Annotated in this window: 201 protein-coding genes, 3 tRNA genes, 1 other RNA gene, 2 pseudogenes and 2 riboswitches (1 of these 209 cut by a window edge); of the genes and pseudogenes, 79 read left to right on the top strand and 128 right to left on the bottom strand. The window is 61.4% G+C overall.

The genetic code is table 11. The features are described from left to right. The 12 genes from ABIE18_RS09600 to argS form a co-directional block, all read right to left on the bottom strand. Positions 1 to 531, bottom strand: partial view of an MraY family glycosyltransferase gene (locus ABIE18_RS09600; protein WP_499722472.1) — the 5' end (the start) only. 588 nt of this gene lie to the left of the window's left edge; the window shows 531 of its 1119 coding nt (coding positions 1-531); the start codon lies at positions 529 to 531; its stop codon lies off the left edge, out of view. Between the two features lie 282 nt (positions 532 to 813). Next, entirely contained in the window at positions 814 to 1770 is a 957-nt protein-coding gene (locus ABIE18_RS09595; RefSeq protein ID WP_499722471.1) for a glycosyltransferase, read from the bottom strand. Next, the gene (locus tag ABIE18_RS09590; protein ID WP_499722470.1) at positions 1771 to 2556 is read right to left on the bottom strand and encodes a WecB/TagA/CpsF family glycosyltransferase; all 786 of its coding nucleotides are present in this window, start codon (positions 2554 to 2556) and stop codon (positions 1771 to 1773) included. Next, on the bottom strand, positions 2553 to 3395 hold the full coding sequence (locus ABIE18_RS09585; protein WP_499722469.1) for an L-threonylcarbamoyladenylate synthase: 843 nt from the start codon (positions 3393 to 3395) through the stop codon (positions 2553 to 2555). The genes ABIE18_RS09590 and ABIE18_RS09585 overlap by 4 nt, the downstream gene beginning before the upstream one ends. A gap of 12 nt (positions 3396 to 3407) precedes the next feature. Then, entirely contained in the window at positions 3408 to 4280 is an 873-nt protein-coding gene (prmC, locus tag ABIE18_RS09580) for a peptide chain release factor N(5)-glutamine methyltransferase (RefSeq protein WP_499722468.1), read from the bottom strand. A gap of 45 nt (positions 4281 to 4325) precedes the next feature. Next, complete coding sequence (gene prfA / locus ABIE18_RS09575) at positions 4326 to 5399, bottom strand: peptide chain release factor 1 (RefSeq protein WP_223933485.1); 1074 nt, start codon at positions 5397 to 5399, stop codon at positions 4326 to 4328. A 247-nt stretch (positions 5400 to 5646) separates the two neighbouring features. Then, positions 5647 to 7815 carry a transcription termination factor Rho gene (gene rho / locus ABIE18_RS09570; protein WP_499722467.1) on the bottom strand — a complete coding sequence of 723 codons (2169 nt, stop codon included), beginning with the start codon at positions 7813 to 7815 and terminating at the stop codon, positions 5647 to 5649. Between the two features lie 307 nt (positions 7816 to 8122). Next, entirely contained in the window at positions 8123 to 9097 is a 975-nt protein-coding gene (gene thrB, locus ABIE18_RS09565) for a homoserine kinase (protein ID WP_499722466.1), read from the bottom strand. Positions 9098 to 9099: 2 nt separating this feature from the next. Then, entirely contained in the window at positions 9100 to 10203 is a 1104-nt protein-coding gene (gene thrC, locus ABIE18_RS09560; RefSeq protein WP_431115644.1) for a threonine synthase, read from the bottom strand. Beyond that, positions 10204 to 11520, bottom strand: coding sequence for a homoserine dehydrogenase (locus ABIE18_RS09555; RefSeq protein ID WP_477515071.1), 1317 nt, complete (start codon positions 11518 to 11520; stop codon positions 10204 to 10206). Next, positions 11513 to 12997 carry a diaminopimelate decarboxylase gene (gene lysA / locus ABIE18_RS09550; RefSeq protein ID WP_499722465.1) on the bottom strand — a complete coding sequence of 495 codons (1485 nt, stop codon included), beginning with the start codon at positions 12995 to 12997 and terminating at the stop codon, positions 11513 to 11515. Before lysA ends, ABIE18_RS09555 begins: the two co-directional genes overlap by 8 nt. Positions 12998 to 13001: 4 nt before the next feature. Further along, positions 13002 to 14651, bottom strand: coding sequence for an arginine--tRNA ligase (argS, locus tag ABIE18_RS09545; RefSeq protein WP_499722464.1), 1650 nt, complete (start codon positions 14649 to 14651; stop codon positions 13002 to 13004). Between the two features lie 230 nt (positions 14652 to 14881). Between argS and ABIE18_RS09540 the strand changes: the two genes are divergently transcribed. The 6 genes from ABIE18_RS09540 (at position 14882) to ABIE18_RS09515 (ending at position 19540) form a co-directional block, all read left to right on the top strand. Continuing rightward, complete coding sequence (locus tag ABIE18_RS09540; RefSeq protein WP_499722463.1) at positions 14882 to 15358, top strand: FMN-binding protein; 477 nt, start codon at positions 14882 to 14884, stop codon at positions 15356 to 15358. Between the two features lie 5 nt (positions 15359 to 15363). Continuing rightward, on the top strand, positions 15364 to 16236 hold the full coding sequence (locus ABIE18_RS09535; RefSeq protein WP_499722462.1) for an FAD:protein FMN transferase: 873 nt from the start codon (positions 15364 to 15366) through the stop codon (positions 16234 to 16236). Next, on the top strand, positions 16233 to 17735 hold the full coding sequence (locus ABIE18_RS09530) for an FAD-dependent oxidoreductase (protein WP_499722461.1): 1503 nt from the start codon (positions 16233 to 16235) through the stop codon (positions 17733 to 17735). Before ABIE18_RS09535 ends, ABIE18_RS09530 begins: the two co-directional genes overlap by 4 nt. A 121-nt stretch (positions 17736 to 17856) precedes the next feature. Further along, positions 17857 to 17929, top strand: a tRNA-Arg gene (locus ABIE18_RS09525). Between the two features lie 208 nt (positions 17930 to 18137). Next, positions 18138 to 19154: a M4 family metallopeptidase gene (locus tag ABIE18_RS09520; protein ID WP_499722648.1), complete on the top strand. Its 1017-nt coding sequence runs from the start codon at positions 18138 to 18140 to the stop codon at positions 19152 to 19154. 83 nt (positions 19155 to 19237) lie between these two features. Beyond that, positions 19238 to 19540: a protealysin inhibitor emfourin gene (locus tag ABIE18_RS09515; RefSeq protein ID WP_499722460.1), complete on the top strand. Its 303-nt coding sequence runs from the start codon at positions 19238 to 19240 to the stop codon at positions 19538 to 19540. On the opposite strand, the gene ABIE18_RS09510 is transcribed toward ABIE18_RS09515, so the two are convergent. Further along, positions 19537 to 20505, bottom strand: coding sequence for a GlxA family transcriptional regulator (locus ABIE18_RS09510; protein WP_499722458.1), 969 nt, complete (start codon positions 20503 to 20505; stop codon positions 19537 to 19539). The genes ABIE18_RS09515 and ABIE18_RS09510 overlap by 4 nt on opposite strands. 81 nt (positions 20506 to 20586) lie before the next feature. Here ABIE18_RS09510 and ABIE18_RS09505 point away from each other — a divergent pair, with 81 nt between their 5' ends. Both ABIE18_RS09505 and hrpA read left to right on the top strand, forming a co-directional pair. Continuing rightward, the gene (locus tag ABIE18_RS09505) at positions 20587 to 20757 is read left to right on the top strand and encodes a hypothetical protein (protein ID WP_223946385.1); all 171 of its coding nucleotides are present in this window, start codon (positions 20587 to 20589) and stop codon (positions 20755 to 20757) included. A 238-nt stretch (positions 20758 to 20995) separates the two neighbouring features. Next, positions 20996 to 25003, top strand: coding sequence for an ATP-dependent RNA helicase HrpA (gene hrpA / locus ABIE18_RS09500; RefSeq protein WP_499722457.1), 4008 nt, complete (start codon positions 20996 to 20998; stop codon positions 25001 to 25003). Positions 25004 to 25006: 3 nt separating this feature from the next. On the opposite strand, the gene ABIE18_RS09495 is transcribed toward hrpA, so the two are convergent. Genes ABIE18_RS09495 through ABIE18_RS09485 form a run of 3 tightly spaced genes read right to left on the bottom strand, consistent with a single transcriptional unit; the run spans position 25007 to position 27530 of the window. Further along, positions 25007 to 25435 carry an HIT family protein gene (locus ABIE18_RS09495; RefSeq protein ID WP_499722456.1) on the bottom strand — a complete coding sequence of 143 codons (429 nt, stop codon included), beginning with the start codon at positions 25433 to 25435 and terminating at the stop codon, positions 25007 to 25009. After that, positions 25432 to 26604 (bottom strand): NAD(P)-dependent alcohol dehydrogenase, encoded by a 1173-nt coding sequence (locus ABIE18_RS09490; protein ID WP_499722455.1) that lies wholly within the window; start codon positions 26602 to 26604, stop codon positions 25432 to 25434. Before ABIE18_RS09490 ends, ABIE18_RS09495 begins: the two co-directional genes overlap by 4 nt. Next, positions 26601 to 27530 carry a sulfurtransferase gene (locus ABIE18_RS09485; RefSeq protein ID WP_499722454.1) on the bottom strand — a complete coding sequence of 310 codons (930 nt, stop codon included), beginning with the start codon at positions 27528 to 27530 and terminating at the stop codon, positions 26601 to 26603. Before ABIE18_RS09485 ends, ABIE18_RS09490 begins: the two co-directional genes overlap by 4 nt. Positions 27531 to 27627: 97 nt before the next feature. Between ABIE18_RS09485 and ABIE18_RS09480 the strand changes: the two genes are divergently transcribed. Continuing rightward, positions 27628 to 28710, top strand: coding sequence for a PLP-dependent cysteine synthase family protein (locus tag ABIE18_RS09480; RefSeq protein WP_499722453.1), 1083 nt, complete (start codon positions 27628 to 27630; stop codon positions 28708 to 28710). Here ABIE18_RS09480 and ABIE18_RS09475 read toward each other — a convergent pair. After that, on the bottom strand, positions 28707 to 29396 hold the full coding sequence (locus ABIE18_RS09475) for an MBL fold metallo-hydrolase (protein ID WP_499722452.1): 690 nt from the start codon (positions 29394 to 29396) through the stop codon (positions 28707 to 28709). The two genes, ABIE18_RS09480 and ABIE18_RS09475, sit on opposite strands and share 4 nt — an antisense overlap. A 94-nt stretch (positions 29397 to 29490) precedes the next feature. Between ABIE18_RS09475 and ABIE18_RS09470 the strand changes: the two genes are divergently transcribed. Continuing rightward, the gene (locus ABIE18_RS09470) at positions 29491 to 29958 is read left to right on the top strand and encodes a Fur family transcriptional regulator (protein ID WP_223946392.1); all 468 of its coding nucleotides are present in this window, start codon (positions 29491 to 29493) and stop codon (positions 29956 to 29958) included. On the opposite strand, the gene ABIE18_RS09465 is transcribed toward ABIE18_RS09470, so the two are convergent. From ABIE18_RS09465 to ABIE18_RS09445, 5 genes are all read right to left on the bottom strand, one after another. Then, positions 29955 to 30845 (bottom strand): metal ABC transporter permease, encoded by an 891-nt coding sequence (locus tag ABIE18_RS09465; protein ID WP_499722451.1) that lies wholly within the window; start codon positions 30843 to 30845, stop codon positions 29955 to 29957. The genes ABIE18_RS09470 and ABIE18_RS09465 overlap by 4 nt on opposite strands. Beyond that, a complete protein-coding gene (locus ABIE18_RS09460; RefSeq protein WP_499722450.1) occupies positions 30846 to 31679 on the bottom strand; it encodes a metal ABC transporter ATP-binding protein in 834 nt (277 codons plus the stop codon). 153 nt (positions 31680 to 31832) lie between these two features. After that, positions 31833 to 32804 carry a metal ABC transporter solute-binding protein, Zn/Mn family gene (locus tag ABIE18_RS09455; RefSeq protein ID WP_499722449.1) on the bottom strand — a complete coding sequence of 324 codons (972 nt, stop codon included), beginning with the start codon at positions 32802 to 32804 and terminating at the stop codon, positions 31833 to 31835. 133 nt (positions 32805 to 32937) lie between these two features. Beyond that, positions 32938 to 34011 carry a hemolysin family protein gene (locus ABIE18_RS09450; protein WP_499722448.1) on the bottom strand — a complete coding sequence of 358 codons (1074 nt, stop codon included), beginning with the start codon at positions 34009 to 34011 and terminating at the stop codon, positions 32938 to 32940. Next, positions 34008 to 35360, bottom strand: a complete 1353-nt coding sequence (locus ABIE18_RS09445) for a hemolysin family protein (RefSeq protein WP_499722446.1) — start codon at positions 35358 to 35360, stop codon at positions 34008 to 34010. Before ABIE18_RS09445 ends, ABIE18_RS09450 begins: the two co-directional genes overlap by 4 nt. 487 nt (positions 35361 to 35847) lie before the next feature. Here ABIE18_RS09445 and ABIE18_RS09440 point away from each other — a divergent pair, with 487 nt between their 5' ends. From ABIE18_RS09440 to ABIE18_RS09420, 5 genes are all read left to right on the top strand, one after another. Beyond that, entirely contained in the window at positions 35848 to 39666 is a 3819-nt protein-coding gene (locus tag ABIE18_RS09440) for a multifunctional oxoglutarate decarboxylase/oxoglutarate dehydrogenase thiamine pyrophosphate-binding subunit/dihydrolipoyllysine-residue succinyltransferase subunit (protein WP_499722444.1), read from the top strand. 141 nt (positions 39667 to 39807) lie between these two features. After that, positions 39808 to 40407, top strand: a complete 600-nt coding sequence (locus tag ABIE18_RS09435) for a GDSL-type esterase/lipase family protein (RefSeq protein ID WP_216923989.1) — start codon at positions 39808 to 39810, stop codon at positions 40405 to 40407. Positions 40408 to 40490: 83 nt separating this feature from the next. Continuing rightward, entirely contained in the window at positions 40491 to 41339 is an 849-nt protein-coding gene (locus ABIE18_RS09430; protein ID WP_499722443.1) for a DUF4097 family beta strand repeat-containing protein, read from the top strand. After that, a complete protein-coding gene (locus ABIE18_RS09425) occupies positions 41339 to 41953 on the top strand; it encodes a PadR family transcriptional regulator (RefSeq protein ID WP_499722442.1) in 615 nt (204 codons plus the stop codon). Before ABIE18_RS09430 ends, ABIE18_RS09425 begins: the two co-directional genes overlap by 1 nt. A 91-nt stretch (positions 41954 to 42044) precedes the next feature. Continuing rightward, the gene (locus tag ABIE18_RS09420) at positions 42045 to 42119 is read left to right on the top strand and encodes a 50S ribosomal protein bL37 (protein WP_369299106.1); all 75 of its coding nucleotides are present in this window, start codon (positions 42045 to 42047) and stop codon (positions 42117 to 42119) included. 127 nt (positions 42120 to 42246) lie between these two features. Here ABIE18_RS09420 and rsrA read toward each other — a convergent pair whose 3' ends face one another. Both rsrA and ABIE18_RS09410 read right to left on the bottom strand, forming a co-directional pair. Further along, positions 42247 to 42507, bottom strand: a complete 261-nt coding sequence (gene rsrA, locus ABIE18_RS09415; RefSeq protein WP_216923992.1) for a mycothiol system anti-sigma-R factor — start codon at positions 42505 to 42507, stop codon at positions 42247 to 42249. Next, positions 42504 to 43316 carry a sigma-70 family RNA polymerase sigma factor gene (locus tag ABIE18_RS09410; protein ID WP_499722441.1) on the bottom strand — a complete coding sequence of 271 codons (813 nt, stop codon included), beginning with the start codon at positions 43314 to 43316 and terminating at the stop codon, positions 42504 to 42506. The genes rsrA and ABIE18_RS09410 overlap by 4 nt, the downstream gene beginning before the upstream one ends. 193 nt (positions 43317 to 43509) lie before the next feature. On the opposite strand from ABIE18_RS09410, the gene ABIE18_RS09405 reads away from it, so the two are divergent. From ABIE18_RS09405 to ABIE18_RS09375, 7 genes are all read left to right on the top strand, one after another. Further along, positions 43510 to 44025 carry a DoxX family membrane protein gene (locus ABIE18_RS09405; RefSeq protein ID WP_477515050.1) on the top strand — a complete coding sequence of 172 codons (516 nt, stop codon included), beginning with the start codon at positions 43510 to 43512 and terminating at the stop codon, positions 44023 to 44025. Between the two features lie 6 nt (positions 44026 to 44031). Next, complete coding sequence (aroA, locus tag ABIE18_RS09400; protein ID WP_499722440.1) at positions 44032 to 45420, top strand: 3-phosphoshikimate 1-carboxyvinyltransferase; 1389 nt, start codon at positions 44032 to 44034, stop codon at positions 45418 to 45420. A 2-nt stretch (positions 45421 to 45422) separates the two neighbouring features. Further along, positions 45423 to 46538 (top strand): ribosome small subunit-dependent GTPase A, encoded by a 1116-nt coding sequence (gene rsgA, locus ABIE18_RS09395; RefSeq protein ID WP_477515048.1) that lies wholly within the window; start codon positions 45423 to 45425, stop codon positions 46536 to 46538. A gap of 54 nt (positions 46539 to 46592) precedes the next feature. Next, entirely contained in the window at positions 46593 to 47405 is an 813-nt protein-coding gene (gene hisN / locus ABIE18_RS09390) for a histidinol-phosphatase (RefSeq protein WP_477515047.1), read from the top strand. Between the two features lie 182 nt (positions 47406 to 47587). Then, a riboswitch (SAM riboswitch) is annotated at positions 47588 to 47701 on the top strand. A gap of 31 nt (positions 47702 to 47732) precedes the next feature. Beyond that, positions 47733 to 49142 carry an aminotransferase class V-fold PLP-dependent enzyme gene (locus ABIE18_RS09385; protein ID WP_499722438.1) on the top strand — a complete coding sequence of 470 codons (1410 nt, stop codon included), beginning with the start codon at positions 47733 to 47735 and terminating at the stop codon, positions 49140 to 49142. 86 nt (positions 49143 to 49228) lie between these two features. Beyond that, complete coding sequence (locus ABIE18_RS09380; protein ID WP_499722647.1) at positions 49229 to 50050, top strand: class I SAM-dependent methyltransferase; 822 nt, start codon at positions 49229 to 49231, stop codon at positions 50048 to 50050. 9 nt (positions 50051 to 50059) lie between these two features. Next, on the top strand, positions 50060 to 50773 hold the full coding sequence (locus tag ABIE18_RS09375; protein WP_216923998.1) for a metal-dependent transcriptional regulator: 714 nt from the start codon (positions 50060 to 50062) through the stop codon (positions 50771 to 50773). A gap of 43 nt (positions 50774 to 50816) precedes the next feature. Here the strand turns inward: ABIE18_RS09375 and ABIE18_RS09370 are convergent, their stop codons facing one another. Beyond that, positions 50817 to 52271 carry an MFS transporter gene (locus ABIE18_RS09370; protein WP_499722437.1) on the bottom strand — a complete coding sequence of 485 codons (1455 nt, stop codon included), beginning with the start codon at positions 52269 to 52271 and terminating at the stop codon, positions 50817 to 50819. 88 nt (positions 52272 to 52359) lie between these two features. Between ABIE18_RS09370 and ABIE18_RS09365 the strand changes: the two genes are divergently transcribed. After that, positions 52360 to 52689 carry a hypothetical protein gene (locus ABIE18_RS09365; RefSeq protein ID WP_477515182.1) on the top strand — a complete coding sequence of 110 codons (330 nt, stop codon included), beginning with the start codon at positions 52360 to 52362 and terminating at the stop codon, positions 52687 to 52689. A 24-nt stretch (positions 52690 to 52713) separates the two neighbouring features. Here ABIE18_RS09365 and ABIE18_RS09360 read toward each other — a convergent pair whose 3' ends face one another. From ABIE18_RS09360 to ABIE18_RS09305, 12 genes and pseudogenes are all read right to left on the bottom strand, one after another. Beyond that, complete coding sequence (locus ABIE18_RS09360) at positions 52714 to 53727, bottom strand: S1C family serine protease (RefSeq protein WP_499722435.1); 1014 nt, start codon at positions 53725 to 53727, stop codon at positions 52714 to 52716. Between the two features lie 226 nt (positions 53728 to 53953). Further along, positions 53954 to 54322, bottom strand: a transfer-messenger RNA (tmRNA) gene (gene ssrA / locus ABIE18_RS09355). Positions 54323 to 54454: 132 nt separating this feature from the next. Then, entirely contained in the window at positions 54455 to 54925 is a 471-nt protein-coding gene (smpB, locus tag ABIE18_RS09350; RefSeq protein ID WP_026540087.1) for an SsrA-binding protein SmpB, read from the bottom strand. Positions 54926 to 55008: 83 nt separating this feature from the next. Further along, a complete protein-coding gene (locus ABIE18_RS09345) occupies positions 55009 to 56421 on the bottom strand; it encodes a peptidoglycan DD-metalloendopeptidase family protein (protein ID WP_499722433.1) in 1413 nt (470 codons plus the stop codon). A 55-nt stretch (positions 56422 to 56476) separates the two neighbouring features. Beyond that, positions 56477 to 57391: a permease-like cell division protein FtsX gene (gene ftsX, locus ABIE18_RS09340; protein ID WP_224164730.1), complete on the bottom strand. Its 915-nt coding sequence runs from the start codon at positions 57389 to 57391 to the stop codon at positions 56477 to 56479. Beyond that, on the bottom strand, positions 57388 to 58152 hold the full coding sequence (gene ftsE / locus ABIE18_RS09335) for a cell division ATP-binding protein FtsE (protein ID WP_216924001.1): 765 nt from the start codon (positions 58150 to 58152) through the stop codon (positions 57388 to 57390). The genes ftsX and ftsE overlap by 4 nt, the downstream gene beginning before the upstream one ends. 179 nt (positions 58153 to 58331) lie before the next feature. Next, positions 58332 to 59447, bottom strand: a complete 1116-nt coding sequence (gene prfB, locus ABIE18_RS09330) for a peptide chain release factor 2 (protein ID WP_431115685.1) — start codon at positions 59445 to 59447, stop codon at positions 58332 to 58334. Positions 59448 to 59533: 86 nt separating this feature from the next. Continuing rightward, positions 59534 to 59944 (bottom strand): pilus assembly protein TadG-related protein, encoded by a 411-nt coding sequence (locus tag ABIE18_RS09325; RefSeq protein WP_499722431.1) that lies wholly within the window; start codon positions 59942 to 59944, stop codon positions 59534 to 59536. Between the two features lie 70 nt (positions 59945 to 60014). Further along, entirely contained in the window at positions 60015 to 60488 is a 474-nt protein-coding gene (locus ABIE18_RS09320; RefSeq protein WP_499722430.1) for a hypothetical protein, read from the bottom strand. Positions 60489 to 60549: 61 nt separating this feature from the next. After that, positions 60550 to 60954, bottom strand: a complete 405-nt coding sequence (locus ABIE18_RS09315) for a TadE family protein (RefSeq protein ID WP_499722429.1) — start codon at positions 60952 to 60954, stop codon at positions 60550 to 60552. A 45-nt stretch (positions 60955 to 60999) separates the two neighbouring features. Further along, positions 61000 to 61203: a hypothetical protein gene (locus tag ABIE18_RS09310; RefSeq protein WP_499722428.1), complete on the bottom strand. Its 204-nt coding sequence runs from the start codon at positions 61201 to 61203 to the stop codon at positions 61000 to 61002. A 124-nt stretch (positions 61204 to 61327) separates the two neighbouring features. Beyond that, a pseudogene (locus ABIE18_RS09305) lies at positions 61328 to 61528 on the bottom strand (type II secretion system F family protein); the annotation flags it as partial. A gap of 18 nt (positions 61529 to 61546) precedes the next feature. On the opposite strand from ABIE18_RS09305, the pseudogene ABIE18_RS09300 reads away from it, so the two are divergent. The 5 genes and pseudogenes from ABIE18_RS09300 to ABIE18_RS09280 all read left to right on the top strand — a co-directional run. After that, a pseudogene (locus ABIE18_RS09300) lies at positions 61547 to 62410 on the top strand (recombinase family protein); the annotation flags it as partial. 27 nt (positions 62411 to 62437) lie between these two features. Then, positions 62438 to 63151 carry a recombinase zinc ribbon domain-containing protein gene (locus tag ABIE18_RS09295; RefSeq protein WP_499722645.1) on the top strand — a complete coding sequence of 238 codons (714 nt, stop codon included), beginning with the start codon at positions 62438 to 62440 and terminating at the stop codon, positions 63149 to 63151. Continuing rightward, on the top strand, positions 63148 to 63330 hold the full coding sequence (locus ABIE18_RS09290) for a hypothetical protein (protein WP_499722427.1): 183 nt from the start codon (positions 63148 to 63150) through the stop codon (positions 63328 to 63330). The genes ABIE18_RS09295 and ABIE18_RS09290 overlap by 4 nt, the downstream gene beginning before the upstream one ends. 601 nt (positions 63331 to 63931) lie before the next feature. Further along, positions 63932 to 64741 (top strand): hypothetical protein, encoded by an 810-nt coding sequence (locus ABIE18_RS09285; protein WP_499722426.1) that lies wholly within the window; start codon positions 63932 to 63934, stop codon positions 64739 to 64741. 86 nt (positions 64742 to 64827) lie between these two features. After that, positions 64828 to 65709 carry a major capsid protein gene (locus ABIE18_RS09280; protein WP_499722425.1) on the top strand — a complete coding sequence of 294 codons (882 nt, stop codon included), beginning with the start codon at positions 64828 to 64830 and terminating at the stop codon, positions 65707 to 65709. 91 nt (positions 65710 to 65800) lie between these two features. Here the strand turns inward: ABIE18_RS09280 and ABIE18_RS09275 are convergent, their stop codons facing one another. The 3 genes from ABIE18_RS09275 to ABIE18_RS09265 all read right to left on the bottom strand — a co-directional run bounded on the left by ABIE18_RS09275 (position 65801) and on the right by ABIE18_RS09265 (position 68541). After that, the gene (locus ABIE18_RS09275) at positions 65801 to 66760 is read right to left on the bottom strand and encodes a protein NO VEIN domain-containing protein (RefSeq protein WP_499722424.1); all 960 of its coding nucleotides are present in this window, start codon (positions 66758 to 66760) and stop codon (positions 65801 to 65803) included. A 395-nt stretch (positions 66761 to 67155) separates the two neighbouring features. Then, positions 67156 to 67758, bottom strand: coding sequence for a hypothetical protein (locus ABIE18_RS09270; protein WP_499722422.1), 603 nt, complete (start codon positions 67756 to 67758; stop codon positions 67156 to 67158). 168 nt (positions 67759 to 67926) lie between these two features. Next, positions 67927 to 68541: an HIRAN domain-containing protein gene (locus tag ABIE18_RS09265; RefSeq protein ID WP_499722421.1), complete on the bottom strand. Its 615-nt coding sequence runs from the start codon at positions 68539 to 68541 to the stop codon at positions 67927 to 67929. 86 nt (positions 68542 to 68627) lie between these two features. Here ABIE18_RS09265 and ABIE18_RS09260 point away from each other — a divergent pair, with 86 nt between their 5' ends. Then, positions 68628 to 69782, top strand: coding sequence for a hypothetical protein (locus tag ABIE18_RS09260; protein ID WP_499722420.1), 1155 nt, complete (start codon positions 68628 to 68630; stop codon positions 69780 to 69782). A 275-nt stretch (positions 69783 to 70057) separates the two neighbouring features. On the opposite strand, the gene ABIE18_RS09255 is transcribed toward ABIE18_RS09260, so the two are convergent. The 4 genes from ABIE18_RS09255 to ABIE18_RS09240 all read right to left on the bottom strand — a co-directional run bounded on the left by ABIE18_RS09255 (position 70058) and on the right by ABIE18_RS09240 (position 73347). After that, on the bottom strand, positions 70058 to 70411 hold the full coding sequence (locus tag ABIE18_RS09255) for a hypothetical protein (RefSeq protein ID WP_499722418.1): 354 nt from the start codon (positions 70409 to 70411) through the stop codon (positions 70058 to 70060). Positions 70412 to 70472: 61 nt separating this feature from the next. Then, entirely contained in the window at positions 70473 to 71270 is a 798-nt protein-coding gene (locus ABIE18_RS09250; protein ID WP_499722417.1) for a type II secretion system F family protein, read from the bottom strand. Further along, the gene (locus tag ABIE18_RS09245) at positions 71267 to 72124 is read right to left on the bottom strand and encodes a type II secretion system F family protein (RefSeq protein WP_499722415.1); all 858 of its coding nucleotides are present in this window, start codon (positions 72122 to 72124) and stop codon (positions 71267 to 71269) included. The genes ABIE18_RS09250 and ABIE18_RS09245 overlap by 4 nt, the downstream gene beginning before the upstream one ends. Then, a complete protein-coding gene (locus ABIE18_RS09240) occupies positions 72124 to 73347 on the bottom strand; it encodes an ATPase, T2SS/T4P/T4SS family (protein WP_431115691.1) in 1224 nt (407 codons plus the stop codon). Before ABIE18_RS09240 ends, ABIE18_RS09245 begins: the two co-directional genes overlap by 1 nt. Positions 73348 to 74143: 796 nt before the next feature. Between ABIE18_RS09240 and ABIE18_RS09235 the strand changes: the two genes are divergently transcribed. Beyond that, positions 74144 to 76354, top strand: a complete 2211-nt coding sequence (locus ABIE18_RS09235; protein WP_499722644.1) for a GH25 family lysozyme — start codon at positions 74144 to 74146, stop codon at positions 76352 to 76354. A gap of 248 nt (positions 76355 to 76602) precedes the next feature. Beyond that, positions 76603 to 77949: a hypothetical protein gene (locus ABIE18_RS09230; protein WP_499722413.1), complete on the top strand. Its 1347-nt coding sequence runs from the start codon at positions 76603 to 76605 to the stop codon at positions 77947 to 77949. A 77-nt stretch (positions 77950 to 78026) separates the two neighbouring features. Here ABIE18_RS09230 and ABIE18_RS09225 read toward each other — a convergent pair whose 3' ends face one another. Together ABIE18_RS09225 and ABIE18_RS09220 are read right to left on the bottom strand one after the other, a co-directional pair. Continuing rightward, on the bottom strand, positions 78027 to 78563 hold the full coding sequence (locus ABIE18_RS09225; protein ID WP_499722412.1) for a hypothetical protein: 537 nt from the start codon (positions 78561 to 78563) through the stop codon (positions 78027 to 78029). Between the two features lie 86 nt (positions 78564 to 78649). Continuing rightward, on the bottom strand, positions 78650 to 79456 hold the full coding sequence (locus ABIE18_RS09220; RefSeq protein ID WP_499722411.1) for an Rv1352/Rv1906c domain-containing protein: 807 nt from the start codon (positions 79454 to 79456) through the stop codon (positions 78650 to 78652). A gap of 324 nt (positions 79457 to 79780) precedes the next feature. Between ABIE18_RS09220 and ABIE18_RS09215 the strand changes: the two genes are divergently transcribed. Beyond that, positions 79781 to 83113, top strand: a complete 3333-nt coding sequence (locus ABIE18_RS09215; RefSeq protein WP_499722410.1) for a chitobiase/beta-hexosaminidase C-terminal domain-containing protein — start codon at positions 79781 to 79783, stop codon at positions 83111 to 83113. Between the two features lie 87 nt (positions 83114 to 83200). Here ABIE18_RS09215 and ABIE18_RS09210 read toward each other — a convergent pair whose 3' ends face one another. The 10 genes from ABIE18_RS09210 to ABIE18_RS09165 all read right to left on the bottom strand — a co-directional run bounded on the left by ABIE18_RS09210 (position 83201) and on the right by ABIE18_RS09165 (position 94502). Continuing rightward, the gene (locus ABIE18_RS09210) at positions 83201 to 84157 is read right to left on the bottom strand and encodes a glycosyltransferase family 2 protein (RefSeq protein WP_216924011.1); all 957 of its coding nucleotides are present in this window, start codon (positions 84155 to 84157) and stop codon (positions 83201 to 83203) included. Between the two features lie 3 nt (positions 84158 to 84160). Next, positions 84161 to 84646, bottom strand: a complete 486-nt coding sequence (locus ABIE18_RS09205) for a GtrA family protein (RefSeq protein ID WP_499722409.1) — start codon at positions 84644 to 84646, stop codon at positions 84161 to 84163. Between the two features lie 3 nt (positions 84647 to 84649). Further along, positions 84650 to 86764: a DUF6541 family protein gene (locus ABIE18_RS09200; protein ID WP_499722408.1), complete on the bottom strand. Its 2115-nt coding sequence runs from the start codon at positions 86762 to 86764 to the stop codon at positions 84650 to 84652. A 74-nt stretch (positions 86765 to 86838) separates the two neighbouring features. Further along, complete coding sequence (locus ABIE18_RS09195) at positions 86839 to 87570, bottom strand: ABC transporter ATP-binding protein (protein ID WP_216924014.1); 732 nt, start codon at positions 87568 to 87570, stop codon at positions 86839 to 86841. Beyond that, complete coding sequence (locus tag ABIE18_RS09190) at positions 87571 to 88428, bottom strand: ABC transporter permease (protein WP_224088060.1); 858 nt, start codon at positions 88426 to 88428, stop codon at positions 87571 to 87573. A 2-nt stretch (positions 88429 to 88430) separates the two neighbouring features. After that, positions 88431 to 90443 (bottom strand): glycosyltransferase, encoded by a 2013-nt coding sequence (locus ABIE18_RS09185; protein ID WP_477515031.1) that lies wholly within the window; start codon positions 90441 to 90443, stop codon positions 88431 to 88433. After that, positions 90440 to 91624 (bottom strand): UDP-galactopyranose mutase, encoded by a 1185-nt coding sequence (gene glf / locus ABIE18_RS09180; protein WP_499722407.1) that lies wholly within the window; start codon positions 91622 to 91624, stop codon positions 90440 to 90442. The genes ABIE18_RS09185 and glf overlap by 4 nt, the downstream gene beginning before the upstream one ends. Positions 91625 to 91810: 186 nt before the next feature. After that, entirely contained in the window at positions 91811 to 92797 is a 987-nt protein-coding gene (locus ABIE18_RS09175; RefSeq protein WP_477515030.1) for a Gfo/Idh/MocA family oxidoreductase, read from the bottom strand. Continuing rightward, positions 92797 to 93888 (bottom strand): DegT/DnrJ/EryC1/StrS family aminotransferase, encoded by a 1092-nt coding sequence (locus ABIE18_RS09170; protein WP_499722405.1) that lies wholly within the window; start codon positions 93886 to 93888, stop codon positions 92797 to 92799. The genes ABIE18_RS09175 and ABIE18_RS09170 overlap by 1 nt, the downstream gene beginning before the upstream one ends. Further along, positions 93885 to 94502, bottom strand: coding sequence for an acyltransferase (locus tag ABIE18_RS09165; RefSeq protein WP_216924020.1), 618 nt, complete (start codon positions 94500 to 94502; stop codon positions 93885 to 93887). Before ABIE18_RS09165 ends, ABIE18_RS09170 begins: the two co-directional genes overlap by 4 nt. Positions 94503 to 94676: 174 nt before the next feature. On the opposite strand from ABIE18_RS09165, the gene ABIE18_RS09160 reads away from it, so the two are divergent. After that, on the top strand, positions 94677 to 98852 hold the full coding sequence (locus ABIE18_RS09160; protein ID WP_499722404.1) for a type VII secretion EssC family protein: 4176 nt from the start codon (positions 94677 to 94679) through the stop codon (positions 98850 to 98852). Here ABIE18_RS09160 and ABIE18_RS09155 read toward each other — a convergent pair. Next, the gene (locus ABIE18_RS09155) at positions 98849 to 99286 is read right to left on the bottom strand and encodes a hypothetical protein (RefSeq protein ID WP_499722402.1); all 438 of its coding nucleotides are present in this window, start codon (positions 99284 to 99286) and stop codon (positions 98849 to 98851) included. The two genes, ABIE18_RS09160 and ABIE18_RS09155, sit on opposite strands and share 4 nt — an antisense overlap. A 310-nt stretch (positions 99287 to 99596) precedes the next feature. Here ABIE18_RS09155 and ABIE18_RS09150 point away from each other — a divergent pair, with 310 nt between their 5' ends. Further along, positions 99597 to 99845, top strand: a complete 249-nt coding sequence (locus tag ABIE18_RS09150) for a WhiB family transcriptional regulator (protein ID WP_003804966.1) — start codon at positions 99597 to 99599, stop codon at positions 99843 to 99845. A 149-nt stretch (positions 99846 to 99994) separates the two neighbouring features. Here the strand turns inward: ABIE18_RS09150 and ABIE18_RS09145 are convergent, their stop codons facing one another. Genes ABIE18_RS09145 through ABIE18_RS09130 form a run of 4 tightly spaced genes read right to left on the bottom strand, consistent with a single transcriptional unit; the run spans position 99995 to position 108356 of the window. Next, positions 99995 to 101464: a sensor histidine kinase gene (locus tag ABIE18_RS09145; protein ID WP_216924023.1), complete on the bottom strand. Its 1470-nt coding sequence runs from the start codon at positions 101462 to 101464 to the stop codon at positions 99995 to 99997. A 32-nt stretch (positions 101465 to 101496) separates the two neighbouring features. After that, entirely contained in the window at positions 101497 to 106353 is a 4857-nt protein-coding gene (locus tag ABIE18_RS09140) for an NAD-glutamate dehydrogenase (RefSeq protein ID WP_499722400.1), read from the bottom strand. A gap of 57 nt (positions 106354 to 106410) precedes the next feature. After that, the gene (locus ABIE18_RS09135; protein ID WP_499722398.1) at positions 106411 to 107715 is read right to left on the bottom strand and encodes a CpaE/TadZ family protein; all 1305 of its coding nucleotides are present in this window, start codon (positions 107713 to 107715) and stop codon (positions 106411 to 106413) included. After that, positions 107712 to 108356, bottom strand: a complete 645-nt coding sequence (locus ABIE18_RS09130; protein ID WP_499722396.1) for an SAF domain-containing protein — start codon at positions 108354 to 108356, stop codon at positions 107712 to 107714. Before ABIE18_RS09130 ends, ABIE18_RS09135 begins: the two co-directional genes overlap by 4 nt. Before the next feature lie 156 nt (positions 108357 to 108512). Here ABIE18_RS09130 and ABIE18_RS09125 point away from each other — a divergent pair, with 156 nt between their 5' ends. Further along, positions 108513 to 108728, top strand: a complete 216-nt coding sequence (locus ABIE18_RS09125) for a helix-turn-helix domain-containing protein (protein ID WP_216924027.1) — start codon at positions 108513 to 108515, stop codon at positions 108726 to 108728. A gap of 27 nt (positions 108729 to 108755) precedes the next feature. Here ABIE18_RS09125 and ABIE18_RS09120 read toward each other — a convergent pair whose 3' ends face one another. Continuing rightward, complete coding sequence (locus tag ABIE18_RS09120) at positions 108756 to 109325, bottom strand: hypothetical protein (protein ID WP_499722394.1); 570 nt, start codon at positions 109323 to 109325, stop codon at positions 108756 to 108758. Between the two features lie 145 nt (positions 109326 to 109470). On the opposite strand from ABIE18_RS09120, the gene ABIE18_RS09115 reads away from it, so the two are divergent. Then, positions 109471 to 110265: a LysM peptidoglycan-binding domain-containing protein gene (locus ABIE18_RS09115; protein WP_499722392.1), complete on the top strand. Its 795-nt coding sequence runs from the start codon at positions 109471 to 109473 to the stop codon at positions 110263 to 110265. Positions 110266 to 110426: 161 nt separating this feature from the next. Continuing rightward, the gene (locus ABIE18_RS09110) at positions 110427 to 110849 is read left to right on the top strand and encodes an Rv3235 family protein (protein ID WP_499722390.1); all 423 of its coding nucleotides are present in this window, start codon (positions 110427 to 110429) and stop codon (positions 110847 to 110849) included. Between the two features lie 117 nt (positions 110850 to 110966). On the opposite strand, the gene secA is transcribed toward ABIE18_RS09110, so the two are convergent. The 7 genes from secA to mtrA all read right to left on the bottom strand — a co-directional run bounded on the left by secA (position 110967) and on the right by mtrA (position 121406). Then, positions 110967 to 113708: a preprotein translocase subunit SecA gene (gene secA, locus ABIE18_RS09105; protein ID WP_499722388.1), complete on the bottom strand. Its 2742-nt coding sequence runs from the start codon at positions 113706 to 113708 to the stop codon at positions 110967 to 110969. A 42-nt stretch (positions 113709 to 113750) separates the two neighbouring features. Further along, positions 113751 to 115040, bottom strand: coding sequence for a winged helix-turn-helix domain-containing protein (locus ABIE18_RS09100; protein WP_499722386.1), 1290 nt, complete (start codon positions 115038 to 115040; stop codon positions 113751 to 113753). Positions 115041 to 115067: 27 nt separating this feature from the next. Next, positions 115068 to 115796 (bottom strand): ribosome hibernation-promoting factor, HPF/YfiA family, encoded by a 729-nt coding sequence (gene hpf, locus ABIE18_RS09095; RefSeq protein ID WP_431115718.1) that lies wholly within the window; start codon positions 115794 to 115796, stop codon positions 115068 to 115070. A gap of 143 nt (positions 115797 to 115939) precedes the next feature. Further along, positions 115940 to 116188, bottom strand: a complete 249-nt coding sequence (locus tag ABIE18_RS09090) for a phosphoribosyltransferase family protein (RefSeq protein ID WP_499722642.1) — start codon at positions 116186 to 116188, stop codon at positions 115940 to 115942. Between the two features lie 877 nt (positions 116189 to 117065). Further along, positions 117066 to 118784 (bottom strand): LpqB family beta-propeller domain-containing protein, encoded by a 1719-nt coding sequence (locus tag ABIE18_RS09085; protein WP_499722385.1) that lies wholly within the window; start codon positions 118782 to 118784, stop codon positions 117066 to 117068. Beyond that, a complete protein-coding gene (gene mtrB, locus ABIE18_RS09080; protein WP_499722640.1) occupies positions 118784 to 120559 on the bottom strand; it encodes an MtrAB system histidine kinase MtrB in 1776 nt (591 codons plus the stop codon). Before mtrB ends, ABIE18_RS09085 begins: the two co-directional genes overlap by 1 nt. A 172-nt stretch (positions 120560 to 120731) precedes the next feature. After that, entirely contained in the window at positions 120732 to 121406 is a 675-nt protein-coding gene (mtrA, locus tag ABIE18_RS09075; protein ID WP_144649950.1) for an MtrAB system response regulator MtrA, read from the bottom strand. Between the two features lie 233 nt (positions 121407 to 121639). On the opposite strand from mtrA, the gene ABIE18_RS09070 reads away from it, so the two are divergent. From ABIE18_RS09070 to ABIE18_RS09045, 6 genes are all read left to right on the top strand, one after another. Beyond that, the gene (locus ABIE18_RS09070; protein ID WP_499722383.1) at positions 121640 to 122905 is read left to right on the top strand and encodes a DUF7847 domain-containing protein; all 1266 of its coding nucleotides are present in this window, start codon (positions 121640 to 121642) and stop codon (positions 122903 to 122905) included. Next, a complete protein-coding gene (locus tag ABIE18_RS09065; protein ID WP_499722382.1) occupies positions 122902 to 123594 on the top strand; it encodes a DUF4129 domain-containing protein in 693 nt (230 codons plus the stop codon). Before ABIE18_RS09070 ends, ABIE18_RS09065 begins: the two co-directional genes overlap by 4 nt. A 113-nt stretch (positions 123595 to 123707) precedes the next feature. After that, a complete protein-coding gene (locus ABIE18_RS09060; protein WP_499722381.1) occupies positions 123708 to 124784 on the top strand; it encodes a DUF4350 domain-containing protein in 1077 nt (358 codons plus the stop codon). A 143-nt stretch (positions 124785 to 124927) separates the two neighbouring features. Next, positions 124928 to 125881 carry an AAA family ATPase gene (locus tag ABIE18_RS09055; protein ID WP_499722639.1) on the top strand — a complete coding sequence of 318 codons (954 nt, stop codon included), beginning with the start codon at positions 124928 to 124930 and terminating at the stop codon, positions 125879 to 125881. 43 nt (positions 125882 to 125924) lie between these two features. Further along, positions 125925 to 127217 (top strand): DUF58 domain-containing protein, encoded by a 1293-nt coding sequence (locus ABIE18_RS09050; RefSeq protein WP_499722638.1) that lies wholly within the window; start codon positions 125925 to 125927, stop codon positions 127215 to 127217. An 11-nt stretch (positions 127218 to 127228) separates the two neighbouring features. After that, positions 127229 to 127954, top strand: a complete 726-nt coding sequence (locus ABIE18_RS09045; protein WP_499722380.1) for a DUF4166 domain-containing protein — start codon at positions 127229 to 127231, stop codon at positions 127952 to 127954. 10 nt (positions 127955 to 127964) lie between these two features. Here ABIE18_RS09045 and ABIE18_RS09040 read toward each other — a convergent pair whose 3' ends face one another. Then, positions 127965 to 128996 carry a uroporphyrinogen decarboxylase/cobalamine-independent methonine synthase family protein gene (locus tag ABIE18_RS09040; RefSeq protein ID WP_499722378.1) on the bottom strand — a complete coding sequence of 344 codons (1032 nt, stop codon included), beginning with the start codon at positions 128994 to 128996 and terminating at the stop codon, positions 127965 to 127967. Positions 128997 to 129000: 4 nt separating this feature from the next. Then, positions 129001 to 129390, bottom strand: coding sequence for a chorismate mutase (locus tag ABIE18_RS09035; protein ID WP_499722377.1), 390 nt, complete (start codon positions 129388 to 129390; stop codon positions 129001 to 129003). 128 nt (positions 129391 to 129518) lie between these two features. On the opposite strand from ABIE18_RS09035, the gene ABIE18_RS09030 reads away from it, so the two are divergent. Next, positions 129519 to 130175, top strand: coding sequence for an NADPH-dependent F420 reductase (locus ABIE18_RS09030; RefSeq protein ID WP_499722375.1), 657 nt, complete (start codon positions 129519 to 129521; stop codon positions 130173 to 130175). 104 nt (positions 130176 to 130279) lie between these two features. Here the strand turns inward: ABIE18_RS09030 and ABIE18_RS09025 are convergent, their stop codons facing one another. The 4 genes from ABIE18_RS09025 to ABIE18_RS09010 all read right to left on the bottom strand — a co-directional run bounded on the left by ABIE18_RS09025 (position 130280) and on the right by ABIE18_RS09010 (position 135823). After that, positions 130280 to 131986 (bottom strand): ABC transporter ATP-binding protein, encoded by a 1707-nt coding sequence (locus tag ABIE18_RS09025; protein ID WP_499722373.1) that lies wholly within the window; start codon positions 131984 to 131986, stop codon positions 130280 to 130282. Then, entirely contained in the window at positions 131983 to 132975 is a 993-nt protein-coding gene (locus ABIE18_RS09020) for an ABC transporter permease (RefSeq protein ID WP_477515007.1), read from the bottom strand. Before ABIE18_RS09020 ends, ABIE18_RS09025 begins: the two co-directional genes overlap by 4 nt. Positions 132976 to 132977: 2 nt before the next feature. Beyond that, a complete protein-coding gene (locus ABIE18_RS09015) occupies positions 132978 to 134069 on the bottom strand; it encodes an ABC transporter permease (RefSeq protein WP_477515006.1) in 1092 nt (363 codons plus the stop codon). A gap of 125 nt (positions 134070 to 134194) precedes the next feature. Then, entirely contained in the window at positions 134195 to 135823 is a 1629-nt protein-coding gene (locus tag ABIE18_RS09010; RefSeq protein ID WP_499722371.1) for an ABC transporter substrate-binding protein, read from the bottom strand. A 319-nt stretch (positions 135824 to 136142) separates the two neighbouring features. On the opposite strand from ABIE18_RS09010, the gene ABIE18_RS09005 reads away from it, so the two are divergent. After that, positions 136143 to 136970, top strand: a complete 828-nt coding sequence (locus ABIE18_RS09005; protein WP_499722370.1) for a caspase family protein — start codon at positions 136143 to 136145, stop codon at positions 136968 to 136970. A gap of 45 nt (positions 136971 to 137015) precedes the next feature. On the opposite strand, the gene ABIE18_RS09000 is transcribed toward ABIE18_RS09005, so the two are convergent. Continuing rightward, positions 137016 to 138641 carry a gluzincin family metallopeptidase gene (locus ABIE18_RS09000; RefSeq protein WP_499722368.1) on the bottom strand — a complete coding sequence of 542 codons (1626 nt, stop codon included), beginning with the start codon at positions 138639 to 138641 and terminating at the stop codon, positions 137016 to 137018. A 102-nt stretch (positions 138642 to 138743) separates the two neighbouring features. Further along, positions 138744 to 139865, bottom strand: coding sequence for a tRNA 2-thiouridine(34) synthase MnmA (gene mnmA, locus ABIE18_RS08995; RefSeq protein WP_477515176.1), 1122 nt, complete (start codon positions 139863 to 139865; stop codon positions 138744 to 138746). A gap of 196 nt (positions 139866 to 140061) precedes the next feature. Between mnmA and ABIE18_RS08990 the strand changes: the two genes are divergently transcribed. Continuing rightward, positions 140062 to 141315, top strand: a complete 1254-nt coding sequence (locus tag ABIE18_RS08990) for an NAD(P)/FAD-dependent oxidoreductase (RefSeq protein ID WP_499722367.1) — start codon at positions 140062 to 140064, stop codon at positions 141313 to 141315. Between the two features lie 53 nt (positions 141316 to 141368). Here ABIE18_RS08990 and ABIE18_RS08985 read toward each other — a convergent pair whose 3' ends face one another. Both ABIE18_RS08985 and ABIE18_RS08980 read right to left on the bottom strand, forming a co-directional pair. Continuing rightward, complete coding sequence (locus ABIE18_RS08985) at positions 141369 to 142598, bottom strand: cysteine desulfurase family protein (protein WP_499722366.1); 1230 nt, start codon at positions 142596 to 142598, stop codon at positions 141369 to 141371. Positions 142599 to 142674: 76 nt separating this feature from the next. Then, positions 142675 to 143358, bottom strand: coding sequence for a helix-turn-helix transcriptional regulator (locus tag ABIE18_RS08980; RefSeq protein WP_499722365.1), 684 nt, complete (start codon positions 143356 to 143358; stop codon positions 142675 to 142677). Between the two features lie 91 nt (positions 143359 to 143449). On the opposite strand from ABIE18_RS08980, the gene ABIE18_RS08975 reads away from it, so the two are divergent. Beyond that, positions 143450 to 143869: a hypothetical protein gene (locus tag ABIE18_RS08975; protein ID WP_499722364.1), complete on the top strand. Its 420-nt coding sequence runs from the start codon at positions 143450 to 143452 to the stop codon at positions 143867 to 143869. A 40-nt stretch (positions 143870 to 143909) separates the two neighbouring features. Here ABIE18_RS08975 and ABIE18_RS08970 read toward each other — a convergent pair whose 3' ends face one another. Both ABIE18_RS08970 and ABIE18_RS08965 read right to left on the bottom strand, forming a co-directional pair. Then, a complete protein-coding gene (locus ABIE18_RS08970; protein ID WP_499722363.1) occupies positions 143910 to 144608 on the bottom strand; it encodes a hypothetical protein in 699 nt (232 codons plus the stop codon). Positions 144609 to 144695: 87 nt separating this feature from the next. Further along, positions 144696 to 145622, bottom strand: coding sequence for a diacylglycerol/lipid kinase family protein (locus tag ABIE18_RS08965; RefSeq protein ID WP_499722362.1), 927 nt, complete (start codon positions 145620 to 145622; stop codon positions 144696 to 144698). Between the two features lie 122 nt (positions 145623 to 145744). Between ABIE18_RS08965 and ABIE18_RS08960 the strand changes: the two genes are divergently transcribed. The 4 genes from ABIE18_RS08960 (at position 145745) to ABIE18_RS08945 (ending at position 148888) form a co-directional block, all read left to right on the top strand. Further along, the gene (locus ABIE18_RS08960; protein ID WP_499722637.1) at positions 145745 to 146689 is read left to right on the top strand and encodes a J domain-containing protein; all 945 of its coding nucleotides are present in this window, start codon (positions 145745 to 145747) and stop codon (positions 146687 to 146689) included. A 101-nt stretch (positions 146690 to 146790) separates the two neighbouring features. Then, positions 146791 to 147258: a tRNA (cytidine(34)-2'-O)-methyltransferase gene (locus ABIE18_RS08955; protein ID WP_224088121.1), complete on the top strand. Its 468-nt coding sequence runs from the start codon at positions 146791 to 146793 to the stop codon at positions 147256 to 147258. Between the two features lie 189 nt (positions 147259 to 147447). Then, a complete protein-coding gene (sigK, locus tag ABIE18_RS08950) occupies positions 147448 to 148053 on the top strand; it encodes an ECF RNA polymerase sigma factor SigK (RefSeq protein ID WP_499722636.1) in 606 nt (201 codons plus the stop codon). A gap of 1 nt (position 148054) precedes the next feature. Continuing rightward, positions 148055 to 148888, top strand: a complete 834-nt coding sequence (locus tag ABIE18_RS08945; protein WP_499722361.1) for an anti-sigma factor — start codon at positions 148055 to 148057, stop codon at positions 148886 to 148888. A 106-nt stretch (positions 148889 to 148994) separates the two neighbouring features. Here the strand turns inward: ABIE18_RS08945 and ABIE18_RS08940 are convergent, their stop codons facing one another. From ABIE18_RS08940 to ABIE18_RS08915, 6 genes are all read right to left on the bottom strand, one after another. Further along, the gene (locus ABIE18_RS08940) at positions 148995 to 150398 is read right to left on the bottom strand and encodes a GntT/GntP/DsdX family permease (RefSeq protein WP_499722359.1); all 1404 of its coding nucleotides are present in this window, start codon (positions 150396 to 150398) and stop codon (positions 148995 to 148997) included. Continuing rightward, positions 150395 to 150940 (bottom strand): gluconokinase, encoded by a 546-nt coding sequence (locus tag ABIE18_RS08935; protein ID WP_431115759.1) that lies wholly within the window; start codon positions 150938 to 150940, stop codon positions 150395 to 150397. The genes ABIE18_RS08940 and ABIE18_RS08935 overlap by 4 nt, the downstream gene beginning before the upstream one ends. 74 nt (positions 150941 to 151014) lie before the next feature. Beyond that, complete coding sequence (locus tag ABIE18_RS08930; protein WP_499722357.1) at positions 151015 to 151794, bottom strand: PIG-L deacetylase family protein; 780 nt, start codon at positions 151792 to 151794, stop codon at positions 151015 to 151017. A 5-nt stretch (positions 151795 to 151799) separates the two neighbouring features. Beyond that, positions 151800 to 152753: an electron transfer flavoprotein subunit alpha/FixB family protein gene (locus tag ABIE18_RS08925; protein WP_499722356.1), complete on the bottom strand. Its 954-nt coding sequence runs from the start codon at positions 152751 to 152753 to the stop codon at positions 151800 to 151802. Between the two features lie 12 nt (positions 152754 to 152765). Next, positions 152766 to 153569, bottom strand: coding sequence for an electron transfer flavoprotein subunit beta/FixA family protein (locus ABIE18_RS08920; protein WP_216924063.1), 804 nt, complete (start codon positions 153567 to 153569; stop codon positions 152766 to 152768). A gap of 275 nt (positions 153570 to 153844) precedes the next feature. Beyond that, entirely contained in the window at positions 153845 to 155506 is a 1662-nt protein-coding gene (locus ABIE18_RS08915; protein WP_499722354.1) for a S1C family serine protease, read from the bottom strand. Positions 155507 to 155851: 345 nt separating this feature from the next. On the opposite strand from ABIE18_RS08915, the gene ABIE18_RS08910 reads away from it, so the two are divergent. After that, positions 155852 to 157900 (top strand): TPM domain-containing protein, encoded by a 2049-nt coding sequence (locus ABIE18_RS08910; protein WP_499722353.1) that lies wholly within the window; start codon positions 155852 to 155854, stop codon positions 157898 to 157900. Positions 157901 to 157999: 99 nt separating this feature from the next. After that, positions 158000 to 158788: a PspA/IM30 family protein gene (locus tag ABIE18_RS08905; RefSeq protein WP_499722351.1), complete on the top strand. Its 789-nt coding sequence runs from the start codon at positions 158000 to 158002 to the stop codon at positions 158786 to 158788. A gap of 121 nt (positions 158789 to 158909) precedes the next feature. On the opposite strand, the gene ABIE18_RS08900 is transcribed toward ABIE18_RS08905, so the two are convergent. The 5 genes from ABIE18_RS08900 to ABIE18_RS08880 all read right to left on the bottom strand — a co-directional run bounded on the left by ABIE18_RS08900 (position 158910) and on the right by ABIE18_RS08880 (position 165029). Continuing rightward, positions 158910 to 159707: a GntR family transcriptional regulator gene (locus ABIE18_RS08900; protein ID WP_442003739.1), complete on the bottom strand. Its 798-nt coding sequence runs from the start codon at positions 159705 to 159707 to the stop codon at positions 158910 to 158912. Between the two features lie 149 nt (positions 159708 to 159856). After that, positions 159857 to 159930: transfer RNA gene (locus tag ABIE18_RS08895), tRNA-Met, on the bottom strand. Positions 159931 to 160487: 557 nt separating this feature from the next. Beyond that, positions 160488 to 160561: transfer RNA gene (locus tag ABIE18_RS08890), tRNA-Met, on the bottom strand. A gap of 204 nt (positions 160562 to 160765) precedes the next feature. Next, positions 160766 to 163762: a UPF0182 family membrane protein gene (locus ABIE18_RS08885; protein ID WP_499722349.1), complete on the bottom strand. Its 2997-nt coding sequence runs from the start codon at positions 163760 to 163762 to the stop codon at positions 160766 to 160768. A gap of 130 nt (positions 163763 to 163892) precedes the next feature. Beyond that, entirely contained in the window at positions 163893 to 165029 is a 1137-nt protein-coding gene (locus tag ABIE18_RS08880) for a YlbL family protein (RefSeq protein WP_499722347.1), read from the bottom strand. A 211-nt stretch (positions 165030 to 165240) separates the two neighbouring features. Here ABIE18_RS08880 and ABIE18_RS08875 point away from each other — a divergent pair, with 211 nt between their 5' ends. Continuing rightward, positions 165241 to 166677: a zinc-dependent metalloprotease gene (locus ABIE18_RS08875; RefSeq protein WP_499722345.1), complete on the top strand. Its 1437-nt coding sequence runs from the start codon at positions 165241 to 165243 to the stop codon at positions 166675 to 166677. Positions 166678 to 166722: 45 nt separating this feature from the next. On the opposite strand, the gene ABIE18_RS08870 is transcribed toward ABIE18_RS08875, so the two are convergent. From ABIE18_RS08870 to nudC, 3 genes are read right to left on the bottom strand one after another with little or no spacing between them, the layout of a single operon-like run. Next, positions 166723 to 167352, bottom strand: coding sequence for a M48 metallopeptidase family protein (locus ABIE18_RS08870; RefSeq protein WP_499722343.1), 630 nt, complete (start codon positions 167350 to 167352; stop codon positions 166723 to 166725). After that, positions 167352 to 169484, bottom strand: a complete 2133-nt coding sequence (locus tag ABIE18_RS08865) for an ATP-dependent DNA helicase UvrD2 (RefSeq protein ID WP_477514985.1) — start codon at positions 169482 to 169484, stop codon at positions 167352 to 167354. Before ABIE18_RS08865 ends, ABIE18_RS08870 begins: the two co-directional genes overlap by 1 nt. Continuing rightward, positions 169481 to 170470, bottom strand: a complete 990-nt coding sequence (nudC, locus tag ABIE18_RS08860) for an NAD(+) diphosphatase (RefSeq protein ID WP_499722341.1) — start codon at positions 170468 to 170470, stop codon at positions 169481 to 169483. The genes ABIE18_RS08865 and nudC overlap by 4 nt, the downstream gene beginning before the upstream one ends. A gap of 179 nt (positions 170471 to 170649) precedes the next feature. Here nudC and ABIE18_RS08855 point away from each other — a divergent pair, with 179 nt between their 5' ends. Then, positions 170650 to 171948, top strand: coding sequence for a macrolide 2'-phosphotransferase (locus tag ABIE18_RS08855; RefSeq protein ID WP_499722339.1), 1299 nt, complete (start codon positions 170650 to 170652; stop codon positions 171946 to 171948). A 48-nt stretch (positions 171949 to 171996) separates the two neighbouring features. On the opposite strand, the gene ABIE18_RS08850 is transcribed toward ABIE18_RS08855, so the two are convergent. From ABIE18_RS08850 to ABIE18_RS08840, 3 genes are read right to left on the bottom strand one after another with little or no spacing between them, the layout of a single operon-like run. Then, a complete protein-coding gene (locus tag ABIE18_RS08850; protein WP_499722338.1) occupies positions 171997 to 175527 on the bottom strand; it encodes an ATP-dependent helicase in 3531 nt (1176 codons plus the stop codon). Then, the gene (locus tag ABIE18_RS08845; RefSeq protein ID WP_499722336.1) at positions 175524 to 178841 is read right to left on the bottom strand and encodes an ATP-dependent helicase; all 3318 of its coding nucleotides are present in this window, start codon (positions 178839 to 178841) and stop codon (positions 175524 to 175526) included. The genes ABIE18_RS08850 and ABIE18_RS08845 overlap by 4 nt, the downstream gene beginning before the upstream one ends. After that, the gene (locus ABIE18_RS08840; protein WP_499722335.1) at positions 178838 to 179254 is read right to left on the bottom strand and encodes an MGMT family protein; all 417 of its coding nucleotides are present in this window, start codon (positions 179252 to 179254) and stop codon (positions 178838 to 178840) included. The genes ABIE18_RS08845 and ABIE18_RS08840 overlap by 4 nt, the downstream gene beginning before the upstream one ends. A gap of 66 nt (positions 179255 to 179320) precedes the next feature. Here ABIE18_RS08840 and ABIE18_RS08835 point away from each other — a divergent pair, with 66 nt between their 5' ends. The 4 genes from ABIE18_RS08835 to ABIE18_RS08820 all read left to right on the top strand — a co-directional run bounded on the left by ABIE18_RS08835 (position 179321) and on the right by ABIE18_RS08820 (position 182815). Beyond that, positions 179321 to 180031, top strand: coding sequence for a 3'-5' exonuclease (locus ABIE18_RS08835; protein ID WP_499722334.1), 711 nt, complete (start codon positions 179321 to 179323; stop codon positions 180029 to 180031). A gap of 322 nt (positions 180032 to 180353) precedes the next feature. Further along, positions 180354 to 181304 (top strand): ABC transporter substrate-binding protein, encoded by a 951-nt coding sequence (locus ABIE18_RS08830; RefSeq protein WP_431115780.1) that lies wholly within the window; start codon positions 180354 to 180356, stop codon positions 181302 to 181304. A gap of 12 nt (positions 181305 to 181316) precedes the next feature. Continuing rightward, the gene (locus ABIE18_RS08825) at positions 181317 to 182081 is read left to right on the top strand and encodes an amino acid ABC transporter permease (RefSeq protein WP_499722333.1); all 765 of its coding nucleotides are present in this window, start codon (positions 181317 to 181319) and stop codon (positions 182079 to 182081) included. Continuing rightward, the gene (locus ABIE18_RS08820) at positions 182078 to 182815 is read left to right on the top strand and encodes an amino acid ABC transporter ATP-binding protein (RefSeq protein ID WP_431115782.1); all 738 of its coding nucleotides are present in this window, start codon (positions 182078 to 182080) and stop codon (positions 182813 to 182815) included. The genes ABIE18_RS08825 and ABIE18_RS08820 overlap by 4 nt, the downstream gene beginning before the upstream one ends. 143 nt (positions 182816 to 182958) lie before the next feature. On the opposite strand, the gene ABIE18_RS08815 is transcribed toward ABIE18_RS08820, so the two are convergent. The 10 genes from ABIE18_RS08815 to hemE all read right to left on the bottom strand — a co-directional run bounded on the left by ABIE18_RS08815 (position 182959) and on the right by hemE (position 194349). Next, positions 182959 to 184239, bottom strand: a complete 1281-nt coding sequence (locus tag ABIE18_RS08815; RefSeq protein WP_499722331.1) for a glycoside hydrolase family 3 N-terminal domain-containing protein — start codon at positions 184237 to 184239, stop codon at positions 182959 to 182961. Positions 184240 to 184384: 145 nt separating this feature from the next. After that, positions 184385 to 185704, bottom strand: a complete 1320-nt coding sequence (gene hemL, locus ABIE18_RS08810; protein ID WP_499722330.1) for a glutamate-1-semialdehyde 2,1-aminomutase — start codon at positions 185702 to 185704, stop codon at positions 184385 to 184387. Between the two features lie 54 nt (positions 185705 to 185758). Next, the gene (locus ABIE18_RS08805) at positions 185759 to 186874 is read right to left on the bottom strand and encodes an LLM class flavin-dependent oxidoreductase (RefSeq protein ID WP_499722329.1); all 1116 of its coding nucleotides are present in this window, start codon (positions 186872 to 186874) and stop codon (positions 185759 to 185761) included. Beyond that, positions 186874 to 187854, bottom strand: a complete 981-nt coding sequence (gene hemB / locus ABIE18_RS08800) for a porphobilinogen synthase (RefSeq protein WP_499722328.1) — start codon at positions 187852 to 187854, stop codon at positions 186874 to 186876. The genes ABIE18_RS08805 and hemB overlap by 1 nt, the downstream gene beginning before the upstream one ends. Next, on the bottom strand, positions 187851 to 188744 hold the full coding sequence (locus ABIE18_RS08795) for a uroporphyrinogen-III synthase (protein WP_499722326.1): 894 nt from the start codon (positions 188742 to 188744) through the stop codon (positions 187851 to 187853). The genes hemB and ABIE18_RS08795 overlap by 4 nt, the downstream gene beginning before the upstream one ends. A 1-nt stretch (position 188745) precedes the next feature. After that, a complete protein-coding gene (hemC, locus tag ABIE18_RS08790; RefSeq protein WP_499722325.1) occupies positions 188746 to 189732 on the bottom strand; it encodes a hydroxymethylbilane synthase in 987 nt (328 codons plus the stop codon). Next, positions 189729 to 190952 carry a ferrochelatase gene (locus ABIE18_RS08785; protein WP_499722323.1) on the bottom strand — a complete coding sequence of 408 codons (1224 nt, stop codon included), beginning with the start codon at positions 190950 to 190952 and terminating at the stop codon, positions 189729 to 189731. Before ABIE18_RS08785 ends, hemC begins: the two co-directional genes overlap by 4 nt. Then, entirely contained in the window at positions 190949 to 191650 is a 702-nt protein-coding gene (hemQ, locus tag ABIE18_RS08780) for a hydrogen peroxide-dependent heme synthase (RefSeq protein WP_216924089.1), read from the bottom strand. Before hemQ ends, ABIE18_RS08785 begins: the two co-directional genes overlap by 4 nt. 72 nt (positions 191651 to 191722) lie before the next feature. After that, the gene (gene hemG, locus ABIE18_RS08775) at positions 191723 to 193216 is read right to left on the bottom strand and encodes a protoporphyrinogen oxidase (protein ID WP_499722321.1); all 1494 of its coding nucleotides are present in this window, start codon (positions 193214 to 193216) and stop codon (positions 191723 to 191725) included. Positions 193217 to 193221: 5 nt separating this feature from the next. Then, positions 193222 to 194349 (bottom strand): uroporphyrinogen decarboxylase, encoded by a 1128-nt coding sequence (gene hemE, locus ABIE18_RS08770; protein ID WP_499722319.1) that lies wholly within the window; start codon positions 194347 to 194349, stop codon positions 193222 to 193224. Positions 194350 to 194508: 159 nt separating this feature from the next. On the opposite strand from hemE, the gene ABIE18_RS08765 reads away from it, so the two are divergent. Further along, entirely contained in the window at positions 194509 to 195828 is a 1320-nt protein-coding gene (locus ABIE18_RS08765) for a glutamyl-tRNA reductase (RefSeq protein ID WP_477514969.1), read from the top strand. Positions 195829 to 195917: 89 nt separating this feature from the next. Here the strand turns inward: ABIE18_RS08765 and ABIE18_RS08760 are convergent, their stop codons facing one another. Both ABIE18_RS08760 and moeB read right to left on the bottom strand, forming a co-directional pair. Further along, positions 195918 to 196907: an SDR family NAD(P)-dependent oxidoreductase gene (locus ABIE18_RS08760; RefSeq protein WP_499722318.1), complete on the bottom strand. Its 990-nt coding sequence runs from the start codon at positions 196905 to 196907 to the stop codon at positions 195918 to 195920. 40 nt (positions 196908 to 196947) lie between these two features. Next, positions 196948 to 198147: a molybdopterin-synthase adenylyltransferase MoeB gene (moeB, locus tag ABIE18_RS08755; protein ID WP_499722316.1), complete on the bottom strand. Its 1200-nt coding sequence runs from the start codon at positions 198145 to 198147 to the stop codon at positions 196948 to 196950. Between the two features lie 6 nt (positions 198148 to 198153). Here moeB and ABIE18_RS08750 point away from each other — a divergent pair, with 6 nt between their 5' ends. From ABIE18_RS08750 to ABIE18_RS08740, 3 genes are read left to right on the top strand one after another with little or no spacing between them, the layout of a single operon-like run. After that, positions 198154 to 198888, top strand: a complete 735-nt coding sequence (locus ABIE18_RS08750) for a TetR/AcrR family transcriptional regulator (RefSeq protein WP_499722314.1) — start codon at positions 198154 to 198156, stop codon at positions 198886 to 198888. Between the two features lie 50 nt (positions 198889 to 198938). Next, positions 198939 to 199163: a DUF3107 domain-containing protein gene (locus ABIE18_RS08745; RefSeq protein ID WP_477514965.1), complete on the top strand. Its 225-nt coding sequence runs from the start codon at positions 198939 to 198941 to the stop codon at positions 199161 to 199163. Between the two features lie 35 nt (positions 199164 to 199198). After that, the gene (locus ABIE18_RS08740) at positions 199199 to 199501 is read left to right on the top strand and encodes a hypothetical protein (RefSeq protein WP_499722312.1); all 303 of its coding nucleotides are present in this window, start codon (positions 199199 to 199201) and stop codon (positions 199499 to 199501) included. A 106-nt stretch (positions 199502 to 199607) separates the two neighbouring features. Here ABIE18_RS08740 and ABIE18_RS08735 read toward each other — a convergent pair whose 3' ends face one another. The 4 genes from ABIE18_RS08735 to thiO all read right to left on the bottom strand — a co-directional run bounded on the left by ABIE18_RS08735 (position 199608) and on the right by thiO (position 202261). Beyond that, positions 199608 to 199943: a 4a-hydroxytetrahydrobiopterin dehydratase gene (locus ABIE18_RS08735; protein WP_499722310.1), complete on the bottom strand. Its 336-nt coding sequence runs from the start codon at positions 199941 to 199943 to the stop codon at positions 199608 to 199610. A 14-nt stretch (positions 199944 to 199957) separates the two neighbouring features. Beyond that, complete coding sequence (locus ABIE18_RS08730; RefSeq protein WP_499722308.1) at positions 199958 to 200755, bottom strand: thiazole synthase; 798 nt, start codon at positions 200753 to 200755, stop codon at positions 199958 to 199960. Between the two features lie 4 nt (positions 200756 to 200759). Continuing rightward, positions 200760 to 200996 carry a sulfur carrier protein ThiS gene (gene thiS / locus ABIE18_RS08725; RefSeq protein WP_442003709.1) on the bottom strand — a complete coding sequence of 79 codons (237 nt, stop codon included), beginning with the start codon at positions 200994 to 200996 and terminating at the stop codon, positions 200760 to 200762. Then, the gene (gene thiO, locus ABIE18_RS08720; protein WP_499722306.1) at positions 200993 to 202261 is read right to left on the bottom strand and encodes a glycine oxidase ThiO; all 1269 of its coding nucleotides are present in this window, start codon (positions 202259 to 202261) and stop codon (positions 200993 to 200995) included. Before thiO ends, thiS begins: the two co-directional genes overlap by 4 nt. Continuing rightward, positions 202254 to 202371: riboswitch (TPP riboswitch) on the bottom strand. Its footprint overlaps the gene before it by 8 nt. A 27-nt stretch (positions 202372 to 202398) precedes the next feature. Here thiO and thiE point away from each other — a divergent pair. Next, positions 202399 to 203082 (top strand): thiamine phosphate synthase, encoded by a 684-nt coding sequence (thiE, locus tag ABIE18_RS08715; RefSeq protein ID WP_499722305.1) that lies wholly within the window; start codon positions 202399 to 202401, stop codon positions 203080 to 203082. A 42-nt stretch (positions 203083 to 203124) separates the two neighbouring features. On the opposite strand, the gene ABIE18_RS08710 is transcribed toward thiE, so the two are convergent. Continuing rightward, entirely contained in the window at positions 203125 to 203793 is a 669-nt protein-coding gene (locus ABIE18_RS08710; protein WP_499722303.1) for a ferritin-like fold-containing protein, read from the bottom strand. Positions 203794 to 203834: 41 nt separating this feature from the next. On the opposite strand from ABIE18_RS08710, the gene ABIE18_RS08705 reads away from it, so the two are divergent. From ABIE18_RS08705 to ABIE18_RS08695, 3 genes are all read left to right on the top strand, one after another. Beyond that, complete coding sequence (locus ABIE18_RS08705; protein WP_499722302.1) at positions 203835 to 205319, top strand: RNB domain-containing ribonuclease; 1485 nt, start codon at positions 203835 to 203837, stop codon at positions 205317 to 205319. 286 nt (positions 205320 to 205605) lie between these two features. Next, complete coding sequence (locus ABIE18_RS08700; RefSeq protein WP_499722300.1) at positions 205606 to 207315, top strand: DEAD/DEAH box helicase; 1710 nt, start codon at positions 205606 to 205608, stop codon at positions 207313 to 207315. 8 nt (positions 207316 to 207323) lie between these two features. After that, complete coding sequence (locus ABIE18_RS08695) at positions 207324 to 208238, top strand: DNA-methyltransferase (RefSeq protein ID WP_499722298.1); 915 nt, start codon at positions 207324 to 207326, stop codon at positions 208236 to 208238. On the opposite strand, the gene ABIE18_RS08690 is transcribed toward ABIE18_RS08695, so the two are convergent. Then, the gene (locus tag ABIE18_RS08690; RefSeq protein WP_499722297.1) at positions 208211 to 208819 is read right to left on the bottom strand and encodes a MarC family protein; all 609 of its coding nucleotides are present in this window, start codon (positions 208817 to 208819) and stop codon (positions 208211 to 208213) included. The two genes, ABIE18_RS08695 and ABIE18_RS08690, sit on opposite strands and share 28 nt — an antisense overlap. After that, positions 208819 to 209664 (bottom strand): PHP domain-containing protein, encoded by an 846-nt coding sequence (locus tag ABIE18_RS08685; RefSeq protein WP_499722295.1) that lies wholly within the window; start codon positions 209662 to 209664, stop codon positions 208819 to 208821. The genes ABIE18_RS08690 and ABIE18_RS08685 overlap by 1 nt, the downstream gene beginning before the upstream one ends. Before the next feature lie 80 nt (positions 209665 to 209744). Here ABIE18_RS08685 and ABIE18_RS08680 point away from each other — a divergent pair, with 80 nt between their 5' ends. Then, the gene (locus ABIE18_RS08680) at positions 209745 to 211328 is read left to right on the top strand and encodes an aminopeptidase P family protein (RefSeq protein WP_499722294.1); all 1584 of its coding nucleotides are present in this window, start codon (positions 209745 to 209747) and stop codon (positions 211326 to 211328) included. 102 nt (positions 211329 to 211430) lie between these two features. On the opposite strand, the gene ABIE18_RS08675 is transcribed toward ABIE18_RS08680, so the two are convergent. Beyond that, positions 211431 to 212237 carry a YflT domain-containing protein gene (locus tag ABIE18_RS08675; RefSeq protein WP_499722293.1) on the bottom strand — a complete coding sequence of 269 codons (807 nt, stop codon included), beginning with the start codon at positions 212235 to 212237 and terminating at the stop codon, positions 211431 to 211433. 76 nt (positions 212238 to 212313) lie between these two features. Here ABIE18_RS08675 and ABIE18_RS08670 point away from each other — a divergent pair, with 76 nt between their 5' ends. Genes ABIE18_RS08670 through ABIE18_RS08660 form a run of 3 tightly spaced genes read left to right on the top strand, consistent with a single transcriptional unit; the run spans position 212314 to position 215446 of the window. After that, positions 212314 to 213597 carry a magnesium transporter MgtE N-terminal domain-containing protein gene (locus tag ABIE18_RS08670; protein WP_477514952.1) on the top strand — a complete coding sequence of 428 codons (1284 nt, stop codon included), beginning with the start codon at positions 212314 to 212316 and terminating at the stop codon, positions 213595 to 213597. Beyond that, positions 213578 to 214315, top strand: a complete 738-nt coding sequence (locus ABIE18_RS08665; RefSeq protein WP_499722291.1) for a DUF1003 domain-containing protein — start codon at positions 213578 to 213580, stop codon at positions 214313 to 214315. Before ABIE18_RS08670 ends, ABIE18_RS08665 begins: the two co-directional genes overlap by 20 nt. A gap of 3 nt (positions 214316 to 214318) precedes the next feature. After that, complete coding sequence (locus ABIE18_RS08660) at positions 214319 to 215446, top strand: Mrp/NBP35 family ATP-binding protein (RefSeq protein WP_499722290.1); 1128 nt, start codon at positions 214319 to 214321, stop codon at positions 215444 to 215446. A 31-nt stretch (positions 215447 to 215477) separates the two neighbouring features. On the opposite strand, the gene ABIE18_RS08655 is transcribed toward ABIE18_RS08660, so the two are convergent. The 3 genes from ABIE18_RS08655 to sigE are packed head-to-tail and all read right to left on the bottom strand — an operon-like array spanning position 215478 to position 217540. Continuing rightward, positions 215478 to 215876: a twin-arginine translocase TatA/TatE family subunit gene (locus tag ABIE18_RS08655; protein ID WP_477514949.1), complete on the bottom strand. Its 399-nt coding sequence runs from the start codon at positions 215874 to 215876 to the stop codon at positions 215478 to 215480. A 31-nt stretch (positions 215877 to 215907) separates the two neighbouring features. Further along, the gene (locus tag ABIE18_RS08650) at positions 215908 to 216909 is read right to left on the bottom strand and encodes a hypothetical protein (RefSeq protein ID WP_499722288.1); all 1002 of its coding nucleotides are present in this window, start codon (positions 216907 to 216909) and stop codon (positions 215908 to 215910) included. 7 nt (positions 216910 to 216916) lie between these two features. Continuing rightward, positions 216917 to 217540: an RNA polymerase sigma factor SigE gene (gene sigE / locus ABIE18_RS08645; RefSeq protein ID WP_499722286.1), complete on the bottom strand. Its 624-nt coding sequence runs from the start codon at positions 217538 to 217540 to the stop codon at positions 216917 to 216919. Between the two features lie 237 nt (positions 217541 to 217777). Here sigE and ABIE18_RS08640 point away from each other — a divergent pair, with 237 nt between their 5' ends. Next, positions 217778 to 218410: an O-methyltransferase gene (locus tag ABIE18_RS08640; RefSeq protein ID WP_223946472.1), complete on the top strand. Its 633-nt coding sequence runs from the start codon at positions 217778 to 217780 to the stop codon at positions 218408 to 218410. Between the two features lie 123 nt (positions 218411 to 218533). On the opposite strand, the gene ABIE18_RS08635 is transcribed toward ABIE18_RS08640, so the two are convergent. From ABIE18_RS08635 to ABIE18_RS08620, 4 genes are all read right to left on the bottom strand, one after another. Continuing rightward, complete coding sequence (locus ABIE18_RS08635) at positions 218534 to 218701, bottom strand: DUF3117 domain-containing protein (RefSeq protein WP_064721643.1); 168 nt, start codon at positions 218699 to 218701, stop codon at positions 218534 to 218536. 229 nt (positions 218702 to 218930) lie between these two features. Next, positions 218931 to 220121: a putative hexosyltransferase gene (locus tag ABIE18_RS08630; protein WP_499722635.1), complete on the bottom strand. Its 1191-nt coding sequence runs from the start codon at positions 220119 to 220121 to the stop codon at positions 218931 to 218933. An 80-nt stretch (positions 220122 to 220201) separates the two neighbouring features. After that, positions 220202 to 220543, bottom strand: coding sequence for a DivIVA domain-containing protein (locus ABIE18_RS08625; protein WP_499722285.1), 342 nt, complete (start codon positions 220541 to 220543; stop codon positions 220202 to 220204). Between the two features lie 18 nt (positions 220544 to 220561). Then, positions 220562 to 221401 (bottom strand): LOG family protein, encoded by an 840-nt coding sequence (locus ABIE18_RS08620; RefSeq protein ID WP_499722283.1) that lies wholly within the window; start codon positions 221399 to 221401, stop codon positions 220562 to 220564. Between the two features lie 163 nt (positions 221402 to 221564). Between ABIE18_RS08620 and ABIE18_RS08615 the strand changes: the two genes are divergently transcribed. The 4 genes from ABIE18_RS08615 to ABIE18_RS08600 all read left to right on the top strand — a co-directional run bounded on the left by ABIE18_RS08615 (position 221565) and on the right by ABIE18_RS08600 (position 224885). Further along, a complete protein-coding gene (locus ABIE18_RS08615) occupies positions 221565 to 222320 on the top strand; it encodes an amino acid ABC transporter ATP-binding protein (protein ID WP_216924118.1) in 756 nt (251 codons plus the stop codon). A 76-nt stretch (positions 222321 to 222396) separates the two neighbouring features. After that, positions 222397 to 223278, top strand: a complete 882-nt coding sequence (locus ABIE18_RS08610) for a glutamate ABC transporter substrate-binding protein (RefSeq protein ID WP_431115819.1) — start codon at positions 222397 to 222399, stop codon at positions 223276 to 223278. 96 nt (positions 223279 to 223374) lie between these two features. Further along, entirely contained in the window at positions 223375 to 224025 is a 651-nt protein-coding gene (locus ABIE18_RS08605) for an amino acid ABC transporter permease (protein ID WP_431115820.1), read from the top strand. Further along, the gene (locus ABIE18_RS08600) at positions 224022 to 224885 is read left to right on the top strand and encodes an amino acid ABC transporter permease (RefSeq protein WP_431115822.1); all 864 of its coding nucleotides are present in this window, start codon (positions 224022 to 224024) and stop codon (positions 224883 to 224885) included. The genes ABIE18_RS08605 and ABIE18_RS08600 overlap by 4 nt, the downstream gene beginning before the upstream one ends. A 93-nt stretch (positions 224886 to 224978) precedes the next feature. Here the strand turns inward: ABIE18_RS08600 and dapE are convergent, their stop codons facing one another. Beyond that, entirely contained in the window at positions 224979 to 226103 is a 1125-nt protein-coding gene (dapE, locus tag ABIE18_RS08595) for a succinyl-diaminopimelate desuccinylase (protein WP_499722281.1), read from the bottom strand. A gap of 106 nt (positions 226104 to 226209) precedes the next feature. Between dapE and dapD the strand changes: the two genes are divergently transcribed. Further along, positions 226210 to 227223, top strand: a complete 1014-nt coding sequence (dapD, locus tag ABIE18_RS08590) for a 2,3,4,5-tetrahydropyridine-2,6-dicarboxylate N-succinyltransferase (RefSeq protein WP_499722280.1) — start codon at positions 226210 to 226212, stop codon at positions 227221 to 227223. 13 nt (positions 227224 to 227236) lie between these two features. After that, entirely contained in the window at positions 227237 to 228079 is an 843-nt protein-coding gene (locus tag ABIE18_RS08585; RefSeq protein WP_499722278.1) for a transglycosylase SLT domain-containing protein, read from the top strand. Positions 228080 to 228108: 29 nt separating this feature from the next. Here ABIE18_RS08585 and ABIE18_RS08580 read toward each other — a convergent pair whose 3' ends face one another. Together ABIE18_RS08580 and ABIE18_RS08575 are read right to left on the bottom strand one after the other, a co-directional pair. Next, positions 228109 to 228720 (bottom strand): hypothetical protein, encoded by a 612-nt coding sequence (locus ABIE18_RS08580; RefSeq protein ID WP_431115826.1) that lies wholly within the window; start codon positions 228718 to 228720, stop codon positions 228109 to 228111. Positions 228721 to 228857: 137 nt separating this feature from the next. Continuing rightward, a complete protein-coding gene (locus ABIE18_RS08575) occupies positions 228858 to 229484 on the bottom strand; it encodes a TetR/AcrR family transcriptional regulator (RefSeq protein ID WP_499722277.1) in 627 nt (208 codons plus the stop codon). 80 nt (positions 229485 to 229564) lie between these two features. On the opposite strand from ABIE18_RS08575, the gene galE reads away from it, so the two are divergent. Then, on the top strand, positions 229565 to 230581 hold the full coding sequence (gene galE, locus ABIE18_RS08570) for a UDP-glucose 4-epimerase GalE (protein ID WP_477514939.1): 1017 nt from the start codon (positions 229565 to 229567) through the stop codon (positions 230579 to 230581). Positions 230582 to 230686 lie beyond the last annotated feature (105 nt).

Genomic DNA, 230686 nt, shown 5'->3' with positions numbered 1-230686 from the left:
GCCGCCGCCTATGGTGGCTACACCTGCGGCCAGTCCATCCAAGCCATCAATGAAGTTGACTGCGTTCATGGTGGTAACAATCAGCCCGGCTGTCAGGACAATCTGGACGAGCTCGGATTGAATCAGGATCGGTTCGGGGATGAACGGAACCACAGACATCCGCACGCCCCAAATCGCGACGATGAAAGCCGCTGCTGCCTGCCCCAGGAGCTTGATCCACCAGCGGATGTCGAGGATATCGTCCGCGACCCCCACTGCGACGATCACTACTGCTCCGGCCAATATGCCCCACGGAGCATCGTTATGCCTGAAAATGTCCTTGACGAAGAACGAGTTGCTTGCCACCACAAGCGCAACAAAAAAGCCTGCAAAGATGCCAAGCCCGCCCAGTTTTGAGATGAGTGCGGAGTGCATGTCCCTGCTGCGGATGGGACGGTAAAGCCGTAATTTGTTCCCGAGTACGCGGGCTCCCCACGTTGCGGCATAGGACACCAGTGCAGCCGTGAGCGCCATCAGCAGGTACATAATCATGACGCGGCTCCGGAAGGCAGCCCAATGCCGGAAAGAGGTACACGGACCAACGTATGCAGCCGGTGCATCGCTGAAAAGCCGTGTAGTTCTGGGCAGGTCAAGGTGTGGATTTCTGTCTGTCGATAAATGGAACTACTCCGTCGCCATGCCTGCACCGGCTGTGCCAAATGATGCTGGGATTTCTGTGGACTCTAGTCACGATACTAATGCCAACGGTCGTGACCACCGGCGTGACGCAGCCGCAAAGCTACAGCTGATGCGCTGTAGTCAAGCGGCAGGCTTTTACTTGGCCGGCTCCTGGACGTTGCGCAGGGCGTAGATCCCCTTGAGCACTTCGGCGTTGGACCGGGGCGCCTTCAAACTGTGGCGCAAGCCCTTGAACAAGCCATCAAGCAGAACTTTGCGGTTTGACGACGCAGCAATGGTCTTGGTCCAATTGCGCAGCGAAGCCCCGGTAAAGAGGACCTTTTCCCAAGGGGTCAGGGCGTTGGACCTGGTGTAAACCCAGAGCTTGTTACGAACTTCGTAATAGAAACGAGGGCCGGGGTCCGCGCCTGCATCTCCGAATACTTTCGTGTGGTGGTTGGCTACCGACGCGTTGGTAGCCAACGCAATTCCGCGGCGCGAAACCCTTGCCGTGTATTCGAGGTCGTCGTTCCAGATGAAGTAATCCGCGATGGGCAGTCCGTGACGCCGGATCTCGTCTGCGCGGATCAGAACAGAAACGAACGATGCGCTGCGGATCTGAACCGCCCCGAGCCGGGTAGCCATGCTCCGCGCCGCTTCGCTGGCTCCAATGCGTGGACGCATGCGATTCATTGGGTGGTCGCGCCCATCCGTCCACACCACCCGGCTGGCGATGAACGCCGGAGCTTCCCCCGCTTCCTGTTGATAGGCCTCGGATACATCCAGTGCCTCGCGAAGTGCGCCCGGCTGTGGCTCGGTGTCGTCGTCCATGATCCAGACGTGGTCAGCACCGTGGTCCAGGACTGCACGCTCCATACCCACAACAAATCCCCCGGCACCGCCCACGTTGGCATTGAGCGTAACAACATCCGTAGGAACAGGGCCACGGTAGGTCCTGAGGAATTCGGCGGTTTCGTCCGTGGAGGCATTGTCCACGACGACGACGGCGTCCGGCACCTCGGTGCCGGCGGTAATGCCGGCCAGGGTGGTCTCAAGGAGTTCACGCCGGTTAAAGGTCACCACAACGGCGACCACAACGGGTTTGGACGTCATTTACTTGCCTTTGGTCTGGGATGGCTGGAAGTGGCGCCGAATCAGCAGGCCCGCCAACTTCCACGGTTCAACAAAAACTCTGTAGGCAACGCGGCCCGGATGGAGAACCAGGCGCCATGCCCATTCGAGCCCAAGGCGCCCGAGCCACCGTGGCGCAAGCTTCTGGACACCGGCCACCTGTTCAATGGCACCGCCAACGGCACAATACACAGCGGGCGGAAACTGAGTGAGTCGTCGATGCAGGACCGTCTCCTGCAGCGGCATGCCAAGGCCCAGCAGCACCAGTTGAGGACGGAAGCGGTCCAACCACTCCACGACAGCCATTTCCAGCGCCTCGTCCCATCCTTCGCCGGGCATGCCATCTACCCTCGCGTCCGGAATAATCGTGCGCAGTTGGGCCACCGCTTGCGTATTTGCAGCCCGTCCGGCACCGATCACGGCCACCCGTTCCAGCCCCTTCACTCCCCCAAGAGCCGGGATCCAGTCCATGGATCCAAGCCGGTACGCCATGGGGCCTTGTCCCAAGGGCTTCAGTTGCCGTTTGTGGGCCAATCCCCAAAGCATGGCTACTGGAGCGCCGTCAAGGAGGACGATCGAGCTTTGATCGTAAAGTGAACGGAAATCTGCACACGAGTGGAACAGCGTAATGCTGTGAAGATTGTGGCCGAGCACAGTACGGGTGGTTCCGGTGGAGATGAGTCCGTCCAGGGCATCGATCAATTCATTGACGCGCAGCGGAGTCGCGTCGACGTCAAGGACGGGGACGCGCTGGCGGTCCGGAATCATTCGGGTTTGGCTTCACGTGGGGCGTCGGGTGCCGATGCTGATACAGCAGGCGCCGGATCCTCGACGGCGGGTGCTTGCGTTACTTCGATGGGTGCGTCTTGCGCCACGGCGGCCTCGGAGACAGGTTCTTCCTGCGCTGCTGCTTCGGTTTCTGCTGCCGGAGCAACGGAAGGTACAGGCTCGTCAACACCGAGGATGGAAGGAACAACCTCACGCAGGCGTTCCAGGGAGATGGCGCCCTGACGTACCACCCGGAAGGGTTCGGAAGTCGCATCCACGATGGTAGAAGGCAATGCAGCAGTACCCTTGACGGGCCGGAAGCCGCCTTCCAGGTAAACCTCCACGGAATCTGCCAGCTGGAGCCGCGCCTCTGAAGCAGTCTGCGCTGCTTCCTGCCCCGTGCGGTTGGCCGATGACACAGCCAGCGGCCCGGTAAGGCCCAGAAGTTCCAGTGCGAGTTCGTCGTCAGGCATCCGCAGGGCCACAGTGCCCTTGGTATCACCCAGGTCCCAATCCAAAGACGGCTGGGCGTGAAGGATGAGCGTCAGGCCACCGGGCCAGAACGCCTGTGCCAAGGCCCTGGCGTCGGCGGATACATCGCTCGCGAGTCCGTCCAGGGCGTTGATGCGCGGAATCAGGACCGGTGGGGGCATTTGCCGGCTACGGCCCTTCGAAGCCAACAACATTGTCACGGCCAAGGGGGAAAAGGCGTCAGCTGCAATGCCGTACACGGTGTCCGTCGGCAGCACGATGCACTTCTTTTCGCTGATGGCACGCTGCGCGTGTTGAAGTCCTTCAGCCCGCTGGTCATCGGAAGTGCAATTGTAGGTTGTGGTCACAGCGCTATTCTTTCACTCATCAAGAGCCTTGTTTGCCAGCACCGCGCTCGTGGCACGTTCCTTGCCATTGAGGTCAAAGTGCGTGGTGATGTCCTGCCAACGTCCCGCTCGACGCAACATGCCGCTGATCCAATCCGCCTGGACTTCTGCGTGTTCCATCACGAAGTAGCCGCCAGGTTTCAGGAGACGGCCCGCACTGGCTGCTGCCGCCGTCGGGAGTTCCATCCCATCCGCTCCCCCACCGTACAGTGCTTCGGGCGGATCATGCAGCGCAACTTCGGGCTCGTTCGGGATGGCTTCGGCAGGGATGTACGGAGGATTGGACACCACGACGTCAAAGGAGCCGTTGTGTTCAGGCAAGGCATCCCTAAGATCGCCCTGAATCAGCGAGACACCCAGCGGTTCAAGGTTCCTTCTGGCCCAGGCATGGGCAAAAGTGCTGAATTCCACGGCATGGACTTCAGCTCCTGGAACCTCGTGCGCGATTGAACCGGCAATGGCTCCCGAACCGGTTCCGAGGTCCACGATCTTAGGGTGGGACACGCCGGCCACGTGGTCGATGACAAGCTGGACAACGGATTCCGTTTCGGGTCGGGGAATGAACACACCCGGCCCCACCTGCAACTCAAGATGGCGGAAATATGCGACGCCGGTGATGTGCTGAAGCGGTACGCGTCCGGCACGCTCAGCCACCAGTTCGGCGTAGCCTTCGGGGGCAGGGGAATCACCCAGGAGCATTGCCCGCAACCGGCCCAGCCCCACGCCCAGCAGGTGCTCCGCAAGAAGTTCGGCATCGACGCGCGGGGTGGGGACTCCGGCGTCGGACAAAACGGCAGTGGCCTCGCGAACGGCGTCCGCGAGGCTCTGGCCTGTGAAAAACGTCATATCTTTACCCTGACAGCTGGAAATCGGCAGGCTTGTGGTGCTCTGCTATTCGCCCAGGGCGTCCAGGCGCGACTGCTCGTCCGCTTCAATCGCCGACTGGATGACGGGTTCCAGATCACCATTCATCACGGCGTCGAGGTTGTAGGCCTTATACCCGGTGCGGTGGTCCGCAATGCGGTTTTCCGGGAAGTTGTAGGTGCGGATGCGCTCCGAGCGGTCCATCGTACGGATCTGCGACTTGCGCTGTTCGGAGTTGGCGGCGTCGATCTGTTCCTGCTGGTGGGCCAGGAGCCGGGCACGGAGCACGCGCATACCGGCTTCGCGGTTCTGCAGCTGCGACTTTTCGTTCTGCATGGCCACCACGATGCCCGTAGGCAAGTGGGTGATGCGAACTGCGGAGTCAGTGGTGTTTACGGACTGGCCACCGGGACCGGAGGAACGGTAGACGTCGATCTTGAGGTCGTTCTGGTTGATTTCAAGTTCTTCGGGTTCATCCACTTCGGGAAGCACCAGGACACCGGCCGCGGATGTGTGGATACGGCCCTGCGACTCTGTAACCGGAACGCGCTGCACCCGGTGCACACCGCCTTCGAACTTCAAGCGCGCAAAGACGCCCTCCGCGGGGTCGTTCGAGTTGCCCTTGATGGCCACGGCAACGTCCTTGTATCCACCAAGATCGGATTCGGTAGCGGAGATCATCTCAGTCTTCCAGCCCCGCGACTCGGCGTACCGCATGTACATCCGCAGAAGGTCGCCAGCGAACAACGCAGCTTCGTCGCCGCCTTCGCCGCCCTTGACTTCAAGGATCACGTTGCGGGCATCGTCCGGATCACGAGGGATCAGCAGACGGCGCAGCCGCTCCTGTGCCGCGGGAATCTGCTCCTCCAGCTGCACAACTTCTGCAGCGAATTCGGGGTCCTCGTCAGCCATCTCTTTGGCAGCTTCCAAATCATCATTGAGTCCGCGCCATTTGTTATACGCCTCCACAATGCCCTGGAGCTGGGCAGAACGCCGCCCCAATTTCCGGGCAGCAGACTGATCGGCATAAACGGCAGGATCACTCAACTGCGCCTGGATAGCAGCATGCTCATCAAGCAATCCCTGTACGGACTCAAACATTTTCAAACCTCTTTCGACTCGTATCCAAGTCTAATTTGCGCCAACGATTCCGTAGGCCGCACGAATTCCCGCCCCGGGGAGGTGACGGCCGGACGCAAAGGTGACGAGTCCGCCGTCGGGTAATTTTGCCGGCCCGGGAGTGGCATCGGGCCTGTCGCAGCGTTGCTGCTGACTTACGCAGTATGTCAGCAGCAACGCGAAGGGGCGGGGCCGGCAAAATTACTCGACGGCCCCACCCCACGTAACGCTATTTGTCGTTGTCCGACTTCGCTCCAAGCGTCGTCTTCTGAACCTGCATGAGGAACTCGACGTTGCTTTGCGTCTCCCGGATCTTGTTGGTCAGCAGCTCAAGGCTCTGCTGCTGCTCAAGGCCTGAAAGGACCCGGCGCAGCTTCCACATGATCTTGACTTCTTCCGGCGAGAGCAGGTTCTCTTCGCGGCGTGTGCCGGACGCGTTGACGTCCACGGCCGGGAAGATGCGCTTGTCTGCCAGCTGGCGGGACAGGCGGAGCTCCATGTTGCCGGTGCCCTTGAACTCCTCGAAGATAACCTCGTCCATCTTGGAGCCGGTCTCGACGAGAGCCGTTGCCAGGATGGTGAGCGAGCCACCGTTTTCGATGTTGCGGGCGGCACCGAAGAAGCGCTTCGGCGGGTAGAGCGCTGCGGAGTCGACACCACCGGACAGGATGCGGCCGGAGGCCGGTGCTGCCAGGTTGTAGGCGCGGCCCAGGCGGGTCATGGAGTCCAGGAGGACCACCACGTCCATGCCCATTTCAACGAGGCGCTTCGCGCGTTCGATGGAGAGCTCAGCAACCGTGGTGTGGTCGTCTGCGGGGCGGTCGAAGGTGGAGGCAATGACCTCACCCTTGACGGTGCGCTGCATGTCCGTGACTTCTTCGGGACGTTCGTCAACCAACACCATCATGAGGTGGACCTCAGGATTGTTGGTGGTGATCGCGTTCGCAATGGACTGCAGGATGAGCGTCTTTCCGGCCTTGGGCGGGGAGACGATCAGGCCACGCTGGCCCTTGCCGATCGGAGCCACGAGGTCGATGACACGCGGACCGATCTTCTTGGGGTCTGTTTCCAGGCGCAGGCGCTCGGACGGGTACAGCGGTACGAGTTTGGCGAACTCGACGCGGTCCTTGAGCTCTTCAGGAGTCTTGCCGTTGACCGAAGTAACACGAACGAGGGCATTGAACTTCTGGCGCGAAGACTGCTGGTTGCGGTCTTCACCTTCGCGTGGCGCACGGATGGCGCCAACGACGGCGTCGCCCTTGCGGAGGTTGTACTTCTTGACCTGTGCCAGCGAAACGTAGACGTCGTTCGCGCCGGGGAGGTAGCCGGAAGTCCGGATGAATGCGTAGTTCTCCAGGACGTCCAGGATGCCCGCTACGGGGAGCAGGACGTCGTCTTCGGTAACCTCGATGTCGTCAACATCCGGCCCCTGCGCGCGGCCACGGCGGCGTTCGTTGCGGTCGCGGAAGCGGTCGCTGCGGGTGTTGCCGTCCCGGCTGTCCTGACCGCCACGACGGTCGCTGCGCTCGTTCTGATCGTTGCGATCACGGCGGTTCCTGCGGTTGCGACGATTGCCCGTATCTTCGAGGTCGTTGTTGTCCTCGCGGCGGCCGCGGGAGTCACGACGTTCACGCGACTGATCGCCGGAGTCGGCCTGTTCGCGCTGTTCACGCTGCTCGGTCCGCTCGGCACGTTGTTCACGCTGCTCGGTCCGCTCGGCACGCTGTTCAGTGCGCTCGGCACGCTGTTCACGCTGCTCGGTCCGTTCGCCGCGCTGTTCACGCTGGTCACTGCGCTGGTCACTGCGCTCGGGACGCTGCTCAGCGGCCGGGGCTTCTGCGGTTTCCTCCGGAGCTGCAGCAGTCTCGCTGCGGCGACGGTTACGGGTGCGGGGCTGGCGACGCTCGGTGACGGCTTCGCTGGCTTCCGGCGCCGCCTCGGGCTCTGCAACCGGCGCAGCCGGCGCTTCAGCAGGTGCAGCGGCCTCTGCCGCGGCAACTACGCCGTCGCTGGTGGCGCGGCGGCTACGGCCACGTCCACGTCCACGAGGGGCTTCCTGGGCCGGCGCTTCCGTGCTCACGTCAGCGGCAGGAGCGCTCTTCTCCGCAACCTTGACCTCGGGAGCCGGCGCTGCCTTGGGCGCGGTGGCAGCCTTCGTCGATGCCTTGGCCGGGGCCTTGGCGGTAGAAGTCCCGGCACGATGGGCGGAAATGGCTGTTACCAAGTCCCCCTTACGCATACGGGACCCACCGGAAATCCCCAGCTGGCTGGCAAGAGCCTGGAGCTGGGCGAGCTTAAGGCCTGCAAGGCCGCTGCTCTTGGTGGTTGCTGCTGTTGACGACTCAGCAGCAGAAGTTGTTGTGTCCACAGCTGAAGCCAGCTCAGTGGTTTCTGTCACGAAGGATCCTTCCCCCTCGACGGCGTCCAGAGCGAGAGCTGGACGCGATGATTTGTTCTGGGCTGCAGTTCAGATCTGCAGCCGGTGATTTCGGCCGTGCCTGATGGATTGTGGCCAACAGGGCCGGATACTGATCGTCTTCACTGAACCCAGTTGCCCGGACAGCCGACTGAATATTCAGGGAACAGAGAGAGTTCTGCGGCACCTGAGACAGGCCGGAAGGAGACGGCACCGCCAGACGTTGGCACAGTTGACGAAAGGAACAGCGAAACCGCCAAGATCCAAAATCAGGGAACTGCCCGCGGCTTTACCGCCGGTGCACTTCCACTCTAGCACCTTCAACGTCCACAGCCAGCGTCATCACACGCCAACCGACGTTGGGTGTGTTGGCGGCAGTAAACGCCTCGATGAATTCGGCAACGGTTGCTGCTTCGCCGGGCCCGTTGGCCAGGACCATGACAGTGGGACCGGCACCGGAAACCACGGCAGCGTGACCGGCCGTCCGCAGCGCCGCAATAAGGTCCGCGCTGGGCCGCATCGCTTCGGCCCGGTAGCTCTGGTGCAGGTAGTCTTCGGTACCGGGCAGCAGGAATTCCGGCTGCTTTGTCAACGCGTGGATAAGCAACGCTGCACGTCCGGAGTTCATCGCAGCAGCATGGTGACCCACAGACGCGGGCAAAAGTCCGCGGGCGGTTTCGGTGGAGAGTTCATAATCTGGAACCGCCACCACGGGAACCACGGATCGGGCTACTTCAGCACGCGTACTGCTGTACTGCTCGCTGTCCTGCCATGACAGCGCCAGTCCGCCGAAAATGGCGGGGGCGACGTTGTCCGGGTGGCCTTCCATTTCGCTGGTCAGCTGCAGGATCCAGTCGAGATCCTGCTGCGCCTCTTTTGGAACCAAGGAATTGGCGGCAGTAACGGCCGCTACAACTGCGGAGGCTGAAGAACCCAGCCCGCGTCCATGCGGATTAACGTTGTCAGCCGTGATCCTTAGGCCGGAGTGCCGGAAACCCAAACGTTCCAAGGCAAGGTCGATCGCACGCACCACCAAGTGGCTGGAGTCGCGCGGAAGGGTATCGGCGCCCTCACCGGAGAGCTCGAATTCGAGCTCTCCGGTGGTGAGCGTTTCCACCGTCAAGGTGTCATAAATGGATAGGGCCAAGCCGAGGCTGTCGTAGCCGGGACCCAGGTTGGCGCTCGTACCGGGGACCTTGACGGTCAGCCGCTGGCCTGCCGCGACGAGTTGACGATCGGTCGCGGTGGGCTGCGTTTGTTCCACTCTTATTTTTCTTCCAGTCCCAGTTCCGCGGCAACGGTGACGACGTCATTGGAGACCTTGACCGGCTGCACATCGCTGCCGTCCTCCGTGCGGAGGGCCCACTGGGGGTCCTTCAGTCCGTGGCCGGTAACGGTGATGACGATGGTCTTGCCGGACGGAACCTCACCAGCAGCGTGCTTCTTGATCAGGCCTGCCACGCCGGCAGCAGAGCCGGGCTCGACAAAGACGCCTTCCTTGGAAGAGAGCCAACGGTGGGCGTCCAGGATTTCCTCATCCGTGACAGCTTCAATCAGGCCACCGGATTCGTCGCGGGCAGCGATCGCCGTGTCCCATGATGCCGGGTTGCCGATGCGGATGGCAGTGGCGATAGTGTCCGGTTCAGTGATCGGGTGCCCTGCAACGAACGGCGCTGCACCCGCAGCCTGGAAACCCCACATGATGGGTGTCTTGGTGGAGACGGCCGGCAGCGTGCCGTTGGCGGTCTCGAAGGGAGCGGAGTACTCCTTGTATCCCTTCCAGTAGGCAGTGATGTTACCGGCGTTGCCGACAGGCAGAACATGGATATCCGGGGCATCGCCCAGGGAGTCCACAACTTCGAAGGCACCCGTCTTCTGGCCCTGGATACGGGCAGGGTTGACCGAGTTCACCAGGAAGACCGGGTAGGACTCCCCAAGCTTGCGGGCGATGTCCAGGCAGTTGTCGAAGTTGCCGTCCACCTGCAGCAGCGTGGCGCCGTGCGCAATCGCCTGGCTGAGCTTGCCCATGGAGATCTTGCCTTCGGGGACCAGCACAGCGCACTTGAGGCCTGCGGCCGTTGCGTATGCCGCGGCCGAGGCCGAGGTGTTTCCGGTGGAAGCACATACAACAGCTTTGGCGCCGGCTTCGACGGCCGCCGTCATAGCCATGGTCATGCCGCGGTCCTTGAAGGAACCCGTGGGGTTCATGCCCTCGACCTTCAGGTACACCTGCGAGCCGGTCAGCTCGGAAAGCTTCTGTGCGTGGACGAGCGGGGTGCCGCCCTCGCCGAGGGTGATGACCTTGGTGGCTTCCGTTACAGGCAAACGATCAGCGTATTCGCGGATTACTCCGCGCCATTGGTGAGCCACTTAGACCCCTTCTACCCGCAGTACGGATGTCACAGAATTGATGACGTCCAGGCCCTTGATGGCCTCGACGGTTGCTGCGAGTGCAGCTTCGGATGCACGGTGCGTCACGATTTTCAGCTCAGCCGACTCAACATTCGAGGCGGAGTCGCGGTGGATCGTTTGACGCATGATCTCGATGGATACGCCGTTCTCCGCAAAAATATGGGCGATGCGAGCCAGCACACCTGCTTGGTCTGCTACATCCAGACCGATGTAATAGCTGGTGTTGGAGGCATCAATGGAAAGTGCCGGAACATGCCCGGTAGTTGTTTCCGTGCGGCCGGGACCGCCGAGGACCAAGCGCCTGGCAGCGGAGACAAGGTCACCCAACACAGCAGAGGCAGTGGGAGTCCCCCCGGCCCCCTGGCCATAGAACATCAGTTCACCAGCGTTTTCGGCTTCGATGAAGACCGCGTTGAACGCACCGCGGACTGCTGCCAGCGGGTGTTCGCGTGGCAGGAGGGTGGGGTGCACGCGCACCGAGATTCCGCTGCCGTTCTCTGAGGCTTCGATTTTCTCGGCGATGGCCAAAAGCTTGATGACGAAGCCGGCTTCCTTGGCCGAAGCGATGTCCGCGGCACTGACCTTGGTGATCCCCTCGCAGTAGACGTCGTCCAGGGAGAACCTTGTATGGAAGGACAACGATGCCAGGATCGCAGCCTTGGCAGCTGCGTCATGGCCCTCAACGTCGGCAGTGGGGTCAGCTTCGGCGTAACCGAGGCGCTGGGCTTCGGCAAGGGCGTCTGCAAACTGCGCGCCAGTGCTGTCCATCTGGTCAAGGATGAAGTTGGTGGTCCCGTTCACGATCCCGAGAACCCTCGTAATGCGATCGCCGGAGAGGCTGTCGCGGATCGGGCGCAGAATGGGAATGGCACCGGCAACGGCGGCTTCGTAGGACAGCTGAACGCCGGCCTTGTCAGCCTCTTCGTAGAGAGTGGGGCCGTCCTGCGCGAGCAGCGCCTTGTTACCGGTGACAACGCAGGCGCCATTCTGGATGGCGGTGACGATGAGCGTACGTGCGGGTTCAATGCCGCCCATGAGCTCGATGACGAGGTCTGCGTCCTTGACGAGGGTCTCGGCGTCCGTGGTAAAGAGTTCACGGGGCAGTTCGACGTCGCGCGGCGAGTCGATGTTGCGCACGGCAATACCGGACAGCTCGAGGCGGGCACCACTGCGGGCGGCCAGAGCCTCGGCGTCGTCAATAAGAATGCGCGCGACCTGGGCCCCTACATTGCCACAGCCCAGCAGGGCCACCTTCAGGGTTCGCACTTCAGACATTCGCCACTCCCATGTCGCGGTTCAAGAGATCTTCTTCGGTTTCCCCGCGGACAATGAGCCTGGCGGCTCCGTCGCGCACAGCGACAACGCCAGGCCGGGCCAGGTAGTTGTAGTTGCTGGAGAGGGCCCAGCAATAGGCGCCGGTACCCGGTACTGCGAGCAAATCACCGGCTGCCACATCCGCGGGCAGATATACATCTCTAACAACTATGTCGCCGCTCTCGCAATGTTTGCCCACTACGCGGGACAGCTGCGGAGCTGCATCTGAGTCACGGGAAGCCAAAATCGCCGAATAATCCGCGTCGTAAAGCACCGGACGGGCGTTGTCGCTCATTCCTCCGTCCACCGACACATACCGACGCGGATACGTAACGTTCTCAGGACCTGTTTCGGTGCCCGGAACGTCCACGCGAACAGTTTTAAGCGTGCCTACCTCATACAAAGTGAACGTGGTGCTCCCGACGATCGCGCGTCCGGGTTCGATGGAAACACGGGGCGCTTCGATGCCGAGTTCCGCGCACTTTGAACGCACGACGGCGGCCATCGCCTGCGCGATTTCCGCTGCAGGGCGGGGGGTGTCCACTGGCGTATAGGCGATACCGTAGCCGCCCCCGAGGTCCAATTCCGGCAGGATGACGGAGTATTTGGCCTGCATCGCTGCCTGAAAGCCGAGGAGCTTTTCCGCAGCCAGCGCGAATCCGTCCGCCTCGAAGATCTGGGAACCGATGTGACAGTGCAACCCCAGGAGTTCCACGCTCGGGTACGACGTCGCGGCTGCAACGGCTTCCTCAGCGGCAGACAGGCCGGCTTCCTCGGTGGAGTCCTCAGCCATGGAGAGGCCAAACTTCTGGTCCTCGTGCGCTGTGGCGATGAATTCGTGGGTGTGGGCATGCACCCCTGGCGTGAGGCGCAGCATGACCTTGGCGGTTTCGCCGCGGCTGGACGCAATCTTGGCTACCCGTTCCAATTCATCGAGGCTGTCCACCACGATGCGGCCCACCCTCATATCCAGCGCCCGGTTGATCTCGGCGTCGGACTTGTTGTTACCGTGCAGGCCCAGATTGGCCCCGGGGATTCCGGCGCGGGCGGCAACAGCCAGTTCACCTCCGGAGCAGGTGTCCAGGCGAAGGCCTTCCTCGGTCACCCACCGTGCTACTGATGTGCACAGAAAGGACTTGCCCGCGTAGTAGACATCCACTCCCCCGCAGATGTCGGCGAAAGCGTCGTCGAAGGCGTCCTTGAAAGCACGGGCACGCGCGCGGAAGTCAGATTCGCTCATCACAAAGAGAGGAGTGCCGAATTGCGCCTTGAGGTCGCTGACTGAAATCCCGTCAATGGTGACCTCACCGGCGTCGTTCTTCTCCACGCCGGCTGCCCACATCGGTGCCTGAAGGACGTTAAGGTCCTCGGGGACGGCCAGCCATTCAGGGGCAAGCGGAGAGGCCTGGGGTGAATTTGGTGCGGTGTTTGTGGTCATGGCCTTACATCCGTTCCGGCGCGGAAACGCCCAGCAGTCCGAGTCCGTTGGCCAGCACCTGGCTGGTGGCGTCGTTCAGCCACAGACGGGTCCTGTTCACGTCCAGCACCGGTTCCTCGCCCTGCGGGGAGACACGGCAGGCGTCGTACCAGCGGTGGTATGCACCGGCGATGACCTCAAGATGGCGGGCAACGCGGTGCGGTTCGCGGAGCTCGGCTGCTTTGGCCACGATGGAGGGGTAGCTGCCCAAATAGGAGAGCAGCTCGTTCTCCGTGGCGTGATCCAGCAGCGATGCGTCGAACACAGATCGGTCCACCCCGGCCTCGGCGGCGTTGCGCGCGGTTCCCCTGGAGCGGGCATGGGCGTATTGCACATAGAACACGGGGTTCTCGTTGCTGTTCTTCTTGAGCAGTTCCGGGTCCAGCGTCAGCGGCGAGTCGGCAGGGAACCGGGCAAGGGAGTAGCGCACTGCGTCCTTGCCCAACCAGGAAATGAGGTCCTTGAGCTCAATGATGTTGCCCGCGCGCTTGGACAACTTGGCGCCGTTGACGGACACCAACTGTCCAATGAGAACCTCAATGTTTACTTCGGGATCGTCGCCCGCGCACGCTGCAATAGCCTTGAGGCGATTGATGTAGCCGTGGTGGTCGGCGCCAAGAAGGTAAATCTTCTCGGAGAAACCGCGGTCCTTCTTGGAGAGGTAGTACGCGGCATCGGCGGCGAAATAAGTCGGTTCTCCGTTCGCGCGGATCATGACGCGGTCTTTGTCGTCGCCGAAGTCAGTGGTGCGCAACCAAACGGCGCCGCCGTCGTCGAACACATGCCCCTGTTCGCGGAGGCGGGCAACGGCAGATTCAATGGCACCGGCGTCGTGCAGTTCCTTCTCGGAGAAGAAGACGTCGAACTCCACGCCGAAATCTGCCAGCGTTGCTTTGATATCCGCCATCTGTGCCTCGTAGGCAGCAGCACGGATGACCGGCAGGGCAGCCTCGTCTGTGAGTTCACGGATATCCGGGTGCGCCTTGAGTACTTCATCGCCGAGTTCGCGAATGTACTCACCGGGGTAGCCGCCCTCGGGGACGCCCCGGCCGTGGAGCCGGGAAAGGACTGAGTTGGCGAAGACGTTCATCTGCGAACCGGCGTCGTTGATGTAATACTCCGCGGTGACGTCGGCGCCCGAAGCCCGCAGCACGCGTGCGATCGCGTCGCCCAGGGCGGCCCACCGGGTATGGCCGATGTGAAGGGGACCCGTGGGGTTGGCGGAAACGAATTCCATGTTCACAACATGTCCTGCGAGCGCCTGGTTGGTTCCGTAGGTGGAACCGGCCTCAACGATTGCCTTGGCGAGCGCGCCTGCCGTTGCAGCGTCAACGGTGATGTTCAGGAAGCCCGGACCTGCGATTTCCACTCCGGTCACGCCGGCGATTTCCTGCAGGCGGTGGCTGAGGATTCCCGCGAAATCGCGCGGATTCGTACCGGCTTGCTTAGCCAATTGCAGGGCAATATTGGTGGCCCAGTCTCCGTGGTCCCTGTTCTTGGGGCGCTCCACCCGGACGTCGTCGGGGACAGCAGATTCCGCCAAGGCGATTTCGCCGGCGGAGACGGCATCCTTAAGGCAGGTGGATATGGCAGCAGAGAGTTCTTCGGGAGTCACCCATCCAGCCTACCGGGGGCCCGCGAACTCGAGGAATTAAGGCTCGTTTATGTGGATATCTGGGACACAGCACCTGTACATGAACGGCTGGCGGCACTCACAGACTGAACCATTACGCTGATTTCAACGTTGTGAAGACGTAAGAGGTGGCTTTTATCGGTCATCCAGAGACCGAAACCATCCGTTGACCGCATGTTGATCACATCTTGTCCAGTTGAAACGAGCAGAACATGACTACGCCACTCCGCAAGAGCCTCTACGTCGGGTTCGCCAGCGTCTCCATTATCGGGACCGCCGCTGGCTGTGCCCCCACAACGGAAGCCCCGTCAACCCAGACACCCGCTACCCAGAATGGTGGCCAGGCTTCCACTGGCAGTCCTTCTTCCTCCACTTCGGCTGGAAAGGGTGACTCCACGTACAAGGACGGCACGTACAACGCCGATGGAACGTATACATCGCCGAACGGCCAGGAGACGGTTGGCGTTGAGCTCACGCTGGCCGGGGACAAGGTGGAGGCAGTGAATATCACCGTCCACCCCTCCAACCCCAATACCAAGAAGTTCCAGGGCGAGTTTGCCAGCGGTATCGCGGCACAGATCGTTGGCAAAGACATCGACGAACTCAACGTTTCCAAGGTGGCCGGTTCCTCCTTGACCTCCGGCGGCTTCAACGATGCCGTGGCACAGATCAAGTCCCAGGCAAAGTAGCAGCCATGCCGCATCCGGGCTGGAGCCGCTTTAGCTTCGAAGGGATCGGTACGCACTGGGAAATTTCGACGTCGTCGACGCTTGCGCCGGATGTGCAGCGCCAACTGCTTGCAACAGTGGCGGATTACGACCAAACGTATTCGCGGTTCAGGCCGGATTCCCTGGTTTCCGCTCTGGAGCGCGGTCCCGGCAGCATTTCCTTGCCCGGGCACTCTGTGGCCCTCCATGACGTCTACGAGGCGCTGTACCGGATCAGTGGCGGCTCCATGACGCCCCTGATCGGCAGTAGCTTGAACCGTCTTGGTTATGATGCGGGCTACACCCTGGTTCCTTCAGACGCCCCAGAGGGTGCTGCCAAGTGGGAAGACGTCCTGGAATGGTCGGGAACCACGGTATCGGGCAAGGTTCCGCTGGTATTGGACGTTGGCGCCGCCGGAAAAGGACAGCTCGTGGACCTGCTCGGTGAGGTCCTCCATTCAGCTGGCTACCTGGACTTCCTGGTGGATGGCAGCGGGGACATGCTGCATGCCGGAAGCATGCCCATCACTGTGGCCTTGGAGCATCCTTATAACCCGAAGCAGGCAATCGGCACTGTGGAATTGGACAATTCCGCCCTCTGCGCCTCCGCCTCCAACCGCCGGGCCTGGGGCGACGGGCTGCACCATGTACTGGACGGAATCACGGGGCAACCCATCCAAACCACAGTGGCCACCTGGACCATGGCCGCGAGCGCGATGGTGGCAGATGCCTTGGCCACGGCACTCTTCATGGTGGAACCGGCCGCCCTTGAGGCTGAATTCGATTTTTCCTGGCTACGGGTGTTTTCGAATGGGACTGCCACATTTTCGGCTGGTTTTGAGGGGAGACTGTTCACATGAATGCCATGAAGTCGCGATTGGACACCTGGTTGGGCCGCTTCACCATGTACCGCTTGATTTTGTGGGTTCTCGGGGTGCTGGTGGCCTACAGCCTGCTCCTGAACGTCTTGGGGTGGCTGACGTTCGGCCTGTCACAGATGCTGGTCCACTTATGCGTGTGCCTGGGGCTTACCTATGGATCGAACCGCCTGCTGGCCTTGCTTTTTCGGACCACGCCACATTCGGAGTCTTCACTCATTACCGGCTTGCTTCTGTATTTCCTGTTCTGGCCCACATTCGTCCCCACTGACATGGTGGGTGTTGCACTGGCGTGTGTCCTGGCCAGTGCGTCGAAGTATGCTTTGGCTTTCCGTGGGCGCCACATTTTCAACCCGGCGGCTGCGGGGGCTTTCATCACGGGCTTGACCGGACTGAACATAGCCACGTGGTGGGCCGCAACGCCTGCCATGTTGTGGCTTCTCGTTCCTGGCGTCCTGGCGGTCTTGTACCGAACACGGAAAATGCTGATGGCAACAGTTTTCCTGCTGGTGGCCACCAGCATCGTCTGTGTCGAATTGTTGGGCCGCGGCATGACCTTCGGCCAGGCCCTGTGGCAGCCGTTGGCCCAGCGTCCCCTGCTCTTCTTTGTCGGCTTCATGCTTACCGAGCCGCTCACGCTCCCTCCACGCCGTTGGCAGCAATTGGCGCTTGCCGGCGTCGTCGGCGTTGTCTTTGCGGTTCCTTACAACCTGGGCTTCGTGGCCAATTCCCCTGAACTCGCGCTCCTGGTGGGGAACCTCATCGCTTTCTTCCTGGGCCAGCGGGGCCGCGTGGAACTGACATTCAAGGGATCCCGGGCCCTGACCCCGGGGACCAAAGAGTTCCGCTTCGAGCCACGGCGCCCCGTCCGCTATGCGGCCGGGCAATTCATGGAGCTGAACCTTCCGCATTCGGGGTCCGACGGGAAGGGCCGCCGCCGCGTCTTCAGCATCACCAGCGCCCCGGGTGCTCCAGAAGTGACCTTCGGCGTCGGAACTGCCGAGCCCCTGTCCACTGCCAAGAAGACGTTGTTGGCGCTAAAGCCCGGTGACATGATTTCCGCCACAGCCGTTGGCGGAGACTTCGTGCTCCCGCGCGACGCCGCCACACCGGTCCTGCTGATTGCCGCAGGTATCGGCATCACGCCTTTCCTTTCCCACCTTGCATCCGACGCCGCATCCCGCGACACCGTGGTCCTTTACCTTGCCCAAGGGCGCGATGAACTCGCCGCTTGTGAGCAATTGGAGGCATCCCGGGCAAAGGTGATCGCCCGGCTCGCGGATGGCTCAAATCCCCCCGATTTCATGCACGACGCCGGCACCTCCAGGATCGATGCACAGCGCCTGAAGGAGCTGGTACCGGACATCGGGGCCCGCGAGGTTTATGTCTCCGGTTCCCCGGCGAGCGTGGATTCCCTTCGTGCCGCGGCGCGCGGTGCAGGTGCGCGGCGGGTACATGTTGACTCGTTTGCGGGGTACTGAGCCGCGGGTACCGCTGGGCCGTACGGTGCAGGGCGCTAAAGATCATGGCCGCGTTTTCTTTTGGGGCTCGGTGGCTGCTAAGCTCTAGGACGTCCCACCGGCAACGGAGGGAACCCCGGATGCCCTCGTAGCTCAGGGGATAGAGCGTCTGCCTCCGGAGCAGAAGGCCGTAGGTTCGAATCCTATCGAGGGCACACACGGTACCCCGCCAGTCCAACTGGCGGGGTATTTTTTGCGTTCCGGCTCCCACTCCCGTCACTGCAACCCGGGTCGCCGCTATCAGTTCAGGGCTTGCCGGGCGAACACCCCAAAATTGTCAGCCCCCGCTCCTAGGCTGATCACAGTTGCCAGTCGCCAAGAGCCAAAGGGGTTGCCGTGATTTGTTCAATCGTTCCGCCTTATATGCTTCGAAGGATTGCCGCCCAGAGTGAACCGCGGCTTTGGGCTGTTGCCCGTGCAGCCAAGGAATCACTCCTGCACATCAAGGACCTCCAGGCGGTTCGTGCCGCCCCTGCGCCCTCTGCTCCCCCCAGTGCAGTGGCGGCAAAGCCCGGCCCACCAAAGCGCACTATCTACGATGCCGACACCTCGGAAAACCTGCCCGGCCGGGTGGTCCGCAAGGAAGGCACTGCTCCTATTGGGGACGCCGCTGCCGATGAGGCCTATGACGGTTTGGGCAGCACGCACCGACTATATGCCGAGATCTTCGGCCGGGACTCCATCGATGGCGCCGGCCTGGCCCTGGACGCTACCGTTCACTACGGCAATCTGTACGACAATGCCTTTTGGGATGGCAACCAGATGGTCTTCGGGGATGGCGACGGGGAGATTTTCCAGCGCTTCACCAAGTCCGTCAGCGTCATCGGCCACGAACTGGCTCATGGGGTCACGCAATTTACGGCAGGGCTCAATTACCGCAACCAGGCAGGTGCCCTGAACGAGTCCATGTCAGACGTCTTCGGTGTCCTTGTGGAGCAGTACCTGAAGAACGAAACTACCGAGCAAGCAAGCTGGCTGATCGGCGAGGGCCTTTTTACCGACAAGGTCCAAGGTGCGGCCTTGCGCTCGATGAAGGCCCCGGGCACCGCCTACGACGACGACATCCTGGGCAAGGACCCGCAGCCGGACTCCATGGACACGTATGTTCGGACCAGTGCAGACAACGGCGGAGTGCACATCAATTCGGGCATCCCCAACAGGGCGTTCTACCTTGTTGCCTCCGAGCTGGGTGGCAACGCATGGGGTGTGCCAGGGCAGATCTGGTATGGGACACTCACCAGCGGGGCGCTGACGCCAGCTTGCACTTTTGGCAAGTTCGCCAAGACCACTGCGGCCACCGCGGAAGAACTTTTTGGCGTTGGCTCAGTAGAGCATGACGCCGTCCTGAAGGCGTGGGAGACTGTGAAGGTCAAGGTTTAGACCAGCCGGCGGGACCGTCCGGCCCCGGGTAGTCCCGCCGTCGTTGGCTTGCCACCAGTACGTCAAACGAGAAGTAGCCGGTCATGAAAATCACCGTCCAGCGCAGTGGGGGCATAGCCGCGATGACACGCGTCTGGAGCGTGGAGGCAGTGTCTGATGATGACAAAGAGCGCTGGATGCCGATCGTTGAGGCATGTCCCTGGGACGAGGCGAAGAGCCAAGCCAGGACGGTGAACGAACCGGATCGGTTCATGTACTCCATCAGGGCAGGCCAACGGCGGGCGACGCTACCCGAGCGCGCGGTCACCGGGCCTTGGCAGGAACTGGTGGAGTGTGCCAAGGCTGAAGGTTCCGAGTCCCATGGCCGCCTGGGGGTCCGCCGCTAGATCGCCTCGGCCAGCTGCCCGCGGAAGGCCCGTCGGTAGCTCTGGGGACTCGTATCCAACACCTTCGTGAAGTGGTGGCGAAGCAGGACGGAATGCCCGAATCCTGCTTCCCGCGCAATCTCATCGATATTCAACTCTGTGGACTCCAGGAGTTCCTGGGCCCGCAGCACCCGCTGGGAGTTCAACCAAGCCGCCGGCGTAGTCCCCGTTTCCGCCCTGAAGCGGCGTGCGAAAGTTCTGGGCGACATATGCAGGCGCGCAGCCAGCTCGTTGACGCTGTGTTCTTCGTCGAGGTGTTCAACCATCCATCGCAGGAGTTCCTCCATGGGCGCTGAACCACAGCGAGGCATTGGCCGGTCAATAAACTGGGCTTGGCCGCCGTCGCGATGGGGCGGAACTACCATGTCGCGCGCGATCGCAGCAGCTACGTTGGCTCCCAGCTCCACACGCACAAGATGGAGGCAGGCATCGATTCCGGCGGCTGTTCCTGCGCTGGTAATGATGGTCCCGTCCTGGACATAGAGGACGTTCTCATCCACCACCGCTGCAGGATAGCGGCTAGCCAGATCCTGTGAGTAATGCCAATGGGTGGTGCATCGGCGCCCATCAAGCAGCCCGGCCCGGGCCAACGCGTAGGCGCCTGAGCAAATGGACATCACCCATGCGCCCCGGGCGTGGGCCGCCCGGAGCGCATCCAGGACAGATTCCGGCATCTCCTGGTCCCTCCCGAAGGGCGCCATGATCACCAGGTCCGCATCAGCCGCGGCTTCCAGGCCGTTGTTGACATGCAGCGAGAGCCCGGACTTCATGCGGATGTCTCCCGGCTCGGGCGCGCACACCCTGAAGTCGAAAGCAGGTACGCCTGCGCCGCGGTCGGATCTATCGATGCCGAAGACCTCAAACGCGGTGCCGAACTCGAAGATCGAGAAGTCGGGGACAACTATCACGGCCACTGATTTCAACATATCTCCAGTGTGGCAGAAAATTGTCTAAATGGGGCATTTCTGCCACTGTTTCTTGGCTGCCGGCAAGAGAAGACTGAAGGCATGGAAATTTTCGGAATCATCCTCTTCATCGTCCTTATCACCGCCGTCGCAGCCACCGTTACCGCCCTCCTGAAGGACGGACGCGGCCACAACCCACCCATCAACTCCAAGGAACCCTGGAGCGCCTTCGACGCTCCCAGTACTCCCTACTGGAACCCTCGCATCTACTAGCCGCCCGCCAGCCCACTGAAAGCAGTCAGCCAGGGCCTGTCCATCCGACGCCCGTCCTTCACGGAATTCACCAGGATTTCCTGAACGACGGGCGTCCCTATGCGCCCTGCTTGCAGTATTTCGCCTGGCGGGCAGCGTCGAGGCCGCCGAATTTGTGAGCTGCCGGACAGGTGAGCTGCCGGGCATGTGACAGGGACAGCGGACGTTGACGGGAAGCCACAGTAGACTGGCAGCAGCCATGACACTACATATTTCCTACCCCGCTGAGCTGCCGGTATCCGAGCGCCGCGAGGATCTGATGGCGGCGATCGCCGCAAACCAGGTGACCATCATTGCCGGCGAAACCGGCTCGGGCAAAACTACCCAGATCCCCAAGATGTGCTTGGAACTGGGTCTGGGCGACACAGGCCTGATCGGCCACACGCAGCCGCGCCGACTGGCGGCCAGGACTGTTGCGGAGCGCATCGCGTCCGAGCTGGACGTCGAGATCGGCCAGGAAGTCGGCTTCCAGGTCCGGTTCACTGGCGAGGTCAGCGCATCGACCAAGATCAAACTCATGACCGATGGCATCCTCCTGGCAGAGATCCAACGGGATAAACTCCTGCGCAAGTACAGCACCATCATCATTGACGAGGCCCACGAGCGCAGCCTCAACATCGACTTCATCCTGGGCTATCTGAAACGGGTACTCCCCCAGCGCCCGGACCTGAAAATTATCATCACCTCGGCCACGATCGATCCTGAACGCTTCGCCAAGCACTTTGGCACGGAGGAATCCCCCGCCCCCATCATCGAGGTTTCCGGCCGCACCTACCCGGTAGAGATCCGATACCGGCCCTTGTCACAGCCTGCCGGCGCCGACGAAGACGGGTCCGATGACGAACTGGAAGAGGACCGGGACCCGCTGGATGCGGTCTGTGACGCCGTGGACGAACTGGCAAAGGAAGCACCGGGCGATATCCTCGTGTTCTTCTCCGGCGAACGGGAAATCCGTGACGCTGCCGAGGCCATCAATGGGCGCATCCAGACCAACGGACGCCTCGCCGGCACGGAAGTCCTGCCCCTCTTTGCCAGGTTGAGCCTGCAGGAGCAGCACCGCGTATTCAATCCCGGTGGAAAGCGGCGTATCATCCTCGCCACCAACGTGGCGGAAACCTCGCTGACTGTCCCCGGCATCAAATACGTGATCGACACCGGCACGGCCCGTATCTCGCGGTATTCGCACCGGACCAAGGTCCAGCGCCTGCCCATCGAACGTGTATCCCAGGCCTCAGCCAACCAGCGATCCGGACGGTGTGGCCGCGTTTCCGAGGGCATCGCCATCCGTCTCTACTCAGAGGAAGACTTTGAGTCCCGTCCGCAGTTCACGGACCCGGAAATCCTGCGGACCAACCTGGCCGCCGTCATTCTGCAGATGACGGCCATGGGCGTTGCCCGCGGTCCCAAGGATGTTGAGAACTTCCCGTTCGTCGAACCGCCTGATTCACGCGCCATTAACGACGGCGTCACCCTCCTTCGCGAGCTCGGCGCCCTCAGCCCGGCAACTTCGAGCACGCCTGCGTCCAAGGATCCCCGCGGTAACCGTCGAAGCGGCAGTGGCCTGACCGCCGTCGGGCAGAAACTGGCCCAGTTGCCGGTTGACCCACGGCTGGGCCGCATGATTGTCGAAGCCGGCAAACGCGGTTGTGTCCGCGAAGTGATGATCCTGGCAGCAGCCCTTACCATCCAGGATCCGCGCGAACGGCCCACCGACAAGCAGCAACTCGCTGCCGAGAAGCATACGCGGTTCCGCGATGAGAACTCGGACTTCACTGGGTTCCTTAACCTCTGGAACTACATCCAGGAAAAGCAACGCGAGCTGTCCTCGACGCAGTTCCGCCGTCTTTGCCGCAACGAATTCATCAACTATCTTCGCGTCCGGGAGTGGCAGGACCTTTTCACCCAACTCCGCCAACTCGCCAAGCCCTTGGGTATCACGCTGGACGATAAGCGTGAAGCTGATCCCGTAGGCAACCACGAGGGAATCCACATCAGCCTGCTGTCAGGGTTGCTGAGCCACATCGGCCTGCTTGATGAGCGCAAGCGCGAATACGCCGGCGCCCGCGGCAGCCGCTTCGCGATCTTCCCCGGTTCTGCCTTGTTCAAAAAATCGCCTGCATTCGTCATGGCCGCCGAGTTGGTGGAAACCAGCCGCTTGTGGGCCCGGGTCGCTGCCAGGTTCGATCCCTTGTGGGTGGAGCAGGTAGCCCCGGACCTCGTGAAACGCTCTTACAGCGAGCCCCATTGGTCCTCCCGGCAAGGGGCCGTCATGGCCCACGAGAAAGTCACGCTGTACGGCGTGCCCATCATCCCGAACCGTCGGGTCAACTACGGCCGCATCGATCCGGAATTGTCCCGTGAACTCTTCATCCGCCACGCGCTGGTGGAAGGCGAGTGGAAGACCCATCACAAGTTCTTCCACCGCAACCGCGCGCTCCTGCAGGAGATCGAGGAGCTTGAAACCAGGATGCGCCGGCGGGACATCCTGGTGGATGACCAGACCCTGTTCGAGTTCTATGACGCCCGGGTGGGCAAGGACGTCGTGTCTGAACGGCATTTCGACAAGTGGTGGAAGGAGGCCCGCCAAGCCGATCCAACCCTGCTGGACTTCGATCAGTCGCTTTTGATGAGCGAGGACGCCGAGGCCCTCGATGACTCCGCCTACCCCAAAACGTGGCTGCACAAGGGCTTCGAACTTCCACTGAGCTACGAGTTCCATCCCGTGGCTCCTGGGTCTGCTCCGAATCCTTCGGACGGTGTCACCGCCGAAGTTCCCGTGTTGTTCCTGAACCAACTCGACGACGCACCGTTCCGGTGGCAGATTCCGGGACAACGCGTAGAACTGGTCACAGCGCTTATCAAATCCCTCCCCAAGCAGGTTCGGAAGAACTTTGTGCCTGCCCCTGACGTCGCCCGGCAGGCTACGGAGGCCTTGGAAAGAGACTTCGATCCCGCCACTGACGAGCTCGAGCCCTCCTTGGAACTGGTTCTTCGGCGGCTCCGCGGACACGTCATCCCACCGGGATCATGGAACTGGGAAGCCGTGCCTCCCCACCTTCGCGTGAGCTTTAAGGTGGTGGACAGCAAGGGCAAGGTCCTCGACGAAGGCAAGGACCTCGCCCAACTGCAGGAAAAAATGGCCCCGGCCACACGTCGGGCAATCGCCGAATCGCTCGGTGCTACACCTGCGACGACGGCCCCAGGCAAGGCTGGCACAAGAGCCGGAGCGCCAGGCGCCTCAAACGGCAAGACCGCTGGTTCCGCGGCCGGGACGGTCAGCAGTCCTGATGTCCGTGCCGGTGCCCACCCTGACGTCCATCCTGCTCAAGGAGTGGTGGCCGAACGCACTGGTATCACCGAATGGGACTTCGGGACCGTGCAACGCCAGGTCACCCGAACGGTCAAGGGCCACGCCGTCACCGGCTACCCGGCGATCGTGTATGAGGGTACGTCTGTAGCCCTGCGCGTGTTCCAAAGCCAGCAGGAGCAGGAGGCGGCCATGCGTGGTGGCGTGATCCGGCTCCTGGCACTTCGGATTCCCTCACCGGACCGGTACGTGCTGGAGCATCTCAGCAACACCGAAAAGCTGACGTTCAGCCAGAACCCGCACGGCTCGGTAAGTGCCCTGATCGCTGACTGCGCCCTTGCCGCCATCGACAAACTGACGCCCGAGGCACTGCCTTGGGATAAGGAAGCCTTCGATGCGTTGTATGAAGTAGTCCGCGCTGAGCTGATCGATACTGTATTTACGGTGACGGCCGTCGTCGAACGCATCCTGGCGAGCACGCGCCGGATCCAGAAGCAGCTGAAGTCCAGTGCCAGCCTGCCGCTCATCAGCGCCCTCAATGACATGAAAAGCCAGCTGGAGCAGTTGGTCTTTCCGGGCTTTGTGGCACAGACGGGCTACGCGCAGCTGAGCCAGCTTCCGCGGTACTTGCAGGCTATCGAGAAGCGGCTGGAGAAGCTCCCGGGCAACGTTCAGCGCGACGGATTGAATATGGCCATCATTCAGGCCCTGGAGGACGACTACGACGACGCCGTATCAGCGTTGCTCCCAGGACGCCGGGCAGGTACGGAATTAACCCGGGTGCGCTGGATGATCGAAGAACTGCGTGTAAGTCTCTTCGCCGTCGAGTTGGGCACGGCCTACTCTGTCTCCGAGAAGCGCATCCGAACGGTGCTGAACCAGGCCTTGGCACCGGCCTGAGGGTTAGTCCTCAGGTACGAAGTCCCCGTGGCCGGCAGCCCGCAAGGCCCCGCGCAGCTTCACAGCCGTGGCATCCATGACGGCAGGATCCGGATTATGGTCCACGTTGTGTACCTCAAAGTCCGCCATCGAATAGGCGGGCCAGATGTGCACGTGCAAGTGGTCCACCTCGAAGCCTTCCATCAGGACACCCACGCGCCTGGCGCTGAAAATCTCCTCCTGGACCTTGCCGATCCTCTGGGCAACGTCCATGACCTTGGCCAAAAGCTCCGGGCTGGCGTGCGTCCAGGAATCCACTTCCTCACGAGGCACCACCAGTGTGTGTCCCGGCGTGATCGGAGCGATTGTCAGGAAGGCCACAACGTCCTCGTCCTTCCACACGAAACGGCCCGGGATTTCCCCGTTGATGATTTTGGTGAACAGCGTGCTCATGCATCTGCCCTTTCTGACGGTTCCTGAAGTGTTGCGGTGTCCAGTACAAATCGGTACTTTACGTCGCCGGCCACCATACGGTCATAGGCTTCGTTGAGTTGTTCGGCCCCTACGATCTCAATGTCGCTGGCAACTCCATGCGCGGCGCAGAAATCAAGCAGCTCCTGGGTTTCCTCGATCCCGCCAATCAGCGAACCTGCATAGGCCAGGCGACGGCGTATGAGCAGCCCCGGGCTGACGGACGGCATGTCATCGGCCGGGAGCCCAAGCTGGAAAAGCGCCCCATCAAGCCGCAGCGTGCGGAAGTAGGGGTTGAGATCGTGCGGCGCGGCAACGGTGTCAATGATGACATCGATACTGCGGTTCGCACCCGCCATGGCCTCAGCGTCCTTGGACAACACCACGTGGTCCGCTCCGAGTTCCCGTGCGGCGTCGAACTTCGCTTCAGAGGTAGTGAACACGGTAACCTCCGCGCCCATGGCCTTGGCGATCTTGACGGCCATGTGGCCCAACCCGCCCAGCCCCACTACTCCCACCGAATCTCCCTCTTCGACGTCGAAATATCTCAACGGCGAATATGTGGTGATTCCGGCGCACAGCAGAGGAGCGGCTGCTGCGGCGTCCAGGGCCTCAGGAATACGCAGCACGAAGCGCCGGTCAACCACCACCGACGTCGAATATCCGCCTTGGGTTATTGCGTCGCCATTGCGCGGGTCCGCCACTCCATAGGTGCCAACATTGCCCCGCTCGCAATACTGTTCCAGCCCATCCAGGCAGCTCTCGCACTCCCGGCAGGAATCCACAAGGCAGCCAACACCGACACGGTCACCCGGAGCAAAATTCTGCACAGCAGAACCCACCCGCGTTACACGGCCGACGATCTCATGGCCCGGAACCAGCGGATAGGGTGGCAAACGCCATTCGCCACGTGTCGCATGAACATCGGAGTGGCAAAGACCGCAAAACTCGATCGCAATCTCCACATCGTCTTCCTTCGGCGCACGGCGCGCGACAGTCAGCGGTACCAACCCGCTGTCCGGGGAAGTGGCGCCAAACGCGGCCGCGAGTGTGGAACCTGCCGGATCCGATGACTGCGCAGGAACAGGCTTCGCTGTGTCCATGGGAATTGGCTTCGCCAGGGGCGGGGGCACGGGACGTCCAGGGGTCATGATCCGACGCTACTCCCGGCAGCGTTGCTCTTGCCACTTTGGCCGTGGGTGTTAGGAGTATCCCCAGCGCTCCCCACATAGTCGTCCTCGAATGGTGCACTGCCAACGGCCACGGGATTCGCGGCATTGTTTGACCATTGCGAGAACGACCCAGGGAAGAGTGCCGCAGTGTGTCCGGCAATTTCCAGGGCGGCAACCTGGTGCGCAGCCGTGACGCCGGACCCGCAATAGACTGCAACGTTGCCCGGGCCATCCGCTCCCAATCCAGCGAAGCGCCTGCGCAGTTCCTCCGCTGACAGGAACGTTCCTTCCGCCGTGAGGTTTTCGGTGGTCGGTGCGCTGACAGCGCCCGGAATGTGGCCGGCACGGGGGTCGATCGGTTCGATTTCGCCCCTGTAACGTTCCCCGGCGCGCGCATCCAGCAGTACGCCCTGCTCATGCCAGTGCGCGGCTTCCTCCTGGGTGATCGTGGGCATTTTGCCCTCGGTCAGGGTGACATTCCCGACGGCGGGCGTCACCTCGCCTGCCTCCACAGGGTGACCTGCCGCACGCCAGGCGGCCAGTCCGCCGTCGAGCAGGTAAACGGCTTCCACGCCTGCATTCCTCAGCATCCACCAAGCGCGGGCCGCGGCCATAGTGCCGCTGTTGTCGTAAGCAACCACGGTGTCGCCGTCGTTGATCCCCCAGCGTCGCGCGGCAAGCTGGAAGCGCTCAATAGAGGGAAGGGGATGTCGGCCCAGGGCAGGCTGTGCGTGGTCCGCGAGTTCGCTGGGCAGGTCCACGAAAACCGCTCCTGGCAGGTGGCCTTCCAAGTATTGGCTGTGCCCATCCGTCCTGCCCAGGACCCAACGCACGTCCAGGAGCACGGTGCGCTCCCCCGCCGCGAGCCGCCGGTGTACTTCGGACGCGTCCATCAGAATGGTCATCTGCTCTCCTTCAGCTAAGCCTGCGTGGGCGCTCTGCTACCCATGCCAGTCTTCCAGCCTAGTCTTGTGTTCCACACCCCGCCGGTACGCTTGTCCGGTGAGCAATTCATGCATTCAGGACAGGGTTTGGGCCAGCGAGGCCATCCGCAAGATCGAAGCTGAGAACAACCGTTCGGCAGATACGCACCTCTACGCAGTCCCACTGCCCGAACATTGGGGAGTCCACCTCTATCTGAAGGATGAGTCGACGCACCGATCAGGCAGCCTCAAACATCGCCTGGCCCGTTCACTGTTCCTCTACGGCCTGGTCAACGGCTGGATCACGGAGGGCACCACTATCGTGGAAGCCTCCAGTGGCAGCACCGCGGTCTCCGAAGCTTACTTCGCCCGGCTCATTGGCCTGCCGTTTATCGCTGTCATGACCAAGACCACCAGCCCGGAAAAGATCGCCCTCATCGAGGAATTCGGGGGCGCCTGCCTCTTGGTGGACCACGCTTCAGAGGTATACGCCGTGGCGGAGGAGACGGCGAAAACGTCCGGCGGCTACTACATGGACCAATTCACCTTCGCCGAGCGCGCCACGGACTGGAGGGGCAACAACAACATCGCTGAATCAATCTTCCAGCAGCTCTCCCTCGAAGAGCATCCGGTTCCCGAGTGGATCGTGGTGGGCGCGGGAACCGGCGGCACGAGCGCGACCATCGGTCGCTACCTGCGATACAACAGGCACCGCACTTGCCTGGCAGTGGTGGACCCGGAGAACTCTGCGTTCTACCCGGCATGGCGCGATGGCGATGCTGCCGCCGCCACGGGTTTGCCGTCCCGCATCGAAGGCATCGGCCGTCCCCGCGCGGAGCCGAGCTTCGTCCCGGCTGTCATCGACCACATGATCCAGGTCCCGGACGCAGCCTCTGTGGCGGCCATGCGACACCTGCGCAAGCTCACCGGATTGCATGCAGGGCCCTCTACGGGCACCAACCTTTGGGGCGTCTGGCAACTCGTGGCCCAGATGGTCTCGGAAGGGCGAAAGGGAAGCATCGTCTCGCTCATGTGCGACGGCGGCGACCGCTATGTCGGCAGCTATAACGACGCCGCTTGGCTGGCCAGCAAAGGACTGGACCCTGCGCCGTACGAAGCGGTCTTGGAGCGATTCCACGAAACCGGTGCGTGGACCGGTTAAACCTCTACTGACTCACGCGGTGCGAGTCGCGTGTAGGTGGTTCCATAACGGGCACCGATCCGTGTGACGTGGCCTTCCACGATCCCCCGGCCCAGCTCGTTAAGCAGACCATCATGGACGGGGAACGCTTTGGGCGCGCGCACAGAGATAACAAAATCCACCACTTCCCCCACTTTGGACCATGGCGCATGGATGGGCACCAGGAGCGTCTGGACGTTGATTCCGTCCGGAACCACGAATGAATCACCGGGGTGGAAGACGTTCCCATCCACCAGGTAGCCGATGTTGGACACCACGGGAATCTGGGCATGGATAACGGCATGCTGGCCGCCGAAGGTTCGCACCGGGAACCCCGCTGCCTCGAAATCGGACCCCGGTTCGACCGTATGGATGCGATTGGCCACGGTGTCCGATCCAGCGTCGGATCCAGCTGCGTCCACCCCTGCATCCTCGGTGAGGGACTTTGCAACACCTGCTGGCGCATAGACCTCAAGCGAAGCGTTGCTGCGCAGGGCCGCCAGCACGGCCGACCGATCAATATGATCGTTGTGCTCATGCGTTACAAGGACAGCGTGCGCACCTGCCAACGCCTCTTCGGACTCAGAGAATGTGCCGGGATCGATGACCAGGACCCGCCGGTCCTTCTCCAACCGGACACAGGCATGCGTGAACTTGGTGAGCTTCATGGTGACAGCCTAGGGGCGGCCGCCGAGAGTTTCCAAGCCTCCCCTACTGGTAAAATTGGGGTTTGCCAGCGTTTCCAGGGAAGTGAGTCTTTCAATGCCACAAGGCACCAATTCCGCCACGACCGGTCCGGCCTCGCCGGCGGTAACAGGCGTCAAGGAGCAGCGCGTCACCAAGCAACGCCTGGCTGTCAGCGCCGCGCTGGATGAATTGGACGACTTCGTCAGCACCCAGGAACTGTACCGCCTCCTGCAGAACAAGGGCATCTCCGTATCCCTTGCCACGGCCTACCGCATCCTGCAGTCACTTGCCGACGACGGCCTCATTGATGTCCTGCGCAACGGGGAGGGCGAAGCCGTCTACCGCCGCTGCACCGTCACTGGACACCACCACCACTTGCTTTGCCGGAACTGCGGCAAGGCTGTGGAAGTTGAGGCCCCCGCGGTTGAGACCTGGGCGGCCCGCACAGCCGCTGAGCATGGTTTCACCGAGGTGGCGCACACCGTGGAGATCTTCGGACTGTGCCCTGAATGCACAGCCAGGAAGGCCGCTGGAAAGCTCTAAAGAGCGCCGGCAGGCTGCTCCCGTGATACGCGGCCGTTGAGGCCACGATTGGCCCGCACCCGCCCGATCACACGGCACACTACGTAAATAAGGAATGACAACGTGGTGACATAGGGGCTGATGGGTATCCGGCTGCCAAGGGCAAGCAGAATTCCACCCACGGTGGCAGCGGTCGCAAACACAACACTCAAAAGCACCACCAGGCGTGGCGAAGTGGTGACCCGGAGTGCGGCAGCGGCCGGTGTGATGAGCAGCGCCAAAACCAGCAGTGCGCCCACAATTTGGATGGACAAAGCCACACTGACCCCCAGCAGCACCATGAAGCCGATCGCCAGGCCGCGAACGGGAACACCACGCGCTTCAGCCATTTCAGGGTCCACGCTGGCAAAACTGAGCGGGCGCCAGATCGCCGCGAGGGCGAGCATCACCAGGACCGCCGTTCCAGCGAGTGCCTGAAGCTGGACAGTGTCCACGGAAACGATCTGGCCGGTGAGCAAGCCGAATTTATTCGCGGCACGGCCCTCGTACAAGGCAAGGAACAAGATGCCCAGGCCAAGCCCGAACGGCATGATCACGCCGATGATCGAGTTCTTGTCCCGGGCCCTCACACCCATGAGTCCCAGCAGCAGTGCCGCAGCCACTGAGCCGATCAGCGAGCCGAAAATGATATCGGCACCGATCAGCAGGGCAAAAGCGGCACCTGCAAAGGACAGTTCAGAGATGCCGTGGACGGCGAAGGCCAGGTCCCGCTTCATCACGAACGTGCCGACGAGTCCGCCGAGAAGTCCCAGGACAGCCCCGGCCCAAATGGAGTTTTGAACGAGTGCCAGCAATTCGCCGTAGTTCTCAAAGTTGAAGATGGTCTGCAGGATTCCATTGAGGTCCATTTAGAACTCCTGCCCAGCCGTGGCGTGCGCGTCGTCGTGGAAGTGCGTGGTCGCGTCCGGAAGCCCGACGACGACGATCCTTCCGTTGGTGTGGATGACTTCCACGTGGCTGTTGTACAGCTCGGACAAGACTTCGGTGGTCATCACTTCCTGGGGCGTCCCCACACGGAAATGGCCGCCGGCCAGGTAGAGCACGCGATCAACGTAGTCGATCACGGGATTGATTTCGTGGGTTACGAAAACAACCGCACTGTTCCGGGTATGGCATTGCTCGTTGATGAGTGAACTGACGCCCTGCTGATGATGCAGGTCCAAGGACAGCAACGGTTCATCACAAAGGAGTACCTGGGGTTCCGTGGCCAGGGCTTGGGCCACGCGAAGCCGTTGTTGCTCTCCACCAGACAACTGCCCCACAGGAACTTTCGCGTAGTCCGAGGCTCCCACCAGCTCCAGCAGTTCATCGATCCGCTGGTTTACCTTCCTTGAGGCCAGCCGCATACCCCAGCGGTGGCCGTCAATGCCTAGCCCTACCAGGTCACGTGCACGCAAAGGCGTATCCGGCGCGAAGGACTTTTGTTGGGGAATGTAACCGATCCGCTTGCTTCCCCGCTCCACCGGATGCCCGCCCAAGGCAACCGTTCCTGATTTCAATTCCTGAAGCCCCAGGAGGACCTTCAGGAAACTGGTCTTACCGCTGCCGTTGGGTCCGAGGACGGCAAAGAACTCCCCCGGATGTATGTCGAGATCAAGATCGCGCCAGAGTGTCCTCTTGCCGAACTGAAGGCTCGCTCCGCGGAGGCTCACTACGGGTGTCAAAAGTTGTCCTCGATTCATGCGTTGCTGGCGAACGCAACTAGTGGTGGCACCTTACAGTGGCGCCTGTGCTGGTACAGGATTCTGTGCTGGTCAGAGACAGAGGGCCCCGCAGCCATCCTGAATATCTTAGGACGCCGACGGGGCCCCCACCGCAATGGGTTGTCAGGAAATCTACTTCTTGAGCGCTGCCGTGATGGATTCCACGTTCTCTGTCATCCACTGCACGTAGTCCTTGCCCTCCGGCAAGGTTTCGGTGAAGTTCAGTACGGGCACGCCCGCAGCCTCGGCAGCCCGCTTTACGGACTCGGTCTGCGGACCTTCCGTCTGTTCGTTGTATGCCAGCAGCCGGACACCTCCGGAGCCCACCAGGTCTGTCGTTTCTTTCAGGACCGACGCCGGGACGTCGGTTCCCTCTTCAATCGCTGCGCTGTAGGCCTCCGGAGTCTTGTTCTCCAGTCCGGCCGCTGCCAGCAGGTACAAAGGAACGGGTTCGGTGATCGCCACAGGGGTGTGGTCGTTGCCTTCCTTGAGGGCCGCAAGCTTCCCGTTGAGCTCTGTCAGCTTCGCCTTGAACGTGTTGGCGTTGGCAGTAAAGGTCGAAGCAGATGCACCGTCCAGGCTGCCGAGCTTGCTGGCAACCGCGTCAGCGAATTTGCCCATCGTGTCCAGGCTGTACCAGACGTGCTCGTTGAACTCGCCGTGGTCATGGTTGTGGCCCTCTTCGGAGGACGCAGCTTCGCTGTGGCTTTCCTCTTCCGGAGCCAACCCCGAGACCTCAACGGCGCTGATCATATTTTCGTGGCCGACGTTGGTCTCATCGGCGATTTTGTGGAGGAATTCGTCATAGCCTCCGCCGTTCTCCACCACGAGCTTGGCTTTGGAGATGACCAGCTTGTCTTGCGCACTGGCTTCGTAGGAATGCGGGTCCTGGCTCGTCTTGGTGATGATCGCATTCACGTTGACCTTGTCCCCGCCAATGGCCTTCACGACGTCTCCGTAAACATTCGTGGAGGTCACCACTTCAATGGCTCCCGACGATGACGACGGGGCTCCTGCCCCGGCGCTACCGGCACAGGATGAAAGCAACAGGGCGGCAAGGCCGGCAGAAGCGGCCAATGACATGCGGGCGACGGAACGACGCATGGGAACCTCGGATCTACTCAAATGAGAATCAAAAACATTTATTGGTCGGGTTCAGTTTAGCCCTAAATGGGAATGATTCCTATTTAGCAGGGCTGGCGCCGACCCCGGGGCGGGCGCCAGCAACGATTTCCCATTATTGCTGGGTCTGCGGACCACCCAGACGCCGGATCCCCGTCGCCTGGGTAGCATCGCGGATCTCGCCCACCAACTGCTCGATCACGTCCTCAAGGAACAACACGCCCTGAGTCGCGCCTCCGGGTCCAACTACACGGGCCAGATGCGATCCGGTCCGCTGCATCACAGACATCGCCTGTTCAATCTCATCCTCCGGGGAGAGGTTCGCCAGGGAACGGATCCGCCCCTCGGCAATCGGATGGCGACGCCCCTCCTCAGGTATGGAGAGGATGTCCTTCACGTGCAGGTATCCGGCGAGTTCGCCGTCGTCGTCCACCATGGGAAAACGCGAGAAGCCGGTACGGCTGACCGCCTTTTCCAACTCGACGGGAGTCGACGCTGTCCTCAGGACCACCAGCTTGTCCAACGGAACCATGATGTGCGAGGCCGTGTGTTCAGAGAACTCCAGGGCACCGCTGAGCAAGCCAGCGTCATCGTCCACCAGGCCATGCCGTGTGGATTCCTGCACAATCGACTGGACTTCCTCAAGGGTGAATGAAGATGACACTTCGTCCTTGGGCTCGATCTTCATCAATCGGAGGATGTGGTTCGCCAGCCAGTTGAGGGTCCAGATCACAGGTTTGACCACGCGGCTGACAAACACCAGCGGCGGCGCCAACAGCAGTGCCGCCTTGTCCGCTACGGACACCGAGATGTTCTTGGGGACCATCTCTCCGAACGTCACATGCAGGAACGTGACAAAGAGGAGTGCAATGGCAAAGGCGATGACATCTGCCAGCTCCATCGGGACGCCAACCATCTCCAGCGGCTCCGCCAACAAGTGGTGGATGGCCGGCTCGGCAACCTGAAGAATCAAGAGCGAGCACACGGTGATGCCCAACTGCGCGCAGGCCAGCATCAAGGACACACTTTCCATGGCCTGCAATGTAGTTTGCGCCCGCTTTGACCCGGCTTGGGCCAGAGGCTCAATCTGGCTGCGGCGTGCGGACATGACCGCGAATTCCGCACCCACGAAGAAAGCGTTGCCGATCAAAAGAACCACGAGCCAGGCAATTCCTGCCCAGTCACTCATACGGCACCTGCTTCGTGGCGGTCATTCTGCGTGTCCTCAAGCGTCGCTTCATCTTCTTGAATGTGATGGAAGCAGATCCGGTCAATTCTCCGACCGTCCATACGGGTCACGGTCAGCGTGCCGCCGCCGGCCTGCACCACATCACCCACCTTCGCAATACGCCCAAGCTTGCTCATCACATAACCGCCCACAGTTTCGTAGGCGGGCTCATCGGGAACACTCAGGTTGGGGATTTGTTCGGACACCTCGTCCGGCCTCAGGAGGCCAGGGAAGTACCAGTCGCCGGATGCGCTCTGCAAAAGTCCGGGGCGGACCCTGTCGTGTTCGTCCGAGACCTCCCCAACGATCTCCTCAACCAGGTCCTCGAGGGTTGCAATCCCGGCGGTGCCACCATACTCATCGAGAACGACAGCCAGTTGCAGGTTTCCTTCGCGCAGTTCGGAGAGGAGGGCATCCAGGTGGATGGTCTCAGGCACACGAAGTACGTCCGTCATGATCGCCCCGGCCTGAAGCTTCGCCCGACGATCTGCAGGCACGGCCACTGCTTTCTTGATATGGACAACGCCGCGGATGTCGTCGGCCGAATCACCAATCACCGGGAAACGGGAGTATCCGGTTCGCCGCGCGGCATCGAGGATGTCGCTCACAGGCTGGTCGGCATCAATCGTTTCCATCCGGATGCGCGGCGTCATGACGTCCGCTGCAGTGCGCCCCGAGAAATTCAGGGTTCGCGCCACGAAGTTTGCGGTGCCGGCATCGAGCGTGCCCAGCTCAGCAGAGCGCCGGACGAGGGAAGCCAGCTCGGCCGGAGTGCGAGCTCCCGAGATTTCCTCTTTCGCTTCCAGTCCAAACAGGTTCAGCACCTTGTTGGAGAAGCCGTTGAGCACCACGATCGCGGGCTTGAAGACGGCAGTGAAAATGAGCTGCGCACGGGCAAGCTTCTTGCCCAGCGGGAATGCCAGGGCGATGGCCATATTCTTGGGCACCAACTCGCCCAGGAGCATCGACAACAGAGTGGCGAACGCCATCGCTACAACCAGGGCTATGGAATGTGCGACTTCCAGGCTGAGGCCAAGCAGGCCCAAAGGAGCCACAAGCAGCTGTCCCACAGATGGCTCCATGACGAAACCTGTCAGGAGGGTGGTCATCGTAATGCCAAGTTGGCAACTGGAAAGCTGGGTGGACAGGGACTTCAAGCATTTCAGGAGCGGAGCTGCGGCGTGGTCGCCGTTGTCGACTGCGCGCTGAACGCTTGCCTGGTCCAGGGCGACCAAGGAAAACTCAACTGCTACAAAGAAGCCGGTGCCAAGAATCAGGGCAAAGCCGGCAAGGAGAAGGACCCATTCCACTTAGCGCATCCCTCCAAGGGCAGGCGCTTGCAGTTTGGAAGTTCCGCTGAAGGGGGAGATTCGCCCCGGCGGAGGCTGATCGGGGGCCGCAGACGCATGGTCCGTGGCGCCACCGGCTCGGAAGGCCGGCGAGTGATGGGCATGTGAACGGGTGTTGCCGGCTCGAGGGGCGCGCTGTGCGGAGTTGCCTGATCGGCTCCCCCGACAGTTCCCAGGCCGGCACCTAGATTTACTGTCCATAAGGGTTTTAGTCTACAGGGCAAGTCCCGCAGGCCCATGCAGTGCTCACGCGCTTGACGGAAAATGCAGTGCCTCGGCATTACGTCGGCCTCAACATGATTTAGGTCACCACTATTGGCAGTTAACCAACGATCCTAACTAGACTGACAAAGGTCTGAGTTCGCGGGACCCGGACCCTGGTGCAGGGTTGCGGAAAAGCAACCTTGGCCAGCGGGAAATCAAAACTCATGGAAGAGGCGTATTTCAAGTGCCAGAGCAGCCCAGCCACCGTCTACCAGAGGAATTTGGCGGAAACGAGTGGCTCGTTGACGAACTGTACGAGCGGTACCAGCAGGACAAGAATTCGGTCGACGCCAAGTGGTGGCCGCTCTTCGAATCCTTCGATACCGGTGACGGCACTTCTTCCAACGGAACCTCCGCAGCCCCAGCCGCTGCCAATCCCCCCACCCAAGTACTTCCCGTCGTAGCTCCGGCTGAAGCGGCACCGGCACCGGCGCCGGCCGCTCCCGAAGCTGCCCCTGCGACCACCACTGCCGCTGCTGCTTCCGGTGAAGCGGCGGTTACGGCTCCGGCGAAGAAAGCCCCGGCTACAGTTGCCAAGGACGGAGCAAAGAAGCCCGTCGGCGGCAACGCCGCACAACCGATTCCTGCCCAGCTGCCCAAGAGCACCAAGGCGCCCACCGCTCCTGAGGAAGACGTCGTTTCTGTCCTCCGCGGACCGGCGAAGGCCATCGCCACCAACATGGTGACCAGCCTTGAGGTGCCTACCGCCACGAGCGTGAGGGCAGTTCCTGCCAAGTTGCTGATCGACAACCGCGTTGTCATCAACTCCAACCTTGCACGTGCCCGCGGCGGCAAGGTGTCCTTCACTCACCTCATTGGCTACGCGGTTGTCCGCGCTCTCTCCCAGTTCCCGTCAATGAACGTCTACTATGACGAAATTGATGGCAAGCCGAGCGCTGTCCAGCCCGCCCATGTCAACTTTGGCATCGCCATTGACATGCCCAAGCCCGATGGCACACGCCTCCTGATGGTTCCCAACATCAAGAAGGCCGAGACCATGGACTTTGCCGAGTTCTGGCACACCTACGAGGACCTCATCAAGCGAGCCCGCAACGGCAAGCTCACGGCGGACGACCACGCCGGTACCACGGTCTCCCTGACCAACCCCGGCGGCATCGGCACGGTGCATTCAGTACCACGTCTGTCCAAGGGACAGGCAGCCATCATCGGCGTCGGCGCCCTTGACTACCCGGCCGAGTTCCAGGGTGCCAGCGAGAAGATCATTGCCCAGAACGCCATCAGCAAGATCCTCACGCTGACCTCCACCTACGACCACCGGGTCATCCAGGGCGCAGGCAGCGGCGAGTTCCTCAAGCTGGTCCACCAGCTCCTCCTTGGTGCGCAGAACTTCTACGACGAAATCTTCGAAGCCCTCCGCATTCCGTACGAGCCCGTCCGCTGGAGCCCTGACCTCCAGGTTGACCCTGCAGATGAGATCAACAAGGTTGCCCGCATCCAGCAGCTCATCCACTCCTACCGTGTGCGTGGCCACCTCATGGCAGACACGGATCCCCTGGAATACGTACAGCGCAAGCACCCTGACCTTGATGTCCTGACCTACGGCCTCACGCTCTGGGACCTGGACCGCGAATGGCCCACAGGTGGCTTCGGCGGAAAGCCGCAGCTGAAGTTCCGCGACATCCTTGGAGTACTCCGGGATGCTTACTGCCGCACTACGGGCATCGAGTACATGCACATCCAGGAGCCTGCGGAGCGTAAGTGGTTCCAGGACCAGCTGGAGCACCCGTACTCCAAGCCGAGCCGCGAAGAGCAGCTGCGCATCGTTTCCAAGCTCAACGCAGCCGAGGCTTTCGAGACCTTCCTCCAGACCAAGTTCGTCGGGCAGAAGCGCTTCTCCCTCGAAGGCGGCGAGTCGCTTATTCCGCTTCTTGACGCAGTCATCTCGGACGCTGCCGACGACGGCCTGGACGAAGTCGCGATCGGCATGGCCCACCGTGGCCGCCTGAACGTGCTCACCAACATCGCAGGCAAGACCTACGCCCAGGTGTTCCGTGAATTCGAAGGCACCCAGGACCCGCGCTCCGTCCAGGGATCCGGCGATGTCAAGTACCACCTCGGTACTGAAGGCACCTTCACCTCGGACAACGGCAAGCAGACCAAGGTCTACCTCGCCGCCAACCCGTCCCACCTTGAAGCAGTCGACTCCGTGCTCGAGGGCATCGTCCGCGCCAAGCAGGACCGCCTGGACCAGGGCGAGTCCTTCCCGGTCCTGCCCATCATGGTCCACGGTGACGCTGCATTCGCAGGCCAGGGTGTTGTTGCTGAAACCCTCAACCTTTCCCAGCTGCGTGGTTACCGCACCGGTGGCACCATCCACGTAATCGTGAACAACCAGGTTGGCTTCACCACGGCACCGTCCTCTTCGCGTTCATCGACGTACTCCACGGATGTTGCCAAGATGATCCAGGCCCCCGTGTTCCACGTGAATGGCGACGACCCCGAAGCCGTGGTGCGTGTTGCGCAGCTCGCCTACGAGTTCCGCCAGCGCTTCCACAAGGACGTTGTCATCGACATGGTGTGCTACCGCCGCCGTGGTCACAACGAGGGCGACGACCCCTCGATGACGCAGCCCCTGATGTACAACCTGATCGAGGCCAAGCGCTCCGTACGCAAGCTGTACACGGAATCGCTGATCGGTCGTGGCGACATCACCGAGGAAGAGGCTGAGCAACTGCTCCGCGACTACCAGGAACGCCTTGAGCGGGTCTTTGCTGAGACGCATGCGGCGCAGACCTCCCCCATCCCGATCATCACTGCTGACTCTGCCGCTGTCTCGGACATCGAGCGCCCGATTGCCCAGCAGGCGGACTTCGGAACCAATTCACCGGCTTCCACCGCCATCTCCCCCGAGACTCTTGCCCGCATCGGCAAGGCTCACCTGGAGATCCCGGAGGGCTTCACGGTTCACTCCAAGCTCAAGCAGCTCCTGGAGAAGCGTGAGCAAATGTCCCGTGAAGGTGGCATTGACTGGGGCTTTGGCGAGATCGCGGCCTTCGGCTCGCTGATCATGGAGGGCGTTCCCGTCCGGCTGGCTGGCCAGGACTCGCGCCGCGGTACCTTCGTGCAGCGTCACGCAGTGTTCCACGACCGCGCCAATGGCAATGAGTGGCTGCCCCTGGGCAACCTCTCGGACAACCAGGCCAAGCTGTGGATCTATGACTCACTCCTGTCCGAATATGCAGCCATGGGCTTTGAATACGGATACTCGGTGGAGCGTCCCGACGCCCTCGTGCTGTGGGAAGCCCAGTTCGGTGACTTCGTCAATGGCGCTCAGACCATCATCGATGAATTCATTTCCTCCGCTGAGCAAAAGTGGGGCCAGCGTTCCTCGCTCGTCCTGATGCTGCCGCACGGCTACGAAGGCCAGGGCCCTGATCACTCATCCGCACGCATCGAGCGCTTCCTGCAGCTCTGTGCCGAGGACAACATGATTGTGGCCAACCCCACCACGGCAGCTTCGCACTTCCACCTGCTGCGTCGCCAGGCCTACAGCCGTCCCCGCAAGCCGTTGATCATCTTCACGCCGAAGCAGTTGCTGCGTCTCAAGGGCGCCGCGTCCGCCGTCGAGGACTTCACGACGGGCGGCTTCAGGCCAGTCATCAGTGATCCCGAGGTAGAGGCTGCAAACGTGGACCGGGTCATCCTGGTTTCCGGCCGCCTGTACTACGACCTCCTGTCCAACCGACAGAAGTCCGGGGACACCTCGACTGCGATCATCCGCGTGGAGCAGCTGTACCCGCTGCCGAAGGCTGAAATTGATGCAGAGCTCGCCAAGTACCCGAACGCTGACATCGTCTGGGCCCAGGATGAGCCCGCCAACCAGGGTCCGTGGCCGTTCATGGGGCTGAACCTGGCACCGGAGCTGGATCGCAGGCTCCGCCTCGTGTCGCGTCCGGCGTCTGCGTCCACCGCCGCAGGCTCCATGAAGCGCCACGCTGCTGAGCAGGATGCCTTGATCAAGCAGGCATTCGAACGCAAGTAGCCAAAAAACTGCCCGGCCGGAGGTGCTGTCAATGCACCTCCGGCCGGGCAGTTCTGTTTAATGGGACAGGTACCCGGTTCATCAAGCCGGCCGCAGATCCAAAAGCCGTGCAAGGACCGTAACGAGTGTGAAGAGGTAACCGTGGAAGACAGGAAGCTGCGCATTGCGGCTGTAGGAGATGAATTGCTCGCCGGTTTGGGTGACCCCCGCGCCTTGGGTTGGCTGGGAAGAGTGCTGGCCCGTACGCCCCAGGACACCGTGGTGGTGGAAAGCTTCTCACTCCCCTGCCCCATGGAAGGCACTGAGGGATTGGCCTCGCGATGGCAGGACGAAGCCGGCCGCCGTTTCAGTGACTCGCACGAGAACCGGCTGGTCATAGGGCTCTCCGGCCGTGACCTGGAGTTCGGGCTTTCCACGGCGCGAAGTCGTTTGAACCTTGCCAACATTCTTGATGGTGCCTCGCACAGTGGCGTTGAAGTGTTCGTGGTGGGCCCTCCACCCACTCTTGATCCGGCGCGCAACAAACGCCTGGCCGATTTGAACACAGCCTTTGCCGATGTCACCACCCGCCGCAACCACCACTACGTTGACACTTTCTCTCCATTGCTGAACCACGAGCAGTGGAGGACGGACCTCGCAGCCAATGGGGGGACACCCGGACAGGCCGGCTACGGATTGATTGCATGGCTCGTGCTGCACCGCGGCTGGTTCCAGTGGCTTAACATCGCCCAGCCGGAGTAGCCCTCCCCGCAAACCATTGCGTTCCCCTCACTCGCGATATATCGTGTTTTCATCAACGCGATATATCGCAATTTGGAGGGATCATGTCTGACGAGCTTTGGACCGTGACGGGCCCACAAACCATTGATGTGGACGATGTCCACTCGCTCAAACTTGGAATAGTCAAGGGCAGGTTCGACGTCGTCACCCACGACGAACCCTTCGTCCGGATCGAGGTCAGCGAGATCAGCGGAGACCCCCTGACCATTACGCTGGTGAACGGCCGCCTGGAGGTACGCCACCAACTCCAAGGACCACAAGGATGGTTCCGAAACCTGATGGGTACCGTCAACAACACCAGCACCAACTCGGTAGTGGTTGGGATCGCGCTTCCGCGTGGAGTGGACGTCGAAGCGGGAACAGTCAACGGCGATGGCATGGTCTCCGGCATCGAGGGACGGATCCGGCTCAACACAGTTTCGGGCTCCGTCATGGCCGACGGCACCAGCGGTGAATTGCACGTCAACACCGTCAGCGGCGAGGTCATCGCCAGAAACCACGACGGCGTCCTGACCGCCAAGAGCGTTTCAGGCGAAGTCACCGCTTCGGGCAAGTTCAAGAACGTCAGGGCAAGCACAGTGAGCGGTGACCTCAGCTTCGACCTCCACGACTACACCAACGACCTCGGAGCCAATTCGGTGTCAGGGGACCTGACCATCCGGCTGCCGCACGATGTTGGCCTGGACATCGTTGCCAAGTCCGCCAGCGGCACTGTCATCATTGATGACCAGATGTATGCCCAGCCCGGAAGCAAAGTGCAGACCATTGTTGGTCCGGATGAGAGGCTCATGCTGGTGCGGACCAATACAGTCTCCGGCAAGACCTACATCATGCACGGCACAGGGCCGGCCTCGGGAAATGACCACCCGGTGCCCGGGGAGGCGGGTCTCTGATGCCTCCTGTTTTTGCGCATGGCGCCCTGCGCTTATACCTCCTGGCATTGCTTGAGTCAGGACCCAAGCACGGATACGAGCTGATCAAGGCCCTGGGTGACCGGTTCGGCGGCACCTACTCCCCCAGCGCCGGGACGATCTATCCCCGTCTTGGGAAATTGGAGGAGGAAGGCCTGGTAGCTACCGAGACTGAGGGCCGCCGCACCAAGTACTTCGTCACGGAAGCAGGGCTGGCGGAACTGAACCGACGGCGGCAGGAGCTTGCCGACGTCGAGGATAATATCTCAGCCTCCGTGCGGCGGCTGGCCGACAACCTTCGGGAAGACATCAGATCCAACATGCGTGGGCTGAAGGCAGATCTCGCCGCTACGGCGGAGGCCGCGCGCAGCACTGCGACGGCCGCCGCCTTCCACAGCAGGACGGCGGGCTTTTCCCCTGAAGGCCACAGAATACTCAAAGAGGCCGAGCTCCTGGTCCAATCGTTCCGGGATGACATCCGCGTGGAGTTGCGTCAACACAGCGCCTCACACCCGCTCAATCCCGTAACCCTCGAGACGGTGCGTGCAGTGCTGGACCAAGCACGCATCTCCATCAGGAATTCGCTGCGGAGCTGACAATGCTCCAACCCGGTTCGCGAGCGAACGTCCGGATGTGCGAAACTGGAGGGCAGCTCTATTGAGTATCAATCATTGAAGGAGGCCAGCTATGAGCAAGCGTGCACGTAAGCGTCGTGACCGTAAGCGCGGCGGCGCGAACCACGGCAAGCGTCCCAACACCTAAGCCATCGGCTTAGCGTCAAGGCTTAACAGCGAGGGCCCCGGAAACCATACGGTTTCCGGGGCCCTTGGCGTTTGCGGGCCTTTGACCCGGCGCATTTTCTCGGCGGCGTTGGATCAGCGGCGTTGGATCAAGCCTCCACCGGCTTGATGGAGTGGATCCGGTCAAGTATTGAGTTCTTGAGGTTCTCTGGCGCGGACTCCGTGCACGAACGCTTGACCATGGTGCGGATAAGGCACTCAAGGTCATACTGCTCAGCACATTCCTCGCAGGTGTCCAGGTGCTGCTTGATCTCTGTGAGGTCCTCGCGGGTCAATGCGCCGTCGAGGTACTCGTAGATCCTCTGCATCCGTGTATCGTCGCAATCGCCCAATCCCTGGCAGTCGCTCATTGCTCTTTCTCCTGATTGTTGCTCCCGGCCGCGGCCTGGTCTTCGGTGTGGGCCTTGAAGCCCCGTTCTGCGGCGTAATCCGCCAGCATGTCCCGCAGCATCTTCCGGCCGCGGTGCAACCGCGACATGACTGTGCCGATCGGGGTGTTCATGATCTCGGAAATCTGCTTGTAGGCATATCCTTCGACGTCGGCGAAGTACACAGCCAACCGGAATTCCTCCGGGATGGCCTGCAACGCGCTCTTGACATCGGAATCCGGCAGGTGGTCCAAGGCTTCAGCCTCTGCCGAGCGCAACCCGGAAGAGGTGTGCGACTCAGCCTTTGCCAACTGCCAATCCTCAATCGTGTCCGAGTTGGACTGCAGCGGTTCACGCTGCCGCTTCCGATAGAGGTTGATGTAGGTATTCGTCAGGATCCGGTACAGCCAGGCCTTGAGGTTGGTCCCCGGCTTGTACTGGTGAAAAGCCGAAAACGCCTTGGTGTAAGCCTCTTGGACGAGGTCCTCGGCATCGGAGGGATTCCGTGCCATCCTCATCGCCGCTGAATACAGCTGGTCCACGTACTGCATGGCGTCGCGCTCGAAACGCTCCCGCCGCTGCTCGGGAGTTTCCGTGGTGACATCGACGTCGGCCCGTGCCGATGCGTCTCCTGCGCCGTCCACCGGGGACGGATCGGCTGCTTCGTACATGGCCGCTGCGGCCGGTTCAATGGTGCTCATCGTTGCCAAGTCTACTGTCAGCTTCCGGGAATCCCGCTGTGCAGGATAGCCAGCCTCCAGCAGACCCACGCGGTCCTTAACCAAGGTCAAAAAACCAACTCCGTTCAGCGAAGCGGCAACACCATGCCGCAGCCCGGTCTTCACCGTTCTTGTTGTTCACAACGGCAGCCGCTGGGTAAATATTCCGCAAAGGTGCAAGACTAGAGCAGACTGCACCCCTTGAACACAGCACTTAGTGAATAACGTCATGAAATATCATGACAAGCCATCCAGGAGGCAAGACATGTCTGTTATCCGTTTTCTCGCGCGGCCGATGCTCGCGTCCAGCTTCGTCATCGCAGGTCTGGACAAGCTCAAGAACGCGGACGACACTGCCAGGCAATTGTCCCCGGTCCTTCGCCGCGCCTCGGAGTCGCTGCCATTCCCGACTGACGAGAAAGTCCTGGCCCGGGTAATCGGTGGCGCGCAGCTGGGCGCCGGAGCATTGCTTGGCCTTGGCAAACTCTCCCGCTTCGCGGCAACGGTTCTGGCGTTGACGTCCGCACTGAACTCCTATGTGGAGTGGCGCTCAGCCGACATCAGCACGAAGGAAGGCCGGAACGCCCGCAGGGCCCAACTCCTGAAGAACATTTCCCTGACCGGCGGCGTTTTGCTGGCCTCCGTAGACACTGAGGGCCGCCCCAGCCTTGCATGGCGGGCTGAACACCTGGCTGCCGATGCCAAGAAGGCGACCGGCAAGCAACTCAAGCGGGCAGACAAAGCAGTACGCAAGGCCGTAGACAACGCAGTTGGAGCATAAGGAAGCATGACAGGTACCACCGCAGCAAACACGGGTTCAACACACTCCGTCGACACCCTGCCCCTCTGGGCCGCTCCGTACGCCACCAGGCCAGTGGATGCCACAGTGACCGTGCCGGGCTCAAAATCGCTCACCAACCGTTTCCTGGTCCTTGCGGCATTGGCCGACGGCCCTTCCCGGCTGCGGGCCCCCCTTCACTCCCGCGATTCTGTCCTGATGATTCAGGCGCTCAGGCAGCTGGGTGCCACCGTTACCGAGGTACCCGGCGACGGTGATTATGGACCCGACCTTGAAATCACGCCCATGGATCCTTCAGCTTCGGGTGCGGAGACTGCCATCGATTGCGGCCTTGCCGGTACTGTCATGCGCTTCGTTCCACCTTTAGCTGCGCTCCGCAATGGTCCAACCATGTTCGACGGCGATCCCCATGCCCGTAAGCGGCCCATGGGGGCCATCATCGAAGCACTGCTCGCTCTCGGAGTTCCTGTCGCCACCGAAGGCGGCAGGACGCCGTCGGCCCTCCCCTTTTCGGTGGATGGCACTGGCGAGGTTCGGGGCGGCCACCTGGTGATCGATGCCAGCGCATCGTCCCAGTTCGTCTCGGCCTTGCTGCTGGTGGGCGCCCGTTTCACCGAAGGCCTTCATCTGGAACACGTCGGCAAGCCGGTCCCCAGCCTGGACCACATCAATATGACCGTTGCAGTCCTTCGTGGAGTCGGCGTCAAAGTGGACGATTCGGTGCCCAACCACTGGCGAGTCGCGCCTGGCCCCATTCATGCCTTTGACCAGCGGATCGAACAGGACCTTTCCAACGCCGGCCCGTTCCTTGCCGCAGCCCTCGCAACCCATGGAACCGTCCGGATCCCCAACTGGCCCACTGAAACCACCCAGGTGGGCGATCTGTGGCGTACCATCCTGGTTGAGATGGGTGCCACCGTGACGCTCGAAAACGGTACGCTCACGGTAAAGGGCGGCCCGGAAATCAAGGGCGCCGACTTCGACGAAACCAGTGAGCTCGCGCCCACTGTCGCTGCGCTGTGCGCACTGGCTACAGGTCCTTCGCGACTGACCGGCATCGCGCACCTTCGTGGCCATGAAACCGATCGGCTCGCCGCGCTGGCCGCTGAAATCAATCGGCTCGGCGGAGATGCAGAAGAAACAGCCGACGGCCTCATTATCCGCCCGGCCACTTTGCACCCAGGCGTCGTCCACAGCTACGCCGATCACCGCATGGCTACGGCGGGGGCTATTTTGGGGCTCGCCGTTGAGGGCGTTCAGGTGGAGGATATCGCTACCACGTCCAAGACGATGCCCGAATTTCCGCAGATGTGGGAGGCCATGCTGCAGCACGGCACAGGCGACGACGAGACCGTCACCAGTGAGGCCAGCAACTGACCATGGGCCGCGACGCAAGCTCCTGGGACGAATCCGACGTCCGGATCCGTCCCAACAAAAAAGGATCAAGACCCCGCACCAAAGACCGCCCCAGTCATGATGACGCCGTCATCGGCCGGATCATCACGGTAGACCGCGGGCGCTACACCGCCATCGTTGGGGAAGACTCCTCGGATGAACGCATTATCATCGCTGCACGCGCGCGTGAACTGCGACGAAACCCCGTAGTCCCCGGCGATTTCGTCGCCTTGGTGGGCGACGTATCGGGAGAGCCGGACACCCTTGCGCGGCTGGTCCGCATTGAGGAGCGGAAGACACTGCTCCGGCGCAGCGCTGATGATACCGACCCCATCGAAAGAGTGGTGGTGGCCAACGCAGACCAACTTGTGGTGGTGGTCGCCGCGGCCAATCCGGAGCCCCGAACCGGCTTTATTGACCGCGCCTTGGTTGCAGCCTACGACGCCGGGATCGAGCCGCTGCTGCTCGTCACCAAAGCAGACGTCAAGGACCCTGCCGAGCTGTTGTCCAACTATCTCAGCCTGGACTTTCCCATCATCATCAGCCGTACGGCAGATGATGAAGCGTCCGGAATTGATGCCCGCTCGGACGACGGACTGTCCGCGCGGCTGGACAGCCGAGCCGTTGCCGAATTGCGGGCCCACCTTGATGGAAAAGTGACTGTCATGCTGGGCCATTCGGGCGTCGGCAAGTCCACCATGGTTAATGCCCTGACCGGAGCCGAACGGGCTACCGGTGGTGTCAACGCCGTCACCGGGCGGGGCCGGCACACGTCGTCGTCGGCGTTGGCCCTGAAACTGGCAGACGCGCCGCCGGGTAGCTGGATCATCGATACCCCCGGTATCCGCTCCTTCGGACTGGCGCACGTGGACCCCGACCGCATCCTGCATTCCTTCCCCGATTTGGAACCGGGCACGGAAGCTTGCGACCGCGGCTGCAAGCACGATGCCAGCGCCATCAATTGCGGCCTGGACGCCTGGGTGAACGAGGGACATGCCGGTCCTTCCGGAGTGGCCCGTTTGTCTTCGCTCCGACGACTACTGGGCGCGGACCCTCGTTTGGAAGCCAAAGAGACCAAGGAACTGGGTACCGTCAACTAAGCATTGGTGCTCCACATCCCAGCTGCACGGAACGTTTCACGATAGTTTGGTGGCATGACCCAACCCGTTTCCAGCTACAACGACGACCTTCGACTGGCCCACGTGCTGGCGGATTCCGTGGACGCCCAAACCATGGACCGCTTCAAGGCTTTGGATCTGCAGGTCGAGACCAAGCCTGACCTCACGCCCGTGACGGATGCCGACAAGGCTGCGGAAGAAGCCATCCGTGGCCAACTGTCGCGCTCGCGCCCCCGTGACGCCGTCCTCGGCGAGGAGTTCGGCAGCAGCGGCCATGGCTCCCGGCGTTGGATCATCGACCCCATCGACGGAACAAAGAACTTTGTTCGGGGCGTTCCCGTGTGGGCGACCCTGATCGCACTGGTTGACGAAGGCGAGCCGGTCGTTGGAGTTGTCAGCGCTCCCGCGCTGGGCAAGCGCTGGTGGGCGGCAAAGGACATGGGGGCCTACATGGGCCGCTCCCTGGCCTCAGCCACCCGGCTCAAGGTGTCAAACGTTTCGCGCTTGGCGGATGCCTCAATGTCATATTCCAGCCTCTCCGGTTGGAAAGAGCGCGGCAATCTGGACGAGTTCCTGGGGTTGACGGAAGACATCTGGCGCACGCGCGCCTATGGCGACTTCTGGTCCTATTGCCTGGTTGCCGAGGGGGCCGTGGACATCGCCTGCGAGCCAGAGTTGAACCTTTACGACATGGCAGCGCTGGTGCCCATTGTGACGGAAGCCGGCGGCCGTTTCACCTCGCTGGAAGGCGAGGACGGCCCCTTTGGCGGCAATGCCCTGGCCACCAACTCCATCCTGCATTCAGAGGTCCTCAAGCGGCTAAACCCTGCCCTGGATGACCTCCTCTGACCCAGCGGCACCAACAAGCCAACCGGCTTTGCATAGAATTTTCGACGGCGGATGCCTCCTTTTCGGGGCATCCGCCGTCTTTTCTTCGCCCAAAGCCCGGTTTCCGGACCCGTCGTAACAATGTGCTTAACAAAGCGAAGCGACTTTGGAGCAGGCCAGATGCGTGACCTAACCTCTTTACAGGTCACGAGTGCCAGCGCTAAACCCCGGTTTGCTGGCCGGCAACCCTCCATTCGCGGTGGGGTGCCCCGGGTGACGACCTGGCCGGTCCGGAACGGATACGGCAAGCGCGGATCCCCATAGGGGGTCCCTCTTGAGTGAGGTCCCATGAGCACTGCTACGTTCAACTCCACCGTTCTGCCGTCCCTTGCGGTCGAAGAAGCAGCGCACGAAGCCGCTGCGGGCAGGCCCCTGGCCGCCGTCACAGGCGCGGAGCTGCAAGCTCCCCTGATCCAGGGTGGCCACGTCCGCTACGCCAACCTCGACTACGGGGCATCCGCTCCCGCGTTGACCATCGTTTCTGCGTATCTCAACGAGATCCTCCCCTACTACGCCAGTGTCCACCGCGGCGCAGGCTACGCTTCCCAGATCAGCACCTCGGTCTACGAGAACTCCCGCGACATCGTCCGCGAATTCGTCGGCGGCCGTCCCGACGATTCCGTCATCTTCACCCGGAACACCACGGACTCGCTGAACCTGTTGGCGGGCTGCCTCCCGCAACTGGACGGAAAGCCAACGGGCGAGGTCCTTTACCTGGACATCGAGCACCATGCCAATCTCCTTCCCTGGCAGGGCGTCCCTCACCGCAGTGTCGTAGCTGCTTCGACACTGACCGCTACCTTGGCCAAGCTCCGCGAGGAACTCAGCCAAGGCGGCGTATCTTTGCTGGCGGTCACCGGGGCCTCGAACGTGACCGGTGAAATCCTGCCGATCGCCGAACTCGCAGCACTTGCACACGAATACGGTGCCAGGATTGTGGTGGACGCCGCGCAGCTGGCCCCCCACCGCCGCATCAACATCGCCGCCGCAGACGTCGACTACATCGTCTTCTCCGGCCATAAGCTCTACGCTCCGTTCGGCGCCGGTGTCGTTGTGGGCCGCCCCGACTGGTTCGACGCCGGTACTCCCCACCTTGCCGGCGGAGGCGCTGTTCGTGAGGCGCGCCTGGACTCGGTCAGCTGGGCCTCAGGTCCCGCCCGCCACGAGGGTGGCTCCCCCAACGTCCTCGGCGCGGCAACATTGGCCCGCGCGACGCAGGTGCTTGCCGGCTTGGACCAGGATGCCTGGCATGCCCATGAAGCTGCCATCCGCTCCTACCTCGTGCAGGGACTTGAAGCAATCGACGGCGTGACCGTCCACCGGATCTTCAGCGACTCCGAAGACACTATCGGCGTGGTCAATTTCTCGGTGGAAGGATTCGACGCCGGACTGGTGGCCGCCTATCTCGCCGCCGAACACGGTGTAGGACTTCGGGACGGCCGCTTCTGCGCCCATCCCCTGCTCAAGCGGCTGGGACTCCCTTCCGGCTCACTGCGCGCCAGCTTCGGCGTGGGCTCCCGCTTGGAGGATGCCACACGACTCCTGGCTGGTATCGAAGAACTCAAGCGCACGGGTCTCGGTTGGGACTATGTAGTGGATGAAGGCCGCTGGGTACCGGCCAACGACCACCGCATCTATCCGGAATGGGCTCCAAACACCCCGGGCACCGCAGGGGCTGCACCCTGCACTATTGACTGAAACAGCACGATTGACTGACACACGCGTACTGTGCGGTAAATTCGTAGGGTAACTGGCGTTCGCGGTAAAGGAGTCTGTGCGTGGCCGTGCCTTCCGGCAGTGTTTCCGGCGGAGGTGTTTCCGGCAGCGCTGGCAGGCCAGGTGGTCCCAAGCTGCATGCCACGCGCCGCCACGAACTGGGCCAGAGCTTCCAGGACGGCGGCGAACACTACGATCGCGTTCGGCCCGGCTATCCCACAGACTCAGTGGATTGGCTTCTTCCTCCTGGAGCGAAGTCCGCCGCGGATATTGGTGCAGGCACAGGAAAATTTACGGCACTGCTCGTGGAGCGCGGTCTGCAGGTGACCGCCGTCGATCCTTCCACAGACATGCTGGAGCAACTTCGAAAGTCCTATCCGGGCGTTGAGGCGTTGGAGGGAACGGCCGAGGCAACAGGGCTGGCGGACTCAGCATTCGACGTCGTCAGCGTTGCCCAAGCATGGCATTGGTGTGACCCGATGAAAGCCAGCACGGAAATCGCCCGGATCCTCCGGCCCCACGGAGTCCTCGGCCTGATATGGAACCAACTGGACACTTCGGTGCCCTGGGTTCACCGGTTGTCACGCATCATGCACGCCGGAGATGTGCACAAGCCCGGCTTCCGGCCAGTTATCGGACCGGAATTCATGGACTTGACGAGCCATCTCACCAGCTGGGAGGACGCCGTGTCACCGGAGGACATCATGGAGCTCACAAAATCGCGCAGCTACTACCTCCGCGCAAATGAAGCCACCCGCTCAAAGGTCATGGGCAACCTGGAGTGGTACCTCTACGATCATCTCGGCCATGCCCCCGGCCAACTCCTTGGATTGCCGTACCTGACCACTACGTGGCGGGCCCGCAAGATCCACGGCGCCCCGCCACGGTAGGCTTGGTGTGTGAAGACCAGTACGCCCTCCTCCTCGATCGAGGACTACGTCAAGGTCATCTACTCCTATACGGAGTGGCAGGACAAACCGATTACGTCCTCGCAGCTTGCCCTGCGGCTTGGCGTTGCCAATTCCTCGGTGTCTGAAATGGTCCGCAAACTCAAGGACCAGGGCTTGGTGGACCACCAACCCTACAGTGCCATCAGGCTGACTCCGGAGGGCATGCGCCTTGCACTGTCCATGGTCCGGCGTCATCGCCTCATTGAGACTTACCTCGTTGATGAACTCGGTTACAGCTGGGACGAAGTCCATGATGAAGCCGAGATGTTGGAGCACGCGGTGTCCGATACCTTCATCGAGCGTATGGCCGCCAAGCTTGGCCACCCCCTCCGGGATCCTCACGGCGACCCGATTCCCTCGGCTGACGGATCGGTGGAGCTCCCTCACGCCTACCGCATGATCGAGTTGGATGAAGGCCACTCAGGCCGCATCACCCGGATCAGCGACGAAAATCCTGATCTTCTTCGCTATCTCGCGTCGGAAGAGATCACCTTGGACGCTCCTGTGGAGGTGGTGGGGCGCAAACCATTCGGTGGAGCCCTGGTTGTTCGGATTGGCAGCGGACCCCAACGCCGCGAATTCGATCTCGCGGACGAGGTTACAGCGGCACTTTGGGTCCAAAGCGCTGAAGTCCACGAAGGCTGCGTGCTTCCCGCGCGCTGACTTGCGCGCTGCAGAGGCACGTGGCACAGGCTAGCTGCGCTGGCTAGGTGCGCTGGTCGGCCGACCCGCCGTCGTCGGACGCTGTATCCGGTGCACTGTCAGCCGTAACTGCCGCTTCGGGAATGGGGTTGCGGATCCCGACGGCGGACGCCACCGCGCCGACGACGAACAGTGCCGCTGTGACAACCAAGGCGTTGTACAAACCTTGCCGTGTGAACACAGGACCAACGATCAGGCCGGCAAAGGCAATGCAGACAAGGCCGGCAATACGGGCCACGGCGTTGTTGACGGCCGAACCAATCCCGGCCTCTTCCTGCGGTACCGCGCCTAGAATCGCTGCCGTGAGTGGCGCGACGAGGGTGGTGAGTCCCACGCCAAAGACGATCTGCCCCGGCAGCACCTGGGTCCAGTAGTTCAGGGGCTCTTGGATGGAGAGGGACATCAGAAAGCCCACACCGCATAACAGCGGCCCCACAGTCATGAACCATCGAGGACCATATTTTCCTGCCAGCCCTCCGAAGTAGGACGCAGTCAGCATCAGGATGACGGTCGCTGGAAGCAAAGCGATTCCCGCGATGGTAGCCCCCATGCCTCCAACCTGCTGGAGATAGATGCCCAGGACGAAGAATCCCAGCGATATCCCGCCGTAGATCGCAAGCGTGGCAAGGTTGCCCCAGCCAAAGTTCCTTATGGCAAACAGCCTCAACGGCAACATCGGCTCCCTGGTCCTTGCCTCGTGGACCAGGAACAACACCATCGCCACCACACCGGCCAGGAGCGGCAGCCACACCTGGACGCTCATCCAACCCATCCGGCCCTGTTCAATGAACGCATAGACGGGACCACCCAGTCCGATCATGGCCAGAACAGCGCCGAGGTAGTCGATTCCCTTGCTCTTGTCCCTGGCCGCATCCGAGGCCCGAAGGCCCGCGAGCAGAGGCCAAATCGCGACGGCGGGAATAACGTTGATGAAGAAGATCACCCGCCACGACAGCATGTCCACGGAAACCCCACCAATGAGTGGCCCTACGATGGCGGCGGCGCTCGTCCAGCCTGACCACTGGCCGATCGCTTTGGACTGGGAAGGCCCGGAGAAGGAGGTAATGATCATAGCCAACGAACTGGGCACCAGGAGGGCACCTGCAATACCTTGAAGTGCGCGGGACACCACCAGGACTTCCCCGTTCCAGGCCAGGCCGCACATGACGGACGTCAGGGCAAAGCCCGCCAGCCCCCATTCGAGGATCCGTGCCCGGCCAAAGTGGTCCGATAATGAACCGGCCACCAGGATGAGGGCCCCGAGGGTCAATAGATAGGCATCCACCACCCATTGCTGGATGACCAAGCCACCGCCAAGTTCGCGGCCAATGGCCGGGAGCGCAAGGTTCACCACGAAACCATCCAGAATGGCGATAAAAGAAGCCACAATTGCCACAACGAGCACCCGTTTTTGAAGCGGCGTTCTCGGCAGCAAAGCCACAGCATCCGTCATGTGCACAGCCTACGCGGCGTTCGTCCATGGCGAAGTCCCGTATCGTTAAACAGTGATTAGTAGACGTGACGCAGCATTGGCCCTTGATATCTCCATGGAAATGGCCCAGCGCCACGGCATCCCGTCACGGCTCTCAGAAGCCGAACTTCGTAGCATCCAGGACAATCCACCAGCCTGGCTGGTCCAGTCACGTGCCAACCGCACGGGCAAACGGCCCGTTTGGGTCCACCTGAGCTGCGCAGTGTGCGGGTACTCAGAGGCGGTGCGGCCCAAAAAGTGGTGGCCCGACTTCTCGTTCGTCTTTTGCGGACACCACAAAAACAGTGAACTGCCGGAGCTGTTCCTTGGTGACGTGCGCAGCGAATATGAAGGGGTCGGCAGCCGCTTTGTGGGCGTGGTCGACGTCCGCGAGGATCAGGCCTAGGCTCGTCTCATTGTTGCTGGCTCGTCATTGCTGGCTCATCTCCGACGGAACGGCTATCAGCTGTACCGTTTTGCCGTCACGCAGCACAGTCAACGGGAATGGTTCGCCTATGGCCTCGGCAAACAGCAGCTTCTGCAAACTCTCTGCACTGGATACAGCCCTGCCCTGGGCCCGAAGCACCAGGTCCCCTGGCTGGAGCCCCGACAATTCCGCAGGTGAGCCGGCAATGACTTCCACCACGCGCAGCCCCTCTTTCTGGCCAGTCCGCACCACCGCACTGGCATCGAGCGGGATCGGCGTACTCACCAAACCCAAGTAGGCACGGCGCACCCTCCCATCCTTGAGCAGGGAGGCGATAATTCGCTGGGTTGTCCTATTAATAGGTACGGCGAGTCCAAGGCCCAGTCCGGCAATGGCCGTGTTGATGCCGACGATACGTCCCCGGGTGTCGGCCAGGGCGCCCCCAGAGTTGCCCGGGTTAAGGGCCGCGTCAGTCTGGATGACATCCTCAATCACCCGCCGGTGCTCCCCTGCACGGACGGGGATGGATCGCCCCAGGCCGCTGACCACGCCGGCAGTCACGGATCCCGCAAGGCCCAGCGGATTGCCCACCGCGATTACCAGCTGGCCAACCCTTAGCGAATCGGCGTTACCCAAGATGGCGGGTGGCGGGGTGGGTTTGAGACCACGGACGACGGCTAGATCAGACAGCGGGTCCGCCCCCACGAGCTCCACGTCGGTCTGCTTGCCATTCGCAAACACCGCTCTTCCGGACTGGATGCCTGCCACGACATGGGCATTGGTGAGCATATACCCGTCACCGGTGAAGACCACGGCCGATCCGCTGCCCACACGCAGCTGCCCGTTCCGACGCGCACTCGTCATCTCGATAGCGGCCACGTGCGGCGTGACAGACTCCGCAACCCGAATGACGATCTGCGAGTAAGCGTCCAAGGCAGCGTCGTCGTCCTGCTCCGTAGGCGCTTCGGAATCCCGGCCGTCATCCGGAATTTCAAACTCTGGCTCGGTACTCATCACATGCCTCCTGCTACCGCGGTGCCGTGCACGTCCTGTCCGGTTCCAGTCCAGGTTCTTTGCCTATCGAGTACGGTTCAGTGCCTGTCCAGTACAGTTCAGTGCCTACCGTGTACAACGGCCAGGACAGGGTGGCTAGTCCTCGTTCCCCTACGCCGTGGGTGAACGGCGTGCGTGGCGTGTTCGGACAAAGAAAAAGCCCCCGGATCACTGGGATCCGAGGGCCTTCCGGTGGAGATGGGGGGAATTGAACCCCCGTCCGATGTCGTTTTGTCAGGGCTTCTCCGGGCGCAGTTTGCGTCGGATTTTCTCGGCCCCAGCCATCCTGCAAACAGGTGGCTGATCCGGGCCCAGTCATCTAAGAGTCCCGTTTACCTCAATGACGAAGGCAAACAGCAGTGGCTATCTAAATGACGCCAGGAACCGGGGCGATAGCAACCCCGGGCTGACGGACTGTCTTACTGCTTAGGCAGCGAGAGCGAAGTCAGTGCGCTTAGATTCGGCACTTATTGGTTTGCAGACAGCGTTTACGAGATAATTCTGCATCCTCGGCCCGCTTCACCTGTCGCGACTAACATCGTCGAAACCGATCATCCCCGTATTTTGTTACCAAACCGGCAAGGGATTCATCAAGCGATCAAATCCCTACCGGACTATCCATCATAACGCATGTACCCGGAAGATCATTCCCCGCGACACAAGCCCTGGGCGGGAGCATCTGCATCCAAACCTAGCGGCGGTTGCGCTCCCGCAGTTCGCGCAACGATTCGCGCTTATCCTGCTGCTCACGCAGCGTTTGGCGCTTGTCGTAGTCCTTTTTACCTCGTGCTATGGCTATTTCAACCTTTGCCCGACCGTCCAGGAAGTAAAGCTGCAACGGCACCACGGTGAAGCCGGATTCGCGGATCTTTTGGGAGATCTTGTCCAGCTCTTCGCGGTGAAGCAAAAGCTTACGACGGCGGCGCGCGGCATGGTTGGTCCAGCTCCCCTGGTGATACTCAGGGATGTGGATGCCCTCCATCCACAGTTCGTCATTGTAGAAGGTACAAAAGCCGTCCACCATGGAGGCGTGGCCTTCACGGAGGGATTTCACTTCGGTACCCATCAGCGCAATGCCAGCCTCATAGGTGTCCAGGACATGGTAGTTATGCCGGGCCTTCCGATTGGTGGCCACTACCTTACGGCCACTTTCCTTGGGCACGGTAGAACTCCTTGTTAGATGCGGATTTCAACTAGTGTACGCCAGAGCCCGCAGGCCCTGGTCCCTGACGAAGGGACGGGCTACTAGAGGAGGGTCATCGGATCCACTGCGGCACCGTTCAGCCAGGTTTCGAAGTGTGCGTGGCACCCCGTGGAGTTACCTGTGCTACCCGAGTACGCAATGAGTTGCCCCTGCGATACCTGCTGCCCGTTGGCCACCACAATGCTGCTGTTGTGGTAGTAAATGGTCGTCAGGGAGTTGCCCTGCACCACGCCGTGGGACAGCTTCACGCGCCATCCACCGCCGTCTGCCGAGTTCCAACCAGAGTTGAAGACAGTACCGGCAGCTGCAGCATAAACAGGAGTACCGCAGGCTGCACCGAAGTCGATGCCGGTGTGCATGTAACCGCCCGTGCCATAGAAATCGATGGTTCCGGGCGGGGTTGCCCGCCAGCCGAATCCAGACGTGATGGGTACGTAGCTGGCGAAGGGGTGTCGCAAACCAAACGCGGAAGGCGAACCCACCGGCGGGACATACGGTTGCTCGGGGGGTGCCGGCCTTCCTTGCGCAGCTGCTGCGGCGGCCGCAGCAGCAGCTGCCTCTGCGGCGAGGCGACGCTGCTCGGCCTCCCACGCCTCCCGAAGCTTGCGGTCCCTCTCTACGATTTCGGCTGCAACAGAGTCCTGTTCGGCCTTCACGCGGGCAAGGTCGGCTTCAATGCCGGGCTTGGCCGCCTGTAGTTGTCCATTCAGGCGGGTGGTGTCCTCGATGAGCTTGTCGACTTCGGCTTTCTTGCTCGCAGCCTCGTCGCGCGCAGCCTTCTCCCGCTCAAGCGCGGCGTCGGCTTTGGCCTTCAGGTCCTGGATCTCAGCCTCGACGGCGGCCAGCCGGGCCTGGGAGTTTACGTTGGTGGCGTTCTGTTGGGTCAGCTTTGTCATTGCAGCGTTCTGACTGCGCATGGCCTGATCGGCGAGGTCCATGGATTCTGTCAGGCTGCCGGACTCGTTGGATCCGAAGAGCAGGGCGATGTTGGTGGGCACGCCCCCGGATTTGTAGGCCTGTGAGGCGATTTGGCCGATCAGTTTCTTCGTATCGGTGATCTTCTGCTTGTCACTCTCAAGCTGCTCAGTGATTTTGGCTTTGTTCTGCTGGGCGAGCTCCACCCGGGCAGCCAATGCCTCAACTTCCTTGACCGCACTGGCCACGCGGCCCTGCGCTTCCAGAAGTGCCTGCTGGGCGCCCGGGAGGCGTCCTTGGTAAATGACGAGGTCGCCCGCGGCCTTGGCGATCTTCGAGTCCACAAACTCCAAGGACGCCTGGACGCGCGCGGATTCAGCCTCGAGTGCAGCCTGCTGGTCGTCCAGGCTGTCCGCATGGGCCGTAGGTACAGCGGACAGGAGGCTCACAGCGAGGCCCAGGGCGAGCACGCCACCAAGAATCCTGGCTTGGCCGGACGCCAGGCGCCGACGCAGGGAGTTCTGGTCCAACGTGGTCATCATGAGTCCTTTTCGCTTGTCAGCACAGTTGTTCGCAGCCGCCCGTCCTTCATCACTAAACCTTCAAGTAACGCCGGAGGGTCAACAAGGAGGATATCCCGGCCAAGCCACCGCCGAGCGCAATCAGCACCGGCGCGATCACCAGGACCTGCGTCGATGAGATGAAGGGAGTGTTAAGGAATTGTCTGGAGAGATCACCATTGAGCCAGAAGTGTGCCATCAGCCACAGCGTCACGGAGGCCAACAAGGCCCCGACAACAGCGGCGATCACACCCTCCAGGATGAACGGCAACTGGATCACTGTCTTCGAGGCGCCCACTAGGCGCATGATCCCCGTTTCCCGGCGCCGGCTGAACGCCGAGAGCCGGATCGTCGTGGTTATCAGAAGCACCGCGCAGAAGATCATCACCGCCGCCACACCCATCGCGGCTACAGAAGCGCCGTTCATCCAGGAGAAGATCCGCTCCAACACCTGGCGCTGGTCGCTCACCGTCTCAACGCCAGGTTGCGAGGAAAATGTTTCGCTGATGATCTGGTACTTCTCGGGGTTCTTCATGTTGATACGGAACGAGGCCGGCAACTGGTCTTCGGACACGGAATCAACAATCGGCGAATTGGAGAACTGCTCTTTGAAGTGCTTGTAGGCCTCGGCCTGGGATTCGAATTGGAAGTCGTTGATGTACTGCTTGACTGCTGGAGACTCCAACATTGCCTGCAAATTGTCCTGCTGTTCCTTGGTGGCCGGCCCCGACGCGCAACCAACCGCCGTCGAGCCATCGTTGCAGAGGAAGACCGCAACCTGGACTTTGTCGTACCAGTAGCCCTTCATCTGGTTGATCTGCATCTGCAGCATTCCGGCTGCGCCAACGAACGTCAGGGAAACAAAGGTCACCAAGACGACCGAGATCACCATGGACAGGTTGCGGCGGAGCCCGCTGCCGATTTCCCCGAGGATGAAAAGGAGCCTCACAGCTGTGCCCCCTGCGCGCGGTTGAGTTCCTCGCCACTGGCGTCCTTCAGCCGCCGCGATTCACCCACAACCGGAATCATGGACGTGTACAGTGCCTTCGCTTCGTCACGGATGACCTTGCCATTCTTGAGCTCCACGACGCGGCGGCGCATTTCGTTAACGATGTCGTCGTCGTGGGTAGCCATGACCACAGTGGTGCCGTTCTGGTTGATCTTGTCCAGGACTCCCATGATTCCCATGGACGTAATGGGGTCAAGGTTCCCGGTGGGTTCGTCCGCAAGGAGAATGCCTGGGCGGTTGACGACGGCGCGGGCAATCGCCACACGCTGCTGCTCGCCACCTGAAAGTTCGTGAGGCATCCGCTTTTCCTTGCCCTCAAGGCCAACGGTCTTCAATACCTCAGGAACCGTCTCCCGGATAATGGAGCGGCTCTTGCCGATGACCTGCATGGCAAACGCCACGTTCGCGAAGACATTCTTCTGCGGTAGAAGGCGGAAATCCTGGAAGACCACACCGATACCCCGGCGAAGCTTGGGCACTCGCCAGCTCGAAATGTTGGCCACGTTCTGGCCGGCAACGTAAACCGAACCTGAGGATGCTTTGTCTTCCTTCAGGATCAATCTCAGGAAGGTGGATTTTCCTGAGCCTGAGGCGCCCACCAGGAAGGTGAATTCACCGCGGTTGATCTCAAGGCTGACAGAATCGAGCGCCGGTCGGGCATTCTGCTCGTAGACCTTGGTGACATTCTCAAATCTGATCATGGCCCTTTAGAACCCCGCCGGACATGACGTACTCGCCCAGTCCAACAGCCGGAGCGCGGGCTTTCGATGGGGGAAGTGAGAGCACCGGCCACTCGACTATACGCACGCAGCAGCCGGGATTCCGGGGGTTTCGGGGGCGTGTCGTGGAATCGGACGCCCCCGGCACGCGGACTGCGACCCTAGCTGGCAGCGTTACGGTTGCCAGTGCGCCATCGGATACCGGCGTCGATGAAGTCATCGATGTCGCCGTCCAGGACAGCCGAAGTGTTGCCCACTTCGTGTTCCGTGCGCAGGTCCTTGACCATCTGGTACGGATTGAGCACATAGGAGCGCATCTGGTCTCCCCAAGACGCCTTGACATCACCGGCCAAGGCTTTCTTTTCAGCGTCCTGCTGTTCCTTCTTAACAAGCAGCAACCGCGACTGGAGCACACGCAAGGCAGCTGCCCGGTTTTGAAGCTGCGACTTTTCATTTTGCATTGACACGACGATGCCCGTGGGAATGTGTGTCAGGCGCACGGCGGAGTCGGTCGTATTGACCGACTGGCCTCCTGGTCCTGAGGACCGGAAGACGTCTACGCGGATTTCGTTGTCCGGAATCTCGATTGAGTCGGTCTGTTCAATCAGCGGGATGACTTCGACGGCGGCGAACGAGGTCTGCCGGCGGCCCTGGTTGTCAAAGGGGCTGATACGGACCAGACGGTGTGTGCCCGCCTCGACGCTCAGGGTGCCGAATGCGTACGGCGCCTTGACCTCAAACGTGGCGGACTTCAGGCCTGCTTCTTCAGCATAGGACGTGTCCATCACGGTGGTGGGGTATCCGTGGCGCTCCGCCCACCGCAGGTACATACGCATCAGCATCTCGGCGAAGTCGGCAGCGTCAACACCACCTGCTCCTGCCCTGATGGTCACTACGGCTTCCCGCTCGTCGTATTCGCCGGACAACAGGGTGACGATTTCGAGCTCGGCGAGGGCCTTGCGAATAGAAGCCAGCTCTTTGGCCGCCTCGGCCATTGAGGCTTCGTCGCCCTCGTCCTGGCCGAGCTCCACCAGTACTTCGAGGTCGTCAATGCGTGAGGCAAGCTTGGACAAGCGCTCCACTTCTGCTTGCCGGTGGGATAAGCGCGAAGTGACAACTTGCGCCGATGCGGGGTCATCCCAAAGGTCCGGCGCGCCAGCCTGCTCACTCAATTCGGCGATTTCTGCCTTCAAGGCATCAACATCTGTGACGTTCTCGATGGAACTGTAAGTGGCGCGAAGCGCGCGGATTTCTGCGGGAAAATCAATCTCAGCCATGGTCTTTCCAGCGTACGCTATCAGCCGGACTCCCCCGACTGGGCGCCGTCATTGCGTCCGTATGATTGCGTCATTGCGTTATGTCGTTATTGGGTGAGCCGGGCTCTGGCCGTGGACCTTGCTTCAACGGGGATTCCCTCAGGCAGCAGGAAGGTGACCAAGGGCGGATGGGCGATGGCCCTTAAGACCACCACCGCCGTACCGCCGGGAGAACTGCCCGTTTCAGGAGAAACTTCCAAGTGATCGTGCATGGAGAAGGCTTCGCTGTTTCCGAGGTACAGATCAACCGCGCCCAGCACCCGCTCGTCCACCAGCGACGCCGACGGCACACTGCTTCCTTCGATGTCACCCACCAAGTACGCATCGGCAGCGGCAAGTGCAGCGCCATCAGCCAAGGACAGAAGTTTCTTGTGCTCCAGGTAAATCGCCGAAGTAGCCATCACCACCGCGGCCAACAGGAGTGCCAGAAGTACGAAGCCTACGATCAGCACGGTCATCTGTCCCTCTTCCTCGTTGCGCCCTCTCCGCCCCATCGCCATCTTTACTGCTCCTCCTCACGTTGACGATTCACTTAAAGCGGCCCACGACTTGTGTGGCAGAGGCATTGAGCACGGCAGCGTTGAGATGCAGCGAGTCGCCAAACGGAACCATCGGCAAAGGGACAGTCAGTCGAACCCAAACTGTCACTGTGGCGCCAGCCGAAAGGCAATCTGCCCGGTCGCACGTGATCTCCATTGTGGCCGCTTGCGCCGGGTAGCCGTGATCCTTCAACGCCAGGAGGACGCTCTGTTCTGCGCTGGTCCTCGCGAGGGCGGGTTCAGTTTGGGAAACAAAGACCTTGGCCGCCTGATCCGCCGCACCCACCACCGCGAAGGATCCGCCTTGAATTTGACCCACGGTTACCAGGAAATAGACAACCGGGACCATGAGCAACAGTGCCAGGAACGTAAACTCCACGATGGCACTGCCGCGTTGCCTTTCGACGTCGGTACCCACTGCAGATATGTCTTGATATGGTCCGAACACCAGCTGCAAAGCCATCTTCAGTCGATGCCTACGGCGGTTCATTGTCGAAGCGGGAAACGGCGCCGGAGTCAGGACATCACTTTGGAAGGGCAGCATGTCCGGCAACCTCCATGACTCCGCCCGGTCCGATAAGCCCCACGACTGGCATAGGCGCCCTCACGGTCACTTCCAATGCCCGAATTCCCTCCAGATTCCTTTCAGCGGTGGTCACGTCTGCCGCGAAATCTCCATTGAGCGCCGTTTCGATCAGTTCGGACGTCCTGGCCTCCGCGTCCATTGCCGTTCGATCCGCAAGGGTTCCATATCGCGCTCCGGACGCCGCGGCATCAACAAGTGTGTTTCGGACGTGAAGGATAAGCGTGAGCTGGACGATTGCCATGAACAGCAACGTCAGCAGCGCACCAATCATCACGAAGTCGATAACCGCGGAACCTCGTTCCCCACTTTTGAGTGCACAGGGACTTTGAAATGCACAGGGCAAGCAGAGTGCGTGATTTTGCCTGCGGGACCACGCCCGCCCCATCTCCTAGCTGCCCACCTTGGCCATGGCCTGCGTGAAGAGGTCCGCCAATGCCGGCGATGCAATTGCGAGGAGCCCCGCGACCAATATTGCGGACATCAAGGTGATCATCACCCAGCCGGGAACGTCACCGCGCTCACGGTGTTCCAGCTGTGATGCCGCATTTCGCGCGTGCACGGCGAAGGCCCAGGAGAAAAAGGGCCAAGTCATCGTGTTTGCGGCAGAAATCGATCGTCCATACTTCTTCATTATTTTCCCCAATGTGTGTTTGTATTGCTGGCAATGTGCGACGGGCGGATAAAGGTAATGGGCTAATGAACCCGGCTTGGGCCCGTCAAAGGCTCAACTGCAAAGCGGCGAGTGCAGGAAACGCCGCAAAAATGACCGTTAGTGGAAGGACCCCGAATACCAGGGGCACCATCATGCCGATTTCTTTTCGTCCGGCTGATTCCATCAGTTCCCGCTTCGCAGCGTCGCGGACATCGGCAGCTTGTGCCCGAAGTACATCGGCCAGCGGAGTCCCCCGCTCCACTGAACGTGTAATTTAGTCACCATGAAAGCAGTCACATATGCCCGGCAATCTAAGCAACGTGAGGACGAATCCCAAGGCTCACCGGAAGCCCAACGCAGACAGACCCGAGCCCTAATTGATTCCAGAGGGTGGAAGTTCGTCGAACACTTCGAAGATATAGGTGCCAGCGGCTACGATCCCAAAGCTCCTCGCCCCGGCCTAGCAGCCGCACTCGCCGCCGTGGAGGCAGGACGAGCAGATGTGATGGTTGTTTACCGACTCGATCGGCTCACCCGTCGCGGCGTCAGCGAAGCCCTCCGAATAGTTGACACCCTGAAAGCTAATGGCGGCTCGCTCGTCTCAGCCTCTGAGCCATTCCTAGACACTTCAACGGCTATGGGAACCGGAATTTTCGGGCTTTTTGCTGCTATGGCAGAGCAGGAATCCGAGAATATCTCCAGCCGTAGTCGAGGAGCTAAGGCAGCCTTACGTGACGTAGGCTCTCATGCCGGAGGCCGCCCACCCTTCGGCTTCACCGCTATCCGTGAAGTACGCGGAAAATTCACAGTCCGGTCTCTGGTTCCTGACCCAAAAGAGGCTGCCATCGTTCAAGAAATGGTGGAACGATATCTCGGCGGCACGGCTTTGGTTGCCCTCGCAAGAGACTTAAACGCCCGCAATCTTCGACCACGCTCCGGCGCTGACTGGTCGACGACAACAGTGACAAGAGTCCTTCGCGCTCCGCAACTTGCCGGGTACATGCCAGCCAAGCGCGACGGGCGTAACGCTCTGCCGCCTCTCGATTCTCGGGGGCGGATTATGCTCCACTACAACAATGAAGGCGTTCCGCTTCAGCCCTGGACACCCATCATTGACCCCGTAGTGTGGCACCGTCTTCAAGACGCTCTGGAGTCACGCGCGGCCCCTCGCGGAGTGACTAAGGAATCATCACTTCTCGGTGGCACTTCAATTCTCGTATGCGGTCGTTGCGGCGGAGGGATGGCTGCCGACCGCCGCTCCGGAACCACTGGTGGCAACTATCGCTGTATGAAGCATCGGAGAAGCGGCACTTGTGAGGGGACCTCAGTTAGCCTCATTCACGCAGAGGAACACGTTTCACGTGCGGTGTTTTCCCGTTTGGCCTCACTGGATCCAGAGGATCCCGATGATCTGGATCTTCTTCTCACTGCTACTGAACGCTTCGCTGCCAAGACCGAAGACGGCGAGATCGCCGTCGAACGGAGTGCACTTCGGAACACTATTGACACAGCTCAGACCTCCTTGGAAAGGCTGGACGACGATCGAACCGCTGGGCTCTTCGATGGTCCCACCGGGTCCGAACGATACAAACGTCAGGTCAGAAGGCTCAACCAGATGCTTGAAACGGCGCAGAAGTCACTGGCTGCGCTTCCGGCGTCAACCGACAGCCTAATTCCTTGGCTAGACTCCCTCTCCTACAGCGACGACGGCCCGCTTGGCGAGGACTCGCCTTGGAGCGGTTGGAGCGTGGCTGAACGTCGAGAGTTCCTGAAGTTAGCCCTCGACCGCGTCGAAGTGATACCCGCCAAGAACGGAAGGGGAACCGGGCGCGGTTCTTTCAATGGCGTTGACCGACTCCGACTCGTTTGGGCAGGAGGCGCCAGATGACCGCACCACAGGACGAACACGTCAATCCGGCGCGTGAACGACTACGCGGGGGCTGGCAGCCCTTCGAAATTTCATACAAGCCAGACGCGGCAGACTTCCGGCGATGGCTTCTTTCAGACGCCGAAAGGACGGTCCGCGCCGAAGAACAACGTCTCGCGTCCAAAGTCGACGATGTGTAACACCTAGAGGGCCCTGCCGTAATCGGCGGGGCCTTCTCGATTTGCGCTTCCTCTGGATGGCCGTGAGCAGTGAGACGTTCCTGGCCCTCTACTACTTTGGAAGCTTCATTGGTTGGATCAAGGTTTTCGAAAAGTGCCCCACGGCTGAGCAGAACTGCCCTTCCTGGCTCTCTCTATAGGTAGAGGGCGTTCCGGCCGCCAGAGCGGTCACGAGGGGAAGCCAGGGCGCTAGTGACGGGCGTCGAGCTCCGAAAAAGCAAGCAGCTCCGCCCGCTCTAGCGCCCTCGCCGCTTTCCAGCAGCATTTTCAGAGCAACAACCGTGACACTGCGTTGAGCACTCAGCGCGGAGAGAACGGAGGCGGCTACGCCAGCGCGGCACGTCAGCTTCCGGTCGATCACCGAGCGCACGCCGCAAAGTGGTCCAAACCCGTCACGATGACGAAACTACGGTCTTTCCTATTACCCGATTAAGAGATCTCTCTCTTAAGCACAAATACGGAATGACGAGTAAACGTCATCGTGACTACTTCGCGCCACCGTTTGAAAATTCCCGCCGTGCCCTCACCGGCGTCCGACTCATCGCAAAGGAGCCCTGTCTCTGTGCTGCCCTATGAAACTAATCTCGCCGCCCTCCGCGACGGGCGCTACCACGCACGCCGCGCACATAAACCAGTCACGCTAAAAATCGAGTCCGGTGTCTCGCTGGAGATTCCGGGCCCCAGGCTTCTCGCGGAAGTGTTCGCTCTGCCCTGGATCACCTCCACCGCCGACGCTTACCGCTCCGGCGCCGCGATACTAACCCGGTCCCAGGGCAGCTATGACATTCCCGCCCCGCTCCACTTGGGCGTACTCGCGGAAAACCTTCAAGCGGCGCTCCTGCAACTCCCATCACTCGGTCCATCCCAAGCCGGGCGGCCATATCGGGACTTGCAGATCTTCCTCAACGAGGCGTCAAGCCACTTCCGGGAACAGTACCTCCGCAACGTCGTCGAACAACTTCGGACCTTGCTCCCGACGTGGAAGGAGCAGGCAATCCTGCATCAAAGCCGGAACGGCGCACCAAGGACTGACGCAGAGCGCAAAGCTTCCAGCCGTGCACGCATCCGCGAACAGGAGGAAGCCAGTGCCCGGTCATGGCTCATCGGATTCCTGACTGGATGGGACATCGATGAAGAAAAACCGGTCCCCGGTGAACGGATCCTTGCCGCTGCGCTCCACGAAGCAGCCATCGGCGCTATTGAGGACTTTATTGAATCCGAAGAAGTCCTCGAAGACGGCACTCCCTTCCGGCGCCCCACCCAGCGAGTTTTCTACGCAGTCGCCGACCAACTTCTCGGCCCACGACGCCGAGGAGCCAACGGTTCAGCAATGAGCTACACCATCCCCAGCACATCCAGAGCGCTGCCCTAAGTTTCGACCTGCCGTGACCGCCACGGTTGGCCGAATCCGCGATAAGCGGTTCCTCTCCTCACCAACTACCCACTCAAAGGAGCACCATGACCAACTCATTCGTCACCGCTGAAAACGTTGCCCGCGTTGCCGCCAACCTCGTCGGCCAAGATCTCAACCTCGCCGGAAAAGTCCACCGCGACTTGGAAGCGGATTTTGCTACCGGTAAGGGCAACATCGTCAAAGTCCGCGTTCCCGGCGCCGTTGCTGCCCAGACGCGAAGCATTTACGACACCTCTACCCCGCTCGTATCAGACGAGATCGCCGAGCAAAGCATCGACGTCGAATTGACAGACCACGTCTACGACAACGTTGTTCTTTCTGAAGGCGATCTTGACTTGGAGATCGCAAGCTTTGCCGCACAGGTACTCCGCCCCCAGTCAATTGCGATCGTCAAGCACGTGGAACGGGCCGTTGCTGCTGCAATGAGGGCTACACCGGAAACCACGGCAATCACTTACACCGCCGCCACACCAGCCAAGACCTTCACACAGATCCGCAAGGCACTCCGCGACAACGGCGTACCCACCGAGGCCCCGCTCATGGCCGCCGTTGGAAGCGCCGTATATGCCGATCTCTTGGACGGCCCAATGGGAACATGGGACGACAGCAGCAAAGTACGCGGATTCGAGATCATCGAATCTACTCGCCTCGCACCCGACGAAATTATCGGTTTCGTCAGGGAAGCCTTCGCACTTGTCGTCCGCGCCCCGCGAGTACCGGATGGCGCTCCGTTCGGCGCAAGCGTCACGGAAAAAGGCTTCAGCCTCCGCTATATTCGATCCTTCGACGGAACCGTTGCAGCTGACCGATCCCTAGTCTCCGCCTTCGTCGGCGTTCAATCCATGCCGCTCGCCGTGGACAACGAAAACGGCACTATATCCCTAGTGGAGAACGGCGGCGCCGTGCGCGTACTCACAACCGCCTAAAACTCGCCAGAGGGGGCCAACAGGGCCTCCTCTGGATCCGTTTAACCAGGTAGCGTACAAAGTCCTTCAGCGGAATGCACCATCGTCAGACCTACTCCCAGGGAACCTCATACGTGAACCGGATTGGACGAAGCGCTTCCTTGCTTGGCTGCCATGCGTCGAAGATGCGGGCGTCTCCACCGCTCGCTACCGGCTCTTGAGCAGCATTCCACTCGACTTGAATGTTTCTAACAATGAAGAGTTCACTGGGATGTTCGTGGGCGCTTCGTACTTCGTTGATTGTAAGTTCTACGGTGGCAGCAAGACTCCGCGTGCCCTTCACCTCAACCCGCAGCTCATGGTGGTCCCTTGTACAGAGAATATCGAAAGGCTTTCCACGCTCTTCCACCGACCATCCCGCAGTTCGGTAGTGCTGCATGGCCACTGATACCGCGTGCTTTTCTATCGCCATGCGGACAATTGGGTCGGATTCTCTTCCGGCTCCCCGCCGGCGAGTCGTCGCAGGCAGAAGGTCGTCTGCGTCTAGCTCGAAAGTGCTCTCACCGAATTGGGATTCCAGCAGAGGCCACTGGTCCAGCCCGGCCCCCTTTGCCATTTGATCGAGGACGGACTCGGGAAGATCGATTGCTACGGGCGATCCCACACTATTGATAGACCGGTGGAAAGCCTCCGACAGCACGGCCGGGTAGTCAGCGAACTCGACGTTGGAGGCGGTTGCAAGAGGACTTAGCGGGAAACGCTCACGATAAAGAACATTGTTGGCCGCTATTTCGTCTGGGAACAGTTCAACGTCCGGCACCGTGCGGACGCGCCCAGTCGCTCGGGCAAGTATGAGCACACCCAATCGTCCGGTCTTGTACTCCTCGTAACTGATTCGCGGGTTTCCACGCCCGTTAGGGTGCGTAAAGTTCGTACCGAGCAGCACAGGAATGCCCGCCTGAATTGCAACTGCGGCAGGCCCACTTCGCGTAAAACCCCAGACGTTCTCTTCCAGCCCTACTGCCAGGTTAGTCTGCGCCTCTCGCGACACAGCAATAACCACAACCTGCATAGCTCCCCCAAATAAATCTAAGCACGCGATCACCCGCTGATCCGCCTGTACACCGCCGACTCTATCAGCGCACCCGGCGTGGGAGGTTCCCCCCTCCCCGCCCCTACCCCTCTCCCGAAGAGGCATAGCTTCTCCCTCTGCGCGCGGGTCTGGGGGTTTTGAAAAATCACCCCGGCCGGGAAGAAATTAACCGCCCGCTGGGTCTCGACAAATCATTCAGGCTTTGTCATGGCCCCACAAATGACCAGCCGGTTGCTTCAAGCTCTCGAACTCGCCGGGCACGATGGGAACTCAGCCAACAGACGGCTAAAAGCTGAACTGCAGAAGGTCTCTCTTCCACCCCTTGGAATCCATTCCTAGACGGCGAGCGGGCCTGCTGCCACTTTCGTGCCTGCTCACCCAGGCAGAACCACCATTCCAATTGCTTCAGGGTCGTTCGGAGCAATCGATCGCAAAGCGCCGAACTCCTTTCTTTGCCACCTTTGGCCCGCCCCATCCGTGAATTGCACTTCCCGTTCGCGCTCGAAGTTCCGGGGATCGTCGTAAATGGGGGTGGTTATTGAACGCGAGGCGCCAGGTTCAATCATGGACCAAGTGTGACTGATCTCAGTAGGTGCCGTGTCCGCCCCTGGCGCCCCTGTTCGCAGCCTTTGGACCACAGAAACCATGGAAATAGGCTCGTCTCCGCCGTTGTGGACTGTCCAGGCGACGTACTGGCGCGCCTCGCCCATCTCGGGATGAAAACCGGAGGGGGACCTGTCAGCAATTACGGTAACCTTCGCCGCGAGACGCCGCTTCCGTGCCTCGGCCTCCTCCGACTGCTGTTGCCGGAAAAGCTCGCGGTCTGCCTTTGACTCCCTGCGCTCCTCCGCCAGTCGCACGCCGTCTCTAAGGCCAAACCGCAGTGCAATTGTCACGGCCCCAATGGTTCCGACAGCAGCGAGCCAGTCAGGAACCGAGCCCCAGTCCTGTAATGCCACAAAGGCTGGAATATCCACTTTTCGAGGATATCCGGACTCTTCCCTATTGACTGCAGAGGCAGCCCATCACATTTGTCGAGAAGGGAATGCAGACGCCCCGACCTCTGTGCGCGGAGGCCACTGCGAGCGGCTAAACCCCTCCCGCCGAACCTCCGCGGAGTCTGACATGCAACCGCTACGTCATGCTCACTGATCGCTAACCGCCGCCCTACCTAACGTTTTAGCGAATGCTTTGAGCTTCGGAAGGGCAGGTAGGTATACCCACATACTTATCGATTTCGGCGCTGGCGCTGCGCCTCCCACCCGGTACGCGTCAAAGCCGAGTTCGTCGAAGATCGGGGCCAGGACGGCGGCCTTCGCCTCTGTCAGGTGGCCCACCTTTCGTCCCTTGCCGTATACAGCGACGGCGTTGGCATCCCACTTGTTCTTCGGTTCCCGGACAAGCAAGTAATCACTCCCCCCGTGCCTGTAGCGACCAGAGTCGGTTACCCAGTACGCCGAGCCGACAATGCGGTACCGGCTAGACGGTAGCTCGCGGATATCAAATACCGAGAGCCCCTCCTCGTCGAGCATGACCTTCTTTACGCCAGGCCGTTTGGGCTCATGAACGGGCTCCTTCACCTCCGGTGGACTGTCTTCCAGCGGTGTCAACGCCGTCGAGGGATCGAGCATTGAGTCGCCTACTGTCTCCTGCACCGGCTCATGCACCATGACCGCATAATCGTCGGCCCGTTCTTTCGGCGTCTCGGCTTCCTGATCCGTACCCTTCAGCCAGCCCGTCACCTTCTTCATGATCCCCATGAGGGAAGAGTAGCAGCGGGTCAGCACTCTCGGTCGCGGGTGCTCTCTCCAGAAATGTGTCAGGGCCAACGACTACGCTTACATTCGTGAGTGATCCTGTTTATAGCCTGTCATGGCCGCGCGCCCTGTTCGTCTGGGAAGCGCACCGCATACTTCAAACCGCTTCGGAATCCGAACTCCGCTCCTGGACTGAGCATCTCCTCAGGGAAGCCTTCGAAGATGAAGGAGTGGCAGAAGCGTTTGTTGCCACAATATCCGCCCAGGAGGCCGCTGCAACATGGAGCGTACCCGCCCCATCGGTCCATCCCGTGCGGCCGTGGCTGCAGGCCCTTATCAGCGATGAAGCCAGAATGGCGCCCTACCAGCCACCGGTCTATTTCGCCGAGCGCCACTCCGGTGGACACATCGACCTAGAACCGGACAGCCGCTACACCTTCGCAGAGGAATTCGTTGAGCTCCTGAACACGATGTCTTCGGAGGGCTACTTTCCAAAAATCCTGCCGAAGGTATGCGAGGACAACTGGACGGAACCGATCGACGTCGCACGGGCAATCCGTCGAGCAACGAAGCAAGTCGTCGAGTGGCCTATTTCGGCGACTGATGCAAAGTTCCTGCCGGAAGTGACTGTCTATTCCCTTGTCGAGTACTTCAACGATCAGGCCCAGCGCCCGAGGAAGGCTGAGTGGCACAACTGGAACAATTGCGGCTTTGACTACCTAGACTTCAACCGGGAGTCAGGAGGCGCCGTCTACCGCTGGCGCGTTAATACTCTTCTTAGTCAGCACAAGGCGCCGCTGATGTTGGGCTCCGTGGGCCAGGAGCGAGGCAGGCTCGTTCACTCCTTCAGCCGAGAGCAAGACGCGCTCTTAACGCAAGAAGTTGAGAACCGAATCGAAAAACCTACTGATGAGGTCGCACACGCCATCCGTATGTTCCGCGCGCGCAACGCTAACAACATCGACAAACGAGCCGCTTTGGCTCTCCTCTACAAGCGGTTGGAGCCGAAGAGGAGGTATCTAGAGACCAAGACGACTAAGGGGGACGTCGAGGACATCTTCAACATCGCTAACAGGTATCACATTCGTCATAGCATAGGTAAACAGTTCTACGAGGAGCGGGCGGAGTACCTCGAATGGATGTTCTGGAACTTCCTGTCGATGGTGCGATTGCTAGATGCGCTAGAGGCCAAGGCTCAATCCGATGCCGATCAAGAACAGAAGAACGTGGCGCCTGTCCTATAGACATGGCCAAACCTGTCCGCCTGGCCAGCTCGGCTGACCGGCGTCTCACGAGCAGAGCTACTGAATCGCTTTTCCGCCCAGCAATCCGAAAAAGGCACCTGTGCCGGAAGTCCACCCCGCCGAAGCTATGGTCATGAGCGTTCTCACGTCGGCTGATGGATCTTGAACGAAGAGAACTAAGCCAAGGTATGTGACGCCCGAAGTTGCTGTCAGGCCGAGGACGATCTTGGCAATGAACTTAAAATGCGACGTGATTTCGGACTCGCCTTCCGCACTCACTCAGCGCTCTCCGTCATAGCAGCTCGCTGAGCATGTTTTCCGGCGTGGGTGGCTTCCTGTGGACCCATAGCCGCCTTTGCAGCATCACCCAACATCGTTATGACCACCGTATTGCCCTCAAATGTTATCTTCGCCATTTCTTCTGACGTTTTCGCGTACTCCCTGAACACAGCAGTAGTCTTCCCCCACTTCGCTGGAGCCCTGTCTACGGTTTTGGATGTGACCGAGACCGAGTCTCCGGACGTGAATATGGACTTCAATACGTAACGGAAGGATTTTGACAGGGAAGCGAACCCGAGCACCACGAAGGGAAGAACGGCCACCGTAATCGTTGTCGCCGGATCTGTCATTGCGGGCATTCCTTCTCAAGTAGCTGTCAGATGAGTATACCCAGCGCGATATCTGTTCGTCTTACATCCAAACGTTTGGCGCAGCCAGTCGAGGTGACCATTGCACGCGCTCCACGGCCACCACTAATCCGTCGACGAATCGGACGAGGGGCGGCAGTTGTGTTCGGGCAGAGAACGCCTGAAGTGCTTGGACCAGTGACTTTCCTGATCTCGTATCGGCCAGAACCGCGGCGAATTCTTTGGCGAGCTCGCCGGTGGAGGTACGGGAGATCCTGTCCATCGCACCCACTGCGCTCTCTCCGGCGGCGACGGCCAGGGCCATGAGTTCGGCAAGGCTGGGAAACTCCGCGAGAATCACCGATTCGCGGCGTTTAATCTTTTGGCCAAGCACGAAATCGCGGAGCACGTATCCACAAAAGGCAGCCCCGATGACCGACACCAGTGATGGAAGCGGGCTGAATCGTCCGGAGGCAGCACCCAGCCCTACGCCGATCACGGCAAGCAGGAAGCCGCCTGCGGCCCACACCAGTTGCTCCGCCCTGAAATCCACCACGCTTTTCGCGGAGCCGGCTCGAGCGAGTCTCTTTCGCAAGGCTGGGCCGCCACTGTTAAAGCGGGACAAGTAGCCAATTCCGTCCTGGATAACGGGGCGGAGGATGCGTTCCAATGGTCCAAAGGGTGTCAGATTATGCGTAGGCGCCCGGAGGAGGCGCGACTCGAGATTCTGCGACTTAAGCTGAGGGTCAATGCGCTCCGCGAAGGTCCGGCCACGCATGAATGGAAGCCGCACCAGGATCAACCATGTCCCTCCGCCCAGGAGTAATCCGAGGAGTGCTGCGGTGGCGGTCGAAGTGCTCATCGCAGGACCCGTTCATCCTCGGGTAATGCACCAATGCGCAGCATGACTGCGTAACACAAAACCGAGACAAGAAGTCCGCCGAGCAGCACCACGGCCCCGATTCCGGAGTTGTAGGCAAGCATGGCTTCAGGTCTACCGGCCATGACCACCAAGACTATCCAGGGTGCTGCGACAGCAAGCCGGGCACCGTTTACGGTCCAGGACTGCCTGGCCTCGAGTTCGCTGCGCGTCCGGGCGCTTTCCCGAAGAAACCCGGCCAACGTACCCAACATGCGCCCAAGGTCGGAGCCACCCACTTCCCGCGTCATGCGTAGTGCCTCGATGATCCGGTCAGCCACCGGATCTGCCAGGCGGTCCTTGAGTTTGTTTACAGCCGCATCGAACTGACCGCCCGACCTATAGTCGGCACCAAAATCCAGGAACAGGCCCCGCAGTTCGTCCGGCCCGTTGTGCCCAAGTTGGATCAAGGCCTCTGGCAAAGCCAGGCCTGCGCGAATGGCGGATCTGAGGTGGTCAACAACATCGGGCCACAGTTGGCGGAGGGTGGCACGGCGTTTCCGCGCCCGTCGACGCACGAGGCCAAAAGGAATCCAAGCGCCAAAGAGTCCGAAACAAAGGCAGACGGGCAATGACGCGGTCACAACGAAGAACAGGAGCATCGCAATGACTCCGCATCCAGTGCAACTGAGAAGGAGGCCCGCACCAGTGACCTTTTCTATGCCCGCCGAGAGCAAGAGAAGTTCCAGCCGTCGTGGCCGGGGTTCCCTGGCCCGGACGTCTGGCGGATGCTCCCAGGTGGACCACCAGATAAGTAATGCTCCACCGCCGCAAAGGATCCCCAATAACGGGGCCATCAGTTCAGCTCCAGCAGCGCGGCCACATCAAACCCAGCCACGGCAAACTTTTCGACCGCCGGCATGGAGTTGGCTTTGGGCTGCAGCTGCCCTTCAAGCATGCGGAACACCACCGAGGATTCGATGACCCCGTTTTCCACGCGGCGCCCCAACGACAGGATTTCCGTTACCTGCCTGCGCCCATTGGCCTGCCGGGCACAATGCACCACCAAGTCAATGCACGAGGCAACTGTGGGAAGGACGAATGCACTGGAAATGTTCGCCCCGGCCAGCAAAGGCAGGGTGCAAATCTTGGTGACGGCGTCATGGGCCGAATTTGCATGGACTGTGCACATGCCAGGCAGCCCGGAATTCAACGCAATCAGCATGTCCAGGCTTTCGGCTTCGCGGACTTCGCCAACCACCAAGCGGTCAGGTCTCATGCGAAGGGCTTCCTTAACGAGCCTTCGCAACGGAATTTCTCCATGACCTTCCAGGTTCGGTTGCCTGCATTGGAGACCCACGACGTCACGCAGAGGGAGTTGCAATTCAAAGATCTCTTCAACGGTTACTACGCGCTCACGTGAGCCAATGCTTGCTGCAAGGCAGTTCAACATAGTGGTCTTCCCTGCCTGGGTGGCACCGGAAACGAGGATGTTGAGTCCGCTTGCAACGGCTGCACCAAGGAACCTGGCAGATTGGGGTGTGAGGCTTCCCAACTCGACGAGATGCTCAAGCCGGTTCGCCCTGGCGATGAACTTTCTGATGTTGACAGCCCAGTGCTTCCTGGTCACGTCCGGAATAGCAACATGCAACCGTGACCCGTCCGGCAGGGCCGCATCCACGAACGGTGACGACAAGTCCAGCCGCCGCCCCGAGCTCTTGAGCATCCGTTCGACGAGGTCCCGGATTTGCTGCTCGCTCAGGGTGATTCCCGTCAGCTCGGACTCCCCATTACGCGCGACATAAATTTCGTGGGGCGCGTTGATCCAAATTTCCTCAATTCCAGGATCATCCAGGAACGGCTGCAGCGGACCGAATCCCGCTACGGCATCAAAGACGTGCCTGCGGGCGGTTTCCAGATGTCCCAATGGCGGAAGAGGTCCAAGGAGAGCCCTTTCGTCATAGTCGTTGACCGCGTCCTCAACCAAGCGTCGGACTTCTGCGGTCTGTTCGAAGGGGTCCAAGCCGCGGCGTCTGATAAGTTCGCGGACCTCACCCTCCACAATCCCAACGGCCTCCATATTTCCCCCAAAAACCTTCGTGTCCATATCCGAGAGGCGTATCTCGAGTGACCTACGCTAAGGGAGCCGTTATCGAGGGCCAAGTCCTGCTTGGGGGGTTGTGGATAACTATTGGAACAAGAGTCCCTTCAGCATCGCCTGTACCACTAGTCACTCCAGTTTCCGAATGTTAGGGTAAAGCCCGTTAGGAGCTGGCCTTTGGTCCCATGCGCAGGCGCCCGCCCCGGAGCTTGTCAGCAAGCCACACCATGCGCCGCTGAACCGCGGCACAGGGCCGGAATTGGATATGACAAGAACCCCCATAGAGACGGTCCGTCGCATGCCGCTTGCAAGGACTGGAATCGCCCTTTGCCTGGTCCTCCTTGCAGGGACTTTTCCCGGCGGTCCTGCATGGGCGGAGGATTCCGGCCCCCGGCCAGCGCCAGCCCCCATCGCCGAACAGACGTCGCCAGCGCCGAGTCCACTTCTACCATCGACGGACTCCGGGGCCGTCCCCGAGGACAGCGCCCCGCCGGTGACCAACCAGTCGCAGGTGCCCACCGCCGTCGAGCCTTCACCTGCTGTCGCTCCGCAGCCCGCCGTCGGCCCCGCTGTGGACGATCCAGCTGCGCTGCCAAACACCAAGGTGATGCCTGGCAATGCTCCGGATGCCGAGACCATGAAGGCAGCAATGCGCGCGGCGATTCCTGCGGGCGGGGCAGAAATGGGTCAGCGCTCACCCAGGGTCATAGCGGCAAAGCAAGGCAGCGGAAATTCAGGGCCTGCTGGCGCACGCACAGTGGGACAGGTGGTGCCGATGGACGCCGATCCAGGTCACTGGAGGCCAACCATCGGTATCCATGGACAGGACGTCAGCGCGCACCAGGGCAACGTCGACTGGCAGAGCCAATGGAACGAAGGATCCCGCTGGGCTTACGTAAAGGCCTCCGAGGGCAACTATTACCTGAACGAAAACTATGCACAGCAATATAACGGCTCCCGCAACGTCGGCATGGTTCGAGGCGCCTATCACTTCGCCATCCCCAACTGGTCTTCGGGTGCGGACCAAGCGAGATACTTCGTGGCAAATGGCGGTGGATGGACAGCGGACGGTTACACGCTTCCTCCTGTCCTGGACATCGAATACAACCCCTACGCCGGACGTACCATCAACGGCTTCTACTTCGGCAACACCTGCTACAACATGTCCAAGGCACAACTTGGACAGTGGGCTGCCGATTTCGGCAACACGGTCAAAGCCCTGACGGGGCGCTTTCCGGTCATTTACAGCACCACGGATTGGTGGAATACGTGCGTGGGAAACTCCACGTTCGGGAGTTACCCGTTGTGGATCGCGTCGTACTGGAACAACCCCACGAATTCTCCTGGATCTTTGCCCGCCAGCTGGGGCGACTACTCCATGTGGCAGTACAGCAGCACCGGGCCGTTCGAAGGTGATTCCAACATCTTCAACGGCAGCTACGATCAGCTGCGGACCTTCGCCCGTGGTGCCTCAGCCCCTTCCAACCCATCCATCAAGTCCGGTGCCGACCTCCTGGCTACAAGTTCAACCGGCAGGCTCGATGCATTTCCGGCCGACGGAAGTGGCCGGATCACTGGTCCCGTGGCCATCGGTTCGGGGTGGACCGGTGCAAAATCGCTGTACGTCGTCGATTGGAACCAGGACGGCGTCCAGGACATTCTTTCGCAGTGGTCCGACGGGACGCTGAAGGTCTTCCGCGGTGCTCCTGGCGGCAGCTTCTATGCTCCCATCCAAGTCGGTTCCGGCTGGCAGGAAATGTCCCTGACCGTCGGGTGGTGGAACTCCAAAGACGGCTATCCGGGCGTAATAGGACAGGACTATCTGGGCAATCTGTACCGGTACCCCAACACAGGAGGTGGAGCGCTGGGGGCCGGGGTCCTGATCGGGACCGGCTTCAACGGCCACCAGTTGAACCAGATCGACTTCGACGGCGACGGTAGCCAGGACATTGTCACGCGCACCTCTGACGGCACCCTTCGCCTGTATCGTTCGAATGGCTTGGGTAGCTTCCTCAACGAAGCCGCCCAAGTGATCGGTTCCGGATGGAATGGCATGACGTCGGTAAGTTCAGCAATCGGCTTCAGCGGTGCCGGGTCCCAGGGACTCCATGCCCGCACCGCCAACGGTGACCTTTACTATTACCCAGCCGTCTCGGGTTCGTGGGGTGACCGCAGCCTCATCGGACTGGGCTGGGATGACGCGATCCGGATCAGCGACGCTCCCCTGGATGTTGAGACAACACTCGGCATCGACCAGGAAGATGTGGTCGCGGTCCGCGCCGATGCCAACCTCTACCGCTATCCCGGTACGGGTACCACTGCGCTACTGCCCGAGGATCTCATCGGAACAGGGTGGGCCGGCCTGAAAGCCGGGTTCGTCACGGATTGGAACGGAGACGGCGCCCTGGACATTGTGGCGCAGTGGTCCGACGGCCGGCTAAACGTGTACCCGGGCAGGACCGGCAGCGGCTTTGGGGCCCCCATCGCCCTCGGCAGCAATTGGAAGGACTGGACGCTAAGTGTTGGGACGTGGAAGAAGGCCGATGCACATCCCGGAATCGTAGGATACGACTCCACTGGTCGCCTGTACTACTTCAGCAACCCCACTGGAAAGACGGTGTCCACCGGTATCTCCATCGGAGTCGGTTGGACTGGCCTGGACATAGTTCAAATGGACTTTGACAAAGACTTCAATGCCGATCTCCTGGCAAAAAACGCAGCGGGCGATCTGAAACTGTACCGTTCCAACGGCACCGGCAACTTCATGCAGGAAGCAGCGGGCGTGGTCGGAACAGGTTGGAACGTCATCACTAGTTTCGGTGCAGTCCGTGGATTTGCCGGAGCAGGCTCCAGCGGTGTCATAGCCCGGACCACCCTGGGTGAGCTGCGGTACTATCCGGTGGGTTCGAACAGCTCGTGGGGAACACCAACACGGATCGGCACGGGCTGGAATTCCCTGACGATTCTGGCACCAGCGGCAAAATAGTACCCACACAGTCCACTTTCGAGGGCCCTTCCGTGGAAATCTTCCATGAAAGGGCCCTCCCTTGATTCCGGCACAGTGCCATGTCCGGGCGGGCGATAAATATCGCCCGGGAGCGGCCAAAATTCGGGGATCACATGGTCTAATGAAGGTGGTCTCACGTATTGGCTGTTCAGCGCATTTTGGGATACGGACTTTGTTTGGGGGCAAGCGAAGATCACCCGTTGCGCACAATCAAGGAGTGATCTTTTATGGCGTTTAGAGTTGGAACTGCAAGCGCTGACATTACGCCGTCGCTGAGCACCAATCCGTATATGGCCGGATATGGCACCACCGATGGCGGACGCGAGGCCACCAGCAGTTCGCCGTTCGAGCCCCTCTATGCTCGGGCAATCCTCATCTGGGAAGACGCACATCCCCACATCATCATCTCGTTGGATGTTCTGGCACTGCCTCGGGCCATGCATCAACGGATACGCGACAGGATCATTCAACTCGCCGATTGGTCCAGCAGCGACATCCTGATCCAGGCGACACATACGCACAATGGTCCAGCACTGATCGACACGTTGCATCCCTTCATGGCGTACGGGTTGGCAGATCTTGGGTTGGTCCGCTCGTACAGTGACGACCTGGAAGACACGATCGTTGACCTTGCCCAGGAAGCCCTGAATGCCGATGAAATTGCGGTGACTTTCGACTACAAAGTCTCAACACAGAATTTTTCCGCGAACAGAGTGGGACTTCCCTACACAGAAACGGCCGTCCCCATTCTGGTGGCCAGGCGGGGCAACGGCACACCGGCGGCTGTGATTTTCAGCTACGGCTGCCACCCCATCAGCGCGGGTTTGCGCACGCTGTTTGACGGAGATTTCGCTGCAGGCGCCTGCAATTACATCGAGAACCGTAACCCGAATTGTTTCGCTATGTTTGTCCAGGGACCCGCCGGGGACCAGGACCCTGGAGGGGTACGCAGCTGGGAACTCAGGGACCAGCACGGGGACGCCCTTGGGGCAACCGTCAATTCAAACATGCAGTCTGCCGGCAGAGCGCTCAGCGGCCCCATGGTGACGCGCTACCAGGAGGTCCAGCTTCCCTTGGACATCACCCCCACCGCGGGCAACCTCGCCTCTGTACGTGCCGCCTACGTTGCCCGCTTGGCAAACCCCAACGGCCAGCCGCAGTGGTACCAACGTCACGCCCAGGTCATGATCGGACGCATCGACAGCAATAGCTACAAGACCGCGGTGCCATCCCCGTTCCAAGTGTGGAAGTTCAACGGAAGCCCCCAGCTGAAGATCGCCATGATCGGCGGCGAGCTCGTCAGTGGATATGGGGCGTATTTCAGGAGTCGCAACGGCGGGACCAACGGCATTATCGTCGGCGGATATGCCAATGAGTCCTGCTGCTACATTCCGAGCAATGAATTTTTTGCGCCGAATATGCCACTTGGCAGCTATGAGGGCGGCTGGGAGCCGGATTTCCCAGGAATTGCTGGTGGCTCAATGACCGTCTACGGACATCTGGCCCATTTCAAGGCGGGTACGAATGGCGTGGAAACCACACTTATCAATGCGATGAATACTTTGCTTGCCTGACCCGATGGACTGCGTGAAAGGCGCGGACCCAAGAGGGTCCGCGCCTTTCCGTGTCTGCCCTCCTGGGAGCCGCCTACCTATCCGGACACTGCCGTCTTAAGCCACTTGGTGAGCACAGCCGCCTGCGGCGCCAGCGGAGCAAGTGTCAGGGCGCCTTTCACAACAGGAACCCCATAAGCGGCGAGCGAGGCTGCGAGCGTCCTGGAGTCCGTCCGGGTGCATGCCTTAATGATGCGCAAGCACAGAGCGGAGGCGTCGCCGGGAACGGCACCCGCTGCAAGGGCGGCATTGACGGCGGCCGTCTCCTCCGGAGTCAGGATATGTGGTCCTTTTCCGACATAGTCAACTTGGCAGTCGGTGACGTGCATGTACCGCGTAGATGCCCAGACCTCTTCAAGGCTCGAGAACTTGCCTATGAGGCTGCCATCGGCCGCCGTACACGTGAATTGATAACGGGTCAGGGGTTCCGGACGTTCCCGGGGGATTTTGTCGTCGTTCGCGACCACAGGCGCCATAGCAAGTGCGGCTGGTTGGGAAGTATCTACATTGGTTCCTGAGCAACCGGCCAAGGCAATAGCTGCCACGCCGAGCTGAAGAACACTGCGCCTGCGCATGTCCACCGAGGGATCCCCACTTCATTCGGATGCTCCCCAGCTCCGCATGCATTGGTTATTCGCCCCAAGCCGTTTCCGGCTGCGTCTTAGTACATCTTCCCCCAAATTCCGCATTTGTCACTAGTAAAGTTTTGGCCCGCAGCAAGATCGACGCCTTCGCCCGCCGCTGGAAGTCCTCCCTCCGCGGCAATGGCACCCCCTGCGCCGGCGATGGACCACCTGCAATCCGCTGCAGACGGGCCTTGCTTGACGACTTGATATTTGCCAGGTTGCACCGAATCGCCCACCAAATGGCTGCCATCAGCCATCCTTGAGCCCTCGGCCCAGGCTGCGATGATTTTGCCCTGCGGAGCATCCGCGCAGAGTGAGGCCGCAGCAAGCAACGTCCCGTGTCCGGCTTCCTCAAATCCTCCCGGACCGCTTTCATCACTGACCCGCGTGCAGAGGCGGAGGACGTCCAACAACACTGCCAGGCCACCATCGTCGCCCGGTCCTTGTGGCGCCGCAGTCGAAATTGCTTCTGCTTCCCGCGGCGTTGGCTCGAACGGATCCGTTCCGGTGTAAGTGACTTCGCAGGAGCCCATCCGCGTGTAGTTAGTGGCAGCCCAGACCTCGGCGAGACTCGACAACTGGACTTCCGGCGAGGCGTCAAGGCTTGTGCATCGATAGGCGTAGCGGCCAGGTTCATCACCGTCGCCCAAGGGCTCGCCGTCACCCGTGGTGCCACTACTGGGAACCGTCGACGGCGAGGGGCTGGGCTCCGCTGTGGCGCTGGTGGTTGCGGTGCCGGTTGTTGTCGAGGAGGTACTCGTTCCCGGGGGTGGTTGAGGCGATGGAGTACAGGCGACCAACAGCATCACCAGCGGCACCACCATCGGAAACAGTCTGCGCATTGTGACCTCCACCTCAATCGTGCGGGGCTGCGATTGCCCGGTCAAGACATCGGGAAGGGCGAAAGTGGACCAAAAAAATGTCCCGCATCGAAAAGTACCTAGTGACAAATGTGAAAATTGGGGGAAGATGTACGTAGACGCAGCCGGAAACGGCGTGGGGCGAATAACCAATGCATGCGGAGCTGGGGAGCATCCGAATGAAGTGGGGATCCCTCGGTGGACACGCGCAATCGCAGTGTTCTTCAGCTTGGTTTGGCGTGTCTTGCCTTCGCCGGTCGCTCAAGAACATCTCATGGAAACTCCCATCCCTCCTCCCTCAGCGGGATGGTACGGCATCGCCATAAACTCACCGCACTGATCGCCTCCGCGAGCCTGGCAACAGCAGCGCTCACAGGTGTATTCACAGCGGGGGCTGCCAACGCCGACCAGGCCCGCCAAACCGTCGCCGTGGGTCTCACGAAGGCCGCCGGTTCGGTGGTGGATCCGGCCGGAAGGATCTGGGTCTCAGACGCGCGTGCCGGATTCTGCCGAGTGACCGAAGCTGCGGGCGCTACACCGGGCGGCCTCGAATCAACCACCTGCCTCGGGGGCAGCCTGACTGGCCATAAAAAGGGCCCTGCATTAGCCGGAACTCCTGCCATGATTGATCCGTCGCCTGCCAATCACGGCTCGGGCGACGAAATCGCGTTCATTCCGGATGCCGCCGTCGGAAGCTCCGACGTAGTACGCGCAGTCTGGAACCCGAACGCCGGAGTGTTCGACTACGACGGTGCGTTGACCATCTTCGACGGCGACCTCCGTCCGAACGCGGTCAGTGACGGCCCCGATGGCAACATCTATTTGTCGTTCGCAAATGCCCGGTCGATTGTGAAGATCGTGGATCCGACGGCCCTCCATCCGAGCATCGAATCAATCGCTTCGGTTAACTCAAGCTCCTTGAGCCTTGCCGCCACGCACCGCAACAGTGCCGGCAACGTAGTGGTTTATGTCGCTGAAACCTCAGGACTGACTGTGTTCACCGCACCCGAGGACGGAGTGCTGACCAACTTCGTACCAGCACCGCTCTATAACGTCGGCAAGCCGACGGCCATCTACTACGACTGGCAGTCGCCCTTGGTGCTGTACACGGGAACCGGTGGCGGAACCACCACGGCCGACGCCGGCAAGGACACCGTCTCGCGTATCGACCTAAGCACCGACACCGTAACCAACCAATGGGCGCTCGGTTTCAGCAAGATCGGTGGACTGAACATGCGCGACGGCAAGCTCCTGCTCATGGAAGACCCAGGTCAGCTGGATCCTGCCAAGCCAACCCAGCAGGGCAGGTTGCTCAGCCTCGGTGGCGTCGTACCTTCGATCGTGAGCGGTCCGACGGCGGCTAACGGAACCCAGGCAGCAAACCCGGCGTTCACCAACGATTCCACTCCTACTTTCACTGTGGCCTCAACGCCTCCGGGCGGTGCCCTTGAATGCAGTCTCCAATTGAGTACCGCAACACCTGTCTGGCAAGTGTGCACGAGTGGAACGTTTACGCCTGCAACCGCCTTGACCAACGGCGCCTACACATTCTCCGTTCGTGCGGCACCAACAGGGCTGCCCGTATCCCGGGCATTCACGGTTGATCTGGCTGCCCCGGCCGCCCCGGTGATCACCTCACCCGCTGCTGGAGCTACAGTCAACGGTTCGCCTGTCCTGGGCGTGACCTCGGAGGCGGACTCCGTCCTGTCCTGCTCGGTCGATTCCACCACCATTTTCACGGCCTGCAGTAACGGCTATGTCTTCAACCTCACAACCGCAGGACAGCACGTCCTACGGGTCCGGGCGACAGACATGGCAGGCAATATCAGCACCGTGGCTTCGGTGACTGTTACCACCGACCTGACCGCACCGCAGGTGTCCATCAGTTCTCCTGCAGAAGGCGCAACAGTGGGCATCTCGCCGTCGTTCGTCTTTGCCTCAACGTCCACTGACGTTGCCGGTTTCAGGTGCAAGCTGGGCGCCAACGCCTTCACAGCGTGCACATCGCCAAAATCCTATGCCAACGTACCCAATGGTCCTGTCGCGTTCACGGTGGAAGCCATGGACAACGCAGGGAACACCTCCACCGCAACCAGGAATGTCACTGTCTTCGCTGCCGACACCACCCCACCTGTGGTCTCTGTCGATCCGGCCGGAGGAACGTACGGGGCAAACAAAACCATCAGCCTCGCGGTGAACGAAGCAGCTACCATCTACGTGACCACCGATGGCACGACGCCGACAACGTCCAGTCCTGTCTACTCGGGACCGATCGCGTTGACGTCGTCGATGACGTTGAAGTACTTTGCACGCGACACCGCGGGCAACTCTTCAACGGTAGCGACCCAGACGTACGTCATTGACAACACTGCCCCGGTTCTGACGGTTGCACCCGTTGCCGGAGCCTACGCATCAGGGCAGCTTGTCACCATGACTTCCAGCGAACCTGGAAGCATCTTCTACACAACGGATGGCACCACGCCCGCTACTGCAGTGGCGGGAAGCACGAAAGCATACTCGAGTCCATTCGCACTCACGGCTAACACCACCGTAAAGGCCCTTGCTGTGGACGCGTATGGAAATGCTTCTGCAGTCACTACCAGCGTTTACACGGTCTTGGACACCACCCCACCGGTGGTAACCGCAACTCCACCTGCGGGCAGTTACCCGGTGAACCAGCAGATCACCCTCACGGTGAATGAAGCGGGTTCGAGCATCTACTTCACAACCAACGGGACCACTCCGACTGCCACAGCCGCCAACAAGTACTCCACAGCAATCACGCTGACGGCCGCGATGACCTTGAAGTACTTCGCGGTGGATCCGTCCAACAACAGTTCGGCGATCATCAGCCAGGCCTACACCGTGACGGCGCCACCGGCCAACACATGGAAGGACTACACCGGTGACGCAAAGAACGACGTCGTGGCACGCGACAATGGCGGCACGCTATGGCTTTACCCGGGTAACGGCAGCGGTGGTTGGTTGACGCAACGTTCGCTGGGAACTGGTTGGAACTTGCTGAACGCGATCGTTCCCACCAAGGACTTCAATGGTGACGGACGAAGCGACGTCCTGGCGCGTGATACCAATGGCGTCCTCTGGCTCTATCCCGGAAACGGGGCCGGCGGGCTCCAGCCCAGGGTGCAGGCCGGCACGGCTTGGTCGGGCATGACGCTCATCCTCGCGCCAGGGGACTTCAGCGGCGATGGCAAGGCCGATGTGTTGGCGCGGGATTCGGCTGGTGTCCTGTGGCTGTACCGCGGAAACGGTACTGGGGGCTTTGTATCAAGCGCCCAGGCTGGCACTGGGTGGAACTCCATGACGGCCATCCTGAGTACCGGCGATTTCAACGGCGACGGCAAGACCGATGTCCTGGCCAGGGACACGTCGGGGATCCTATGGCTCTATCCAGGCAACGGTACCGGCGGTTGGCTGAGCAGGGTCCAAGTTGGAAGCGGCTGGAGCGGGATGACTGCAATCCTGGGCCCCGGCGACTTCAACGGAGACGGCAAGAACGATGTCCTTGCCCGCGACTCCGGTGGCAACCTCTTCCTGTACCCCGGCAACGGAACATCAGGATGGCTCTCCCGGAGCCAGGTCGGGTGGGGCTGGGGAGGGTTCACGTCGCTCCCCTAGCAGCAAGGACGTGACCCCGGCAGGAAAGAGAAGGGAGGGTCAGGACGCCAAGCGTCCTGACCCTCCCCTTCTTGTTGCAGGAATTCCCTACGTACGTTCTTTCATGGGATGCATCGTGGGTCTGTTTGGACTTGCCTGTATGTCCAGTTGGAGGGATACCAACAGCATCTGGACTCCCAGCACAAAGGGCACAACAGCCAACATCACCGATCCCGCGGTAGGAGATCCTACGCTTGCGGCGAGAACCCAGATCCCAGCCACGAGACCCATGACAATAAGGGCGATGCCTGCGATCAACAGAAGAGCCACCGCTGAGAAGGACCAGACCATGTACTTCCACCAAACACGGCGCCAGAAGCCGCCAAAGAGCATGGCCAGCAGCTCGGGGATCACCTTCCGGAGCTTGATGCTGGAAACCTCATTGCCGTAAACAGCAGGAATCGGGACATCCACAATCGGTACATCGAGGATGTTCAGGTGAATCAGGAGGTCGTTCTCAAAGCTGTAGCGTGCGGCCACCTTATTCATTGGCAGGCGACGAAGAACTTCCGTCCGGATCGCCGTGTAGCCATTCTGGGGGTCGAAGATGTGCCAGTAACCCGAGGCCAGCTTTGTCATGAACGACAAAACGATGTTGCCAAAGATTCGGTAGCCAGGCATGCCGGCAAAAGACTCACCTGAAAAGAAGCGGTTGGCCTTGGCAAAGCCGTAACCATCCACCACCGGATCGAGCAGCTGCGGCAGGTACTCCGGATCCATCTGGGCATCGCCGGCCATCACAACGTTGATGTCGGAGCCCAGCTCCATTGCCGCTTTATGCGCCGTCAGAACAGCGCCACCCACACCTTGGTTGACCTCATGCCGAATCAAGGTGACCCTGCCATCATCCGCCCGAAGAGCAGCCCCGGAGGTGTCGTCGGGGCTGCAGTCATCAACAATGACAATGTCATCGACGAAATCAGGCATCGTTTCGATCACCTGTGCGATGTGGTTCTCTTCTTTATAGGCCGGTACTACCGCGGCAATTCGAACGCCTCGATACATCGATTATCCTTCGCTGCTGTTAGGTGTGAATTTCTGTGCTGGCACGTCAGTGCCCGACGCACCATCTGTCTGTCCGCTGGCGCTCTTCGGTTGCTTCTTTTGCGGGAAGATCCAGTGCTTGTAAATGAAGTAGTTCCATCCCATGGTCACAATGGTCGCAACCACTTTACCGGCAACATATCCGGCACCCAGGAACTGGAAGAGCTCCACGATTCCCATGACCGCCACAGTGTTGAAGGCCAAGAGTCCGGAGTACCGCAGCACTCCACCCAGAGCCGTTCCGCCTCCCCCGAAGGCAAAGTGGCGCTGCAGGAAGTAGTTGAAGAAGAAACTACCCCAGAATCCTGCGCCCGTGGCCAACCAAAGCGGCCAACCAAACACTTGGAAGCAGAGCGCCAGCAGACCGAGATCCACAATGAAGCTCAGACCGCCCACCACGAGGAATCTGAACAAACTGGACGAGAGGAACTTTTTGATGAATGCCTTCATTGGTTAGCAGATCCTTCCAAGCGGGGCGATGCCATCGGGTTTCCGGTTCTCGAGGATTCCCGGGACTCCGTCAAGCTGCACGCGGTCCTTGGAAGCGGCGTCGAAGGCTTGTTTGCCACCGGGCAACTGGGACCAATCGATCCGGTACAAGGCTGCGTTTCCATCACGCACAACAAGCTTCAAATAAGGGATGGAATCAGGATGGGTCAACCCCGCCTTGGGCTCATCCCAGGCCCGGATCCGACCGTCGGCTATGTATACCCATTCGATACCAAGCTCTGAAGCGGCCGCCCGTGCGTCGGGATCCGTCGCCAACTCAGGGAGCTTTTGAAGGACAAGCAGCTGCCGGTTCGTAGGAAGTATTTCGAAGTGCCGGATCATCGGCATTCGGTTCCCGAGTGCATACATCCATACGGAACCATCGCAGGAGTCATTCAGCACGGTGGCGTCCTGGGGAACATACTGGTCCATTTTGCTCAGCAGATCCACTTCGGATGAGCTGAGGGTGGGGCCATCAATCTTTGTATTGATGTTGATGCGCTGGGCATTTTGCTTGAAGTATGGGATCGCGCCGACCCCGCATACCAACAAAACCGCGACGGCGGCCGCTGCCGTGATGACGTGGTTCGGCCTGCGCCCGTTCTTGACGCCGGATTCGTCGGATTCTGCCCGACGATTGCGGAACCGCCGGACGGCCCACTCGATTGCCTCTCCGGACTGGGCAACGCCCAAGCCCGCAAGCGGCACGAGGAGCATGACAAGGACGCCGAAAATGCGCCATTGATCGTCGTAGAAAGGTGCTGTCAGGTTCAGGAAACGGGGGCTCTCGCTGCCCATGGTGTAAACCGACAGAAACGCAAAAGCCAGGACCGGGCCAAAGTACCACCACATGCGGATCCTGAAGGCAACAGCGAGGCAGCCAACGGCAACAAGCGTTGTCAGGATCGGCATTGCCATGGAGCCATGGTTCAGGAGAACAATGTTCTGGATGGCACCGTTGCGATCAGTATCCGGTGCCCACATCATCTTGGAGACGCGCTCAGATTCCTTGAGCATCTGGGTAATGATCGGCAGGCCGATGATCGCCGCGAGAACCCCTGACACAGCGAGGTAAACAGTAATGCCCAGGATCCTGCCCTTGCGCCGTATCAGGGCGGAGAGCAGCCAGAAGAAAAGGACCGGCAGTACTACGAATGCCAGGGAGGGGTGCACGGCAATAAGGCCCACTGCTCCGAAGGCAATGCCCAGGACCCAGAACTTTTGCCGCTCCAAGGCACCTTTGACTGCCAGGAAGACGAATGGACCCACCAACAGCATGCCAGCGAAAAATGGAATCAGCGGGCCACGCCACAGCAAGTCATAGGGGTAGACCGTGAACCATCCCGAGACTGCAGCCGCGGCGGCGACGGCAACCGGGCGGCGTGTGAGGATCATGGTCAAGGCCATGGCGCTCAGGGGTAACTGAACGGCCATCATCACCAAGACGAAAACATTCAGGAACACCGGAATGCTGACAGCACTCAGCGGCCAGAACAGCGCGAGCACCGCGTGGAACGCAATCGGGTAGCTCCTGATGGGCGCATCAGAAACAGTGGTGTCGTAGTAGGCGAAGTTGCCCGCTATGGCCGGATCCCATTCATGATTCACCGAGATAAGCCGGATCATGTTTGCATGCCAAGGAATGTCCCAGTCCTGGTTTATCCCCAGGAGGCCTTCACTACCGACAAACCATGACACGGCGGCGACGGCTCCGCCCGCAAGAAGGCCTACAAGCAGGATCCACCAGGAGCCGGCAAATCGGTGCTTACCGAAAATGCTTGGCTGTGTTCGGAGGGGAGTCTGGAACTTGTCAGGGAATCTACGCCTCAACAGGAGGCGTAGAGCCAACAGGACAGCAGCCAACACCAGCAGAACGGCGGATACAGGAAGCAGTTGCCAGCTCAACCCCAAGGAATTGCCCATCACACCGATGACCGTCAGGGCACCCATGCCCAACAATGGTGCCACGACGGGCAGGAGGGTTCGGCGCACTCCCAGTGCTTCTCCGAGAAGCCAGCCTGGACCCCACCACAACACAACGATCAGGAGTACACACAACAGCAGCGGGCCGATACCCATTCCTACGATCGCCTTTCTTAGATGCTTCCACTAGCCATCCCTTGACAGACGACTCTTGCTATTGGATGCCGGACTTAGTTGCGTTCCCGCAGCCAGGCGACAGCCTGGTCAGCCGGACCTTCGAATTGGACAGTGCCGGAGGATAAGACGACTCCCCTGTCGCAGATCCGTGAAATCATGTCCAGGTCATGGCTGACAACCACGAGGGTCCTGCCTTCGTCGGACAGCTGCTTAATCTTGGCCAGGCACTTCCGCTGGAAAGGTTCATCGCCAACAGCCAGGATCTCGTCCACAAGGAAGATATCCGGCTGCGTATGAACTGCCACCGCAAAAGCAAGGCGCAGGAACATTCCGGAAGAATAGAACTTCACTTCCGTGTCGATGAACTGCTCGATTTCCGAGAAAGCGACGATCTCGTCGAATTTCTCGTTGATCTCCTGCTCTGTCATTCCAAGGATCGCGGCGTTAAGGAAGACGTTCTCACGGCCGGACAAATCCGGGTGAAACCCGGCCCCAACCTCAATCAGGCCGGCGACGCGGCCTTTGGTCCGCACAGTGCCCTGATCCGGCAGGATGACACCGGAAATCAACTTAAGCAACGTGGACTTACCGGAGCCATTGAAACCCAGAAGGGCCACGGTCTCCCCATCCTGTATCTCGAAGCTGACATCGTGCAGGGCATCGAACTTCTTGGTGAGATCACCCTTGCGTCCCTTGACGAGCCACACAAGCGTCTCCTTAAGGGAGTGCGAGTGACGCAAATTGAAAGTCTTTTTCAAGCCCTTGACTATGACGGCGGCGCCCACTCAGACCTCCTGCGCAAAATGGCCTTCGAGCCGGCGGAACACCAGCTGGCCGATGATAAGGAAAACTGCGGCCATCCCCAGTCCAGCCAACCCCGTCAACATCAGGTGAGGGGGCAGTTCGACCGGCTTGGTGACCGTCGGGTACCAGAACGCCCAGTGGAACAATTCCACGGCCACGGTCACGGGGTTGAGCTGGTAGATCGTCAAGACCCAGTCCGGGGCAAGACGACGGATCATGGTCCAGTCATAGAGGACGGGTGAAGTCCAGGTGACGATCATCATCAACATGTCCACGATGTTCTCTGCATCGCGGAAAAACACGTTGATGGCACCTGCCAGGAGGCCCAGGCCAGTGGCGGTTACGGCCACAATGACGAAGCCCAGCGCTGCGCCCACCAGCTGCATCACATCTGGTCGCCACCCGTTGAAAAGGGCAGCAGCCAGCAGGACGACCAGTTGTGGTAGGAAATGCACGGCAGCGACCCAGACCGACGCCACGGGAAAAAGTTCCCGAGGCAGGTAGATCTTCTTCACCAACGCGGCATTCCACACGATGGAGCGCGTAGCGTTCGAAAACGCTTCCGTGAAGAAATTGACCACGATGACGCCGGAGAACATGTACAGGGCGTAGTTGGGAATCTGGTCCCCCACGCGAAGGACGATGCCCAGGGCAAAGAACAGGACCAAGTACTGGACCAACGGCTTCACATATGACCAAGCCAGGCCCAGCACAGAACCCCGGTAGCGGACCCTGAGTTCCTTGCGGACGATCAGTTTGAGGAGGTACCGGCGCCGGAAGACATCCAGCAGACCGGCACCTACCCCTGGAACAGCATAAATATCAGTGGAGTTGGCCATCGCTACTTTTTGGGCTCCGAGGCGTCGAACGTCTCTCGCCAGGACTCCATCGATGTGATCTGAGGCAGCGCCGCACGGTACTGGGCCCGGAGCGTCTCCCAATTCGAGAAAAGCTGCGCGTGCAGCTGGGTCGTTTCAACCAGAAGCCGGCGTGCCAACTTGGGATCGCGCTGGTACCACGACGCTCCTGTGCCATCGGCATTGGAGACAACCGCACTGTCCAGATGCGCCAAGCTCCACCATTTGCCGTCCTGATGTGCAACATGGGCCTCAGGGTTGGTCTTGGCAGAATCGCGAACCGGAGCAAGGGTCTGCTTCAGGACGGTCTTAACCGCCCAGGGCAGCAGGCCAAGAGCACCCGGCTGCTTGTAGCTCTGGGGCTTCTTCGGCGGACGTTTGCGGAAGGACTCAGGGAAGGCACCGGGATCGGTCTTGATCTGGGAGTCAACAAATTCCTCGCGCATGGCACGGAGCTTGGGCATTGTGGTGGGCAGCTGCTCGTGGAGCTTGCCTGGCCCCTCCAAGACGTCCCGGAGAGCCATCACACGAGCTTGCTCTGGGTAGTACTGCATCGATACCAAGTGCTTAATGTCCGTGTTCAGGCTTTCACGGAAAATCCGGCCACCCTTGGGGAACGGCGAATGCAGGAGAGTCGCGATGAGCCTGTTGCGTTCGTGATAGTAAGCCTGCCAGTCCACAGAGTCATCTTTATCAGCCCATGAGACGTGCCACACCGCTGCACCCGGCAGGGTAACGGTCGGGAAACCTGCCGCCCGGGCACGCAAGGAGTACTCGGCGTCGTCCCACTTGATGAACACGGGAAGGGAGAGTCCGATGTTTTCCACGACGGTCTTGGGGATGAGGCACATCCACCAACCGTTGTAGTCAGCATCCCAGCGGCGGTGCAGCAGTGGCGTTGAGCGAAGGCCTTCTGCGGAGAAGTCGTGATTTCCCAGGCCCTCCACGGGTCCCCAGAGGAAACGGTAAAAATTCACCACTTCGGCGTAGGCGTGCAAAACGGACTTGTTATACATGTCGAACATGTGTCCGCCGACGATGGTGGGCTTACGGCAAAGGTCGGCAAATGCGACCGCCCTGAGCACACCTTCGGTTTCAAGTTCAATGTCGTCGTCGAGAAGCATGACGTAGTCGCTCTTGTCAGAGACGAGCATCTCGTACATGTTGCGGGCGAACCCACCCGAACCACCAAGGTTGCCTTGGTTGATGATGCGCAACTGCTCACCCATGGATGCGGCGACGGCGTCGAACCCGTCTTCGTCGGCCACCTTCTTGTTGCCTTGGTCCACGATGATCAGTTCCGCGAGGATTTCACGGAGACCGGAGTCGGCATCGATTGACTTGATGGTTTCAAGGCAGTAGTCGGCACGGTTGAACGTTGTAACACCCAGCGTGACTTTCCCCTGGGGCCTGCCTTCATCAGGAACAGCCCAGTGGGCGCTCTTAAGCGTCATTCCATCGCCGCCGGCAATGAGGTCGAACCAGTACCAACCGCCATCGCCAAAGGGAGCGAGCGTAAGTTCGAACTCGTTCGACGCAGTTCCCTCAACGAGGATCGAGTCCACCCGCTGCGATGCACCGCGCGCATTCGACCGGTAAACGATGACCGTTCCTTCGCCCTCGGTCTCTATGTGGAGAACCGTCTTTGTGGCGATGGTCCATTTGCGCCAGTAACTGGCCGGGAAGGCATTGAAGTAGGAACCAAAGGAAAGACGCTCGCCCCGGCGCACCTGCACCGACCCGCGGTCCAGGATGTCCTCCGGGTGGAGTTTGCGGGCCATGCCCACTGCCTGAACAACTGCTGTGCCGTTGTCATCCTGCTTGCGGACCTTATTGGTGTCCGGATCGACATAGAGCGGCAGGGTATCGAGGTCGCGGTTGGCCGGGAAAACCACACGCTGGACTATTCGAAGGTTCTGCTCAGTCGACGCCGGGCTGTCTGCGGCTGTTGTGGCCGTCATGGCAGTCTCCTGGCTTTCATTTGTTGTGGCGGTCATGCGTCCACTCCACCACTTTCCAGCTTGGCGCCGCCCGTGAAGTGCGGCTTGATCTTGTTGTCGAACATGGACAGGGCCGAACCGATGGCCATGTGCATGTCCAAGTACTTGTACGTTCCAAGACGCCCGCCAAACAGTACAGACTTCTCGCCACGTGCAAGATCACGGTATGCGAGCAGTTTGCTGCGGTCTTCTGATGTGTTGACGGGGTAGTAAGGCTCGTCGCCCTTCTCCGCAAAACGCGAGAATTCGCGCATGATGACCGTCGCGTCCTTCGTGTAGTCGCGCTCAGGGTGGAAGTGGCGGAACTCATGGATGCGAGTGAAAGAAGTCTCCGGGTCCGGGTAGTTCATCACCGAGCACCCCTGGAAATCCTCAATCGGCAGCACTTCTTCTTCGAGGTCGATCGTGCGCCAGGAGAGATCACCCTCGGCATAGTCGAAGTAGCGGTCTACGGGGCCTGTGTAGATGACCGGAACCTGGCCAAGGACCGAGGACCGGCCGAATTCGCCATCGTCAAAGAAATCCGTGTTGAGGATAACTTCAATGTTGGGGTTGTCCGCCATGCGCTCGATCCACGCCGTGTAGCCGTCGACAGGAAGCCCTTCATGGGAGTCATTGAAGTAGCGGTTGTCGTAGTTGTAACGCACGGGGAGCCTGGAGATGATCTCCGCGGGAAGGTCCTTCGGATCCGTCTGCCACTGCTTGCCGGTGTAGTGCTTGATGAACGCCTCGTACAGGGGCCGCCCGATCAGCTGTATGCCCTTGTCATTCAGGTTCTGGGGATCAGTACCGGCAAGCTCGCCCGCTTGCTCCGCAATGAGCTGACGAGCTTCGGTGGGGCTCATTGCTGCACGGAAGAACTGGTTGATGGTACCGAGGTTGATCGGCATTGGGTACACCTCGCCCTTGTGGCTGGTGTAAACCTTGTGCTGGTAGCTCGTGAACTTGGTGAACCTGTTCACGTACTCCCAGACACGTTCATTCGAAGTATGGAAGAGATGCGCTCCGTACCGGTGCACCTCGATTCCCGTCTTCTCTTCATTCTCGCTGTAGGCGTTTCCTCCAATATGGTGGCGGCGATCAAGAACCGCGACCTTTAGCCCCAACTCGGTAGCGGCGCGTTCTGCAATGGTCAGGCCAAAGAAACCCGAGCCGACGACGACGAGATCAGCGTTCACAAACTCTCCTGTGTATTGGCGTGCGGGCACAGAAGTGCCCACGTCTACTGGTCAAGGCTACCCGACTTGGCGTGCGTTCCCCGTATCCGGGCCCTTGGCCAAGCAGGGGCGGCTGGGGTACACAAACACCAGAGGGAGGCTGGCACGTGGCCAGCCTCCCCCAAAGGCGATGCTTGATTTGGCGTCTCAGAGGCTGATGACAGAGCCCGATTTGGCGGAGTCCAGCACTGCCTCAGCGACCCGCAGGGTCTCAAGGCCTTCCGCCATCGTCACGATGTTCATCGACTTTCCGAGGATTGCGTCACGGAACGCCTCATGCTCCATCTTCAAAGGCTCCCGCTTGGCAAGGGCGAAGCGGGTCGAGGATCCCTCAGATACGCCCCGGAAGGCCGCGACGGAATCCCAGTCCGTCTGGAACGTTCCGTTTTCCACGAAGGTCAGGTCTGCAGAAATGGTGTCGGCGATGAATGCCCCACGTTCGCCCAGAACGACCGTTGTACGTTCCTTCATGGGTGACAACCAATTCACGATGTGGTTGGTTACGACACCGCTCTTGAGGTGGCCAATGGCTGTAACCATGTCTTCATGTTCGCGGCCACTGCGGGAGGTCGTGTGCGCTACGACGTTCACGAAGTTGCTCTGCGCCAGCCATGCGGTGAGGTCGATATCGTGCGTTGCAAGATCCTTGACCACCCCGACGTCGGCGATGCGCGCCGGGAAGGGTCCCTGCCGTCTTGTGCTGATCTGGTAAACGTCGCCAAGGTCACCATTCCCGAGCCGCTCGCGAAGGCTTTGCAGGGAAGGGTTAAAGCGCTCGATGTGACCGACCGCGCCGATGAGGCCATTGGCTTCGAAGGCTTTGGCAATGCGTCCGCCCGACTCGGAATCGTTCGCGATCGGCTTCTCGACGAGACAGTGGATGCCAGCTTCAGCAAGCCGCAACGCCACTTCCTCATGCAGGATGGTCGGCACGGCAGCCACTGCCATGTCGATTCCCTGCTCAATCAGTTCCTCAACTGTGTTGTAGACAGTCAGGCCATCCGCAACATTGTGTGGATCGCCGAACGAATCCGCGACAGCAACCAGGTCAACGCCATCAAGCTCGCGGATTACGCGGGCATGGTGGCGACCCATCATACCCAGTCCGATGAGGCCTGCGCGGAGGTTTGCCACTAGCTTCCTGCCTTTGCGATGGCGTTGACGGCCGTCACGATGCGGTCCAGATCATCCTGGCTCAACGATGGGTGCACCGGGAGGGACAGCACGCTGGCTGCAGATTCCTCAGTTACAGGCAGCTCATCCGATGTCTGGAAGGGCGCAAGGCGGTGGTTCGGGATGGGGTAGTACACGCCACAGCCGACGTTGTATTCCTCACGCAATGCCTTAGCGAAACCATCACGGTCATCGGTAATGCGGATGGTGTACTGGTGGTAGACGTGCTCATACCCCTTGGCTACCTTCGGGGTGATGACGCCTTCGATGTTTGCGTCAAAGAATGCTGCGTTTTCCTGCCGGGTCTTGGTCCAGCCTTCGACCTTTGTCAGTTGGACGCGCCCGATGGCTGCATGGATGTTGGTCATGCGGGCGTTAAAGCCAACCAACTCATTCTCGTACTGGCGCTCCATGCCCTGGTTGCGCAAGAGACGGAGTCGACGTTCGACGTCGGCCAGGCCTGTGCTGACCATCCCACCCTCGCCGGAGGTCATGTTCTTCGTGGGGTAAAGGCTGAACATGGCGAAGTCGCCGAAGGTTCCGACCTTGCGGCCGTTGACAGCGGCACCATGAGCCTGGGCCGCATCCTCGAACACTTTGACCCCGTGCTTCGCAGCGAGCGCGCCAATGGCATCGACGTCGAAGGGGTGCCCATAAAGGTGGACCGGCATGATCGCCGCCGTGCGGTCGGTAATCTTCGACTCAACAGAGGCAGGATCCAGCGTGTAGTAATCCGGGTCAACATCGGCAAAGACTGGCGTTGCTCCGGTCAGCGCGACCGAGTTGGCCGTTGCTGCGAAGGTGAAGGAAGGAACAATGACTTCGTCGCCGGCGCCTATGCCGGCGGCCAGAAGGCCAAGGTGCAGCCCTGAGGTGCCAGAGTTGACGGCGACAGCTGCGCGGCCGTCCAGAAGTACTTGGGAAAATTCCTGCTCGAAGGACGCAACCTCCGAGCCTTGGGCAAGCTGGCCGGAGGCCAGAACTGCCTCTACGGCCTTGCGCTCGTCGTCGCCAATGATGGGTTTGGCGGGGGGAATGAATTCGGGGCTCATGCCTCTACCTCTCGAAGTGTCTCGTTCTGTTCAACATATGTGGCGCCGGTTTCCGGGCATACCCAGTTCCCGCCAATGTTCTGCAGCGGGAAGCCCGCCTTACCGACCCAGCCCCGCCGCTTGGCCGGAACCCCGACCATCAGCGCGAAATCAGGGACATCTTTGGCAACAACCGCTCCGGCGGCTACGGTGGCCCAGCGTCCGATGGTCACGGGAGCGACGCATACGGCGCGGGCACCAATGGACGCTCCTTCACGAATAGTGACGCCCACAGGCTCCCAGTCGTGCGCACTCTTCAGACTTCCGTCCGGACCTACAGCACGGGGATAGGTATCATTCGTCAGCACTACTGCCGGACCGATGAACACGCCGGCCTCCAGTTCTGCGGGCTCGTAGACAAGTGCATAGTTCTGGACTTTGCAGTTGTCCCCCATCTTGACGCCAGTGCCGATGTAGGCACCGCGTCCGACGATGCAATTGACGCCCAATTCGGCTTTCTCTCGGACTTGGGCCAGATGCCAGATCTTGGATCCATCACCAATTACCGCCTCGTCTGAAACATCGGCGCTCTCTGCAACCACTATCACCGGTGAAGGTCCCTTCTCATTGAGCACACGCGACAACGAGTTTCATCTTAGCCGAGACGCCATGACCTCGCGTCAAGCCAGCGTCTTCAGCTGGTATCGCCAACAGTTGTCCACATAGCCCAGGAAAGGGGCAGCAACCTGTCCGGGAATTCCATAGCCTCAGTTCTGGACGGCTGCGGGAATCCAGGAAGGAATGGGCAAATGATCTTTGAGTGCACACTGGTTCGCGGCCCGAATGCCGCATCACCGGAGCCACCGGAAGAGCTGACAATCACTGCCTTCGGCGGAATGCCGGGCTCAGAACTCCAGCGGCAATTGCAGGAGGCCCGTGGGGTCGGTCCCTTGTCAGTTGCAGGGGAAGACCTATGCGCCCTGGCTGTCGGACACCCGCCACTCGTGGCCGGGGCAGTCCTGGTGGACGGACACTGTCCCGCGGAAAAGTCAGACTCTCCGGCAACGCCGCTCCTGCTCCTGGCACATACCGGGCCGGGGGCCGGCTCAGTCTTTGCACTCCAGCGCGGTTACCACCACCTTGGCCGTGGCGCTGTCGACATTCGCATCCCTGATCCGGGGATGTCCCGCGAGCATGCCGTGTTGGAGGTGTCCAGCACCGCATTGAGCGTCACAGACACGGGGAGCCGGAACTCGGTACTTGTTGATGGGGAGCGAGTCCGGGAAAAGACGGTGACATCGTCGTCGAGAATTCGCTGCGGCAACACCACCTTCACTATCGTTACGCCAAACAGCTCCACTCCCGGGATTCATGCCGACGCCGGCCGTTCTGTTCAAGTGCCACTTGAAGTCCAGCGTCAGACGAGCTCTTTGAACCGGTGGTCGGTTGCCGTTGCGGCGGGGCTCCCGCTGGTGGCAGGCGTTGGTCTTGCACTCGCGACGGGAATGTGGATGTTCCTTGGGTTTACGGCCGTTTCCGCGCTGAGCCTCGTTGTTCCGATGATCAGCGGAAGGAAGGGACGCCGGGAGTTCAGGCGTGCCGTCGCAACGGCGGCACTGCAGGACGCCGAACGCCGCCGCCGATGTTCGCCGTCTGCGGCAGAGATCATCGTTGCCACCTTGGCCCCGGCGTCAGGTTTGGTCCTGAAGCCTCCGGCACCTCTGACATTGCCCGGCCCTGGGGCAGGATCGCCTGATGCATCACGACATGGTACGGCCGCCGGTTCCGGAACGTGGGTCCGGCTGGGTACCGCGCCCACTCTGGCCAATGTGCGGCTCGTCCCTGCAGATCCCCACTTCCGTCCACCAGCAATCGGCGCCATGCCAGTGACGCTGGGCTTGCACCCCGCGATTGTTGCGTTGCATGGCCAGACCGAGCACGTTGACGCCCTGATCCGTTTCATTGTCATGCAACTGGCAAGTTTCCCAGGGTCGTCGTCCACACCGATCATTTTTCTTGGACCGATAGGCCGCCTGCCGCTCAGCGCCCGGTTCCTGCCATACCTGACGCTTGCCACGAATGATGCGGCCGCGGCGGCAGCTCTTCGGAGGTTGAAGGGAACCAACAATGGCAGGCTCATCGTTCTCGATGACTCGCCGGGCGGGGATGACCGCGATACCAAACTCCTGGATGCCGCCTTGGAGGCTTCGTGGCAGGTGTTGCGGCATTCCGGCTCCTATGCCGAACCCACTGGTGTGGCCATCGAGATGGGACAGTCTGGTACATCCGCCGTTTTGCAGGTCCCCGGTGGCCGGCAGGAGTTCATCCCGGACATGGTTCCGCTGAAGGCTTTCGAACAGTTTTGCCGCACAGTGGCGTCCAATCCGCACCGGGAAGGTCCTGCCGACGACGGCATACCAGGATCCTGCTCTTTGAGTGACCTGCTTCCAGGCGGACCTCGAGGCATACTCCGGCGATGGGTTGGAGAGAACGGGCCAAACGAGCTCCAGGCAATTCTGGGGCAGGGCCAGGACGGCCCCTTGACGTTTGACTTCCATGTCGACGGGCCCCATCTCCTGGTAGCCGGAACGACCGGCGCCGGGAAGTCAGAACTCCTGCGGACGATCGTGGCGTCCATGGCGCTGAATCATTCGCCGGACCAGGTGACATTCCTGTTTGTCGATTTCAAGGGCGGCTCCGGACTACGCCCTTTACTTGGGCTTCCACACTGCGTGGGCCTTCTTACTGACCTTGGAAGTCATCATCTTGACCGCGTGCTTACTTCCCTGCGAGGCGAGATCCGCCGTCGCGAGGAGTTGTTCGCGGACGCTGGGACTTCAGACTTGGCTGCATATCAACGTTCACCTGCTGCTACAGTGGCGGCGATCCCCCACCTGGTCCTTGTTGTGGATGAGTTCCGAATGTTGGTCGACGAAGCCCCCGGAGCGCTTCGTGAGCTGATGCGCGTTGCCGCCATTGGACGGTCCCTGGGCATTCATCTGGTCATGGCTACACAAAGGCCCCAGGGTGCGTTGACCGCCGACATCCGCGCCAACGTCACGTCAAGCATCGCCCTGCGTGTTCAGTCGGATGCGGAGTCGATGGACATCATCAATTCCAAAGCCGCAGCGTCCATCGGCGTCGATGTCCCTGGGCGGGCGTATCTTGTGAGGGCAACCGGTAACCCCGAGGAATTCCAGACGGCGTCCCTTGCTGTCCCGGCCGCGGCCAGCCGGTGGGCCCCGGGGGCAGCAATCGTTCAGTCGACCATAGGGGCCTTGCACCCTCCTCAGGACAAACAGCCAATGGTCGGGAAGTCCACGGCACAGGCGGAAGCAAGGGCGGAAGCGGTGGTCTCGGCAACGCGAACCGTCTGGCACTCTCTGGGGCGGGCCGACCCCAGGCAACCTGTAGCCCCACCGTTGCCGACATCCATTGCATGGAATGCAGATCTATCTGCTTTCGGTGTGGCAGGCAAGGATGTTGAAGACGTACCGGACGCGTTGATGGCCGCCGTGGGTCCATTGGGAATCGTGGACAGACCAGAACAGCAGTCAGTTGAGGCACTGCAATGGTCACCCACCGACCATGGTCATTTCGCCATGATCGGCAGCAGTACCAGTGGAATGCACGAATGTTTCAAGGCTGCATCGGCGATGCTGGCGGCACACGGGACCCCACCGCATCTGTACATCCTGGATTCGACTGGAATGCTCGGAAAGCCCCGCCAAGGCGACAGCTATGGCGCCAACTTGGGCCTGCATCAGTTGGCATTGGCATTACGGGTCCTTGAGCGGATCACTGAAGAAATGGCACGTCGACGCGCCGAGGGCCAGGACGTGTCCACAAGTCCCCGTTTGGTCCTGGTGGTTACTGGCTGGTGCTCATGGGCCGCAGCACTCCGATCAGGGCGTTTCGCGTGGGCAGAGGACCTTTTGAGGGACATCATCCGGGACGGGACGCCCCTTGGCGTCACAGTCCTGATCTCCGGCGAACGCGAACTCGTCAGCTCACGCTTTTTCTCCGCAATCCCAAACCGGGCATTTTTCCCAACAGGCGCCACGGAGGAATCGCGCTATCACTGGCCCCGCCTTCCGGAAGTCGAGTCTGTCCCCGGGCGCGCTGTTGCCATGGGTGGATTTGTTCAGGGCGCAGCCACGGTGGCTCATTTCCGCACTGCGCCAAGCGGGACGGCCTGGCCGTTCGTTGATCTTCAACCTTCATCGGAACCACCCTTCCGGGTCCGGCCCCTCCCCGAATCCCTCAGCACGTCTGATTTCGACGTCGCGATGGCAGCTATCCCAAGACCATCGCGGCCATTCTCGGGATCGGCGCAGTCAGGGAGCTGCCGCGTTGCAGCTGAAGACCTGGACAGCGGGATATCGCCGGACTCCATTCCCTTGTGGATCGGCCTTGGGGGTGACGAATCGGTTCCCATGTCATTTCCCCTTGGGCCGCGTGGAGTCAGCATCGTCATTGGGGGCCATGGCTCCGGCAAGACTTCAGTGTTGGCATCCCTGACGTCTCTTAATCCCCAGGTTCCATGGGTCTTCCCGGGAGTTGGAACTACTGCCGGTGCTTTCTGGGCAACCGTGGCCCGCTCAGCCACCGCGGGATCGCTGGATCCTCTAAGCATCCTCTGCGTCGATGACGCCGATCTCCTGGATCCGGAGGGGCGGGCTGCTCTCGCCGCCCTGGCTGGCCGGACACGAGGAGTGATCATGACTGCGATGTCGGGTCCCGCATTGCTTCAGCGTTTGCCACTGGCTGGAGAGGTCCAGGCCAATGGCGTGGGCCTCATTCTGGCTCCCAGGACTCCTCTGGACGCCGACATCCTCGGCGTGAGGTTGGAAACAGAAAACTCACCGCGTGCTGGTCGGGGTGTAATTGTCCGGGGAAACCGTGTGGTCCAGGTGCAGGTGGCGTTCACTAGCGACTCCACGACGCAGATCAGCACCATTGGAAGTCATGGCAGCATTCGCTAAAGCGCGCCCTGCGTCCCTCCCGCTCGTGACGCATATGCGATAACGCTCTTTTGGAAGAGAAACACGATCGCTGCCAGCGCAGGCAAAATCATAGCCAACCCCGGCAGAACCAAGCCGCCGGTCATGGTTGGGAAACCAATGGTGAGGACGAACAACTGAGCCACCAGGGCGGCCGCACGGGTCCATCGGTACCCGCGGAACAGGAAATGGCCCACTGCGAACAGCCAGGCAGAGAAGGCCAATAAGAGGCCCAGAGTGAAGACCGCTCCCCAAAACGTCAGGACAGGAGCTCCCGTTAATAGTTCGAACGCGTACCAAGCCGCAGCACCCAGGAGGGCCAATGCTTCCAGCACCACAACGATCGAAATAATCAGGATTCCAGGGGGCTTCTTGCCACCGGATTCCAGCCCCTGCGGTATGGGGCCCTCAGGCAAAGGTCTAACTGGACCGTTGTTTCCATCTGATCCAGGGTTTGGTTGGGCCGGGTTAACAGGAGGTCTTGACACACTGGCACACTACCGGACATAGTCATCTAGCAGTGAGGGCACTGGCGGCTGATGTGATGCATCGCTCACGGATTCAGGGCATTTCAACGACTAATACCCCTTGTTTACAAGGCGTTAACATGAAACGCTTGACTCAGACGACCAAGGGGGCCCATGCGGGCCCCTTTCCTTTGGAGCCTCTCGTGAATGTTTTCACAAAAGGCTCAACTAGTTCTCACGAATGGAGTGACTGATCAGCATGGATTGGCGTAATCGCGCAGCCTGCCTCGACAAGGACCCGGAGCTCTTTTTCCCAGTCGGCAACACGGGACCAGCACTTCTGCAGATTGAGGAAGCAAAGAGCGTTTGCCGCCGGTGCCCCGTTGTGGACACTTGCCTTCAGTGGGCTCTTGAGTCCGGCCAGGATGCAGGCGTCTGGGGTGGCATGAGCGAGGACGAACGCCGCGCACTCAAGCGTCGCGCAGCACGAGCCCGGCGCGCTTCTTAGCAGGCAGATAAGCACAAACGCGGAAGGCCGCGGACCACATGGTCCGCGGCCTTCCGCGTTAATAGAGTCTGTTAATAGAGTCTTCTGCGTTAATAGGGCCTTCTGCTTTTAGACAGCCGCCTGTTAAACCCCTCTACCTCCGGAAGGCGCTATGCGCGCGCGAGATTCAGGACAATTTCGACGGCGGTACCGCCACCGTCCCGTGGGCTCCATTGAATGGATCCCCCAAGCTCACTTGTAACGAGGGTACGCACGATCTGCAGACCCAGGCCTTCCGTGTATTGGCCGTCCGGCAACCCAACGCCGTCATCGGCAATTGTCACTGTCAAGAACTCGTCATTTCCGTCTCCCGCTGCACGGTCAGCCAGCAACCAAACAGTTCCCGTCCGTCCCTCCAAGCCGTGCTCAACAGCGTTCGTGACCAGTTCGTTGATGACCAGGGCCAGTGGCGTGGCGAAATCGCTGGGCAGTTCGCCGAACATCCCGGACCTTTCGGTGCGTACTTGCTGGGAAGGTGAAGCGACTTCGGCAGAAAGCCTGAACTGGCGCCCAATGAGTTCATCGAAGTCGACGCTTTGAGTCAGACCTTGGGACAGTGTCTCGTGAACAAGCGCGATGGTAGCCACGCGCCGCATGGCCTGTTCCAGTCCCTGTTTTGCTTCGTCGCTGACCATCCGTCGGGACTGCATACGCAGCAGGGCAGCAACGGTCTGGAGATTGTTCTTGACCCGGTGGTGGATCTCGCGGATCGTCGCGTCCTTGGTGACCAACTCCATTTCGCGGCGCCTCAATTCGGACACATCGCGGCACAAAACAAGGGCACCAAAGCGATGTTGCTCGTCGCGCAAAGGAATGGCACGCAGGGAAAGGCTGACCCCCCTGGACTCAATCTCGCTGCGCCATGGCATTCGGCCCGTGACAACCAACGGCAGTGTCTCGTCCACCATGCGTCGATCCTTCAACAATCCGGCCGTCACTTCAGCGAGGGAACGTCCTTCAAGGGACTCCACCTCGCCCAGGCGCCGGAAAGCAGACACGCCATTGGGGCTTGCGTACTGCACAATGCCTTCAGCGTCGAGCCGGATGAGTCCGTCCCCTACACGCGGGGCACCTCTGCGGGATCCGGTTGGCGATGCGAAATCCGGCCACAACCCGAGAGTTCCCATGCGAAGGAGGTCGTACGCGCATTGCCGATACGTGAGTTCCAGCCTGGATGGCATACGGGAACTGGACAGGTCCATATGGGAGGTGACAACGGCGAGGGTCCTGCCGTTGCGCACCATCGGCACGGCTTCGACACGCAGCGCCATCTCGCTGCTCCAACTCGTTTCACTGGAGCGCTCAATGGAGCGGCTGTTCCAGGCCTTTTCCACGAGTGGACGAAGATCCGAGCGGATGCCCTCACCCACGAAGTCCGCGTGAAACACCGTATGCGATGTTGACGGACGTACGTGGGCGAGGGCGATGTACCCAAACTCCGGATGCGGAAACCATAAGGCGAGGTCGGCAAACGCCAGGTCGGCGACCATTTGCCAATCGCCTACCAGGAGGTGCAGCCATTCAGCATCTCCAGGCCCGAAATCAGCGTGTTCCCTGATGGGGTCTGTAAAGATTGCCACTGCACCTCCATTTGCGACGCTGGGACCAGCCCCTAGCGTCGAACGATTGACCTCAAGAGCCTTAATGCTACCGATAGTGAAGCCATGTCATCGGCTTCGAGGGAATTGACCTCATCAAACATGGTCTTTGCCCGTCCGAGTTGTTCGGCATTCAGGCCCTCCCACGTCCTCAGGCGATCCTCTGCAGGGGTGCCGGGCGTGCTCGACTCAAGAACCGACGTCGTCATATCTGCGACGGTTGAGTAGAGGTCGTCCCGGAGCGCCGCACGGGCAAGTGCCTGCCAGCGGTCGTCGCGGGGCAGTGCGCTGATCCGTTCCAGCAGCGAGTCCACGTGGAAGCGGTTGAACACCGTGTAGTAGACATGCGCCACTTCCTCGACGCTGTTGGTCCCGGTCTGGGCAATCCTTGCGATGTCCAGCAAAGCATAGCTCTCGAACAGCTCCGCCCACCTGTGCGCCAGGTGATCCGGCAACTCCCAGCCACGGGCCTTTTCCAGCCAGCCGCTGATCCGAACTTTGTCATCGCCACGCAGGTAGTCCAGCAATTTGGCCCGAAGAGGCGCCATCATGGGCTTGAACGACTTCACGACGTCGGCAATCGGCCGGGACGCCATGCCCTGCCCGAGCACCCATCGGACTGCCCGGTCCAGGAGCCGGCGGACATCCAGATGGACTTCGCTCCAGTGCTCGGTGGGGAACGATGCCGGAAGGGCATTCAATTCGTCAACCATCGGATCGAGATCGTAGATTTCCCGCAACGCCACGAATGCCTTGGCTACCGCTACCTCATTGGCAGACGTTTCTTCGATCGCCCGGAAGGCGAACGTGATGCCACCGAGGTTGATGATGTCGTTGGCCACCACCGTAGCGATGATTTCGCGCCGCAGCGGGTGGGTGTCCAGTTCGGCGTCGAACCGCTCCCGCAACTGCTTCGGGAAGTAGGCCCGGATCGTCTCCTTGAACCAGGGGTCGTCGGCCAGGTTGCTGTCCCGGAGGGCACCGGCCAACTCGATCTTCGCGTAAGCGGCCAGGACAGACAGCTCGGGGGACGTCAGCCCCTGTCCCTGTTCCAGGCGCTGGCGCAGCGTCTCGGTAGTGGGCAGTGCCTCCAGGTCACGCTTGAGGTCGGCTGATTTTTCCAGCCAGTCCATCAGGCGCTCGTAGCTGGGGCTCCAGTCCGCAACCCGGGTGCGGTCGTTAAGGAGCAGGATGTTTTGGTCGATGTTGTCCTGCAGGACCAGGCGGCCGACTTCCTCGGTCATATCAGCCAGGAATGCTGCGCGTTCTGTGGCCTCAAGCTTCCCGGCCGCCACCATACGGTCAACGAAGATCTTGATATTGACCTCGTGGTCGGAGCAGTCAACGCCCGCTGAGTTATCAATCGCATCCGTATTGAGGATGACACCCTGCAATGCGGCTTCAATACGTCCACGCTGGGTCAACCCCAGGTTGCCGCCTTCACCGACTACCTTGACGCGCAGGTCCTTGCCGTCCACACGGATGGCGTCATTGGCTTTGTCCCCTACAGCAGCATGTGTCTCCGTGCTGGCCTTGACGTAGGTGCCGATGCCACCGTTGTACAGAAGGTCCGCCGGGGCAAGCAGGATTGCCCGAAGCAATTCGGGAGGGCTCAGCTGGGTTGTTCCGTCCGGCAACCCCAGGGCCTTTCGTACTTGGTCCGACACGGGGATTGTCTTGGCTTGACGTGGGTAGACGCCACCCCCCTCGCTGATGAGGGTCCGATCATAGTCATCCCACGAAGACCGCGGGAGCTCAAAGAGCCTCTGCCTCTCCGCGTACGATGCGGCCGTGTCCGGGTTGGGATCCAGGAAGATATGACGATGGTCAAATGCCGCCACGAGCCGGATGTGGCGCGAAAGCAACATGCCGTTGCCGAAAACGTCACCTGACATGTCGCCCACGCCGACGACGCTGAACTCTTCGGTCTGAGTATCGAGGTCGAGTTCACTGAAGTGCCTCTTCACTGACTCCCAGGCGCCGCGGGCGGTGATACCCATGGCCTTGTGGTCATAGCCTACGGACCCACCTGATGCGAAGGCGTCGCCAAGCCAGAATCCATATTCGGCAGCCAATCCGTTGGCTGTGTCTGAGAACGTTGCGGTTCCCTTGTCAGCTGCCACCACCAGATAGGAATCATCGCCGTCATGGCGAACAACGTCCGACGGCGGCACAAGCCGTTCGCCCTCCGCTGTGGTAACGAGGTTGTCAGTGATGTCCAACAAGCCGCGAATGAAGGTCTTATAGCTTTCAACCCCCTCGGCCATCCAGGCGGCGCGGTCAACTGCGGGGTTGGGCAGCTTCTTCGCGAAGAAGCCACCCTTGGCGCCGGTGGGTACGATCACCGCGTTCTTCACGGTTTGCGCCTTCACCAGGCCCAGGATTTCAGTACGGAAGTCCTCCCTGCGATCGGACCAGCGAAGACCACCACGCGCCACCTTGCCAAAGCGGAGGTGAACGCCCTCCACCCGCGGAGAGTAAACCCAGATTTCGAACATGGGGCGCGGGAACGGCAGACCATCGATGGTGGTGGGATCCAGCTTGAAGCTCAGGTATCCCTTGTTTTGGAAGAAGTTGGTGCGCAACGTGGACTCAATGAGGTTGACGAAGGTCCGAAGCACGCGGTCCGCGTCCAAGGTGGCGACTTGCTCGATAGCTTCTGCCAGGGCAGCCCTTGCGGCACCTTGCTGCTGGGGACGCATGCTTTCCTCGACGCTGGGATCAAAGCGGGCGGCAAACAGGACGGTCAGACCCCGTGCAACATCCGGATTGGCCAACAGTGTATCGGCGATGAACCCAAAGGAGTTGGTATTGCCCATCTGGCGCATGTACTTGGCGTAGGCCCGGAGGACCACCACTTGGCGCCAGTGCATGCCTTCGCGGAGCACAAGGCGGTCAAAGTTGTCAGACTCGACGGCCCCTGTGACTGCAGCACCAAATGAGTCAGCCAGGAGATCTCCGGTGGCGAGCGGGTCTATGCCAGCGGGGTACTTCAGCCCAAGGTCATACAGGAAAAAGTCGCGGTGATCAGCGGTTTCGATTTCGAAGGGCCGTTCGTCCAGGACTTCGAGGCCAAGGTTGTGGAAGTAAGGAAGGATCTGGCTCAGGCTCTTGGGCTCCATCAAGTAGAGCTTGACCCGAGCATCCTCCTCCAATGCGTCACCGGCACCTTCGGGAAGGTACACGTGCACGCCGGGGCGGAGTTCCTTGCTCGCTTCCCCTGCCCGTTCGGCCTGGGCTCCATACTTTTCAAACCGTTCGATGTCCTCCAGCGCGTCTTCAACCTCGTAGTCGACGCGGTAACCGGGAGGGAACGCCTCAGCCCACAAGGCGGACAGTACGTCAGCGCTCTCCGCGGGACGGTTCTCCCGAAGTACCTCGGCGATGCCTTCGCTCCAGGACCTTGAGGCACGCATCAGCCGGTGTTCGAGTTCTTCTACGTTGACTTCGGCAAGTTCCGCGGTGCGTGGCAGCCTGATCCTGAAGAAGACGCGGGCAAGGGCCGACTCGGTGATCCTCGCTTCGTAGTCAATGCTCTCGGCTTGGAAGGTCTCTCGTAGTTCCTGCTCAATACGGAGCCTGACACTCGTGGTGTACCGGTCACGCGGCAGGTATACGACTGCGGACATGAAACGTCCGTAAATGTCGGGGCGCAGGAAAAGCTTGGTCCGGCGCCGTTCCTGGAGTCGCTGGATCCCGGTGGCCGTGGCCGCAAGGTCCGGGATTTCGATCTGGAACAGTTCGTCGCGGGGGTATGTTTCCAGGATACCCAGGAGATCCTTGCCCGAGTGTGAATCCATTGGGAAGCCTGCGTTACGCAAAACCGCATCGACCTTGTCCCGGACAATGGGAATGTTGCGGACCGATCCGGTGTAGGCGCTTGTGGCGAAAAGCCCGATAAAGCGCCGCTCACCATTGACGTTCCCCGCTGCGTCGAAGCTCTTGACTCCGATGTAGTCCAGGTATGCCGGACGGTGGACGGTTGAGCGGGAGTTGGCCTTTGTGATCACCAGTGCCCGCTTTTCACGGGCGCGCTTGCGGCCGGCGTCGGTGAGGTGCTGGATCTGCCGGGTGTTGTCACCGGCGCGGAGCAAGCCAAGTCCGCTGTCCTCACGAAGCTCCAGGACGTCCTCGCCGTTTTCGTTCACGAGGTCGTATTCGCGGTACCCGAGGAAGGTGAAGTTGCCCTCATCCAGCCAGCGCAAAAGGTCCTGCGCCTGCCTGAGTTCGGCAATCTGCTCGGGGTGCGAAACGCTTCCAAGCGCTTCTGCAAGTTCCAGTGCCTTGCTGCGCATTTTCGGCCAGTCTTCAACGGCGGCGCGAACATCCCCGAGGACACGTTGGAGGCCGGCAACCAATTCTGTGCGGGCTTCCTCGCTTACGCGGTCAATTTCGACGGCGATCCAGGACTCCATGTGCGACGAGTTGTCGTTGTCGCCGAGCAGGTGGGCGACGCTGGGCAGTGCCGCGGTGTCGCCACTGGAGATGCCGATATTTGACGGGACCCTGGAAACGTTGCTGAGTTCGCCCGAGACACGGTCGCGGGTAACCACGAAAAGCGGGTGCATCACCAGCCGGATGGCGCAGTTTTGGCGAACGAGTTCGGCGTTAACGGAATCAACGAGGAACGGCATGTCATCAGTAACGATGTAGACAACGTTTCGGTCAGCCTCGGCGCCGATTTCCACAATGGCATTTCCAGGTCGCCGGGACTGAGCAACTTTCCTATGTGTGCTTGCCCGCGAAATCAGCAGCTCAGGCGCATACGCCCGGGAGTCCTCCTCTGCGAGATGCTCATAGTAGTCACCGAAGAACCCCTCACGGACAACTGCTGCATCGGACCGATCCTCCACGCTGGATCCTGACGACATCTACAAACGCCTCCATCACATGTTGATTGCTGCGACTCTGCAGCCCACATGGCGAGCCTAGCGCTTAAGCAGACCGAAGGCTCTGGAAGATCGGCCAAGGGATTTCTGATTTTGCTGGATAGGTGCACAGACCAACCCCGCAATGGCTTGACGCAAGGGAGAGTCGGGCGATGATTCCAACAGGACAGACCCCGACAACAGCGCGGCATCGCACGCTTCCGCGTCTGCAGGTAAGTAGGCATCAACGCCATGGCCAGGCCCGAAGCGCTCCCAGGCCTCGGATAACTGCTGCCTGGGCGAACGGCCCGCCGACGCCCGTTTTACCTTATTGAGGAGCACGCGTGGCGTTGCCTGTGGAACCGCTGCTTCGAGCTCGGCCAGGCCACGGACCAACCGTGGGACGCCGATCGCGTCCGCAGCCCCCACCGCAAAAACCTCGTCTGCCAGCTCCAAGCTGCGCAGGGTAGCGCCATTGCGGCGTGGCGCCATAGTGTCAAAGCTCAGTTCCTCGTCTGCTTCCAGGCAGAAACCGGTGTCCACGACAACTACCTCGGCCACCTGCTTGGCCCTTTCAAGGACAATCGAGAGCGCAGAGGCCCTCAGTTCAGTCCAGCGGTCCGCCCTTGTGGTTCCAGTGAGTACTCGAAATCCACCACTCTTGGTGAAGACAGGCGTAGCAGCCCGGTCCAATGCCTCCGAATCCAGCAATCCTTGGTCAGCGAGCCTGCAGGCCTGGGCGAGGCCGGCCGACTCCTCCAACAGGCCCAGCATGGCCGACACGCTCGCACCGTAGCTGTCAGCATCCACAAGAATCACGGACTTGCCTTCGGCCGCCAACTCGGCAGCCATGTTTACCGCAACCAGAGTTCTTCCCGGCGCGCCTGTTGGTCCCCACACTGCTATCACCCTCCCTGAGCCGGCCGCTTCGGGCTCTCGCGTTTCCGGCGCCACTTGGAATCCCGCAGATGAGTCTGCGAAGCCGGCGTCTGGAAACTTGCGGGCGCCGACCGGCCCACCGTGGCGACCCACTGCATCGGAAATCCTCACGGCAAGGGCAGCGGGCTCAATATCAGTGGATGCTGTTACTACACCAATGGCGGTGAGCCTCGAGACCTCCACCGGGTCCACGGTCAGGGCGAGAATCGACACACCTACGGCAGCCAGCCGATCCACCAATGTAGCGGTTAGTTCTTCGCAGCCTTCGGTAACGACTGCCGCCAGGGCAAGGCCGCTTTGGCAGGCAGCCATCAACTCCGCAAGCTCTGAACACCGGCGGACCACCGTGACGGGGCCATGCAAGCGCTCCAGCCCGCCAACCACCGCTTCCTGTGCCTGGCCAACAGTTATGACCGGGATGCTCATTGACTGATGCCCGCGGGGTTCCAAACAACAGATACCTTGGCGGCGTTGGCCTTGGCACCCAGCAGCTTGGGCATCTGCTTGTCCGTGACCAGCACCAGCACGACCGTTGTCTTTGAGGCACCGAGAGCACTGGAACCCGCTGTTACCTCTGCGATTTCGGCACCGGGCAGCAATAGCTGTGGTTCTTCAAAAGCGTTTTGCGAGCCAGGCATGGCGACCCAGACGTCCACCTTCGCCCCGGGAACTGCCTGCGCTGGAAGTGACTCATCCATTGATATGGCCACAGGCTTGCGGTTCAGGACGTCAGCCTGCCCGAGGCTCTTCCGTGGCACGAGTTGGTCCTTCTCAATTCTCTGTAGCGCCACCTTGCCTTGGGCAACTCCGCCTTCCACCGTTACGTAGCCGGACTCAACGTCGTCCAAGCGAACCTGGACGACGGTTAGGTCCTCGGGCCCCACGGTTTGGCCAACCGCAATACCCTCCCGTGCGGCATAAACCTGTGTGGTCCGATCAGCGGCACTGACAACCGAGATGACTCCGGCGACGGATACCAGCATGAGCAGCGCTCCCACCAGTAGCCGTGGATCCTTCCAAGACGGCTTCTTCAACCTGTTGCCGGCGACGCCTGTACTCGGATCCATTTTTCCTGCTCCCCCATTGAAGTTTCATGGCATGGTTACCCGCGCCGCCTCTTCATTGTTGCCGTGACCCGGCGCAAGCCAAAGTCAAGAACTCCAAATCATGGGAAATTGTGGATAACTGTGCCAAACGGGGCCAACAGGTGCCAAAATAGTCCCATGCCCCGATTCCTGACTCTGGCGGACGTCGCCGAACAACTGCAGATAAATTCGCCGCAGGCCTACGCCCTGGTACGCAGCGGTGAGTTGAAAGCTATTCAGGTCGGAGGACGCGGGCAATGGCGCATCGAGGAAAAGATGTTGGAGCAATACATCGAGGAGCGGTATGCCGAGGCCAGCCGCATGATTGAAGAGGCCAAGTCCAAGTCGAGTTAGCGTTGAGGGCAACGGGCCTATGAACGGCTAGGGTCCTTGGTTCCCGTCTGAGCACAGGGCCGCAAGTGATGTAAAGGGAATAGTCCTCACGGCAGCCACTGCACTGCCCCGCCGCACTTCGCCCCGCGTATCGGCAAAATCGAAATGGTCCCGTCCCACCCTGTCAATGACGCCATGGAGCCTGTGGTCTCCGCCCGGACCGGTGGCCAGGACCACTGTCACGGGCGCCCTGTCTCGGGAGAGCCCCCGGAGTGCGCTGGCAAGCCTTAGCGAACTTTGAACCTGGGAAACAGGTTTCCTGGCCAATCTTCCCAGTCCGTCGTAATGACTTACCGATGCGCTTGGAATGAGCCATTGCCGTCCGTTGTCGATCAACACAAACCAGTCCCCACCAATGTGGCCCAGGGTCCCCTGGAGAGAAATACCGCTGTTCAGCACCAAAGTGATCTCAGCTCCGGCGACGCCCCGAAGCCTGTCCGCGAGGTCCAGGCCGGCAAGCTCAACCCGCACACGTTCGGATATTTCCGATTCACGGACCAAGGCGCGCTCAGCAGAAAACTGCGCTTCCAGATCTTCAAAAAGAGAGTCCCATCTCATATCGTCAGAATAGGACCCGCAGCGCGTGGCGCCAACTGCAATTGGATTTTCCCGTCATGATTGGACAAAGCCCTTCGACTGTGCTCAGAATTGGCAAACATCATCAAATGACATCAAACAGCATTAAAGAGCCGAAAGGGTAAGAATGAGCAGCGATCCATCAAGGATCCGCCACGATGCCGCCTTGGCCGCCGTGCTCCTCGCGCTGGGACTTTTGCTGGTCATCGTTGGGCAGAGTCTCTTGGGGCAGTGGCAGGTGGATGTGGCCCACGGGCAGAGAGGTACGTTCGACCACCTCCTCGCCCTTGCATCCAGTGCCTCGGGAATTGCCATTGTGTCTTGGTGGATCCTCTCACTTTGCCTCGCAGCTTGGGCTGCAGTCCTGCATGGCGCGGGAAGGAGCGGCAGCGCCAACGCCATCGCCAAATTCAGTCCAGGTTTCATGCTAAGGCTGGCGTGTGCCCTTCTAAGCCTGAATTTCCTTGGAATTCAGGCCGCACAGGCCGCCGCAACGCCCGAGCCTCAATGGCAAGCCAGTGCCAGTGGCGACTCAGGCACGGCAGCGTGGCATCCATCAGCTGGAGCACAAGGCCTCCTGCCCGCTGTGGGAATGGCTCCAGCACTAAGCACCGAAGAAAGCCACGAGGCAAGCCGGCGAGGGCCTGCCTGGCAGCCACACCCTCCCATGGTTGAGCCCGGCCTCCTGTCGCGCCCAGGCTCTCGGGAGATGACGTTTGAACACCCCGCCGAGGCGAGCGTTGTCGTCAAGCCGGGTGACACGCTGTGGTCCATTGCCGCAGACAACCTTGGACCCTTCGCGACAGACGTTGACATCGCTCTCCATTGGCCGAGCTGGTATTCAGCCAACCGAAGGATCATTGGCGACGACCCTGCGACCTTGCGCCCGGGGCAAGTACTGCAGCCCCCAACGCCGGACTAAGGTCCTCGCCGCCCGTAAGGAATCCGACTGTAATGGACGACACCCACTCAGGGGCACTCGTTCAAGATGTAAGACCAGTCCCATTGTCATCCCAGACGTAGCAACCTGAGCCAAGCGATGCCCGCGCAACGGCTCACAGAGTGAACTCATGAGGATTGACCATGACTGTTGTAACTGCACGCCGCCACGCAGACCGCCAAAGAACCAAACGTCCCGCAACGAATGCCGGAGCCGATGCTTCTACCCTCGACGTAAGGTTGGTGGCGCGAAGCATCGCCCAAGCTGCAGTCGAGGTACTTGCCGGGACAAGGTCCGTTGTCCAGCTGTCCAGATCCCTCGATGCGCAATGCTTTCTTTCGCTCCAGCATCGGGCCTCCCTTACCCGCGAACACGCTGCACGTACCCGCGGCTCGCTACAGGTTCACAGAAGCCCAATGGTCCGTTCCGTCCGGGCTTGCGCGATTTCAGACTCCATCTACGAGGTCAGCATCGTCGTCTCCGAGGAGCATCGCTCGCGCGCTATTGCCATGAGGTTGGAACACTCCGACGGGACGTGGCAGGTCACCGCACTGGAGATTGGCTAGGCACCTGGTTGGCTAGGCACCCATGAGCCAAGCAGGTTGCGTCGACCAGGAGTCGGCGGATCTACGAAAAAAAGACCCCGGACATGTGTCCGGGGTCCTTTCTCATAAGGGACGAGATCAGCGTCGCTTCTTCTTGGCAGTTTTGCGCTGCTCCTGGGTGGCTGCCTTGGCAGGATTACCGGATCGGCCCGAGGAGCGACCTTCGATGCGGGTCTGGCTCGCACCGTCCTCGCCTGGGGCTGTGTACTGCAATTGCGCAGGCTTTTCGGGTGTCTCCAGACCGGCAGCGCGGATCTGGGGATCGTGGTGCTCGGTGTGTGCACCTGCCGCAGTATCGTCGGCAACAACGACATCTTCGGCGGGGGTCACCTCAACTTCAAGGTTGTAGAGGAAGCCAATGCTTTCCTCACGAATGGCTTCCATCATGCTTTGGAACATCACGAAGCCTTCGCGCTGGTACTCCACCAGCGGATCGCGTTGGGCCATGGCCCGCAGCCCGATGCCCTCTTTGAGGTAGTCCATCTCGTACAAGTGTTCTTGCCATTTACGCCCAAGCACCGACAGAACCACCCGGCGCTCCAGCTCGCGCATACTTTCAGAGCCAATGGCTTCTTCACGGGCCTGGTACACAAGCCGCGCGTCAGAGAGGATCTCTTCCTTAAGGAATTCGGCAGTGACCCTGGACTTACCGCCGGCTTCATCGATGATTTCCTGGGCAGTTACGGTGGCAGGGTAAAGCGTCTTCAGGTTGGACCAGAGCTGGTTGAAGTCCCAGTCATCGCCGTTGCCTTCTGCCGTGGCGGCTTCAATAAGGGCGTTGATGGTGTCTTCCAGGAAGAACTGAACTTTTTCGTGGAGGTCATCGCCTTCCAGGATCCGACGACGGTCCCCGTAGATCGCTTCACGCTGGCGGTTCAAGACGTCGTCGTACTTGAGGACGTTCTTGCGCTGCTCCGCGTTGCGGGCTTCCACCTGACCTTGAGCCGAGGCAATGGCACGGGAAACAAGCTTTGATTCCAGCGCGACGTCGTCGGGCACAGAACTGTTCATGAGCCGCTCGGCAGCACCGGAATTGAACAGCCTCATGAGGTCATCGGTCAGTGAAAGGTAGAAACGGGATTCCCCGGGATCGCCCTGACGTCCGGAGCGGCCCCGCAACTGATTATCAATCCGGCGGGACTCGTGGCGCTCGGTGCCCAGCACGTAGAGGCCGCCAAGGTCCAGTACTTCCTCGTGCTCGTCCTTAACCGCTTGCTTGGCCGCTGCGAGTGCCTCGGGCCATGCTGCTTCGTACTCTTCCGAGTTCTCCTCCGGGTCGAGGCCCCTCTTGGCGAGGTCTGCGATAGCAGTGAATTCGGCGTTGCCACCAAGCATGATGTCGGTACCGCGGCCTGCCATATTGGTTGCCACCGTGACGGCACCCTTACGTCCGGCCTGGGCCACGATCGAGGCTTCCCGTGCGTGGTTCTTGGCGTTCAGGACCTCGTGGCGGATTCCTTCTTTTGCCAGCAGCTTGGAGAGATATTCGCTCTTCTCAACGCTGGTGGTGCCAACCAGTACGGGCTGGCCCTTTTCGTGGCGTTCCGCGATGTCTTTGACGACGGCGTCAAACTTGACGATCTCATTCTTGTAGACGAGGTCCGATTGGTCGATGCGCTGCATGTCCCGGTTGGTGGGGATGGGCACAACTCCGAGTTTGTACGTGCTCATGAACTCGGCTGCCTCGGTCTCGGCCGTACCCGTCATGCCGGACAGCTTCGAATACATACGGAAGTAGTTCTGCAGCGTTACCGTTGCCAGGGTCTGGTTTTCGGCCTTGATCTCGACGTTTTCCTTGGCCTCGATGGCCTGGTGCATGCCTTCGTTGTATCGTCGCCCGGCGAGGATACGGCCTGTGTGCTCGTCAACAATCAGGACCTCGCCGTCGAGGATGACGTAATCCTTATCGCGCTTGAAGAGTTCCTTCGCCTTGATGGCGTTGTTGAGGAAACCAATGAGTGGGGTGTTGGCCGATTCGTACAGGTTCTGGATACCGAGGTAGTCCTCAACCTTTTCAATTCCGGCTTCCAGGACACCGACAGTCCGCTTCTTCTCGTCGACTTCGTAGTCAACCTCCGGCTGAAGCCGGAGTACGACCTTCGCGAATTCGCTGTACCAGCGGTTTGTGTCGCCTTGGGCCGGACCCGAGATGATGAGGGGGGTTCGCGCTTCATCGATCAGAATCGAGTCAACTTCATCCACAATGGCGAAGTTGTGGCCCCGCTGAACGAGTTCACTGGCGTCCCAGGCCATGTTGTCGCGCAAATAGTCGAAGCCAAATTCGTTGTTTGTCCCGTAGGTGATGTCTGCGGCGTACTGCTGCCGACGCACCGACGGATCCTGATTGGAGAGGATGCAGCCGCTTGTGAGGCCAAGGAAGCGGTAGACGCGTCCCATGAGCTCGGACTGGTATTCGGCAAGGTAGTCATTCACTGTGACAACGTGGACGCCCTTGCCCGTAAGGGCATTGAGGTATGCCGGCGCAGTTGCCACGAGGGTCTTGCCTTCACCGGTTTTCATCTCGGCGATGTTGCCCAGATGGAGGGCGGCGCCACCCATGAGCTGCACGTCAAAATGCCGCATGCCCAGCGTTCGGGATGAAGCCTCGCGGACTGCTGCAAATGCCTCCGGCAGGAGAGCGTCCAAGGTCTCGCCGTCCTGGTGCCGGGAGCGCAGACGGTCCGTTTCCTCCCGAAGTTCAGCGTCAGAGAACGTCTTGAAAGAGTCTTCCAGGGCATTGATGGAATCGGCATAGTTCCGCAGTTGCCTGAGTGTTTTCTTGTCACCCGTGCGGAGAAGTTTTTCGATTAGTGATGCCACGTGAAATTGCTCCCAGTCTCATGCTGCCGAATTCTGGCTGTTTCAGTCTACGGGAGAGAGTATCGCCACGTTATCCGGTTCCCCTGTGAGCGGACTGCTTCCCCCAACTGGCTCACGAGGCCCGATAGGTCCCCAGGCCACTGCCTCGGAGAGTGGACCCGAGAGATCCCCCACCGGCCACACAACAACTTCCTGAAGGCCGAGCCACTGGGCCATGAGCCACAATTCGGCGGAAAGCTCGACGGCGGTATCGGGTGGCGCTCCTGGCTCACCAAAGGCGGACCGAACCAAGAGTTGGCCTGCGGCCCTGTCAGCCTTCAAATCGACCCGGGCCACGATGCCTTCCCTGAGCAGGAAGGGCAAAACATAGTAGCCGAAACGGCGCTTGGCAGCCGGGGTGTAGATCTCTATCCGATAGTGGAATCCGAACAACTCTTCCAGGCGGCGCCGCTCGAAGACCAGCGAGTCAAAAGGGCTCAGCAGCGCCCGGCCTTCGGCCCTGCGTGGCAATCTGGCCTCAATGTGCCGGTAGGTTTCCCGGTCCCAGCCGCGAACGGAGACGCGCTCCAGCCGGCCTGCCTGGAGAAGGCGCTGCACCGACGCCTCACCAGCCTTCAGCGGGGTCCGAAAATAGTCGGAAAAACACCGGACCGTTCCGATGCCGTGGGCCATGGCGGCTGCATCCATGAGCCGGTCAAGGGCAGCATCGGAATCCGACCCGCCGTCTACCGAGCCCGGCAGAACCCTGGAAGTAAGTGTGTAGAGACGTTCGAATTGGGGTGTCCGCGAAGCCGCCGAAACGCGGCCTTCTTCAAACAGATGCTCCAGAACGCGCTTCACGGTGTTCCAGTTCCAGCCCCAATTTCCGCTTTCGGCGTCCGGGGTGTGCCCAAGTTGGGCAGTCAAGGCAGACGCCGTCATCGGCGGTCCGGCCTCCAGGGCTGCGAGGATTCGTTCCTCCATGGCGATCCGCACCGCGGGCTCCAAGTGATGCGCTCCCACCCACGCCCGCTTTTGCCAGAGAAGCAGGTCGGGAAATTGCTCCGGACGGATATAGCTGGCCTCGTGAGCCCAGTACTCCACCATTTTGCGTGGTTTTCGGCCTGCCATGGAGTGAAGGATTGCCGGATCATAGTTTCCCAGACGGGAAAAGAATGGCAGATAGTGGCTCCGGGCCAGCACATTCACGGAGTCGATCTGGACAAGCTGGATCTGGGCAAAGGTCCGGCCCACCGCCCGTGGGGTCACGGGGCCGGCGGGCCGGACTTTCGCCAATCCTTGGGCTGCCAATGCGATCCGCCGTGCCTGTGACAGGCTCAGCGAAGCGGTCATTGAAGTCCTTTCACGGGCGATCAAGCCTTACTTGGCGGTGGCCGCCTGGTCATCCGAGCGGTATGCGTGGATCTTCTCCTCCACGGCTTCCTCGCCGGGCTCGCAGGTGGAGTCCAGGGTTATGACACCATAAGTCCAGCCACTGCGCCGGTACACAACCGAGGGCGCATTGGTTTCCTTATCCAGGAACAGGTAGAAGTTGTGTCCCACCAGTTCCATGTTGTCCACTGCATCATCGAGCGTCAGGGATGCTGCAGGGAAAACCTTCCGACGGATCAAAACGGGTGAATCTCCCGCTGGAATGTCGTTCTCGATCTCGTAGGGCGACCGCTCATCGGCCTGCGGTGCAGGCTCCTGATGGCTGTTGGCCTCTACATAAATTGGCTCGCTGGCACTCGCGGGCTCAAGGGAGGCCGTTGCTTCCCGAACGGCCTTGGGCGTGTGTCGCCCATGGTGCACCTTCTTCCTGTCCTTTGCGCGACGCAACCGCTCAAGCAGCTTGTTGTAGGCAAGATCGAAGGCAGCAAATTTGTCAGCGGCTGTGGCCTCGGCACGGATAACAGGGCCTCGGCCCAGGACTGTCACTTCAACGGTGAGCTGTCCCGGCGTTTGCCGGGGGTTGGTCTCCTTGGAAACCTTGGCGTCGACTCGCTGGACTTTGTCCCCCAGCGATTCAATCTTTGAGATTTTCTCGCCGGCATATTCGCGAAAGCGGTCAGAAACTGTCAGATTTCGTCCGCTGATCATGAACTCCATGGTGCCCTCCAAATAACTCAGGTGACACGACAACGACGCTGTAGGGGGCTGGTCTGACGGACAGTCGAGCCCCTTTCCGAGCCGCTATCGACAGGTACATCTGTTCTTGGTACCCACAACCGACGTTAGTTCATCGGCACGAGTTATTCACCCTTTGGCCACTTATTTTTTGTTTGCGTCTTAACCCCACCATGGGGCTCGTCTCCGGCTGTGTGCGAGGCGTAGGCTGGTGGCCTCGTGGCCGCGAGAACAACGGCGCCGCAGACTATCCCTCCGGCCGCAGAAACAGCCCGGGCAGCCTCCGCAAGGGTGGCTCCAGTGGTGAGAACATCGTCCACAATCAGGCATCTTTGCCCGCGGATCTTTTCCCTGTAACGGGGGCGAACCCTCATGGAACCCCGGACACGCCTGGCACGCTCACCCCTGCCGAGTCCTTTTTGGCCGGTGGAACCATCTCTCCCCTCCGTGCCAAGGATGGCCCTGACGCCATATCCGATCAGGTCTTTGCACGTTGCGGACAGCCACTGGTTTTCCGGGAGACTCCCGGTCTTCTCAAGAGCGTTAAAACCCGGGCACCGGGACAACATGCCTCGTTTCTTCATGCAGCGGAGCAGAACGTGTACGGGGCTGAAACCCCTGCCTCTGAAAGCCTTGCCGCTGCTGGGGACAGGAACAACGCAAAACCCTGGCTGGTCACCAATGGCCAGCCGAACTGCGTTTCCGAGGCAAGGCGCCAACACCTCAGCCAGTCGCCACTGGCCGAAGCTCTTGAACGACAACAGGGACTGCGAAAGTTCATCCCTATAGGGACCCGCGGCCACCACGCCCAGCTTTACAGTGCCATCAACATCGACGAGCGCAGGCGATTCCTGTTCGGCCCTGAAGGGCTTCCTGCAAAGCTGACGCACCCGCTTGGCACAATGCCTGCACAAGACGGTGTCTTCCACGCCGCAGCAGACGCAATCAACGGGAAGCAGGAGTGCAACCAACTCCATCAATGCCGCTTGCAGGTTGGCAATCAGGCGCCCAAGCAGGCTCCTGTCCTTTCCGCGTCGTCGGGGTCCTGAGGGGTCCGGGGCGCCAACATCGGGGTCAAGCCGACGCCGGATGCGTTGGGCAGATCGAGGACCCTTGACGGCAGACGGGAGGTTGTTCACGGAAACAATCATGCTGGTAGCCTTAGGCACTTTTTGTTCCGGCAACAGCCCCACAGCCCGCTATGTGAACAACCGTCGCTTGGTTGGGGCAGCGCCTCCAGGGTGCTCCGGGTCAGCCAGGGAAGGCCGGCTCCGTTGGCCCCTTGAGCTGAAGCTCCCAACCATTTCCGACACGTTGGAAAATTCCCGCTGTGGACTGGCCGTAGATCTGTTCTGACCCGTTACCTGCGCTCAGGCTCATGAGGCCGTCCCACGGCGCCAGCTGCTGTGGCTCCCCCGAGGTAAGCGAGAGCAACTCCGGAACCACGGTAGCCGTAGCCGAACTGGCCATGACGGCAACGGTGGACCCGTTGACCCACACTCCCTGGTCAGGCGAGGAGGACGTGAAAAGAGTGATCGGAGCCGTAAGATCCTTCGGCGCGCCGTCTGCAGTCCGGACGATGCCCGTCACCTGAACCACTGATTTACCGTTCGCCTCGGATATCACCAGCGCGCGGGTACCTTCGCGCGAAATCCGGAAATCCTTGACAATCCGTCCGGACAGCCACGTGGGAGAAATTGTCGCCGTGGGTACAGCCATGCCGGGGGCAACGCCCGTGGGCTTGAAAGCCACAACCTCAGTATTCCCGGTGGCACCTGGTCCCGCCGTCCAAACCCAATCATGAGGACTGAACGAAGGCCCGGTCAACGTGCTTCGGGTGGTCAGCTGGCGGGCCGGTTGCCCCGGCTCGATGGAGTACAAGGTGGTTTTGTCACCGTTGAGGAAGGCAACGGTTTGGGATACAGGCGACTCGGCCGGTGAATGGGGGCCGAGCCCTGCAACCGACTGAATGTCAGGCAATGGTGAAACGCGATTGTTCTCATAGCGGACCAAGTCACCGTTATTGACGGCAATCTGGCGGGCAGGCACATTCTTGTCCACAACCGGCGGCAGAACAGTCCCGTTGTCCTCGACCCGGACCAGGTCCTGGTCGGCGCGAAGCTGGACGTTAATGACGTCCGGTTGCCCCCTGAAGGTTAGTGCCAGCTGGTTCTGCATGCGTTGGCGGTCTTCTGCCGATGCATCGAACAGTTCCTTGGCCGACAAATCCACTTGGGCTGCTCCTGAAACGACAGGGACAGATTCCCGGGCCAACTTCATCCCGGAGGGAAAGGCGCTCACCACTGCCCCACGCAAGTAGGGCGCAGGCCCAGCAAGCAGGGCGCTGGTCATGGATTTGACAGTCTTCTTCTTGATGAACCATCGGTAGTCCGGCACCGCATACGTGAACGTCGGGTCATAGAAGTAGATGGGGAAGGCGCCGTAAATGACTTTGAACGTCTCTTCCGGAATCGCAGTGCCATCCGGAACCTTGGAGATCCGCCACTCCCCCTCCACCTTCTCCAGCGAGACGGGGATGGTCTCCTTGGTCCCCGGTGGGAACTGCGTGGCTATTCCGTCCGCATCCACCGTGTAGGCAAGGTCGACCTCGTAGAGGTATTCATTTTCCACGGCTGTCTTGACCACGTGGGCCCCGCGGAAAACGATGGCCCGCTTATCCGGCTTCCACGTTACGGCCTGGGCTTGGGTCAAATATTGCCGCGCTACGGGATAGTCGTCCTCATAGCCGCTGCCAGCCATGTAGAAATCCTCAATGACGGCTTCAGGTGTGGAGCCTGCGCGTGGTGCTGCGGGGAAGAACACAGGGGCGTTGGGGTTTCCCGCTCCCTCATCCTGGCTTTTTCCCACTGGTCCGGACCGGGGAATCTGGGCGCACGAAGCCAGCAAGACCATGAGCGCCGCCAGCACGGCAACAAAGGCCCGCCTGCGTGCGGTGCAAAGGGCCCTCATTATGCATCGCCCTTTCCGTCGTCACCCGAAGGAGGCGTTCCGACGTCGGATTTGCCGTCTGTAGTGCCAAAACCCGTACCCAGGACAAGCATCTGGCGTTCGCTGCCGGCTCCGGGCAAGTCGATGTCCGCAGGTTCCAACTGAAGGGGCGATTTGAGGATGGTTCCGCCCTGCTTGAGCGGCAATGTCAACCTGAAGTTTGAGCCCGCCCCTTTGCGACCCCATGCCTGAAGCCAGCCGTTGTGGAGCTTGGTGTCTTCGGCGGCGATGGACAAGCCCAGTCCGCTGCCACCAGTAGTTCGGGCGCGTGCCGGGTCGGCCCGCCAGAAGCGGTCGAAAACCCGGGCAGCTTCCGCTTGGCTCATTCCAATACCGTGGTCCCGCACGGCCACGGCCACGGCGTCATGGTTTGCTGCCACAGAAATGTGGATCGGCTTTCCTTCGCCGTGCTCAAGGGCGTTGAGGAGCAGGTTCCGCAGGATCCGGTCGATCCTGCGGGAGTCCATTTCGACAATGATGCTCTTCTGACGGGCGTTAAGGCGGACCTCGGAGCCGTATTCGGCGGCTACGGGTGCTGCGCCCTCCATGACGTGCGAGATCACTTGGAACATGTCCTGCGGTTCGGCGTCCAGGACGGCAGCACCAGCATCGAAGCGTGAAATTTCCAGCAGATCCGACAACAAGGACTGGAACCGCTCCACCTGGTGGTAGAGGAGCTCGGCCGAGCGTTTGTTCATAGGATCGAAGTCTTCGCGGGCGTCGTAAAGGACTTCCGCGGCCATGCGAACGGTGGTCAAGGGGGTGCGAAGTTCGTGCGAGACATCCGAGACGAATCTTTGCTGCATTTGGGACAACGTGGCCAGCTGGGTGATCTGCTCCTGCAGGCTGGCCGCCATATGGTTGAACGAAGCACCAAGCCTGGCCACCTCATCCTCACCTTTGACCACCATGCGCTCTTGGAGTTGGCCCGCAGCCAGCTTTTCCGACACCACGGCAGCATGGCTCACAGGGCTGACGACATTGCGCGTGACGTACCAGGCGATGGCACCAATCATGAGCACGAGCGCCGCACCACCGGCCCACAGCACGTTCTGGATTTCGTCCAGGGTCTTCTGTGCCGTGTTCAGGTCATAGATCAAATACAACTCATAGGCAGTGCCGTTAAAGGTCACTTTGTTTCCGACGGCAATACCGGGGCGGTCCTCATTTCCAACCGGGAACTGCATGGAAGCCCAGAACTGTTGCTTCCCGCCTTCCTGGACAGCCTTTCGCAATTCCGGCGGGATGACGCGGACGGTGAGCTGGTCCGAGGCGCGCGACTCTACCCAGCGGTTACGGGGTTTGGTCTGTTCCGGCACGGCTTCGAAGACGTACCGCCGCTGGATCACCGAGCCCCGGCCCTCTACGGCGGTTAACGTGTCATAGACCAACGTGATGACGCTTGATTGATCAGTAACCTGTGCGCCGTCGAAGGTGTCCTGAACCTGTTTTACGTTGTAGCGGGATTCCGACTCCGCCTGGGCCAGCCTTTCCTGGAACAGGTTATTGGCGATCTGGTTGGAAAGGTATGCTCCGACGATCGCAAAAGACGTTACGGCAAGCAGGAGCGTCGTCAGCACGGTCCTGAACTCCAATGACCGCCGCCACCGCCTCAGCAAAGAACGCCAGAGGAAGCGAAGACCCGGCCGTATCTGCCGGACACCGATCGCGACGAGGCGCGAAACCCTGAGAACCAGAATCAGGCCACGTCGCGTCCAAATCCGGGCGCGCCACATCAGCCAGGGAAGGTTCCTTCGTACTGGATCGCTGGGGGCGGCGGGTGAACTCCCGGACCCCGAGGGCTCCGCGTTCTGCTGCTGGACTGAGGTCTGCTGCTGCGCTGCGGGCTGCTCCGGAGTGCCGGACGCCTGGTCCTTGTCCGGGGTGCCGGTGTTGCCGGCAGGAGACTCAGGAACCTGCTTTATACCCGACACCACGCACCGTCAATACAACTTCGGGCGCTTCCGGATCCCGTTCAATCTTGGAGCGCAAACGCTGAACATGGACATTGACCAACCGGGTGTCCGCGGCATGGCGGTACCCCCACACCTGTTCAAGCAAAAGTTCGCGCGTAAAGACCTGCCACGGCTTGCGGGCCAATGCCACCAGGAGGTCGAACTCCAACGGTGTAAGTGAGATACGCTCTCCACCGCGGGTGACCAGGTGGCCGGCGACGTCGATGGTTACATCAGCAATCCGCAGGGTCTCCGGAGCCTTTTGCTCGCCCGGCCGAAGGCGCGCACGGACACGCGCCACGAGTTCAGCGGGTTTGAAAGGCTTGGGCACGTAGTCGTCAGCACCGGATTCAAGCCCTCGGACAACATCCGAGGTGTCCGATTTCGCCGTGAGCATGACAATGGGAACGTCCGATTCTCCACGAATCTGCCGGCAGACTTCGATGCCGTCCGAACCCGGAAGCATGAGATCCAAGAGCACCAAATCGGGTTTGGACGAACGGAACACTTCAAGAGCCTGGCCGCCGTCTGCGCAGAATACGGGCTCGAAGCCATCATTGCGCAGGACAATACCGATCATCTCTGCGAGCGCTTCGTCGTCGTCAACTACCAGAATCCGTGCCTTCATAGTTATATATTCCCTTATCGCCAAGCCTTTGTCCTGTTGGGCGGGCGCACGGCATGGCGTCCCCCAAGGCACTTCCACCGTACTGCACGCCCGCGCTTGGCTCGATGTGGATCTGCTGTCCGGGCAGTATGGGCTCAGGCTATGAGGGAGGACACCGGGACTATAGGCTTGGGGCGAAGGTCCATGTGGGGGACGTCGGATGTCGGCGGGCCGGATCTCTTGGGGAGGAAATCGTGTCACAGCCAGAGCACGGCCAGCAGCCATATCCGGGCGGTCAGCCTGCGTGGGGCAACCAGCCCCAGTGGGGAGGTCCGCCCGCGTGGTCAGCCCCACAGGGCGGCGGCAACAACTGGCCGGGCTACCCTCCGGGAGGACCAGCGGGTGGATGGCCTGCGGCTGCGCCCGGCGGACCACCCTATGGCCAGCCCATGTATGTTGCCCCACCCAAGCCCGGTGTCATTCCCTTACGACCCCTGCAATTCGGCGAGCTGCTCGATGGTTCCTTCCAGACCATACGCCGGAATGCCGCCTCCATGTTTGGTTCAGCCCTGATCGTCCAGGCCGTCGCCGCTGCCCTCCTGGGCGTTGTGACCGTCGCCATGTACGAGCTTATGGATTCGTTGGAAGCGACGGATTTCAGCGGGGACGCGGCTGGATTCTTCGGCCCGTTCCTTGCCGTCATGGCGGGTTCAGTGGGAGTCTCCGTGTTGATCGGCTTTCTCGGCGCCGTTCTCCAGGGCGTCATGGTCATTCCGGTTTCCCGTTCTGTCCTCAACCGACGGACGGGCTTCGGGCAGATGTGGAAGCTGGCCGTCGGGCGGATCCTGCCTCTCCTGGGAGTAGCAGCCGTGCTCACTTTCGGTGGACTGCTGGCCGCAGCTGCCGTCGTCGGGATTGCCGTGCTGTTGTTCACGGCCTTGGGACCGGCTGCCTTGTTGATTGTCTTTCCCTTGGGCTTCGGGGCCATCGTCGTCTTTGTCTGGATTGGACTGAAGCTCATGTTCGCCCCCGCCGCCATCGTCGTGGAGCGGATCGGCGTCTATGACGGGCTCCTGCGATCCTGGCAGTTGACCAAGAGCAATTGGTGGCGCATCTTCGGCATAACGCTGCTGGTGAGCGTCATGGTGGGAATCATCGCCCAGATAGTGCAGATTCCAGCCTCTCTGGCCGCGACCGCGATTGGATCTGTAATCGCTCCCCACCCGGACGCCGAGACAGTGGCCTCCACTCTGATCCTCACGACCGTGATCTCGATGATCATTGGGGCATTGGTGGGGTCTGTGACATTCGCTTTCCAAACATCCGTGTCCGCGCTCATCTATATGGATCTTCGAATGCGTCGGGATGGGCTGGACGTGGAGTTGATGCGGCTGATGGAAAGCGGTGCAGATCCGGAGGGAATCCCGGGTGGTCCTCCCCCGCAGGTCCAAGGCAACACATGGCCCGCTGGCGGCGGACAATGGCCAGGCAATCCTCCCGGGCGCCGGCCGCAGGCATGAGGGAAGCATTAATCCATGTCATTCCCGCTTTGGCCGGCACTGAACCGCCGGTGACTCCGGACCGTGACGAAGCACGTCGTTGGGCCGAGGATGAACTAGCCAAGGCGCAGTATGCCCAGGCCCGGCCCAGTTGGCTGGACCAGCTTTGGCGCGACTTCCTGGACTGGCTCAGCTCCTTGGAAGGGGACGGATCTTCCCCGGGGAGCAACATCGCTGTTCCCCTCATCATTTCCTTGGCTGTCGTGCTTATCGTGGTGGCTGTCTTCCTAGTCCGTCCCAGGCTGAATGCAACGCGAAAAACCTCCATTGCCGGCATTTACGGCAAGGACGCGGTTGTGGACGCTGCCACATACCGGAAGCGCGCTTTGGCCGCGGCCGACGACGGCGACTGGCCGTCCGCCGTCGTCGATCAGTTCCGGGCCTTGGTGCGTTCCGCGGAGGAACGGGATGTCATTGAAGCGCGGGCCGGACGGACGGCCGATGAAGCCGCAGGGCACTTGGGCCAGGCCTTCGCCCCCGCTCAACTCCGGCTGGTCGATGCCGCCCGCCTGTTTGATGCGGTCCGCTACGGAGAACAGGCCGCAACAGGCTCGGATTATGACGAATTGCGCAAGCTGGATACGGACCTCCTCGCCCTAACACCTGACTTCAGTGGCCAGGACCAGCAGGGATTCGCGGTGCCGCGATGACCCTCCAGGAACAGGTGCCAGAAGCTTTACAGGGAGGAACTCCTCCTCAACGGCGGACCAGCGCATTATGGAGTTGGTTCCGAAAGCACCTGGTTTGGATTGCACTGGGAGCAGTGTTTGCCGCATTCGTGACGTTCCTGGTAGTGGAACGGTTCTCGGCACCCAACGACTCCCGCGCCTTGTCTACCCGTAATCCCACTCCCGACGGGGCCATGGCCCTGGCCGAAATACTGGGGCGTCACGGTGTGGGCATAACTCCCACCGATACCCTCGAAGACACCCTGGCAGCACTCTCCGACGACGACACCACCGTGCTGCTGTATGACCCCCGCGGTTTCCTGGACAGATCGCAGTTGCAAGATGTGAGGGCCGCAGCCGGGCGGGTAGTGGTGGTCGCACCGCGGCTACGCACGCTGAACGGCCTTGCCCCGGATATCCGTCCCGGCGGAGTGGTTCCCGAAGCAACAAAAATCCTTGAACCCGGCTGCGGCCAGGAGGATGCAGACCAGGCGGGACCCGTTGCCGCACAAGGACCGGTGTACCTGGGGCCGGTAGTTTGCTACGCCACCCGCAGCGATGGACCTGGACTATATGTGGCCTCGGAGGATGGGCGCGTCATTGTGCTGGGGAGCACCGGGTTGCTGGAAAACCAACACCTCGCTGCCGAAGGCAACGCCGCATTGGCGATCCGGACCCTGGGAAGCGCCCCCGACTTGGTCTGGTACACACCAGGCCTCACGGATGTAGCGTCCGATAGATCCGCCCCGACGCTTAACGAGCTTGCACCCCCCTGGCTGGCGTTTGCGGGCCCATGGCTGGCTGTCATAGCTATCCTTGCCATCCTCTGGCGCGGACGACGCTTGGGACCGTTGGTCTTTGAACCACTTCCCGTGGTGGTTCAGGCCGCAGAAACAGCCGAAGGCCGTGCACGTCTGTATCAGGATTCACGGGCTGTGGAACGCGCCGCCGACAATCTGCGGGCAGGAACCCTCGCCCGGTTGGCCAAGCATTTCAACCTGGGGACGGACGCCGCCGGGGAGGCCATTATCGACGCCGTGGCCCGGCGCCTTGGACGGCAAGCACCGGCGATCCGGTGGGCATTAATTGATTCCAAGCCGCAGACAGAAGGACAACTGGTGCAGTGGGCACAACAGATCGAACGAATCGAACAGGAGGCGACGGCCCGATGAGCAACCAGCCGAACAACTACACGGACAGCAACAACCAATACTCCGGTGGCGCGGCCCACCAGGTAAATTACGCACAGTCAGGCGAACCAGATGTCAATGGGGCGCAGGTGAATGGACCACAGCAGGGCGGCCACCGCAGCGGTATGGAGGATCCTGCCCGGCAGTCTCTGCTGAACGTCCGGAACGAGGTTGGGAAGGCTGTGGTCGGGCAGGATCCGACAGTGACAGGCATGCTTATCGCCCTTCTCTGCGGCGGCCATGTCCTGCTGGAAGGTGTGCCCGGCGTCGCCAAGACCCTGTTGGTCCGGGCGTTGTCCACTGCCCTGAGCCTGGAAACCAAGCGCGTACAGTTCACCCCGGATCTCATGCCCGGTGACGTCACGGGCTCCTTGGTGTACGACTCGCATTCATCGGAATTCACTTTCCGGGAAGGGCCTGTTTTCACCAACATCCTGCTGGCCGATGAAATAAACCGAACGCCGCCCAAGACGCAGGCCTCGCTCCTGGAAGCAATGGAGGAACGCCAGGTTTCCGTGGATGGCGTATCGCGGCCACTCCCTGCACCGTTCATCGTGGCAGCCACCCAGAATCCCGTGGAATACGAAGGAACTTACCCCCTGCCCGAGGCCCAATTGGACAGGTTCCTCCTCAAGCTGACCATGCCCTTGCCAGGCAGGGCCGAGGAAATCGAAGTGATCCGCCGGCACGCCGGTGGCTTCGACCCCCGAAACCTTGCCGCAGCTGGCGTGCGGCCGGTGGCTGGCGCCGTCGAGCTTTCCAATGCCCGCGCGGCTGTGGCGCAAGTGACCGTCGCACCGGAAATCCTGGCCTACATTGTGGATGTAGTCCGGGCAACAAGGTCAGCCCCGTCCTTCCAGCTGGGCGTCTCCCCTCGGGGCGCTACTGCCCTCCTGAACACGTCGAAGGCATGGGCCTGGTTGTCCGGGCGGCCCTTCGTGACGCCGGACGACGTCAAAGCGTTGTCCTTGCCTTGCCTCAGGCACCGTGTAGGCCTGCGTCCTGAGGCCCAGATGGATGGAATCCACGTTGACGACGTCCTGGGCAGCATCCTCGCGTCCGTTCCGGTGCCTCGTTGATTCTGCCTGTGATGCAGATGACGCCAATAGCGAAGGTGCCCTGATGGCCATCACGGGTCGTTTTGTGTTGCTGGCAGTTGCCGGGCTGGTTCCGTTGCTGCTGTTTCCCGCGTGGAGCACGGTGCTGTTCGTTGCTATCGGATTGCTGCTGTTCCTGGCCCTTGACCTTGTCCTGGCGGCTTCCCCAGCCAAGCTGGGCTTGGTACGCCAGCAACCGGGCAACGTCACTTTGGAGAGTCACGTTGATTCCATCCTCACGGTGACCAACCTGGGCCACCGGAAGCTGCGGGCGATGGTCCGGGATGGTTGGCAACCTTCCGCTGGAGCCCTGAACCCAACCCAGCCGCTCGACGTTCCACCTGGTGAACGTCGCCGCGTGACGGTGTCTCTGGCGCCACGGCGCCGCGGCGATCTTGAGAGTCCACACGTGACGATCCGTTCCTATGGGCCCTTGCGGCTGGCGGCAAGGCAGCGAACGAGGGCACTTCCCGGGCGGCTTCGAGTGCTGCCACCCTTCCATTCCAAACGGCATCTGCCATCGAAACTACGCAAGCTGCGCGAACTTGATGGCAGGGCGGCTGTGCAGATCCGGGGCGCGGGAACGGAGTTCGATTCCCTGCGGGACTACGTTCGTGGCGATGACGTCCGATCCATTGACTGGCGTGCAACCGCCCGTCGCACATCTGTGGTGGTGCGGACCTGGCGTCCGGAACGGGACAGGCGCGTTGTGATCGTTCTGGACACATCCCGAACCGCAGCGGCCCGGATTGACGACGAGCCGAGGCTCGATACTTGGATTGAGGCTGCGCTGCTGCTCGCGGTTCTGGCGGAACGGGGCGGGGATCGGGTTGACTTCCTCGCCTACGACCGGATGCTCCGGGCGAGGGTCGAATCTGCTTCGAAAGGCAATCTCCTGGCCCAACTCGTTCAAGCCATGGCGACGTTGGAGGCCGAGCTCATCGAACTGGACTGGCAGCAGATCCCTGGCCAGGTGCGGGCTGTCTCGGCACACCGCTCGCTTGTGGTGCTTTTGACAGCCCTCGACGGCGGCGCCCCCGAGGAAGGCCTTCTCCCTATGGTGGCCCAGCTGGTCCGCCAGCACGTTGTGGTGGTGGCATCTGTCCGGGACCCCTTGCTCGCAGCCATGAAAGCTGAACGTTCCACCGCCAGCCAGGTTTTCCGTGCCGCCGCCGCGGAACGCGCCCTGCTGGAACGCGCTGCCATCACAGAACAGTTGCGGCAACTCGGGGCTGAAGTGGTGGACGCCGAACCCTCTGAGGTCCCTCCCCTGCTTGCTGACACCTACATCCGGCTTAAAGCTGCCGGACGGCTCTAGGAAGGACTCCAATGAACGAACCCATCTACCGGCTCGCCCTGGGCGATGATTTCACCAAGCTGGCCCCCGAACTCCAGGAGTACTTCTCCCTGGCGGCAGGCTCCGGATCATATGGAATCGGCGAAGGGGTCTTTGACGTCGTAGGGTGCCGGCAAAAATGGTTGCGTCCTTTGCTGGCACTGACGGGAAGCGAAGAGGCCTTCTTCCCTGAATACGGCGAAGGCATTCCGTTCCGCATTGAGAACCATGCCCACGTGGATCCCTATGGCCGGCAAGCCCTCACGGCACGGCGTGAAATTTACTTCCCCTCCGGGACACGGTTGTTCCACGACACCACAAGCGCTATCACCACGCCGCAGGCCGGCTCCGTTACGCCCGCACCCATCCGGTTGGTGGACCATGTTGGCCGTTACCGCCGCCTCGTCACGGACCTTGACATAGGTGTCACGTCCAACGGCCGGCTGCGGGGCGTGTCGAAAGCCAGCCGGCTCTTCCTGGGTCCACTGCGCATTCCATTGCCGGCGGCCCTGGACGCAAAGGCCTTCGCGGAGCAATGGTGGGACGAGAACGAGGGCAAGCATCGGATCCAGGTCAAGGTCATCCAACCCCAGATCGGCGTAGTGCTTGTCTATGCAGGCCGCTTCGATTACCGGTTGGCGCCCTACCTGCCCGGGGCCGCCCAAGGCACATCGCTCCCCCGCTATGCAGAACCGGATCGCTGGGAAAAGAGGATCTAGCCCTTGCCGATCAGCCCTGTGACAGTTGGTCCAGGCCATCGGCCACTTGGGTGAGCCGGGCGAGCACTTCCTTCGCTGTGGAGGGCTTCACATGGGCGAGTCCCGTTGCCGGCGTCAAGCGCAGTGCCGGCAAGGCCGACGCCGGGAGACCCAGCTGGCTCCAAGGCCGCCAAATGCTTTCCACAATGTCTGCGGTCCGCGGGAGCATGGCATCAGCGTCCGCTGTGGGCATCGCACCAGCCCACACGCGCTTGCCAGCTTCCACTGCTTCGGCAAGGTGCTCCCATTGGCGGGTTGTCAGTGCCTTCAGCGGCACAGCAACGCCATCGGCACCCGCATCGAGTATGCGATCAATCGGTGCCTCAATCTCCGGTACTGCCACCACGATTTCGACGGCGCCTGCTGCCCTGAGCGCATCGATCACCAATCGCCAGGCGCCCGCAACCTCCTCGCCGGGGATGGACCGCAGAGTGCGGTAACCACTCGCCGTCGGGATGGTTCCGCCCATCACTGCGGCAATGTCCGGCTCGTCCAACTGGACCACAACGCCCGCTCCAGGGACCGCTCCCGAGATCCGCTGAAGGTGTCCTGCTACTCCGGCTGCCAGTGACTCTGCAATGTCACGGCGCGCCCCAAAATCGAGGAGGGCCCTCTCGCCGTTGTGGAGGTACAAACCGGCTGCGAGGCTCAGGGGACCCATCAACTGGACCTTGATCCCGCTGGCTGAAACGTCTTCTGTTCCAGCGACGTCAGCCAGGATGTTGATGTCAGTGGCAAGCGCGGACCGTGCCCTCCGTGCGTCCTTTCCCGGCCGGTCCACCAATCTCCAACCGTGGGGTTGAACGTCCACGGCCAAGTCCACCAGCAGCGAGGCTGTCCTGCCTACGGCATCGGATCCCACACCACGGTCCGGCAGTTCGGGCAGGAACGGAAGGTGGGGGTCCCCCAATTCGCCGCGGATGATCCGCAGGGATTCTGCAGGGTCAATCCCGGGCCATGGGCCAAGAGCCGTAGCACTGACCCTTTGCACTTCTCCTGACATACTTTCAGGCCTGCTGGCTGGAGATCTGGTGATCCTCTGCGATGGCCTCGTGATGGCGGATCACTTCACCGATGATGAAATTCAGGAACTTCTCTGCAAATGCGGGGTCGAGATGCGCGTCCTCGGCCAGGCGGCGAAGCCGGGCGATCTGGGCTGCTTCCCGTCCAGGGTCGCCCGCGGGAAGCTTGTGCGTGGCCTTGAGGACCCCTACTTTCTGGGTGGCCTTGAAGCGTTCGGCGAGCAGGAAAACGAGTGTGGCATCAATGTTGTCGATGCTGGACCGGATGGAGAGCAGCTCATCCATGACGCCGCGATCCACCTGGCCCGCGAGGGAACTCGCTGACGGGTTGAAGGAATCGTCGTCTTCGGGGAGGGCATTGTTCTGCTCGGTCATGGTCCCCAGTCTATGGGGTGCGGCGGTAGCGTTGCCGGTGTTACCTGACGGCGTCCCGCCAGCGGTGTTCCCGTCGCGGGAATCGGTGCAGAATGGCAGCATCACTGCACTCGACCAAGGGAGCTTCCATGAAAATCGCTGTTCTGGGAACAGGAATGGTGGGGCACGCCCTCGCTGGCAAGCTGGTGTCCTTGGGCCACGAGGTCATCATGGGTTCCCGTGAATCCGGCAATCCCAAGGGCGAGGAGTGGGCCCAACAAGCTGGTCCACGCGCCAGTGCGGGCTCTTTCGCGGAAGCGTGCGCACAGTCCGAGCTGATCGTGAATGCCACACCTGGTACTGTGACCCTGGCCGTCCTCGCTGAAGCCGGCGACGCCACCCTGAACGGCAAGATCCTCTTGGACGTGGCTAATGCCCTTGATGGATCCAGCGGCTTCCCGCCATCTCTCACAGTCTGCAACACCGACAGCATCGCTGAGACCATTCAACGGACCTACCCCGAGGTGCGGGTAGTGAAATCCCTTAACACAGTCAGCGCCCCCGTCATGGTGGATCCAGGACGGCTTCCGGGCCCACATGACATGTTCATGGCGGGAAACGACGCGGATGCCAAATCCACAGTGTCAGGCCTGCTGCAGGAGTTTGGTTGGGCACCCGAGCACATCAGGGACCTTGGTGGACTCGACGCTGCCCGCGGCATGGAAATGTGGCTGCCCTTGTGGCTAAGGATCTTCATGCAGCAGCCGAAGGGAAAGATGTTCAACATCGCCATCGTTTCGGAATAGCTCAGGAACCACCCTCCGCAATGGAGACACCGAAGGCCCGCTCCCCAGCGTGGAGAACGGACCTTCGGTGCATATTCTGGACCCTGTCAGTGCAGTGTTGGGACCTAGCCGCCCAACAGCGCGCGGTGGGCTTCCCGGCGTCGTGCTTGTTCGTCAGGGTCCGGAACCGGCAAGGAGGCAATCAGCCGCTTGGTGTAGTCGTGCTGGGGCGAGCCCATCACGTGGTTGCCGATGCCTTGCTCCACCAACTGTCCCTTGTACAGCACGCCCACCCAGTGCGACAACATGTCCACCACTGCAAGGTCATGGCTGATGAAAAGTGCCGCGAAGCCGAACTGCTCCTGGATGTCCTTGAACAAGTCCAGAACCTTGGCCTGCACTGAAACGTCCAGCGCCGAGGTTGGTTCGTCGGCAATCAGCAGACGCGGATTGAGCGCCAACGACCTCGCAAGAGAGGCCCGCTGCCGTTGTCCACCGGACAGCTCGTGCGGGTAGCGTTGCGCGTACGACGCCGGCAACTGGACTGACTCGAGCAGTTCGCCTACCTTTTTCCGCGCCTCAGCCGCGCTGGGCTTCGTGTGGATAATCAGCGGCTCAGCCACGCATTCGCCGATGGTGAGATGAGGGTTGAAGGAGGCGGCAGGGTCCTGGAAAACAAAGCCGATCTCCTTCCGAAGCGGACGGAAGGTGCGCTCCTTGAAGTCCAGCATCTCGTAACCGAGGACTTTGAGACTGCCGCCCGTTGTCCGGTTCAGGCCTGCGATTGCCCGGCCAATGGTGGACTTTCCGGAACCGGACTCGCCCACCAAGCCAAAAACCTCGTTCTCCGAGACCGTGAAGCTGACGTTGTCAACGGCTTTGAAGCCATGGCGTCCAAACCGGCCCGGGTACTCAATGGTGAGGTTCTTCGCTTCGACGAGGATCTTGCCGTCTTGGTGCAGTCGAGCGCGAGCGCCTTCAGAGGCTGAGTTCCGGCCCAGGTGCGGGACCGCAGCGAGGAGCTTTTTCGTGTAGTCCTGCTGTGGTTCAGCGAACAACACCCTTGAGGGCGCTTCCTCCACCACATCTCCCTGGTACATGACCACCACGCGGTCGGCGAGGTCGGCCACTACGCCCATGTTGTGGGTGATCAACACGATGGACGTGCCGTAGTTGTCCCGCAAATCCCGGAGCAGTTGCAGGATTTCCGCCTGGACTGTGACGTCCAGGGCCGTGGTTGGCTCGTCGGCCACAATCAAACCAGGGTTCAAAGCCAAGGCGGCGGCAATGACAACGCGCTGTTTTTGCCCGCCGGAAAACTGGTGTGGGTAGTAGTTGACCCGGGTTTCAGGATCCGGAATGCCCACCTTGCGCAACGCCTCCGTGGCGCGTTCCTTGGCCTCCTTGGCAGACACGCGGTGACCGTCCTTGGCGTGCGCACGGATCCCTTCGGCAATCTGCCAGCCAACCGTGAATACGGGATTCAAGGCGGTGGAGGGTTCCTGGAAGACCATGGCTACGTCGCGGCCACGGATCTTTCGTAGTGCGGATTTGCTGACGCTGATCACGTTGTTGCCATTGATCACCACCGCGCCGGAGCTGATGGCAGTTTCCGGAAGCAGGCCAAGGATGGTCTTGGCCGTCACGGTCTTGCCGGAGCCGGACTCCCCCACGATCGCCACTACTTCCCCGGCTTTGACGTCCAAGCTGACATCCTTCACGGCATAGACGTCCCCGCCGTCCGTGGCGAAGGTGACCTTGAGGCGGTCGATGGTGAGGACGCGTTCACTGGAAGCCGCGGCGTCGGAAATGTTTCCGAGGTTGGTGGTCATGGCTTACCTGCCTCTGAAGCTGTAGGGGTTGCAGGGGATTTCGTGGCGCCTGCGCGCTTGCGTCCACGGATCCGGGGATCGTTGAGGTCGTTGATGCTTTCGCCAACCAGGGTCAGGCCCAGGACCGTCAGCACGATTGCGATGCCGGGGAAGACACCGGTCCACCAGATACCCGAGGAGGTATCGGCCAGCGCCTTGTTCAGGTCGAAGCCCCACTCTGCAGCGGACGTCGGCTCGATACCGAAACCAAGGAAGCCAAGGCCGGCAAGCGTCAGGATCGCCTCGGAGGCATTGAGGGTAAACATCAGGGGCAGGGTGCGCGTTGCGTTCTTGAAGATGTGCCGTCCGATGATACGCAGGCTGGATGCACCCAGTACCTTGGCCGACTCGACGAAAGGCTCAGCCTTGAGCCGGATGGTTTCGGCACGGATGACCCGGAAATATTGGGGCACGAACACGACGGTGATAGAGAATGCACAGGAGAAAATACCGCCCCAGAAACTGGACTGGCCACGGCTGATCACGATCGAGATGACGATTGCCAAAAGCAGGGTGGGGAACGCATAGATGGCGTCCGCCACTACTACAAGGATTCTGTCCAACCAGCCGCCGAAGTAGCCGCTGAGCAGGCCCAGGGCGACGCCGAGGAAAAGTGACATTGCCACCGACACGATGATGACGGTCACGGCCGTCTGGGATCCCCACAGGACGCGGGACAGGACGTCATAGCCGCCCACAGTGGTGCCAAGCAGGTGTTTGGCACCCGGTGCCTGTTGGGTGGGGAAGGAACCGGACGCATCGCTGAGTTGGGAGTAGCCGTAGGGGGCCAGAAGCGGGGCGAAAATGCTTGTCAGCAGGAACAATCCGCTGAGGACAACGCCCACCACCAGCATGCCGCGTTGGAGGCCAACGCTTTTCCTGAGGTGGGACACCACCGGAAGCCGGGAGAAGAGGGGCTGCTTGGGAGCAGTCAGTGAAGGAGTGCTCATGGTCAGTACCTCACTCGGGGATCGATGAGCGCGGCAATGATGTCCACGATGAAGTTGGTCACGGCGACGATGATGGCCAGCAGCACGACAATGCCTTGGACAGCGACAAAGTCACGGGCATTGAGGTATTGCACAAGCTGGTACCCCAGGCCCTTCCACTCGAAGGTTGTCTCGGTCAGGATGGCGCCGCCGAGCATGAGCGCAATTTGCAGGCCCATGACAGTGATGATGGGGATCAGCGCAGGCTTGTAAGCGTGTTTGGTAACCAGCCGGAACTCACTAACGCCCCGGGACCGGCCAGCCTCAATGTAGTCCTTTCCCAGCGTGCCAATGACGTTTGTCCGTACCAGCCGCAGGAAGACCCCTGCGGTCAGCAAACCCAAGGCCACGGCCGGCAGGACGGCGTGGGATGCAACGTCTCCAAGAGCAGCAAAGTTGCCGCTGCGAAGCGCGTCCAGCCAATAGATGCCTGATGGAGCTCCCAGGCTGCTCATGGTCAATTCCGTGCGCGTGGAGGCACGTCCTGCTACGGGGAACCATCCGAGCCACACGGAAAACGTCAGCTTGAGAAGCAGGCCTGAGAAAAACACGGGTGTGGCATAGCAGAGAATCGCGAAGAACCGCAGAACGGCGTCGGAGCTCTTGTCGCGGTGTTGGGCTGCGATGAGGCCGAACGGGATACCGACTGCGAGCGCCACGATCAGTGCGTTGATCGAAAGCTCAAGTGTTGCGGCCCCAAAGGTAGTGAGTACCTCGACGACGGGACGGCGGTCGGTGATCGTCGTGCCAAAGTTGCCGGTGATGAGTTGGCCAAGGTATTCGAAGTACTGGATCAGAACGGGCCGGTCATAGCCGGCATCGTGGATTCGCTGTGCCAGGACATCCGGTGGGAGACGTCCGCCTTGGGCAGCAGTGATGGGATCTCCAATGACCCTCATCAGGAAGAAGACCAACGTCACCAGAATGAAGACGGTGGGGATGATCAGGAAGAACCGGATCACGATGTACTTTCCAAGGCCTCCCCCGGCCTTGGACTTGCTCCTGGGAGCTACTATCCCGGGCTCCGCCTCGGGTACCTCTATAACTGTTGTCATTGTTACCTGTATTTCCTGCCCGTGGATTGCGCGGGCTTGGCTCATGCATGCCGGCCACCAGCGTGGTCAGCAAAGGAGGCGGGACACCGGATCAGTGTCCCGCCCCTTTCCATCACATGGTGTGGTTACTTCGAAATCGTTCCGAGGCGGAACTTGAAGGATGCGTCCAGCGTCTTCTCGACGCCGTTCACGCCACTTCCGGCCACCGCGACTTGAGCGCCCTGAAGCAGGGGCAGGGTTGAGATGTCCTTGGCCAGTGCGTTCTGTACATCCTTGATGTCTGCCTCCCGCTTGGTCTTGTCGGCCTCGGTCAGCTGCTTTGCAATCAGGTCGTTCACGGTCGGGTTGTTGTAGTGGTTCTTCAGGAAGCCGCCGTCCGGGAAGAACGGGGTCAGGTAGTTATCGGCGTCGCTGAAGTCGGGGAACCAGCCAAACTGGAACACGGGGTACTCGTCAGCGCGGCTCGCCTTGCTGTAGGTAACCCATTCCGTGGACTGCAGGTTGACCTTGAAGAGGCCGGACTTCTCCAGTTGTTCCTTGATCATGGCGTACTCGTCACCTGAGGAGCCACCGTAGTGGTCCGGGTTGTACTGCAGGTTCAGCGCAACGGGTTCGGTAATCCCGGCGTCCGCCAGGACCTTCTTTGCCTTGTCCAGGCTCGGCTTTCCGTTGTCCCCATAGGCATCCTTGAATGACTCGTTGGCGCCAAGGAATCCGCTGGGCACGTTGGAGTACAGCGGGAGGTAGGTGCCCTTGTAGACCTGGTCAGCGATGGCTTGCCGGTCCACGAGGTTGGCTACGGCTTGCCGGACCGCGAGCGCCTTGGCGGGATCAGCGCCGGCTGCCTTGGTGCCGAACGGCATGGTGTCGAAGTTGAAGGTGATGTAGCGGATCTCGCCGCCCGGTCCCGTCAACACCTTGACCTTGGAGTCCTTCCTCAGGTCGTCAACGTCCGTGGCACTGAGGCTGCGGAAGGCGACGTCGATATTGCCCTGCTGAATGTCCAGCTTGAGGTTGGTGGGGCTGGCGTAGTACTTGATGGTAGCTTCGTCGTTTGCCGGCTTGCCAAGGACACCCTTGTAGTCGCCGAAGGCCTTGAAGCTGACAAGTTCGTTCTTCTTGTAGCTATCGATCGTGTATTGGCCATAGAAGGCCTTGGCCTTGATGATCTCGTCGTCAGGAAGGACCTTGTCCGCGGGGAAAACTTCGTCGTCGACAATGGGCGCGGCAGGACTGCTGAGGATCTGGCTGAATGTCTGGTCGTTTGCCTTCTTCAGCTTGAACACCACCGTGGTGGCGTCAGGAGTGCTGACACTCTCGATGTTGGTCAACAGGGACGCCGGGCCGGCGGGGTCGTTGATGGCAACCTGGCGGTCAAAGGAGAACTTGACGTCCTTGGAATCCAGCGTGTGTCCATTGGCCCATTTCAGGCCAGACTTGAGTTTGACGGTGTATTCGGTTGGCGCCGTGAACGAGGATGACTCCGCAAGGTCCGGGACCGGTTCTGCACCACCTGGCTTGGAGTTCAACAGGAACGAGTAAATCTGGTTCATCACCATGAACGAACCATTGTCATAGGATCCTGCCGGGTCCAATGCGGTGACTTTGTCTGTGGTGCCGTAGGCGATCGGGCCGGCGGCAGCCGGGGCGGACGAGGAACCGCCGCCGGAGGGGCCCGTGCATGCAGTCAAAGCGAGGGCGGAAACGCCCGCCAGCGCGATAACGCCATGCAGGGCCTTCTTCTTCAGTGCCATCTGTGAACCTTCTGTTCGATGGATTAGGCGCGCCGCCGTGGGATATTTGTGACGGAGCGCACTCTTGATTCCACGATTCAATCAGACTTCAGCGCCCCCGGGCCCTTGATTTTGTGATTCGAGACACAATATTTACCTACGAGTAGGTTTTCCAGCGGCCGCCAAAGCATTGCCCCTGAAGGATCGCCGGAATATCTTTATTCCGAGTTGATAAGCGCTGATCACGGAAAGGCGGAACGCAGCCGTGGACAGCATCCAGGCGGCGGTTCAGGGGGCCGCCGAGGTAATGGGTGCAAGTACCAGTCCTAAGGACAGGAACATGAGCAAGGCAGCCCTCTGCGTGGGGATCAACAAGTTCAAGTATTTACCGGAATCGAGCTGGCTTCACGGTTGCGTTAATGACGCTGAAGACCTGGCCGCCCTCCTTGAGGCGCAGTATGGATTCGCCTCCTCCAGCATCAAGGTCCTGAGGGATGCCAAGGCCAACAAAAAGTCCGTGATGGCCGAACTCAACAAATTGGTCGATAGCGCGGTGGAGGGAAAGTCCAACCACATCGTCTTCACATTCTCCAGCCATGGCACGCAGATACCTGATACCAGCGGCGATGAGGTGGATCGGCTGGACGAGGCCTTCGCCTGCTACGACATCAACAACGCCGGCGACTCATGGGACCCGGAGACAGTGATCAGTGACGACGAGTTGGCCACGCTCTTCGGGCGGCTGCCGGAGGGCGTCCTCATGGACGTCGTCCTGGACACCTGCCACAGCGGCACTGGACTGAAGTCCCTGGACCTCTTGCCGGGCCGACGCCCGCGTTTCCTGCCTGCCCCAACGCCCCGGGCTGTGATCGCAAACGAGTTCAGCGACGCCCGCACCCTTCGCGACCTTGTGAAATCACCCATGCTGTCCAGGCCTGTGCTGATGGCAGCCTGCCGATCGGACCAGACGGCCGCGGACGCCCTGATTGAGGGCCGCTACAACGGAGCCTTCACGTATCACTTCGTGAAGTCCCTGCAGGGCAATGGCACAGCAAGGCGGGCGGAAGTCCTGAAGCTGGTGAGCAAGGGGCTCAAAGGCGGCGGTTTTGATCAAGTCGCCCAATTGGAAGGCACGACGGCGGCACGCAAGGCTGCCTGGGGCAGCTAACCTTCCTTGGCGTCATCGAAAGGGGCCTCAGATATTCCCCCGCGCCTATTCCCCCGTGCCGTGGAACTTGTCCCTGACACCGGAAGACGCGGCTTCCTCGGCGTCGTGCTGTTGATCGGAACCAAACAGCATTCCCTGCCGCTCCCGGTCCATCACTGGTTTGAGGGCGGCGTAGACCAGACGACCACCGGCGTCGAACCTGAGGAGTCCTCCTCCACGGACATCCACGAAATCCCGCCGCGTTTTCAGGCCAAGGCGGACGTAGGCCTCCTTGCGGCTCATCCGCACCGTTTGAATGAATGATGCCCCAATTTCGGAGATGATGAAGCCGTCCGGTGACACACGTTCGGACGTACGTACCCGGGTAGAGCTCAGTGGAGTGCGCCGCTCCAGGCGGGCCGCGTCCAGGAGCCGCGGGTTTTCCCACACGAAGCGTTGGACTTCCTGGGGGTCGGACCCCAGGGCCGACAGCCGGATGGGATAGCGAAGCCCCTGGTAGCTATCCACCCCACTGATGTTGTTCAGTGACACCCTACGGATTCCAATGGCCGAGAATTCCGTCTGCAGGGCATCCCGATAGCCGTAGGTGTCTTCCGGGACCATGTCCAGGTCTGCGGCAATGATGCCACGTAAGAGATCCCGCCAAGTCACGTCCACGGGTGGCATGTAGGAAAGGCCTCGGATCACCATGCGCAGGACCCTCATGGCCACGATTGAACCTGATTCGGCTTTCTGTTGCAGGCTTTGGTTGTCCCCAAAACGCGCATTTCTCTGCGACCACAACCGCTGGACGGCCCGGAGTACGGCCCCGACAACCACGGCGCCGCGCGCGTGCGGTTCCAGCATGGTTTGCCAGCCCTCAGGAATAGCGCCAACAAATGGCTCCCTCAACGGACCCCGTGCAAAAAGGTCCCTCGCAAAGTCAAAGAGGGATCTCATGAGGATCGCGTCGTCCACAACCTGTCCTGCCTCAAAGCCGTCGCCAGCAGCTTCAAGCTGACGGAAGACCACCTCACGGGATGAAAACACCGACAGTATGGCCACCAGGTCTGCCAGTGCCTCGTGCATGGCAAGTTGCTCTATGGTGGCCAGCTGGTCTGCCCACGCAGGCCGGAATCCGTCAAGGATCGCATGGGTGACTTCGTGGGCAACGATGTCCCTGTACAGTGCAGTGGGTACTTTGTAGCCCATGCGGTCCACCGAGCCGAAGCGGATGGTGTTCGTACCGCGCTCATATCCGGTATCGATGGCTGTGACACGATCCCTTGCCTTCAGGACCACCCGCCCCTCCGGATTCCAGGGCATCCGCCGGCCGAGCGTGGATTCGAAGATATCCAGGGTGCTCATGGCCACGCCGTAGACGTGCTGGGCAAGGAAACGGGTATCGTCCAGGAGTTCGCGAAGGTCCGTGGGCGGAGGTTCTGAAATCAATTGCCAGGGGTCGCCTTGGCGCGTCAGGGTAACGGGCGACACGTTGGTTCCACGCCACTTCCGGATGTGGATCGCGTAGCGGTGTCCAGTGGGGCCACGCCGCAGCCGCTCCACGGGTATCCGTACTTGGGCTGTCGCCGGTGGCGCCCCGCCGCTGCCTATCGGCCCCTCTGCAAGGACCATCACTGAGACCATCTGCCCGGCTTTGATGTCTCCCGGGCTCTTCTTTGGAAATGCCACAGTCATCGCCATCCCGAGTGCGGACCCCAACACACCGCAGCGGTTGCGCTGCTTAGGCCAGTATGGGGGCCCTCAAACCCGGAGGCAATAATCCGGCAACGGCTAGAGAACTGCCCTCTGCAGGGAACGCGCGGCGTCGATGGTTGCCTGTCCCAGCACCCGGGTGCCCTGATACAGCACAACGGTCTGGCCAGGCGCCACTCCGCGCAGCGGTTCGGTCAGGGTGACCACGAGTTCGGCGCGCTCAACACCCTCTTCATCCACGACCGGCTCAATGTGTGCACGGGCAGGAACGGGGTCACCATGTGCGCGCACTTGGGCGTGGCACTCGAATTCCGCACCTGTCCCAACCTCGGAGATGGGCAAACCAGCCCAGGACACCTTGATTCCGCGGATTTCATCGATGGCAAGGAGCGCTTCCGGCCCCACAACAACCTTGTTTTCCTTTGGCCGGATTTCCAGGACGAACCGGGGCTTGCCATCGGAGGCCGGTGTGCCCAGCTTCAGTCCTCGGCGCTGGCCGACGGTGAAGGCATTTGCACCCGGGTGCTCGCCTACCTTCGTGCCAGTTTCGTCCACGATGTCGCCGGTTGTCATTTCGATTTTCTCGGCCAGCCAGCCACGGGTATCTCCATCGGAGATGAAGCAAATATCGTGGCTGTCCGGCTTGTTTGCCACCGACAAACCCCGCCTTTCGGCCTCGGCCCTTACCTCGGCCTTGGAGGGAGTGTCCGCCAGCGGGAACATGGAGTGCTTAAGCTGCTCGTGGGTCAGGACGCCCAGGACGTAGCTTTGGTCCTTGGCCCAGTCCGCCGCACGATGCAGTTCGCGGTTGCCGTCGGCGTCTTCGATTACTTTGGCGTAGTGCCCGGTGCAGACAGCGTCAAAGCCCAGGGCAATGGCCTTTTCCAGCAAGGCAGCAAACTTAATGCGCTCATTGCAACGCATGCACGGGTTCGGCGTGCGCCCGGCAGCATATTCGTCGATGAAGTCCTGGACGACATCTTCCTTGAAGCGTTCGGAGAAGTCCCACACGTAGTACGGAATCCCCAGGACATCACAGGCGCGCCATGCATCGCGGGAGTCTTCAATCGTGCAGCAGCCCCGGCTTCCAGTGCGAAGGGTGCCGGGCATGCGCGACAACGCAAGGTGGACTCCGACGACGTCGTGTCCGGCCTCGACGGCGCGGGCGGCGGCCACGGCGGAGTCGACTCCGCCGCTCATTGCTGCAAGTACTCGCATGCTGGCTTTCCGTGTTTTAGGGGTTTTTGGATATTGATTCCGGCTGAGGCGAGCCGGCACGCCCAACTATTCTAGCTCCCGCACCAATGCCCGCGCTAAATCCCTTGACTGGGCATAGGACGAAATCTAAAGTCAAAGTATGCTGTTTTAGAAAATGCCAAGACAGAGGTGGGCTGAAATGACACATGAGCGAATGGTCATCGCCGGCGGCGGCCTGGCCGGCGCGACCACAGCAAAAACCCTTCGATCAGAGGGGTTTGCTGGACCAATCACCCTCCTGGCATCCGAGGAGCGGATCCCGTACCTTCGGCCACCTCTGTCCAAGGAGTTCCTTCTGGGCAAGGCCGACGAGGATAGCGTCCCGGTGGTGCCGGCCGGCTGGTACGAAGAAAACGACGTCGAACTCCTCCTGGGCAACCCCGCAGTGGGCATCGATGTGGGAAACCGAACCGTAACCCTCAAGGACGGCCGGACCCTTGACTACGCCAAACTGCTGATAGCCACCGGGGCCCAGCCTCGGCACATCCCGCTTCCCGGCAATGACCTGGAAGGCGTGCTGACTTTCAGGACCTTTGAGGACAGCCTGCGCCTGCAGTCCCTGCTCAGGGACGGAGGCAAGCATGTGGTCATGGTCGGTTCCGGGTGGATCGGCATGGAACTGGCTGCGGCTGCCCGCAGCTACGGCAATGATGTGGTCCTGCTCGGCTTGGAAGAAATCCCGCTCAGTGCTGCCATCGGCCCTGAACTCGGCAACTACTTCCGGGCACTCCACGAAGAGAACGGCGTCAGCTTCAGGCTGCCCGCGAGTGCTGCCGCCATCGAGGGGAACGATGGCCATGCCTCCGCAGTTCGAACCAACACTGGAGAAGTCCTTCCCGCGGATATCGTCATCATTGCAGTCGGTGTAGTGCCTGACACATCGTTGGCAGAAACAGCAGGGCTAAGTCTGGACAACGGAGTCCTGGTGGATGCCGCGCTTCGCAGCAGCGTCCCGGACATCCTTGCAGCAGGTGACGTTGCCAACGCCCTGCATCCCTTCACCGGAGAGCATCATCGCAGCGAGCACTGGGCGAATGCACTTAACGGCGGCAAAGTGGCCGCCAAGACGATGCTGGACCAAAATGCCGCCCTGGATGTTGTCCCCTATTTCTATACGGACCAGTTCACGCTCAGCATGGAGTACTCGGGTTTCCCTTCGCTGACCTCCGGCGTTGAGCCCGTAATTCGTGGGTCGATCGATGAGGGCAGTTTCATCGCGTTCTGGATGCGCGATGGCCAGAAGGAGCAGGGCGAAGTGGTGGCCGGCATGAGCGTGAATATCCGCCGCGTGCAGAAGCCGATCAAGGCCCTGATTTCCGGGCGGGTCCCCGTGGACGTAACCCGTCTGACAAATCCCGATGTTCCCCTTGAGGAACTGTTGCCCCACAACTGATTTTTACCCTGGACTTTTTGCCCGGAGCGATTCCCTGGTTAGAACTCCCCTGCTTAGAACTCCGTAGCGCCGCGCCGCGCTACCGTTGCCGCTGTCTGGATGCTGGATTCATGACCGGCCATGCCTGCTTGACGAGCCCGTGAACAAGCTTCGGGCAGCGCCTTAAGCAGGGCATCGATGTCGGCATCTGTTGAGCTGTGCCCCAGGGTGAAGCGTTGAGCACCACGGGCAGTATCTTCGTCCAGCCCCATGGCCAGGAGGACGTGGGAGGGACGGGGCACCCCTGCTGTACATGCCGAACCGGTGGATGACTCAACGCCTGCGAGATCGAGAAGGAACAGCAGAGAATCTCCCTCGCAACCGGGAAAAGTAAAGTGGGCGTTGCCGGGCAGCCGACCGTCCCCGGGTGCCCCACGGAGCACCGCGTCCGGTACGGCCTCCCGAACCCCGGCAACGAGACGGTCGCGCAGCCTGCTGATTCGCTCGGCCTCCGCGGCCAGATTAGCCGTAGCGGCCTCCGCAGCCGCGGCGAAGGCGGCAATAGCCGGCGTGTCCAGTGTTCCCGAGCGCACATCGCGCTCCTGCCCGCCGCCGTGTTGAACCGGAGTCAAATTAATCGCCCGCCCGAGGAACAACGCTCCGACTCCGACGGGGCCGCCGAGCTTATGCCCCGACACTGACATTGCAGCGAGTCCGGACGCCAGGAAATCGACCGGCACGGAACCGAAAGCCTGGACGGCATCTGAATGTACGGGAATCCCGTATCGGCTGGCCAGCTCCACGATCTCAGCAACGGGCTGAATGGTGCCCACTTCGTTATTGGCCCACATCACCGTGACAAGCGCAACGGACTGGGGGTCGCGCTCCAGTTCGCGCTGCACGGCATCGAGCTGCACCGCACCTTCTGCATCGACAGGCAGCCACACGGCCTCGGCTCCCTCATGACGCTCAAGCCATTCCACCGTGTCCATGACCGCGTGATGTTCGACGGCGGGACACAGGATCCGGGTTCGGCGAGGGTTTTCGTCATGGCGGGCCCAGAAAAGGCCCTTGACGGCCAGGTTGTCGGCCTCAGTCCCACCCGAGGTGAAAATTACCTCGGACGGGTGGGCTCCAGCGGCCGCCGCCAACGTTTCGCGCGCATCTTCCACCGCGCGCCTTGCCCGACGCCCGGCTCCATGGAGGGAGGACGGGTTGCCGGTTCGCGCCAGCTCGCGCGTCATGACGGCAAGGGCTTGGGCCGACATGGGAGTGGTTGCGGCGTGGTCGAGGTATACAGGCACGTTGTAATTCTACCGGCGGCGTCAGCGCTGGGTCTTGGGCAGGTCCTGGGGCCAGGTCTTGGTGTCGGGCCTGGGGTCAGGTTTTGGGGCCCGGTTCAAGGCTGCCAATCCGGGCACAGCAATGACCAGGGCCAGGTTCCGGAAGGACGTTGTCAGCGCTAAGACCGGATGCGGTGGCCGCGCCCTTGAGGAATGCGCCATTCATGGCGCAGACCACCTCCTCATGATCCTGCGAGAGCCGATGGAAAGGGCAGTTAAGCAGCCGGTACCCTCCGGCGTCATCAGCGGTTGGCTCATAGCCAAGGTCCGCCAGGGCACCCAGGAAATCGCCGGGCCGGCCCGCTTCCTGGCCCTTGCGGCCTGCAACATCCATCAAAGCGTCCCGCACGGGCAAATCTCCTTTCAGGGAACGCGTGATAGCTGTAGCCATCAGATCCCCGGCGAGATCGTACTGGCGCTCAGGGACAGAGGCAACAACCTCATCCATGGCCGGGCGGTAGAGCTTGGCAGGCCGGCCGGAACCGGGCCCGGCTTTGTCGGAGGACTTTCTGAACTCCACCTGCAGGACGCCATCCTTCACCAACCGATCCAAATGGAAGGAGGCCGTGCTTCGGGGAATACCCAAGGCATTGGCCGCTTCGTCCCGGCCTACGGCGTCTGCAGCACCGCGCACGTAGGCGAACAACACCCGGCGGTTGTCGTCGTCCAAGGAGGCGATCGCCGAAATCCTTTGGAGCCAAGAGTGTCGCACAGTGGTCATACAGCCAGAATATCTCTAAAAACAAGATTCGTTGCTTAATCTTCCATGGAGATCTAAAATCAAGATATCCATTTTTAGAAAGGAATGCGTCATGGAAGCCGCAACCACCCACATGAGCCCCAAGTCCAGCCACAGCGACCTCCGGGACCCTTCCAGGCAGGCCTTTGTCCTCCTGAGGACGGTCTTCACGATTGCCCCGATCATTTTCGGGCTCGATAAATTCAGCAACCTCCTGGTGGACTGGACCGTCTACTTGGCGCCCGCAGCCACCGCCGTGGTACCTGTTTCAGCCCAGACCTTCATGTACGGCGTGGGAGTCATCGAAATTATCGCCGGCATCGTCGTCGCCCTGCGGCCGCGCTGGGGATCCCTCATTGTCGCCGCCTGGCTGCTCGGCATCATCGTCAACCTGCTGGTGCTTGGCTCGTTCTTCGACGTCGCACTGAGGGACTTCGGCCTGCTGGTCGGAGCACTCGCGTTGAACCGCCTGGCCACCGCGTTCAGGAAATAACACCGCGTTCAAGAAACAACTCGGCGTTCAAGAATAAAAGTCACGCTGGTGGGACCACGGCCAACTGGGACTGGACCTCAGCCCTGGCCTTGGCCAAGGTCCCACTATCAGGACAAGCAACCGATATATACACAGAGGAAGCCGGGCTGCTGAAAAGCCTGGCGAGGACCAAGGCCGCGGTGCCACCGGAAGCTGGAGCTGATTCCAAGGCCAATAATTCCACGCGGTGCTCCGGCTTGCCGGAATCCTGGCCCCAGCGCAACGAGGCCGGTGTTAGCTTGTCCACAGCGATGCCCGGATCCAAGTAGCGGAACAGTTCCTTCGTGGACGCGGCGTCATCGCCCGGCACCACTAATGGTCCCTGGTTAACGCTGACCCGTACAACCACCATGCACCCGTCTGTCTTCGCGTACCGGGTTTCACCTTGCAAGCCGGAGTGCACAACGGACCATCCTGGCGCCTCTTCCAGGCGGCTGGACACTGCTACCGGATCTCCAGGCGCCAATGTGCCTCCCGCACTCAAGGGCAGATCCTTGGCGGCGAGTGCCTCAACATCGTGTCCGGGCGTGATGGTTGGGGTGGACAGCGTCGACTCGGAAGGTGAAGGCTTCGGTGCTGCCGGATCAGGCACGTTCACACTGCATCCGGCAAGCAGCGCACCCAAGGCACCCAAAGCAGCCAAACCAGGCACGGCGCCCACCATCGCCGGGACCTGCCGTCGTCCAACACCCCGTGTCATCGGCGATCCTCTCTTTTGCTGGCGGGTCTTTTGCTGGCGAGCCGCTTCTGCCGCCATCGAGTCTAACCGCCCGCAACAGCAGTTCAACTAAGCAAGGACGCAGAGACCCCCGGGCACAACCTGAACCTCCACAGGCAACCTGCCCACGCGCTCGCCGTCGGCGTAGGCCACTACACCTTCTGCCTCCAGCCGCACCTTCCGTACCCGGCGGATCTCCACGGCCGGATGGCCAAGGTGTTTGCCGGCGAACACCTTGGGAAACACCGCCAGGAAATTCAGCCGCGATAACGGCTTGACCATAAACAAATCCAACCACCCGTCGTCGGGCAAAGCATCGGGCGTAATTCTCATCCCGCCGCCGATCGATTGGCCGTTCGCCACCGAAATCAGCAACGCCGGCTGGCGCCACTGCTCGCCGTCGGCCGTCACTGTGTATTCGATACGCCGGAAGGAACCGAGTTCCCGGAGCATCGCCAGGTTGTAACGGCTCTTTCCCTTGGGCCAACGCCACGAGTTCGCCCTCTCATTAACGGCAGCGTCAAATCCAGCAGACAGGACCCCCGCAAAATAGGTGCTTCGCCCGCCGGCGGTGACGCGTCCGGCGTCGATCTTCCGCCCGCCCGATGCCATTGACGCCAGCAAGCGATCGCAGGCCGCCTTCGTGTCCGTGAGTGGCAAGCCCAGCAGCCTGGCAACATCGTTGCCAGTGCCAGCGGGAACAATTCCCAGCGGAACGTCCTTTCCTGCGAGCGCATTGACACCCAAATGGACCATGCCGTCCCCGCCCACCACAACCAGCGCACGGACGCCTGAAGTCAGGGCCTCATCAACCAGGGTCCGGAGATCGTCATAGCTTCCCGCTTCCAGCACGACGACGTCACAACCCCCGGCGCGAAGGCAGGCTGCGGCCTCGTCCCCGGCAAGGCCGTGACGGCCGAACGATGCTGTTGGATTTATGGCAAGGGCGATCTTCTCCGCCGCGTGCGTGGGATTCTTGGGCGCCGGAGGATTCACCTGCTGAATTATGCCAGCCGGGAACCACCGCGCCCGCTGCCGACGTTCTCATAGTGGCTGGATAAACTGGCCATACCGCCCCGCCAATGGAGCGGACCACCATCCTAGAGAAGGGCCTGTGCTTGGCCGAGGGCAGCAGTTCCCACTATCAGGTTCTTCGTGTGTCCGTCACTGCGACGGACAAGGAGATCAAGGTGGCATATCGGAAGGCCGCCCGGAAGGCCCACCCCGATCACGGCGGCGAGGCTGAAATGTTCCGCCGTGTAACGCTCGCGTATGAGACCCTGATTGATCCGAAGCGTCGGGCCGAGTATGACCGGAGGTATGCCAGCGGCACTTCCGTCCGCTCCCAACCGCGTCCGGGCGACTACACAGGCGCGCCAGCGCCGGGTCCGGCGACCAGCGCAGGGGTCAGGCGTCCGCAGGCCCCGCGCAACACGGCCGGCGATCCGCCCGTTTACGTTCCCGCCTTTGATGACCCCCTTGAGGTTCCCCTCATTTCGATGGCAGAAGCTGCCCAACAGGTCCATGGCTTGCCGCGAAAGCGCGGCATTTTTGGAGCCGAAGCCCGCATCCAGCGCGAGATGCGCACAGTTCAACTCATCAGTAGGCAGGTCCTGCCTGCCATCCCCGCCGCACGGCTTATCAACGGGCTCCGCTCCCCCTCTGACAACAACCACATCGACCACGCGGTCCTTTCCGGCTACCGGCTGGCATTGGTTGGGTCCATGCTGTTGCCCAAGGGCGCCTACGCATGGGACGGCAGTTCGTTGCGCCACGGCGGCCGGTCGGTGGCTCCGCCGCAGCTCGCCCACATCGTCCGCCACATGCAGGACATCTTCCCCGAGTTGAACGTCACCGGCTGGGTGGTCCTGCACAGTCCTGACGGTAACCTGCATGAACCAGTCATTGACCAGTACGGCAAAGGGCAGTCCAGCCATAACGCGGTTGAGGTAGTCAATGGCGCAGGATTGGTCCGCGGTTTGAAGCAGTTCCTTGGTTCAGGACCAGCACCCAACACCGTGGTGGTGCCAGTTCTTGCCCGCTTGCTCCGCGGCATGCACTGACATCTTGCTTTCGCCGGCACTGGTTGAGGGCACTGGTTGAGTCGTCAGTATGAAGCCAGAGCGATGGGACTGGCTGGGACTGGACTGGCTAGGATGGGACGGTGTTCCGCATCCTCTTCCACACTCCAGAAATCCCGGGCAATACGGGAAACGCCATTCGTTTGGCCGCCATCACCGGCGCCGAACTCCATCTGGTGGAGCCTCTGGGCTTTGACTTTTCCGATGCCAAGCTGCGCCGGGCGGGCCTGGACTACCACGACCTCGCCGTCGTCACGGTCCATAAGGACATCAACGCGGCTTGGGCAGCCCTGCAGCCTGAGCGTGTGTTTGCGTTTACGTCCGACGGCGAAACGTCCTACACAGATATCAACTACCGTGAGGGTGACGTGCTGATGTTCGGCCCTGAATCTGTAGGCCTCCCGGATTGGCTGAAGAAGGATCCGCACGTCACTGCCCGGGTGCGGCTCCCGATGCGGCCTTCCCTGCGTTCACTGAATCTGGCAAACGCCGCGTCCATTGCCGTTTTCGAGGCGTGGCGCCAAAACGGATTTGCCGGCGCCAAGGTGTAGCCCATCCGCGGCGCCCGCAGCTGCGAATAACCTATGCAGGATCAATTCCTGCCTTGGACATTCGATGAGGGAGCCGATGTGAGCGCGCTGGAGGCCCTGGTGGTGGCGGCAACCCGCTGCACGGCCGTGCGCACAACGCCACGCCCTTGTGCTGCGGGTTTCAAACCGCACGACTTATGCTGGACAGTGATGGACATCCCCAACAATCCCGGTCCCCCGGTCGTCGAGACTTCGGGCACGGCGACAGACCTGAACCAGCAGCTCACCCGCCTGCTTGAATTGATTGCTGCGGGCGATCAGGTGGCCTTCGCCGAGTTTTATCGGCTGACCTCCAGACGCGTCTTTGGCATGGCCAGGCGCATCCTGATCGACTCCGAGCTGAGCGAGGACGCCACCCAGGAAGTCTTCATCCAGGTCTGGCAGGGCGCCGCCAGGTTCGATCGCGCGTCCGGCAGCCCCATGGCTTGGCTGATGACCATCGCTCACCGCCGTGCCATCGACCGCGTCCGTGCCGTGCAGGCAGCTACGGACCGCGAAGCCCGATACGGCGCAGCGAGCCAGGACCTTGATCGCGACGTCGTATCCGAGGAAGCCGACACGAACTTTGAGGCCGAGGCTGTCAGCCGGTGCCTTGGCACGTTGACGGATACCCAGCGCGAATCTGTCCGCCTTGCCTATTACGGTGGGCTCACTTACAGGGAGGTTGCGGAGCACCTTGGTGCCGCGGTCCCTACCATCAAGTCCCGCATCCGCGATGGACTACTGCGCTTGAAGACCTGCTTGGGGGTGGGCTGAAATGAGCGAAAACAACGGTGGAGGATTTGTCCGCAGAATGTTCGCCAATGACATCGCAACCGACTTGGCCGAGGGCCGTGTCCTCGAACTCGCGGAAATCTATGCCTTGGACGCGGTCACTGAATCCGAACGTGCCCTGATTGACGATTACGTCAAGGACGCTCCGGAAGGTCCAGCGTTCCAGGAGCGGGTCCGCCAGGCCCGCGAGGCCCTGGTGGTAGGTTTCGCTCCTGAAGAAGAGCCTCCCGCTGCCGTCTTCGCCAACATCATGGACCGGATCAACCGGGAATCTGACATGGACTCCCCCGCAAGGCCCGGCATTAATCCAAAGCCTGAGCCAGTCGTCGACGAACTGGCACTCGCCCGTACCGAGCGCGGAGAACGCCGCGGCCTCGGGCGCGGACGCGCGTGGCTGGTGGGCGCAGCGGCTGCTGCCGTCATCGCCTTGGGTGGCGTGGGAGTAGGCGCGTACGTAGCCGGCCAGAATGATCCCGTGAACCAGGTCCTGCAGGCCCAGGACGTCCAGAAGAAGACGGCCCAGGTTCCCGGAGGCGGCACGGCAACCATTTCAGCTTCCTCCGCCAAGGACTCCTTTGTGGTGTTGATGGACGGCGTTGCCCCGGCCCCCAACGGTAAGGTCTACCAGTTGTGGACGTTGCCCAAGGATGGGTCAGCCCCCGTGCCGCAGGGCACTATGGACGCCGAGACGTTGTCCAAGCCGGCGGTGGTGAAGGGACTGTCCGCAGCTTCCTCAGTAGCCATTACGGTGGAGCCCGCCGGCGGATCAAGCTCACCCACGCAGCCCCCTGTGTTGGTGGTTCCGCTGAGCGCCTGATGTCAGCCAAGCCTGGCGTCAACGCTTAAGCCCCGACGGCGGCCGCGCACCTTCCGTGAGAAAGGCGGGGCGGCCGCCGTCGTTCTTGCCTGGAGTTGACCGGCAGCTACAAAACGAGCGACAACAGCATCACGAAGCCGAAGCCAACCAGGGAGATCAGGGTCTCCATCACGGACCAGGTCTTGAAGGTCTGACCGACTGTCAGGCCGAAGAGCTCCTTGACCAGCCAGAAACCTGCATCATTCACGTGCGAGAGGAACAATGAGCCTGCACCGATCGCCAAGGCGAGCAGTGCGGCATGGGTCGGGGTCAAACTGCTGGCCAGGGGCGCGACAATGCCCGCAGCAGTAACCGTTGCAACGGTTGCCGAGCCCGTGGCGAGGCGGAGCGCCACCGCCACAATAAAGCCCAGCACGAGGACGGACATGTTGGCCCCTTCGGCCCACTTTTTGACGGCGTCGCCCACGCCGGCGCCAATCAGTGTCTGCTTGAAACCACCGCCAGCTCCAACAATCAGAAGGATCGCAGCGATCGGGCCAAGGCTGTCGCCCAGCTTGGCAGTGATCTTGCTGCCGGTGAATCCCACTGCATACCCGAAGCTCACAATGGCAGCGAGTACCGCCAAGGTCATGGCGACCAGGGGCTGGCCCACGAAATCGAAGAAGATCCTGATCATCGGAGCGGTGGCCGCGTCCGGCCAGATGATGTCGCCCAAAGCCTTTAGCAGCATGAGGACTACCGGGAAAATGATGGTCAGCAGTGTCACCAGGAACGAGGGCTGGCGCTTGACGTCGCTGAGGTCTGCGCGGTGCTGGGTGTCGATGCCACCCGCCACGGCGGGAGCGTCCACCGGAACCCAACGCGCAGCCAGCCGGGAGAAAAGCGGTCCACAAATGATGACCGTGGGAATGGCTACGAGGATGCCCAGGCCCAGTGTTGTTCCCAGTTCGGCTTTCACAGCGCTGATGGCAATCAGGGGTCCCGGGTGCGGGGGCACCAGGCCATGGAGCACAGAAAGGCCCGCCAAAGCAGGTATCGCGATGCGCATGAGCTTCATCCCGGATCTCTGCGTCACAAGGACGATCACAGGAAGCAGGAGCACAAGACCGATTTCGAAGAACATCGGCAGGCCAATGATCACTGCCACGAGCGTGATCATCCAGACGATCTTGTTGCCGGTGGCCTTGGCCAACAAGGTGTCCACTACCCGGTTGGCTCCACCGGAGTCCGCGAGCAACTTGCCTAGCATTGCGCCCAAGGCAATCAGGAGGCCGACTTCCTTGAGGACGCCGCCAACTCCGTCCTCGAAGTTGGTAATGACCTTGCCCAGTTCCACGCCTGAGGCGAGGCCGACAAACGCCGAGCCCAGCACCAGCGCCAGGAATGGGTGGAGTTTCAGCTTGGCGATCAGAACGACGATCAGCGCAATACCCAACGCTGCCACCACAAGAAGTTGGGTGTCGTGCGCGGACCACTCCTGTACCTGTGTGGCCGTTTCCAGTGCGATCATGACGCTGCCGCTTCGGTACCGGCGCCCAGGGGACGCAAGCCGAGCCGATCGATGACTTCGTCCGCCTCTTCAGCAGGCGAGGCCGAAACACACAGCGAGATGTAGTTCTCGTCTTCCGTGGGTTCCTCAAGTGCTTCAAACTGCGACTCCAGGAGCGACGGCGGCATGAAGTGGCCGTGCCGCGACGCCAGCCGGTCCGAGATCTTATCTTTGCTCCCTTGCAGGAAAACGAAGACAACCCCTTCGCCCCGGAGCACGTCGCGGTACTTCTTCTTCAATGCCGAGCACGTGATGATGGCCGGCGTACCGGCATCTGTGTGTTCCCGGATCCACTGGGCAATGATGCCAAGCCAAGGCCACCGGTCCTCATCGCTGAGGGCCTGCCCCGAGTGCATCTTGGCCACATTCGCTTCCGGATGGAGATCGTCGCCTTCGGCGAGATCCCATCCAAGCTTTCCGGCCAGAACGCCGGCTACAGTCGACTTGCCCGAACCGGAGACTCCCATAATCACCAGTACGGGTTGCTGTGCAGTCTTCGCCATCAAAGTCTGCCTTCCTCGAATAAATATGATTTAACCGAGGTCCAGCATATGACACGGGTTACATAACGGCAATGTCAGAAGCCGGCGATGGTACTGGATCCGTTGACGGACACCACGTGGAAACTCTCAGCACTGGCCCCGGGAGGAAGCCCTGCACGCGCACCGTTGGCCATCAACATGCCACGGACCACGCGCTCCATCCCCTCGATGTCCGGGTGCTGGCTCGCGTGGATCCGGATCGCATCGAGCTTGGCATCAACATGCTTGGTGACATCCACGAAATGGTTCTCACGGTCCTCTGGACTGCAAATAAACCAGAGCCAGGGCAGCTTGTAGGCTGCCAATCCGGCCTCGGCCAACTCAGGATAGGCAAAGGGATTCTCCACGGCAGGATAAACCGCCCGGGTCACGGCTTCCCCTGCTGCGAGGTGATCGGGGTGGCTCTTCTGAAGGCGGTCCCAGTTCCGTTCCGGGTGCATGGTCAACACGATGTCCGGGCGGATCTCCCGGATGAGCTTCACAACCTGCTTGATGACGTTGTGTGTCGGCTCGAGGTAGCCATCGTGTTCGTGCAGGTAACGGATGTCGTTGACTCCCACCAACTCTGCCGCGCGTTGCTGTTCCGTGGCACGGAGTTCGATGATTCCTTCCCGGTCAACGGGATCAAACCCGCCGGCGTCGCCGTCAGTCATGATGCAGTAGGTGACCTGTACGCCAGCAGCAGTCCACGCAGCTATGGTTCCTGCAGCTCCGAAGTCGATGTCGTCAGGATGGGCAGTAAAACAAAGCACCCGCTCAACACGCTCCGTGGAGGCGTTGAACGGGCTTTTTGCTGACGAAACGCCAGAAGTCAAAGGGATCAGCCTTTCCGCTTTTTGATCTCAGCTGTTGCCTGCGGCACAACTTTGAACAGATCGCCGATGATGCCGAAGTCCGCGATCTCAAAGACAGGAGACTCTGCATCCTTGTTGATGGCCACAATGACCTTGGACGTCTGCATTCCGGCCTTTTGCTGGATTGCTCCTGAGATGCCTGCCGAAATATACAGCTGCGGAGAGACAGTCACACCTGTTTGGCCCACTTGCGCGTCGTGGCCAATCCACCCTGCATCGGTTGCTGCCCGCGAAGCACCAACCGCAGCACCAAGGGCATCGGCGAGTTCTTCCAACGGGCCAAAGTCGCCATCGACGCCCCGCCCGCCGGCTACAACGATCCGGGCCTCGCTGAGGTCGGGCCGGCCACTGGCGGGCTTCTCCGTGCGCGAGGAGATCCGGGCCGCATTCGCTGCAGCATCTGCAGGAACCTCAACCTTGGCTGTCGCGGGAGCTGTGGCTGCGCCTGCCCGCTCTGGTTCCACGATGTTCGCTTTTACGGAAAAGACCGACACCGGAGTGGTGGCCTTCGCCGTGGTGTTGTACGAACCCGCGAGGACCGACTTGTGGGCGGTGCCGTCCGCATCCAGACCAACGACATCCGTGATGACTCCGGCGTTGAGCTTAATGCCGAGTCGTCCCGCGACCTCTTTGCCCTCGGGCGAGTTTTCGATCAGGACAGCGGTGGCGCCTGCAGCCGCCACTGCAGCCGCGAGGTACGCGGCCTTCGGCGCAACCAGGTAGTCGTCCAGGTCCGCCACAGAGGGCTGGTAGATCGTCGCCACGCCATAGGCACCCAAGGTGGCCGCGACGTCGTCGGTTAAGTCACCGTTGATCGCGACGGCGGCCTCCCCCAGCTTCCGCGCAAGGGTCAGGAGCTCCAAGCTGCTCTTCTTGAGCGCAGCCCCGGGGTTGTCAATGAAAACAAGTGCATTTGCCATGGTTGGAGTCCTTTAGAGCAGCTTCTGTGCGGCCAGGAAGTCGACGAGCTTGATGCCGGCGTCGCCCTCGTCGGTGATGATCGTACCTGCGGTCCTGGGCGGGCGGGCAGCTGCAGACTCCACAACCGTCCACGAGCCTGCCTGGCCTACCTCGGAAGGATCGACACCGATATCGGCAAGCGACAACGAGGCAATCTTCTTCTTCTTGGCTGCCAGGATTCCCTTGAAGTTGGGGTACCTCGGTTCATTGATCTGGTCTGTGACCGAGACGAGCGCTGGGAGCTGCGCTTCAACTGTTTCCGAGTGGGAGCCGGCGTCGCGACGTGCCACCACGGTTCCGCCGTTAACCTCGAGGCTGGAAGCAAACGTAAGCTGCGGGAGCGACAACCGCTCGGCCAGCTGAGCCGGGATGAGCGAGGTCTCGCCGTCAGTGGAAGCCATGCCGGTCAGGACCAGGTCCACCGGGCGTCCATCTGCGGAGAGATGGCGGATGGTGGCCGCAAGCGCCAACGATGTCGCAGCGGCGTCCGAACCGGCCAACGCGTCATCGCTGAGGTGGACCCCGGAGTACGCGCCAATCTGCAACGACTTCTTGACTGCGTTTACGGCACCGGAGGGCCCCATGCTGAGGGCAATGACCTCGTTGCCGGCTTTGGCTCCGCCACGCTCTTCAGCCAGCTGCAGTGCTGCCTCAAGCGCGTACTCGTCAAGTTCGGACAAGATGCTCTCATCGCGGTCAGTTGTGTTGCCGGGTCCGGTGATGTGCCGGTCGAACTGCGCGTCCGGGACGTGCTTGACCAGAACGACAATCTTCAATGTCTCTTCCACTGTCTTCGAAGCAGCCTTCCATGCTTGTGGACGGCCAACCGCAGGAGCGTGGCCGTGAATTGCCCAGCGCGTGGGCTTCCCCTAGCTAAGCATATTGCCCGCAGAAACCCGCAGAAAAACGATTGTGCGTTAACGCCTGTTTCATCGGCCACAGCAACTGCGGGCACAGACCGACGGCGGGCCACACCGCTGAGGTGCCGCCCGCCGTCGTCCGCTGTGCCAGCAGGTTCCTGCTATCGCAGTGGTTCCTGCTGTTGGGGTTGTTACTGCTGTGCGGCGTCCAAAGTAACTTCTACTTCCTGCGACTGGCCGTTGCGCTGAATAGTTACCTTGACCTTGGCACCGGCGGACTGTTCGCGGACCGCCGCGGTCAACTGGTTGGGGTCCGTCACCTGGTAGTCACCAAACTTGGTGACGACGTCGCCAACCTTGATGCCGGCCTTCGCCGCGGCCGAACCCGTTGTCACCGAAGCCACCTCTGCGCCAACCGAGAATCCGGAGTCGCTGCCCGTGGACGACTTCGATCGTACAGAGACACCAAACTGGCCATGGCTTGCCTTACCGGTATCGATGATTTCCTGTGCAACGCGCTTGGCATGGTTGATCGGGATGCTGAAGCCCACACCGATGTTTCCAGTGGAGGAATCCGCTGTGCCGCTGCCGGCGGAGGCAATAGCCACATTGACGCCGATGATCTCGCCCTTGCTGTTTACCAGCGCGCCACCGGAATTGCCGGGGTTGATGGCCGCGTCGGTCTGGATCACGTTGATCGAGATCGAGCCCTCGTTGGCACTGGGCTGGCTCTGGCCGCCACCTGGAGGTGCAAACTGGAAGCCCTGGTCACCGCCCTGGGAATCGTCAGTGCCTTCCTTTGGGGCGGCCGAGGAAGCAACGCTGATGGTGCGGTTCAGCGTGGAGACGATACCGTCCGTCACCGTGCCCGTCAGGCCAAGCGGCGAACCAATCGCGACGGCGGTGTCGCCCACGTTGATTTTCGAGGAATCCCCGAGCGTGGCCGGCACCAAACCGGAAGTATTGTCCACCTTGATAACTGCAAGGTCCGAGAGCGGATCAGTTCCAACGACCTTGGCCTTGAGGACCTTTCCGTCACTGGTACGGACCTCGATGGCAGCACTGGATGTTGCACCATCCAGCGTGACGACGTGGGTGTTGGTCAGGATGTGGCCTTGGTCATCGATAATGATGCCGGACCCTGTTCCGCCCTCGTTTCCACTCGTTGCCTTGATGGTGACCACGCTCGGCGACGCCTTGGCTGCTGCTGCCGTGATGACGTTGACGTCGTCCTTGTTGTTCACGATCACCGTGCTGGACTGGCCGCCACTTGAGGCCGCCGGTGCCGGGTTGTCCAAAAGCACGGTGCTGCCTGCCACCACACCGCCACCTACGAGGCCGGCGGCAAGGATGCTGGCAATGAGCGTTCCGATACCGAATGCCGGCTTCCGCTTGGTGCCAACGGAGGACTGCTGGCCCGGAGCGCTGTGGAGGTTCGGGTTCCCAGGATTGGTCCCTCCGCCGTAAAACGGCTGGTGCTGCGGGTAGTTGGGACGGTGCCCTGGGTCCTGGTGCTGGGGACCGCCGTAGTACTGCGGCTGGCCGGTGCTTCCATGGGAACCCGGGTTGCTCTCAGGGCGCGTGGTGGGCTGGGGCTGGGAGTTGGAATGCACCTCTTGGTTTGCGTTGGTGTGAGGTGCCGATTGGGCAGGCGGCTGAAAGGCCGGCAGCGGAGTCGTTGCATGCGTACCGGTTCCCTGCCCGGAGTTCCAACCAGGCTGCTGAGCGTGCTGCTGCGTCGGCTCCTGTGGCTGCTGGTGGCTGGCAGCGGCGTCAGGCCTCGCAGCGGGATCCCGCGGCTCGGACGGATCACGGTTCTCTGGTGCGGTGCCCTGCGCTGGGTTCTCCGTCATGGGTCTTCCTTTCATCCTTGTCTTCCATAACTATGGCCCTTTTTACTGGAACAAAATCGGACGTTCGCTGGGAGCTTCCTGAAAGCCATGGGGTATGGTGCAGCCGAGCCGCGTGGCGGGCCAACACAGCCGACACAAAGAGCCTCAACGCGCGGGCATCGCGCGTTTCTCCTGTGTTTCGCTGGTGGCATATTCAAGGCTGTGGACGGGGTATGGGGTGCACCATAGAATCAAGTGGAATTGCCACAGCGACCTGCGGCTTTACAAACCATGCGTGGGGGCGCTGAGCATTCTGTGACGATTGGTTCGCCTTGTTCCAGTCGCAGACGTGCTGAAGGGTTGCACATGCGGTCAATAGTGAAACGTGTACTCGCCGTGATTGGCGTGGCTGGAATGCTGGCCCTCCCGGCCGGCGCCGCCTGGGCTGCAGATCCGGTGACCATACCGTCAGGCCAAAACATCGTAGATGACGCCAATGTCCTGGGCAGCCGCAAGGGTGAAGTCCAGGAAGCCATCCAGAAGACGCTCAAAGACCACAAATACAACCTGTACGTGGTCACGGTGAACTCCTTCGAGAACCCTTCTTCGCCTGCGGAATGGGTCAAAGCTGTAGCCACCAAGAAGGGCATGGGCAAGGCCGACGCCATTCTGGCAATCTCCACCGCTGGTCAATACAACTTCGCCCTGAACTCAGGGAGTTCCATTTACTCCAAGCAGTCCACCATCGCGCAAAACGCCGTTGTAGCCAACCTGGCCGGCGGTAAGAAGGACTATGCCCAGGCAGCGATTGACACAGCCGCAGCCATTGGAGACGCGGCCGGCGGTGGAAGCGGTACCGTGCCAAGCGGCAACGGCGGTGTGGGGGTCCTTGTCGGGGTTGGCGTAGTAGCAGCAGGCGGTGCGGCCACCTATCTCTACCTGCGAAATCGCCGCAAGAAGGTTGGTCAGGCATCCAGTGCCAGCTACGGTCCGCAAGGAGAAGAGCTTGACCCCCTGGCAGCCCTGAGCATTCCGGACCTGCGCCAGAAGAGTGGTTCGTTGTTGATCGAAGCTGATGACGCCATCAAGTCCAGCGAACAGGAACTCGGGTTCGCCCAGGCCCAGTACGGTGATTCGGCGATCGGCAACTTCACCAAGGCCCTGCAGGAAGCCAAAGCCCATATGACCGAATCGTTCAAGTTGCAGCAGCAGCTGGACGACCATATCCCGGACACCGAGGAACAACAACGGACGTGGCTCGGAGAGATTATTCGCCGTTCAGAGGCAGCCCTCGCGTCACTGCGCGACCAGAAGGCGGACTTCGACTCCCTTCGTGAACTCGAGAAGAAGGCCCCGCAGGCGTTGGCCACTGTCACGGCAGGCGCCCGAGAGGCCGACTCCAGAATCGCCACCGCAGAGCAATCCCTTGAGGGCCTCCGCAGTAAGTACGCCGAATCTGCGTTGACGCAGGTCTCAGACAACATCCTGCAGGCGAAGGAACGCCTTGCGTTCGTGCAGAACGCTGCCACCACCGCCCAGGAAAAACTGGCTGCCGGCGAAAACAGCCTGGCTGCCGTAGCTGTTCGCGCTGCCGAAGAGAGCCTGCACCAGACGAACGTCCTGATCGATGCGATCTCCAAGACTGCAGGCAGCCTTGACGAGGCACGCGCCTCACTGGAAAGCGCGGTTGCGGAGACCAGCCAGGATCTCGCGCAGGCCAGGGCCATGATCCAGTCGGGTGAACATCCTGAACTCGCTGGCCCGGTGGCTGGTGTGGAGGCGGCCCTGGGTCAAGTCAAGACTGAAATCCAAGGTGGCAAGATCGACCCCATTGCTACGCTGACCCGCGTTGAAACCGCTCATCAAGCTCTTGATCAGTCGCTGTCCGGCATCCGGGACCAGCAGGAGCAGGCCCGGCGCGCTCAAGCGTCCTTGCAGCAAACCATCATGGCGGCACAGGCCCAGATCAGTGCAACCTCGGATTACATCACGGCCCGTCGGGGCGGCGTTGGGACGGAGGCCCGCACCCGGCTCGCCGAGGCCCAGCGCAATCTCGACTACGCCTTGTCGATCTCGCGCAATGACCCGGTGACGGCTCTGACATACGCCCAGCAAGCCCACTCACTGGCCGCACAGGCAGCACAGCTGGCGCAGGCCGACGTTGACCACTTCGGCTATGCCGACCAAGGCTACGGCCGCGGTGGCATGTTCGGGGGTGGCGGCGGAGGTGGCGGTCTTGGAGGCGCAATTCTCGGCGGCATTCTCATTAACTCCATCTTCAACAGCGGTGGCGGCGGTTGGGGCGGGGGCCACAGCGACGGCGGTGGCGGCGGATTCTTCGGCGGCGACTCCGGCGGCGGCGACTGGGGCGGCGGCGGAGGCGACTTCGGTGGCGGCGACTCCGGAAGTTTCTAGCCCCACAGTTTAGATGGGGTCCATGCCCCGTCTAGGAGCGGTACAACAACTGATCACTGATTTCAGTGGCTTCCACTGAGCAGGACGAAAGGCAACACCATGGTTAAGCAGTCCATTTTCGGTCGGATCTCGCAGCTCGCCAAGGCAAACATCAACGCTTTGCTGGACCAGGCTGAGGACCCGCAGAAGATGCTGGACCAGATGGTCCGCGACTACACGAACAACATTGCTGAGGCCGAGTCCGCAGTGGCTCAGACCATCGGGAACCTCCGCATGCTGCAGGCCGACTACAACGAGGACGTCAAGAACGCCCAGGACTGGGGCAACAAAGCCCTTGCCGCGTCACGGAAGGCCGACGAATACCGTGCTGCCGGTGATACCGGGGATGCCACGAAATTCGACAACCTGGCCAAGGTTGCCATCCAGCGCCAAATGGCGGCAGAGTCCGAAGCCAGGGCCGCCGAGCCCAGCATTGCGTCCCAGACCGAGGTTGTGGACAAGCTCAAGAGCGGGCTTGACCAAATGAAGAACAAGCTCAACCAACTCACTGCGAAGCGCAATGAACTCGTGGCCCGTTCCAAGACCGCTGCTGCGCAGTCGCAGGTGCACGATGCCCTGAAGAGCATCGACATCATGGACCCCACCAGTGAAGTTGGCCGCTTCGAAGAGAAGATTCGCCGCGAGGAGGCCAAGGTCCTGGGCCAGCAGGAACTTGCTGCATCCAGCTTGGACGCACAGTTCAACCAGCTGGAAGACCTTGGGGAGCAGACCGAAATTGAGGCGCGTCTCGCGGCCCTGAAGTCCGGCGGCAGCAAGCCTGCCATCGGGGCCGGTGCCCCTGCCTCCAGTGGCGCAACCATCGACGAAACCGACTTCGACAAGCTCTGACAACGTGGGGCGTGGCAGCCCTCTGATGTTGGCTGGACCGATGTTGGCTGGAAAATGAGAAATGGCCGGATCCCTCTTGGGGACCCGGCCATTCTCGTTCGTTCTCTGAGGGCAACCCTGCCTAGAGCGAGGAGGGCTCCAACGGATCCTGGCTGGGACTGACATCTGTGGCCACTTCAGCACGAATTTCGAAACCCTTTGGGTGGAAATATGTCACAGTGCATTCAAGGACTTCGCCGTGCGCTCCCAGTGTGGTCCTTTCCAAGCGCGGAACCATGGGGAATTCGCGGACATTCAGGGCATCGGCGAGGTGCTCCGGCGGGGCATGCATCGTGACGGTGATTTCAGCACGCTGGAGGGGCTTGGATGTCCGGTCCTGGATCACCTGGTAGATGGAATTGCGCTCGGCGTCCGCAAGGCTGATGTGACGGCCAATGTGCGAGGGAATGAAGATTTCCGCAATGGCATACGGCCAACCGCCGCTTGAATAGGAACGGCGGATCACGAGGACAAGATTGTCATCGGACACCAGCTTGGCTGGCACCGACCTGTCCTTCTCCATCCATTTGTATTCAATCAGGCCTTTGACAGTCTTCATTCCTGCTGCTGTGAACGTCTCCATGAAGGGCGCCAAGCGGTTCAGCATTCGGACCGGACGCTGGGCCATGACGAAAGTGCCCTTGCCCTGCCGGCGAACAAGCAGCCCCTTCACAACGAGGGTTTCTATCGCCTTGCGGACCGTAGTACGACTGATCCCGTACTCGTCCATCAACGATTCTTCGGTCGGGATCCGTGCGCCCGGTTCCAACCGGCTGACTTGATCAGTCAGTACGTCTGCAACCTGCTGGTACACCGCTACGGGGCTGTTCCTTTGCAGTGCCTGTCGATCCAGGCCCTGGTTGTAGTCTTCCTTGACCATCCGGCCTTCCCATCCATTCCCGGCATGCAGCCGTTCCGGATTTGATGCTAGCACCGGCATTCGATGCTGGCAGCGGCACTGCGGGAGGCTGGTGCAGCACAAAACAAAAGGTCCGGATCAGTGAAAACTGATCCGGACCTTTTCTCCAGTTGCGGGGACAGGATTTGAACCTGTGACCTCTGGGTTATGAGCCCAGCGAGCTACCGAACTGCTCCACCCCGCGTCGCAAGAACAACTCTACCGCACCAGGCAGGGTGCTGATGACCATAGTGAGGTGAAGGTGCTGCAGATCACGGCCCTGAGGGATGGCCACCAAATCGAGGCCAGGGTCTGCGGCGGAATCGACCTTCCTGGCAGGCCCTTGCCCCCCGATAACCGGGCACAGGTCGGAGCCGCAGATGACACGCAGATTCCATGGCGCCGCGGAATGGGACTACCGCTGCCCGGATTTGAGTGTCACCATCCCACTAGCCTGTCAGGGACGCATATGCGTGGCGACTCTTGAGCTGCTGAGCAACCGTCCTTGGGTCGCACCCGCAAGGTCTGCTGCCGCCCAGCGAGAGCCGTGCTAACTCCGGCCCAGTGCGGACGCACCTCCCGCGAGAAGCGGATGGGACAGGGAAGCGGATGGGGCGGGGAAGCGGATGGGGCGGGGAAGCCGATGGGGCTGGGCTAAAGATACGGGGCTGAAACGCGGATCCCTTCAACCAGCCGATCCCAAACATCCCGGGAAAACAAAAGATCCGGATCAGTGAATACTGATCCGGATCTTTTCTCCAGTTGCGGGGACAGGATTTGAACCTGTGACCTCTGGGTTATGAGCCCAGCGAGCTACCGAACTGCTCCACCCCGCGTCGCAAGAACAACATTACCGTCCGGTGAATGGCAGACCAAATCCTGGCGACGTGATGTGCATCTCCCCCATCAATATCGCTCAACCGGACTTCCAACAGCCCGCTCCCGCAACTAGTTCCTGTAAAGCGAAAGGGCCGTTGCCCTCTCCAGGAGGAGAGGACAACGGCCCTTCTAATCACGCTGTGTCAACCATTCACCGGGTACTAGCTGCTCGGTGAAGGTGAGGGTGTGGCGCTTGGTGTGGCACTCGGCGTCGCTGTCGGTTCCGGCGTTATGCCGAGACGGGTCTCGGCGTCGATCGCCCTCTTGAGAGCGTCGGAGAGCTTGGTCTGCTGCTGGCCATAACCGGCAAAGTCTCCCTTGGCCAGAGCTGCCTGGCCATCCAGGATTGCCTTGTTGGCGTCGTCCAGAGCCGCCTTGAGATCAGCCTTGGCGTCGGTTGGGCCGGCAGGAGGCGTTGTGGTCCCAGGCGGCGTTGCGGGCGTCTGGCCATTGTTCTCCGAGTCGCCAGCCTTGGCGCCGGAGTTACCGCCGAACAACTGGTCCAGAGCCTCATCCAAGGTGGCTGCAAAGCCGATCTTGTCGCCGAAGGCCACCAGGACCCGCTGCAAGGTGGGGTAAGAGGTCTCGCCTGTTGACTTCAGGTAGACGGGCTGGACGTAAAGTAGGCCGCCACCCACGGGCAGGGTCAGCAGGTTGCCGTTCAAAACGTCCGAAGCGCCCTGACGCAGCAAGTTAAGCGCCTGGGAAACGGTGGGATCCGAGTTGAACTTGTTCTGCGCCTGGCCGGGGCCAGGAACCTGGGTGTCCGTTGGAAGTTGCAACAGCCTTAGCTTGCCGTAGCTGTCCGCCTTAACCCCCTTGACATTTCCGGCATCTGAATCCGCGGCCAGGAATCCATAGAGGATATTCCTTGCGTTCCCGTTGACTGTTTGCGGAATGAAGGAAGACGTCAGCTGGAACGCAGGTTTATCCTGGTCAGGCATTTGCAAAGACATGTAGAACGGCGGCTGCTTGACGGCTTCCGAAACCGTGGGGTCGTTCGGAACACTCCAGGCATCGTTGTTCTGGTAGAAGTTGTCAGGATTCGTCACGTGGTAGCGACCCAGAAGTTCACGCTGGACCTTGAAAAGGTCCTCGGGGTAACGGACGTGGCTCATGAGGTCGCCAGACATCTCTGTGTAGGGCTTGATCGTGGTAGGGAACACCTTCTGCCAAGCCTTCAGGAGAGGATCATGGTCGTCCCAGGCATAGAGCGTGACTGAACCGTCGTATGCGTCAACCGTGGCCTTGACCGAGTTCCGGATGTAATTGACGGAACTATTGGGCAGTGTCACCGTCCGGCCTGCGCTGGTCTGTGAATCAACGGTCGCGTTCTGCAACTGCTGGGGTTGGGAGTACGGGAAGTACTGGCTGGTGGTGTAACCATCAACGATCCACTTCACGCGACCATCGACGACGGCCGGATACGCGTTGCCATCCACGGTCAGGTAGGGAGCGAGCTTCTCAACCCGTTCGCGGGGATTGCGGTCGTAGAGAATCTGGGATTTCTCGTTCACGCCGTCCGAAAGCAACAAGTCCGAGGACTGGAATTTGATGGAGTACAGAATGCGGTTGAGCCAGTTGCCCACAACAGGCCCGCCGTTGCCGGTGAAGGTGTACTGCGTCTCTCCCCCGCCTTCGCGTCCCGCCGGGCGGTCCTGTTCGCGATGCTGGGCACCCTCGGGAGCACCAACGATCGAATATTCAGGAGAGTTCTCGCCGAAGTAGATGCGGGGTTCGTACGTGGTGTCATTGCCGAGGACGCCATTGGACGGTATGCCTGATTGCAGGAATTCCGGCTTGCCATCAACCGTGAACTTGTTGCCCTTCGCTGCGACCACACCGTAGCCGTGCGTGTACACGATGTGCCGGTTGACCCAGGTCTGCTGGTTTGCGCTCAGGCCATCCGGGTTCAGCTCGCGAACAGCGATGACGGTGTCCTGTATTTTGCCGTCCACCGTGTAGCGGTCCACGTTCAGTGTCTGCGGGAATTGATAGTACGGACGGTACTGCTCAAGCTGGGCGAACGCCGAGGAGATGAGGTTCGGGTCCAGCAGGCGGATGTTGGCCGCGGTCTGGGCGTCCTTCGCCAAAGCTCCGCTTGTAGCGGTTGTTGTGGCGTTGTAGGCCGAGACATCAATCTTGTCCAGGCCGTAGGCCGCCCTGGTCATCTTGATATTGCGATCAATGAACTCCCTTTCCAGGGTGTTCTCCGAGGGACGCACCTGGAACTGCTGGATAACCCATGGGTAGACGCCACCAGCCAGGATGGCCGTGATGATCAGCATCGCGGTACCGATCACCGGCAGGCGCCAGCGGCCAATAACCGCAGCAATGATAAAGAGAATCGCAACCAAGCCAGCGGCAACCGCCAGGATGGCCTTGGTGGGCACAACGGCATTGACGTCCGTATACAGTGCACCCGCCCACCGTCCGGATGAGCTCTGCACAGTGGAGTACCTGTCCAGCCAGAAATTCACGCCAAGCAGCAACAGGAAGAATGCACCCGTTACGGCAATGTGGATCTGGGCGGCACGGCTGGTGAAAACACCACGCTCCATGAGCCGGATGCTTCCGTAGAGGTAATGCGTGAGGATGCCCGCAATGCCAGCCACTACGGCGATGCTGATGAGGAACCCGGTAACAAAGCCAAGGAACGGGAGCGACATCAGGTAGAAGCTGATGTCCAAGTTGAACAACGGATCCGTTTGGCCGAAGGGTTCCTGGTTGAAGAAGAGGAGGACCTTCTGCCACTGGCTTGCCGCGGCGCTGCCGGCAAAGAGCCCGAACAGGATGGGCAGGCCGACCATGACGACCCGGCGGACAGGCTCAAGCTGGGCCTGGTAGCGGTTGAGGTTGTCACGTGACTCCGCATCCGGAGCGTAGACAGGCCGGGCGTGGTACGCGATCCTGATGGCGAAGTAGACGGCAGCGAACATCATGGCGAAACCGACCAGGAAGGTGACGATCCGGGCGAGGTTCTCGCGGACATAAACTTCGAAGAAGCCGAGCTGCTGGTACCAGAGGACGTCTGTCCACACATTGGCGAAGAAAATGAATCCAACGACGGCCACTGCCACGACGATGAGTGTCGGAGTCAGGGCACCTCGTCTCAGCGGCGATCTTCCGGGCGGGTTGGAGCTGGCGGGACGGGACAAACTCTGTACCTCATTGGTGGTCGTCAGTTAAAAGTCGGTGTGCGCGTGTTCGACGATCTCTGCCCCTGGGCGATGGCGGAGTCCGTCATATATGCCACGAGTGGCGGTGGAGCTAAGTTCCACCGTCAGTCTAGTTGTTGGTGCAGGTGGGAAGGCCCGCCGTGTCCTGTCCTGAACCGAGTCGTTCCACCGCAGCGGTTGCATCGGCCAAGGTTTCCACCTTTACCACCTGCAGGCCATCAGGAATGTGCCCTACGACGTCGGCGCAATTCGCGGCCGGAGCCAGGAACATGGTGGCTCCATGCTGACGCGCTCCAATCATCTTCTGTGCAATGCCGCCGATGGCTCCCACTGCCCCATCGGCGGTGATGGTTCCGGTCCCTGCCACGTGCTTTCCCCCTGTGAGGTCCCCTGGCGTGAGATTGTCCACGATGCCCAGGGCAAACATCATTCCGGCGCTCGGACCGCCCACATTGTCCAAGGAAATCTTCACGTCAAACGGGAAGGTGAAGTCGCTGCCCAGGAGGATGCCCAGGACATAGCGGCCAGCGGGATTCTTGGTGGGCGTTATGGTTTCCGTGACTGCGGAACCGTTCCTGTCCACGACGAGGACCGCCGGGGCGCCGTTTCCGGCTGCCAGTTCAGCCTGGACCATGCTGAGGGCGGAGATCGGCTTTCCGTTAATGGAGGTCAGCCGGTCGCCCTCCTGAAGTTTCCCCACTGAAGGAGACGGATCCGAGAGACCCGCGACCTTGAGCCTCTGTTCAAAAGGAATGTCCAATTGCCGCAGCGCTGCGGCAACAGCGTTTTCCTGCGAAGTCTCCATGGCAATTTCGCCTTGCTGGACCGTTTCCTCCGCTGTGGTGCCTTTGGGATAGATCAATTCCTCGGGATAAACGGCTTTCGATTTGTCCAGCCAGGCCCGAAAGACCTCGAAAATCGTTGCAGGAGTCTTCGGCCCGCCCGCCATCACCACCGTCGTCAGGTCCAGGTTCCCCTTGGCTGGGAAGGACTCATGTCCCGAAATACTGATGACCGGTTTGTCCCCATCCTGCCCCAACGTATTAAAGGTCGGTCCGGCAGACTCAACAACGTAGGGAACCGGCAAAGCAGCCGCCCCGATCCCAAGTCCCAGTGCCAGCAGGCCCGAAACCACCATGATCATGTACCGGCCGCTGCCGGGAGGTTCCGGAGATTCCGGGGAGGAATCGGCGTCGTGCGTTTGACGCGGGTCGAGCGAGCCCTCCGGGCTGGGCGAAGTAAGCATTGAGGCCTCTCTTTACCGGCACTGAGCGACCGGCATTTTGGCTCCTGCCGCTGGCCGCGGCGACGGGCACATACCAAACATCCACATTACGCGGTCGGAGGTACTGGGGATGCTTTGCCTACAGCGAACGACGCCGCGCACAGGCAGACAGCCTTCCCACTGCGCGGTACGGTGAAAGTGATCACCAGCCAGTTCGACGATCGGCGGCACCATGACTTCCAATCCCAACAAACCGTCAGATGACGATGAGACGCCCAAGGACCCGCTGGCGGAAATGCTGCAGAACCTGATGGGCGGCCAGGGCATGGGCAACATCGATCCCGCCGAACTGGCCAAGGCCGCAGGGCTGCCCAACGATCCCCAGCTCCTGCAGCAAATGTTCGCACAGGTCCAGGCCATGATGAGCTCAACGTCCGAGGGCCCGGTGAACTGGCAACTGGCCCATGAGAACGCAAGGCGCGTTGCGGCATCCGGGAGCGATCCCTCGGTGAACGCCCAGCAGGCCCGGGACATCGATGAAGCACTCCGGCTCGCAGAACTATGGCTGGATCCGGTAACAGATCTTTCCGCTACGGGACTTATCGGCCGTGCGTGGTCCCGCGCGGAATGGGTTGAAGCAACGCTAGGAACGTGGAAGCGGCTGACTGAGCCAGTTGCCAACAGCATCGCCAATGCCTTGTCCAACGCATTGACCCAGCAGATGCCCGAGGAAATGAAGTCCATGATGGGTGGGGCCTCGTCAATGCTCCAGAACATGGGCGGCGCCATTTTTGGGATGCAATTGGGCCAGGCGATTGGCGCACTCTCGGCTGAGGTAGTCAGCTCCACGGACATTGGTGTTCCCTTGGCTGACCTGGAGATGGCTCTGCTCCCAGCCAACGTCGCCAAGTTCGGCGAAGGACTCAGCCTCCCCGAAAATGATGTCCGGCTCTTCCTCGCCGTCCGCGAGGCAGCCCACGCCCGGTTGTTCGTGCAGGTTCCGTGGCTTCGCGGCCACTTGCTCGGCGCCATTGAAGCCTATGCACGAGGCATCCACATTGACATGTCCCGAATCGAGGATCTCGCGCGGGATCTGGATCCCGGCAATCCTGAAGGAATCCAGGAAGCCTTGTCCCAGGGTGTCTTCACTCCGGAGCGGACGCCGGTGCAGACCGCCGCCCTTGAAAAGCTCGAAACGGCGCTTGCGCTCGTGGAGGGATGGGTGGATGAACTCACCGCAGAAGCCACGGACAAGGTATTGCCCTCGGCTACCGCCCTGCGCGAAACTGTCCGTCGTCGTCGTGCCACTGGCGGCCCTGCCGAACATGCTTTCTCTTCGCTTGTGGGGCTGGAACTGCGCCCCCGGAGGCTTCGGGAGGCCGCTACCCTCTGGGCAACCCTGAAAGCAGAACGCGGTATTGCCGGCAGGGATGCCATTTGGCACCACCCTGACCTGTTGCCTACGGGAGAAGACCTGGACGATCCCAAGGGCTTCTCCGAACGCCGCAGGCTCGCCGAGGCCAGCGACACCGAAGTTGACGATGCTCTGCAGAAGCTCTTGAGCGGTGGCTACGATGAGCCTGGGGACGCCGCATCTGAGGATGAAGGCTCACAGGACGACACCGGGCCTGACTCGGGCAGCGCAGACCCGAAGTCACCGTCCACCTAAAGTCAGCAATGGTCGCCATGGATTTCATGGCGGCCGTTGTCGTTTCTAGCCCGTGACGCCTGCGTCCGGGTCGGTTCCGGCGGATTGGTTGGCGTTACCGCTCATCCCACGAGACGTCGCGAACGCGACCCCCTCCAAGAATGCTTTGGCGCGCTGCGTCTCCGGGTAGGCCTCAAGCAAGCGCCAAAACTGCGCGTTGTGTCCAGCTACCAACAAATGCGCCAGTTCGTGCAGGAGGACGTAGTCGATCACCCACTGGGGCATCGCCTGAAGCTTGTTTGAAAGCCGGATGGTTCCATCCGCTGGAGTAGCCGAGCCCCACCGTGAGTTCTGGTTCGTCACCCAGCGGACCGACGTCGGAACCGCCCGTCCTCCGAGGTAGGTCCGCGAAAGATGCCCTGCATGCTGGGCAAGTGCCTCATCCGTGGCAGGCCTGCGCCGATCTGTTTTACCCGCGCGGCGCTCACCTTGCTTCTGCAGCTTCGCAAGCATGCGCCGTACCCACTCGCGCTCCTGCGATTTGGTAAAGCTTGCCGGAATCGCGACAACGGCATTACCGTCTTCCCAAAACGCAGCTACCGTCCGTCGGCGCCGGGCTGAGCGCCTGACGACTACCGGAGCGCCGTCGTCGGTCAGCATCGGAACGTCGGCCTGCCCGGCTGTTGAGCGCGGCATCAGAGGTTGGTGCTCTCTGCGAGGACGGCGAGGACGGCTTCTCCGTAGCGCTCCAGTTTGGAGGGCCCTACCCCGGCCAGTCCGGCCAATTCCTCCAGCGACGCCGGCCGCGCTTCGGCTATTGCGGTTAATGTGGCATCAGTGAAGACAACGTAGGCGGGAACGTCGGCAGACTGCGCTTCATCGCGCCGCCACTGCCTCAGGGCGTCGAAGGTCTGTTCCTCGTACGTGGGCGGGCATTGGTTGCAGCGACCCACCTTCCTCTCGGCTCCGGAGGCAAGCATGCTTCCACACACCCTGCACGACGCCGGCGCGGCAGCTTTGCGGCGCGTGGAACCTGCCCGGCTCCTGGCGTTCGCGGACGCCACCGAATCAGGCCGGAGTCCATCGAGGAAGCGGGAGGGCTTGCGGTTGGCGCGACCACCCGGAGTACGCGCAGAGGACCACGACAGGTTCAGATGCTCACGCGCACGGGTGATCCCGACGTAGAGCAGCCGGCGTTCTTCGTCCACATCCTCCGGTGTGTCCGCGAAGGAGATAGGCATGAGTCCTTCGCTGAGGCCCACCAGGAACACAGCATCCCATTCAAGGCCCTTTGCCGAGTGAAGGGAGGCAAGCGTCACACCCTGAACTGTGGGAGCATGCTGGGCCACCGAACGTTCCTGGAGCTCGTTGACGAACTCAGCCAACGTGAAAGACTCTCCGCGGGTGACTGACAACTCATCAGCCAAGGCCACCAAGGCGGCCAGCGATTCCCAACGCTCGCGAAGGGCTCCCCCGCTGTGCGGCGCGGCTTCGCTGTAGCCAAGCGAGGCAACAATGTCACGGACAATCTGACCCAGGGGCTCCGGAGGGCCTTCCGCCACAGCCCTGGTTGCAGCCCTCAACTGCAGGATGGCATCCCGGACCTCCTTGCGCGCGAAGAACCTCTCTCCGCCGCGAAGCTGGTAACCGATCCCAGCCGACGCCAACGCTTGCTCGTAAGCTTCGGATTGCCCGTTGGTGCGGAACAGTATGGCGATCTCGCTCGCCTTGACTCCCGTGTTGAGTAGCTCCTGGATTCTGCCGGCAACGACCGCCGCCTCCGCTTCGTCGTCCGGACATTCCATGAACCGAGGCTCCGGGCCGGCCGGCCTTTGGGCGACAAGCTTGAGCGGAGGCGCCCACGCCGCATCGGCAACCGGTCCGCCACTTCGCCGGGACCCGAGGAGATCATTGGCCAGCTTAACGACCTGCGGCGTGGACCTGTAGTCGCGGATGAGCTTGACCACGGTGGCACCTGGATAGTGTGCCTTGAAATTCAAGAGGTGCTTGGGCGAGGCCCCCGTAAAGGAGTAGATGGTCTGGCTGGCATCGCCCACCACGCACAATTCGTCACGGCCACCCAGCCAGAGATCCAGGAGCCGCTGCTGAAGCGGGGAGACGTCCTGGTACTCGTCGACGACGAAGTGGCGGTATTGCTCCCTGACGGTCGCTGCCACCTTGGGATCCTCCTGGAGGATCCCAACGGTAATCAACAGGACGTCTTCGAAGTCAATGACGTTGCGGTCAGTCTTAATATCCTCGTACGCCTGGAACACCCTGGACACAGCCGTGAGGTCGAAGCCACCCGGAGTCCCGCGTCCTTGTGCATTCTCCAGGTAGTTGGCAGGTGTGAGCATAGAGACTTTTGCCCACTCAATCTCTGCAGCCAAGTCCCTGATGGACGCGCGATCAGTGCTGAGGCGAAGCCTGCGTGAGGCCTCAGCGATCATGTTCGCCTTGTGGTCCAGCAGGCTGGGCAGGGTGCCGCCGATCGCCTGAGGCCAGAAGAACTGTAATTGCCTCAGGGCCGCAGCGTGGAATGTCCGTGCTTGGACATTGGCCACGCCAAGATCCCGAAGCCTGCTGCGCATTTCGGCCGCCGCCCTGGCCGTGAAAGTCACGGCCAGCAGCCTCTGTGGTGAATACACCCCCGAGTGCACTCCATAGGCGATGCGGTGCGTGATGGCGCGGGTCTTGCCGGTGCCTGCACCTGCAAGTACGCACAGGGGGCCGGTCAGAGTGCTGGCTACTTCACGTTGCTCATCATCCAGGCCGCTGAGGATTCGCTCCTCAAGTGAGCCCCCGACGTCGAAAATTCCTCCTGTCACGGCTGGAGGTCTTCGATGACGCCGCCGTACCAATGCTCAATCAACGAGCGCGCGATCGACAGGCGCGTGGAGATGGTGATCTCGCCACTCAACACGGCCTCCTGCAATTCTTCCCGGCTGAACCACCGCGCGCGGGTGACCTCGACGCCGTCGGGGTGGGCAACGGCGTCGTTGGTTATTGCCGTAAAGCCCAACATGAGCGAGGCAGGGAAGGGCCACGACTGCGAACCGAGATACTGGCATGCAGTAACGCGGACACCTACTTCCTCGCCGATTTCGCGGACAACGGCCTGCTCAAGCGATTCCCCGGGTTCAACAAATCCAGCAAGGGTGGAGTAGTTCCTGGCGTCGGCAGGCCCGCCACCACCCAGCAGGAGCCGTCCGTCAGGGCCGACTACAGTAACGATGATCGCCGGGTCTGTGCGCGGATAGTGCTCAGAGTTGTCCTTCGGACACCGCCGCACCCAGCCCCCGGTTTCAATTTCAGTTGGCGTGCCGCACTGCGGGCAATGGGTATGTGTCGCGTGCCAGTTGGAGATGGCACTGGCTTCGATGAACAAGGCGGTGTCAGTAGCATCGAGACGTCCGGCAACTTCCCGGAACCCGGCCCACTGCGCATCGGAAGGGATCAGGGCTGTCCCCGGCACGGGCGGCTCAGCAACTGTAAACAGCAAAACAGGAGTACCCTCGGCCACGGAAGAAGGCTGCAAGGTGGTACCCAGGTAGATAGCAGTCAGGGCGCCAGCTTTTGCTTCGCCGAGGGCAGCCCACAGTGGACCAGCGTCCCCGAACCAGAGGCCGTCCCTGCTCACCAGCGCCTTGCGTTGGGAAATGACCATGGCCTTGGCCTTGCCGGAGACGATGAGGTCCTCAACCATGCCGGGCTTCATGCGCTCACTGGAGCCTCGGTCCACCAACGCCGGGCGCACTGGAAGAACAGTTTCCATCAAGTGGTTGGCCAGCGCCGGAGACTCCGCATAACTCATGTATCTACCGTACTGATTCGCACCGACAAAGAACATTTGGATCGGCAGCTTGTGCATATCGCAGCATTGCCGGCCGCTGAACTGACCGATGATCCACTTAGGCCTTGTTTTCGTGCGGATCTGAAGACTCGCCGCACTGCATCATGGCCATGGGCGCCACTCAATCTACCGTGGAAGACGTGAGAAGAACACCGCTCGAACTGGCCGCTGTAGCAACCGCGGCGGTGCCCGGACTGGCACCGACGGCTACAGCCTATTCCCCCGACGACGACGCCGACTTCGATTCGGCGTTGTTGCTCGACGCGGAAGGCAAGCGCTGGCGCGTCCGTTCGCCGCGCCATCCCGAGGCGAGTACCCGCCTCGAAACGGAATTCATGGTCCTGCGGGCCTTCGCGCCCGCCATCCGTGCCGAGCTTCCTTTCCATGTGCCAACCGTCGCCGGCACAGTCCGCCAGGGCGCCCTCACAACGTTCGTGTACGCCCATCTGCAGGGTTCAACGCTGTCCATTGACGAGCTATCCGCTGGCAGCCCGGCTTTGGCCCGTGATATCGGCAATGCCCTTGCCGCCATCCACGACCTCCCCCTGGCACTGGTCAACAACGCAGATCTGCCCAGCTACTCGGCCAACGAGTTTCGGCAGCGCAAGCTCAACGAATTGGACCAGGCGGCCACTACCGGCAAGATTCCTGCCATTTTGCTGCGGCGCTGGGAACATGCCCTTGAGGACGTCGCACTCTGGCGCTTCAACCCCTCGGTGGTCCATGGGGATCTTCATGAAGACAACCTGATGGTCCAGGACGATACCGTCACTGCCTTGACAGGATGGACCGATCTCCGCATCGGTGATCCCGCAGATGATTTCGCCTGGCTGGTGGCGTCCAACGAAGCCTCGTTCGTTGAGGCCGTGCTGAGCCGTTATACCGAGGCGCGCCGGGACACGCCCGACGCCCATCTGCTTCGACGGGCCGCTCTGCTGGCTGAATTCGCGTTGGCGCAGTACCTGGTGAAGGCAATGGCCGTTGGGCACGAGGATATGACGTCTGAGGCAGTATCAATGCTGCAGTCCCTCGCGGACGACATCGAAGAGCAAGCGAGGCACGACGAGGCCGTTCTGGCCGCCGAGCAGGCAGCAGCAGCTGAGGCGGCGGCTGAGGCCGAGGCTGAAAGCGCAGCACTGCAGGGTGCGTCGAAGCAACAGGCGAGCACCCAGCAGCCCGCCGTTACAGTCGTGCCGATTCCCGACGCCGGGACTTCAGTCCCAGTGACGCCCCTGCCTCCCACATCTTCGAAGGAAGTCCCCCACGCCGGAGTGCCTGACGCCGAAGCGCCTGGCAAGGAAGCGGCATCAGACGCGGATGCCGGAACCGCGTCGGACAAGATGGCAGAAGAATCCACCTCCCGGCCTCAGGATGACGCGTCGACTGCGGCTTTGAATGTTGTCAATGTGACACCGCTGCATGCGGGCGAGCGTTCCTAGACCAGCGCTTCCAGACCTCAGTTTCCGGCCCTGCCTCCAGGACACCTTCTACTGGGAGCTCCCACCCGTGGGATCGTTCTTGAGGGCCTTGCCGATGATCTGCTCGAGTTCCTCGGCGCTGCCCAGGTCATGCGGGCGCACGACAGCATCCTCCGCAACGTAATAGAACGCCGCGCTGACTTCCTCCAGGGGAACGCCCTTCAACCGCGCCCATGCAAGACGGTACACAGCCAACTGCACGGCTCTCGCTGCGAGCTGTTTGCCTGCAGGCCGGCGACCTGTTTTCCAGTCGATGAGTTGCCAGCGCCCGTCCGTGTCGCGGAAAACGGCGTCGATACGTCCGCGGACCACCACGTCACCGATCCTCGTTTCCACCGGCACTTCCACAAAGGCTGGAGCTCGATGCGCCCACTCGGATTGCTTGAACGCTTCAACCATCTGATCCAAGCCGTACGCTTCGTCGATATGGGCATCCGAGCCAGGTGCTTCGTCGATGTCCAACATGCCGGTTGTTCCGAAGTACTCCTCCACCCAGGCGTGGAAGGCTGTGCCCTTTCGAGCCGAAATGCCTGGTTCCCGGGGCACGGGTCGGCGCAGTTGGGCCAGCACCGCTGCAGGATCTGCGCCAAGGTCAACGAACAGGGACGCCGAGATATGGCTGGGCAAGTGCACGTCCTGATGAAGCTTTCCCTGGAGCCGGCGATCCAGTAGCAGCTGGGCTTCGTGTGACCACCGGCCCGAGATGCCTGTCAAACCTTCCGGTGATGCTTGGGAAGCGGATTCCTCCATGAATTCAAGCACCCGGGCTGCAGCCCGGTCCATGGCGGCACGGCGGCCGGGAACGAGCCTGATGCGGGCTCCGGTACGGGGATCGGACGGGCCTTCGAGGGGATCATACGGAAATTGAGCCACTTCCAACGTTGCTGTGAGCGGACTGCTGTCGGGCAGTGATTCTTCGGCTACCGACTCAGGGTGGACCACAACGCTCCGCCCGGCCGCGACGGCGAGGGCGTCCCCGGACGAGGAGGGCACTCCCGCGAGTGGCGCCAGCTCGGAAAGGAACGACGACATCCCTGCGACACCGGACCTGGACCCATTCCATGCGGAGCTGGACACCATCAAAACGAACTTGGCCCGCGTGTAGGCGACGTACGCAAGCCTGCGTTCCTCGGCTTCGCCATGATGCTGAACGTCCGATTTGAAGTCCTTCTCTGCGTCCAGCCAACCCTTTTGGTCCTGGTGGTCAAGATCCCACTGCGGCAGATCGGCTCGGTCACCCCGCAACGGCCATGGCAAGGCAGCTGCGCCGCTGCTCCACCGTGAGTCCCTGTTGCTGGGGAAGGAACCTGCGTTGAGCCCGGGGACAAAGACGACGTCCCATTCCAGCCCCTTGGAGGCATGGACTGTCAAGAGTTGGACTGCCTCGCGGTTGGTTTCAAGAGGGGCAATATCCAGGCCACCCTCTTCGGAGGCCGCCGCTTCCAGCCAGGAGAGGAATGCCAGGAGGTCGATCCGCTGCGAGGTCTGCAGGAATCCGGCGGCTGCGTCCTGGAAGGCATCCAGGTTTCGCCGTGCCTGATGAATGCTCACTCCCGGCTTTGCCGCCACCTCGATATCCAGCAACATGGCACGTTCAACCTCGCCGAGCAGTGTAGTCAGGTCATCCCCGATGTACGTTCGAAGGGAGCGCAATTCCTCCGACAACCTGGTCAATCGTTGCAGGGCTGAAAGGCTCAGCGTTCTCCCATGTCCGGATGTCCAGCCCGGCCGCGGCAGGAAGTCCAGGCCTTCCACGAGGCTTGCGGCGTCAGTGATGTCGCTTTCCATCACGACAGCAGCCGGGTCTTCGTCGGCGACCTCAAGAGTGTTGCCAGGTCCTGACCTCCGCTTGGCCAGGAAACGGGACCAATCATTGAAGGCCATAAGGTCCGCTGGTCCAATGCGCCATCGTGCTCCAGCCAGAAGCCGCATCAAAGCATCGGAACGGCCAGGATCAGCCAGAACCCGAAGCGTTGCCACCAAGTCCACTATTTCAGGAGTGTCCAACAGACCGCCGAGGCCGACGATCTCATAGGGAATTCCTTGAAGTTCGAATTCCCTCCGAAGGCATTCCATCTGCGCACGTCGCCGGCACAGAACCGCCATGGTTGGCTTGACCGGAGTACCGTCTTTCTCTTCCTCGAAGACGGTCCTCTGGTATCGCCGGATGTCGCGGGCAATAGCGCCAGCCTCGTCTTCGTCAGTGCCAAAGCGACCGATAACAACGCTGCCTTCGGCCGCGGCCGGACTCGGCACCAGGGGCGGAACAGCAACGCCACTTGCATTCCCCCTCTCCCCTGCCGGACCGTCGGTGGCCGCGGCTTTGTTCAACGGCGCCGCAATCGTGTTGGCCGCTTGGAGGATGTTCCGGCCGTTGCGCCAAGCCGTGGTCAGGTAAGACGTTGGGGCCACAGAATAGGCCTCGCCGCCTGACTCTTGATCGTTCTGCCTCACAGGGAACTCCTGCACAAAGTGGAAGAGCTGCCCCGCCGAGGCACCGCGGAATCCGTAGATCGACTGGTTGGGGTCCCCTACCGCGGTGACGGCATGGCCGAGGCCGAAAAGGCGCGAAAACAAGACAAGCTGAGCATGCGAAGTGTCTTGGAACTCGTCCAGCAGCACCACCTTGTAGCGTGCCCGCTCAGTGGCCGCAGCCAACGGTATTTCCCGCGAAATACGGGCCGCAAGGGCCACGAGGTCCCCGAAATCCAGCACTCCCCTTTGTCGTTTTGCATCCTGGTACCGGAGAACCATGTCTGCGACGCTGGCCCGCGTCCGCAGCATGGCAGCGAGCTCGCCTGCCGCCTGCGTCGGGTTCTTCTTTGCGCTGGCCACATAAGGGAGTTGCTCGAAGGACTGAACGCGCTCCAGCACCCAGTCGCGGACGGTGGCGGGATCCTGCAAGTGTTCCGCGCACTCGCCGGCGAGCTGGATGACGGCATTGACGAGTGTCGACTTTGCCGCGGTGAAATGCTCATATTCGCCGTCGTAGGCCTCAACAACCTCGCTTGCCAACTGCCACGACTGGGCCCCGCCGAGCAGGACGACGTCCCGCTCGATGCCCAACCTCAATCCATAGTCCGAAACGATTCCGCTCGCGTACGAATGGTAGGTGGACACCTTGGGCTCGAGGTCGTCAGCACCCAGAAGCCCCTCCGGGAAGCCGATGCTGCCATCGTCCTCATTCGCTATTCGCTGGAGGGTGGCCAGTTTCGTCCGGATTCTGGTGGCCAGCTCGCCGGCAGCTTTACGGGTAAATGTCACGCCGAGGACCTCCTCCGGCCGGACCCAACCATTGGCCACGAGCCACACCACCCGGTCTGCCATGGTGGCGGTCTTTCCCGAGCCCGCGCCGGCAATCACAAGCCGTGGCGTAAGCGAGGAAGCAATGATGCTTGCCTGCTCTGCGGTGGGGTGGTTCTTTTCGCCAAGAATGTCTGCCAACTCCGACGGGGAGAACCTGGGAACAGGCAGCCCGGACTCCACATCCAGGATTCCGGCGTCCCTGGTCTCGGATCCTTCAAGAAGATCGGTAGTCATTCAGTGACCTGCTTTCCTCTGGCGCACAGTGGGCAAATATCGGGTAGACGGCAGCCATGTCCACCGTGTCCCCCTTTGCTCGGATCGTGCCGGGCCTCGAACGTTGCGCCGGCCATGAGTTCAGCGGCCTGGTTGACCAAAGCCTCTGCCCAGTTGTCGTCGGGCTCGAGTGGATCCTGCTGTTGAACCCCGGGGCTTTTGGTCTTGGTTCCCAGCTGCGCAAGGACGGCCCCACCGGGAACAGGGTTGCCGATATCCCCAAGCTTGCCCGCTTCCTCAAATGCACCTTTGAGCACGGCTGCCTGGTACGCCCCCAGCTGAGGGTGCCTGGCTACTTCGGACTTGCCCGGCTGGCGTTTCCCCGTCTTAAGATCGACGATCACCAGACGGCCTTCGGCGTCCAGTTCCAGCCGGTCAACCTGTCCGCGAAGCACAGCGTGTCGAGTGGCAGCGGAATCGTCCACAACGTCATCCCGACGTGCGGAACGTACGTGGACGTCAGGGAGTTGAACTTCGAAGTCGTGCTCCACCGCGAGCAGGCTCCTGCCTTCGCTGCGCATGATAAGTACGTACTGAGCCAACTTACGGACCATCAGTTCAGCGCGCTGGTAATCCAGCTTCCCTTCCCAATTGTCCTTCATGCCAAGCGTGGGCCAGCGGCGAACGAGTTCCGCAACGTACTGCTCGCCCGAGGCGTCCGGCAGCTCCTGTGCAATGGTGTGGACCAGTGTGCCAAGGCTCCGTGCGAAGTCAGTGGCAGCTTCACCCCCTGCCGCTTGCACAAACCAGTCCAGTGGGGACTTGTGGACGGCCTCCACCTTGGATGGCGATACCGCTACAGTGCCTCCCGCCGGGACCACCGCTTCCTCGGAGCTCAAGGGAGCCAAACCCCACCAGGTATCCGGATGGGCTCCGGCCACAGGTGGATCAACCGAGGCGAGGCGAGCCAGCACACGCGCTGCTTCGCGCGCGGTCGACGACTCTCCGTTGGCCTCCTGATCATCAGTCTGGGCATGCTGTCTCAACTCAGCCACCAGCGCGCGAAGAGTCATCGGACGATCCACTGGGGTGTAGTCGCGCCGGTACTCGCCAGAAGCCAACGGTGCGACGTAATCCAGGAAGGCCGAAGGTTGTTCGTCCTCGGAAGAGACAGCCGTGCAGATGAGGACCTCCCTGGCGCGTGAGACTGCGGTGGAGAAACTCCTGAGTTCGTCGTAGCGAATGTCCCTCAGCCTGCTGACGGGGCCGCGGCCCAGCGCGTAGTCAACTCCATGCTCCACGGCGTCCGCAAACAGGGTACTGCCCAGGAGCTCCCCGCGTAGACGAGTGTTCGGCCAAACACCTTCCTGGAGGCCGGCCACGATCACCACAGGCCATTCGCGGCCCGCAGCGCTGGCGGGAGTCATGATTTCCACGCATTCCTCAAGCTGGGCCCGCGCCGCAAGGGTGTCCATCGGAAGTTCCTGGTTCAACAAGTAATCGAGGAACTGTTCAGGGCCGGAGCCGGGCAGTTGGTCCACAAAACGCTCCGCTGTGTGGAAGAGCGCCATCATGGCGTCAAGGTCGCGGTCAGCGCGGGCCCCGGCACTCCCTCCTTCCAGGGCGGCGGCAGACCAGCGCGAAGCCAAACCGGTGGCGTTCCATAGCGCCCAGAGGACGGATTCCGCGTTGGCCCCTGGCTCGGATGCTGCGGCGGTACCGGCATCAATCATCCGTGCAAGTCGTCGGGCAGGGTTGCCTTCAATCCCCAACGAAGTCAGCGCTCCCGGTTCAAGCAACGCTTCCACCAGCAAAGCGTCACTGGAACGTCCGCCGCCGCCAAGTAACTCCTCGCGCCGGAGGGATTGCCTGAGGCGGCGCAGCTCAATGGCGGAGGCTCCACCAATGCGCGAAGTCAGGAGGGAAACAGCAGTTTCAGGAGTGAGCTTTGCGGGATCAAGGACCACAGCGAAGGCCTCCAGGAGGGGCCGGACGGCCACCTCATCCCGGACAGCAGAATCCGCCACAGGAACCCGTACAGGAATTCCCTGCCCGCTGAGGTAACGCTGGAGCTGCGAGATCAGGCCGCCATTGCGGACAATGACAGCAATGTCACTGAAGTCGCGGCCCTCACGCAACTGGGCTTCCAGAATCCGCTGTGCAACATACCGGAGCTCATGGACAGGAGAAGGCAGCACATGTCCTTCCACGCGCCCGCCGTTGCTGATTTCCTGAACGCCTTCGATGGACTCCGGCTGTTCCAGGCGCCTGGCTCTTTGGCCCCCGGATCGTTGTGAGATGCGTGCGGCAACCCTCGTCCAGGCCTGCGCTAGCTCGGAGCGATGCCGGTGCGTAATCCACAGTGGCCGTTCAAGAACCCCTTGGCTTCCCGCCAGGAGCGAGGGCAGCTCAGCTACAAGGTCCGGCCGCGCCCCGCGAAAGCCCTGCACTACAGTGTCAGGCGAATAGGTGACTACTGCGTCCTTGCCCTCTGCAATATCGGCCAGGAGTTCAAACACAGCAGGATTGGATTCCTGGGCATCATCCACGAGGATCAGCTGCAGCCGTTCACGCTCGGCGGCCAGGAAAGCTGGTGAGTCCTGAAAAATCTGCCGTGCGGTGGTAATGATGCCTGCGGGATCGAAGGCCTCGGGCATTCGGAGGTCCAAAACGTCCCGGTACTCGCTGTACAGCTCGGCAGCCGCCATCCAATCAGGCCGCCCACATTCGTAGGCGAGGCCAACCAAGTCCTCTGCAGTGCGGCCGGACTCGATGATGCGATCAAACAATTGGCGGATCTCGTGGCGGAACCCCCGGGTGGGCAGTGCTGCGGAAAGGTCGTCCGGCCAAGGCAACTGGCGCCCCGGGCGGGAGTGGCCTTCCAGCAGCTCTTTGATGATCAGATCCTGTTCCGGGCCGGACAAGAGCTTGGGCGGACGGGGCAGCGGCAAAACGCCTTCCGCTTTAGCGCGCCGGATGACGTCGAAAGCGTAAGACGCCCAGGTGCGGGCCGGCGTCGTACTGAGGCTTCTGTCCAGGCGACCGGTGAAGGTGTCCCGCAAGGCGGCCGCGGCGTGGCGCCCCGGAGCGAGAATAAGTATCCGTTCGGGATCCACGGCGTCTTCATTAACCCGCCGGACCGCCGATTCGACCAGCACTGTGGACTTTCCGGTGCCCGGGCCGCCGGGGACCAGGACCGGCCCTCCTCCTTGCCTGACGGATACAACCGCACGTTGGTCCGGAGACAGGTCAGGTGCCGCGTAGTGGATCTCGCGCGGCGGAAGCAAGCGAAGGGCTGCCGGGGCTTGGCGGGTTTTACTAGCTGTTGCGGTCACACAGTCATTTCATCATCGGGCACCGACAAAATATGGAGCTGACGCTCCAACTGGTCCGAGATCACATCAATAAGATCGAAATCAGCATCAGTTGGCGCCCATCGCGCAGTGCCGAGGTCCACGCGCCAACGGCCCTCACCTGTCCGCAGGAAGGCCTCAAAAGCGCCGTGCAGCGGCGTGGACTCCTGCACATAGTGGCGCAACGCGTCTGCCTCGTGGCCCGGCGGGGCATCCCCGCTTGCCCGTAGGACCCGCCACCACGCTACGGAACTGCCGTAGTGGCTCATCACGGCGCCCACCTGCCTGGGGCCGCCGGCTCCAAGGAGTTCTGCGACGTCGCCATATGACACGGCCGTGCCGGGCGGAACAAGGTCCACAACGGCCAGTACCGCCGTCACATACTCCATCCGCATGTGCTCCAGCGTAGCCGCAGGAGTGTCGTGCCCAGTACTGTCAGTGCCAGCCGGTAGCGTGAAAACATGAGCTCCTGGAATACCCTCCCCCGCGCTGCCTTCGACCTCGAAACCACTGGGAAGAATTCCCGTTCCGCCCGCATCGTCACGGCTTCAATCACTGTGGTGGATGCGCACGGAGAGCTCATCAAAGAGCATGAATGGCTGGCGGACCCCGGGGTGGAGATACCCCTGGAGGCCAGCGAGGTGCATGGGGTGACCACGGAAAAAGCCCGTGCCGAAGGCCGCCCGGCGGCCGAGGTCACCCGCGAGGTAGCGGCCGTTCTTCAGGAATTGTTCGACGACGACACTCCAGTCATTGCTTTCAACGCCAGTTACGACTTCACGGTGCTCGCTGCCGAGTCAGCACGGCACGGCGTCCCGCAACTGACCCGTTTCCCGGTATTGGACCCCTACGTGATGAACAAGCAAGTGGACCGGTACCGCAAGGGCAAGCGGACCTTGACCGCTTTGTGCGAGGAATATGGCGTGATCCTGGACAACGCCCACACCTCCGCTGCGGACGCCTTGGCGACGCTGCGCGTCCTGGATGCCATGGCTGGCAAATTCCCCAAGTTGCAAATGCCTGCCTCCAAGCTGCACCATTTGCAGGTGGACTGGGCCGCATCCCAAGCTGCAGACTTCCAGCAGTATCTGCGCCGAAGCAAACCCACCGCTGTCATCGAAGGCGAGTGGCCCGTGCTGCCACCCGAGGACGCCAGCCGAGGTGGCTTCTGAGGCACGCTTCGGCACTGGCGGCCCGCAGTTGGGACGCAAGTCACAAGAATTCCGAAGCTCCTCCAGCACGAGCGTTGTGCGCAGGGATTCCATCACTTTGCCCATCGCCGGAATAGTTCGGGAGCTCAGACTTCAAAGCAGGAACTTTCTTCGGAAAATACGAGCCAGAGCAATCACTTGTTCGATTCACCGCGCTTCAGTGGGCTGGTGACATAATTAAGTTTGGCGGGTTGAAGTCTGCTAGGGCAGCCATCCCCATACTTGCTGCCCCGTTCCCCGCCCACCGCGAACGTCTCTGTGACCCGACGAAAGTGATTTCTTCATGAAATTCAAAGCCCTCAAGTGGCTGTCTGCTGCTCCCGTAGCAGCGGCCCTGGTGATCTCCTTGGCAGCATGCGGCGGAGGAACCTCCCAGCCCAGCGGCTCGCCCACCGATGCCCTCGCCGGCAGCGACCAGCAGACGCTGGACAAGTACACCACCGCGGACGTCACGGCGCTGGACAAGATCGACAAGTCCAAGTTGGGCCTCGTCACCGATGGCACCCTGCGTGTAGGCACCCTGTCCGACGCACCGCCGAACATCTTCATCGATCCTTCGGGCAAGTTCACCGGTTATGACAACGAACTCCTTCGCGCCATCGGCGACAAGCTTGGCCTGAAGGTGGAGTTTGCGTCCACTGACTTCTCCGCCCTGCTCTCGCAGGTAGCAAACAAGCAGTTCGACGTCGGATCCTCCTCGATCTCCACCACGGATGCCCGTCGCAAGACAGTCGGCTTCACCAACGGCTACGACTTTGGCTACATGGCCGTCGTGACCAAGAGCGACGCCAAGGTCACCGGCTTCGCCGACCTCAAGGAAGGCGTCCGGATCGGCGTCGTCCAAGGCACCGTTCAGGATGACTATGTCACGAACACGCTCAAGCTCGAGCCCGTGCGTTTCCCTGACTACAACACCGTTTATGGCAATGTGAAGAACGGTCAGATCGACGCTTGGGTGGCTCCCTCCCAGCAGGCTTCCGGCCAGGTCAAGGACGGCGACGGTACCAAGATCGCCGAAAAGGTTGTCAACACGCAGAACTTCACGGCTTACGCCGTGAACAAGGACAACCAGCCCCTCCTCGATGCACTGAACGCCGGCCTGGACGCCGTTATTGCTGACGGTACGTGGACCAAGCTCACCTCGCAGTGGTACACCGACCGTCCCACCGCGGCCGAGCAGACTCCGCAGGGCTGGAAGCCGGGCAGCAAGGCCGTCCAGATCCCGGCCAAGTAACCCGGGCGTTCCATGGATATCCTCAAGCAACTGGCTGACACCTTCCTTGACTGGGAGGCGATGGGCGAAGTCGTTCCCAAGATGTTCGCCGTCGGGCTGCCGAACACACTGGTGCTCGCTGTCGTTTCGGGCATCATCGGGACCCTGCTGGGCATGGCCCTGGCCTTGATGGGGATTTCCCGGAACGCCGCGGCCCGGTGGATTGCACGCATCTATACGGACGTCCTCCGCGGGCTTCCGCCGGTACTGACCATTCTGGTCATCGGATTCGGCTTTGGCCCCATCATCCGTGAACTGACCGGTTCCACGAGCCCCTACCCGATGGCCATCGCAGCACTGTCGTTGATGTCGGGGGCGTACATCGGCGAGATCTTCCGCTCTGGTATCCAGAGCGTGGACAAGGGACAGCTCGAAGCGTCCCGCGCCTTGGGGTTCGGCTACGGCGCTTCCATGCGCTTGGTAGTGGTTCCCCAGGGCATCCGCCGGGTGCTTCCTGCCTTGGTCAACCAATTCATTGCCCTGATCAAGGAATCCTCCCTCGTCTTCCTCCTGGGCCTGCTGGCCACGGAGCGCGAGATCTTCCAGATCGGCAAGGACGCGGCTGCGACCAGCGGCAACCTCTCGCCTTATGTGGCTGCGGCCATCTTCTATCTGGTACTCACTATTCCGCTCACGCACTTCGTGAACTGGATTGATGCCCGCTTCCGTTCAGGCAAGCCTGAAAAGAAAGAACCGGACGATGCCGCGGCGGTCGTCGGGAAGGGAGCCCACGCATGAGTGAATTTACATCGGGCACGTTGACGGCAAAGAACATCCATTTGTCGTTCGGCACCAACCATGTCCTGCGGGGAATCGACCTGCACGTTGAGAAGGGCACCACGGCTTCGGTCATCGGCCCCTCGGGTTCCGGCAAGTCAACGCTGCTCCGCGTGATGAACCGACTCATCGAACCGGACCAGGGCGACATCCTGTTGGACGGCCGTTCCGTCCTCAAGGACAATCCCGACGAACTCCGGCGTCGCATCGGCATGGTGTTCCAGCAGTTCAATCTCTTCCCCCACAAGACTGTGGCCGAGAACATCTCCCTGGCGCTGCGGAAGATCCGTGGACTGTCCAAGGAACAGGCGCGTGAGGAGGCCTTGGCCCAACTGGACCTGGTCGGCCTCAAGCACAGGGCAGATGCCCGCCCTGCCAACCTTTCGGGTGGCCAGCAACAGCGCGTAGCCATTGCCCGCGCGCTTGCCATGAAGCCCGAGGTTATGTTCTTCGATGAGGCCACTTCCGCGCTGGACCCGGAACTCGTCAAGGGCGTACTTGCCCTGATGACCGATCTCGCACAGGGAGGCATGACCATGGTGGTGGTTACCCATGAAATGGGCTTCTCCCGCAACGTCTCAGACGTGGTGACGTTCATGGACGCTGGCGTAGTTGTGGAATCCGGTCCGCCGGAGCAGCTGTTCAACAGCCCCCGGACAGAGCGGCTCCAAGGCTTCCTCTCGGACGTCCTCTAGTCCCCGTAAGGCAGCCAAACAGCAGACCCCGCCTCCAGACGGTCGCCCTAGTGGTGAAAAGTCATGGAGGCGGGGTTTCCTGCATTAAGCGCAACCGCGGTGAGGCACCGGCCAGTCTCCGCCCCCTTGACTTGTTTCCAGTATTACTTCCCGAGTTTCACCGACAACACAGTCAACACCGCAGCATCTACCTTATTGCGGAAATCCGGCTCTGACTGTGCTTTCTGGAGTACGGCGTCATACATAGCGGGGATGCTTCCCGGGTCCGCGCAAACCAGCATCGTGCCGCCCGCTGCGAAGAAGTTGACGGCGCGGTCCGCGGTGGTCCACGGCTTCAACTGTGCTGCACTACAGACGTCATCCGAGAGGATAATGCCTTTGAAGCCAGCGTCACCGCGAAGCATCTGCCCCATCACCACGGGCGAGAACGGCGCAATGTTGGCGGGGTCGATTTGGTCGTAGTAGGCATTGGACACCATGACCCATTGCACGCCGTTCGTCATGGCTGCGCGAAATGGCTCCAGGGCGGGATCATTCCGCGTAGTTTCAGTGTCCCTGACGTTCTGGCTGACATCGGTGTTGGGAACTACCCTGCCAAGGCCTGGGAAGTGCTTTACGACCGGTGCAACCCCCGCGTCCTTCATGCCTTGGGCAAAAGCGTTTCCGAGGTTGGACACTTGCCCCGGCACAAATCCATACTCGCGTTGGAATTGTCCGATGGGTGCATTGGACGTCGCGAATTCAGGGCTCGTCACAGTGTCAAGGACCGGAGCCAGATTGACGTTGACGCCAGCGCTACGGAGTTCCTTCCCCCAAACGGTGGCGTCTGCCCGCAGCTTCGCGGGACCAGCTCCGGCTTGCACCAACGCGGCAGGAATGGCGGAGAAACCCGGACCAGCCAGGACTTGGACGTATCCACCTTCCTGGTCGGTGGCCACGAAGAGAGGCAGCCCACCGGTAGTTTCGGCGGAAACTGTCCCGGTCAGGGAGGCCACGACGGCAGCTGTGGCAGCAGTCCCGGCCTTGCTGCGACCACTCAAGTAGACGTTGCCTGCATGGTATTTGGTGAGTGCTTCCATGGTGCCCGGCTCCGCACCCGTCGCCTTCGCGGCAACCATGAAGAGTTGCCCGACACGTTGCTCGAGGCTTAGCCTGGCAAGCTGTTGTTGTGCCGTGGACAGCGCTTCACGGGTAGGTGCTGCCGAAGGTGCCCGGGAGTCCTGGGGTTCGCTTGAAGTCCCGGAAGTGGACTTGCCCGGAACAGGGGTGCTCGTCGGCGAAGGGGTAGCTGCAGACGGCGTAACCGGTGCAGTTGTGGGGCTGGCGGTTTCATTCCCACTTGAGCAACCAGGCACCGTTGTGACGAGGATTCCGGCCGCCGCGGCCCTCACACCAAGGGATGCAATTGACTGGATCTTGCGCATGGTAAACCGTGAATTCGTTGGGGTTGGGTTTCCCTTACGAGCCTACCCCGGGAAGTCGCAGTGCCCCAGCCTGCTTCGAACAGCCAGCCTGCTTCGACCAGCCGGCCGGGGCACCGCATTGTCCTTGACCCAGGCGACCGCGGACTTAGGCGATCGCGGCGGCTGCAGCCTTCGCAGCAGCCGGGAGTGCGTCAACGATCCTGTTCATTGCAGCGTCGTCATGCGCTGCGGACAGGAACCAGGCCTCGAAGACTGATGGCGGCAAGTAGACGCCGGAGTCCAGCATCGAGTGGAAGAACGGTGCGTAACGGTAAGCTTGCTGGCCTTGGGCGTCGTCGTAGTTGTGCACACCGCGGGCCGAGGTACCGAATGCAACCGAGAACAGGTTGCCTGCACGCTGGATGGAGTGGTCCACGCCTTCGGCATCAAGCGCCGAGGAAAGAGCAGCGGACAGCTCCAGCGAACGGGCGTCCACATAAGCGTAAACGTCGGGCGTGGCATGGGTAAGCGTTGCGACACCGGCAGCCATGGCCACAGGGTTTCCTGACAGCGTGCCTGCCTGGTACACCGGACCGATGGGTGCAAGGTAATCCATGATGTCGGCACGTCCACCGAGGGCCGCCGTCGGCATTCCGCCGCCAATGACCTTGCCGAAGGTCAGCAGGTCCGGCGCCCATCCTTCCTGACGGCCCGTGAGTCCCCAGTAGCCTGCGTAACCGGTGCGGAAACCGGTGAGGACTTCGTCCAGGATGAGGAGCGCCCCGTGTTCCGTGGTGATGCGGGACAGGCCAGCGTTGAAGCCCTCGCCCGGGGTGACGACACCCATGTTTGCCGGGGCAGCTTCGGTGATCACGGCCGCGATGTTGTTGCCGTGCTTGGCGAAGGCAGCTTCGACAGCTCCGAGGTCGTTGTAAGGCAAAACAAGTGTCTCAGCGGCGGTGGCTGCCGTGACGCCGGCCGAACCGGGGAGGGCCAACGTCGCGAGGCCCGAACCTGCGGCTGCCAGCAGGCCGTCCAGGTGGCCGTGGTAGCAGCCGGCAAACTTGATGATCAGGTTGCGGCCGGTAAAACCACGGGCGAGGCGAACCGCCGTCATCGTGGCCTCGGTGCCCGTGGACACCATGCGCAGGCGTTCGACGGCGGACACGCGCTCCTTCACGATCTCGGCAAGGTTGGCCTCATCCGGGGTGGACGCTCCGAAGGACAGGCCTCGGTCCACAGCAGCGTGCACGGCCTCGAGCACGGCGGGGTGGGCGTGGCCTAACAGAGCCGGGCCCCACGAGCAGACGAGATCCACGTATTCCTTGCCATCAGCGTCTGTGAGGTAGGCGCCCTTGGCCGAAACCATGAATTTCGGAGTGCCGCCAACGGATCCGAAGGCACGCACGGGCGAGTTCACTCCGCCGGGCATGAGGGACCGGGCTCGATCGAAAAGTTGGTCGGACACAGGGGTGTTTGAAGTCATGGTTCCTATTCTTTCAGTCATTCAGAAGCGTCTTTCGGTGATTCAGGAGCGCAGCTAAGAGGCGTTCGCCAGCAGCTCAGCGACCCTTGGGGCCACTTCGGTGCCGTACAACTCGATGCAGCGCATCATGGATCCGTGCGGCAGGGTGCCGTTGCTGTATTTGAGGTCGAAGCGGTCCACGCCGAGGTTGCGCTTGAGCAGGACGATTTTTTGGGCCACAGTCTCAGGAGAACCCACATAGAGTGCGCCCTCCGGGCCGCACATTGCGTCGAATTCCCCCCGGTTTCCCGGACCCCAGCCGCGCTCGGCGCCTATTCTGTTGCGTTGCTCCAGCCAATGCGGAAAGAGTTCTTCCCGGGCATCCTGGTCAGTGTCTGCAATGAACCCGGGCGAGTGGGTTGCGATTTGTCGCATGGGGTGACCGTATTTGGCCATCGCGTCACGGTAAAGATTTACGAGCGGAGCGAAACGGCGGGGCTCTCCCCCGATGATCGCGAAGATGATGGGATAGCCATATTCCGCGCACCGCAACACAGATTCAGGCGTCCCACCCACACCTATCCATGCCGGCAGCAAATGGTGCTGCAAACGCGGGTAAATCTGGAGTCCGTTCACGTTGGGGCGGGTCCGCCCTTCCCAATGAACCGGCTTCTGGGCACGTACTTTGTCAAACAGTTCAAGCTTTTCTTCGAACAGGACGTCGTAGTCTGCAAGGTCCAGTCCGAACAACGGGAAGGACTCAATAAACGAGCCCCTGCCCAACATGACCTCTGCCCTGCCGTTGGAGATCGCGTCAACAGTGGCAAAACGTTGGAAGACCCGGATCGGATCGTCCGAACTGAGCACCGTCACTGCCGATCCGAGCCGGATCCGGGATGTCACTGCGGCAGCTGCCGCGAGGAAGACCTCGGGAGCCGATACAGCAAAATCGCGGCGGTGATGCTCTCCCACGCCAAAAGCATGAATGCCCAGGGCGTCAGCCAGCTTTGCTTCCTCAAGCAACTCCCGCAGGACCTGGGCGTGCTCCTGGGGATTACCGTCGGCATCGAGGCCCGCGTCCCCGAAGGTGTTCAGGCCGAGCAGGATTTCTGCAGCGCCCACCGGTGCGGTGGGGTCGGAGTCAGCCTTGGATGCAGACGGAAATCCCGGTTCGGAAGGCACTGCGGTCATCAGGACTCCTTCAGCCAGCCTGCCAGTTCGGAGGCCCAGTAGGTCAGGACGGTATCGGCTCCGGCCCTCTTGATGCCGAGCACCGACTCCGTGATGGCGCCCCGCCGATCGATCCAGCCGTTGGCAGCGGCCGCTTCGATCATGGCGTACTCCCCCGAGATTTGATAGGCCGAGACGGGCACCGGGCTCATTGCCGCAATATCCGCGAGGATGTCGAGGTAACTCATGGCTGGCTTGACCATGACCATGTCGGCGCCTTCTTCAAGGTCCAGTTCCACTTCGAGAATGGCTTCGCGACGGTTGGCTGCGTCCATTTGGTAGGTTCGGCGATCACCCTTCAGCTGGGAGTCCACCGCTTCACGGAACGGACCGTAGAAAGCTGAGGCGTACTTCGCGGCATAGGCCAGGACAACGGTGTTCTTGTGGCCGGAATCCTCCAATGCCTGGCGGATGACGGCGATTTGTCCGTCCATCATGCCCGAAGGTCCCAACACATGGGCGCCCGCCTCCGCCTGGGCAACGGCCATCTGGCCGTAGATCTCCAAGGTGGCATCGTTGTCCACATATCCTTCGGCATCCAGAACGCCGCAGTGTCCGTGGTCAGTGAATTCGTCCAGACAGACATCGCCCATGATCACGAGGTCATCGCCTACTTCGGCCTTGACGTCCCGGATGGCCTTGTTCAGGACACCTTCCGGGTCCAAGGATGCGGTGCCCCGTGCGTCCCGAACCTCCGGTACGCCGAACAGCATGATGCCGCCCACCCCAAGTTCCACGGCTTCCGCGGCTGCGCGCTTAAGGGTATCGCTGGTGTGCTGGACGACGCCGGGCATCGAACTGATGGGACTGGGCTCGCTGAGGCCCTCACGGATGAAGGCCGGAAGTATGAGGTCTGCGGGGGCCAGACGTGTTTCTGCCGTGAGCCTGCGCATCGCCGGGGTTGTGCGCAAGCGGCGGGGACGGTGGTTCGGAAAGCTCATCTGGGGTTCCCTTCGTTGGCGAATACTGTTTCCAAGGCGGCCGCGATGCCGTCCGGGGTAGGTTCTTTGGCGGTGGCTCCGACGGTGATTCCGAGGTGGGTGGCCTCTGCCGCCGTCGGACGCCCAATGGCTATGAATCGGCACCTGCCCAAGGGCAGAAGGGTCTCCGCAATCCGCCGGGCGGCACTCGGGGAAGCGGCCACGACGGCGTCCAGCATCCCGGCGTCAATGGCAGCGCGAGCTTCCAAGGGAGTCATCTCCTGCGGCTGTCCGGTACGGGAACCAGCACTGCCGGAGGCAGAACTGCCGGAATGAACGACGGCTGCGGGCAGTTCGGCTTCGAGGCGCAGTCCCGTCCGGGCCGGGTAGTCCACCGTGTGATAGGCAGTCACGGCCGTTACGTCTGCGCCCTTGGCGGCCAATCCGTCACGCAGGCCGGGGCCTGCGATATCGGCTTGCGGGAGAAGAACGCGTTCAGGAGCCGGCTCCCATAGGGCGACGAGGCCTTCGGCAGATTGAAGGTCAGTGGGTGCCAGTGAGACGGTCAGGCCGATAGCTTCCAGGATCCGCCGTGAAGACGGACCGATCGTGGCCACGCGCGTCCGCGACGGCACGAGGTTTGCCGGAAGCGTGCCACGCTCGGCAGCCTTTTCGAGCAGGACACGCACGGTGGTGATGCTGCTGATCACCATCCAGTCAAAAAATCCAGCGGAGAGCTGGTCCAGGGCAGCGTCGAGGGAAGCCTGGTCCTCCGCCCGCTCGAAATCGATGAGGGGAAGCACCAACGGCTCCGCTCCGAGCGTGTGCAGGAGCGAAGCAAGTGGCCGGGCACGGTCGGCGCTCCTGGTAATCAGGACCCGCCGACCTGCCAAAGCCGATGCTTGAGTCACATCAGGACGCTGCAAGATCCGCGATCTCCGCGGCACCAGCAGCGAGCAGAAGCTCCGCAACTTCAATGCCGAGCAACGTCGCCCCTACTTCGGTCAGGCCATCGGTGGCTTTCTTCTCGCGCACAGTCTTGGTGCCGTCAACGGCGCAGACAACGGCTTCAAGGTGCAGCATGCTGCCCTTCCTGAAGGCGTATGCGCCAACCGGAGCGGCACAGCCAGCTTCGAGCCGGGCCAGGACGGCACGTTCAGCTGTCACGGCAAGCCGGGTGTCGTCGTCGTTCAATGCAGCGAGAGCCTGGGCGAGAACACCATTGGAGCCTTCCACCTGCGGGGCGTCCGCCGTGCGGCATTCGATGGCCAGCGCACCCTGACCGGGGGCGGGCAACATGACATCTGTCTCGAAGAACTCGCTCACGGTATCCAGCCGGTCCATCCGTTCCAGCCCGGCCGCAGCGAGCACTACGGCGTCCAGGTCGCAGGACTTGCCGGGAACAACTTCGTCGGTGACGTTGCCGGGAAGCCCAGGCACGCGTCCCAGGCGCGTGTCCACGTTTCCACGGATATCCAGCACCTCGATGTCAGGCCGCGCCGCCCTTAGCTGTGCAGCACGTCGGGGTGAACCCGTACCTACCTTGGCGCCACCGGGCAATTCGGCAAGGGTAAGGCCAGCCCGGGCACACAAGACATCCCTGACATCCACGCGTTTGGGGGTGGCGGCGATGCTCAATCCAACTGCAGCCCCCGTGGGCAGGTCCTTCAAAGAATGAACAGCGACATCGCAGGTCTCAGCAAGCAAGGCATCGCGCAGGGCCGCCACGAAGACACCCGTGCCGCCCATCTGTGACAGCGAACCGGTCCTGACATCGCCCTCGGTCTTGATATGCACCTGCTCCACCGGGAAACCACCAACAGCTGCCAGCTGATCGGCCGTCTGCTGGGTCTGGGTCAGCGCGAGCTTGCTGGCCCGGGTGCCAATGCGGATTCTCATTTGCCGACCTCCGAGGAGGTGTAAGCCTCATGTCCGACGCCGACAGTGGAGCCGACCTCGGCAATAACCGGCTTTGCTCCCCGGAAGTTTTCGCAACAATTGGGGCGGCAGACGTCGTACCAGGGACCAAGGTCCGTAACGTGGGGACGATCGGCGATGTTGTTATCCACCGTGCGTTCACAAATCAGGTCAACCAGCCCGGAAACGAAGGCAGCGTGCGTTCCCGGGGTGGGGACGCGGGTTGCTTCCATCTCCAGGTTCCTGCAGGTCTGAAGGGCTTCGGTGTCCAGGTCCCAGGCAACCTCCATATGGTCGCTGACGAAGCCAAGGGGAACGATCACGATGCCGCGTACGCCTTCGGGGGCGATTTCTTCGAGGTGATCGTTGATGTCCGGTTCCAGCCAAGGAATGTGCGGCGCGCCGGAGCGGGATTGGTACACAAGGTCCCAGGCCACGTTCGGGGCAACGGCATCCATGATGGCCTGGGCGTTTGCCAGGTGCTGTGCCGCATAGGTAGATCCTTCTGCGAACTCGCGCGGCTCGTCCTCGGACCTGCCGGCTGCTTCGGCGTCGCGCGTGGGGATGGAGTGGGTGGCAAACAGGACTCGGATTTTTGAATCGGGGTCGGATTCGCCCGCGGCAATCAGCTTGCCGCGGATTTCTTCGAGGCCGGCAGCGGTACCTTCAAGGAAAGGTTGCACAACGCCGGGGTGGTCGAAGTACTGGCGGATCTTGTCCACCTCGAGCTTGCCGTCCAGCCCTGTTTCGGTCAGCGCGATGCCAATGTCTTCACGGTACTGGCGGCAACTGGAGTAGCAGGAGTAGATGCTGGTGGTGAGCATCAGGATCCGGCGGTGGCCGGCGTCGTAGGCGTCCTGCAGGACCGGAGCGATGTACGGGTCCCAGTTCCGGTTGCCCCACAGGACCGGAAGCTCAATGCCGCGTTTGGCCAACTCGGCCTCGATCGCGGCCTTCAGTTCCCGGTTCTGCTGGTTGATGGGGCTGATGCCCCCAAACGCGCGGTAGTGGTGTGAGACCTCTTCAAGGCGTTCATCCGGGATGCCACGGCCACGGGTGACGTTGCGGAGGAAGGGAATGACATCTTCCTGGCCTTCAGGACCACCAAAGGAGGCAAGGAGCACTGCGTCGTACTGCTTTGCTTCCTGGCGAGCACGCTCGGTGACCTCGTTGGGGGTTGTGGATACGGCAAGGCCACTCATGCCAGGACCTCTGCAATCTCGGCAGCAGTCACGCGGCGGCCTGTGTAGAACGGGATTTCTTCGCGGACATGGTTGCGGGCGTCGGTTGCGCGCAGGTGGCGCATGAGGTCAACGAGGTCAACGAGTTCAGGTGCCTCCAGGCCAAGGATCCACTCCCAGTCACCCAGCGCGAACGAGGAAACGGTATTGGAGATGACCTGCGGGAACTCCCGACCCAGCATTCCATGGTCACGCAGCATTTTTCCGCGTTCTTCCGCGGGGAGCAGGTACCACTCGTAGGAGCGGACGAACGGATAGACGCACAGCCAGGTGCTGGGCTCGACGCCCCGCGCGTAGGCCGGGACGTGGCTCTTGGCAAACTCGGCTTCCCTGTGGACGCCCATGGCGGACCAGACGATTTCGGTGCCGGCAAAGAGCTTGCTGCGGCGAATGGAACGGACGGCTGACTGAAGGTCTTCCGGCTTGGATCCGTGGAGCCACACCATGATGTCGGCATCCGAGCGCATGGCGGAAACGTCGTAACTGCCCCGCAGGGTCACGCCTTCTTCGGCGAGCTTCCCTTCAAGGGCTTCAAATTCCTGGGCAGCATCGCCGCTGCGCAGGACGTCGGCCGAGCGCTTGAAGACGGTCCAGAGCGTAAAGAACTGCTCTTCGGTTCCAGCAGTTTTAGTGACAGATTCGGCAGAAGTGTGGCTCATGGTTCAAGTTTGCCCCGTGCCAGCCACTAAGTCGAAACGGATCACTTCTACAAGGCGTAGAAGTGACACAAATCACGAAATTGGGCGAATATCGCCGATGGCTTGGGCGAGCTGCGAGCGGGTATCCGCCACCACGGCAGCAAGGCCATTACCTGCCAACCAGCCACCAACGACCGTTAGGCCATCTGCTGCGGCACACACCTGCCGGACCTGCTCTACGCGCTGTTTATGACCGACGGCGGCAAACGGCAAGGCGCCTGCCCAGCGCACCACATCCCAATCGACAATGTCCGCGCGCGTCACGGCCACCGTCAACAACGCGGAAGCATCATCAAGCGCCGCGGCCAGCAACTCCTCATCTTCCATGACAACATCCAGCACTCCCCCATCGGCATCCTCACGGCGCCCATAGGAAAGGCGCAGGACGTGCGTGCCCGGCCCGGCCTCCTCGGCCAGCCAGTCCCATTTGGCAGTGGCATGCGTCAGGGCCTTCGCCCGGATACCCGGGGTCTGGGGGGCCACGAGGATTCCAGTGCCACGGGGCCGTCCGTCCAGCTCGGGAAGGTCAACAACCATCGTCACCAAGCTCACCAATGGTCCGGGAGCAGGGCGCAGGCCGGACAGTTCCGGTACAGCCCTTTCCAGGAGCCCCACGGCTGCGGGACCATCCAGCGCTACTACCAGCCGGCCGGCGTCGTACGTGCTTTCACCGGCGCTGACCCGCCAACCATTGCCGGTTTTCGAAACGGTGTCAGCGCTCTTTCCACTCACCATGTCCACGCCCCGGCGGCGAAGGTCGTTAACCAGCGCGGTGACCAGTGTGTTCATGCCGCCCTTCAGACCCGCGACGGCGGAACCTGCTTTAGCGGATCCAGAACCTGGGCCGGGGGCTGCTTTGCGCTGGGCAGCAACAGCCGCAGCCAAGGACCCGTGCTTCTTCAGGCCGGCGCGGAGGCCGGGAGCCACCATATCGACGTCCAAGAGGCCGGGATCGGCGGAGTGAACACCACCCACCACCGGAGCAACCAGCCGCTCCAGGACCTTCTTCCCCATGCGGGCGCGGACCAGTGCAGACACGCTGGTGACCTCGGATGTTGTGCCAAACGAAGCGGGCAGCCAGCGGTCCAGGGATGCACGCAGGGCGCCGGCGAGGCCAAGCGAACGCCTGACCTCGGGGTCCCAAGGATTGGCCGGAATACCAAGAATTCCCGTCTTGGGCAGCTCTTGCGGTCCATCCGGCAGCTGCACCCAGGCCCCGCCCGGATGCGGGGAAACAATCCGGGCTTCCATCCCGAGCTCGCGGGCCAGATCAGCCACAGCTGAGGACCGTGTGGCAAATGACTCTGCACCGCTGTCCAATGACAGTCCGGCCACCTCATGGCTTCCGACGCAACCACCCCAGGCCTCGGTCGCCTCAAGGATGGTCACCGAAGTTCCCGCCATTGCCAGTTCCCTCGCGGCCAGAAGGCCGGAAATGCCGCCACCGACCACAACAGCGGTATGTATGGGCGACAGTTGCGTTGTGGCTGCTTCCTTCGCCTTGCCGTGGACGTGGCCCCCGCGCATGCGTCCTACTCTGCCGGGATCGAGTGGATGAGCTCCACAACCCGCGTCAGGACAGCCGGGTCCGTCTCCGGGGGCACGCCGTGGCCCAGGTTCACGACATGGCCTGGAGCGTGCGAGCCCGCCGCGATGACTTCGCGGACATGCGCCTCCAGGACCTCCCACGGGGCGGGGAGGAGGGCGGGGTCGATGTTGCCCTGGAGCGGAACCGTGCCACCCAGGCGCCGGTTGGCCTCATCCAGTGGCAGCCTGTAGTCCACCCCCACAACGTCCACGCCGACGTCGCGCATGGCGACAAGGAGCTCGGACGTGCCGGTACCGAAGTGCACCAGCGGAGCACCCAGCCCCCGCACGTGATCCAGCGCCCGGGCTGATGCAGGAGCCACGTACTTGGCGTAATCAGCCAGGCCCAGCGACCCCGCCCAGGAATCAAAGAGCTGTCCGGCCGACGCCCCGGCCTCAAGCTGCGCCTGAAGGAACATGCCGGAAGCATCCGCTGCCCAGTTGGCGAGGGCTGCCCAGGTTTCGGGGTCCGCGTGCATCATGGTCCGGGGGCCAAGGTGGTCCCGTGAAGGTTTCCCTTCCACCATGTAGGCGGCGAGCGTGAACGGCGCGCCGGCGAATCCGATGAGGGGAGTCTTGCCAAGTTCCGCCACCGTCAGGCGAACGGCTTCGCGGATGGGCTCAAGTGCTTCCCACGTCAGCTTGGGAAGGGCAGCCACATCGGCGGCCGTCCGGACCGGCTTGTCCAGGACCGGACCCACGCCCGGAACGATGTCCACGCCAACGCCTGCGAGCTTCAGCGGGATAACGATGTCGGAGAAGAAGATGGCGGCATCCACATCATGGCGGCGAACCGGCTGCAGGGTAATCTCCGCGGCCAGTTCGGGACGCAGGCAGGAGTCCAGCATGGCAACGCCCTCGCGGACCTTCAGGTATTCCGGCAAGGACCTGCCGGCCTGGCGCATGAACCATACCGGCCTGCGTGACGGCTTGCCGCCCCGGTAGGCGGTGATGAGCGGGGAGTCCGACGTACGGCCGTCCATCAACGGGTGATCCGCGCCAAGTTTGCCGGCAGGTTCGCCTGCAGGGGCGTTGGTGGCCGTACTATTGGATGCTGCCGCGCTAGAAGTCATGCCTTTGATTGTGCCGAAAATCCCGGCCAAAAGATAACGACAGGCTGTCACGTCCCACCCCTCCAACCGGTGGCGTGGCGGGGATCACGGAACCGCGTGTGAATTCCCACTGCGCCGCATTGTTCTACCGGCCTGCGAAAAAGCTATGATTGGGGTGCTGTGGTTCTTTTCTCATTGGTGGCTACACACGCCGACATCGACCTCGAAACCGTTGCTCAGCTGAGCAACGGTTCCTCTGAGCTTGCCTCTTCGGCCCTCTCCGGATCCCCGCTGGTCTCCGGCGCCGTGGTCCTGGCAACCTGCAATCGCTATGAGATCTACGGCGAAACAGCCAACGGAGCAGGCCTCGAAGCCGCCCGATCGGCCCTTGTCTCCCAGATCAGCGAATTGAGCGGCCTCAACGAACAACTCGTGTCCCGCTCCTTCAGCACGCACACGGGACCTGACGTCACCCGTCACCTCTTCGCTGTAAGCGCCGGGTTGGACTCAGCAGTGGTGGGCGAACGCGAAATCGCCGGCCAGGTCCGCCGTGCCCTGATCACCGCGCAGCAGGAGGGCACTGCGAGTTCCGGGCTCGTCCGCCTCTTCCAGGCTGCATCCAAGACCGCAAAAGACGTTGGCGCCCAGACGGCCCTCGGCTCCCGCGGCCTTTCCATCGTCTCTGTAGCCTTGGATCTGGCAACGGACCTCTCTGACAGTGACGATTGGTCTGCCAAGAAGGTAGTTGTCTTCGGAACGGGCGCCTATGCCGGTGCCACCATGTCCCTGCTCCGCGAACGCGGCTGCACCGACATTTCCGTCTACTCTTCCTCGGGGCGCGCCGAGGGTTTCGTCGCTACCCGCGGTGGCACAGCGCTCGACGCCGATAGCCTTCCGGCGGCGGTTGCCGCAGCCGACGTCATGATCGGATGCAGCGGTTCGGACACGCGCGTTGAAGCTGAGGATCTTGCCCGGGTCAGGGCAAATTCGGGTAAACCACTCATCGCGATCGATCTCGCACTCACCCACGACTTCGACCCCGCAGTGGGCGAGCTCGACGGCGTCGAACTCCTCACGCTTGAGTCCGTACGTCTCGCTGCACCTCAGGAACAGGCAGAATCCCTGTCCCATGCCAGCGAGATCGTCAATGGCGCTGCATCCGCATTCGAAGCGGAACGCGAATCCCGCTCCGTCGACTCCGCGATCGTTGCCCTGCGGCGCCACACCATGAATGTACTGGACGCGGAGATGGAAAAAGTCCGTGCCCGCCACGGTTGCACCGCCGCTGCCGAAGAGGTGGAGTTTGCGCTCCGCCGGATGGTCAAGCAGCTCCTGCACATTCCAACCGTGCGCGCCCGCGAACTTGCAGCCAACGGACAGCAAGATGACTACGTGGCCGCCCTGGAAGCCCTGTACGGCATCCAGGTGGAGCAGCCCCAGGCTCCCGCTGCTGCAGAATGCCCCGTGGACCACGAGCAACTCCGCTCCGAAAGCGCCTGACGTCCCAGCCCCCAGCCTGAAGCGGCCAGGGGCTCCACAGATGCTTTCTTAGCGCATCCGGGAAACGAGATCCGACTAACGAGATCCCGTCAGCCGAAAGCGTTCACACCCGTCAGCTCAGCGGATAGTTCCCACAGCTTCCGGGCATCTGCCCTGTCAATCGCGTGCGCGTCGACTCCCCTGTACCTTGCCAGGGGCGAATCCTTGTCCGTACGTTCGGCAATGTCGCAGTCCTCGCAGTAGACACCACCCATGCCGGTCAAAGCGGGCGACGTGGCCACCCAGACAGAGGTAGCGGCCCCTTGCTCCGGCGTCTTGAACCCCTCCCGAAGGTTCCCTTCCGCATCCATCCATCCCGCAGCCACCATTTCTTCTTGAGGCAGGTGGCGTTGGAGTTCGGTCATGATTCCGCCTGGGTGGACTGCGAAAGCACGGACGCCCGAGTCCCTGCCCAAGCGGTCCAGCTCCACAGCGAAGAGAGAATTCGCGGTTTTGGCCTGCCCGTAGGCGCGCCATTTGTCATAGCCTGACGTGAAATTGATGTCGTCAAAGCGGATGGGTGAGAGCTTGTGGCCGGTGGAGGAAAGGGACACAACCCTCGCGTTCCCGGAGGCGACCAGTGCAGGCCACAGAAGGTTGACCAGCGTGTAATGCCCCAAGTGGTTCGTGGCGAACTGTGCCTCCCAGCCAGGCCCAACGCGGTGCTCCGGGCTTGCCATGATCGCCGCATTGTTGATCAGGATGTCCAGGGTGTCGTGCCGGTCAAGGTAGCGCGCTGAGAAGGCCTTGACGCTCGCCTGATCGGCGAGGTCCAGGGCATCCGCTTCCACGGCGTCCGCCAAACCTGCCTCTGCCAGCACCTTCTGTGCGTGTTCGAGCCTGCGCGCCGGAACGGTAACCGTCGCCCCGGCCGAGGCCAAAGCCCTCACAGTCTCCAGTCCAAGCCCCGAGTACCCGCCGGTGACTATTGCGGTCTTACCCGTCAGGTCAAGGCCTTGGACCACTTCCATGGCAGTTGAGCCATGCCCAAAACCGGAACCGATGGGGCGTTGGGGCGTTTCTGTGGATTCTTCGCTCATGCTCGAGCTTTGCACAGATCAGGACCCCTGCGGGCAACGACTAGTAGACGGGCTTTTCGGGTTCGACGTCGCGGACCCAGGCGAGGATACCGCCGTCGAGATGGCTGACGCGCGTGTAGCCGGCCTTCTGCGCGGCCTCCAGGACCGCAGCAGAGCGCGTTCCAGCCTTGCAGTGGAACACGATGTCCTTATCCTGCGGCAACTCCACCCAAGCCTCGCCTGAAAGAATCCTGCCCTGCGGGATAAGGACAGATCCATCGATGTTCACGATGCTGTGCTCGCCGGACTCGCGGACGTCCACCAATTCGAAGTCGAGTTCACCCGCTTCCCGCTCGGCCAGCATCCGGGCAAGGTCCTTCGCGGTGACGGTGTGCTCCTGGTCAGTGGCCGCAGCCGGAGTCACCCCACAGAATGCTTCATAATCCATGAGTTCAGTGATGGGCTCCGCTGCAGGATCCTTGGAGACCTTGATTTCCCGCCAGCTGCCGCCAAGCGCGTCAAACAGCGCCACACGGCCAAGCAAGGAACGCCCGACGCCGGTAATCAGCTTCACTGCCTCCGTCACCATGAGGGATCCAACCGCGGCGCACAACATACCGAAGACTCCGCCCTCACCGCATGAAGGCACTGAGCCTGCGGGCGGGGCTTCAGGGTAGAGGTCACGGTAGGTGGGGCCGTGCTCGGCCCAGAAGACGCTGACCTGCCCGTCGAAGCGGAAGATGGAGCCCCAGACGTACGGCTTGCCCAAAATCGCGGCGGCGTCGTTGACCAGGTAGCGGGTGGCAAAGTTGTCCGCGCCGTCCAGGATGAGATCGTAATCGGCGAACAGTTCCAAGGCATTCGAGGAGTCAAGGCGGACGTTGTGCAGGACAACATCCACCAAAGGGTTCAGCTCCGCAATGGCTTTCCGCGCAGATTCGATTTTGGGGGTGCCCACGTCCTTGACGCCGTGGATGACCTGCCGCTGCAGGTTGCTGAGGTCTACGTCGTCGTCGTCGACGATTCCCAGGGTTCCTACGCCCGCCGCGGCGAGGTACAGCAAGGCTGGAGATCCCAGCCCGCCGGCACCTATGACAAGAACTTTCGCATTCTTAAGCCTGCGTTGGCCCAGAGCGCCGATTTCCGGAATGATGAGATGCCGGGAGTACCGTTCCACCTCGGCCGGCGTTAGTGCGGCGGCCGGTTCAACGAGGGGCGGCAGGACAGCGGGCGCGGGGTGGGCAGCAAGAATTGAGGCCATACCCCAATGTATGCCTGCCGATGCCGCCCGGTCATATTACCCACCGGTACAGTGGTCATAACTGCAAAGGAAAGGCGGCAGACTGTGGCTGACGGCACACGGGCAAACGATGGAGCACCAGCGAAGCAAGAACGGACTGCTTCGACGCGTTCAGCAAGGTTGCCCCGGGACGAGCGCCGCGCACAGTTGCTTAACGCCGCCTTGGAAGTTTTCGTATCCAACGGCTTCCACGGTGCCGCCATGGACGAAATTGCCGAGACAGCGCATGTGAGCAAGCCGGTCCTGTATCAGCATTTCCCTTCCAAGCGCGAGCTGTACATGGCGCTGCTGGACAGTCACCTGGCCGCCCTGACCGAGCTGATGCTCAATGCCCTGAACTCCACTACGGACAACAAAGAGCGCGTTAAGGCAGTCATGCGGGCCTACTACAGGTTCATTGCCGACGACGACCAAGCCCACCGCTTGGTTTTCGAGTCCGACCTCATCAATGACCCCGATGTCAGCTCCCGCTTGGAGACCTTCAACAAAACGTTCGCCGACGCCGTGGCCCACGTCATCGCCGAGGACACCAAGTTGCCCCCTCTGGAAGCGCAGCTCCTGGGCCGGGGACTGGCAGGAATGGCGCAGGTCAGCGCCCGCTACTGGCTCGAAACCGATGGAAACCTCGACCTCGATGTGGCCAGTGATCTGATCTATCGTTTAGCTTGGCGCGGAATCAGTCGATTCCCCAAAGAGTCCTAGGCTACAAATAGAGGACTGACTTAAAACTTGATTGGCTTGGAGGCCTTGCTGTGGAAGTAAAGATCGGCATTCAGAATGTTGGCCGTGAAATTGTGCTCGAATCCGCACTCGATGCTGAGGCTGTAGCCAAGATCGTCGGAGAGGCCATCTCCAAAGGTTCGGATCTCCGGCTCACGGATGAGAAGGGCCGCCAGATCATCGTTCCCGGCAGTGTGTTGGGCTACGTTGAAATTGGTGCTGAGGAAGTCCGCCGCGTCGGTTTCGGCGCACTCTAGCGGTTCCCAGTTACAGCTGCCGCTAAGGAGTCTCCATGCTTTCACTCGTTGTGGTGGTTCTTGCCACAATCGCTACAGGATTCATCGTGTGGGCAAATGACAAGCGACACGGCAAGTACGGCATTGCATTGCCGGCGGGCGTTTCGGCAACCGTCGGCGTGCTGGGCTGGATAGCTCTCATCATGGCCGGCTTTGGTTACCAGCCCGGGCTGACTTGGATCCCCTGGGTCCTCCCTATCGTGTTGGGGACGGCCGTCGCGATTGCCGTCGTGGTCCTTCTGGGCCGCAAGCGCACCCAGCATGACACCGCCGCCCTCACCAAAGCTTTGAGGCTCTAGGCGCTGAGACTCCAAGGCGCCGGGACTTTTAGGCGCTGCTCACTCTTAAACGGCGCTGGCCATCACCCATAGGTGATGGCCAGCGCCGCTTAACCTTCTATCCCGCTCAATCTCCGGGATAGCGATCCGGCTGCGCCAGGGCACCGGACGCGGCTGCGGCCTCGCTCACGGCAGCCGCAGCGGCGATGTCGCGTTGGGTCACCTGGCCGCCTGCGTCATGGGAAACGTAACGCAAGAACACCCTGTTGAAACGCCAGTCAAGATCCGGGTGGTGGTTCTGTTCCTCGGCGATCCGGCCAATGGCGGCGATGAGCGCCAAGGCGTCGGCCGCCGTCGAGGTTTTGAACACTGTCACGAGGCCGTCCTGGAGCTTCCAGTCCGGAAGGTCCTTGAGGGCGGCCTCCAGGGCGACCTGGGTCAACGGCTCTTTCCTGTCAGCCACCACTGCTCCTTCATTCAGAGGAACTCTGCCCGGCCCTCCATGGCCGATGACGCGAGGGCGTGCTCCCGGCGCGGGATACGGCCAGCCTGCTTGGCCAGCCTACCGGCGATCACCGCGTGTTTGAAGGCTTCGCCCATCTGCACCGGGTTCTGAGCACGGGTCACGGCCGTTGCCAACAGGACAGCATCGCAGCCCAGCTCCATGGCCAGCGCGGCATCAGAGGCAGTCCCGATGCCGGCGTCGAGTACTACGGGAACAGAGGCCCGGGACACGATCAGTTCGATGTTGTGCGGGTTCAGGATGCCCAGCCCCGTTCCAATAGGCGAGCCGAGGGGCATGACTGCTGTGGCACCCAGGTTTTCCAGACGCAGCGCAAGGACAGGATCGTCATTGGTGTAGGCGAAGACCTTGAAGCCACGGTTCACCAGCTGTTCGGTTGCCTCCACGAGTTCCACCGCGTCCGGAAGGAGCGTATGTTCATCGGCGATGACTTCCAGCTTCACCCAGTCCGTCTCCAGCGCCTCCCGGGCGAGCTCCGCGGTCATCACTGCGTCTTTGGCAGTAAAACAGCCAGCGGTGTTGGGCAGGACCCGGATGTTGTGATCCAGCAGGAGTTGAAACAGTGAACCTGTCTCGGCCGGTGAGTACCGGCGCATTGCCACAGTGGTCAGTTCCGTCCCTGAGGCCAGCAGGGCTGCTCCCAGCCCGCCAAGACTCGGCGCTCCACCGGTACCCATGATAAGGCGGGAGCCGAATTCGACGCCGTCGATCACCAAAGCATCAGTGCGGATGTCAGTTTTTGCTGCGGTCATTTTTTCAGCCTCCCTGGACTGCGGTTACGAGTTCGAGTTCGTCTCCATCGGCGAGCGCAGTCGCGGCCCATTGGCTGCGCGGCACCACCTCGGAATTGCGTGCGACGGCGACACCCAGCTTGCCGCCGTCGGCTGCCTGTCCCCGGTGGTCCAGGATGCGGCCTGTGATGGCGCTGACGAGCGTGCTGACGGATGCGTCGTCCGCCACGGCGTGTTCGGAGCCGTTGAGTTTGATGTTCATGGTGTGTCCTTGATTGCTGGTTGGAGGCGGTGATCCTGCGTTGCCGTAAATCGATCAGGCCGGAAAATGGACCATCGGGGGTCGGCTGAGCCGCTGATCAGCCCGCCTACGATTTTGGCGGCCACAGGCGTCAACAGAACGCCGTGGCGGAAGAACCCGGACGCGATCACGAGACCGTCCATGGTGCCCTCAGGCCCTGAAACACGTCCCAGTCCAGAAACGCGTCCAAGTAATGGTGCGTTGTCCGGAGTGCCGGGCCGTGCGCGTGCTGTCGTTTCCAACAGTTCCAGCTCCGCCACCGCAGGCACCAGCACTTGGGCGTCCCGCAGGAGTTGATAGACGCCCCCGGCGGAGACTGCATTGGTGGAAGCGGATAGACCGTCCTCGCGCTGCGTGGCTCCAATCACCACCGTGCCATCGTCCCGGGGCACGATGTAGACCGGCACCCCGCGGACCATGCCCCGGATGGTGGATGTGAGGAGGGGCTGGAGGTGTTGGGGAACGCGCAGCCTCAGGATGTCGCCGTAAACGGGCCGCAGGGGCAGCGTGAGCCCCTCGGGGAGATTGCCGATCCTTGCCGCATCCAGCCCGCAGGCAATTACAGTTTCTGGGGCCAAAACGACGGTGCCGGAATCGACTTCAACCCCCGAGACGCGGTCTCCGTCCCAGAGCAAACGGGATGCGTGGAGCGGCAGGGCGAAACCGTCCTCCGCTCCGGAAACCCACGTTGCGTCACTTGGTCCGTGCGCTGCCAACCCTTCCATGAGGCACCGTGCAAGGCGCCGCGGATCCACTTGGTGATCGGCCGGTATCTCGAAGGCACAGGAAATCTGTGGGCTCAGCAAAGGCTCACGCTCGCGCGCTTCCCGCAATGATAATGGCTCCACGTGCAGCCCCGCGGCCTGCTGGACTGTGCGGAGGTCTGCCAGCGCGCGGCGGTCGGCGGCGTCGGCACCAACGGCGATTGTCGACGTCGTGCGGTATCCGGTGGCTGGTTCGCCGCCATGGACGCTCCGGATGAAAGCGGGCCACAGTTGGGAGGATTCCAGCATGAGTTCCAGGAGGTCTTCCTCCTGGTAGTGGAGTTCACTGACCGGAGCCAGCATGCCGGCGGCAGCGAACGTCGCACCCGCTGCGGGGGTGGGATCAACGAGGACCACAGAGCGGCCCTGGCGGCGGGCTTCGTGGGCAATGCCAAGGCCGATGATGCCGCCACCAACGACTGCGACGTCTGCCTGCAAGGGGTTTTGGCGGGATTCTGCCATATGTTTCCTTCCCTACGCCGGTATTAGCCGGATCAGGTCAAGCGGTCGGCGCTGAAGCCCTCTCAGCCGGACGGTCATATGACGCTGTCACGGCTCCCGCAGTACGTGCCCAGTTTAGAGGAACTACTCTGGTTTCCATGACCCAGCATGATGTCCACACCACTGCCCGCCTCTACTTGTGCACTGATGCCCGCAAAAGCCAGGGCGATTTTGAAGACTTCGTCGACGCCGCGTTCGAGGGCGGCGTAGACATCATCCAGCTTCGCGACAAGACGCTCGAGGCTGCCGAGGAGCTTGAGGTCCTGGAGGTTCTGCATAACGTGGCCCAACGGCACGGGCGGCTGTGGGCCGTCAACGACCGCGCCGATGTTGCCAGTATTTCCGGGGCTCCGGTGTTCCATATCGGGCAAAAGGACATCCCCCTGCGCGCCGCACGGCACCTCCTCCACGACCGCACCGTGATCGGCCTCTCCACCCATACGCCGGAGCAGGTTGACGCCGCGATAGCTGCCTCCCCTGGCAGGAGCGGACTGGATTATTTCTGTGTTGGTCCGGTGTGGGCAACGCCCACAAAGCCAGGCCGTGAAGCAGTTGGGATGGACCTGGTCACATATGCCGCGGAAGCCGTGAAGCGCGCGGATGAGGAGACCGTAGGTGGCGTCCTCCTCCCCTGGTTCGCGATTGGCGGCATCGACCTCACCAACGTTGAACAGGTGGTGGCTGCGGGAGCGAGCCGGATCGTCGTGGTGCGGGCCATCACTGAGGCGGAGGATCCGACGGCGGCGGCCAAGACACTGCTGGAAGCGCTCGACGCCGGATGAGCAGCGGCGCCCGGATGGCCCCGAAGGGTCTGCGAACGCGTCCTAAGCCGTAAGCCCGAGCCCTGACATCCGGCGGCCGTGCCGCTCGGCAAGCTCGGCGGTGAGCGCTTTAACTGCCGTACGCGTATCCCCTCCGCCCTTGAGCATCGGTCCCAAGTGAGGATGTTCCATGCCGACGCGTTGGGCTTGGGTCAATGCTTCACCGACGAGGCGGCGACCCCACAAAGCGAGTCGCGATGCCAGGCGCGGGTCATCAGCCAGGGCCCGACGCAGGAGGATGCGGAGTACTTCCGTGGCTTGGTCGGCGGAGGCAACCTTCTGGACAAAGAGTTGCGTCCCGCCGTCAAGGAACGAAGCCACCATCCGGTAAAAATCTGACGACACGGTGTCGATCACATAGGCCTTCATGACTGATTCAAACCAATCCGCTGGCCTTGTTCGCTCATGGAAGTGGTCAAATGAGCGCTGGAACGGAAGCATGGCTTCTTCCGCATCGAGTCCCATCTCCGATAGCCGGCTGCTGATCAAGGCAAAGTTTCCGTAGGCGCCTACGGCGATCTTTGCCAGCACTGCCCTGTCATGGAGAGTGGGAGCGTACCGGGAATCGAAAGACAACCGACCAAACGCCGAGAGCTCGCCGTAGGCCATGGCTCCCAGCAGCTCCGAGGCGAGACGCTGGACGCGAGCATTGTCGTCCGTGGAAGTGCTCATGGTCCAAGACTATCCAGCGATTTCGGGCTAACCTGATTTTCGTGTCACATCATCGGATTTCGCCCAACGTCGACGACTCGTCGGACCAGCTCGCAGAGGCATTTGCAGCCCTCCGGAGCGAGCTGGAACTTCCGGGCGAATACCCAACCGAGGCCGTGGCGGAAGCCCGGAAAGCCGTAGAACACCACAGGCTGCCGGACCGCGACCTCCGGGACATTCCGTTCGTGACCATCGATCCAGCCACGTCCACGGACCTGGACCAAGCGGTGTTCATTGAACGTGCCGGTGACGGTTACAAAGTCCTCTACGCAATCGCGGATGTGCCATCCTTTGTTGCTCCCGGTGGGGCGCTTGACGCAGAAACACGACAACGGGGGCAAACGTTCTACGCTCCTGACGGGAGAATCCCGCTGCACCCGGAGGTTATCAGCGAGAACGCCGGAAGCCTGTTGGCTGGTCAGGACTGCAGCGCCTTCGTGTGGGACTTCGAGCTGGACCACAATGCGGAAGTATCCGCCACGTCCGTGGCTCGGGGCACTGTCCGAAGTCGCGCCAAGCTGAGTTACAGGGGCGCCCAGGAACAGATCGATGCCGGCACCGCCCCGCCGGTGCTTCAGCTCCTCAAGGAGGTTGGCCTGAAGCGGGCGGAACTGGAACGTCTGCGCGGTGGCGCCAACCTGAACATGCCGGAGCAGGAAATCGTCCAGGCGACCGGTGGCGGCGGCTACAGGATTGTGGCCGCGCCCTCCCTACCTGTGGAGGACTGGAACGCGCAGATATCCCTGATGACCGGTATGGCGGCGGCCCAACTGATGCTCGATGGAAAAGTGGGCATCCTGCGCACCATGCCGGCGCCCGATGAACGGTCGCTGCTCCATTTCAAACGCCAGACCAAGGCTCTTGGGAAACCCTGGGACGGCGAGGTTACTTACGGTGAGTACCTTCGGACACTTGATGCTTCGGACCCCAAACAGCTTGCCATCCTGCACTCGGCAGGCACACTTTTCCGCGGCGCTGGATACACGCCTTTCGACGGCGCGCTTCCCCCCAATGTCATCCAGTCAGCCATCGGCGCACCCTATGCCCACACCACTGCCCCTTTGCGTCGCCTCATCGACCGCTTTGTCCTGGTGATCTGCGAGGCCCTCAGCAATGGCCAACAGATCCCGGCGTGGGCGCGGGAAGCACTTCCATCCCTGCCTGAGATCATGGCGGCCTCCGATCAACTGGCCGGGCGGCTTGAGCGTCTGGCTATGGACACTGTGGAAGCAGCACTCGTGGCGAACCACATCGGCGAGGAGTTCGACGCGGTCGTCATCTCCGGTTCCAAGCCGTCCAATGGCACGCCAAATGGCAATGGAAGGGGAAATGGAAACGGCAACGGGCCGTTTGGCATCATCCAGATCGCGGAACCCGCGGTGACAGCCCGATGTGACGGCGAACTGGAATCCGGCACCAAGGTCCGGGTGCAACTCCTGAAGGCCGATATCGCCAGCCGCGAGATCCGTTTTACCCTGCTCCCCTGAAGCCCCGCAGCACCCGAATTGCCCCCGATCCGGGCTTTGGCGCTCCCAGAGGATAGACTGACCCTGTAGTAATGGATGCCCGGTCGTTGATTCAGTTAATTTTTGAACTCAACAAGCCCGCCCCTACGCGATCTTGAGATGTGCCCGCTGGTCACCAGTGCCAGTACTTAGATAGCCCGCGATCGGCTTCCACTGGATTAGCTTGCGCGCCCGTTCGTGCTCCGGTACGGCTCCGCCACCCGTTGAGCATGCAGCGCCAACGCCCAAATGAATAAGGAAACTCCCTGTGAGTGAATTGCACACCCATGAAGTCCTGACGGACGCCACCGGCACCGAATCCATCGAGCCCGAGGAAACGATCATCTCTGATGAGACGCCCCACGAGATCGAAGAGAAATCGTTCGCTGACTACAACGTCCGCGCCGACATCGTCGAATCCCTCGCCGACGCCGGTATTACCCACCCCTTCCCCATCCAGGCCATGACGCTGCCCGTAGCACTTAGCGGCCACGACATCATCGGCCAGGCCAAGACCGGTACAGGCAAGACGCTCGGTTTCGGCATTCCGGCACTGCAGCGCGTGGAAGGCCGGGATGACCCCGGCTACGCCAAGCTGGCCGTCCCCGGCGCACCGCAAGCCCTGGTCATCGTTCCTACGCGTGAGCTAGCGGTACAGGTGGCGAACGATCTCCAGACGGCATCGCGCAAACGCAACGCCCGCATCGCCACCATCTACGGTGGCCGCGCCTACGAGCCGCAGATTGACGCCCTCCAGAAGGGCGTCGAGGTAGTGGTTGGCACCCCTGGCCGTTTGATCGACCTCTACAAGCAGAAGCACCTCAGCCTGAAGAACGTCAAAATGGTGATCCTGGACGAGGCCGACGAAATGCTGGACCTCGGCTTCCTGCCGGACGTGGAAACACTCATCGCAGGTACGCCGGCCGTTCGCCAGACCTTGCTCTTCTCCGCCACCATGCCCGGCCCGGTCATCGCGATGGCCCGCCGCTACATGACGCAGCCCACCCACATCCGGGCTGCCGATCCGAATGACGAAGGCCTCACCAAGCGCGACATCCGCCAGCTCATCTACCGTGCCCACAGCATGGACAAGACCGAGGTAGTGGCCCGCATCCTGCAGTCCCGCGGACGTGGCCGCACCATTATCTTCACCAAAACGAAGCGCACCGCGGCCAAGGTCGCAGAGGAATTGGTCGACCGCGGATTTGCCGCTGCTGCGATCCACGGCGACCTCGGCCAAGGCGCCCGCGAGCAGGCTCTGCGCGCGTTCCGCAACAACAAGGTGGATGTCCTGGTTGCCACGGACGTTGCCGCCCGTGGCATCGACGTTGATGACGTTACGCACGTCATCAACTACCAGTGCGTGGAAGACGAAAAGATCTACCTGCACCGCGTGGGCCGTACGGGCCGCGCCGGTAACAAGGGAACCGCCGTCACCTTCGTCGACTGGGACGACATGCCCCGCTGGGGCCTGATCAACAAAGCACTGGGGCTCAGCGTTCCGGAGCCGGTTGAAACCTACTCCTCTTCCCCCCACCTCTACAGTGACCTCGACATTCCCGAGGGCACCAAGGGCCGCCTCCCGCGCAACAAGCGCACCCTTGCCGGTGTCGATGCCGAAGTCCTCGAGGACCTGGGCGAAACAGGCAAGAAGAACTCCCGTTCCGGCGGTTCATCCCGTGACGGTGGACGCGATGGCGGCCGTGGCAGGGACGGCGGCCGTGGCCGTGGAAACGCAGCCAAGTCCACCGAAACCAACTCGGAATCCAATGGTGAGGGCGGACGCAACCGTACGCGCCGCCGTCGTACATCCGAAGCCGATGCGGCCCCTGCTGCCGGTTCCTCCGAAACCCGCACCGCTACTGGCGACAATGCCGAGAAGCCGGCCCGCACGCGGCGTACCCGCACGCGCCGCCGTAACGGCGAAGTGGTTTCCGGCGAGACCGCTGGCGCCCAGTCCGGCAATTCCGAGGCCTAAAGTCCTCAATGACTGAAACTGTTTGGGCGCCGGACGGCGGCAATCTGGTGGTGCACGCGGACAACGCGGAATTCCTCCCGACACTGCCGGACGGCGCCTTCACACTCATTTACGTGGACCCGCCCTTCAACACCGGCCGGGTCCAACGCCGCCAGGAAACACGCATGGTCCGCAACGCGGACGGCGACGGCGACCGCGTCGGGTTCAAGGGACGCTCTTACGACACCATCAAGGGTGCCCTTCACAGCTACGATGACGCCTTCAGCGACTACTGGTCCTTCCTGGAACCCAAGCTCGTAGAGGCCTGGCGGCTCCTTGCCGACGACGGCACGCTGTACCTGCACCTGGACTACCGCGAGGTGCATTACGCCAAGGTGATGCTGGACGCCATCTTTGGCCGGGAGTGTTTCCTCAACGAGATCATCTGGGCCTACGACTACGGCGCCCGGGCCAAGAACCGCTGGCCCACCAAGCACGACAACATCCTGGTGTACGTAAAGAACCCTGCGAAGTATCACTTCGACAACGCTGAAGTGGACCGCGAACCCTACATGGCCCCCGGTCTGGTCACGCCTGCCAAACGCGAGCGGGGCAAACTCCCCACGGACGTCTGGTGGCACACCATCGTTTCGCCCACCGGCAGGGAAAAGACCGGCTACCCTACCCAAAAACCCGAAGGCCTGGTGCGCAGGATCGTCTCTGCCTCAAGCCGCGAGGGCGACTGGTGCCTGGACTTCTTTGCGGGATCAGGAACCCTCGGAGCTGTTGCCGCCAAGCTGGGCCGCAACTTCGTCTGCGTGGACCAGAACGAGCAAGCCATCGACGTCATGCGGAAGCGCCTTGGCACCAAGGCCGTCTTCCACAGCAGGGGGCCGTTGCCGGAAGGCACCCTGGATCAGGCAGTGCCCTTCACGAATGCCTGAACAGCGTCGGCGATCATTTGCACGGCGATGGCCGAAAGCAACAGCCCCGCGATCCTGGTGACGAGCTCCACGCCGTTCTCGCCAAGGACGCGCTGCACCACACCCGCGAACCGCATGGCCAGGTAGAGCGAGCAAAGCACCACCGCGATGCCCAGTCCTACCGCAAGGTAATCAGACAGGACGCTGGACTGCTGGACGAAAACCATGACCGCAACAATGGCGCCCGGCCCTGCCATCAATGGCGTCCCCAAAGGCACGAAGGCCACATTCTTGTACTTCGCGGCGTTCTCCTCGCCACTCGTGGAACCTGTGAGCAGCTGCAGGGCGATCAGCACCAGCAACAATCCTCCGGCACCTTGCAAGGCCGCCAATGAGATGTGCATGTAGTTGAGGATCGACTGGCCGAAGATCGCAAATACCACGATCACGCCGGTAGCCACCAGAAGGGCCTGCAACGCCGAACGGTTCCGGTCGCGGGCAGGCATCTGGGCAGTCAAAGACATGAATATCGGCACGGTGCCGGGAGGATCCATGATCACGAACAGTGTGACGATCACGGATGCGAACAACTGCAGATCCATCAGCGAACAACCGTGCTGCCGGTTGCGAGTTCCTCGATCCTTGCCAGGACGTCCGGGGATGTCAGGTTCTCTCCCAGCCGATTCGGTTTGCCGGCTCCGTGATAGTCGGATGATCCCGTGATGAGCAGCCCATGTTCAGATGCCAGGTGGCGAAGGAACCCACGTCCTTCTTCAGGGTTGTCGCGGTGTTCAATTTCCAGGCCAAGCAGTCCGGCGTCGATCATCTCCCGGTACGTCCGCTCCCCCACAATTCGTCCCCTCGCCGAAGCGACCGGGTGTGCGAAGACCGGCACGCCGCCAGCGGCACGGACAAGCTCGACGGCGATAGCGGGGTCGGGTGCGTAGTGCTGCACGAAGTATCGCGAATGCGAAGTGAGGATGGACGTGAAGGCTTCGGAGCGGTCCGCGACCACGCCAGCAGCAACCAAGGCATCCGCGATATGCGGGCGACCTACTGTAGCGCCAGGAGCCACATGGTGGATGACGTCGTCCCACGTCAGGGGGTAATCCTCGGACAACAGTGTGACCATGCGCTCGGCGCGCGTGAGCCGGGCGTCCTTTGACTTGGTGATCTCTTCAAGAAGCCCGGGGTGGGAAGGATCATGCAGGTAGCTCAACAGGTGGACGCTGATCCCCTGCTCCGTCCGGCAGGAGATCTCCATGCCGGGAACAAAAGCGACTCCGTGCTCCTTGGCAGCGGCAGCAGCCAGCTTCCACCCATCAGTGGAATCGTGGTCCGTCAGCGCAATGACGTCCAGGCCTGCAGCTGCGGCCGAAATGATCACCCCGGCGGGGGTCTCGGTTCCATCGGAAACATTCGAGTGCGTATGCAGGTCTATCCTCACTTTCCCAGCCTATGGGATGCGGACCGCCTTGGGGTGTTGCGCCGTTGGCCTCCTCACGAAACTGGTGGGACGATGTAACGGTGAATGATGCCGAAAACACCCCGTACGCGGAATCCACAGATTCCCAGCCCCTGCAAGAACGCGTCAACAACCGTTCGCAGCGGCCCACCTCCGATGCCTTCAAGGCATTCATGGCCAGCAACTGGGCGCCCGCACCGCAGGTAAACCCCGCTCGTGACGCCGTCGCAGACCACGCTGCCCGCCGCCGTCGTGCAATTTCCGAACTGTTCAAGGGCGAACGGCTCGTTATCCCGGCCGGTCCGCTCAAGGTCCGCTCAAATGACTGCGACTACCGCTTCCGCCCGCACTCCGGATTCGCCCACCTCACCGGATTGGGCCTGGACCACGAGCCGGATGCCGTTTTGATCCTGGAACCGGCAGGTGAAGGAAAGGGCGACGACGGCGGTCACCACACTGCGACGCTGTACTTCCGTCCCCTGGCGGGCCGCGATACCGAACAGTTCTACGCCGACTCCCGCGCCGGTGAATTCTGGATTGGCGCACGGCCCACACTGGCAGAATTCAAAGCCCGCCTGGGTCTGCCCACGGCGCACATTTCCGAACTTGAACTGGCCATCACCAAGAACGTGGGCGCGCCGGAAATTGGCGGCATCTCCATCCGCCTGGTCCGCAAGGTAGATGAGAACATCGACGCTTTGGTGGACACCGCCCGTTACAACACGGCCAAGGATCCTGAGAACCTTGACCTGGGCGAGCTGGATGCTTTGGACGAAAAGCTTAGTGAAGCACTCTCCGAACTCCGCCTGATCAAGGACGAGTGGGAGATCGAGCAGATGAAGATCGCCGTCGCCGCCACGGTGGAAGGCTTCGCCGACGTCGTGCGGGCCCTCCCGCGTGCTTTGACGCACAAGCGCGGCGAACGCGTGGTTGAAGGCGCTTTCTTCGCCCGTGCCCGCGAAGAAGGCAACGAACTCGGCTACGACACCATCGCGGCCTCAGGCAACAACGCCACGGTGTTGCACTGGACCCGCAACTCGGGCGCCGTCAACGCTGGTGAACTCCTGCTGCTTGACGCAGGAGTGGAGGCTGATTCGCTGTACACAGCGGATGTCACGCGGACGTTGCCGGCAAATGGCACTTTCACCGAGGTCCAGCGCAAGGTCTATGAAGCTGTCCTGGACGCCGCTGATGCAGGGTTCGCCGCCGCACGGCCGGGCGTGAAATTCCGGGACATCCACACGGCAGCCACCACGGTGCTTGCCGAGCGCCTCGCTGAATGGGGTCTGCTGCCTGTCTCTGTCGAGGAAGCCATCAGCCCCGAAGGCCAGCAGCACCGTCGCTGGATGCCACACGGCACCAGCCATCACCTGGGCCTGGACGTACACGACTGCGCCCAGGCCAAGCGCGAGCTTTACCTTGATGGAATACTCACGGAGGGCATGGTCTTCACGATCGAGCCCGGCCTGTACTTCAAGAACGAAGACCTGGCCATTCCTGCCGAATACCGTGGCATCGGCGTCCGCATTGAGGACGACATCCTCATGACCGCAGATGGTCCCGTGAACCTGAGCGCGGCTTTGCCACGCAAGGCCGACGACGTCGAGTCCTGGATGGCCGGCATCTACCAGGAAGCTGCTGGCTAGCCGCCAGCAAAGGGACCCCGTCCCCTCCCAGGCAACAACAGCACACAGGAAAGGCCACTGGATGGATATCCGGTGGCCTTTCCTGTGTGCTTCTTATGACGGCTATTGCTTCTGGGAATCGTCGTTCCCAGGCCGCTGTTCCTCCTGCCGGGGAACGTTCTGGCCCTCCGTGACCCGGACGCCGTACTGGGGGCGGCCATCGGGCAGGTCCGGATAGCGCACCGGTGATGGCGTCGGGTTCTGTGCTGGCTGTGCAGCAGGAGCCTGCGCGCCGGAAGCATCCGACTCCGTGGCCTCCGGTCCGCGCTGGCCATAGGGATCGTTCCAGGTGGCAGGACGGTCAGGTGCCTGGCCGGGCTGCTGGATGGGCGCGTTGGGCGGACTGTAATTTTGTGCTTGTCCGGTGGCAGCCTGGGCGGAATTCATGGGCAGTTGGTGGAGCAACCGGCGGGCTTCGTGGGCTGCCTCGATGGCAACAATGACATCGTAGTTGGTGGCGACCACCTGGCTTGTGGACGTGAAGTCACGCTTGCCGCGTTGGGTGGCGTACGTCGCGATGCCGAACAGCATGAAGAAAGCTGCACCCATGAGCACGGAGGTGATGATGGAGAAAGTGCCGCCACCGGGCGTGAAGAAGGAGAGCATGACGCCGACGAAGAGGCCGAACCACATGCCGCTCAAAGCACCGGACAAGGCCACACGCGGGTAGCTCAGGCGGCCGGTTACGCGCTCCACCATTTTGAGGTCGTTGCCCACGATCGACACCAACTGGACGGGGAACTGCTGGTCCGCGAGGTAGTCCACCGCCTTTTGGGCATCCAAATATGACGTGTACGAACCAACAGTGTCACCTTGGGGTACGCTGCGGGATTCCTCAACGGCTTTGGGAGCACCAAAAATGTTAGACATAGCCCCATTGTGTCGCATGTAGATGTGAAGCGGCTGGAATTCAGCTAAAAGAGAGCAGACTCGGTAGCCTGTAAACATGAGCACACATCCCTCACGCGTCTTTGTCGCGCGTCTGCTCGGCTTGGACGTTTTCGACCCCCTGGGCGATCGTTTAGGCCGGTTGCGCGACGTCGTCGTGCTCTCCCGGGGGGGCCGCGGAGCCCCCCATGTCGTGGGCATCGTGGTGGAAGTACCTGGCAAGAAGCGGGTCTTCGTACCCATGACCCGGATCACCTCCATCGACCAGACCCAGATCATCTGCACTGGATTGGTAAACCTTCGGCGTTTCGAGCAACGGGGTGCTGAGACCCTGGTGGTAGCGGAGATGTTTGATCGTCGCGTCACCCTTGCCGATGGCAGCGGAGATGCAACCATCGAGGACATCGCCATGGACCAGCACAGGTCCAAGGACTGGTTCGTCAGCAAGCTCTTCGTCCGTCGCGGGCATTCCTTGTCACCCCTGAGCAGGCTCCGCCGCAACGAAACCCTGATCATTGACTGGGCGGACGCGCAGACCGGCGGGCATAACGAGCCTCAGGCGGCCACCCAGTTCGTTGCCACGCATGAGGACCTGAAACCTGCCGACTTCGCCGAAGCCCTGCAGGAGATGAGCGACAAGCGCCGCTTTGAAGTGGCAAGCGAACTTCAGGACGAGCGGTTGGCAGACGTCCTCCAGGAGCTTCCCGAGGACGACCAGGTGGAGATCCTGTCCGCCCTGGACGTGGAGCGGGCCGCCGATGTCCTGGAGGAAATGGATCCCGACGACGCCGCTGACCTCCTCGCCGAACTCCCCTCCGCCCAAGCGGAAGAACTGTTGCAACTCATGGAGCCCCAGGAAGCCGAAGACGTCCGGCGTCTTTTGGAATACGACGAAGACACTGCAGGTGGCCTCATGACGCCGGTGCCCGTCATCCTGCCTCCTGAAGCCACGGTCGCCGAAGCGCTGGCCCACGTTCGCCGCGAAGAACTCTCCCCTGCCTTGGCGTCCTCCATCTTCATCGCTCGGCCGCCGCTGGAAACGCCCACCGGGCGCTTCCTTGGCGTCGTACATATACAACAACTCCTGCGCTTTCCTCCGCCGGAGCCGCTGGGAAACCTTGTTGACAAGAACCTTGAGCCGTTGTCGGACCAGGCCCACATCAGCGAAGTAGCCCGGACCCTGGCCACGTACAACCTGAACTCGCTGCCCGTCGTCGACGACGACGGCCGCCTTGTAGGGGCGGTGACTGTTGATGACGTGTTGGATCACCTGTTGCCCGATGACTGGCGCGCTCACGAGGACGACGCCCCTATAAGGAAACTTGGAGGCCGCATTGGCTGATATCAACGCCACCCGATCCCCCAGGTCCACTGGACGCACGAACAATCCCGGCAGCCTTGACACGCCACTAAGCGGGCGTCAACGCATACTGCCCAAGTTCTCCCCCAACCCCGATGCTTTCGGCAATGCCACCGAGGGCTTCGCCCGGTTCATGGGCACGCCGCAATTCCTCGTCTACATGACGGTCTTCTGTCTCTTCTGGCTGGCATGGAATACGTTTGCGCCCACGGAGTGGCAGTTCGACCGCGTGGAGCTCGGCTTCACACTCCTGACGCTCATGTTGTCGCTCCAGGCCTCCTACGCGGCACCGCTTCTGCTCTTGGCCCAAAACCGTCAGGATGACCGGGACCGCGTGTCGCTGCAGCAGGACCGTCAGCGCGCCGAGCGGAACCTGTCAGACACTGAATACTTGACCCGTGAACTGGCTTCCCTGCGAATCGCACTTCGTGAAGTAGCCACTCGCGACTACGTCCGCGCCGAGCTCCGCAGCCTGCTGGAAGACATCATCGATGCCCAGGAGGAACTGCGGGAGGGCGAAGCCGCAGCAGAGGGCAGCGAGTCTTCGGCCGACAAGGTCAAGGAGAAGCTCAAGGAGAAACGGGACAAGTCGCGTGGACCACGCACGCAGCAGATCCCCAAAGTACGCCCGCAACGTCCGGGGCCCCAGCACTCCAGCGCGAAGCAGGCCCCTACCGAAAATCCTGAAAGCCGAGCGTAACCCATGACCACCCCATCGGCCGAGGCGCTTCACGCTGCCTTGGCAACCGTCATTGACCCCGAGTTGCGGCGTCCGATCACCGAACTTGGCATGGTGGAGTCGGTGTCGGCCAACGACGACGGCAACGTCCATGTAGCAGTGCTGCTCACGATCGCCGGTTGCCCGCTCCGCGACACCATTACGGCGGACGCGACCACTGCATTGTCAGGCATCGCAGGCGTCACCGGTGTTGACGTGGAGCTGAAGGTCATGACCCCCGCCCAGCGCGAGGCCCTGAAGGAACAACTGCGCGGTCCCGGCGGTCAGCGGGGCATCCCTTTCGCCAAGCCCGGGTCCTTGACGAAGGTCTACGCAGTGGCCAGTGGAAAAGGCGGCGTGGGTAAGTCTTCGGTCACGGTCAACCTTGCCTGTGCCCTGGCCGCCCAGGGCCTGCGCGTGGGTATCGTGGACGCCGACGTGCACGGCTTCTCCGTCCCGGGACTCATGGGCATCACGCAGAAACCGACGCAGGTGGATGACATGATCCTGCCTCCTGTGGCCTACGGAGTGAAGGTCATATCAATTGGCATGTTCGTTGCGGGAAACCAGCCCGTGGCGTGGCGTGGCCCCATGCTGCACCGCGCCTTGGAGCAGTTCCTCACGGACGTCTATTTCGGTGACCTCGATGCCCTTTTCCTGGACCTTCCGCCCGGAACAGGCGACATCGCAATTTCTGTTGCCCAGCTCCTCCCCAATGCCGAAATCCTCGTGGTAACCACCCCGCAGGCTGCCGCTGCGGATGTCGCCGAACGCGCCGGAACCATCGCAACCCAAACGGGCCAGAAGGTTGCCGGCGTCATCGAGAACATGTCCTTCCTGGAAATGCCCGACGGCGGTCGCATGGAATTGTTTGGAAGTGGCGGCGGTGCCGTCCTGGCTGAGCGTTTGAGTGCTGCTGTGGGCAGCGACGTGCCTCTTCTCGGCCAGATTCCCTTGGACATCCGGTTGCGTGAGGGCGGGGATGCCGGAAAACCCGTAGTCCTTGCCGCGAGCGAAACTGCTGCTGCGAAAGCGTTGGAAGGCATTGCAGGGATGTTGGCAACGCGCCCCCGGGGACTATCCGGCATGCCGCTGGGAATCGAGCCGCGCTGAAGCCACTGGGTTTCGAAAGGGCCTTGGAAGGTTACGTAGCTTCGGTATCGAAAGGCGCGGCCTCGCCCTCGGCGAGGCGCTCAATAATGCGGGCGGGAGCCTTGGGCTTCGTGTCCACGGCTGCGGCCGCAACTGTCGCCGCCGCGGCAGGCGCGCCGGCGTTGACGGGCTTGGAATCGTCATCAAGCAACGCATCCTTGATGATGCGCCGTGGGTCGTACTGGCGGGGATCGTACTTCTTCCAGTCGACCTCATCGATGTCGATGCCGACTTCTTCCTTGATCTGCTCGCGTGCGCCAGAGGCCATCCGGCGGACTTCCTTCACCAGGTTGGCGAGCTTTTGAGTGTATTCTGGCAAACGGCTGGGACCGATGACGAGTACGCCGATAATCAGAAGGAGTATGAACTCCGGGCCGTTGATTCCAAACACGCTACGAAGATTACCTTGTCTGTGGTGCCGGTCATAAACCAGCGGGACGGAGCAGTGTCCGGAGGCCGCGGATCATCCGTTCGGACCACGTCTCGGAGGCTTGCGGAGCTTTCGTGCTGATCATGGAGTCGCCTGCACGAACCAACTCGGGAACGGCGTCGTCCGCTGCATCGGCCGGCAGGTCCGATGAGTAGCTGAGGACTGCCGCGGAGGTCCGGTATACAGCCTCCCACGGCGTCCCCTGCGTGAGAGAGAGTTCCGCCGATGCCGGGCGTCCAGTTACGCCGATGTCTGAAGCCTGCAGGTGCTCTTCCACAACAGTGGCGTAATGGCCGTTGCTTTCCAGCCGGAGTTCCACCGCCGGGTGACCGTTGTGCATGGTGGCCCTGGCAGCGACGACGTGGAAGCCCATACCGCCAAGTTCAGGACATGCCCATCCCTGGTCCCGCAGGGCATCCAACTGCTCGGAGCTCAAATTCACGGGTGCGGTGGGGCGGAAGTCCGGCGTCGCCACGAATTCCGGCGTCACCATCAATTCCGCGGGGCCGCCGGTGAATGCGCTGGAAAGGGACGAGGCGTGGTTGCCTGCACCGATGCCTGCTTGCGGCGCGGTTTCCCCTGCCACCGCATATGCGGCAAGGCCCAGTGCACCTGCGCTGACCGTGAGAGTGCCCGCGGCCACGCCGGCGATCCGAAGGGCCCGCCACGCACCACCCCTGGTCGCACCACCCCTGATCGCACCACGCTTGGTCGCACCACCCCTGATCCGTGAATTCGTGACCGGCGGGACCTGCTCGCTCGCGAGTCGTTGTGTGTGCTGGAGCAGACGCGTCGTAAGGTCCTGGCTGGCTTCGGGCACCGCCGCTCCGCGAAGCCGTTCAAGATACTGCCGTTCCCTGTTCAGGGCAGCACGGCACTCCGGGCAATGCCGTAGGTGCTCAGGGTTCCGGGTGTGGCGCAGGGCGGCCAGTTTGTAACGTGCAGCCAGTTTGCGACGTGACAGGGCACCCGGACGGATGTGGCGTCGAGGCATCGACTACCTAAAGAATGCTGGCGATGCGAGGCATCTTCAGGCGGGGCTTGCGGGCGTCAGCCGGGCGGGGGTCACGGTGGGCCAGCTTCTCCCGCAGCATAGTGCGGCCACGGTGGATACGGGACCTGACGGTGCCCAGCTTCACGCCCAGAGCCTCCGCCACTTCGTCGTAAGACAATCCTTCAAGATCGCACAGGACAACGGCAGCCCTGAAATCCGGTGGCAATTCTTCCAACGCACGCTGAACATCAAGGTCCAGGTTGTTGTGCTCGAAGCTCTGCTCGGGGCCTGGCTCACGGCCCGGCAGGCGTGACTCGGCGTCCTCGGCAAGGGCGTCAAAGCGGATTCGGCTCTTACGACGTGCCTGGTCCAGGAAAAGGTTGGTGGTAATTCGGTGCAGCCACCCGTCCAGGGTCCCCGGCTTGAAGTTTTCCAGCGAACGGAAAACCCTGACGAACACCTCCTGGGTGAGGTCCTCGGCGTCGAACTTATTTCCGGTCAGGCGGTAGGCAAGGCGGTATACCTTGGCGGAGTGGTTGGCGACCACGTCCTCCCAGCTGGGCATGACCCAGTCCGTAACGGCCTCAATGCTCTCCGATGTCTGGACTGGCGCAGCATGCGATGCCGGCATCGTCCACTCCCCTCAAACTGTGGTTCACCGTACTTGTCCGGTGCCGCCCACCACGTGGATGACCGGATCAATATCATCCCAAGTTTGTCTGGGAATTTCCTGACTAAGGCACAATTTCCACGCAAGGCGAAATCCTGCCGCAGACACAATCCCGGGACGGCTGCGAACACGGGGGTTTGCAGCACCGGACACAGTAGGCTGGTACAGACACCCCTACGCGCGGAAAGCGAACCCTTCATGAGTGCCGACAAGTCAACCAGCTGGTCCTATGCAGAAGATCTGCCTGCTGAGGATGACGTCTTGTTGCGCGCCCGGGAGAGGTCCTTCGAGCTGGGGGTCAAGCCCATCAGCCCCGGTGTTGGCGCCGTGTTGACCGTCCTTGCCGCGGCTTCAAAGGCACAGACAGTAGTTGAGGTTGGTTCAGGCGCGGGAGTCTCAGGTGTTTGTCTTTTGCGCGGTCTGGGTCCGCAAGCCGTCCTGACCACCATCGACGTCGACGTCGAACACCTCAAGGCCGCCCGCGAAGCCTTCCTGGAGTCCGGCAGCCCCGCCAACCGCACGCGGACGATCTCCGGCAGGGCCGCCGACGTCCTCCCACGCCTCACGGACTCCGCCTACGACCTTGTCTTCATCGACGCCGACAAGCCGAACTTCCCCCGCTACGTTGAACAGGCTGTCCGGTTGCTCAAGACCGGCGGCACCCTGGTGATCAACGACGCCCTGGATAAGGACCGCGTCTCAAATCCAGCAGCCCGCGACTCCACCACTGTGGTACTCCGGCAAGTTGGCAAATCCATTCGCGACGACGACCGCCTGGCCTCTGCGATGCTTCCCACCGGTGACGGACTTCTGGTGGCTGTCAAAAAATAGGCAATTGCCATTTAGCGGACATTCTTAAAGAACGGCACCGAAGAAAGACGCTACTGCTTAAACAAAAGCAGGGCTCCGGCTCTCGCCGGGCCCTGGTCTTTTGAATCCAGCCTGCCTATGAATCTATTCGGTAACGCCTACAAGGCATTCCTTGAGGTTCTCCGCCTCCGCGGCATTGAGCTCGACTACAAGCCGTCCTCCGCCTTCGAGCGGCACACGCATGATCAGGCTGCGTCCCTCTTTGGTTACTTCCATAGGGCCGTCGCCAGTACGTGGTTTCATAGCCGCCATTAGGAAAATCCCCTCCATTTGTCCCAAGTCACGCCCAACCCGGCCGGGCTGGATCCGCTTCGCAATTGCAGCCGGCGGCACCGCTTGGGAGGCCGCCTTGGCCGGGCACTTTTAGGTGCTTTTGTCCTTGCTCGTATTCCATTATCCCGTACTTACCCGTCCGTAGCGAATCAATGGACTAATTACCCCGACACGGAACAAAGACACTTCCCGATGGCGGACAGTCGGGTTATGGCGGATAGTCACCGCCTCCGGGCAATGGCGCCCACGCCCAAAGCCACACCACCCAGACGATCTGGAGGAGGACAAACATGACGACGACGGTTCCCCTGTACGCCTTGGACTTGGACAGCAGCGCTGCCCCGAGGGCCAGCGGGAAAAGAGGAAGGAGCATCCGGAAAGTACTGGTTTGGGGATGCAGGAACACCAGCAAATAGCCCATGTAGCAGGCGCACCAAAGGCGCATTTCCGTTCCCAGTGCCCGGACAGGCTTTGAAACCATCAGCAGGACGAACAAGCCGACGAAAACGAAGGGCGCAAGCACGCCAAGAACCGGACCGAACAGCATCCTTCCGGTATCGAACCACGGTTTGAAGGGCACCAGGTCATGTCCGCGCCAGGCAGTTTCCGTACGCGTGTAGGCGCTGGGATCCCCCGTGACTGCCCAAGCGATGGCGGGCCATGCCAGGGCTCCGAGTCCGGTGGCGAGCACCAAGGCCCCCAGGGACAGCAGTCCTGGCGTGGACGAAGACTTGGCTTGTGGCGCCTCATCCGGGCTTGCCGGCCTGAAACGCTGCCAGAGCCGCCAAACCAGGAGGAGGCCCAGCATGGCAGCGAAGGGGACTCCCGTGGGTCTGGACAAACACATCAACAGCACTACCGGTATGGCTGCCAGGTAGCGTCGCCGGACCACCAGGAGCAGCGAGCCGGACAACAGCAGGAGGTTCAAGGATTCTGCATAGGGCACCTGGAGAATTGGCGACACCGGGAAGGTGGACACGAAGATGACGCCCCACATCGCGGTGCGTCGGCTGGCCGCTTCCCTGAAAAGTTTGAAGATCACCAAGGCAGCACCGAGGCCGGCAACCATGGCTATGGCGGTGAGCGACTGCAGAGTGCCCAGGCCCGTAATGGCAGAGAGTCCTCGTCCCAGGAACGGGAACAAGGCATAAAAGGCCCAGGCGTTCTCCTTGACTACCCCGTTGGCGTCCACGGGGAGCACGGAGGGGTAGCCGTTGTCCGCAGCCTGTGAATACCAGCGCCCGTCCCAGATGGTGATGAAGTTCCAGTAGTCCGGCGCGGGAGGGAACCATGGATTCACTCCCTGATGAACTGCAGCCGCCATGAAGATGCAGGCACTGACCATCCGGGCCACTACAAAAACCAAGGAAACCTGCAGCCACCACGGCCAATGTGCCATCCGGGCTCCCGCGGCGGAGATACCCCGCGAAAGGCGCGCAGTAGGTCCCTCCCCGCCAAAACGGGCAGGTGCACGTGTACTCACGGTGTGGTCCGCTTGGCGTCGCCATCCTCAAGCTTTGATTGGACCAACACGCTGAGTCTCTCGATCTCACGGTCCTTGGCTACCAGTTGGTCCCGTAGCTCATCAAGGACCTGATCCACCTGGTCCATGCGGTAACCGCGGAGGCCAAGTGCAAAGCGCACGGCGTCGACGTCTGTGGCTGCAGCCTTCTCCGGGAGCAGCACCGGAGGCAAGTTGGGCAAGGAGTCATCCAGGCCAGCTCCCACGGAGCCGCCACGGATGATGCCGGCCCCAAAATACAAAGCGGCACCAATGAGGACAATCGCGACAAACACCAGGAAAATGCTCACAGCCACCATCGTGCCAGAAACAGCCGCCTACTCCGGGCGCTGGTTTCCATTCGTTGTGGCTGGAAGTGGGGCACCGTGCAACACGCGGTGGACGGCATCGGCAGGGTCATCCACCAGTTGGATCAGGTCCAGGTCCTTTTCGGACACCATCCCTTCAGCAACCAATGTGTCCCGGATCCACTCAATCATTGGACCCCAGAAGCGAACACCCAACAGCACGATCGGGAACGACGTCACCTTGCGTGTCTGTACCAGGACCATTGCCTCGAAGAGCTCATCCAGGGTTCCAAGTCCGCCGGGCAGGACGACGAAGCCCTGGGCGTATTTCACGAACATGGTCTTGCGGGCGAAGAAGTACCGGAAGTTGATGCCCAGATCCACCCATTGGTTCAGGCCCTGCTCGAACGGCAACTCAATGCCCAGCCCGACAGATACGCCATTGCCCTCCACAGCACCCTTGTTGGCGGCTTCCATGGAGCCCGGACCACCGCCGGTGATCACGGCAACTCCGGCTTCGGCGAGCTTGCGCCCTACATCCACTGCCATCTCGTAGTACTCGGTTCCCGGTTTGGTACGGGCTGAACCGAAAACACTGACGGCCGGACCAATATCGGCCAATGCCCCAAAGCCCTCAACGAATTCGCTCTGAATCCTCAGGACGCGCCAGGGATCGGTGTGGATGAACTGCCCGGCACCGCTCGTGTCCAGCAAATGCTGATCGGACATTCCCGTGTCCGCCTGTTTGCGTCGCAGCTCCAGAGGACCCTTGTGCTTGGCCGGTGGAATCTCCGAAGGCAGGGGCACGTGGACGCCCGCGACGTGGCCATTCGCGTCCGGGCTGGGAATCGGGTGCTGGCTAATGCTCATTGCCCAAGGCTAGCGCGGATGAATGCAAGCGAAGACGCTACGACGCGGTTCTTGCATTGCAGTCTGGTATATCGCTGGAGGGCAGGTTTCTGTTCAGTCACGATCTGGAGGAACTTGCCGTGACCGTGGTCATAATTGTGTCTTTGTTCGCTAGATTCGTCCTATGACTACTCAAGTGTCCGGCGATGCGCTCGTCTCCCTGAACAGCGTCAACAAACACTACGGTCAATTGCACGTCCTCAAAGACATCAACCTCCAGGTTCGGAAGGGTGAAGTCGTCGTGGTCATCGGGCCGTCCGGCTCCGGTAAGTCCACGTTGTGCCGTGCCATCAACCGTTTGGAAACGATCGACGACGGCGACATCGCGATCGACGGGAAGAAGCTCCCGGAAGAAGGCAAGGAACTCGCCCACCTGCGTGCAGACGTCGGAATGGTCTTCCAGTCCTTCAACCTGTTCGCCCACAAGACGATCCTTGAGAACGTCACGCTGGGACCGATCAAGGTGAAGGGCGTTGCCAAAGGCACAGCGGAAAGGGAGGCCATGGCCCTCCTGGAACGTGTCGGCGTCGGCCACCAGGCTCCCAAGCTCCCCGCGCAGCTCTCCGGTGGCCAGCAACAGCGTGTGGCCATTGCCCGCGCACTTGCCATGAAGCCGAAGGTGATGTTGTTCGACGAGCCAACCTCGGCTCTGGACCCCGAAATGATCAACGAGGTCCTGGACGTCATGATCCAGTTGGCAAAGGAAGGCATGACCATGATCGTGGTTACCCACGAGATGGGCTTTGCCCGCAAGGCAGCCGACCGCGTCGTGTTCATGGCCGATGGCCAGATCGTGGAAGATTCAACACCCGAGGAATTCTTCACCAATCCGCAGAGCAACCGCGCCAAGGACTTCCTGTCCAAGCTTCTGACCCACTAGCTCCCTGCTGACCCGCATCCAGGCCCGCACGGACCGCACCCAGGCCGTACGCCGGCCAACCAATGAAAGGAATGTCATGAAGAAGGCTTTTATTACCCGGAGGAAATCTCTCCTGGTGGCCGCTTCGGCTGCACTGGCCCTCTCGCTGAGCGCCTGCGGTGGAGGCAGTGGCACCACCACTCCGCCTGTTGCCTCGGCGAGCTTCGAGGCCGGTACCACGATGGCGAAGTTGAACCAGGCCAAGAAGATCACCATTGGTACCAAGTTTGACCAGCCGCTGTTCGGCCAGAAGGGCCTGGACGGCAAGCCTGTCGGCTTCGACGTCGAAATCGGCAAGGCCATCGCCGCCAAGCTCGGCATTGAACCTGACAAGATCGAATGGGTGGAAACTGTTTCCGCCAACCGTGAACCGTTCATCGAGCAGGGCCGCGTTGACATCGTCATTGCCACCTACACGATCAACGATGCCCGCAAGCAGAAGGTCGCATTCGCAGGTCCGTACTACGAAGCCGGCCAGGCTCTGTTGGTGAACAAGGACGACAACTCCATCACCAAACCCGAGGACGTCAAGGGCAAGAAGGTCTGCTCTGTTACGGGTTCCACCCCGGCTAAGACCATCGTCGAAAAGTACGGTGCCGAACTGGTCCCGGCCGCAAACTACACCGCTTGCCTTGAGCCGTTGCGCAACAAGCAGGTTGTCGCCGTCACCACGGACAACGTGATCCTCGCCGGCTACGTTGACAAGGAACCGGAGGCCTTCAAGCTCGCATCGGACCAAACGTTCACAAAAGAGCCGTACGGCATCGGCCTGAAGAAGGATGACACGGTCTTCCGGAACTGGATCAATGACCAGTTGGAAGGATTCGCCAAGGACGGCACGTACAAGAAGGCTTGGGAAGCAACAGCAGGAAAGGTCATCAAGACCGCTCCTGAGCTGCCCAAGATCGACCGTTACTAGTCGGAAGCCGGTGGCTGCCGCTCTCCCCCTTGGGGAAGGGCGGCAGCCACCGACCTTGAGGACTCCCTACCTTTCCGCAGCAGCCGAAGGAAGCCAATGGACGCCATCTTCGAAAGCCTCCCCCAATATTGGGACGGATTTCTCCGAACCCTGTTTCTAGCCGTCGTATCTGGCGTAATCGCACTGACAGCAGGTACTCTCCTCGCCGCTATGCGTGTCTCGCCCGTGGCAGCCTTACGTGGCTTCAGCACGTTCTATGTTGAAGTCGCCAGAAACACCCCACTCACAATTATTTTCTTTTTCTCAGCAATCGTGCTTCCCCGGCTCGGCGTCAAGTTCGAACAATTTGAAGTGGCCGCCATCATCGCGTTGAGCAGCTACACGGCAGCATTTGTTGCCGAAGCCGTTCGATCCGGCGTCAACAGCGTCCCGGTGGGGCAAGCCGAGGCAGCGCGCAGCATCGGCATGACGTTCACGCAGGTTTTGGGCCTGGTGGTCCTGCCACAGGCTGTCCGGACCGTCATACCCCCATTGATCAACATCATGATTGCCTTGGTCAAGAACTCATCCGTCGCGGGTGCCTTCTTTGTCCTGGAGCTCTTCGGCTATGGCCTGCAGCTGTCAAACAGCCATGGTGACGCGGTCATGTGGATCTTGATTGGTGTTGCATTCTTCTACCTGCTGATCACCGTGCCCCTGGGCTTGTTGGCCCACTTCGTCGAGAAAAAGGTGGCGATTGCCCGATGACTTCGGTTCTCTATGACGTACCAGGCCCCAAGGCCCGCCGCGTTTCCCTCATTGGTTCAGTTGTCGGGTCCATCATCATTGCCGGTGGTGTGGTGGGAGCCATTGTCATCCTGTCTTCGCAGGGCATATTCAACGCCTCCCGTTGGGAAGTCTTTGTTAACGAATCTGCCAAGGACGTTTGGACGCAGCTTGGCTATGGCGTCCTTGCCACCCTGCAGGCTGCCGGCGTCGCAGCCGTCATTGCCTTTCCCCTTGGTGTGGCACTGTGCCTACTCCGCATTTCCCTGATTTCATGGATTCGCGTTCCCACACAGGTGGTGCTTGAGTTCCTCCGCGGCATGCCAGTTGTGCTCATGATCCTCTTCGTGCTCCTGGTGTTTGCTACGACCCCCTTCACGGCTGTGGTCAGTGGCCTGGTCCTGTACAACGCAGCGATCTTCGCCGAAATTCTGAGGGCAGGTATTCAGTCACTTCCCAAGGGACAACGCGAAGCCGGTTTGGCCATTGGCCTGCGCAGCTTCCAGTCCAGAATGAGCATCGAGTTTCCCCAGGCAATCCGCCGCATGCTCCCGTCACTCATTGCACAGTTGGTCGTCCTCCTCAAGGACACCTCGCTTGGCTACATCGTGGCCTACGAGGAACTGCTGCGTAAGGTGAAGCTGATCTCAGATCTGGAACCCAGCCTGTTGTTCTCCGCTTTCTTCGTTGGCGCCGCGATCTACATCCTGATCAACTTGTCGGTTTCCCGGCTTGCGATCTGGATCGAAAGGCGAGGCTCCAAAAAGGCCGCAGGCGGCATGGCTTCGGCCATCAAGACCGTCGACCTCGAGGTCAACGTCCCTGGACCTGAAACGAAGTAGTACCGGGAACATTCCTTAGTCAAGAAAGAAGGTCCGCAGCCGTTCATTCGGCTGCGGACCTTCTCTTTTGTGCATTTAGAGTGCTTTTAGGCTTTAGCGAACCAGCCACGTCCGGAGTGCACGAAGGCACTCACGGACGGCATCGGCGTCGACGTGTTCATTGTCCTTGTGCGCCAGCAACGGATCGCCGGGTCCAAAGTTCACGGCCGGGATACCCAACTCACTGAAACGCGCGACGTCGGTCCAACCGTATTTGGGCTTGGGTTCCGCGCCGACTGCGGCCACGAAAGACGCAGCTGCCGGGTGGTTCAGTCCGGGCCGGGCGCCGGCAGCAGCGTCCGTGCGGACGACGTCGAATCCGTCCAAGAGCTCCCGCACGTGGGCCTCGGCCTGGTCCGGGGTCTTGTCCGGAGCGAAGCGGTAGTTGATCTCTACCACGCAGCGGTCCGGGATGACGTTGCCGGCGGTGCCGCCAGTGATCCTGACCGCGTTCAGGCTCTCCCGGTAATCCAGGCCGTCCACGTTGATTGTCCGGGGCTCGTACGCTGCGAGGCGGGCGAGGATTGGTGCCGCCGCGTGGATCGCATTGCTGCCCATCCACGCGCGGGCCGAGTGGGCCGCTTCACCGATGGTGGTCGCTTCGAACCGGCTGGTTCCATTGCAGCCCCCTTCAACTGTGCCGTGTGTGGGCTCAAGAAGAATGGCGAAGTCCCCCAGGAGCAGGTCACCATGGTTGCGGACCAGCCTGCCCAGGCCGCTCTTGACGGCCTCCACCTCCTCGTGGTCGTAGAAGACAAAGGTGACATCCTTGTCCGGCTCCTTGCCGTCGTCGAAGAGGGACGCCGCGAGTGCGAGCTGCACGGCAACGCCGCCCTTCATGTCGGTTGTCCCCCTGCCATAAAGCACACCCTCCCCGGGGATGCCCGACTCCCACGTCGCCGGAACGGTGCCCAGCGAGCCTTCCACCGTGGGCAGCGGAACAGTGTCCAGGTGTCCGGCGAGGATGACGCGCTCGGCGCGGCCAAGTTCCGTGCGGGCAATGATGGCGTCGCCGTCGCGAACCACGGTGTATTCGGGGATGGCGCGCAGGGCGGCCTCGACGAGATCGGCGAGCGGCGTCTCGTTGCCCGAGACACTGTTGATATCGATGAGCGCGGCTGTCAGCAAGGCGACGTCCTGGCGCAGGTCCAGTAGGGCGGGGGCAGGGTTAAGGGTCACCACTCCACCTTAACGCTCCGGGCCGCTGTGTTCCGGGCAACAAATGCGACCTATCCGGGGTGAGACGGGTTTCAGCCGTGCCACGGGCGATCGATACACTGGGGCCATGACTGAAACTGCTTCCTCTGCTGTGCCCGCAAACCACCGATCAGCCTACGGATTCGGCCTCGCCACCATCGCAACCTCGCCTTCCGGGGAAGCAACCGTGCTGGATGTCTGGTACCCGGCACCGGCCCTGGGTGTAGCCGCTGAAACCCTTCGCGACGTTGACAATGCCGATCCCGCGCTCACCGCCTTGGCTGACGACGGCAAAGACGCCGATCGCGGCACGGAACAAAAAGTGGTCTTCGCACAGATCGACCTCGACGCCGCGCCGGCCGACACCGCCGATGCTTACCTGCGTCTTCACCTCCTTTCGCACCGCTTGGTCAAGCCCAACAGCATCAACCTGGATGGCGTCTTCGGCAAGCTCCCCAACGTCGTATGGACCAACTTCGGTCCAGCCGCAGTCGAAGGTTTTGAAATGACGCGTGCGCGCCTGCGTAAGCGCGGCAACGTGGTGGTTTACGGCGTGGACAAGTTCCCGCGCATGGTTGACTACGTGATTCCCACAGGTGTCCGGATCGCCGACGCCGACCGTGTCCGCTTGGGTGCGCACCTGGCCGAGGGCACCACTGTGATGCATGAAGGCTTCGTGAACTTCAACGCCGGAACCCTCGGCACGTCCATGGTGGAAGGCCGCATCTCCGCTGGAGTGGTGGCCGGTGACGGGACGGACGTTGGCGGCGGTGCCTCCATCATGGGTACGCTCTCCGGCGGCGGCAAGGAAAAGATTGCCTTGGGCGAGCGGGTACTGCTCGGTGCAAACTCCGGCGTCGGTATCAGCATCGGCGACGATTCCGTGGTGGAAGCCGGCCTCTACGTCACCGCGGGAACCCGCGTTCGCGTGCCCGGTCCCAAGGACGAAAACGGCGAAGATACCAGCAAGATCATCAAAGCCGTCGAGCTTTCCGGTGTTCCCAACTTGCTGTTCCGCCGCAACTCCACCACCGGTGGCGTGGAAGTCCTGCCCCGCAAGGGCCAGACCGTGGAGTTGAACGAGGCACTCCACGCCAACTAGCAGAAGACAAGCAATGCGCCGGTTCCGCCGCGCCATCGTTGCGGTGCTTGCGCTGGCCCTCGTGGCCGGTGCTGTCTACGCGATAGTTGCCATACTGCAGCGCTCCGAGACCCTGGTCTCGGAGCGCTGCGTCGCCGTCATGGGTTCCGAAAGCTACGAGTTGGCCACCGACCAAGCGGCCAACGCCTCGCTCATCACGGCTATCTCCGTCCACCGCGGACTTCCACCAAGGGCTGCAAGCATCGCCCTCGCCACCGCAATGCAGGAATCCAAGCTGCGGAACATCAATTACGGCGACGATGCAGGACCTGATTCCCGAGGGTTGTTCCAACAGAGGCCATCGCAAGGCTGGGGAACCGAGGCACAGGTCATGGACCCCGTCTATGCGACGAACGCCTTCTATAACGGCCTCATCAAAATTCCCGGTTACGAGACCATGGAAATTACCCAGGCGGCCCAGCAGGTCCAGCGCTCCGCGTTCCCCCGGGCATACGCCCAGCACGAGAACATGGGACGCGCTTTCGCTTCTGCCCTCACCGGTCATTCCGAATCCGCGCTGACCTGTGAGCTCCGCATGCCTGAAGCGGCCGGTGACCCTTCCGCCGTCGTGGAGGAACTGACGACGGCGTTCGGCCCCCAACCAGCCACAGTCCAGGGCCGCTCGGTGCAACTGGATATCACTGGTACGCAAGCCTGGGCAGTTGCCCATTGGGCAGTTGCCAACGCCAAGTCCCTCTCCATCACGCAAGTGGATGTTGGCGGTCAGACGTGGAACAGGGAAAAACGCAGCGGGTGGATTGCTTCGGCGGCGCCCTCTGAGTCAGTGACCATCACAGTCTCGGCACCGACTACCTGAATTTGTCCATAGCTTGTGCAAGCCCCTGCTTAGGCAAGTATCTCCACCACAGGCTGGACATAACTGCGGAAGACATCGGGCTCGGACAGCAGCTTGTGGCTCATGATCATGGTGCTGGGCTCCAAATACCAGGCGCGGGGTTCGTTGAGCGGCAACTCGATGATGGTGAGATCAAAGTCCCGCGAACTGCGCCCGACTTCCAGAAGCCTGTCCTCCACCATCTCGTTCAGGACTCCCGTAACCCCATTGGCTTCGCGCTCTGCCTCGATCTTCGCGTATTCATCGATCCTGTCCGTTGCCCATCCCAAAGCTGAGCCAAAGTGTGCCTGCAGGACACGCTGGAGGGCAGGGGAATTGCCGAAGGCCTTGAAACTGGGCGGCGCGAGCTCAAGTGCCGGGTTGGGATAGGTCTTCACGAGCTTCTCCCACCAGGCCTCCCACTCGGTTTTGAGGGCATGGATCCCACCCACATCCGAGGTGAGGTGGCTATGATCGGCATGGCGGACCTTGGGAGCAGCGTGCGACAGTAACGGTTTTCCGGCACCGTCGAGTCCAGCTACGTCGCGCAAGTACAGGGCGATGAGCATCGGCCCGGACGTGTCCATGGTGATGCGCCATCCCGGGCCGCCTGACTCATGCATCCGAATTCCTCCCTTGGCAGGTTCCCGACATGTCCCAGTCTATTCCCGTTGGCTTGCTACGGTAACGGTGCGGGAGGCACTGCTTGCTGGGGGGCACATGGTCGTCCTGTGAGCGTCCCGCGGGAGGCCGGGACAGCCTAGGGCGTAGCCGGCACCGGAGCGAAAGCCGCGAGATGGGCCGTGAGGACGTCACTGCACATCTCGGCAGTCATCCATTCGGGCTGGAGCAGCGCGTGCATGCAAAGGCCGTCCATGGTGGCCAGGAGCCGTTCAGCCTCTGTGACAAGGCTTTGCCGGGCGGCGGCTTCGCCGGGACTCAACAGGATGATGAGGCGTCCCACAATGGCAGCGACTGCGCGGTGACTGCGTTCGGCCTCGGCAGCCAAGACCGGTTTGATTCGCGCAGCGTGACGGAAGGCCATCCAAACGCAGGCGTCCACAGCGAGCTCTTCGTCCAAGGGAAGAAACTGGCCCAGGAGGTTCAACACCGCGGCGTGCTGCCCGGCGCTGCCGGGGGTTTCGCCTTCAACGGCCAGCAAAGCTGACTCCAGCCGGCCGCTGATACGGTCGATGACGGAGGCAAAGGAGAACACGAGAAGCTCGTCGCTGCTGGCAAAATAGTGCCGCACGGAGCCTACGGCCAGCCCTGCTTCATCCGCTACTTCACGAAGGGATGCCCGCTCCAAACCGTCGCTTGCGATGATCCTGAAGACAGCTTGGACAACTTCCTGGCGCCGGGCTTCGGCATCAACAATTTTGGGCACCAGTATTTTTTAGCACGAACGTGCTTCAACACCGCTCAACACTGAGCGGCGTGGCTCGGATTTCCGATAGCGTAGACACCATGAAAATTCTTGTCACGGGTGGCACCGGCTACATCGGTTCGCACACCGTTCTGTCCCTTCAGGAAGCCGGCCATGACGTCGTCGTACTCGATAACCTCGTGAACTCCAGCGAAGAGTCCCTGCGCAGGGTTTCCGAGCTCACTGGCAAGACTGCAGCCTTCCACAAAGTGGACCTGGTGGACGAGCCCGCCGTCGAGGCCGTGTTCGACCAGCACCAGATCGACGCCGTGATCCACTTCGCAGGACTCAAGGCCGTGGGCGAATCCGTTCAGGAGCCATTGGCGTACTACTACAACAACATCGTGGGCACGCTGAACCTGCTCCGAGCCATGGACAAGCACAACGTCCGTTCCATCGTGTTCAGCTCCTCCGCAACCGTGTATGGAGAGCACAATCCCATCCCGTACATCGAGAAGATGGAAATCGGTGCCAACAACCCGTACGGCCGCACCAAGGAACAGATCGAGGACATCCTCTCGGACCTGGGCAATGCGGACGACCGCTGGCATATCGCACTGCTGCGCTACTTCAACCCGGTTGGCGCCCACCCGTCCGGACGCATCGGCGAGGACCCGCAGGGCATTCCCAACAACCTTGTCCCGTTCATCGCCCAGGTTGCCGTGGGACGCCGCGAGAAGCTCATGGTTTTCGGTGGCGACTATGACACCCCCGATGGAACGGCGCAGCGCGACTACATCCACGTCGTGGATCTCGCTGAAGGTCACGTAGCGGCACTGAACTTCATCGCTGACCGCGCGGGAGTCCGCCGCTGGAACCTGGGGTCCGGCAAGGGATCCTCCGTGCTGGAGGTACTGCGGTCCTTCGAAAAGGCAGTCGGACACGAGCTGCCCTACGAAATCACGGGCCGGCGTGCTGGCGACCTCCCAGCCTTCTGGGCCGACGCTTCGTCCGCCCTCGCAGACCTTGGATGGTCCACCACGAAGACCGTGGACCAGATGTGCGAGGACCACTGGCGCTGGCAGAAGAACAACCCGTACGGGTACAACGCTTCCTAACAGCAACGACGGCGGGCGCCCCCCCCCCGCGGGGGGGGGGGGGGCCCCCGGGGGGGGGGGGGGGGTCGCCCACCAGGGGCGGGGGGGGGGGGCGCGCGCGGGCCC

The organism is Arthrobacter sp. 2762 (assembly GCF_040548745.1).
GTDB lineage: Bacteria > Actinomycetota > Actinomycetes > Actinomycetales > Micrococcaceae > Arthrobacter.
The sequence above is the reverse complement of the archived record's forward strand: the minus strand, read 5'-3'. Positions and strand labels throughout refer to the sequence as shown.

Coding starts and splice junctions, on each gene's coding strand:
- ABIE18_RS09595 (WP_499722471.1), bottom strand. CDS start 1,770: ATGACGTCCAAACCCGTTGTGGTCGCCGTTGTGGTGACCTTTAACCGG.
- ABIE18_RS09590 (WP_499722470.1), bottom strand. CDS start 2,556: ATGATTCCGGACCGCCAGCGCGTCCCCGTCCTTGACGTCGACGCGACT.
- prmC (WP_499722468.1), bottom strand. CDS start 4,280: ATGACGTTTTTCACAGGCCAGAGCCTCGCGGACGCCGTTCGCGAGGCC.
- prfA (WP_223933485.1), bottom strand. CDS start 5,399: ATGTTTGAGTCCGTACAGGGATTGCTTGATGAGCATGCTGCTATCCAG.
- ABIE18_RS09555 (WP_477515071.1), bottom strand. CDS start 11,520: ATGTCTGAAGTGCGAACCCTGAAGGTGGCCCTGCTGGGCTGTGGCAAT.
- lysA (WP_499722465.1), bottom strand. CDS start 12,997: ATGACCACAAACACCGCACCAAATTCACCCCAGGCCTCTCCGCTTGCC.
- ABIE18_RS09540 (WP_499722463.1), top strand. CDS start 14,882: ATGACTACGCCACTCCGCAAGAGCCTCTACGTCGGGTTCGCCAGCGTC.
- ABIE18_RS09535 (WP_499722462.1), top strand. CDS start 15,364: ATGCCGCATCCGGGCTGGAGCCGCTTTAGCTTCGAAGGGATCGGTACG.
- ABIE18_RS09530 (WP_499722461.1), top strand. CDS start 16,233: ATGAATGCCATGAAGTCGCGATTGGACACCTGGTTGGGCCGCTTCACC.
- ABIE18_RS09520 (WP_499722648.1), top strand. CDS start 18,138: ATGCTTCGAAGGATTGCCGCCCAGAGTGAACCGCGGCTTTGGGCTGTT.
- ABIE18_RS09515 (WP_499722460.1), top strand. CDS start 19,238: ATGAAAATCACCGTCCAGCGCAGTGGGGGCATAGCCGCGATGACACGC.
- ABIE18_RS09510 (WP_499722458.1), bottom strand. CDS start 20,505: ATGTTGAAATCAGTGGCCGTGATAGTTGTCCCCGACTTCTCGATCTTC.
- ABIE18_RS09505 (WP_223946385.1), top strand. CDS start 20,587: ATGGAAATTTTCGGAATCATCCTCTTCATCGTCCTTATCACCGCCGTC.
- hrpA (WP_499722457.1), top strand. CDS start 20,996: ATGACACTACATATTTCCTACCCCGCTGAGCTGCCGGTATCCGAGCGC.
- ABIE18_RS09495 (WP_499722456.1), bottom strand. CDS start 25,435: ATGAGCACGCTGTTCACCAAAATCATCAACGGGGAAATCCCGGGCCGT.
- ABIE18_RS09490 (WP_499722455.1), bottom strand. CDS start 26,604: ATGACCCCTGGACGTCCCGTGCCCCCGCCCCTGGCGAAGCCAATTCCC.
- ABIE18_RS09485 (WP_499722454.1), bottom strand. CDS start 27,530: ATGACCATTCTGATGGACGCGTCCGAAGTACACCGGCGGCTCGCGGCG.
- ABIE18_RS09475 (WP_499722452.1), bottom strand. CDS start 29,396: ATGAAGCTCACCAAGTTCACGCATGCCTGTGTCCGGTTGGAGAAGGAC.
- ABIE18_RS09470 (WP_223946392.1), top strand. CDS start 29,491: ATGCCACAAGGCACCAATTCCGCCACGACCGGTCCGGCCTCGCCGGCG.
- ABIE18_RS09465 (WP_499722451.1), bottom strand. CDS start 30,845: ATGGACCTCAATGGAATCCTGCAGACCATCTTCAACTTTGAGAACTAC.
- ABIE18_RS09460 (WP_499722450.1), bottom strand. CDS start 31,679: ATGAATCGAGGACAACTTTTGACACCCGTAGTGAGCCTCCGCGGAGCG.
- ABIE18_RS09455 (WP_499722449.1), bottom strand. CDS start 32,804: ATGCGTCGTTCCGTCGCCCGCATGTCATTGGCCGCTTCTGCCGGCCTT.
- ABIE18_RS09450 (WP_499722448.1), bottom strand. CDS start 34,011: ATGAGTGACTGGGCAGGAATTGCCTGGCTCGTGGTTCTTTTGATCGGC.
- ABIE18_RS09430 (WP_499722443.1), top strand. CDS start 40,491: ATGTCTGACGAGCTTTGGACCGTGACGGGCCCACAAACCATTGATGTG.
- ABIE18_RS09425 (WP_499722442.1), top strand. CDS start 41,339: ATGCCTCCTGTTTTTGCGCATGGCGCCCTGCGCTTATACCTCCTGGCA.
- rsrA (WP_216923992.1), bottom strand. CDS start 42,507: ATGAGCGACTGCCAGGGATTGGGCGATTGCGACGATACACGGATGCAG.
- ABIE18_RS09405 (WP_477515050.1), top strand. CDS start 43,510: ATGTCTGTTATCCGTTTTCTCGCGCGGCCGATGCTCGCGTCCAGCTTC.
- aroA (WP_499722440.1), top strand. CDS start 44,032: ATGACAGGTACCACCGCAGCAAACACGGGTTCAACACACTCCGTCGAC.
- rsgA (WP_477515048.1), top strand. CDS start 45,423: ATGGGCCGCGACGCAAGCTCCTGGGACGAATCCGACGTCCGGATCCGT.
- hisN (WP_477515047.1), top strand. CDS start 46,593: ATGACCCAACCCGTTTCCAGCTACAACGACGACCTTCGACTGGCCCAC.
- ABIE18_RS09385 (WP_499722438.1), top strand. CDS start 47,733: ATGAGCACTGCTACGTTCAACTCCACCGTTCTGCCGTCCCTTGCGGTC.
- ABIE18_RS09365 (WP_477515182.1), top strand. CDS start 52,360: ATGGAAATGGCCCAGCGCCACGGCATCCCGTCACGGCTCTCAGAAGCC.
- ABIE18_RS09345 (WP_499722433.1), bottom strand. CDS start 56,421: ATGACCACGTTGGACCAGAACTCCCTGCGTCGGCGCCTGGCGTCCGGC.
- ftsE (WP_216924001.1), bottom strand. CDS start 58,152: ATGATCAGATTTGAGAATGTCACCAAGGTCTACGAGCAGAATGCCCGA.
- prfB (WP_431115685.1), bottom strand. CDS start 59,447: ATGGCTGAGATTGATTTTCCCGCAGAAATCCGCGCGCTTCGCGCCACT.
- ABIE18_RS09325 (WP_499722431.1), bottom strand. CDS start 59,944: ATGACCGTGCTGATCGTAGGCTTCGTACTTCTGGCACTCCTGTTGGCC.
- ABIE18_RS09320 (WP_499722430.1), bottom strand. CDS start 60,488: ATGGCTTTGCAGCTGGTGTTCGGACCATATCAAGACATATCTGCAGTG.
- ABIE18_RS09310 (WP_499722428.1), bottom strand. CDS start 61,203: ATGACTTGGCCCTTTTTCTCCTGGGCCTTCGCCGTGCACGCGCGAAAT.
- ABIE18_RS09290 (WP_499722427.1), top strand. CDS start 63,148: ATGACCGCACCACAGGACGAACACGTCAATCCGGCGCGTGAACGACTA.
- ABIE18_RS09280 (WP_499722425.1), top strand. CDS start 64,828: ATGACCAACTCATTCGTCACCGCTGAAAACGTTGCCCGCGTTGCCGCC.
- ABIE18_RS09275 (WP_499722424.1), bottom strand. CDS start 66,760: ATGCAGGTTGTGGTTATTGCTGTGTCGCGAGAGGCGCAGACTAACCTG.
- ABIE18_RS09265 (WP_499722421.1), bottom strand. CDS start 68,541: ATGGGGATCATGAAGAAGGTGACGGGCTGGCTGAAGGGTACGGATCAG.
- ABIE18_RS09255 (WP_499722418.1), bottom strand. CDS start 70,411: ATGACAGATCCGGCGACAACGATTACGGTGGCCGTTCTTCCCTTCGTG.
- ABIE18_RS09250 (WP_499722417.1), bottom strand. CDS start 71,270: ATGAGCACTTCGACCGCCACCGCAGCACTCCTCGGATTACTCCTGGGC.
- ABIE18_RS09245 (WP_499722415.1), bottom strand. CDS start 72,124: ATGGCCCCGTTATTGGGGATCCTTTGCGGCGGTGGAGCATTACTTATC.
- ABIE18_RS09240 (WP_431115691.1), bottom strand. CDS start 73,347: ATGGAGGCCGTTGGGATTGTGGAGGGTGAGGTCCGCGAACTTATCAGA.
- ABIE18_RS09235 (WP_499722644.1), top strand. CDS start 74,144: ATGGACGCCGATCCAGGTCACTGGAGGCCAACCATCGGTATCCATGGA.
- ABIE18_RS09230 (WP_499722413.1), top strand. CDS start 76,603: ATGGCGTTTAGAGTTGGAACTGCAAGCGCTGACATTACGCCGTCGCTG.
- ABIE18_RS09225 (WP_499722412.1), bottom strand. CDS start 78,563: ATGCGCAGGCGCAGTGTTCTTCAGCTCGGCGTGGCAGCTATTGCCTTG.
- ABIE18_RS09220 (WP_499722411.1), bottom strand. CDS start 79,456: ATGCGCAGACTGTTTCCGATGGTGGTGCCGCTGGTGATGCTGTTGGTC.
- ABIE18_RS09215 (WP_499722410.1), top strand. CDS start 79,781: ATGGTACGGCATCGCCATAAACTCACCGCACTGATCGCCTCCGCGAGC.
- ABIE18_RS09210 (WP_216924011.1), bottom strand. CDS start 84,157: ATGTATCGAGGCGTTCGAATTGCCGCGGTAGTACCGGCCTATAAAGAA.
- ABIE18_RS09205 (WP_499722409.1), bottom strand. CDS start 84,646: ATGAAGGCATTCATCAAAAAGTTCCTCTCGTCCAGTTTGTTCAGATTC.
- ABIE18_RS09200 (WP_499722408.1), bottom strand. CDS start 86,764: ATGGGTATCGGCCCGCTGCTGTTGTGTGTACTCCTGATCGTTGTGTTG.
- ABIE18_RS09190 (WP_224088060.1), bottom strand. CDS start 88,428: ATGGCCAACTCCACTGATATTTATGCTGTTCCAGGGGTAGGTGCCGGT.
- ABIE18_RS09185 (WP_477515031.1), bottom strand. CDS start 90,443: ATGACCGCCACAACAAATGAAAGCCAGGAGACTGCCATGACGGCCACA.
- ABIE18_RS09170 (WP_499722405.1), bottom strand. CDS start 93,888: ATGAGCCCCGAATTCATTCCCCCCGCCAAACCCATCATTGGCGACGAC.
- ABIE18_RS09160 (WP_499722404.1), top strand. CDS start 94,677: ATGATCTTTGAGTGCACACTGGTTCGCGGCCCGAATGCCGCATCACCG.
- ABIE18_RS09150 (WP_003804966.1), top strand. CDS start 99,597: ATGGATTGGCGTAATCGCGCAGCCTGCCTCGACAAGGACCCGGAGCTC.
- ABIE18_RS09140 (WP_499722400.1), bottom strand. CDS start 106,353: ATGTCGTCAGGATCCAGCGTGGAGGATCGGTCCGATGCAGCAGTTGTC.
- ABIE18_RS09135 (WP_499722398.1), bottom strand. CDS start 107,715: ATGAGCATCCCGGTCATAACTGTTGGCCAGGCACAGGAAGCGGTGGTT.
- ABIE18_RS09130 (WP_499722396.1), bottom strand. CDS start 108,356: ATGGATCCGAGTACAGGCGTCGCCGGCAACAGGTTGAAGAAGCCGTCT.
- ABIE18_RS09125 (WP_216924027.1), top strand. CDS start 108,513: ATGCCCCGATTCCTGACTCTGGCGGACGTCGCCGAACAACTGCAGATA.
- ABIE18_RS09120 (WP_499722394.1), bottom strand. CDS start 109,325: ATGAGATGGGACTCTCTTTTTGAAGATCTGGAAGCGCAGTTTTCTGCT.
- ABIE18_RS09115 (WP_499722392.1), top strand. CDS start 109,471: ATGAGCAGCGATCCATCAAGGATCCGCCACGATGCCGCCTTGGCCGCC.
- ABIE18_RS09110 (WP_499722390.1), top strand. CDS start 110,427: ATGACTGTTGTAACTGCACGCCGCCACGCAGACCGCCAAAGAACCAAA.
- ABIE18_RS09100 (WP_499722386.1), bottom strand. CDS start 115,040: ATGACCGCTTCGCTGAGCCTGTCACAGGCACGGCGGATCGCATTGGCA.
- hpf (WP_431115718.1), bottom strand. CDS start 115,796: ATGGAGTTCATGATCAGCGGACGAAATCTGACAGTTTCTGACCGCTTT.
- ABIE18_RS09090 (WP_499722642.1), bottom strand. CDS start 116,188: ATGAGGGTTCGCCCCCGTTACAGGGAAAAGATCCGCGGGCAAAGATGC.
- ABIE18_RS09085 (WP_499722385.1), bottom strand. CDS start 118,784: ATGAGGGCCCTTTGCACCGCACGCAGGCGGGCCTTTGTTGCCGTGCTG.
- mtrB (WP_499722640.1), bottom strand. CDS start 120,559: ATGTGGCGCGCCCGGATTTGGACGCGACGTGGCCTGATTCTGGTTCTC.
- mtrA (WP_144649950.1), bottom strand. CDS start 121,406: ATGAAGGCACGGATTCTGGTAGTTGACGACGACGAAGCGCTCGCAGAG.
- ABIE18_RS09065 (WP_499722382.1), top strand. CDS start 122,902: ATGAGGGAAGCATTAATCCATGTCATTCCCGCTTTGGCCGGCACTGAA.
- ABIE18_RS09055 (WP_499722639.1), top strand. CDS start 124,928: ATGGAGGATCCTGCCCGGCAGTCTCTGCTGAACGTCCGGAACGAGGTT.
- ABIE18_RS09050 (WP_499722638.1), top strand. CDS start 125,925: ATGGCCATCACGGGTCGTTTTGTGTTGCTGGCAGTTGCCGGGCTGGTT.
- ABIE18_RS09045 (WP_499722380.1), top strand. CDS start 127,229: ATGAACGAACCCATCTACCGGCTCGCCCTGGGCGATGATTTCACCAAG.
- ABIE18_RS09040 (WP_499722378.1), bottom strand. CDS start 128,996: ATGTCAGGAGAAGTGCAAAGGGTCAGTGCTACGGCTCTTGGCCCATGG.
- ABIE18_RS09035 (WP_499722377.1), bottom strand. CDS start 129,390: ATGACCGAGCAGAACAATGCCCTCCCCGAAGACGACGATTCCTTCAAC.
- ABIE18_RS09030 (WP_499722375.1), top strand. CDS start 129,519: ATGAAAATCGCTGTTCTGGGAACAGGAATGGTGGGGCACGCCCTCGCT.
- ABIE18_RS09025 (WP_499722373.1), bottom strand. CDS start 131,986: ATGACCACCAACCTCGGAAACATTTCCGACGCCGCGGCTTCCAGTGAA.
- ABIE18_RS09020 (WP_477515007.1), bottom strand. CDS start 132,975: ATGAGCACTCCTTCACTGACTGCTCCCAAGCAGCCCCTCTTCTCCCGG.
- ABIE18_RS09015 (WP_477515006.1), bottom strand. CDS start 134,069: ATGACAACAGTTATAGAGGTACCCGAGGCGGAGCCCGGGATAGTAGCT.
- ABIE18_RS09010 (WP_499722371.1), bottom strand. CDS start 135,823: ATGGCACTGAAGAAGAAGGCCCTGCATGGCGTTATCGCGCTGGCGGGC.
- ABIE18_RS09005 (WP_499722370.1), top strand. CDS start 136,143: ATGAGCAAGGCAGCCCTCTGCGTGGGGATCAACAAGTTCAAGTATTTA.
- mnmA (WP_477515176.1), bottom strand. CDS start 139,865: ATGAGCGGCGGAGTCGACTCCGCCGTGGCCGCCGCCCGCGCCGTCGAG.
- ABIE18_RS08990 (WP_499722367.1), top strand. CDS start 140,062: ATGACACATGAGCGAATGGTCATCGCCGGCGGCGGCCTGGCCGGCGCG.
- ABIE18_RS08980 (WP_499722365.1), bottom strand. CDS start 143,358: ATGACCACTGTGCGACACTCTTGGCTCCAAAGGATTTCGGCGATCGCC.
- ABIE18_RS08975 (WP_499722364.1), top strand. CDS start 143,450: ATGGAAGCCGCAACCACCCACATGAGCCCCAAGTCCAGCCACAGCGAC.
- ABIE18_RS08970 (WP_499722363.1), bottom strand. CDS start 144,608: ATGACACGGGGTGTTGGACGACGGCAGGTCCCGGCGATGGTGGGCGCC.
- sigK (WP_499722636.1), top strand. CDS start 147,448: ATGGACATCCCCAACAATCCCGGTCCCCCGGTCGTCGAGACTTCGGGC.
- ABIE18_RS08945 (WP_499722361.1), top strand. CDS start 148,055: ATGAGCGAAAACAACGGTGGAGGATTTGTCCGCAGAATGTTCGCCAAT.
- ABIE18_RS08940 (WP_499722359.1), bottom strand. CDS start 150,398: ATGATCGCACTGGAAACGGCCACACAGGTACAGGAGTGGTCCGCGCAC.
- ABIE18_RS08935 (WP_431115759.1), bottom strand. CDS start 150,940: ATGGCGAAGACTGCACAGCAACCCGTACTGGTGATTATGGGAGTCTCC.
- ABIE18_RS08925 (WP_499722356.1), bottom strand. CDS start 152,753: ATGGCAAATGCACTTGTTTTCATTGACAACCCCGGGGCTGCGCTCAAG.
- ABIE18_RS08915 (WP_499722354.1), bottom strand. CDS start 155,506: ATGACGGAGAACCCAGCGCAGGGCACCGCACCAGAGAACCGTGATCCG.
- ABIE18_RS08910 (WP_499722353.1), top strand. CDS start 155,852: ATGCGGTCAATAGTGAAACGTGTACTCGCCGTGATTGGCGTGGCTGGA.
- ABIE18_RS08905 (WP_499722351.1), top strand. CDS start 158,000: ATGGTTAAGCAGTCCATTTTCGGTCGGATCTCGCAGCTCGCCAAGGCA.
- ABIE18_RS08900 (WP_442003739.1), bottom strand. CDS start 159,707: ATGGTCAAGGAAGACTACAACCAGGGCCTGGATCGACAGGCACTGCAA.
- ABIE18_RS08880 (WP_499722347.1), bottom strand. CDS start 165,029: ATGCTTACTTCGCCCAGCCCGGAGGGCTCGCTCGACCCGCGTCAAACG.
- ABIE18_RS08875 (WP_499722345.1), top strand. CDS start 165,241: ATGACTTCCAATCCCAACAAACCGTCAGATGACGATGAGACGCCCAAG.
- ABIE18_RS08870 (WP_499722343.1), bottom strand. CDS start 167,352: ATGCCGCGCTCAACAGCCGGGCAGGCCGACGTTCCGATGCTGACCGAC.
- nudC (WP_499722341.1), bottom strand. CDS start 170,470: ATGAGTTATGCGGAGTCTCCGGCGCTGGCCAACCACTTGATGGAAACT.
- ABIE18_RS08850 (WP_499722338.1), bottom strand. CDS start 175,527: ATGACTACCGATCTTCTTGAAGGATCCGAGACCAGGGACGCCGGAATC.
- ABIE18_RS08840 (WP_499722335.1), bottom strand. CDS start 179,254: ATGCGGATGGAGTATGTGACGGCGGTACTGGCCGTTGTGGACCTTGTT.
- ABIE18_RS08835 (WP_499722334.1), top strand. CDS start 179,321: ATGAGCTCCTGGAATACCCTCCCCCGCGCTGCCTTCGACCTCGAAACC.
- ABIE18_RS08830 (WP_431115780.1), top strand. CDS start 180,354: ATGAAATTCAAAGCCCTCAAGTGGCTGTCTGCTGCTCCCGTAGCAGCG.
- ABIE18_RS08825 (WP_499722333.1), top strand. CDS start 181,317: ATGGATATCCTCAAGCAACTGGCTGACACCTTCCTTGACTGGGAGGCG.
- ABIE18_RS08820 (WP_431115782.1), top strand. CDS start 182,078: ATGAGTGAATTTACATCGGGCACGTTGACGGCAAAGAACATCCATTTG.
- ABIE18_RS08815 (WP_499722331.1), bottom strand. CDS start 184,239: ATGCGCAAGATCCAGTCAATTGCATCCCTTGGTGTGAGGGCCGCGGCG.
- hemL (WP_499722330.1), bottom strand. CDS start 185,704: ATGACTTCAAACACCCCTGTGTCCGACCAACTTTTCGATCGAGCCCGG.
- ABIE18_RS08805 (WP_499722329.1), bottom strand. CDS start 186,874: ATGACCGCAGTGCCTTCCGAACCGGGATTTCCGTCTGCATCCAAGGCT.
- hemB (WP_499722328.1), bottom strand. CDS start 187,854: ATGAGCTTTCCGAACCACCGTCCCCGCCGCTTGCGCACAACCCCGGCG.
- hemC (WP_499722325.1), bottom strand. CDS start 189,732: ATGAGAATCCGCATTGGCACCCGGGCCAGCAAGCTCGCGCTGACCCAG.
- ABIE18_RS08785 (WP_499722323.1), bottom strand. CDS start 190,952: ATGAGTGGCCTTGCCGTATCCACAACCCCCAACGAGGTCACCGAGCGT.
- hemQ (WP_216924089.1), bottom strand. CDS start 191,650: ATGAGCCACACTTCTGCCGAATCTGTCACTAAAACTGCTGGAACCGAA.
- hemG (WP_499722321.1), bottom strand. CDS start 193,216: ATGCGCGGGGGCCACGTCCACGGCAAGGCGAAGGAAGCAGCCACAACG.
- hemE (WP_499722319.1), bottom strand. CDS start 194,349: ATGACTTCTAGCGCGGCAGCATCCAATAGTACGGCCACCAACGCCCCT.
- ABIE18_RS08760 (WP_499722318.1), bottom strand. CDS start 196,907: ATGAGCGAAGAATCCACAGAAACGCCCCAACGCCCCATCGGTTCCGGT.
- moeB (WP_499722316.1), bottom strand. CDS start 198,147: ATGGCCTCAATTCTTGCTGCCCACCCCGCGCCCGCTGTCCTGCCGCCC.
- ABIE18_RS08750 (WP_499722314.1), top strand. CDS start 198,154: ATGTATGCCTGCCGATGCCGCCCGGTCATATTACCCACCGGTACAGTG.
- ABIE18_RS08740 (WP_499722312.1), top strand. CDS start 199,199: ATGCTTTCACTCGTTGTGGTGGTTCTTGCCACAATCGCTACAGGATTC.
- ABIE18_RS08730 (WP_499722308.1), bottom strand. CDS start 200,755: ATGACCGCAGCAAAAACTGACATCCGCACTGATGCTTTGGTGATCGAC.
- thiS (WP_442003709.1), bottom strand. CDS start 200,996: ATGAACATCAAACTCAACGGCTCCGAACACGCCGTGGCGGACGACGCA.
- thiO (WP_499722306.1), bottom strand. CDS start 202,261: ATGGCAGAATCCCGCCAAAACCCCTTGCAGGCAGACGTCGCAGTCGTT.
- thiE (WP_499722305.1), top strand. CDS start 202,399: ATGACCCAGCATGATGTCCACACCACTGCCCGCCTCTACTTGTGCACT.
- ABIE18_RS08710 (WP_499722303.1), bottom strand. CDS start 203,793: ATGAGCACTTCCACGGACGACAATGCTCGCGTCCAGCGTCTCGCCTCG.
- ABIE18_RS08695 (WP_499722298.1), top strand. CDS start 207,324: ATGACTGAAACTGTTTGGGCGCCGGACGGCGGCAATCTGGTGGTGCAC.
- ABIE18_RS08690 (WP_499722297.1), bottom strand. CDS start 208,819: ATGGATCTGCAGTTGTTCGCATCCGTGATCGTCACACTGTTCGTGATC.
- ABIE18_RS08675 (WP_499722293.1), bottom strand. CDS start 212,237: ATGTCTAACATTTTTGGTGCTCCCAAAGCCGTTGAGGAATCCCGCAGC.
- ABIE18_RS08670 (WP_477514952.1), top strand. CDS start 212,314: ATGAGCACACATCCCTCACGCGTCTTTGTCGCGCGTCTGCTCGGCTTG.
- ABIE18_RS08660 (WP_499722290.1), top strand. CDS start 214,319: ATGACCACCCCATCGGCCGAGGCGCTTCACGCTGCCTTGGCAACCGTC.
- ABIE18_RS08650 (WP_499722288.1), bottom strand. CDS start 216,909: ATGCCTCGACGCCACATCCGTCCGGGTGCCCTGTCACGTCGCAAACTG.
- sigE (WP_499722286.1), bottom strand. CDS start 217,540: ATGCCGGCATCGCATGCTGCGCCAGTCCAGACATCGGAGAGCATTGAG.
- ABIE18_RS08640 (WP_223946472.1), top strand. CDS start 217,778: ATGAGTGCCGACAAGTCAACCAGCTGGTCCTATGCAGAAGATCTGCCT.
- ABIE18_RS08635 (WP_064721643.1), bottom strand. CDS start 218,701: ATGGCGGCTATGAAACCACGTACTGGCGACGGCCCTATGGAAGTAACC.
- ABIE18_RS08630 (WP_499722635.1), bottom strand. CDS start 220,121: ATGGCACATTGGCCGTGGTGGCTGCAGGTTTCCTTGGTTTTTGTAGTG.
- ABIE18_RS08625 (WP_499722285.1), bottom strand. CDS start 220,543: ATGGTGGCTGTGAGCATTTTCCTGGTGTTTGTCGCGATTGTCCTCATT.
- ABIE18_RS08620 (WP_499722283.1), bottom strand. CDS start 221,401: ATGAGCATTAGCCAGCACCCGATTCCCAGCCCGGACGCGAATGGCCAC.
- ABIE18_RS08615 (WP_216924118.1), top strand. CDS start 221,565: ATGACTACTCAAGTGTCCGGCGATGCGCTCGTCTCCCTGAACAGCGTC.
- ABIE18_RS08610 (WP_431115819.1), top strand. CDS start 222,397: ATGAAGAAGGCTTTTATTACCCGGAGGAAATCTCTCCTGGTGGCCGCT.
- ABIE18_RS08605 (WP_431115820.1), top strand. CDS start 223,375: ATGGACGCCATCTTCGAAAGCCTCCCCCAATATTGGGACGGATTTCTC.
- ABIE18_RS08600 (WP_431115822.1), top strand. CDS start 224,022: ATGACTTCGGTTCTCTATGACGTACCAGGCCCCAAGGCCCGCCGCGTT.
- dapD (WP_499722280.1), top strand. CDS start 226,210: ATGACTGAAACTGCTTCCTCTGCTGTGCCCGCAAACCACCGATCAGCC.
- ABIE18_RS08585 (WP_499722278.1), top strand. CDS start 227,237: ATGCGCCGGTTCCGCCGCGCCATCGTTGCGGTGCTTGCGCTGGCCCTC.
- ABIE18_RS08580 (WP_431115826.1), bottom strand. CDS start 228,720: ATGCATGAGTCAGGCGGCCCGGGATGGCGCATCACCATGGACACGTCC.
- galE (WP_477514939.1), top strand. CDS start 229,565: ATGAAAATTCTTGTCACGGGTGGCACCGGCTACATCGGTTCGCACACC.